The 198136-nt window shown below is 34.2% G+C and carries 182 protein-coding genes, 4 tRNA genes and 2 pseudogenes (1 of these 188 only partly in view); 85 read left to right on the top strand and 103 right to left on the bottom strand.

Annotation, left to right across the window (positions count from 1 at the left end):
- The 9 genes and pseudogenes from NZ698_RS19580 to tssO (NZ698_RS17740) form a co-directional block, all read right to left on the bottom strand.
- Nucleotides 1-95: pseudogene (locus tag NZ698_RS19580) on the bottom strand (type VI secretion system tube protein TssD); the annotation flags it as partial.
- A gap of 160 nt (nucleotides 96-255) precedes the next feature.
- Nucleotides 256-1215: a hypothetical protein gene (locus NZ698_RS17775; protein WP_263004589.1), complete on the bottom strand. Its 960-nt coding sequence runs from the start codon at nucleotides 1213-1215 to the stop codon at nucleotides 256-258.
- An 883-nt stretch (nucleotides 1216-2098) separates the two neighbouring features.
- Entirely contained in the window at nucleotides 2099-2977 is an 879-nt protein-coding gene (locus tag NZ698_RS17770; RefSeq protein ID WP_263004588.1) for a hypothetical protein, read from the bottom strand.
- On the bottom strand, nucleotides 2964-5393 hold the full coding sequence (locus NZ698_RS17765) for a hypothetical protein (protein ID WP_263004587.1): 2430 nt from the start codon (nucleotides 5391-5393) through the stop codon (nucleotides 2964-2966). The genes NZ698_RS17770 and NZ698_RS17765 overlap by 14 nt, the downstream gene beginning before the upstream one ends.
- A gap of 19 nt (nucleotides 5394-5412) precedes the next feature.
- A complete protein-coding gene (locus NZ698_RS17760) occupies nucleotides 5413-5916 on the bottom strand; it encodes a DUF4280 domain-containing protein (RefSeq protein WP_263004586.1) in 504 nt (167 codons plus the stop codon).
- Nucleotides 5917-6010: 94 nt separating this feature from the next.
- Entirely contained in the window at nucleotides 6011-8410 is a 2400-nt protein-coding gene (tssR, locus tag NZ698_RS17755) for a type VI secretion system protein TssR domain-containing protein (RefSeq protein WP_263004585.1), read from the bottom strand.
- Between the two features lie 51 nt (nucleotides 8411-8461).
- On the bottom strand, nucleotides 8462-9367 hold the full coding sequence (locus NZ698_RS17750; RefSeq protein ID WP_263004584.1) for a PKD domain-containing protein: 906 nt from the start codon (nucleotides 9365-9367) through the stop codon (nucleotides 8462-8464).
- A gap of 39 nt (nucleotides 9368-9406) precedes the next feature.
- Entirely contained in the window at nucleotides 9407-9925 is a 519-nt protein-coding gene (gene tssO, locus NZ698_RS17745) for a type VI secretion system TssO (RefSeq protein ID WP_263004583.1), read from the bottom strand.
- A gap of 20 nt (nucleotides 9926-9945) precedes the next feature.
- Nucleotides 9946-10476, bottom strand: coding sequence for a type VI secretion system TssO (gene tssO / locus NZ698_RS17740; protein ID WP_263004582.1), 531 nt, complete (start codon nucleotides 10474-10476; stop codon nucleotides 9946-9948).
- 179 nt (nucleotides 10477-10655) lie between these two features.
- On the opposite strand from tssO (NZ698_RS17740), the gene NZ698_RS17735 reads away from it, so the two are divergent.
- The 4 genes from NZ698_RS17735 to NZ698_RS17720 all read left to right on the top strand — a co-directional run bounded on the left by NZ698_RS17735 (nucleotide 10656) and on the right by NZ698_RS17720 (nucleotide 14681).
- Nucleotides 10656-11327 (top strand): response regulator transcription factor, encoded by a 672-nt coding sequence (locus tag NZ698_RS17735; protein ID WP_263004581.1) that lies wholly within the window; start codon nucleotides 10656-10658, stop codon nucleotides 11325-11327.
- Between the two features lie 138 nt (nucleotides 11328-11465).
- Nucleotides 11466-11756, top strand: coding sequence for an HU family DNA-binding protein (locus tag NZ698_RS17730; RefSeq protein WP_034674127.1), 291 nt, complete (start codon nucleotides 11466-11468; stop codon nucleotides 11754-11756).
- Nucleotides 11757-12107: 351 nt separating this feature from the next.
- Nucleotides 12108-13670: an Rne/Rng family ribonuclease gene (locus NZ698_RS17725; RefSeq protein ID WP_263004580.1), complete on the top strand. Its 1563-nt coding sequence runs from the start codon at nucleotides 12108-12110 to the stop codon at nucleotides 13668-13670.
- A 363-nt stretch (nucleotides 13671-14033) separates the two neighbouring features.
- A complete protein-coding gene (locus tag NZ698_RS17720) occupies nucleotides 14034-14681 on the top strand; it encodes a response regulator transcription factor (RefSeq protein WP_263004579.1) in 648 nt (215 codons plus the stop codon).
- Between the two features lie 79 nt (nucleotides 14682-14760).
- On the opposite strand, the gene NZ698_RS17715 is transcribed toward NZ698_RS17720, so the two are convergent.
- The 6 genes from NZ698_RS17715 to NZ698_RS17690 form a co-directional block, all read right to left on the bottom strand.
- Nucleotides 14761-16266, bottom strand: coding sequence for a carboxypeptidase-like regulatory domain-containing protein (locus tag NZ698_RS17715; RefSeq protein ID WP_263004578.1), 1506 nt, complete (start codon nucleotides 16264-16266; stop codon nucleotides 14761-14763).
- Between the two features lie 5 nt (nucleotides 16267-16271).
- Nucleotides 16272-17639 (bottom strand): CsgG/HfaB family protein, encoded by a 1368-nt coding sequence (locus NZ698_RS17710; protein ID WP_263004577.1) that lies wholly within the window; start codon nucleotides 17637-17639, stop codon nucleotides 16272-16274.
- 25 nt (nucleotides 17640-17664) lie between these two features.
- On the bottom strand, nucleotides 17665-18072 hold the full coding sequence (locus tag NZ698_RS17705; protein WP_263004576.1) for a curli assembly protein CsgF: 408 nt from the start codon (nucleotides 18070-18072) through the stop codon (nucleotides 17665-17667).
- An 11-nt stretch (nucleotides 18073-18083) separates the two neighbouring features.
- On the bottom strand, nucleotides 18084-18809 hold the full coding sequence (locus NZ698_RS17700) for a curli-like amyloid fiber formation chaperone CsgH (protein WP_263004575.1): 726 nt from the start codon (nucleotides 18807-18809) through the stop codon (nucleotides 18084-18086).
- A gap of 10 nt (nucleotides 18810-18819) precedes the next feature.
- Nucleotides 18820-19233, bottom strand: coding sequence for a hypothetical protein (locus NZ698_RS17695; RefSeq protein ID WP_263004574.1), 414 nt, complete (start codon nucleotides 19231-19233; stop codon nucleotides 18820-18822).
- A 315-nt stretch (nucleotides 19234-19548) separates the two neighbouring features.
- Nucleotides 19549-21063 (bottom strand): hypothetical protein, encoded by a 1515-nt coding sequence (locus NZ698_RS17690; protein ID WP_263004573.1) that lies wholly within the window; start codon nucleotides 21061-21063, stop codon nucleotides 19549-19551.
- Between the two features lie 248 nt (nucleotides 21064-21311).
- On the opposite strand from NZ698_RS17690, the gene NZ698_RS17685 reads away from it, so the two are divergent.
- Genes NZ698_RS17685 through NZ698_RS17670 form a run of 4 tightly spaced genes read left to right on the top strand, consistent with a single transcriptional unit; the run spans nucleotide 21312 to nucleotide 24566 of the window.
- Nucleotides 21312-21941, top strand: coding sequence for an NUDIX hydrolase (locus tag NZ698_RS17685; protein WP_263004572.1), 630 nt, complete (start codon nucleotides 21312-21314; stop codon nucleotides 21939-21941).
- A 28-nt stretch (nucleotides 21942-21969) separates the two neighbouring features.
- Nucleotides 21970-22770 carry a lysophospholipid acyltransferase family protein gene (locus tag NZ698_RS17680; RefSeq protein ID WP_263004571.1) on the top strand — a complete coding sequence of 267 codons (801 nt, stop codon included), beginning with the start codon at nucleotides 21970-21972 and terminating at the stop codon, nucleotides 22768-22770.
- A 15-nt stretch (nucleotides 22771-22785) separates the two neighbouring features.
- Nucleotides 22786-23226: a hypothetical protein gene (locus tag NZ698_RS17675; protein WP_263004570.1), complete on the top strand. Its 441-nt coding sequence runs from the start codon at nucleotides 22786-22788 to the stop codon at nucleotides 23224-23226.
- 2 nt (nucleotides 23227-23228) lie between these two features.
- On the top strand, nucleotides 23229-24566 hold the full coding sequence (locus NZ698_RS17670) for a UDP-N-acetylmuramate--L-alanine ligase (protein WP_263004569.1): 1338 nt from the start codon (nucleotides 23229-23231) through the stop codon (nucleotides 24564-24566).
- A gap of 71 nt (nucleotides 24567-24637) precedes the next feature.
- Here NZ698_RS17670 and NZ698_RS17665 read toward each other — a convergent pair whose 3' ends face one another.
- From NZ698_RS17665 to NZ698_RS17650, 4 genes are all read right to left on the bottom strand, one after another.
- Complete coding sequence (locus NZ698_RS17665; protein WP_263004568.1) at nucleotides 24638-25693, bottom strand: NAD(P)H-dependent flavin oxidoreductase; 1056 nt, start codon at nucleotides 25691-25693, stop codon at nucleotides 24638-24640.
- 16 nt (nucleotides 25694-25709) lie between these two features.
- Nucleotides 25710-26126: a hypothetical protein gene (locus NZ698_RS17660; RefSeq protein WP_263004567.1), complete on the bottom strand. Its 417-nt coding sequence runs from the start codon at nucleotides 26124-26126 to the stop codon at nucleotides 25710-25712.
- A gap of 2 nt (nucleotides 26127-26128) precedes the next feature.
- Complete coding sequence (locus NZ698_RS17655) at nucleotides 26129-27004, bottom strand: aldo/keto reductase (protein ID WP_263004566.1); 876 nt, start codon at nucleotides 27002-27004, stop codon at nucleotides 26129-26131.
- A 75-nt stretch (nucleotides 27005-27079) separates the two neighbouring features.
- On the bottom strand, nucleotides 27080-27985 hold the full coding sequence (locus tag NZ698_RS17650) for a LysR family transcriptional regulator (RefSeq protein ID WP_263004565.1): 906 nt from the start codon (nucleotides 27983-27985) through the stop codon (nucleotides 27080-27082).
- 231 nt (nucleotides 27986-28216) lie between these two features.
- Here NZ698_RS17650 and NZ698_RS17645 point away from each other — a divergent pair, with 231 nt between their 5' ends.
- From NZ698_RS17645 to NZ698_RS17635, 3 genes are read left to right on the top strand one after another with little or no spacing between them, the layout of a single operon-like run.
- Nucleotides 28217-28831 (top strand): NAD(P)H-dependent oxidoreductase, encoded by a 615-nt coding sequence (locus NZ698_RS17645; protein WP_263004564.1) that lies wholly within the window; start codon nucleotides 28217-28219, stop codon nucleotides 28829-28831.
- Nucleotides 28831-29118 (top strand): putative quinol monooxygenase, encoded by a 288-nt coding sequence (locus tag NZ698_RS17640; RefSeq protein WP_263004563.1) that lies wholly within the window; start codon nucleotides 28831-28833, stop codon nucleotides 29116-29118. The genes NZ698_RS17645 and NZ698_RS17640 overlap by 1 nt, the downstream gene beginning before the upstream one ends.
- Nucleotides 29119-29177: 59 nt before the next feature.
- A complete protein-coding gene (locus NZ698_RS17635; protein ID WP_263004562.1) occupies nucleotides 29178-29681 on the top strand; it encodes a PPC domain-containing DNA-binding protein in 504 nt (167 codons plus the stop codon).
- A 56-nt stretch (nucleotides 29682-29737) separates the two neighbouring features.
- Here the strand turns inward: NZ698_RS17635 and NZ698_RS17630 are convergent, their stop codons facing one another.
- On the bottom strand, nucleotides 29738-30181 hold the full coding sequence (locus NZ698_RS17630; RefSeq protein ID WP_263004561.1) for a carboxymuconolactone decarboxylase family protein: 444 nt from the start codon (nucleotides 30179-30181) through the stop codon (nucleotides 29738-29740).
- A gap of 66 nt (nucleotides 30182-30247) precedes the next feature.
- A complete protein-coding gene (locus NZ698_RS17625) occupies nucleotides 30248-30820 on the bottom strand; it encodes a Crp/Fnr family transcriptional regulator (RefSeq protein WP_263004560.1) in 573 nt (190 codons plus the stop codon).
- A gap of 65 nt (nucleotides 30821-30885) precedes the next feature.
- Here NZ698_RS17625 and NZ698_RS17620 point away from each other — a divergent pair, with 65 nt between their 5' ends.
- Nucleotides 30886-31251 carry a DUF1304 domain-containing protein gene (locus NZ698_RS17620; protein WP_263004592.1) on the top strand — a complete coding sequence of 122 codons (366 nt, stop codon included), beginning with the start codon at nucleotides 30886-30888 and terminating at the stop codon, nucleotides 31249-31251.
- Nucleotides 31252-31389: 138 nt separating this feature from the next.
- On the opposite strand, the gene NZ698_RS17615 is transcribed toward NZ698_RS17620, so the two are convergent.
- Nucleotides 31390-31797, bottom strand: a complete 408-nt coding sequence (locus tag NZ698_RS17615) for a thioredoxin fold domain-containing protein (protein WP_263004559.1) — start codon at nucleotides 31795-31797, stop codon at nucleotides 31390-31392.
- Nucleotides 31798-32078: 281 nt separating this feature from the next.
- Nucleotides 32079-34151: a TonB-dependent receptor plug domain-containing protein gene (locus tag NZ698_RS17610; RefSeq protein WP_263004558.1), complete on the bottom strand. Its 2073-nt coding sequence runs from the start codon at nucleotides 34149-34151 to the stop codon at nucleotides 32079-32081.
- 123 nt (nucleotides 34152-34274) lie between these two features.
- Between NZ698_RS17610 and NZ698_RS17605 the strand changes: the two genes are divergently transcribed.
- From NZ698_RS17605 to NZ698_RS17570, 8 genes are all read left to right on the top strand, one after another.
- Nucleotides 34275-35462, top strand: coding sequence for a homogentisate 1,2-dioxygenase (locus NZ698_RS17605; protein WP_263004557.1), 1188 nt, complete (start codon nucleotides 34275-34277; stop codon nucleotides 35460-35462).
- A 185-nt stretch (nucleotides 35463-35647) separates the two neighbouring features.
- Nucleotides 35648-36922 (top strand): acetyl-CoA hydrolase/transferase family protein, encoded by a 1275-nt coding sequence (locus NZ698_RS17600; RefSeq protein WP_263004556.1) that lies wholly within the window; start codon nucleotides 35648-35650, stop codon nucleotides 36920-36922.
- Between the two features lie 127 nt (nucleotides 36923-37049).
- On the top strand, nucleotides 37050-37832 hold the full coding sequence (locus NZ698_RS17595; RefSeq protein WP_263004555.1) for a hypothetical protein: 783 nt from the start codon (nucleotides 37050-37052) through the stop codon (nucleotides 37830-37832).
- Nucleotides 37833-38061: 229 nt separating this feature from the next.
- A complete protein-coding gene (gene hppD, locus NZ698_RS17590; protein ID WP_263004554.1) occupies nucleotides 38062-39192 on the top strand; it encodes a 4-hydroxyphenylpyruvate dioxygenase in 1131 nt (376 codons plus the stop codon).
- A 70-nt stretch (nucleotides 39193-39262) separates the two neighbouring features.
- Nucleotides 39263-39727, top strand: a complete 465-nt coding sequence (locus NZ698_RS17585) for a hypothetical protein (RefSeq protein ID WP_263004553.1) — start codon at nucleotides 39263-39265, stop codon at nucleotides 39725-39727.
- A 47-nt stretch (nucleotides 39728-39774) separates the two neighbouring features.
- Nucleotides 39775-41022 (top strand): fumarylacetoacetase, encoded by a 1248-nt coding sequence (gene fahA, locus NZ698_RS17580; protein ID WP_263004552.1) that lies wholly within the window; start codon nucleotides 39775-39777, stop codon nucleotides 41020-41022.
- 111 nt (nucleotides 41023-41133) lie between these two features.
- Entirely contained in the window at nucleotides 41134-41541 is a 408-nt protein-coding gene (locus NZ698_RS17575; protein ID WP_263004551.1) for a GxxExxY protein, read from the top strand.
- A gap of 129 nt (nucleotides 41542-41670) precedes the next feature.
- Nucleotides 41671-42492 carry a flavin reductase family protein gene (locus NZ698_RS17570; protein ID WP_263004550.1) on the top strand — a complete coding sequence of 274 codons (822 nt, stop codon included), beginning with the start codon at nucleotides 41671-41673 and terminating at the stop codon, nucleotides 42490-42492.
- A 60-nt stretch (nucleotides 42493-42552) separates the two neighbouring features.
- Here NZ698_RS17570 and NZ698_RS17565 read toward each other — a convergent pair whose 3' ends face one another.
- Nucleotides 42553-42765 (bottom strand): hypothetical protein, encoded by a 213-nt coding sequence (locus NZ698_RS17565; RefSeq protein WP_263004549.1) that lies wholly within the window; start codon nucleotides 42763-42765, stop codon nucleotides 42553-42555.
- 115 nt (nucleotides 42766-42880) lie between these two features.
- Complete coding sequence (locus NZ698_RS17560; protein ID WP_263004548.1) at nucleotides 42881-43729, bottom strand: alpha/beta hydrolase family protein; 849 nt, start codon at nucleotides 43727-43729, stop codon at nucleotides 42881-42883.
- A 227-nt stretch (nucleotides 43730-43956) separates the two neighbouring features.
- Between NZ698_RS17560 and NZ698_RS17555 the strand changes: the two genes are divergently transcribed.
- The 4 genes from NZ698_RS17555 (at nucleotide 43957) to NZ698_RS17540 (ending at nucleotide 48195) form a co-directional block, all read left to right on the top strand.
- Complete coding sequence (locus NZ698_RS17555; RefSeq protein ID WP_263004547.1) at nucleotides 43957-44730, top strand: HipA family kinase; 774 nt, start codon at nucleotides 43957-43959, stop codon at nucleotides 44728-44730.
- Nucleotides 44717-45100 (top strand): DUF3037 domain-containing protein, encoded by a 384-nt coding sequence (locus tag NZ698_RS17550; RefSeq protein WP_263004546.1) that lies wholly within the window; start codon nucleotides 44717-44719, stop codon nucleotides 45098-45100. The genes NZ698_RS17555 and NZ698_RS17550 overlap by 14 nt, the downstream gene beginning before the upstream one ends.
- A 22-nt stretch (nucleotides 45101-45122) precedes the next feature.
- Nucleotides 45123-46121 carry an alpha/beta hydrolase gene (locus NZ698_RS17545; protein WP_263004545.1) on the top strand — a complete coding sequence of 333 codons (999 nt, stop codon included), beginning with the start codon at nucleotides 45123-45125 and terminating at the stop codon, nucleotides 46119-46121.
- Between the two features lie 232 nt (nucleotides 46122-46353).
- A complete protein-coding gene (locus NZ698_RS17540; protein ID WP_263004544.1) occupies nucleotides 46354-48195 on the top strand; it encodes a carbon starvation CstA family protein in 1842 nt (613 codons plus the stop codon).
- A gap of 79 nt (nucleotides 48196-48274) precedes the next feature.
- On the opposite strand, the gene NZ698_RS17535 is transcribed toward NZ698_RS17540, so the two are convergent.
- The 4 genes from NZ698_RS17535 to NZ698_RS17520 all read right to left on the bottom strand — a co-directional run bounded on the left by NZ698_RS17535 (nucleotide 48275) and on the right by NZ698_RS17520 (nucleotide 53912).
- On the bottom strand, nucleotides 48275-49096 hold the full coding sequence (locus NZ698_RS17535; protein ID WP_263004543.1) for an alpha/beta hydrolase: 822 nt from the start codon (nucleotides 49094-49096) through the stop codon (nucleotides 48275-48277).
- 90 nt (nucleotides 49097-49186) lie between these two features.
- On the bottom strand, nucleotides 49187-51517 hold the full coding sequence (locus NZ698_RS17530; RefSeq protein ID WP_263004542.1) for an ATP-dependent helicase: 2331 nt from the start codon (nucleotides 51515-51517) through the stop codon (nucleotides 49187-49189).
- A 165-nt stretch (nucleotides 51518-51682) separates the two neighbouring features.
- The gene (locus tag NZ698_RS17525; protein ID WP_229983845.1) at nucleotides 51683-52051 is read right to left on the bottom strand and encodes a response regulator transcription factor; all 369 of its coding nucleotides are present in this window, start codon (nucleotides 52049-52051) and stop codon (nucleotides 51683-51685) included.
- On the bottom strand, nucleotides 52044-53912 hold the full coding sequence (locus NZ698_RS17520) for a PAS domain-containing sensor histidine kinase (protein WP_263004541.1): 1869 nt from the start codon (nucleotides 53910-53912) through the stop codon (nucleotides 52044-52046). Before NZ698_RS17520 ends, NZ698_RS17525 begins: the two co-directional genes overlap by 8 nt.
- A gap of 159 nt (nucleotides 53913-54071) precedes the next feature.
- Between NZ698_RS17520 and NZ698_RS17515 the strand changes: the two genes are divergently transcribed.
- The 3 genes from NZ698_RS17515 (at nucleotide 54072) to secG (ending at nucleotide 58011) form a co-directional block, all read left to right on the top strand.
- Complete coding sequence (locus NZ698_RS17515) at nucleotides 54072-55385, top strand: M16 family metallopeptidase (protein ID WP_263004540.1); 1314 nt, start codon at nucleotides 54072-54074, stop codon at nucleotides 55383-55385.
- Nucleotides 55386-55494: 109 nt separating this feature from the next.
- Nucleotides 55495-57540, top strand: a complete 2046-nt coding sequence (locus NZ698_RS17510) for a M16 family metallopeptidase (protein ID WP_263004539.1) — start codon at nucleotides 55495-55497, stop codon at nucleotides 57538-57540.
- Between the two features lie 123 nt (nucleotides 57541-57663).
- A complete protein-coding gene (gene secG, locus NZ698_RS17505; protein WP_263004538.1) occupies nucleotides 57664-58011 on the top strand; it encodes a preprotein translocase subunit SecG in 348 nt (115 codons plus the stop codon).
- 53 nt (nucleotides 58012-58064) lie between these two features.
- On the opposite strand, the gene NZ698_RS17500 is transcribed toward secG, so the two are convergent.
- Together NZ698_RS17500 and recR are read right to left on the bottom strand one after the other, a co-directional pair.
- Complete coding sequence (locus tag NZ698_RS17500) at nucleotides 58065-58904, bottom strand: glycosyltransferase family 2 protein (protein WP_263004537.1); 840 nt, start codon at nucleotides 58902-58904, stop codon at nucleotides 58065-58067.
- A gap of 1 nt (nucleotide 58905) precedes the next feature.
- A complete protein-coding gene (gene recR / locus NZ698_RS17495) occupies nucleotides 58906-59517 on the bottom strand; it encodes a recombination mediator RecR (RefSeq protein ID WP_263004536.1) in 612 nt (203 codons plus the stop codon).
- A 162-nt stretch (nucleotides 59518-59679) separates the two neighbouring features.
- On the opposite strand from recR, the gene NZ698_RS17490 reads away from it, so the two are divergent.
- The 5 genes from NZ698_RS17490 (at nucleotide 59680) to NZ698_RS17470 (ending at nucleotide 63806) form a co-directional block, all read left to right on the top strand.
- Nucleotides 59680-60282: an LURP-one-related family protein gene (locus NZ698_RS17490; protein ID WP_263004535.1), complete on the top strand. Its 603-nt coding sequence runs from the start codon at nucleotides 59680-59682 to the stop codon at nucleotides 60280-60282.
- A gap of 59 nt (nucleotides 60283-60341) precedes the next feature.
- Entirely contained in the window at nucleotides 60342-60833 is a 492-nt protein-coding gene (locus NZ698_RS17485) for a hypothetical protein (protein WP_263004534.1), read from the top strand.
- A 192-nt stretch (nucleotides 60834-61025) separates the two neighbouring features.
- The gene (locus NZ698_RS17480; protein WP_263004533.1) at nucleotides 61026-62471 is read left to right on the top strand and encodes an aminoacyl-histidine dipeptidase; all 1446 of its coding nucleotides are present in this window, start codon (nucleotides 61026-61028) and stop codon (nucleotides 62469-62471) included.
- A gap of 118 nt (nucleotides 62472-62589) precedes the next feature.
- Nucleotides 62590-63171: an LOG family protein gene (locus tag NZ698_RS17475; protein ID WP_263004532.1), complete on the top strand. Its 582-nt coding sequence runs from the start codon at nucleotides 62590-62592 to the stop codon at nucleotides 63169-63171.
- A 29-nt stretch (nucleotides 63172-63200) separates the two neighbouring features.
- Nucleotides 63201-63806, top strand: coding sequence for a hypothetical protein (locus NZ698_RS17470; protein ID WP_263004531.1), 606 nt, complete (start codon nucleotides 63201-63203; stop codon nucleotides 63804-63806).
- A 64-nt stretch (nucleotides 63807-63870) separates the two neighbouring features.
- Here the strand turns inward: NZ698_RS17470 and NZ698_RS17465 are convergent, their stop codons facing one another.
- Both NZ698_RS17465 and NZ698_RS17460 read right to left on the bottom strand, forming a co-directional pair.
- The gene (locus NZ698_RS17465) at nucleotides 63871-64200 is read right to left on the bottom strand and encodes a 2Fe-2S iron-sulfur cluster-binding family protein (protein WP_263004530.1); all 330 of its coding nucleotides are present in this window, start codon (nucleotides 64198-64200) and stop codon (nucleotides 63871-63873) included.
- A gap of 89 nt (nucleotides 64201-64289) precedes the next feature.
- Nucleotides 64290-65345, bottom strand: a complete 1056-nt coding sequence (locus NZ698_RS17460) for an NAD(P)/FAD-dependent oxidoreductase (protein WP_263004529.1) — start codon at nucleotides 65343-65345, stop codon at nucleotides 64290-64292.
- 154 nt (nucleotides 65346-65499) lie between these two features.
- On the opposite strand from NZ698_RS17460, the gene NZ698_RS17455 reads away from it, so the two are divergent.
- Together NZ698_RS17455 and NZ698_RS17450 are read left to right on the top strand one after the other, a co-directional pair.
- The gene (locus NZ698_RS17455; RefSeq protein ID WP_263004528.1) at nucleotides 65500-66270 is read left to right on the top strand and encodes a DUF3108 domain-containing protein; all 771 of its coding nucleotides are present in this window, start codon (nucleotides 65500-65502) and stop codon (nucleotides 66268-66270) included.
- Nucleotides 66271-66470: 200 nt separating this feature from the next.
- A complete protein-coding gene (locus tag NZ698_RS17450; protein WP_263004527.1) occupies nucleotides 66471-68234 on the top strand; it encodes an SdrD B-like domain-containing protein in 1764 nt (587 codons plus the stop codon).
- A 521-nt stretch (nucleotides 68235-68755) separates the two neighbouring features.
- Here NZ698_RS17450 and NZ698_RS17445 read toward each other — a convergent pair.
- From NZ698_RS17445 to NZ698_RS17430, 4 genes are all read right to left on the bottom strand, one after another.
- On the bottom strand, nucleotides 68756-69400 hold the full coding sequence (locus NZ698_RS17445) for a response regulator (protein ID WP_263004526.1): 645 nt from the start codon (nucleotides 69398-69400) through the stop codon (nucleotides 68756-68758).
- Complete coding sequence (locus NZ698_RS17440) at nucleotides 69397-71052, bottom strand: sensor histidine kinase (protein WP_263004525.1); 1656 nt, start codon at nucleotides 71050-71052, stop codon at nucleotides 69397-69399. The genes NZ698_RS17445 and NZ698_RS17440 overlap by 4 nt, the downstream gene beginning before the upstream one ends.
- 158 nt (nucleotides 71053-71210) lie before the next feature.
- Nucleotides 71211-72221, bottom strand: coding sequence for a phenylalanine--tRNA ligase subunit alpha (gene pheS, locus NZ698_RS17435; protein ID WP_263004524.1), 1011 nt, complete (start codon nucleotides 72219-72221; stop codon nucleotides 71211-71213).
- A 244-nt stretch (nucleotides 72222-72465) separates the two neighbouring features.
- Entirely contained in the window at nucleotides 72466-73122 is a 657-nt protein-coding gene (locus tag NZ698_RS17430; RefSeq protein WP_263004523.1) for a YceI family protein, read from the bottom strand.
- Between the two features lie 147 nt (nucleotides 73123-73269).
- Here NZ698_RS17430 and NZ698_RS17425 point away from each other — a divergent pair, with 147 nt between their 5' ends.
- Nucleotides 73270-74208 (top strand): sulfate/molybdate ABC transporter ATP-binding protein, encoded by a 939-nt coding sequence (locus tag NZ698_RS17425; RefSeq protein WP_263004591.1) that lies wholly within the window; start codon nucleotides 73270-73272, stop codon nucleotides 74206-74208.
- Between the two features lie 266 nt (nucleotides 74209-74474).
- On the opposite strand, the gene NZ698_RS17420 is transcribed toward NZ698_RS17425, so the two are convergent.
- Both NZ698_RS17420 and NZ698_RS17415 read right to left on the bottom strand, forming a co-directional pair.
- Nucleotides 74475-74819, bottom strand: coding sequence for a zinc ribbon domain-containing protein YjdM (locus NZ698_RS17420; RefSeq protein ID WP_263004522.1), 345 nt, complete (start codon nucleotides 74817-74819; stop codon nucleotides 74475-74477).
- A gap of 86 nt (nucleotides 74820-74905) precedes the next feature.
- Nucleotides 74906-75769, bottom strand: a complete 864-nt coding sequence (locus tag NZ698_RS17415; RefSeq protein ID WP_263004521.1) for a hypothetical protein — start codon at nucleotides 75767-75769, stop codon at nucleotides 74906-74908.
- 214 nt (nucleotides 75770-75983) lie between these two features.
- Here NZ698_RS17415 and NZ698_RS17410 point away from each other — a divergent pair, with 214 nt between their 5' ends.
- Nucleotides 75984-77189 carry an RsmB/NOP family class I SAM-dependent RNA methyltransferase gene (locus NZ698_RS17410; RefSeq protein ID WP_263004520.1) on the top strand — a complete coding sequence of 402 codons (1206 nt, stop codon included), beginning with the start codon at nucleotides 75984-75986 and terminating at the stop codon, nucleotides 77187-77189.
- A 25-nt stretch (nucleotides 77190-77214) separates the two neighbouring features.
- On the opposite strand, the gene NZ698_RS17405 is transcribed toward NZ698_RS17410, so the two are convergent.
- Nucleotides 77215-78162, bottom strand: a complete 948-nt coding sequence (locus NZ698_RS17405) for a hypothetical protein (RefSeq protein ID WP_263004519.1) — start codon at nucleotides 78160-78162, stop codon at nucleotides 77215-77217.
- 112 nt (nucleotides 78163-78274) lie between these two features.
- On the opposite strand from NZ698_RS17405, the gene NZ698_RS17400 reads away from it, so the two are divergent.
- The 7 genes from NZ698_RS17400 (at nucleotide 78275) to NZ698_RS17370 (ending at nucleotide 86669) form a co-directional block, all read left to right on the top strand.
- The gene (locus NZ698_RS17400; protein WP_263004518.1) at nucleotides 78275-79939 is read left to right on the top strand and encodes a GLPGLI family protein; all 1665 of its coding nucleotides are present in this window, start codon (nucleotides 78275-78277) and stop codon (nucleotides 79937-79939) included.
- A 318-nt stretch (nucleotides 79940-80257) separates the two neighbouring features.
- On the top strand, nucleotides 80258-81925 hold the full coding sequence (asnB, locus tag NZ698_RS17395; protein ID WP_263004517.1) for an asparagine synthase B: 1668 nt from the start codon (nucleotides 80258-80260) through the stop codon (nucleotides 81923-81925).
- 144 nt (nucleotides 81926-82069) lie between these two features.
- Nucleotides 82070-82882, top strand: coding sequence for a hypothetical protein (locus NZ698_RS17390; RefSeq protein ID WP_263004516.1), 813 nt, complete (start codon nucleotides 82070-82072; stop codon nucleotides 82880-82882).
- A 46-nt stretch (nucleotides 82883-82928) separates the two neighbouring features.
- Nucleotides 82929-84332 (top strand): MFS transporter, encoded by a 1404-nt coding sequence (locus tag NZ698_RS17385; RefSeq protein WP_263004515.1) that lies wholly within the window; start codon nucleotides 82929-82931, stop codon nucleotides 84330-84332.
- A gap of 130 nt (nucleotides 84333-84462) precedes the next feature.
- Nucleotides 84463-85338: a pirin family protein gene (locus NZ698_RS17380; protein ID WP_263004514.1), complete on the top strand. Its 876-nt coding sequence runs from the start codon at nucleotides 84463-84465 to the stop codon at nucleotides 85336-85338.
- A gap of 36 nt (nucleotides 85339-85374) precedes the next feature.
- A complete protein-coding gene (locus NZ698_RS17375; protein ID WP_263004513.1) occupies nucleotides 85375-85692 on the top strand; it encodes a GNAT family N-acetyltransferase in 318 nt (105 codons plus the stop codon).
- A 77-nt stretch (nucleotides 85693-85769) separates the two neighbouring features.
- On the top strand, nucleotides 85770-86669 hold the full coding sequence (locus tag NZ698_RS17370; protein ID WP_263004512.1) for a pirin family protein: 900 nt from the start codon (nucleotides 85770-85772) through the stop codon (nucleotides 86667-86669).
- A 59-nt stretch (nucleotides 86670-86728) separates the two neighbouring features.
- Here the strand turns inward: NZ698_RS17370 and NZ698_RS17365 are convergent, their stop codons facing one another.
- Nucleotides 86729-87124, bottom strand: a complete 396-nt coding sequence (locus NZ698_RS17365; RefSeq protein ID WP_263004511.1) for a hypothetical protein — start codon at nucleotides 87122-87124, stop codon at nucleotides 86729-86731.
- 277 nt (nucleotides 87125-87401) lie between these two features.
- Between NZ698_RS17365 and NZ698_RS17360 the strand changes: the two genes are divergently transcribed.
- From NZ698_RS17360 to NZ698_RS17335, 6 genes are all read left to right on the top strand, one after another.
- Nucleotides 87402-87932 (top strand): NADPH-dependent FMN reductase, encoded by a 531-nt coding sequence (locus tag NZ698_RS17360; protein WP_263004510.1) that lies wholly within the window; start codon nucleotides 87402-87404, stop codon nucleotides 87930-87932.
- 92 nt (nucleotides 87933-88024) lie between these two features.
- On the top strand, nucleotides 88025-88423 hold the full coding sequence (locus tag NZ698_RS17355; RefSeq protein ID WP_263004509.1) for an OsmC family protein: 399 nt from the start codon (nucleotides 88025-88027) through the stop codon (nucleotides 88421-88423).
- 1 nt (nucleotide 88424) lies between these two features.
- Nucleotides 88425-88706: a GNAT family N-acetyltransferase gene (locus NZ698_RS17350; protein ID WP_263004508.1), complete on the top strand. Its 282-nt coding sequence runs from the start codon at nucleotides 88425-88427 to the stop codon at nucleotides 88704-88706.
- A gap of 111 nt (nucleotides 88707-88817) precedes the next feature.
- Nucleotides 88818-90392: a sodium:solute symporter gene (locus NZ698_RS17345; protein WP_263004507.1), complete on the top strand. Its 1575-nt coding sequence runs from the start codon at nucleotides 88818-88820 to the stop codon at nucleotides 90390-90392.
- A 507-nt stretch (nucleotides 90393-90899) separates the two neighbouring features.
- On the top strand, nucleotides 90900-91751 hold the full coding sequence (locus NZ698_RS17340; RefSeq protein WP_263004506.1) for a transketolase: 852 nt from the start codon (nucleotides 90900-90902) through the stop codon (nucleotides 91749-91751).
- 235 nt (nucleotides 91752-91986) lie between these two features.
- Nucleotides 91987-92934 carry a transketolase family protein gene (locus tag NZ698_RS17335; RefSeq protein WP_263004505.1) on the top strand — a complete coding sequence of 316 codons (948 nt, stop codon included), beginning with the start codon at nucleotides 91987-91989 and terminating at the stop codon, nucleotides 92932-92934.
- Nucleotides 92935-93027: 93 nt separating this feature from the next.
- On the opposite strand, the gene NZ698_RS17330 is transcribed toward NZ698_RS17335, so the two are convergent.
- From NZ698_RS17330 to NZ698_RS17320, 3 genes are all read right to left on the bottom strand, one after another.
- A complete protein-coding gene (locus tag NZ698_RS17330; RefSeq protein WP_263004504.1) occupies nucleotides 93028-93417 on the bottom strand; it encodes a hypothetical protein in 390 nt (129 codons plus the stop codon).
- A 68-nt stretch (nucleotides 93418-93485) separates the two neighbouring features.
- Nucleotides 93486-93956: an Lrp/AsnC family transcriptional regulator gene (locus NZ698_RS17325; protein WP_047446659.1), complete on the bottom strand. Its 471-nt coding sequence runs from the start codon at nucleotides 93954-93956 to the stop codon at nucleotides 93486-93488.
- 134 nt (nucleotides 93957-94090) lie between these two features.
- Nucleotides 94091-98878 (bottom strand): translocation/assembly module TamB domain-containing protein, encoded by a 4788-nt coding sequence (locus tag NZ698_RS17320; RefSeq protein ID WP_263004503.1) that lies wholly within the window; start codon nucleotides 98876-98878, stop codon nucleotides 94091-94093.
- Between the two features lie 4 nt (nucleotides 98879-98882).
- Here NZ698_RS17320 and tsaD point away from each other — a divergent pair, with 4 nt between their 5' ends.
- The 3 genes from tsaD to NZ698_RS17305 all read left to right on the top strand — a co-directional run bounded on the left by tsaD (nucleotide 98883) and on the right by NZ698_RS17305 (nucleotide 101234).
- Nucleotides 98883-99899 carry a tRNA (adenosine(37)-N6)-threonylcarbamoyltransferase complex transferase subunit TsaD gene (gene tsaD, locus NZ698_RS17315; RefSeq protein WP_263004502.1) on the top strand — a complete coding sequence of 339 codons (1017 nt, stop codon included), beginning with the start codon at nucleotides 98883-98885 and terminating at the stop codon, nucleotides 99897-99899.
- A gap of 189 nt (nucleotides 99900-100088) precedes the next feature.
- Nucleotides 100089-100499 carry a hypothetical protein gene (locus NZ698_RS17310; RefSeq protein ID WP_263004501.1) on the top strand — a complete coding sequence of 137 codons (411 nt, stop codon included), beginning with the start codon at nucleotides 100089-100091 and terminating at the stop codon, nucleotides 100497-100499.
- Nucleotides 100500-100538: 39 nt separating this feature from the next.
- Nucleotides 100539-101234: an RsmE family RNA methyltransferase gene (locus NZ698_RS17305; protein ID WP_263004500.1), complete on the top strand. Its 696-nt coding sequence runs from the start codon at nucleotides 100539-100541 to the stop codon at nucleotides 101232-101234.
- On the opposite strand, the gene NZ698_RS17300 is transcribed toward NZ698_RS17305, so the two are convergent.
- Both NZ698_RS17300 and NZ698_RS17295 read right to left on the bottom strand, forming a co-directional pair.
- Nucleotides 101231-101785 (bottom strand): hypothetical protein, encoded by a 555-nt coding sequence (locus tag NZ698_RS17300; protein ID WP_263004499.1) that lies wholly within the window; start codon nucleotides 101783-101785, stop codon nucleotides 101231-101233. The genes NZ698_RS17305 and NZ698_RS17300 overlap by 4 nt on opposite strands.
- The gene (locus NZ698_RS17295) at nucleotides 101785-102459 is read right to left on the bottom strand and encodes a TrmH family RNA methyltransferase (protein ID WP_263004498.1); all 675 of its coding nucleotides are present in this window, start codon (nucleotides 102457-102459) and stop codon (nucleotides 101785-101787) included. The genes NZ698_RS17300 and NZ698_RS17295 overlap by 1 nt, the downstream gene beginning before the upstream one ends.
- A gap of 84 nt (nucleotides 102460-102543) precedes the next feature.
- Between NZ698_RS17295 and NZ698_RS17290 the strand changes: the two genes are divergently transcribed.
- Together NZ698_RS17290 and NZ698_RS17285 are read left to right on the top strand one after the other, a co-directional pair.
- Entirely contained in the window at nucleotides 102544-103560 is a 1017-nt protein-coding gene (locus NZ698_RS17290; protein ID WP_263004497.1) for an asparaginase, read from the top strand.
- 58 nt (nucleotides 103561-103618) lie between these two features.
- Nucleotides 103619-103705: transfer RNA gene (locus NZ698_RS17285), tRNA-Ser, on the top strand.
- A gap of 274 nt (nucleotides 103706-103979) precedes the next feature.
- On the opposite strand, the gene NZ698_RS17280 is transcribed toward NZ698_RS17285, so the two are convergent.
- From NZ698_RS17280 to NZ698_RS17260, 5 genes are all read right to left on the bottom strand, one after another.
- On the bottom strand, nucleotides 103980-104675 hold the full coding sequence (locus NZ698_RS17280) for a hypothetical protein (RefSeq protein ID WP_263004496.1): 696 nt from the start codon (nucleotides 104673-104675) through the stop codon (nucleotides 103980-103982).
- Nucleotides 104676-104974: 299 nt separating this feature from the next.
- Nucleotides 104975-106417, bottom strand: coding sequence for a TolC family protein (locus NZ698_RS17275; protein ID WP_263004495.1), 1443 nt, complete (start codon nucleotides 106415-106417; stop codon nucleotides 104975-104977).
- The gene (locus tag NZ698_RS17270; protein WP_263004494.1) at nucleotides 106404-109598 is read right to left on the bottom strand and encodes an efflux RND transporter permease subunit; all 3195 of its coding nucleotides are present in this window, start codon (nucleotides 109596-109598) and stop codon (nucleotides 106404-106406) included. The genes NZ698_RS17275 and NZ698_RS17270 overlap by 14 nt, the downstream gene beginning before the upstream one ends.
- Nucleotides 109599-109605: 7 nt before the next feature.
- On the bottom strand, nucleotides 109606-110688 hold the full coding sequence (locus NZ698_RS17265) for an efflux RND transporter periplasmic adaptor subunit (protein WP_263004590.1): 1083 nt from the start codon (nucleotides 110686-110688) through the stop codon (nucleotides 109606-109608).
- A 144-nt stretch (nucleotides 110689-110832) separates the two neighbouring features.
- Nucleotides 110833-111222 (bottom strand): hypothetical protein, encoded by a 390-nt coding sequence (locus NZ698_RS17260; RefSeq protein ID WP_263004493.1) that lies wholly within the window; start codon nucleotides 111220-111222, stop codon nucleotides 110833-110835.
- Between the two features lie 248 nt (nucleotides 111223-111470).
- Here NZ698_RS17260 and NZ698_RS17255 point away from each other — a divergent pair, with 248 nt between their 5' ends.
- The gene (locus NZ698_RS17255; protein ID WP_263004492.1) at nucleotides 111471-111851 is read left to right on the top strand and encodes a hypothetical protein; all 381 of its coding nucleotides are present in this window, start codon (nucleotides 111471-111473) and stop codon (nucleotides 111849-111851) included.
- Nucleotides 111852-111885: 34 nt separating this feature from the next.
- On the opposite strand, the gene NZ698_RS17250 is transcribed toward NZ698_RS17255, so the two are convergent.
- The 8 genes from NZ698_RS17250 to NZ698_RS17215 form a co-directional block, all read right to left on the bottom strand.
- Nucleotides 111886-112917 (bottom strand): NAD(P)/FAD-dependent oxidoreductase, encoded by a 1032-nt coding sequence (locus NZ698_RS17250; RefSeq protein WP_263004490.1) that lies wholly within the window; start codon nucleotides 112915-112917, stop codon nucleotides 111886-111888.
- A 55-nt stretch (nucleotides 112918-112972) separates the two neighbouring features.
- Complete coding sequence (porN, locus tag NZ698_RS17245) at nucleotides 112973-113911, bottom strand: type IX secretion system ring subunit PorN/GldN (protein ID WP_263004488.1); 939 nt, start codon at nucleotides 113909-113911, stop codon at nucleotides 112973-112975.
- 18 nt (nucleotides 113912-113929) lie between these two features.
- Nucleotides 113930-115522: a type IX secretion system motor protein PorM/GldM gene (gene porM / locus NZ698_RS17240; protein ID WP_263004486.1), complete on the bottom strand. Its 1593-nt coding sequence runs from the start codon at nucleotides 115520-115522 to the stop codon at nucleotides 113930-113932.
- A gap of 40 nt (nucleotides 115523-115562) precedes the next feature.
- Nucleotides 115563-116252, bottom strand: a complete 690-nt coding sequence (gene porL / locus NZ698_RS17235; RefSeq protein ID WP_263004484.1) for a type IX secretion system motor protein PorL/GldL — start codon at nucleotides 116250-116252, stop codon at nucleotides 115563-115565.
- Between the two features lie 64 nt (nucleotides 116253-116316).
- Nucleotides 116317-117729, bottom strand: coding sequence for a T9SS ring complex lipoprotein PorK/GldK (gene porK, locus NZ698_RS17230; RefSeq protein ID WP_263004482.1), 1413 nt, complete (start codon nucleotides 117727-117729; stop codon nucleotides 116317-116319).
- A gap of 108 nt (nucleotides 117730-117837) precedes the next feature.
- The gene (glmS, locus tag NZ698_RS17225; RefSeq protein ID WP_263004480.1) at nucleotides 117838-119691 is read right to left on the bottom strand and encodes a glutamine--fructose-6-phosphate transaminase (isomerizing); all 1854 of its coding nucleotides are present in this window, start codon (nucleotides 119689-119691) and stop codon (nucleotides 117838-117840) included.
- A 27-nt stretch (nucleotides 119692-119718) separates the two neighbouring features.
- Complete coding sequence (locus tag NZ698_RS17220; protein WP_263004478.1) at nucleotides 119719-121263, bottom strand: DUF4270 family protein; 1545 nt, start codon at nucleotides 121261-121263, stop codon at nucleotides 119719-119721.
- Between the two features lie 24 nt (nucleotides 121264-121287).
- Nucleotides 121288-122058, bottom strand: coding sequence for a glycogen/starch synthase (locus tag NZ698_RS17215; RefSeq protein ID WP_263004476.1), 771 nt, complete (start codon nucleotides 122056-122058; stop codon nucleotides 121288-121290).
- Nucleotides 122059-122226: 168 nt separating this feature from the next.
- Between NZ698_RS17215 and panC the strand changes: the two genes are divergently transcribed.
- Complete coding sequence (gene panC / locus NZ698_RS17210) at nucleotides 122227-123075, top strand: pantoate--beta-alanine ligase (protein ID WP_263004474.1); 849 nt, start codon at nucleotides 122227-122229, stop codon at nucleotides 123073-123075.
- Between the two features lie 102 nt (nucleotides 123076-123177).
- Here the strand turns inward: panC and NZ698_RS17205 are convergent.
- The 3 genes from NZ698_RS17205 to NZ698_RS17195 all read right to left on the bottom strand — a co-directional run bounded on the left by NZ698_RS17205 (nucleotide 123178) and on the right by NZ698_RS17195 (nucleotide 123504).
- Nucleotides 123178-123250 (bottom strand) — tRNA-Lys (locus NZ698_RS17205).
- Between the two features lie 64 nt (nucleotides 123251-123314).
- Nucleotides 123315-123397, bottom strand: a tRNA-Leu gene (locus tag NZ698_RS17200).
- A gap of 34 nt (nucleotides 123398-123431) precedes the next feature.
- Nucleotides 123432-123504: transfer RNA gene (locus NZ698_RS17195), tRNA-Lys, on the bottom strand.
- A gap of 116 nt (nucleotides 123505-123620) precedes the next feature.
- Here NZ698_RS17195 and NZ698_RS17190 point away from each other — a divergent pair.
- Nucleotides 123621-124136, top strand: coding sequence for a shikimate kinase (locus NZ698_RS17190; RefSeq protein WP_263004472.1), 516 nt, complete (start codon nucleotides 123621-123623; stop codon nucleotides 124134-124136).
- On the opposite strand, the gene NZ698_RS17185 is transcribed toward NZ698_RS17190, so the two are convergent.
- Nucleotides 124131-124574, bottom strand: coding sequence for an RNA-binding S4 domain-containing protein (locus NZ698_RS17185; RefSeq protein WP_263004470.1), 444 nt, complete (start codon nucleotides 124572-124574; stop codon nucleotides 124131-124133). The two genes, NZ698_RS17190 and NZ698_RS17185, sit on opposite strands and share 6 nt — an antisense overlap.
- Before the next feature lie 54 nt (nucleotides 124575-124628).
- Here NZ698_RS17185 and NZ698_RS17180 point away from each other — a divergent pair, with 54 nt between their 5' ends.
- Nucleotides 124629-125360 (top strand): hypothetical protein, encoded by a 732-nt coding sequence (locus NZ698_RS17180; protein WP_263004468.1) that lies wholly within the window; start codon nucleotides 124629-124631, stop codon nucleotides 125358-125360.
- Between the two features lie 63 nt (nucleotides 125361-125423).
- Here the strand turns inward: NZ698_RS17180 and NZ698_RS17175 are convergent.
- The 3 genes and pseudogenes from NZ698_RS17175 to NZ698_RS17165 all read right to left on the bottom strand — a co-directional run bounded on the left by NZ698_RS17175 (nucleotide 125424) and on the right by NZ698_RS17165 (nucleotide 129035).
- A pseudogene (locus NZ698_RS17175) lies at nucleotides 125424-126925 on the bottom strand (FMN-binding glutamate synthase family protein).
- A 57-nt stretch (nucleotides 126926-126982) separates the two neighbouring features.
- Entirely contained in the window at nucleotides 126983-128329 is a 1347-nt protein-coding gene (mtaB, locus tag NZ698_RS17170) for a tRNA (N(6)-L-threonylcarbamoyladenosine(37)-C(2))-methylthiotransferase MtaB (RefSeq protein WP_263004466.1), read from the bottom strand.
- Nucleotides 128330-128471: 142 nt separating this feature from the next.
- A complete protein-coding gene (locus NZ698_RS17165; RefSeq protein ID WP_263004464.1) occupies nucleotides 128472-129035 on the bottom strand; it encodes a hypothetical protein in 564 nt (187 codons plus the stop codon).
- Between the two features lie 111 nt (nucleotides 129036-129146).
- Between NZ698_RS17165 and NZ698_RS17160 the strand changes: the two genes are divergently transcribed.
- On the top strand, nucleotides 129147-129506 hold the full coding sequence (locus NZ698_RS17160) for a nuclear transport factor 2 family protein (RefSeq protein ID WP_263004462.1): 360 nt from the start codon (nucleotides 129147-129149) through the stop codon (nucleotides 129504-129506).
- A 59-nt stretch (nucleotides 129507-129565) separates the two neighbouring features.
- Here NZ698_RS17160 and NZ698_RS17155 read toward each other — a convergent pair whose 3' ends face one another.
- On the bottom strand, nucleotides 129566-131668 hold the full coding sequence (locus tag NZ698_RS17155; protein WP_263004460.1) for an FIDD domain-containing protein: 2103 nt from the start codon (nucleotides 131666-131668) through the stop codon (nucleotides 129566-129568).
- 136 nt (nucleotides 131669-131804) lie between these two features.
- Nucleotides 131805-132602 carry a flagellar biosynthesis repressor FlbT gene (locus tag NZ698_RS17150; RefSeq protein ID WP_263004458.1) on the bottom strand — a complete coding sequence of 266 codons (798 nt, stop codon included), beginning with the start codon at nucleotides 132600-132602 and terminating at the stop codon, nucleotides 131805-131807.
- Between the two features lie 202 nt (nucleotides 132603-132804).
- Between NZ698_RS17150 and glgP the strand changes: the two genes are divergently transcribed.
- The gene (glgP, locus tag NZ698_RS17145; RefSeq protein WP_263004456.1) at nucleotides 132805-134469 is read left to right on the top strand and encodes an alpha-glucan family phosphorylase; all 1665 of its coding nucleotides are present in this window, start codon (nucleotides 132805-132807) and stop codon (nucleotides 134467-134469) included.
- 44 nt (nucleotides 134470-134513) lie between these two features.
- Here glgP and NZ698_RS17140 read toward each other — a convergent pair whose 3' ends face one another.
- Both NZ698_RS17140 and NZ698_RS17135 read right to left on the bottom strand, forming a co-directional pair.
- A complete protein-coding gene (locus NZ698_RS17140) occupies nucleotides 134514-134705 on the bottom strand; it encodes a DUF6496 domain-containing protein (RefSeq protein ID WP_263004455.1) in 192 nt (63 codons plus the stop codon).
- 11 nt (nucleotides 134706-134716) lie between these two features.
- Nucleotides 134717-135190: a hypothetical protein gene (locus NZ698_RS17135; protein ID WP_263004453.1), complete on the bottom strand. Its 474-nt coding sequence runs from the start codon at nucleotides 135188-135190 to the stop codon at nucleotides 134717-134719.
- Between the two features lie 210 nt (nucleotides 135191-135400).
- Here NZ698_RS17135 and NZ698_RS17130 point away from each other — a divergent pair, with 210 nt between their 5' ends.
- From NZ698_RS17130 to NZ698_RS17120, 3 genes are all read left to right on the top strand, one after another.
- Nucleotides 135401-136582: a hypothetical protein gene (locus NZ698_RS17130; RefSeq protein ID WP_263004450.1), complete on the top strand. Its 1182-nt coding sequence runs from the start codon at nucleotides 135401-135403 to the stop codon at nucleotides 136580-136582.
- Nucleotide 136583: 1 nt separating this feature from the next.
- The gene (locus tag NZ698_RS17125; RefSeq protein ID WP_263004448.1) at nucleotides 136584-137969 is read left to right on the top strand and encodes a hypothetical protein; all 1386 of its coding nucleotides are present in this window, start codon (nucleotides 136584-136586) and stop codon (nucleotides 137967-137969) included.
- Between the two features lie 101 nt (nucleotides 137970-138070).
- Nucleotides 138071-140200 (top strand): S9 family peptidase, encoded by a 2130-nt coding sequence (locus NZ698_RS17120; RefSeq protein WP_263004446.1) that lies wholly within the window; start codon nucleotides 138071-138073, stop codon nucleotides 140198-140200.
- A gap of 64 nt (nucleotides 140201-140264) precedes the next feature.
- Here NZ698_RS17120 and NZ698_RS17115 read toward each other — a convergent pair whose 3' ends face one another.
- Entirely contained in the window at nucleotides 140265-140423 is a 159-nt protein-coding gene (locus tag NZ698_RS17115; protein ID WP_263004444.1) for a hypothetical protein, read from the bottom strand.
- 133 nt (nucleotides 140424-140556) lie between these two features.
- Nucleotides 140557-140802: a hypothetical protein gene (locus tag NZ698_RS17110; RefSeq protein ID WP_263004442.1), complete on the bottom strand. Its 246-nt coding sequence runs from the start codon at nucleotides 140800-140802 to the stop codon at nucleotides 140557-140559.
- Between the two features lie 85 nt (nucleotides 140803-140887).
- Here NZ698_RS17110 and NZ698_RS17105 point away from each other — a divergent pair, with 85 nt between their 5' ends.
- The 7 genes from NZ698_RS17105 (at nucleotide 140888) to recG (ending at nucleotide 150050) form a co-directional block, all read left to right on the top strand.
- On the top strand, nucleotides 140888-142540 hold the full coding sequence (locus NZ698_RS17105; protein WP_263004440.1) for a peptide MFS transporter: 1653 nt from the start codon (nucleotides 140888-140890) through the stop codon (nucleotides 142538-142540).
- Between the two features lie 134 nt (nucleotides 142541-142674).
- Nucleotides 142675-144204: a peptide MFS transporter gene (locus NZ698_RS17100; RefSeq protein ID WP_263004438.1), complete on the top strand. Its 1530-nt coding sequence runs from the start codon at nucleotides 142675-142677 to the stop codon at nucleotides 144202-144204.
- A gap of 66 nt (nucleotides 144205-144270) precedes the next feature.
- The gene (locus NZ698_RS17095; RefSeq protein ID WP_263004436.1) at nucleotides 144271-145263 is read left to right on the top strand and encodes a PDDEXK nuclease domain-containing protein; all 993 of its coding nucleotides are present in this window, start codon (nucleotides 144271-144273) and stop codon (nucleotides 145261-145263) included.
- An 18-nt stretch (nucleotides 145264-145281) separates the two neighbouring features.
- Nucleotides 145282-146793: a peptide MFS transporter gene (locus tag NZ698_RS17090; RefSeq protein WP_263004435.1), complete on the top strand. Its 1512-nt coding sequence runs from the start codon at nucleotides 145282-145284 to the stop codon at nucleotides 146791-146793.
- Between the two features lie 29 nt (nucleotides 146794-146822).
- Nucleotides 146823-147356: a thioredoxin family protein gene (locus tag NZ698_RS17085; protein ID WP_263004433.1), complete on the top strand. Its 534-nt coding sequence runs from the start codon at nucleotides 146823-146825 to the stop codon at nucleotides 147354-147356.
- Between the two features lie 67 nt (nucleotides 147357-147423).
- A complete protein-coding gene (locus NZ698_RS17080; protein WP_263004431.1) occupies nucleotides 147424-147969 on the top strand; it encodes a hypothetical protein in 546 nt (181 codons plus the stop codon).
- Nucleotides 147966-150050 carry an ATP-dependent DNA helicase RecG gene (gene recG / locus NZ698_RS17075; protein ID WP_263004429.1) on the top strand — a complete coding sequence of 695 codons (2085 nt, stop codon included), beginning with the start codon at nucleotides 147966-147968 and terminating at the stop codon, nucleotides 150048-150050. Before NZ698_RS17080 ends, recG begins: the two co-directional genes overlap by 4 nt.
- Nucleotides 150051-150173: 123 nt before the next feature.
- Here the strand turns inward: recG and NZ698_RS17070 are convergent, their stop codons facing one another.
- On the bottom strand, nucleotides 150174-150671 hold the full coding sequence (locus tag NZ698_RS17070; protein WP_263004427.1) for a GNAT family N-acetyltransferase: 498 nt from the start codon (nucleotides 150669-150671) through the stop codon (nucleotides 150174-150176).
- A 202-nt stretch (nucleotides 150672-150873) separates the two neighbouring features.
- Nucleotides 150874-151746 (bottom strand): 4-hydroxy-tetrahydrodipicolinate synthase, encoded by an 873-nt coding sequence (gene dapA / locus NZ698_RS17065; RefSeq protein ID WP_263004425.1) that lies wholly within the window; start codon nucleotides 151744-151746, stop codon nucleotides 150874-150876.
- A 171-nt stretch (nucleotides 151747-151917) separates the two neighbouring features.
- Here dapA and NZ698_RS17060 point away from each other — a divergent pair, with 171 nt between their 5' ends.
- Genes NZ698_RS17060 through recO form a run of 4 tightly spaced genes read left to right on the top strand, consistent with a single transcriptional unit; the run spans nucleotide 151918 to nucleotide 156572 of the window.
- Complete coding sequence (locus NZ698_RS17060; protein ID WP_263004423.1) at nucleotides 151918-152673, top strand: 5'-nucleotidase C-terminal domain-containing protein; 756 nt, start codon at nucleotides 151918-151920, stop codon at nucleotides 152671-152673.
- Nucleotides 152673-153623: a bifunctional metallophosphatase/5'-nucleotidase gene (locus NZ698_RS17055; protein ID WP_263004421.1), complete on the top strand. Its 951-nt coding sequence runs from the start codon at nucleotides 152673-152675 to the stop codon at nucleotides 153621-153623. Before NZ698_RS17060 ends, NZ698_RS17055 begins: the two co-directional genes overlap by 1 nt.
- 1 nt (nucleotide 153624) lies before the next feature.
- A complete protein-coding gene (porZ, locus tag NZ698_RS17050) occupies nucleotides 153625-155886 on the top strand; it encodes a type IX secretion system anionic LPS delivery protein PorZ (RefSeq protein WP_263004419.1) in 2262 nt (753 codons plus the stop codon).
- Nucleotides 155886-156572, top strand: coding sequence for a DNA repair protein RecO (gene recO / locus NZ698_RS17045; protein WP_263004417.1), 687 nt, complete (start codon nucleotides 155886-155888; stop codon nucleotides 156570-156572). Before porZ ends, recO begins: the two co-directional genes overlap by 1 nt.
- Before the next feature lie 10 nt (nucleotides 156573-156582).
- On the opposite strand, the gene NZ698_RS17040 is transcribed toward recO, so the two are convergent.
- The 7 genes from NZ698_RS17040 to NZ698_RS17010 all read right to left on the bottom strand — a co-directional run bounded on the left by NZ698_RS17040 (nucleotide 156583) and on the right by NZ698_RS17010 (nucleotide 164786).
- Nucleotides 156583-159234: an MGH1-like glycoside hydrolase domain-containing protein gene (locus NZ698_RS17040; protein WP_263004416.1), complete on the bottom strand. Its 2652-nt coding sequence runs from the start codon at nucleotides 159232-159234 to the stop codon at nucleotides 156583-156585.
- A gap of 160 nt (nucleotides 159235-159394) precedes the next feature.
- Nucleotides 159395-160204: a glucose 1-dehydrogenase gene (locus tag NZ698_RS17035; RefSeq protein ID WP_263004415.1), complete on the bottom strand. Its 810-nt coding sequence runs from the start codon at nucleotides 160202-160204 to the stop codon at nucleotides 159395-159397.
- Between the two features lie 71 nt (nucleotides 160205-160275).
- On the bottom strand, nucleotides 160276-160758 hold the full coding sequence (locus NZ698_RS17030; protein WP_263004414.1) for a GNAT family N-acetyltransferase: 483 nt from the start codon (nucleotides 160756-160758) through the stop codon (nucleotides 160276-160278).
- 2 nt (nucleotides 160759-160760) lie between these two features.
- Complete coding sequence (locus NZ698_RS17025) at nucleotides 160761-161387, bottom strand: DUF1684 domain-containing protein (RefSeq protein ID WP_263004413.1); 627 nt, start codon at nucleotides 161385-161387, stop codon at nucleotides 160761-160763.
- The gene (locus NZ698_RS17020; protein WP_263004412.1) at nucleotides 161387-161785 is read right to left on the bottom strand and encodes a hypothetical protein; all 399 of its coding nucleotides are present in this window, start codon (nucleotides 161783-161785) and stop codon (nucleotides 161387-161389) included. Before NZ698_RS17020 ends, NZ698_RS17025 begins: the two co-directional genes overlap by 1 nt.
- Nucleotides 161786-161869: 84 nt before the next feature.
- Entirely contained in the window at nucleotides 161870-163375 is a 1506-nt protein-coding gene (gene mqo / locus NZ698_RS17015) for a malate dehydrogenase (quinone) (RefSeq protein WP_263004410.1), read from the bottom strand.
- 370 nt (nucleotides 163376-163745) lie between these two features.
- A complete protein-coding gene (locus NZ698_RS17010; protein ID WP_263004409.1) occupies nucleotides 163746-164786 on the bottom strand; it encodes an NAD(P)H-dependent glycerol-3-phosphate dehydrogenase in 1041 nt (346 codons plus the stop codon).
- Nucleotides 164787-165202: 416 nt separating this feature from the next.
- Here NZ698_RS17010 and NZ698_RS17005 point away from each other — a divergent pair, with 416 nt between their 5' ends.
- The 4 genes from NZ698_RS17005 to NZ698_RS16990 all read left to right on the top strand — a co-directional run bounded on the left by NZ698_RS17005 (nucleotide 165203) and on the right by NZ698_RS16990 (nucleotide 167901).
- Complete coding sequence (locus tag NZ698_RS17005) at nucleotides 165203-165427, top strand: hypothetical protein (RefSeq protein ID WP_263004408.1); 225 nt, start codon at nucleotides 165203-165205, stop codon at nucleotides 165425-165427.
- Between the two features lie 60 nt (nucleotides 165428-165487).
- Complete coding sequence (locus NZ698_RS17000; RefSeq protein ID WP_263004407.1) at nucleotides 165488-166165, top strand: hypothetical protein; 678 nt, start codon at nucleotides 165488-165490, stop codon at nucleotides 166163-166165.
- Nucleotides 166158-166577, top strand: coding sequence for a DUF1573 domain-containing protein (locus tag NZ698_RS16995; protein ID WP_263004406.1), 420 nt, complete (start codon nucleotides 166158-166160; stop codon nucleotides 166575-166577). Before NZ698_RS17000 ends, NZ698_RS16995 begins: the two co-directional genes overlap by 8 nt.
- A gap of 298 nt (nucleotides 166578-166875) precedes the next feature.
- A complete protein-coding gene (locus tag NZ698_RS16990) occupies nucleotides 166876-167901 on the top strand; it encodes a M23 family metallopeptidase (protein WP_263004405.1) in 1026 nt (341 codons plus the stop codon).
- A 73-nt stretch (nucleotides 167902-167974) separates the two neighbouring features.
- On the opposite strand, the gene NZ698_RS16985 is transcribed toward NZ698_RS16990, so the two are convergent.
- From NZ698_RS16985 to NZ698_RS16965, 5 genes are all read right to left on the bottom strand, one after another.
- Entirely contained in the window at nucleotides 167975-168625 is a 651-nt protein-coding gene (locus NZ698_RS16985; RefSeq protein ID WP_263004404.1) for an NAD(P)-dependent oxidoreductase, read from the bottom strand.
- 64 nt (nucleotides 168626-168689) lie between these two features.
- Complete coding sequence (locus NZ698_RS16980) at nucleotides 168690-169100, bottom strand: Rrf2 family transcriptional regulator (protein ID WP_263004403.1); 411 nt, start codon at nucleotides 169098-169100, stop codon at nucleotides 168690-168692.
- A gap of 85 nt (nucleotides 169101-169185) precedes the next feature.
- Complete coding sequence (locus NZ698_RS16975; RefSeq protein ID WP_263004402.1) at nucleotides 169186-170652, bottom strand: serine hydrolase domain-containing protein; 1467 nt, start codon at nucleotides 170650-170652, stop codon at nucleotides 169186-169188.
- Between the two features lie 86 nt (nucleotides 170653-170738).
- Nucleotides 170739-171308: a helix-turn-helix domain-containing protein gene (locus NZ698_RS16970; protein WP_263004401.1), complete on the bottom strand. Its 570-nt coding sequence runs from the start codon at nucleotides 171306-171308 to the stop codon at nucleotides 170739-170741.
- A gap of 106 nt (nucleotides 171309-171414) precedes the next feature.
- Nucleotides 171415-171849 carry an FKBP-type peptidyl-prolyl cis-trans isomerase gene (locus NZ698_RS16965; RefSeq protein ID WP_263004400.1) on the bottom strand — a complete coding sequence of 145 codons (435 nt, stop codon included), beginning with the start codon at nucleotides 171847-171849 and terminating at the stop codon, nucleotides 171415-171417.
- Between the two features lie 180 nt (nucleotides 171850-172029).
- Between NZ698_RS16965 and NZ698_RS16960 the strand changes: the two genes are divergently transcribed.
- Nucleotides 172030-173031, top strand: coding sequence for a catalase family protein (locus NZ698_RS16960; RefSeq protein ID WP_263004399.1), 1002 nt, complete (start codon nucleotides 172030-172032; stop codon nucleotides 173029-173031).
- A gap of 109 nt (nucleotides 173032-173140) precedes the next feature.
- Here the strand turns inward: NZ698_RS16960 and NZ698_RS16955 are convergent, their stop codons facing one another.
- From NZ698_RS16955 to NZ698_RS16920, 8 genes are all read right to left on the bottom strand, one after another.
- Entirely contained in the window at nucleotides 173141-174178 is a 1038-nt protein-coding gene (locus tag NZ698_RS16955) for a TerC/Alx family metal homeostasis membrane protein (RefSeq protein ID WP_263004398.1), read from the bottom strand.
- Between the two features lie 111 nt (nucleotides 174179-174289).
- On the bottom strand, nucleotides 174290-174901 hold the full coding sequence (locus tag NZ698_RS16950; protein ID WP_263004397.1) for a TerD family protein: 612 nt from the start codon (nucleotides 174899-174901) through the stop codon (nucleotides 174290-174292).
- Between the two features lie 179 nt (nucleotides 174902-175080).
- Entirely contained in the window at nucleotides 175081-176001 is a 921-nt protein-coding gene (locus NZ698_RS16945; protein WP_263004396.1) for a hypothetical protein, read from the bottom strand.
- Nucleotides 176002-176040: 39 nt separating this feature from the next.
- Nucleotides 176041-177216, bottom strand: a complete 1176-nt coding sequence (locus tag NZ698_RS16940) for a toxic anion resistance protein (RefSeq protein WP_263004395.1) — start codon at nucleotides 177214-177216, stop codon at nucleotides 176041-176043.
- Nucleotides 177217-177222: 6 nt separating this feature from the next.
- Nucleotides 177223-177777 carry a TerD family protein gene (locus tag NZ698_RS16935; RefSeq protein WP_263004394.1) on the bottom strand — a complete coding sequence of 185 codons (555 nt, stop codon included), beginning with the start codon at nucleotides 177775-177777 and terminating at the stop codon, nucleotides 177223-177225.
- Entirely contained in the window at nucleotides 177767-178591 is an 825-nt protein-coding gene (locus NZ698_RS16930) for a phosphoribosyltransferase family protein (RefSeq protein ID WP_263004393.1), read from the bottom strand. Before NZ698_RS16930 ends, NZ698_RS16935 begins: the two co-directional genes overlap by 11 nt.
- Before the next feature lies 1 nt (nucleotide 178592).
- Nucleotides 178593-179267 carry an HAD family hydrolase gene (locus NZ698_RS16925; RefSeq protein ID WP_263004391.1) on the bottom strand — a complete coding sequence of 225 codons (675 nt, stop codon included), beginning with the start codon at nucleotides 179265-179267 and terminating at the stop codon, nucleotides 178593-178595.
- Nucleotides 179268-179678: 411 nt separating this feature from the next.
- A complete protein-coding gene (locus tag NZ698_RS16920) occupies nucleotides 179679-181217 on the bottom strand; it encodes a SulP family inorganic anion transporter (RefSeq protein ID WP_263004390.1) in 1539 nt (512 codons plus the stop codon).
- 743 nt (nucleotides 181218-181960) lie between these two features.
- Here NZ698_RS16920 and NZ698_RS16915 point away from each other — a divergent pair.
- The 4 genes from NZ698_RS16915 to NZ698_RS16900 all read left to right on the top strand — a co-directional run bounded on the left by NZ698_RS16915 (nucleotide 181961) and on the right by NZ698_RS16900 (nucleotide 184416).
- Nucleotides 181961-182380 carry a transposase gene (locus NZ698_RS16915; protein ID WP_263004389.1) on the top strand — a complete coding sequence of 140 codons (420 nt, stop codon included), beginning with the start codon at nucleotides 181961-181963 and terminating at the stop codon, nucleotides 182378-182380.
- A 25-nt stretch (nucleotides 182381-182405) separates the two neighbouring features.
- On the top strand, nucleotides 182406-182732 hold the full coding sequence (locus tag NZ698_RS16910) for a helix-turn-helix domain-containing protein (protein ID WP_263004388.1): 327 nt from the start codon (nucleotides 182406-182408) through the stop codon (nucleotides 182730-182732).
- 586 nt (nucleotides 182733-183318) lie between these two features.
- Complete coding sequence (locus tag NZ698_RS16905; protein ID WP_263004387.1) at nucleotides 183319-183804, top strand: hypothetical protein; 486 nt, start codon at nucleotides 183319-183321, stop codon at nucleotides 183802-183804.
- Between the two features lie 255 nt (nucleotides 183805-184059).
- On the top strand, nucleotides 184060-184416 hold the full coding sequence (locus tag NZ698_RS16900; RefSeq protein ID WP_263004386.1) for a hypothetical protein: 357 nt from the start codon (nucleotides 184060-184062) through the stop codon (nucleotides 184414-184416).
- A 70-nt stretch (nucleotides 184417-184486) separates the two neighbouring features.
- On the opposite strand, the gene NZ698_RS16895 is transcribed toward NZ698_RS16900, so the two are convergent.
- From NZ698_RS16895 to NZ698_RS16865, 7 genes are all read right to left on the bottom strand, one after another.
- Complete coding sequence (locus tag NZ698_RS16895) at nucleotides 184487-187300, bottom strand: beta strand repeat-containing protein (RefSeq protein WP_263004385.1); 2814 nt, start codon at nucleotides 187298-187300, stop codon at nucleotides 184487-184489.
- 127 nt (nucleotides 187301-187427) lie between these two features.
- Nucleotides 187428-188144 (bottom strand): phage tail-like protein, encoded by a 717-nt coding sequence (locus NZ698_RS16890; protein WP_263004384.1) that lies wholly within the window; start codon nucleotides 188142-188144, stop codon nucleotides 187428-187430.
- Nucleotides 188145-188188: 44 nt separating this feature from the next.
- Nucleotides 188189-188977, bottom strand: a complete 789-nt coding sequence (locus NZ698_RS16885; protein ID WP_263004383.1) for a phage tail-like protein — start codon at nucleotides 188975-188977, stop codon at nucleotides 188189-188191.
- Entirely contained in the window at nucleotides 188974-189798 is an 825-nt protein-coding gene (locus NZ698_RS16880) for a phage tail-like protein (RefSeq protein ID WP_263004382.1), read from the bottom strand. The genes NZ698_RS16885 and NZ698_RS16880 overlap by 4 nt, the downstream gene beginning before the upstream one ends.
- A 2-nt stretch (nucleotides 189799-189800) precedes the next feature.
- Nucleotides 189801-190697, bottom strand: a complete 897-nt coding sequence (locus tag NZ698_RS16875) for a phage tail-like protein (RefSeq protein ID WP_263004381.1) — start codon at nucleotides 190695-190697, stop codon at nucleotides 189801-189803.
- Nucleotides 190698-190838: 141 nt separating this feature from the next.
- On the bottom strand, nucleotides 190839-191159 hold the full coding sequence (locus NZ698_RS16870; protein WP_263004380.1) for a helix-turn-helix domain-containing protein: 321 nt from the start codon (nucleotides 191157-191159) through the stop codon (nucleotides 190839-190841).
- Nucleotides 191160-191186: 27 nt separating this feature from the next.
- Nucleotides 191187-191624, bottom strand: coding sequence for a transposase (locus NZ698_RS16865; protein WP_263004379.1), 438 nt, complete (start codon nucleotides 191622-191624; stop codon nucleotides 191187-191189).
- 731 nt (nucleotides 191625-192355) lie between these two features.
- Between NZ698_RS16865 and NZ698_RS16860 the strand changes: the two genes are divergently transcribed.
- Nucleotides 192356-193990: a response regulator transcription factor gene (locus NZ698_RS16860; protein ID WP_263004378.1), complete on the top strand. Its 1635-nt coding sequence runs from the start codon at nucleotides 192356-192358 to the stop codon at nucleotides 193988-193990.
- 16 nt (nucleotides 193991-194006) lie between these two features.
- Complete coding sequence (locus NZ698_RS16855; protein ID WP_263004377.1) at nucleotides 194007-195563, top strand: tetratricopeptide repeat protein; 1557 nt, start codon at nucleotides 194007-194009, stop codon at nucleotides 195561-195563.
- A 1413-nt stretch (nucleotides 195564-196976) separates the two neighbouring features.
- On the opposite strand, the gene NZ698_RS16850 is transcribed toward NZ698_RS16855, so the two are convergent.
- Together NZ698_RS16850 and NZ698_RS16845 are read right to left on the bottom strand one after the other, a co-directional pair.
- Entirely contained in the window at nucleotides 196977-197687 is a 711-nt protein-coding gene (locus NZ698_RS16850; RefSeq protein WP_263004376.1) for a hypothetical protein, read from the bottom strand.
- 169 nt (nucleotides 197688-197856) lie between these two features.
- Nucleotides 197857-198136: the final stretch of a TROVE domain-containing protein gene (locus tag NZ698_RS16845; RefSeq protein WP_263004375.1), read on the bottom strand. Its footprint extends 1238 nt past the window's final position; 280 of the gene's 1518 nt are visible here — the last part of the coding sequence; the start codon falls outside the window, past its right edge — the gene reads right to left on this strand; the stop codon is at nucleotides 197857-197859.

Below are 198136 nucleotides of genomic sequence, written 5' to 3'. Positions count from 1 at the left end.
ACGTCTGTGGATCGCGATACGCTGTAGTTCAGCTTCAGTAATTTTTGTCCTTCGCTGCCGTTGAATTTTAAGATTCCTCTTGAATTTGCTGCCATGACTCGTAAATTTTAATCGTTATATATTGTGTAAGTGTTTTGTATCTCAAAGGTAATTACTCACAAAATTATTTTCAAAAAATTTAAAAGGTTTTTTATTTTTTGTAGTAAAAGTACGATTCTGTGTAGTAGTACTGCGATCAGGAAAGTTTAAAGCAAGTTATGAGATTTGACTAACTTTTAATTCTGTGGTATGCAGAATATTGAATTCAGAATAAGAATTGCGAATGTTCATTGATCTTATAATTCCGGTTTGTGCGGAAAGTGTGTAATCTCCCGTAAACTTTATTTTAACATTATCATTAAGCAAAGCTTGATTAAGGATAACCTCATCGGTTTGGTTGTTTACAAGGCCGTTCTGTTGAATATCGACCAGAGAATTTTCGTTTTCCAGGAATATTTTGAAAGATGATTTTCCGTTTTTGAATTCGTTTCTAATGGGCGCAAAAAAAGTTTTAAGCAACCAATCCTGTTTCATTTTCTTTTGAAACAATTCCTGATTTAGAACCACATATTCAAATTCTTCAATATAAATTTTTGCATATTTATCCGGAAACTGATCCAATAGTTTCTCCTTTATTTTGGGGAAATTTTCTATTGTTTCCTCCAAAAGATTGATGGTCACAATTTCACCTTTCAAGTTAGTTTGGATTTCGATAGGATTCAGCGATTGCATACAACTGCTCGCTAAATCGCCTAACTTTTCTTTTATATTTGAAAAATCAGATTTAGAAATATGAAAAGTGTGATAATTGTATTCACTTTTTATCCATTTTAAAGAAAAATTATAGGAAAATGAGTTTTCAGATTTTTTTCCGTCATCGAAAGAAATTTCTTTAATATTTACTTTATATTGAGAATTTAAATTTTCAGGAGAAAAACTTATTTTCGGATTTTTTTCAGGACTTTTGAACGATGCATCATTTCTGGAATTATAATTATGAATCGTCAGATGATCCGGAAGAAACAATTTTTTCCCGACAACAAGATCTTCAAAAATGTAATCTTCTCTTCCACATTTCTGATTGTGAAATTCTTTGATGTACAAAGGGTTTTCGAGATTGATTTGATCGGCAATGCTTTGCAAAGTATCGCCGTGACGTATGAAATGAAGCATCATAGATTGTATTGTGTTTTTGTTTAATCAATTTATAACTATCATTTTCACCAACAGTTTTATTGATAATATTACTTTTAATAAAATATTTTCTGTTATATTTTGTCAATATGAATGTATAATTTTTATTCTCTTTTTCAGAGAGAATGATCTCATTATTCTTTTCACTTAAGATAATAAGTTCTTCTTTTTTAGTACTCTCAACATAACTGTCAAGCTGAAAATTGGCAGAATTTTTTTAGATCTGAATATAAATCATTCCATTGCCTCGTGGATCTACGGATTCCTCTTTCATTCTTAAAAAACTTCCTGAAAAATTACCTATCCACCAGGAAGTTTATTGCTATGAATCTTAAATTCCCATTTTTTCAGTAATTTCTGATCTGATTTCAATAACAAAACCTTTTTATTTCCTATAGTTTCTATATTTACAGTCACATCGTGTGATTTGAGGTTGAGTGTGTCTGTAATTTTTATATTTTTCAACATCATTGTTCTTTAAAAATTTCTCTAAAGAAAAAATATAGTTTTTACTATACGTTTGTTTATAAATACTGTAACTCAGGCTGTCAATACCTGTCTTCGATGTTTTAAAGACTTCTATATCAGTTAATTCATCACCAGAGAAAAACTCCTTATTAATGTAAATATCTTTCTGTGTTATTGGGTTAGATGATGACTCACCGTTTTTAGGTGTAAAAGTTTTTATATCTAACGAAGATTTACTATCATTACAGCTTCTGAAAATAATAAGAACAAGGAAAATAAATATTAAATTTTTGATTAAGCTAAAAATAAGTATTCAAAAACCCAGAAAATTTTATTAAGTATTTAATATACATCTTCTTTAAATCAGTATATTTAGATACTTCATGAAATTAGACTGTTATTTCCTTATTAATCGAGCATCATCTGAAATTTTGTAAACATCTGACCTAAAAGAATCTTGATATTTTGTACTTACATTAATATTGTAGTCTTTATCTATTGAAAAAGAAGTTACTTCTTTACTATTCTGATCATCAGGTTCGTATGACTCTCCTTCCACATATAAATCACTGACAACCATATCATTTTTTATAGTTAAAAGATAATATCGGTAAGAAAAATCTCCGCAATCCTGCGGTACAAGAATCATTTTAATATCATTTTTTGAAAGTAAAGATATGTAGCGTGGATCTGAAATATCACAAATAAATTTTGAAATTCCTGTTATAGAATTAACATTCAATTTATTATACTTTACTGTCTTAGGATTTATCTTATTATTGTACAAAAAACCATTACTATTTGGAATATTTTTTTGGATTTGATTTTGCACGGGATCGGCTTGTTTACTTACCAATGAATTTGCAAAATCCTTGAATGATTCGACCACATCAGGTATTAAATTTTCTAAGATATTTTCTTTTTCACCTTCGTGTTGTATCTTTTCTATTTTATTAAACTGATCATAAAAAAAAAGATAGGATTCTTGATTGGTTTCCGAAAGAACCTCATCAATATATGTATCAACACCAAAGTCAACTTTTTTTATTTGACCTGTACTTGTAACATTTTTCACATTGTAGGTCATTGCACATCCAGAGCCGCAGCTAACTACAAAAGATTGAGGAACTTCTTTTAGAATTGTATCTTGTTTATTTACATTTTCCTTTAAAGAATCTTTTATACTTATCTTTTCTGAAACATGTGCATTACTTTCTTTACATCCAAATAAAGAAAATATGAAAAAATAGATAAAAATTATTTTATTTGTTTGCATCTTTAGAATTGATTAAAGCGTTTTTTATTTGTTCCGGAGTGATATGAGCGTTATTTAATCCATCTCCTGCATAATATGATTCACCACCTTCGGCATATCTTACTTCTCTTGAAATAACTTTGCCCTTTTTATCTTTTGTTACCTTATCACTGATCCGTTTTCCTTTTTCCACTCCTATACTTGCCCATTCTTGTGCTGAAGAATACATCGCGTCTTCTACCGTTCCTTCCCCTTCCAAATAAGCAATTATTTTGGGTCTTTTCACTTTTATAAGATACTCGTCAAAGATTTTATCCTGCATCTCTTCGTCAAGTTTTTTACTTGTATCTAACGAAATACTTGTTACAGCAGCGTTCAAAGTATTAGGAATCAGCTGGTATCTTCCCACTGCAAAAACATCTCTATCTTCTTGCTTTTTTTGGATTTCTGCTATTGTATGTTCAACCACTTTTACATCATTTACAACTTTCAAACCACCTTTGGTTTTGTTACATTTATTATAGTCATTGGATGACTCCCGCATTGCAATTAAATTTCCAAATTCGCTATGAGACCATTTATATTTATTGTCTTTTTTAGTTGTATCCTTTTCAGTTGATTTTGCAGAACCTCCTCCCATACAACTACATGTATTTGTAAAACCTAGCTCCATAGCAAGTAAAACCATACTTTTCCCATTTAACTTTGAAACGTCTTTAGCAAAAAATTTATCTTCAAGATAAATAGAGTCGAATTCTCTCACATCGTAATGCACCCAAGTTGTAGCTCCTACTCTTGTAGATTCTAAATTAAATATATTTCCTTCCTTCCAATCCCATTTTGCTCCCAAATACTTATTGAAAATATCTTTTCTAATAGTTTCTATATCGGATAATATCCTGGTTCTACCCTTTTTATCATTAAAATGCAGATCTAATGCTTTTCCCATATGATTGGTAGTAGGTTTTTTTAAATATTCAGCATGAAATCTACATCTATAACCGGAACTCACTTTATTAAAACTATACCTTCCATCTTTCGCCAAATAAAATTTAACGCTTCTCATAGAAGAGAGCAAAGACCTGTGAATACCCGGATATTCATATCTATGATGAGCTTCAGCATTTCCTTTCAAATATACCCCTTTGTTACTACCATCTCCAAATCCTGTACATTTTTTGCATTTACACTGTACTTCTGAAAAATCAATGGAAAATTTAGCTTGAAATTCATCTATTGCTCTAAGAACATTTCCACAAACCTTTCCATTTTCAGGAACTTTCATATAGTCTTTTTGGAATTGTTTAATCATTTTCTCAGTTCGCTCTGTAAATTCGTCGGTAGGAACGTTCCCTCCAAATCCTGCTAAACGTATATTAATTTCTCTAATTAATTCACTTTTATCACCTCTTTTTATACAATATTTTTCACCACAATTTTGTACTTTAACTGAACTTCCATTAACCACACTTACAGCTTTTCCGTCAGATGATTGCTGAGTCGGCGGTTGTGTCGGTTTGATTGTTCCCGGTGATTCTGCCCAATCCCAAAGCTCAAGCTTATTCCACCAATCTGTTACTCTGTCTACAATCCCTTTTTCTTCTTTTTGAGATTGAGGTTTATCTGCTGCAGGTGAATTTGCTGCTCTTGGAGGAACGTTTGAAGTTGGTTGTTGATTCGCTTGAGCTGGTTGCGAAGGTGCAGGATTACTTGCAGGTTGTTGTGGTCTTGTCTGCGGTGCAGTTGCCGGAACATGAGAAGGATTGTTGACATTCACATTATCTGTAGCATGTTTTCTATCCTGAAAATATTCTACCGTGACATAAAATTCCAATTGCTTTGGATCTGTCTCTCCCTGCATCGCTTTTTGCAGCAAAGCTCTTGTTAGCATAAATTCTGCCGTTGCCACTCCGGTTCTGTCTACCGTTGCTTCTTTAGTTTCAATTAAAAGATTTTTGGCATTATGACCGTCACCAACAGCGTCATCTTCCCAAAGGGAAAATTTAAGTTTCTGACCCGATAAATTCACGCATTGCGCTCTTGCACGCATTTTTTCCCTATAACTAAAAACTGTTCCGGGAGAATCATCAACATATTGTAATTCAACTTTGTTAATTCTCGGAATTGCTACAGGTTGAGGAGTGATGTCAATTGTTGAACTACCATCTCCTTCCGATTCGTAAAGATAAGCTTCTAAACGATAAGTATTTCTTTGAGCAACCTCTCCAAAAGTAAATGTTCCGGAGCCTGTTTTTTTAATATTTGTAGTAGTAAATCTTCCGTTTGAGCGTTTTTTGAATAATTCCCAGGTTACACCTCCAACATTCCGTTGATTTTGTGGCGTTGCAGGATACCAGTCAGTCACGGTATAAGTTGTCGCCTCTCCAATCTTGGGAGAAGAATTCCCTGATATTTTTGAAACTCCTTTTTTTGACATTGCAGAAATGGTTTAAAGGTTAATATGCATCTAATTCACTTTCAAAAACAGTTTCTTTAAACTCATTCACATCCACCAAAGGATTTATATGTCTCACGATTTTTTCATCAGCATTTTTTACATTCTGCTTACTCATTTCACCACGTTGACCGTGATCTTTAATCGTAATTTTTCCACCGACAGCACACTGAAGCTCAGAAACTTCGGTCACTACTTTTTTGCCCATGACTTTCACTTTATCATAGGTTTTTTGCCATTTTCCTGCAGGAGCATAGGCGCAAGGTAAATATCCGCTTGAAGAAGGTTTTAGTTTGCATCGCCCGAAACTAGGACCTGAAGGTGTGAATTGGAGATCATCTTCGGTTACTGCAAGATAATCTGTGCTTCCTGCTGCATCATTCCAATAATGTTTTTGATGCACAGTCACTTTATGCTGTGGAAACTGGTCTCCCTGATTGCACTCGCATGTTCCTTTCTGCACGACAAAGTGTTTGCCGTCATGAGATGATGATTGCTCTGACATATTTTGTGATGTTTGGTACTCAAAGATAACAAAAAGTAAGCTAAAAATAAAAAAAACGGAAAGTTAATTTCCGTCTTTTTTATAGTTTAAGTAATTAATGTTGAGTATACTCCGGTTCTTCTACCGGTAATGTGGTCGGCATGAAATATTCGTTCAACCAATAAAATTCCTGACCGTTCTGTTTTATTTTGACAGCAGGATTATTCCTGTAAGTAAGCATTCTTTCAGCTAAATCTTTGTAATATTTAAAATAAGTTCTTGCCTGATCGTTGGTCACGATTTTTGATTTTTTCCAGCCTTTTAATTTATATTTAGACATCAATTCAGCTTCGGAATTATCAAAACCTGTACTAATTCCCACTGCATAAGACATTGGCTGCTCGTACAATTCTCCTTTATCTAAAAATTTCAGGGTAGGATTGTATTTTTTTAAAAGCTTAACGTATTCTCTCAAAGCTCTTGTCTGTTTAAAATCAGTTCTTGCCGCTCCTGTTTTTTCGTATACTTCGGAGTAAAAAGATTTAAGCTGATCATATTCCGTTTCAGAAATCAAAATACCTTTTTCCATTCCGGGTTTGAATTCTTTCAGTTCTCTAGGAATATATCCTTTTACCAAAAACGGATTTCCATAATTAATCAACTGTGCTGCGATTCCCGCAGGAACCGGATTTGTCACTCCGGGATACAAATATTTATATTTAAAATCAACTTCAGTTCTTCCGGCTCCTACTGATGTTTGAAATCTCTCATTGAGGGAACTGTCTATCTTAGTATTATCAAAAGTTACCTGAGCAATCAGACTATCTACCGCTTTTTTCAAATATCCAGGAGGGGCAACATCACCTTTTTTAGGAAAAATTACAAATCCAGGAGCCATGCTCTGTTTAGGAAAGTCTAATGAATAAAAGCCCGCATCACTTTCAACCAAACTAAAATTATTTTTAATTAAAACATCACTTTGATCGATGATCTTCTGCTTTTTTAATTCTGCTACGTTTTTAGCAGTATTGGTAACAATATTTTCTGACATCAAAACAAAATCGTTATACGTATCTGAAGAACGTGAGTTTGTCTGAAACATAATCATTTTTGCCTGCGCCTGAGTCAAAGAATTGATAACGCCATACATATTGCTACCGGTATTTGCAGACGTACCGATCGTGATAACGATATTTGTTTCATCAGGAACTTCAGAAAGTAAATTTCCGGCAGCAATTAAACCTTCGTTTAAAGGTTGATTTCCACCTGTACTTTGGCAGTTCATCTCGTTGATTTTATCATCAATAAAGGCTGTAATCTTACTATAATCTTTGCTTAAAGGTGACGGAGCAACATTTTCTCCGCAAGGATTATTTTTGTAAAGCACGACACCATATTTAATTGAATTAAAATAAGATGGCTTCTCAAATCTCAATTGAAGATCTTCTAATAATGATTTTACAATAGGTGTGTAAGGAGCATTACTCGAACTTACATCTAACACAAAAACGATATTAGCTTTTCTGTTCTTCTCAATAATTTCCTTATAACGATCGAAGTAAATTTTATCTCCTAACACATTGGATGCGTAATTTTTGCTGTAATCTAATACGTTGGTAAAATACTTTGTTTTGGTATCTGCCGCAACAGTATCATTAAGTGCTAAATTAACAGGAAAAATGTTTTCGAGTGGTTTTCTTTTGTCAACATCGGTCAGTAAAATGGCAATTCTTTTTTCTGCATCGGTACCTCCGGGCGAACCTTCATGAATACCCAAAGCCGTCTCTTTGATTCCTGTAGGATTTTTCATCTTTACCGCCGAGCGTTCTCCCCAAGCTGAAATCACATCAGAACTCACCCATCCGTAAAGTCCTGTACTTATACTGTCCATATCAATCGAAGGCTTTTTCCCTACTAAAAATCTTTTGTTATTTTCTGCCTGTTTGTAAACGTACACCATTTGTCCGTTCGGAATTTTCACATTCGCCTGTTCGATCAGACTTGGCGAATTAAACACCATGATAGAATCGTTTTTATAATATCTTTCAGCGCTTTTAATGACTTCCGGACTATTAGGAACTACTGCAACACGAACCGGATAACCTGTTTTTTCACTTTTTAAAGAGCTGCTCCAAAGAAGAAGATCAGATTCCGGAATCCAGCCATAGGTTTTTACAGATTTTGACGAGACTTTTTTCATTAAAGCATCAGGAATATATTCTGCTACTTTTACCATTCCGTCCCGATTTTTCAGAACCATTAAAGGCTCTAAAAATTTCACTTCCTTATATGATTTTTCATCACTTTTATCAAGATAAGCCGTGTTTCTTGACCGGTCTGAAATGGCAATCCATGGCACAGATTTTTTAGAAAAACCATTAATAACCGGCGCATTATCAATCTGTCCGTATTGTTCTGGTTCGGGAGTTTTTTTTGATGGTAATTTTACCTGACAGCTCGTAAGCAAGACAGATAAACCTATATAATAAGCTGCTAGAGGAAATTTATTTTTCATCTTAATTTTCTTTAAAATTTGGTGTGACGTCCGAATAAAATTCGGGATAATTTATTTGCTTTGGTTGATGTCTACTTTGGTAACGCAGTTTTGAGCATCGTCATAATTGAGTTTCACCGTCTGAATCACATTATTTTTATCAAACTGTAAACCGGTGCAATAGAGATAAAAGTTATTGATTTTACTATCACTTACCTGAACAATAGAGTTTTCGTTGTTGCACAGGTATTTGTTTAACAAATAATTGTAATGCATATTGAAGCTGTTTCCATTGGCAATTTGCTGAAGATGATATTTAAAATCATTATCCCTTTGCTCGTAAAAATCATCTACGGCAACTTCTTCTTCAACTTCGTTGTATTCGGCAACAATTTTTATCCTGTGTAAAATTGGTTCTTTATCAACATCCGTGTATAAGGTGACAATATAATCGCCCGGTTTTTTGTAAGAATAAGTTGCTAATTTATCTTTGGAATCAATTCCTGTCGTTTCCCCGAACTTCCAGGTGAAAAGTTTACCATCTGATAAAGCTCTGAAATTGACATTTTCAAATTGCATCGCCTGAATCGGAGCATCAATTGTTGTCGTCATTTTCATACTGTCCTGAGCTTCGACACGTCTTGATGACACTACAATCGGATAAGTCTTGGTGTATTTATCGTCAATAATCAGTGTTACGCTATAATAGCCCGGTTTATTGAAAAAATGGTAGCCTTTGTTTTTATCTGAACTGTTGCCATCTGCGAAATTCCACTTTCTCTGTTTTGCGAATGGCGTTTTATCTTCGAAATGGAGCGTATCTCCTACGGTTAATGACAATGGATAAACAGCTCCTACAATGTCATCCGAGGAATGAATGACTTTTTTTTGAAGCCACAGTGCAACGAGGGCAGCAACCAGCAAAGTAGCGACGACACCAATAATGATGTTTTTCCTGTTCTTTTGAAAATAGTTCATATTTAATATTTGTGATGTGTTTTGTGATGTGTGGTTTGGCTATCTGGTTTTGAGAGCGATATCTCTTTCAAAAAGTTTCTGTTCGTTATTTTTATATCCCATTTCACAGTTTTTGACATTTACTTCGAGTCTTTTAACATCGTCTGTCATATTTTTGACCATGTTTTTATCTTCCATATACATCTCGTAGAATTCTGCAATAAGCGGATATCCGTCTATTCTTTCGTCTGGAGTTACAAATCTCTTTTTAGTAGAAGAAATAAAATCGGTGTTTTTTTCAATTTCATGAATGGTCATTGCTTCCGGATTCTCAGCATCCAGATGAGAAATTTTCACAAAAGTGCTGTCTACAACCTTCTGGATATTTTGTTGTTCGATATCGAATTTTGATTTTTGCTCAAGTCTTCTCAATGTTATTACATCTGACGAATCAAAAGGCGATTCAAATCTGTTCAGAAAAATAATTCCCAACAAAAGCATTGCTGCCAAAAGCATCAGAATAAGATATAAAAACTGAAAACGTTTTTCCTTTTTTGATAGTGTAATTTGTCCCTGCATAATTTAAAGTTTAAAATAAATTACCTTCTTCTTCCTGTGAATTTCCTTGTGGGATCTACCAGTAATTCTCTTCTGACCCCCGCATTTTTTCCTTGACATCTCATCAATTGGCTTCTGTAATATTCCTTCTGATTGGCAACGCTGATGATTTTTGTTTTAAGATCAAGCATGGGTCCGATATGTTTCAATAAGACTGCATAATGCCTCAGATTGTCCACACTGTCTTGCCCCATAATGCTTCTTGCATCATAAAGTTCTTCGGTAATTTGTTTGCGGAGCTGGATATCATTTTGCACTTTATTGATATCTAAAAGTGTCATCAGATGATGAATGCTGTCGATTTTTATATTCAAGACATTGCTGCGACCTCGAAGTTCTGAGTATTTATCAGCTTCAGTTTCCATTCCTTTGCGTTGGGTATGGTAACTTTTAAAAAAGAAAAAAACGGCGCAAAAAGAAATTAAGGATAAAACGATGAACGAGAGGATAAATTTCCAGATACCCATCCTGACATCGGATTTGTTCAATTTTTTATCTCTATTTACAGACATACTTGTGATTTGGTTTGGAATGTGAAAATAGAAAAAAAATACTTATGTACAAAATTAAATATCGAGTTTGCAACGTATTTACAATTATTTAATGTTAAGTTTAATTTTGAAATCCGAAAGATTTTCATACTTTAGTGAACCAAATTTTATTTTATCTCTACCAAATCACAAAAAATAAAATGACTAAAGTACTGACCAATACGGTTCGGTTTTCTATAGCAGACAGCGATTTTTATTTTAAAAAAATAATGATAAAGATGCTGTTGGAAAACCCTTTCAATATGCTACTCAATGACTGCAACAATGGTCATGAATTGATCAGCAGGATTTACAGAAAACAGGAAGATGTTTTCATTGTAGAACTTTTCATGCCGGTTTTGAGTGGTTTGGAAGCCATTAAATTTATCCGCAAAAACAATCAGGAAACTCCGATCATCACCTACTCCGGAACTTATCAGGAAGACATGGCTGAAATTTTAGAGAAAATCCCGAATATTTATTATTGTCAAAAAAACAGCAATATTATTAAAGATATTATCAAAGGGCAGATCACTTCCCAGGATTTTGATTATCAAGCGTATTCTGAAAGCTGGAAACAGCAGCCTTTAGCCGTTCAGGAATATATGAACAGGCAAAAACAGAGTCAGGAAGAACTCTCTCCAACCGAAATTCAACTGATGAAATTCTGCTATGAAGGCTTCAGTAACAAAGAGATAGGTGAAAAACTCAATCTCAGTACGAGAACAATTGATACCTACATCAACAGACTTACGGAAAAGCTGGGTTTGAAAACAAAACTGCACCTCATCCGCTTCTGTGTAGAAAACGGATACTATAATTCGAGTATGTAAACACTCTTTTCGTGTCATAATACTAGACTAAATATAAAATTGTCAGTCTCTTAAGCAAAATATTTTCTCTACTAATTTGCTTCTATTCATTTTTTTTAACTAAATTTGCACACCTAAAATTTAAAATTAAAAAAGGAAATGACAAAGGCAGAATTGGTAAACACCATCTCAAATAAATTGGGAACAGAAAAGAATGAAACACAGAAAGTTGTAGAAGCTTTTATGCAGGAGATCAGGACTTCTATGTATAATGGAGACAATGTTTACTTAAGAGGGTTTGGTTCTTTCATCGTTAAAACTAGAGCAGCTAAAACGGGAAGAAACATTTCTAAAAACACTGCAATCGAAATCCCTGCACACAATATTCCAGCTTTCAAACCATCAAAATCTTTTGTGGAGAAAGTAAAAACTAAAGTTGCAGTAAAATAAGAATAACAATTGAATATTAACTAGTTACACAAAAAATTTAACATTATGCCAAGCGGAAAGAAAAGAAAAAGACACAAGGTTGCAACACACAAAAGAAAGAAAAGAAGAAGAGCGAACAGACATAAGAAAAAATAATTTTCCTTCGGGATTTTTCATATAACAATATAGTTGGTGTTTTTAAATTATTTAATAATCACTGACTATATTTTTGTTTGTTACCATATGATTTCAGAGCGTTTTTGAGTTGATCAGATTATTAAAATTTCAATAAATTATCTTTATAATTATTAATTTTAAAATCAAGAAAACTCTTGCATCTTTAAATCAATAAAAAAATTATCTTATAACAAAATGAAGAAAGAACTAATAGTTTCGCATGAAGATGAGCTTACAAAGATTGCTTTGCTGGAGGACGGAAGACTATGTGAACTTCATGAGGAAGAAGACAAAAATGATTTTGTAGTCGGAGATTTGTTCATAGGAAAAGTAAAAAAACTGGCTCCCAATCTGAATGCAGCATTTGTAAACATCGGATACGATAAAGATGCATTTTTGCATTATCAAGATCTTGGGCCACAGTATCTTACTTATAAAAAATTTTTAAAAGACACTGTTTCAAAAAAGCAGAATGCCTCAAGTTTAAAAAGTTTCGAAATACAACCCGAAATTGACAAAAACGGAACGGTTGACAAAATCATCGCAAAGGATGATGTTGTTCTTTTACAAATTACCAAAGAACCGATTTCTACAAAAGGACCGAGAATCTCTACACAGATTTCTCTTACGGGACGTTTTTTGGTTTTAATACCCTTTGATAATAAAGTTTCTATCTCAAAAAAAATCGGAAGTTCCGAGGAAAAAGTGAGATTGAGAACTTTGATCGACAGTATAAAACCTGAAGGTTTTGGTGTCATCATCAGAACAGTCGCCGAAGGGAAAAAGGTAGCTGATCTTCACAATGATATGAATCAACTGATTCAAAAATGGGAAAATACTTTTAAGAATATTCAGAAAAATAAAGTCCCGTCAAAAGTATTGAGTGAAGACGATAAAGCTTCGTCTATTTTAAGAGATAACTTCAATCAGGATTTTGTAAACGTCTTTTGTGACGACGAACAAATGGTTGAAGAAATGAAAAATTATGTGGAAGTTATAGCTCCGGAACGTAAAAATATCGTTCAGTTTTATGACTCTCATATTCCTCTCCTCGAATATTATAACGTTGAAAAGCAGCTTAAACAAAGCTTCGGAAAACACGTAAATATTCCAAGTTCAAAGGGTGCTTACCTTGTGATAGAACACACAGAAGCATTGCACGTAATCGACGTCAACTCCGGAAATAATATTACTGCCGGAAATACTGCCAATAAAGAACATGCGCTGCATGTGAACAAAATGGCGGCAACAGAAATAGCAAGACAGCTTCGTCTCAGAGATATGGGTGGTATCATCGTTGTAGATTTCATCGACATGACCAATCCCGATCACAGAAGAGATTTGTTTGAACATCTGAAAATAGAAATGAGCCGTGATAAAGCGCGTCATAAGATTCTGCCTCCAAGTAAATTTGGACTGATACAGATCACCAGACAAAGAAACCGTCCGGAAAAACAAATCGATACAAAAGAAGAAAACCCCAACAAAGACGGAGAAATCGTAGCACCGATCGTCATTGTTGAAAAAATGGGAGACACCATCAGAACCATTATGCAGAAAGAAAAAGGTAAACTTTATCTGCATGTACATCCTTTCGTAGAAGCTTACCTTACAAAAGGTCTTCTGAAAAGCATCCAGATGAAATGGTTTATAAAATACAAAAAATGGGTCACTATTATCCCAAGGGATTCTTTTAAATATTTAGAATACAAGATCTACAATTCGAAAAAAGAAGAATTAAGCGGATATTCTAATTAAGACAACACATCAAAACCTTCAGATTTTCTGGAGGTTTTTCTTTATTCAAAAACACATTATTAATTTAATTTATTCCTGGAAGAATTATTTATTAAATTTTACTGAATATTCAAAATAATAAATCCCTACCTGAAATATTAATTACTATGAATATCTCCGTGATACCGCACTAATATTAGGTTTAGTATCAAGCAAAATATTATTTAGAATATATAAATCACAAATGCTTGATTTTGATACCGTATAATTACGGAAAAAACAAAATAACTTCGTTTATATTGCATTTTTCGGTAAAAATTTACGTTTTTTCACTGCAAATACCCATATTTTGTTGTATATTTATATACTGAAAACTAGAAACCGATGAAACCAAATTTAGCAATTCTTGATGAGCCGCTTCTGTACACGGAAGGTCTCTCTAAATTACTTATACAAGATAAAATTTTTAGTTCCGTAGACGTTTTTAACACTTGTGAAGATTTATATAATCATGTTAGAGACAATTCCCCACAATTTTTAATGATCAGTTCAAATATTTTATTGCTAAGCGATCTTTATAAATGTTTAGAAACAATTATTTCGCAAGACAGTAAAGTAAGAATCATCGTAATTGGTAATTCTTATGATGTGATTGTGATCCGCAAATTATTTAATAAAGGCATCAAAAGCTATCTTGATAAAAACAGCAACTATGATGAATTTATAAAATCTGTTCACGCACTTTCCCTGAATGAAATCTACATCTGCGAGCATGCAAAAAAAATGATGATCAACTTCATCAGTAGCGAACAGGAAAAACAAAGTCCGAACATCAAAGAGCCACTGACAAGAAGAGAACTGGAAATTCTTCGTCTGATTTGCGACGGTCACAGCAGTAAAGATATTGGAGAAAAACTTTTCATCAGCATCAATACCGTAGAAACGCACAGAAAAAGAATTTTGATGAAACTCAATGTAAAAAACTCAGTGGGTGTAGTAAAATATGCAATGGAAAATAATATCTTCAGCTAAAAACAGATTTCCTAAAAATAAAAAAAATCAAAACCCTGATCGGGTTTTGATTTTTTTTTGCAATATTCATTTTTAAAATTTATTCAAAATCCGGCATTTCTCCGTTGGAAAATAAAATTGCTCTGGTAAAATCTACTCCGGTGTTATTCAGATCGATTGCCATAATATTTTTTTGAGAAACATTATCGTTGCTTGTATTCACCATAATAATCTGTGAATTGTTTGGTGAAAACCTTGGATCGAGATCATTGGTCCCGATTGGCTTGTCACTTTGTAACGAAGCATCGATCATCGTATTATTGACAAGATTATAAATAAATATATGAGAATCTAGCTGTCTGTAGTTGGAATCCTGATAACCCGAAACATCATGTGTATAAAGAAGTTTCTGACCATCGATTGAGAAATTGAGTCCGCCCGTCGCGCCTGTTGATGCTGAAAAAACATTTTGCAGAACATTGCCCAACATATCAATGATGAAGATTTTGGTATTGTAACCGCTAAAGTTATTGGTTTTTACAGCGATTTTAGAATTATCGTAACTCCAGTCTACTTCCGAAATCAGACTTCCGTCCGGAGTTGTATAAATTAATTGCTGACCTGTTCCGTCTTTATTAATTTTATAAAGCTTATCAAAATTTGAATAAAGAAATGCACTTCCTGATGTATTCCATGAGAAATCTAATTCATCCTGGTTAAATCCTGCAACGGGAATCTGAGTTACTTTAAAAATATTGGAACCATCCGGATTTGCTGTGAAAATATGACTTCCACCTGCATCATTTCGCAAAAAAGCAATCAATCCTGCGTTATTATTTTTTCTTGGTCGCCAACTGCTGTTTGAAACATTCGTAAGTTGAAAGCTATTTCCCTGAACGTCGCTTGACATAATTATAAAATTTCCGTTCTGTTTTCTCACATAATGATAACGGTTTGCAGGAGTTGTACTTGTAGTAAATTTAAATACAGGACTCAAAACATCAGAATGAATACCGTCTGAAACAGAAATTTGCCAAAAGTAGCTCACACCAAACTGTAAGTTTGATAACGTATAAGTTTTTACTTTCAAATCATTTACCTGAATAATATTTGTATTGATATTATTTTTTACGGTCAATTTGTAAGTTAGACTGTCGGTTTTATCAGGATCAGTCGCATTCCAACTCAACTGTACACTTAAAGGTTGATTAACTGCATTGTCGATTGGACTCAATAGTGTTGGTGCAGAAGGTGGTGAATTTAAAGAATCGTCATCGTCCATTTCAAAAACAATGGTAACAACCTGATTTTCATTTTGAATATTTACCGCCTGAAAACTCGAAATATAACCCGACAATTCGGCTTTTACAGAATAATTTCCTGCAGGAATATCTTTTATTTCAAACATTCCGTCTTTATCGCTAAAAGTAGTCTGCGTACTTGGTGTAGTGAAAACCTTTGCGTTTACAATCGGTTGATTTGTTCCTTTTTTCACAACTTTTCCACGCAAAACCCCGGTTTGCGCCTGATCTACCAATTCTTCGCTACACGAGGTGAAGGAAAAAAAGGTAATCAAAAGAATCAATATATTAATGTAAGCTTTCATAGTTTTTATTTTTTATTGCCTAAATATAAATTAAGACCCAATCCGAATCTCAAAGCGTGATCAGTTCTTTTTCCGTTAATTAAGAGATCCCAGTCGTCACTGAATCCCAAATCATATTGGGAAGATATTCTTACTCCTAAATTTTTGAATGCCAAATACTCGAAGCCGCCACCAAATTGAGCTTTGTATCTCAGAGGTTCTGTCGAAAACATGGCGCCTACTCCTGCATAAATAAATGGTGAAAATTTGTATTTCGGTAACATAAAGTATTCTAAATTGAGCTCGGGAGAAATGAATGTACGTCTTAAAATATTTTCATTTTCAAATCTGTACGCAGCAGCACTAAGTTCAATGTTGAAATTTTTATCGAAAAAATATTTGATTCCGCCCTTCAATCCAAACTGAGCAACGGGATTTACATAATCATTTCTCACCTGATTGGTTTCTACCTGCCCAAAAATCGAAAATTTTGATCTTTCTGCAGTCGGATAAATATTTCCAATCTGTCTGTCTGAATTTTTTTTGGTTTCTAGATCATAATCATCAACGAGTTTTTGATAATCTGCAAGATCTCCCAAAGATTTCCCCCAGATTTTATCTTTTATACCTTCAATGATCAATGATTTAACAGCTTTTTCTATAGCATCTGTTACCGCAAGCTGAATAGGCTCATTTTGTGTAAAGCCAACCTCAGCTTCCATTAATCTTTCTGTATCAATATATTTAAAGAAACTTCCGTTGATACTTGTAGATAAAATAGTTTTAGAAACATAAACTGTTTTTAAAATTTCACCATTTAAAGTAGAAACTGCACGAAGGTAAATGGTAATTCTGTCTTGTCTGTATTGTGATGAAGCTCCAATTCCGAAATATCTTGCTCCAATTCCGCCGGTCATGACGTTGCTGTCATATGAAATCACTCCACCTTCTAAAAGCATTCCAGCGTATAATAAAGGAGGTAAAGCCTGACTGTTTTTGTCAACATCCTTTAAATATTCTTGTCTTGTAGATCGGATGATCTGTCTCTCGTTGAGAAGATTGGCAATATTTTCTCTTTCGATCGGTGTAAACCATCTGCTGTCTTCCAAGGCTTTAATAAGAATGGTTGTTGTTCCCTGTGGCACTGCGGTACTCCAGTTGGCTCCGTTTTCAGAAGGTTTATATTGCCCGGTCTGATCCCTGAATTTATACACACCAACTACCACTTTTTCTTTAGGTAGAGGTAAATTTCTCAGTTCTGCTGTGTGAGAAGTGATTTCTCCCATCGTTGATACTTCTTTATTCGAAGTAAAACTCATTGCTGTACCACAAGATTGCAGTACATACGCAAAGAGTATCCAGAAAAAAATTCTGATAGTAGTAAAAAATCTCATGTTTAGTTTCTTTTATTAGTTTTTTTTATTTCGGAACTACAATCTCGGATTGCTCTCCTGTATTGGTATCCAAAATACTGATCATCATTCCCTGAGCAGTATTGGTAATCTGAAGATAGAGGGAGCCAAACATATAATTTCCGGCTTGTACACCTCCCGAACCAAACTGATCCTGAAATAATTTCCTCGAAAGCTCACTTAAAACTTGTCGGTTCAGACTGTCTGTGAAATTGCTCAATGAACCGGAATTTCCCGTAAGATTGCTTCCGTCTTTGTTATCAAACTGATTTTGGGCACTTGCAGAACTTAGCAGCCATTGATAATTGAAGGTGTCACCTCCAAAAGCAGGATTGATCGGTTTGTAGACAAGCTGTTGAGATTTAGCCTGAAAAAATCCTAAAAAAAAGAGGGTTGTTATTAAAAGAGTCTTCATGGTAATTAGTTTTAGTAAATGAATTCGTTTTTAATAAGATTCTTTCGGGAGTTGAAATCTTTAATATATCTGAGTGTAAAATCAAGTTGTTCTTTCAAATAATCTTCACTGGGATTGGTCATAAAACTATAGATCACTTTATCATCAATCTGAATATTGATCTGACCGCTCGTTCCTCTCGCAGGAAGTTCTGTAATCGTAATCGCTGAATTGCTTTTGTCCGGAATCTGATTATACTGAATATAAAATAAATCATAAAAATCTTTTCCGACTTTGCTTTTGGTATCGTCAATCGTCAATCCGCTGAGTTCGAAGGCTTCTTCTTTTTCTATGATACTTACTGTTTTCTTAAAAAAATCCTGGTTGATCTCTAGACTGTCTTTGGCGATGAGTTTTTGTGTCTCTTCATCCCGAATGTATAAGAATGCTTTTAAGGCATCACCCTTTTCCAGATTCACACTCATTTCCGACAAAGATTTGCTTTCATTCGGATTTATTGAAAATTTTCCGCTCTGCTTATTATTGGAAAGATTTCCGCCTGCTCCTTTTTTAATAGAAATCAAAAGATAATTCAGTTCCTGATAGGTAGAAGTATTATTATTGACTAATGCTTTAATTTTCAACTGCTTTTCTATGGCTTCTTTCTCAATTTTTGCAACTATTTTTTTGTCTTCCTGTCCGTAAATAAAAACAGATAAGAAAACAAAAAGAAAGTTATAAAGTACGAAATTTTTCATAATTGCCAGTTTAATAATTTCGCATAAAGACCGCCATATTATCGCCTTGTACATTTAGATGCATTTTGTCAGAAATACTGTTGGTGCCTGTAATGTCTACAATATTATTGTCTCCTTGTGTGGTAATTGCAGTTTTGGCTTCTTTTGACGAAAATGCATTATTAAAATAAATACTGTTTTGATCACCAAATTGCTGCACCATAATGTTGGTCTTCGAATTGATCCGCAGATCTGCGTTGTTTAAATCTCCAATTTGTACCACCTGTGAAACTGAAGAAGTCTGTAATGACGGATCTGTATTTTGTGCATTGATTATATTAATTGCTGTTTCACTGTTGATACGATTCCAGTCTACCTGTTGTGACTTCGCCAACATCGTTGAAAGAAGTACAAGGGTAATAAATATTTTTTCAAAGGTTTTCATTTTTATTTTTTTTAAAGGTAATGGAATACCGTGCTATACAAAACACGTTAAACGGTGATGAAATGAAAATCACGGTTTGCCGTTATACACTACCGTGTTTCTACGGAGAATTATTTTAGCCAAAAAAGGAGAAACCGAAGTCTCTCCTAAATGTATAAATATGAAAAATTAATGTTCGTTGTAAATAACGGTTTTATTACTTTGAAAATCTGGCTTCAACAGGTTTTCTATGCTTAGCCGTTAGTTTTTTTTAAAATAATGTATAGGAAATTTACTCTCCTATACACTATGTTTAAAAGAATTGTTTTTTACGAATTATTGATTTACAGTAATTGTGTTTCCGCTTCCCATTTGGGTAGATGTATGAGTATTTCCGCTTGACATTTGGTTTAAAGTAAGAGTATTGCTTGTACCGTTTTGCATTACGAATGCTTCATTATTGTTTGCATCCATAGAAGATGAACCTTGATTAACTGTAGCTGTGTTGCTGTTACCGATTTGCTCACTATCTAGTAAATTCATGTTTCCGTATTGGTTTGAAACTAAACTATTGCTTCTTCCTCCGGATTGTACACCTGTTGAACTGTTGTCGTTACCATCTTGGTACATTTTGATACTGTTGCTGTTGGCTGCGCTGCTAGAAGTTCCACTTTGTGTTCCGCTTGCGTAGTTATCATTTCCGATCTGATCGATTTCGGCCTTATTGTAGTTGTTGTTTTGAACGATGTAGCCTTCGTTATCATTACCGTTAGAATTAGTATCTGCTAAGTTATTATTTCCGGTTTGATCAGTTTCTGCTCTGTTTCTCAAACCTGTTTGGTATTGTCCGGCTCCGTTACTGCTTCCTACCTGATCGATTGATGCATTGTTATTATTACTGCTTTGAATTTGCATTGCTCCGTTGTAGGTTCCTCCAGATTGGTTTACAGAACCAACGTTGCTGTTTCCTGTCTGAGATTGTACCAACCAAGAAGAACCTCCAGATTGTGTGGAAGTTGCACGGTTTAGATTTCCATCCTGAGACTGTGATGAAGAATGGTCATTTCCAGATTGTGTAGAAGTAGCACGGTTTAAGTTTCCATCTTGATTTTGAGATGATGTTTGATGAGTTCCAGTCTGTGTGCTTGAAGCAATATTTACATTTCCATCCTGGTTTTGAGTAGTTTTGTGTCTAGGCCCAGTCTGAGTAGAAGTAGCGCTGTTTGCGGTTCCGTCCTGATCCTGATCCAATTCACTAAGATATCCGACTTGGGTAGCGGTAGCAGTATTTGCATTACCTTCCTGAATTTGGCTGATATCATTTGCTGTGCTAAAAACTCCACTTGGACGAGTATATCCTACCTGGCTTTGAGAAGCTGTAGCAGTATTAAAATTACCATCCTGATTTTGAGAAATATTTGATCTCACGTCTCCTCCACCTTGAGTAGCAGTAGCAGTGTTTAGAACTCCTTCCTGAGTTTGGTTCATTTTAGACCCGTAAGAGAATTGCTGTGTTGCAGTTGCACGGTTTCTAAAACCATCCTGATCCTGAACAACTTCTACTCCACCTGCAGAAAAACCTTGTCCCTGTGATACGCTAGCTACGTTCAATGTTCCGTTCTGAGTAGTTTCTGCTTTGTTACGGGCGCTGTTACTTCTTTGATATACATTCACTGAGTTTGCAGTACCTGTTTGATTAGAAACGTTTTCGTTACCGTAAGACTGAAGTCCGAGTTGGGTGACTGCAGTAGTATTACTGGTTCCCGTCTGATTTACAGTATTGTCACTGTTTTGCGCATAAGCGAAACTTGCTGATAAAACAACAAATGCTCCTGTTACTAATTTTTTCATGGTAAAATTTTTATTGGTTAATGATACAAATGTAGAACTCTCGTTATCCCTAAAAACCATCAAAAAAGGGTAAATTTCAAATATCATCAGATACAGTTCAAATCGTAACTGTTTCTGGTATTGTGGTATCATTAGGATCAGTTACCTAAACAACCAGTATAAATACGGTAAGGAATTTGTCTAAAAATTATACTTAATTAACATCGTCATCTGTTTCTTTTTATAAGATATATTAGTAAATTTGAGATATGGAAAGTTTTGGAAAAGATTTACTACAAAAAATCAAAAAAGCCCAACTCGCGGGTGCCAATGCCCATGGAGTTTTCTCCCCACCATACCGTGCAGTTTTCACGCACGAGCAGATATTGGAAAAAAATCCGAAATTTGCAGCCGTAAATATCGTTTTGTATCTGAGAGACAATGAATGGTTTTTTCCACTCATTCAACGTACAGAAAATGAGCGCGACAGGCACAGTGGACAAATATCTTTACCCGGCGGAAAACGCGAAGAATACGACCGTGATTTTGCAGAAACCGCTGTGCGTGAAACATCAGAAGAGATTGGATTAGAAAAACCTTACGTCAGAATTATTCGTGAGATGTCGCCAATCTACATTCCACCTAGTAATTTTTATGTTTATCCGTATATCTCTTATTCCAGAAGAAATCCTGAATTTATCCTTCAGGAAAGTGAAGCCGTAGAAGTGATTGAATTTCCGATCACATCATTTCTCAATCTTCCTGATTCCCCTGAAATAATGGCATTGCCTGGTGCAGGCGGAAAAGAAGTTCCTGTGATCAATTTCAACGGATATATCATTTGGGGCGCAACGGCAATGATACTCAGCGAATTCAGCCAGTTGATTAAAAAAATGTAACTTTGCAGATATTATGTTTAATTAAAAAATGGCGAAGAAGAACATATTTACCGATTCGTTCGGCACTCCTTATTTTTTAAAAAGGTTTATCATATTTATTCTGGGAATTGTTTCCTACAGAAGATTTAATGGTTTCAACAAATTAAAAATTACCGGAACAGAACATTTGGTCGACCTCCCAGATTCTAATGTACTTTTTGTATCCAATCATCAGACTTATTTTGCCGATGTTGCAGCGATGTATCATGCATTTTGTGCGGTGAATAATGGTTATTTAAATACAATAAAAAATCCGATCTATCTTCTAAACCCAAGAGTTGACTTTTATTACGTTGCAGCCGAAGAAACCATGAATAAAGGTATTCTTCCAAAAATTTTTAAAATTGCTGGAGCTGTAACGGTAAAAAGAACATGGAGAGCAGAAGGCAAAAACGTCAACAGAATGGTTGATTTGGGTGAAATTGATAATATTATGAAAGCCCTCGATAATGGTTGGGTAGCCACTTTTCCTCAAGGAACAACTGCAGCATTTGCTCAGGGAAGAAAAGGAACAGCTAAATTGATTAAAAATCAGCGACCAATTGTTATTCCAATTAAAATAAACGGGTTCAGAAGAGCGTTTGATAAAAAAGGACTTCGTGTAAAAGTTACCGGAGTAAAACCTACCATGGAATTTAAAAAACCTTTAGACATCGATTACGACGCAGAAAACGCACAGCAGATCCTCTTGAAAATCATGACTGCCATTGAGCAGACAGAAGATTTCAACGTTTTGCATACGTATGACGAAGAAATAAAAGCAAAAAAATCTGAACAACCCAATCCTTAAAAATTTAAAGTCATTATGAAAAAATTAATAGCAATATTATTTGCCATTATGATTATTGTTTCTTGCAACAGCCAGAAAGTCTATTCAGATTTTGATATCAGTTATTCAAAAAGTGGAGGCTATGCACCGATCTACGAGAATCTTTTAATCAAAGGTAATGACGTACATTATTCTTTCGAAGGTCAGGAAAAGAAAATAAAAACTAATTTTAAACTTACTGCCGAAGAAATTCAGAATTTAAATCAGATTCTGACCCAGAATAACTTCAGACATATCGCAGAAGATCACAAAAAAGTATACGACCGCGTTGCAGTCTCTATCAACGTAAAAAATGGTGAAAACAGTGCCAACAAAACAGATGCAGGTATGATCATGCCTCAGTATAAGAAAAACTGGGATCAAGTTGTCGATGCTTTTCAGCAAATCATCAGTAAAAACGTAAAAAACTCTCAATAAATTTGAAAACCCATTTCATTGCTATCGGCGGAAGCGCCATGCACAATCTTGCTATTGCGTTAAAAGATAAAGGATATGAAGTTTCAGGCTCAGATGATGCCATTTTTGAACCTTCAAAATCAAGACTTGCCAAAAAAGAAATTCTTCCCGAAGAATTGGGGTGGTTTCCTGAAAAAATAACTTCAGACATTGATGCTATAATTCTCGGAATGCACGCTCATCAGGACAACCCTGAATTGGCAAAAGCAAAAGAATTAGGTTTAAAAATATATTCTTACCCTGAATTTCTCTACGAACAGTCAAAAACTAAAACAAGAGTTGTCATCGCAGGTTCTCACGGAAAAACGACGATCACCTCAATGATTCTTCACGTTCTGAATTTTCATCAGAAAGATGTTGATTATATGGTGGGAGCACAGCTTGCAGGTTTTGACTGTATGGTAAAACTGACCGAAGACAGCGATTTTATGGTGTTGGAAGGTGACGAATACCTTTCCTCTCCTATCGATCTGCGTTCAAAATTTTTATTGTACCAACCGAATATCGCTTTAATGAGCGGAATTGCATGGGATCACATCAATGTTTTTAAAACTTTTGATGATTATATTGAGCAGTTCAGAAAATTTGTTGCCAGTATTACTCCAGGCGGAGTTTTGGTTTATAATGAAGAAGATTCTGAAGTCGTAAAAGTGGTGGAAAATGCTGAAAATTATTTCAGAAAAATCCCATACAAAACTCCTGAATACGAAATCGTAAACGGAAAAGTTCACTTAAAAACCGAAATGGGAGATATTCCGCTTTCTGTTTTTGGAGCGCATAACTTGTTGAATCTTGAAGGAGCAAGACATATCTGTCACACTTTGGGAATCATGGATGAAGATTTTTATGACGCAATCATGAGTTTTAAAGGCGCTTCAAAACGTCTTGAAAAAGTAGAAAGAGAAGATAAAGGAATTCTTTATAAAGATTTCGCGCACGCTCCAAGCAAAGTCAAAGCTGTGGTAAAAGCTTTCTGTGAGCAATTTAAAAATGAAAAAAAATACGGTTTTCTTGAATTACACACTTATTCAAGTTTAAATCCTGTATTTTTGGAACAATACGACCACGCAATGGATGGTTTGGATGAAGCCATTGTTTTCTATTCTGAAGATGCTTTAAAGATTAAAAGAATGGAACCAATTTCACCTGAATTGATCAAAGAAATGTTTAAAAATGAAAATCTAAAAGTTTTCACGAATGCAGAAGAACTTCATGCTTACTGGGATTTACTAGATAAAACTCAGGGAGTTTATATGATGATGAGTTCGGGCAATTTTGGTGGTTTGGATCTGACGAGATAAGTAATTGGCTTAAAAATTTTTTTTAGATTAAGAACAAAAAAATCCTTTCTATTTGAAAGGATTTTTGCTTTTTATTGACAGTCTACAATCAACTTATTCAAAATTTCTTCTGTGGAAAGTTCACTATAATTATGCAGCGATTGTCCAGCCCAAATATTGACAAAATCAGCATTTTCCAGAGCTCTTGCAATCTTTCGCAACTCATTGGTCAGTTTATTCTGATAAGGATAAGGCAAAATATATTCAGAATTGTCAATTGTTTTTATGAATTTATTCTGAACTCCTCTTGCGTAGCGTCCCGAAAAACTTTTGGTTAAAACAATATCTTTTTCATTTGCATTTTTAAGAAATTCTTTTTCAAACGGTCGCAAAGCACTTTCCTGGGATGCCAACAAAATACTTCCTACCTGAAAACCATGTGCTCCCAATTCTTTTGAGGCTTTTAAAGTTTCTGCATTATAAATTCCTCCTGCATAAATCAACGGAACTTGCATAGATTCATAAACCTGTGACAGTAATGACAAACCGCCAATCTGCGGAATATTTTCTGCCTCAAAACTTCCCCGGTGACCTCCAGCTTCAATTCCCTGAACACAAATGATGTCAATTCCTGATTTTTCGAGAACTAAAGCTTCCTCAACTGAAGTGCAAGTTCCGATCATTGTAACTCCGTTTTGTTTTAATTTTTGAATGCTTTTATCATCAAGATTTCCAAACGTAAAACTCAGAATTTTGCAGTTTTCATCAACGATTGCATCGATTTGTTCGTGATAAGAATTTAATTTGATTTCTTCAAGACTCGGAAGACTGACTTCAATATTATTTTCTCTGGCAAGTTGTTCAATAAATTGTTTTGTTTCAATAAATTTCAACTTCAAAGAATCTGTAATTTCCGGAATTTGGTGAACAAATATATTAGCGGCAAAAGGTTTATCTGTCAGTTTTTTTGTCTCTCGAATCAGTTGAATTGACTTTTCCGCTGAAAGATCTGCCAAAGCTAAAGATCCCAAACAATCCGCTTTATTTGCTGATGCTACCATTTCGGGCGTGCTCACTCCAAACATCGGAGCCTGAATGATGGGATATTTTATGTTGAGTTTTTTACTAATGCTATTTAGTGAAAACATTCTAAAAATTTTTTAATTAATTTTCTTCTATAATTTCAGTTTGGGAAACCCAAAAATGCTTAATCTCTAAATTGCGAAGGTATGGAGTCAAATTTCCTATTGATCTTATTATATCATCATCATTTGGATGAGCAATAGCAAACTTAGAATTCGGGTTCAAATGTTTATCGGATAAAATCTTAACAATGGCTTTACCAAAATGCGTTTTTATTTGCCCGCTGTTGAAGTATTCTCTTCTCTTAGTTGGAGAATTATCATCTGCTCTGGCTCCTTTTACCTCAATACAAAATTTTTCGTCATGTTTTATTGCAACAATGTCACATCCTCTCGTTTGACCTAAACAATAACTTTCAATAATCCAACCTTTATGTTTTAAATGTTCAATCAATAACAATATTGTTTCATTTTCAGTAAGTTTTAAAGCTTTTTCCATGTTTAAATATCCGCAACAGAATTCAGCATTTTTTCTTCCCAAGCCGGATCTTTCGGATCAAAAAATAATCTTTTTCCGGTGTCCAGAGAACGAACAACATTCATTTCTTCTTCTGATAATTCAAAATCAAAAACATTGAAATTCTCTTCAATTCTTGATGGTGTCACCGATTTTGGAATCACGCAAAAGCCTTCCTGCAAATGCCATCTCAGAATTACCTGAGCAACAGTTTTGTTATATTTCTCTGCAATATTTTTTAAATCCTGATTGTCTAAAAGTCCTGCATTTCCGTTTCCAAGCGGGCTCCATGGTTGCGTTACAATATTATTTTCTCTGTCATACACCTGAAGTTCTTTTTGCTGGAATAGCGGATGCAATTCAATTTGATTAATCACAGGAAGTACCGTTGAATTTGCTTTTAATTCTTCCAATTTTTCAACTGTAAAATTACAAACACCAATTGCTTTGATTTTCCCTTCGTGATAAAGCTCTTCCAATGCTTTCCAGGCTCCCAGAAAATCTCCAAAAGGCCAATGAATAAGATACATATCTAAATAATCAAGCTGTAATCTGTCAAGAGTTCTCTGGAAAGCACTTTTTGACTCTTCATAACCATGACTCTGAACCCAAAGTTTTGAAGTGATAAACAGATCATCTCTGTTTACGCCACTGTTTTTTATTGCATTTCCAACTGCAGTTTCATTTTGGTAAATCGATGCCGTATCAATCATTCTGTAACCCGTTTCGATTGCTTTGATGACCGCATTTTCACACTCTTTCAAATCTTCCATTTGCCATACTCCGAAACCTAAAGCCGGAATACCAACTCCGTTGTTTAACGTAATTACAGGCTGTCCTGTATATGTTTTTTGCTGCATAATTGCTTGTTTTTAATTTTAAAATATTATTTGAAAATTCCTAATTCCTAATTCCTAATTCCTAATTCCTAATTCCTAATTAATTTTCCCCATGATCTGCCTGAACAAACCTTTGATATGGTCAATTTCCTGTTGGTACATTGTTTTTTTTCTACAACCAAAATACAATGTGTTTTCCAGTTTTTTATCACCTTCCCAGATCATTTTTACCTCCCCACTTTCAATTTCACTTTTACATAAAAAATCAGGAATTACGGCCAATCCGGTTCCTCCTTTCAGACATCGAATAATTGAATTTAAATTCGGAACAATATAGTTCGGACGGAAGTTTGGCTTATGACCGAAATTTAGAATCCAGAACTGAAAAAGGTGTTCCATATCGCCTGTCGTTCCGTACCATTTTTCCTGTTTCAACCATTCTTCAGCGTGTTCAATTCCTTTTGAATCTAAAGTTTCTCTGAAACTTTCTGTATCAACATTTTTTCCGCCCACTAAAATAATCTGTTCAGAAGAAAATGCTTCATGTAAAATATTGGGTGAAGTTCCTTTTTTCGGAGTGATAATTAAATCTAAAATTCCTTTATCCAATTGATCCAGCATTTCCGGATATTCGCCGAAACTGATAATCAGATTAAAAGGCAATGTAGAAACATATTGTTCCAAAGTTGTCTGGAAAGTCTCAAAACACATTCCCACACTGATTGTCGGAGTATGTTTTTCTGTTGACTTCTGAAAGTTTTTTTCCACATCTTCCAATCTTGTCAATGGATCAGAAACTGCATTAAATAAAACCTTCCCTCTTTCAGTTGGAATCATTTTTCTTCCTGTTCTGTCAAACAATTTATAGCCTACATAAGCTTCCAAAGAACTTAGATGCAAACTTACTCCAGGTTGTGAGATGAACAGAGATTCTGCCGCTCCCGTCAATGTTCCTGTCTTATAGATCGCTTTAAAGGTTCGGTACCATTCTAAATTTACCATAATTTGAGTGTGAATTGTGAATTAGCTTTGCACTTAATTGTCAAATTAGATTGATCTGTCTGCCAAGTGAATTTTGTTTGCCAATTTCTTCCGACAAAGTTAGTGGGAAGTTTTTGAAAATTGACATTTTTTATATCATAATTATAATACTAAACTATAATTTATATGATTTTTATTATAGATCAATCACTCATAACTTTGCATCATAAAATTTAAACAATCATTACAACAATGAAAAAAGTATTAATCATTAACGGCGGACAAAACTTCGGACATTCCGGAGGGAAATATAATCAGACGATTGCAGACAACACTTTACAAGTCTTAAATGAATTTGAAAATGTAGAAATAAAAATCTCAAATATCAACGAAGGCTATGATGAAAACGAGGAAGTTCAAAAGTTCGTCTGGGCAGATTTTATCATTTATCACACCCCAATTTGGTGGTTTCAGTTGCCGAACGGTTTCAAAAAATATATTGACGAAGTTTTCACGGCAGGTCACGCAAAAGGAATTTATATGAGCGACGGCAGAACTTCAGACAATCCACAGATCAATTATGGAACTGGCGGAATGCTTGGCGGAAGAAAATATATGGTCACCACAAGCTGGAATGCACCCGAAACCGCTTTCACACTTCCCGGAGAATTTTTCAACGAAACAAGTGTTGATAACGGACCTCTTTTCGGTTTTCATAGAATGAATGCTTTCGTTTCTTTAGAAAAAATGGAGAGTTTTCACTTTCACGATGTGGAAAAAAATGCAAATATTGATCGCGACATGACCATTTACAGAGATCATTTGAAAACAGTTTTCGAAAAAGAATTAAAACCCCAATTAGTCTAATGAAAATTTACTTAACCGCAATTATCAAAGCCAAAGAAGAACACAGAACAGAAGTTTTAGAGGTTCTCCAAAATATGGTTATAAAAACTCAAAAAGAAGAAGCCAACGAATTATACTCGCTTCATCAGGGAATTGAAGATAAAAATCTTTTCACTTTCTACGAAATCTGGAAGAGCGAAGAAGGTTTGGCTGGACACAATCAACAATCTTACATTCAGGATTTCGGAAAGTTAATTGATGAAAAACTGCAGGAAAAACCGCAGATTTACTTAACTGAAATTATTTAAATTTTGGTAAAAAACTCTTTTGGTGCAGATTTTTCATCATTAAAATTAAATTTTTACCAATGAAAAAACTTTCAATTTTATTATTCACATTTTTTATGCTGATCCTATTTCCAGCACAGGAAAAAGAAATTTGCAGATATACCAAAACTCCGACCGGATTTTTGATGGTACTTCGGGAAGGAGATGATGTAGTTTCAAGCATCGAAAATCTTGTAAAGACAGAAAATATTCCTTCAGCAAGTTTCACAGGAATTGGTTTTGCATCAGACGTTACTTTCGGATTTTATGATTTTAATGCAAAAAAATTCAATCCTAAAACTTTTAAAAAAGTCGAAATGGGAAGTCTCACCGGATCAATAGCGTGGAATGAAAAAGGTCCATCAATTCATATACACGGAGTTGCAACAGATGACAAATTCAATGCTTTCGGCGGACATATTTTATCACTTCACGTCGGTACCGGTTCGATGGAAATTTATGTGACTTTAATCGATAAAAAACTGGAACGAAAAATCGAACAGCCTTTAAATGCAAATGTTTTGCAGCTGAATTGCCAACAATAAATATTTAAATAAAAATAGCTTTTCAATATTCGAAAAGCTATTTTTTTAAGAAAATTCTAATTTTTAGGAACTTGCAGATGCGTGCTGATCGCAATTCTGTTCCACATATTAATCGTAATAACGGCCATGATAATACTTCTGATCTGTTCTTCATTAAAATACTGACTCGCTTTTTCGTACGTTTGTTCAGTGAGTCCTTTTTGGCTGATCATTGTAATTTCTTCAGTCATTGCCAAAATTATTTTTTCTTCTTCAGTAAAAAGATCAGTTTCTTTCCATGCATTCAGGAGGAAGAGTCTTTGTGCTGTTTCACCATACTTTAATGCATCTTTTGTATGCATATCGAGACAGAAAGCGCAGCCATTGATTTGTGATGCTCTAGTCTTGATCAGTTCTTTCTGGATATTACTTAATGAAGCTGTTTGTAAAGTCATTTCTAAATTCATCATTGCTTTGTAAGATTCTGAATTGGCGTTTAAAATTTTGATACGTGTACTCATTTTGTCTGCTTTAAAAATTTATAGTACAAATGTCTTCTTTAAAAACCGTGAAAATCTTAAACTGGTTTAAGAACGTAATTTAGATCTGATTTCGCTCAGATATTCCGGCGTGAAACCTAAAAATGAAGCCAATAAATATTGTGGAATTCTCTGAATAAACCAGGGATAAAGCGTACTGAAGTGAATATAATATTCTTCTTTGTTCATCTCATAAAGATAACGGATTCTCTTTTCGGCAGCAGCATAAGCTCTTTGATAGACCATTCTGAAATAACGTTCCATCATCGGATGTTTTTCCAGTAAACGTTCCTGAGACTGAAAATCGATGATTACAATTGTCCCATTTTCAACCGCCTGAATATTAAACTGCGATTTCACCTGCTGCTCAAATGCAAAATTATCAGCCAACCACCAGTTTTCGATGGCAAATTCTGTCGTTTGCTCTACTCCTTTTTCGTTGACGAAAAACTTTCTGAGACAACCTTTCAAAACAAAATATTTGAATTTACAAAGTTCGCCTTCCTGCATCAGATTCTCTTTTTTCTTCACTTCCAGAACCTGAAAGAAAGAAAATATCGAAGTAAATTCTTCCTCGTTGATCTTAATGAATTTATCTAAATGCACTTTGAAAGTTTCCATTTTTGAAATTATGTGATCAAACTTAACTTTATTTTTTTAGTTTTACAATGAGAAAAACATTAATCATGGAAATCGTTTCAAAAATTATCATCGCATTAGTCGCAATAGAACACCTCTACATTCTCTGGATGGAAATGTTTGCGTGGGAAACCAAAGGAAAAGAAGTTTTCAAAAAAGCTTTACCTGCCGAAATGTTTAAACCTACAAAAGGTTTGGCTGCAAATCAGGGATTGTACAATGGTTTTCTTGCAGCCGGATTGATCTGGTCGTTCCTGATTGAAGATCCAAAATGGCAGACGAATGTTGCTTTATTTTTTCTAAGTTGTGTAGCGATTGCGGGAATTTACGGTGGAATTTCAGCGACGAAAAGAATATTTTTTGTTCAGGCTTTGCCAGCGATATTGGGGATTGTGGTGGTTTTGTCGAAGTAAAAATTTCCTCTTTCAAGTCAATAAAGTTTATTATCCAGCAAAAATATTTTAATTAACCGACACACTTTGTCATTCCGTAGGAATCTCAACGTTGCAAAAAGACTTTGCTTAGATTCTTACGGAATGACAAAATTCGTGTTAGAGATTCGTAATTTCATCCAATTTCTCCTTCATTTTTTTAGGTTTAAATTCACCTTCATGATAGTAAACCAAATTCTGATTTTTATCTAAAATAATCCACAACGGATAAACAGGCTGGTTTTTATTCCTCGATAAAGCCAAAGCCAACTCGTGAATTCCCGAATTTCCATTGGGTAAATAATTAAATTCCTTTCCCTGAAAATTGATTTTTTCTTTCGCTTTTTCTGTTTCAAAATTGATCAGATAAAAATTTTCGTTGATCATTTTAATTAAATCTTTGTCTTTTTTCAGTTGAAAAGATTCGATTTTACAAACCGAACACCAATCGGTATACAAATGAATAATAATTGGTTTTTGATTTTGTTTTTCAAAATTTTCAAGCTCGGAAAAAGTGCCTGTTTTCATTTGTGAAAAACAAAATTCCGAAACTAATAGCATTAAAAATATAAAAAATTTCATTGTACAATTTTTATAATCGGATTATAAAACCTAAATGGCTGACAGTAGAGCCTGTTAAACGCAAAGATTTATTTTGAAATTGCAAACTCAAGAGAGCAAAGATGAATCAACAAGTTGATTTGATTAAGCTAGCGCTCCAGCTTCGCGCGGCAAATTTATTTGCCTTTGCATCACTTAAAACTCAGAAATCATTCATTAAGCTTTGCGTCAAAAAAACGCATCAAAAATTACTGTAAATTATATTTCACACCAAAAAAACCTCTGATTCTCTGCATCGGAGCATAACCGTAAGTGGTATCAAAAGTATAATGATTGGGATTATTGATCGGGTCATTCACATTTTTATCAAAAGGATCAAAAGGTCGCATCAAAGGATCATTCGGCGTGAAATTGAATAAATTTTTTATTCCACAATACACTTCAAATCCGGATTTGAAACTTTTTGAAACCTGAATATTCGCCAACGAATAAAACGGAGAATATTCCGGCCGGTAATCATTTGGTAAAACAGGCAATCGCATCGGTCCGTAAAATTGCCCGGTAAAATCAATTGTCAAATTACTTGGAAATTTATACGTCAAACTATAAGTTCCACTCCATTTCGGAGCGTGAAGCTGCTGAACTTTTTCATTTTCACCATCAAATTTCTGATAGACATCAAGATAAGTTACCCCAAAATTGACACTTAAAGGAAAACTGAAGTTATAATCAAGATTTAACGACAAACCTCTTGAAACACCGTAACCCTGCAGATTGTCATAAATGATTTTATCCGGTTCAGAATCAAAATCTCCCACAATTTTATTGCTGAAATAGGTGTAAAAAGCAGAAGCATCGAGATTCATCATTCTTCCACCCACCGGAATTTTCCACATATAATTCAAATTTCCATTGACAGATCTTTCAGGTTTTAAATTTGATTTTATGACCACTTCGCGCGAACCCGTCAAAGCGGCATGATCTTCCGTAAATAAATTCACAACACGGAAACCCGTCCCGAAATTCAACCTTAAAGTATGGTAAGGATTCGGAGAAAACTTCCAAGCAAAACGCGGAGAATGTACAGAATGATGAATCTTATCGTAATCAAATCTATAACCGAGCAACAATGTGTGCTTTTCATTGATTTCCCATTGATCTTGGATAAATGCTCCGAAAATTGGTGATTTCATAGGTTCATTTAACAAACCATCAGAAGACGAAGTTCCTGGAGTGTTGTCATCATAAAATGTTTTTTTGAATGTCGCTCCCAAAATCAAATCGTGATTTCCCAGTTTTTTATCCCAATAGGTTTGTGCAAAAGCTACTTTTTGAGTAGCAGTAAAGGGATTGCTTCCATAAAATGAATTCTGATTATGAAAATTGTAAGAAAACTGTGTAATTACACTTTCTTTCATCGGCCATTGATAAACTCCGAAAGCTTCTACTCTATTGGTGTAAATACTTTCTCCGTAGACTTCATTGCTTCCTCGATAAAATTTATTCCACTGCATTTCACCGCCGAAACGGTCTTCGTACAAATACCTCAACGCAAAACTTGCCAATCGATTTTCTTTTCTCTGAAAATTCCATTTATTGAAAACGGAAATTCTGTTTTGAAGTGCTGCATCCGTGAAATTGTCATTATTCTGATCTATTTTTTCATTAAAATTAAAATAATTAAGACTTAAAATTGAAGCAACATTTTTCCCGAAATTAAATTTTGTGGAAAGATCAAAGTTATTTTCTGCCCAACTTGTAGTCATAAGATCAACGCTTAATTTCGGCGCAGTCAAAGCATTTTTAGTAATAATATTGATTACTCCGCCCATCGCTTCAGAACCGTAAAGAGACGAAGCGGGACCTTTTACTACTTCAATCCTGTCGATCAGACTGTTTGGAATTCCGCTTAAACCATAAACTGTTGAGAGTGAACTTACAATCGGCATTCCGTCTATTAAAATCATGGTATAAGGTCCTTCCAAACCGTTGATGTGAATATCTCCCGTGTTACAAACCGAACAATTCAATTGGGGCTTTACTCCGTTCACCATTGCAATTGCCTCAAAAACATTCGGAGTCGGGTTTTTCTGAAAAAACTTTTGGCTGTAAATCTCAACAGCGACCGGACTTTTCGATTTACTCATTGGCTTTATTGTTCCAGTAATCACCACATCATCAATATCTTTTGTTTTGATTTCTTTTTTATTCTGAATTTTGACAGAATCCATCTTTTTAGATTGATTTAAATCTAAACTGTCCGTTTCCTGAGAGAAACAGTAAGATGATAAAAAGACTACAGAAAATAATATTCGCCTCATGAAATTAAATTGTTAGACAAAACTAACATTTATTTTTAGAACAGCAAAACTTAAATTAAATTTGTTTTTAAATTTCAATTCGTTAAAAAATATTAAATTTGAGATTCCACATATAAAAGTAAAATGAGATATCATCAATCGGGAAATATCCCACCAAAAAGGCATACGATTTTCAAATCTCCGGAAGATAAATTCTACTATGAGCAACTTTTCGGAACGGAAGGTTTTCACGGAATTTCTTCTTTGCTGTACCATATTCATCGCCCGACACAAATCAAATCGATTGGCGAACCTAAAGACGTTTCTCCGAAAATTGCGGTGAGTAAAAATGTGACGCCAAGAATGTTTAAAGGAATGAATGTCACTCCTGAAGATGACTTTATGGATAGCCGAAAGTTTCTGATGGTGAATAATGACCTGAAAATGGGATTGTCGAAACCTAGAAAATCGATGGATTATTTTTACAAAAATGCCGAATGTGACGAGCTTTTATATGTTCACAACGGAAGCGGAATTTTAAAAACTTTTGTAGGTGATCTTGAATTTTCTGTTGGTGATTACATGATTATTCCGAGAGGAACAATTTATCAGGTTGAACTGAATTCCGATGATACTGTTTTCTTTGTAGTGGAAAGTCATTCTCCGATTTATACGCCGAAGCGCTACAGAAACGAATTCGGACAGCTTTTGGAACATTCTCCATTTTGTGAAAGAGACATTATTGCTCCGACTTTTAAAGAACCAAAAGACGAAAAAGGGGAATTTTTGATTAAAGTAAAAAAAGAAAATCAAATTACGGATTTCATCTACGCAACACATCCATTCGATGTTGTAGGTTGGGATGGTTATTTTTATCCTTATAAATTTAATATAAAAAATTTCGAGCCGATTACGGGGAGAATTCACCAGCCGCCACCGGTTCACCAGACTTTTGAGGCGCACAATTTTGTAGTGTGTTCGTTCTGTGCAAGAATGTACGATTATCATCCGATGGCAATTCCTGCACCGTATAATCACTCCAACATCGATTCTGACGAAGTTTTATTTTACACAGAAGGAGATTTTATGAGTCGAAATCATATCGATTTAATGGATTTCACTTTACATCCGGGAGGAATTGTTCACGGACCACATCCCGGAGCGATGGAAAGAAGCATCGGGAAAAAATTTACTGAAGAATATGCGGTAATGGTTGATCCTTTCCGTCCTTTGCAAATTACTGAAGAAGCGATAAAAGTTGAAGATCCATCATATAAAACTTCCTGGCTTGAAGGTGAAGATCATAGTCTGGAAGATCGTTCTCAGGAATAGGTTGATATTTCATTGTTGAACTTTAAATATTTAAAAAAGACTAAATGCATTGTGTTTGGTCTTTTTTCTTTAAAAGATTCTCACAAAACATGACAAATATCTTTACCAAAGAAATTGAATTTAGATTTAATATGAACTATCTTTAGAATATAAAAGTAAATCCAAACTCACCTAAAAATTTCAATATGTACAATTATATTAGTGCAGAAGAAGCTGTATATACCGTTAAAAGTGGAAACCGTGTGTTTTTTCATGGAAGTGCATGTACTCCAAATCATCTAATCGATGAGTTGGCAAGACAATCGCACAGACTGGAAAACGTAGAAATGGTTTCGATAACTCAACAAGGAAATGTAGAAATTGCCAAGCCTGAATACAAAAAGAGTTTTTTCGTCAATTCTTTATTTGTTTCCGGTCCTGTGAGAGATGCTGTAAATTCTGAGGGAGGTGACTATGTGCCTATTTTTTTAAGTGAAATCCCTATTTTGTTCCGTAATAATATTTTGCCACTTGATGTTGCTTTAATCACCGTTTCGCCACCCGACAAACATGGATTTTGCACATTAGGAACTTCGGTTGACGTTGCAAGATCAGCCGTCGATACCGCAAAATTGGTCGTTGCAATCGTCAATCCGTTAATGCCGAGAACGCATGGTGACGGAATGATTCACATCAGTAAAATCAATAAGCTGGTGTGGCATGAAGAAGAACTTCCAACCGTAGATTACGGATCAAAAGTTGGCGACGACGAAATGCTTGTCGGAAAAAATGTAGCCGAGCTGATTGAGGATAAATCTACTTTACAAATGGGAATCGGGACAATTCCTGATGCAGTTTTAAAATGTCTAAGCAATCACAAAGATCTCGGAGTACACACAGAAATGTTGAGCGACGGCGTAATTGATCTTATTCAAAGCGATGTAATTAACAATAAATATAAAGGCTACAACGACAATAAAACCATCACAAGTTTCTGTTTCGGGACAAAAAAATTGTATGATTATGTAGATGACAATACTGTTTTTGCTTTTAAAGACGTGAGTGTTGTGAATTTTCCGATCAATATTATGAGAAACAAAAAGCTTGTTGCGATCAATTCAGCAATAGAAATTGATTTAACAGGACAGGTTTGCGCAGACTCAATAGGAACTCTACAATACAGCGGAATCGGCGGTCAGATGGATTTTATGAGAGGTGCCGCATTGAGCGAAGGCGGAAAACCGATTATTGCGATTACTTCAAGAACGAAACGTGGCGTTTCCAGAATCGTTCCTTTTCTGAAACAGGGAGCCGGAGTTGTTACCACGAGAGGTCATATTCATTGGGTAGTTACAGAATACGGTACTGCATATTTATACGGAAAAAACCTTCGACAGAGAGCTCAGGAATTAATCAGTATTGCACATCCCGATGACAGAGAAATGCTGGAGAGAGCGGCAAATGAAAGATTTAAACTTTAAGAAATTCCTTCTAAAATTCTTTTTAATTTAAAAAAAACTGTATATTTAATAAAATTAGAGAAAACTTAAAAACATCAAAAGTTTATGGCAATATTTTTGCAGAAAATTTTTGTTAAATAACACACACTTGAAGACTATATATAATTCGATAAAAAATGAAGTTGTAAAACATTCCAAAGTAAAAGATTCGGTTTTGGGAAAGGTGCAGGATTGGAAAAGAAGTCATTATATAATTCTTTCGGAAATTATTAAAGATGAACTTGCATCGTCTGAAGAGCTCAAATATGATAAGAGATTTGAACTTGGCAATACGATTTCGCATATTACATTGCAACGTTTTTTTGAAAATGATTATCAGGATAAAACCCACAATGATCTCCGTTTCCTAAAAACTCTTGATAAGATCTGCATTTTTTTAGGCTTCAAAGATCTTAATTCTTACATTCACTTTATCAGAGAAAATGAGATCAATGGAAAAGTAGTCAGCGATGATGTTTTCTCTACAGATATTGTCTATAAATATTGCTCGACTGTTTTTGATCTATATAAAAATTTTCCTGTGCTGAAACTTGAACTGTTTAAAGATTTAGTGTTTGACAATTCACCTTTTCTGGAAAGAGCTTCAGAGTTCAGCAGAGAACTTTGCGAAAGAAAATTCGAATTGGTGACCAAAAACAACCGTTCAAATTTTGAAGTATTTGACATCAATATTGTAACTGATGAGCCGGATAAAAAAATACTTGAAACTCAGGAGTTTTGGAATCTTCTCTTCAAAGTAGGAGAAACGGGTGAAGAACATTTTGTCAATCAGTTGAATACTCAGATTTATTTTATTCGCAAAATTGATAATTCGTGGAAAATTTGGGATAATTACAATCCGGATGCAGGAAGATTAAATATCAAAAAATAAAAGCCGTAATAATTACGGCTTTCTTTGTTTCAACAACTTTCTTTCACCACTTGGGATTTCTTGTACAAATGTAAAAAATCAACCATAAAAACAATAAACTTAAATATACTTAAACGAACTTTAATTTTATTTAAAAATAATGGAATCGTTTGCACAACAATAATGTTTTTAATTATTTACAAGAATTTTGTAATTTGCAACCTATTAAATAAAAGTAAAAATAGAAAATATGTCAACACTTACATTTGCCGAAAAAATTGCTCAGGCTGAGAATTTTTTACCGATCAACGGTACAGATTATATTGAGTTTTATGTAGGAAACGCTAAGCAGGCTGCTCACTATTACAAAACAGCCTTTGGTTTTCAGTCGGTTGCGTATGCAGGTCCGGAAACCGGAGTGAGAGATCGTGCATCTTATGTTCTTCAGCAAGGAAAAATAAGATTAATTCTGACAACAGGTCTTAAATCTGACTCGCCAATCAGCGAACATGTAAAAAAACACGGCGATGGAGTGAAAATTTTGGCACTTTGGGTAGACGACGCATATTCTGCATTTGAAGAAACTACAAAAAGAGGAGGAAAACCTTATTTGGAGCCGGTAACTTTGACAGATGAGTACGGTGAAGTAAAAATGTCCGGAATCTATACTTACGGAGAAACCGTTCATATGTTTATCGAAAGAAAAAACTACACAGGACCTTTCATGCCTGGTTATAAAAAATGGGAAAGCGATTACAAACCCGAAGAAGCTGGATTATTATATGTTGACCATTGCGTAGGAAACGTAGACTGGGACAGAATGATCCCTACTGTTGAATGGTACGAAAAAGTAATGGGATTTGTAAACATTCTATCATTTGATGACAAGCAGATCAACACAGAATATTCTGCACTGATGTCTAAAGTAATGTCAAACGGAAACGGTTTTGCAAAATTCCCGATCAATGAGCCTGCAGAAGGAAAGAAAAAATCTCAGGTCGAAGAATATCTTGATTTCTACGAAGGTGAAGGTGTACAGCATATTGCAGTTGCAACGAAAGACATTATTCATACCGTAACTGAACTAAAAAAACGCGGTGTTGAATTCCTTTCTGCTCCACCAGAAGCTTATTACAACATGGTTCCTGAAAGAGTGGGTCACATCGATGAAGATCTTAAAAAACTTCAGGATTTAGGAATTTTAATCGATCATGATGAGGAAGGTTACTTATTACAAATCTTCACAAAACCTGTTGAAGACCGCCCTACCCTTTTCTTTGAAATCATCGAAAGACACGGTGCTCAAAGTTTCGGAGCAGGTAACTTCAAAGCACTTTTCGAAGCTTTAGAAAGAGAGCAGGAAAAAAGAGGAAATCTTTAATTTTTTAAACCAAATATAGAGTTTTGTCAGGATGCAGATCTTGACAAAACTTTTTTATAAACACAAGCTTATGAGAAAATTATTCATCTTAGCATTATTTTTTGCCGGATTTGCCTTAAAAGCGCAAAACTACGGAACAATCAATGAAATTCTTAATCGTCTTGAGGAGAAACTGGGAGTCAATCAGCATCTTGAAAATGTAAGCGTTGACAATAAAAAATTTGTACTTATCAAAGATTTTGAGGACCATACGGAAAGAAGTTTTATCGTCATCAAGGGAAAAGATGCCACTTATGTAGAAATGTTTGATGACAAAAAGACTGGACAAAGTACATCGAATGTTTTTTCTGGAGATATCATTAGAAAAAACAACATCATTTCTTTGCGAGCAGATAAATTAGAGAATAAAAAAATCCCGATTCCTGTTGCTAAAACACTTCTTTTGACCAGACAAAAAGAAATTTTATATCTCATCGACATCAATTCCAGAGATCGCTGGATTGATGAAGAATCTTACACTAAAAAATCAAAATAATTACTTTTAAAAGGTTTATTTTTAAATCTAAATCAAACTATCACATTATGAAATCATTTGTAGAATATAACTCAAATTCAGACTTTTCAATCCACAACATTCCTTTTGGAGTTGCTGTTTTTAACAAAGAATTTATCGCCTGTTGTACAAGAATCGGCGATCAGGTTGTAGATCTTGCGCTTTTGTACGACTTGTCATATTTTGAAGAAATCGCAGGTTTAGACGACAATGTTTTCGAAGCATATACTTTAAATGAATTCATCGAATTAGGAAAACCTGTTACCAATGCAGTTCGTCTTAGAATTCAGGAATTATTACAGGAAGGTTCTATTTTATGTAAAGATGAAAAAACTATTGAGGATGCGTTTTACGATTTGGATCTGGTTAAAATGATCATGCCCGTTCACATTCCAAATTACACAGATTTTTATAGCAGTATTGAGCATGCAACCAACGTAGGTAAAATGTTCAGAGATCCCGCAAATGCATTATTGCCAAACTGGAAACATTTGCCGGTTGGATATCACGGTAGAGCTTCTTCCATTGTAGTTTCAGGAACAGATATCAATCGTCCGAAAGGTCAAACAAAACCTGCAGATGTGGAAAAACCGATTTTCGGACCTAGCAAACAACTGGATTTTGAATTGGAAATGGCTTTCATTATCAATCAGAATACGGAAATGGGAGAAAGCATATCAACAAAAGATGCTGAAAATGCGATTTTCGGAATGGTGGTTTTCAACGATTGGTCTGCAAGAGATATTCAGTCTTGGGAATATGTTCCGCTTGGACCATTTTTAGCTAAAAATTTCGGTTCGTCAATTTCTCCTTGGGTTGTTACTCTCGAAGCTTTAGAACCTTTTAAAACTACTTCTCCAACGCAAGATCCTGAAGTTTTAGATTACTTAAAATTTGAAGGAGATAAAAATTACGACATCAATCTTCAAGTTTACATACAACCTGAAAACGGTGAAGAAAACTTAATTTCTGAAAGCAACTACAAACATATGTACTGGAATATGACTCAGCAACTAGCTCACCACACAGTAAATGGCTGCAACCTTGAAGTTGGAGACATGTATGCAAGCGGAACCATTTCAGGAAGCGATCCAAAATCTTTTGGTTCTATGCTTGAACTGACATGGAGAGGTCAAAACCCTATTACTTTAAACGACGGACAGGAAAGAAAATTCATTGAAGATAACGATACTGTTACCATGAAAGCCTGGGCTGAAAAAGATGGGATAAGAGTTGGCTTCGGAGAGGTTTCCGGTAAAATTGTTCCTGCTAAGTAAATTTTCAACCACAAAAGTCACAAAAGTTTTTTTTAAATTCTTAAAGTTTAAAGGTTTTAGTAATTAAAGTTCAAAAAAGCGGTATCCAAAATTGTAATAGTAATAAACTAAATGATCACTCAATCCTATTTAACAGATTTGACCTATAAAATAAATGGTGCATGCATTGAAGTCCATAGAATTATGGGTGCTGGTTTGCTGGAAAGTGCTTATCATAAGTGTCTAAAAGAGGAATTCAAACTTAGAAATATTAATTTCAAATCTGAATTACGGGTACCAGTCTTCTACAAAGAAAAAGAAATCAATTGCGACTTCCTTTGTGATTTCCTGATTGAAGACCAAATTGTGCTCGAAATAAAATCTGTCTCTTCATTGAATGAAATCCATAGAGCTCAGGTTTTAAATTATATTAATCTACTACAAAAACCCAAAGGTATCTTAGTCAATTTTAATGTAAAGAATCTATATCATCAAGGCCAGGAAACATTTGTCAACAAATACTATGAAATGCTGTTATGATTTGTGATGTAAAAGAAATCAATTCCAAATTAGCACATCATACAAAAAAGTTTAAACTTTTTTGAGCTTTAAAAATTATCAATTACAACTCTTAAAACTTTTGTGACTTTTGTGGTAAAATTAAAAATTATGAAAACAGTAATTCCATCAGAAATAACTCCCGTTCAACTGCAAACCATCATGCAAACAGCCGTTTCACCACGACCGATTGCATTAGCGTCTACAATTGACAAAGACGGAAAAAGTAATTTATCACCGTTCAGCTTCTTTAATATGTTCAGTACCGTTCCTCCGATTTTGATTTTTTCACCATCGAGAAGAGTTCGCGACAATACAACAAAACACACTTTAGAGAACGTTTTGGAAGTTCCGGAAGTTGCCATTGGAACGGTAAATTTTCCGATTGTACAGCAGATTTCTTTGGCTTCAACTGAATATGGAGATGATGTAAATGAATTTATCAAATCCGGATTGACGATGAAAGATGCTGATATGATTAAGCCTAAATTAATCGAAGAATGTCCCGTTAATTTTGAATGCAAAGTTTTAGAAATAAAATCTTTAGGAGATCAGGGCGGAGCTGGAAATTTAGTGATTTGTGAGATTAAAAAAATTCACATCAGAGAAGAATATCTGAATGAAGAAGGAAATTTAGATCAGGCAAAATTGGATATGGTTGCACGTCTTGGCGGAAACTGGTATTCGAGAAACAACGAGAATAATCTTTTTGAAGTTCCAAAACCTTTGGTTACAAAAGGAATTGGTTTTGATCTTCTTCCTGATGCTATAAAATACAGCAAAGTCTTCACAGGAAATGATTTGGGAATGTTGGCAAATGTGGAAGTTTTACCTTCAGAAAATTGTCATGAGGATGAGAATATTCACCAAAGCGCCCAAAAACTATTGTTGGAAAGTAAGATTGATGAAGCCTGGAAAATTTTAAGTAGATAATTTTAAGATATTAAAAGGAGTGAATATTTTCACTCCTTTTTTACTTTTTAATAAAACATTTTAGTAACAGCACTGCCAACGACCATTAGCATTCTGACTTTCTGTTCCAAAATTAGGTGCAGCGCACGGAGGTACGATACATCTGCCTGATCCATCGCTCAAATAATTACTATAACAGCCACTTGCACATATTAAAACTTTATCTCCACCTGAAATGTTTTTTTGTGCTTCTCTGCTTAATTTTTGAGCATTTTTTAAGTTTAATTTCTTCATAATAAATTTGTTTTGGTATTTGTTTATCGTATTGACTAAATTATTAAAAATAATTGAAACTCAAGTCAGATTACAAATATTTTTCCCGAATGATTGAAAAATAAAATATTTTAATTTATTCATTCACAATTTTATCATTAATAAACTCAATACATTTTTCAACGACTGTATTCAAATCTTCCGGCAAAGTTCCTTCTGTCCATGGTTCTTTTGCACCGAAAACGTGATTTCCGTTTTCGATTAAAAATAACTCTGAATTGGGATGTAAAATATGAAGATGTTCAGCATTTTTCATACTCACACCTTCATCATCTGTTCCATGAATAATCAGAACGTGAGCTTTTGCCATTTCCATGGAACGCTCAACATCAAAACGATGTTCATTATCTTTAAAATCTTGATAAAACTGATAATAATGTGGCATTTGCTGTTTTGTTCTGGCATTTTCAACATAATAAACACCTTTATTTTTCCAATTTTCGAGGCCTTCATCTTTCGGAAATCTTTCTAAAGTATCTACACTTGCTAAAGTAATCAGAGCATTGATTCTTTCATCTTCACAGGTTTTAACGATAGAAATTCCTCCTCCTCTACTATGACCGATCAAAATGATTTTCTGGTCATCAACTTTCGTGTTTTTAGTAAAATGATTTATGACAAAATCAAGATCAGAAAGTTCTTTAGAATAATTATTATTTCCAAAAGCCTCCAAATCATCAAATTCAGTGGGACTTATAATTGTAGTTCCATTATGCGAAAAATTAAACTTAACAAAGAAAAAACCTGCTTCTGCAAATTTTTCTGCCATTAAATTCCATGCGCCCCAATCTTTGTAACCTTTATAGCCGTGAACGAAAATCACTAAAGGTAATTTGCTATCTATTTCAGGATAAAATGCATCGGCAAGAAAATCTTTTGTGTCAGGATTTGAGAGTTGTATGTTGAGGTTTTTTGTGATATCCATATTTTTTATTTTTAGGTTAATTATTAAATTCACAGCATGTTTGTCTTTCCGGAGGAGTCTAAATCATATTTTAAAAAAGCATTGTAGAGATCCCTCCGGAATGGCAAACTTCATAGATAAAGATATTCTAAAAAAGACCTCGTGCTTTATAATTAACCCATTTTGATTTTTCACCTAAAAATATTAAAAATACGGCTAAACACAAAGTAAAATCTTATTTTTGCGTAATGTTGGATTTACGAACAGTCACAGTAATACGCTATATCCTTCCATTACGGGAAGGCGGTTCATTGCCTGCTTTGGCGGAAGCTAATGATGATTTTAAGTATGTTTTGAAATTTCGTGGTGCAGGTCACGGTGTTAAAATGCTGATTTCTGAACTTTTGGGAGGGAAGATCACAGAAGCTTTAGGTTTAAAAATTCCTGAATTGGTTTTTGCCAATCTCGATGTCGATTTTGGAAGAACCGAAGCAGATGAAGAAATTCAGGATCTGCTTAAGTTTTCTGAGGGTTTAAATCTGGGTTTGCATTATTTATCAGAAGCTATCGCATTTGATTCAAGCATAAAAGTAGATCCGCTTTTGGCTTCAAAAATTGTCTGGCTTGATGCTTTTATCACCAATATCGACCGTACTTTTAAAAACACCAATCTTTTGATGTGGCATAAAGAATTGTGGATCATTGACAATGGCGCATCATTTTACTTCCATCATTCGTGGCAGAATTTTGATACTGCAGCAAAAACACCTTTTAAATATGTAAAAGATCACGTTTTACTTCCACAGGCAAAGATGTTGGATGAAGCTGATCAATTTGCTCATGAAGTTTTAAATGAAAATATTTTCAAGGAAATTGTCAATTTGATTCCTGAAGACTGGCTGCATTGGAATGATGCCGATGAAAGTCCTGAAGAAATAAGAGAAGTGTATTTTCAGTTTTTGAAAACACGATTAGAAAATTCCCAAATCTTTGTAAACGAAGCCAAAAATGCAAGAGGATAAAATATACGAATACGCCGTAATACGCTTGGTTCCGAAGGTTGAAAGAGAAGAGTTTTTCAATATCGGATTGGTGATGTTTTCTAAGAAGGAAAAATTCATCAAGGTAGACTATTACCTTTGTCCTGATAAATTCAAGTTCATGCGAAGTAAACTTGATTACGATGACATTATCCAAAATCTGGAAAGTTTTCAAAAAATTGCAACCGGTGCAAAAGATGGCGGACCGATTGCACAATTGGAAATTCCTGACCGTTTTCGTTGGTTGACTGCTGTAAGAAGTGCTGTTGTACAGACTTCAAGACCTCATCCCGGAAAATCTAGAGATCTGGAAAAGACTTTTGGTAAACTTTTTGAGGAGTTAGTAAAATAACACACCTCACTAAATTTACTTTATGAATTTATCATCAACACATACGAATATCTACAGGTTTTTTCTAAACCTGTTTTTTATTTTCTTTTTTACAGCAACTACATTTGCGCAAACTGCTAAAAGCAATCTTCTTCAGGAAAAAACTTCTGTTACAGAAAATATCAAATATAAAAAAGACGGTACAGGTAAAGATCTTCTTTTGGACATTTATAAACCAAAAAATTCTACTGACAAAAAAGTACCGGTTGTCATTTTTTTGCATGGCGGAGCTTGGGCTCTCGGCGATAAAGTAATTGCTCCGGATAACTATATAGAACAGACCATTCTAAAACTTACCGAAAAAAACTTTGCAGTTTTAAGCGTCAATTATCGTTTGGTAAGTGAAGATGTGCATTTTCCCGGGCCGATTGAAGATTCAAAAGATGCAGTAAGATGGGTGAGAAAAAATGCTGAAAAATATGGTTTTGATTCAGAAAATATTGGATTTTGGGGAGTTTCTGCAGGTGCACATCTTTCATTGCTTTCTGCTTATACTCCCGATAATGAATTCGTAGGAGATCAGGAACTTTCGAAATATTCCGGGAAGGTAAATTATGTAGTCGATAATTTCGGTCCGACAGATATTAATAGGCTACTTCATACGAGAGCGCCAAAACCTTTACTGTTTATTGTAGGTTTAATCTCAAAAAAAATTATTGATATCAGAACAAAAATCGCAAAAGGAATGACTGGTTACGATATTAAAACCGACAGAAAGAAAGTTATAGAATTCTGTAAAACAATTTCTCCTTTAAATTATACTCAAGATACCGTTCCTACTTTAATTTTACACGGAAACAAAGATAAAGTTGCACCAATCAGACATTCTAAAAGATTGGTAAAAATACTGGAAAAAGCAAATACTGAAAATTCATTAATCGTTGTGGATAAAGGTGATCACGGTTTTAAAACTACTGAAAAAACGTATCAAAATGAATTAAATGATCAAATGGTGAACTTCATCATTTCACATACTAAATAGATTTTAAAAAACCTTAGAATCAACATTATAGTTTCATAAAGAAGCACAAAAATAAGTATTTAACTTTCAATCCATTAAGTAAAATATAACATTCCAAAACAACAACTTTGCTAAATTGATATACATATTATAAAAGTTTATATCTAAAATAAGTATCTTGGTCAAATCTTAAATTATTATCAAAGAATAACTTTAAAAGATCAATTATTTATTCATATAAAATAAAAATAATATGGAATTTCTAAATGGAATTAACGCATTGACATTAGTATTCACTTCACTACTAATATTTGCAATCGCTTACAGGTTTTACGGAATTTTTCTTGCGAATAAAGTTCTTCGTCTGAACGACAAAAACACAACTCCAGCTTTGGAGTTTGCAGACGGAAAAGATTACGTTCCAACTAATAAAAATGTACTTTTTGGACATCACTTTGCGGCAATTGCTGCAGCAGGACCATTAGTCGGTCCAGTTTTGGCAGCACAATTCGGTTATCTTCCCGGCGCAATCTGGATTTTAATTGGCTGTGTTTTGGGAGGTGGAGTTCATGATATGGTGGTGCTTTTTGCATCAGTAAGACACAAAGGGCAAAGTTTAGCCACAATCGCATCTAAAGAAATCGGAAAAACCACGGGAACAGTTGCGGGTTTTGCTATTTTATTTATTCTGATCTTAACTCTTGCCGGACTTTCACTCGCCTGTATCAATGCAATGCATGAAGCATCTTGGTCTCTGTTTACTGTTGTGATTACAATGCCGATTGCCATTATCATGGGATTGATCATGCGTTACAGAAAAAATTCGGTGACGTTTGCGAGTATTCTCGGAGGTGTTCTTTTGATTGCAGGAATTATCGGCGGACACAACCTTATGCAGAACGAAACGATGAATAATATGTTCTCATGGGATCTTACCACGATTTCAATTGCCATTCCTTTATATGGGTTTTTGGCCTCTGTTCTGCCGGTTTGGCTGCTTTTGGTTCCAAGAGATTATTTGTCAACTTATCTTAAAATAGGAACGATTATCATGTTGGCAATTGGTGTGATATTTATTCACCCGACTGTTCAAATGCCTGCTTTGACGGAGTTTATTAATGGTGGTGGTCCGGTAATTGGCGGTCCTGTTTTACCATTTATCTTTATTGTGATTGCTTGTGGGGCGATTTCTGGTTTTCATGCAGTGATTGCGACTGGAACAACACCAAAAATGCTGAATAAAGAAAGAGAAATTCTTTTCGTAGGATACGGCGCAATGCTTGTTGAAGGTTTTGTTGCTTTGATGGCTTTGATTGCAGCGTGTACATTAATGCCGGGAGATTATTTTGCAATCAACACACCGAAAGATACTTATGATGCGTTTTTAGCCGCTCATCCTTCACTTCACGGAGTTGACATTAATTATTACTCAGAAAAAATAGGAATCGATCTTCACGGAAGAACCGGCGGTGCCGTTTCATTGGCTGTAGGAATGGCTCATATTTTCAACAAAATCCCTTATATGGATCAGTTGACGGCTTATTGGTACAACTTCGCAATTATGTTTGAGGCTGTATTTATTCTGACTGCGATTGATGCAGGAACTAGAGTGGGAAGATTTTTCCTACAGGAAATGCTTGGTTCGGTGATTCCGAAATTCAATGATAAAAACTGGATTCCGGGAATTATTATCAGCAGTTTGCTTTTCACTTTTGCTTGGGGATATTTAGTTTTCACAGGAAATGTGAGCAGCATTTGGCCACTATTTGGAATCAGTAATCAATTACTCGCAGCTTGTGGTTTAATTGTATGTACCACGATGCTCATTCGTCTTAACCGTGGAAAATATGCGCTTTGTTCGGCGATTCCGGGAGTTTTCATGGCGATTATTACTTTTTGGGCAGGTTATATTCAGGTTACAGATATTTATATTCCAAAAGGACAATATTTGCTGGCAAGTTTGGCTGTTGTAGCAATGGTTTTAATGTTGATTGTATTTGTAGGAGCTTTTAGAAAATGGTATCAATTGTTGCAGGTCAAAACTTCACACACCGATTTTTATGGTGAAACGGTAAAAGAATTAGTAGAAAGATAATTTAATTAAAATGATATAGAAACAGACGCAAAAAATTTTGCGTCTGTTTTATTTTTTAGCTTATTTAAATTTTAAAAATTCAATTTTTCTTAAGTTTCTCAACCCTTTTAATCTCATTTAAAAGCAATGGAAAAGCAGGATGCGCCATTCCGCCGTGATCGAAGCCATCGAGTTCGTATAATGTAGTTTCTTTATGACCTTTCAGCTTCATCATTCTCCACATATAAGCATTTTCTTCATATCTTCCGAGCAATTCCTTCTCTCTATCACCCGTAATTAGAAGCAAAGGCGGTGCATCGGCACGAATAAAGTGAAGTGGTGCCATTTCGTCAATTCTTGCATCCAATTCATCAATCCCTTTTTCTTTTCTTGTGGTGAAATGCGAAATCATTTGTCCGCTAAATGGAATTATTCCGGCTAATTTATTGGCGTCAATTTTAAATTTGTTTAAATAAGATTTATCCAAACCAACCATAATTGCAAGATATCCTCCCGCAGAATGTCCGGTAATAAAAATTAACTCTTCACTTCCGCCATATTTTTTGATATTATTAAAAACCCATGCTGTTGCAGCTGCAGCATCTTCAATATATTTCGGAGCTTTTACTTTTGGTGACAATCTATAGTTTACGCCAATCACAGCAACTCCTTTATTTTTTAATTCTTCAGGAATATCTTTTTGTCCACCAGTCAATCCACCACCATGAAACCAAATAACAGTCGGGAAATTCTTTACATTTTTTGGAACATAAATATCCAAAACACATCTTTCATTGATGTAAACATCAGATTGATTGGTTTTTTCGTCGTAGTAATGAATGTTGGAAGTTGTTTGATATTCCTGAGAAAAAAGCAAATTTGAACTTATTGTGATGAAGAGACATATGAGAAGTTTTTTCATTTTAATTTTTTTGGATTTTAAAGATATGAATTTATAAAAAAAACAGACCTTCTAAGAAAGTCTGTTTAATAATTTATAAAAATTTCGTTTTTAAATCTTCGTCAGTTTCGCATACTTCAAAATCAAATTCTTCTCTCCTTCATGCAAGAAAACTACTTTCGCTTTGATATTCTGCGGATCGGTTCCATCTAAGAATTTTACTTCACCAATTCCGAAACGGTCGTGTCTCACTTTATCTCCTACTTCAATATCCTGCGAAGAAGCACCACTTGGATTAATAATTTTCGCAGTACTTACAGGTTTCAGTTTTCTAGGTTCAGCAATAGGTTTATCGCTTTCAGCTTTAGATATTGTTTTCTTTTCGATCTTTTTAAAGCCTTTCAATTCAGACGGATGCTCATCAAAAATATTGGAAGTGATACCCGAATTATTAATAAATCTCTTCTCAATCGCCGGATTTAAAAACTCAATATATTGTTCATCAACTTCACTCAAAAATCTTGATGGTTCTGCATCGGTAATTTTTCCCCATTGAAAACGGGAAACTGCATAAGAGAAAAATGCCTGCTTTTCAGCTCTTGTTAAAGCAACATAGAACAAACGTCTTTCTTCTTCCAAATCTTCTCGGGTTGCCGAACTCATAAAACTAGGAAAAAGGTTTTCCTCCAAACCAACCAAATGAACGACAGGAAACTCCAAACCTTTTGAAAGGTGAATCGTCATTAGAGAAACCATATCTTCATTATCATCCTTTCTCTGAGTATCGGCAGAAAGTGCGATGTTTTCAAGGAAATTCGGCAAACTTGGATCTCCGTCTTCAATTTGCTGCTGTTCTTCGATAAAACCCTGCATTGAGTTCATCAATTCCTGAACGTTTTCTACACGGGAAATTCCTTCAGGAGTCTGATCGTCCTTCAAAAATTTAATTAAACCACTCCGTTTTGCAACTTCCATTGCAACGCTGTAAGCCGTTTCTGTTTTAAGCAAAACCTGAAACGCTTTGATCATTGACCAAAAGTCGCTCAGCTTGGTTAAAACTCCATTGTTGAATTTTAATTGTGGAGCATACATTCCCAAATTGTCTAAAACTTTTGACACCGGAATATTCTGCGAATCCGCAAAAACAATCAATTTATTTTGAGTCGTTTCACCAATTCCCCTTGTCGGATAATTGATAATTCTCATCAAGGCTTCAGAATCATTTTCATTGACCAAAAGACGAAGATATCCGATCAGATCTTTTACTTCTTTTCTTTGGTAGAAAGATAATCCTCCATACACTTTATATGGAATATTTTTTCTTCTCAAAGAGTCTTCAAAAGCTCTCGTCTGAGAATTGGTACGGTATAAAATTGCAAAATCACTGAATTTTTTTTGTTCTCTGTTGCTCAGTTCCCAAATATTTCCGGCTACAAAATTAGCTTCATCGGCATCAGAAAGCGAACGGTACACCTTGATTTTTTCACCTTCTTCGTTTTCACTGAATACATTCTTCTTGAATTGCTGTAAGTTTTTGGAAATCACAACATTCGCTGCATTCACAATGTTTTGCGTAGAACGGTAATTCTGTTCCAGAGAAACCGTGACTGCGTCCGGATAATCTTTTTTGAAATTTAAAATATTATAAATATTTGCACCACGGAATGAGTAAATCGACTGTGCATCGTCTCCTACCACACATATATTTTCAAATTTTGAAGCTAAAGCTTTCACAATCAAATATTGAGAGTGGTTTGTATCTTGGTACTCATCTACCAGAATATATCTGAATCTGTCCTGATATTTTGCTAAAACTTCCGGAAATCTCGTTAATAGTTCGTTCGTTTTCAATAATAAATCATCAAAATCCATCGAGCCGTTCTTATAACAGGCTTCTACATATTTTTCATAAATTTTTCCAATGAATTTCATATTGGCTTTTTCATCAGCTTCTATCAATTCAGGATTGTTGTAATATGCTTTTACAGTAATCAGATTATTTTTATAATTGGAAATTCTTGCCTGAACTTTTTTAGGTTTATATAAATCAGCATCGATATTCATGTCTTTCAACACTTTTCTGATTACATTCAGAGCATCTTGCTGATCATAAATCGTAAAGTTGGAAGGATACCCCAAATAATGCGCTTCACTTCTCAGAATTCTTGCAAAAACAGAGTGAAAAGTTCCCATCCAAAGACTTCTCGCATTGCTTTGTCCCACAACTTTTGCAATACGTTCCTTCATTTCCTTTGCCGCTTTGTTGGTAAACGTCAAAGCCAGAATATTAAACGGATCAACCCCATTGGTAATCAGATGCGCAATACGCATTGTGAGTACACGCGTTTTTCCGGAACCGGCTCCAGCAAGAACCATCAATGGTCCTTGTAAAGTGGTAACGGCTTCATATTGTGATTCGTTGAGTCCTTTCAGATAATCCATACAGCAAAAAAATTTGGGAACACAAAATTAGTGTATTATAAGGAGAATTCAAATTATGAATTGAAATGTTCAGATTTAGAATTTCAGAACAATTTAGTGGAAAATTTAGACAAAAAAAATCAGCAAAAACTTCTGCTGATTGATTGTTTATTTTAAAAATATCTTTTATTTAGCATAAGTTTTCAGTCTGTCTACCATATCACCTAAGTCGAAAGGTTTTGCAATAAAAGCATCTGCTCCCGCATCCAAAGCTGATTGCTCTAAACCTCGGCTTGCAGACATAATCAAAACAGGAATATCTTTTAAATTCTCATCAGCTTTGATTTCTTTACAGATATCTCTTCCATCTTCACCGGAAAGCCACATATCCATTAAAATCACGTTGGGTTTTGAGTCTGCATTCAAAGTCTTCAGCATATCTGAACCTTTATAAAACTTTTCAATCTCAAATCCTTCAAAATCAAGCATCATTTCTATCGAGTCAACGATTGCAGGACTGTCATCTACCACTAAAACTTTTGTCGCGTTAGGCATTTTGTTGTACGTTTTTACTTTTGGGGATTTCGAAGCAAAAATCAGACCCTTTTTCTTCATTTGATGACACATAAATCCGTCCTCCTGTACGTTTGATGATTTCAGAAGATATATAAAGTCCTAAACCAAGTCCCGAAATTGTATGCTCTTTCGAACCGCTTACTCTGTAATATTGCTCAAAAATCTTGTTCTGTTTATCTTTAGGAATACCAATTCCAAAATCCTTGACACAAAATTTAACGTTATTACCTATCAATTGAGTCGAAACGATCACTTCATCTGCATCGGGAGAATATTTTACGGCATTACTTATCAAATTGCTCATCACCTGCGAAATACGGTGTCTGTCTGCAAACACCTTCCCTACTTCTGTGGGACGAAGGATAATTCTATGTCTAGCTGTCATTTGCTGTTCTGCAACAATCTCTTCGGCAAGTTGATCAAAATCAAATTCAGATTCATTAAGCTGAATTTTTCCGTTTTGAATTTTTGTCACATCAAGAAGATCGCTGATCAGATTTGTCAATAAATCTATCTGATCATCCATCTTTCTTGCAACCTTTGCGTTTTTAAGATCACTCTGTCTTACAAGATTTTTCTCTATAAATTGAGTGTAAATTTTTAAACTTGTCAAAGGAGTTTTCAATTCGTGACTTGCAATTCCGAGGAAGTTATCTTTTTGGGTCTGCAGTTGTTTGAAATCATCAATATCAGTAAAAGTTCCAATCCATTGTTTAATGTTTCCGTCTCCATCAAACGTAGGAACAGCTCTTCCTAGAAACCATCTGTAAACATCAGGATTTTTTGGATCTAAAAATTGATATTCCATTTCAAAAGGATTCCCTGTTCTTAAGCTTTCTTCCCAAACAACCAGAACTTTCTCATAAACTTTGGGGTGAATAACTCTTCTGACACCTTCTGAAGGATCTTCTTCCCTGTCAAAACCAGTATATCTGTACCAACTGTCATTCATGTAAGTCAATTTCCCTTTGCGATTACACGTCCAGACAAATTGCGGCATTGAATCAGCCAGATCTCTGAATTTTTCTTCTCTCTGCTGAATTTCTTTTCTTGCTTTGACTAAATCCGTAACATTAACCGCCATGTTATGTATGGCATAAACTTCACCGGACTGATTCTTTAAGGGTTTGTATGAAAAGTTGAAATAATAGGTCTGCAAAATTCCATCCACGATGAGATCTACTTTATCTTCTGTTGCTGTGTAAGTTTTTCCTGTCTTAAATATATCCTTTAAAATTCCGACAAAAGGCTGTCCTTCGAGTTCAGGTAAAGCATCTTCAAGTTTTTTTCCTATTACTGAAGAATCTTTTCCCCAGGTTTTGAGCATCAGATCATTCGCAAGTTCTATATGAAGATCTTCCGAACGATAAATTGCTGTAGAATAATCTGAATTTTTTATTAAATCTTCAAACTTGTACTCGCTCTCAATCAGTTTCCTTTCAGAAATCACCTGATCAGTAACTTCAGTTGCCACAACACTTACACCGATGATTTTACGCTCATCATTATAAACAGGAGAATAAATAAAATCAAAAAAATGCTCTTCTAAATTGCCAAATTTCTCTAAAAAAATGGGAAGCTTATTTCCTTTGAAAATTTCTCCTTTGTAATATACATTATCAAAAATTTCTACGAAACCCTGAGATTTGATTTCGGGAAGAACCTGAAATAAAGGTTTGCCAACCACTGAAGAATCTCGTCCCCACAATTCTAATATCTGAGAGTTGGCACTTTCAATAATGAGATCATCACCAATCAACAAACACATTGCAACCGGAGCCTGGCTAAAGAGTGTAATCAATGATTCCGGCGACACATTCTGTTTTAAAAAACTTTTCATGCGGGAGAGCTTTTATGAGCTTCAAAATTAATTTTTTACTGCTGAAATTTATATGATTGTAGTCAAATCACAATTCAACTTTTAAAACTACAAAATTTTAATAAAAATTTGTAACAATTCATGTATTTTTGGCACTCATTGACAAAACAATTTCTATTTATGAAAAAACGACTTCTTAGTGCTGCGGCAGCTGCTTTTTTTGGAGTAATGCTGAATGCACAACAAATCAAATTCGAAGAGTATGATTTACCAAACGGTTTACACGTAATTCTTCATCAGGATAATTCTGCACCGGTAGTTACAACAGGGGTAATGTATCACGTCGGAGCAAAAGACGAGGTTATTGGAAGAACTGGTTTCGCTCACTTTTTTGAGCACCTTTTATTCGAAGGAACTCCGAATATCAAAAGAGGAGAATGGTTTAAAATCGTTTCTTCAAACGGAGGACAAAACAATGCAAACACTACAAACGACAGAACGTATTATTACGAAACTTTCCCGTCAAACAACGAGCAGTTGGGGCTTTGGATGGAAGCTGAAAGACTACGTCATGCAGAAATCAACCAAATCGGTGTAGATACACAAAGAGAGGTTGTAAAAGAAGAAAAAAGATTGAGAATGGATAACCAACCTTATGGAAATCTTTTCACAACAGTACAGAAAAACCTTTTCACCAATCACCCTTACAACTGGCCTACAATCGGTTCTATGGAAGATCTGAATGGTGCAAAATTAGAAGAGTTTAAAGCTTTTTATAAAAAATATTACGTTCCGAATAACGCAACTTTGGTTGTAGCAGGAGACATCAAACCTGAACAAACCAAAAAATGGATTATGGAATACTACGGTGGAATTCCTAAAGGAACTATTTATCCTAAAAACTTCCCGAAAGACGCTCCTATCACTACTGAAAAAGAAGTAACAGCAACTGATCCGAACATTCAGCTTCCGGCTTATGTTTTCGCTTACAGAACTCCGGCTAACAAAGAAAAAGATGCTTATATTCTTGATATGCTTTCTTCTTACCTAAGCAGCGGAAAATCTTCAGTTTTATACAAAAAACTGGTTGATCAGGAGAAAAAAGCGCTTCAGGTACAAGCTTTCAACCAAGGTCTTGAAGATTACGGTATTTTCGCATTCTTTGCAATTCCGATGGGAGCTACAACGAAGCAGACTTTACAAGCAGATATCGATGCTGAAATCAAAAAACTTCAGACAACATTGATTTCTCAGGAAGATTACCAAAAACTTCAGAATCAGTTTGAGAACCAGTTTGTAAATGCTAACTCAAGCATTCAAGGAATTGCTGCATCGTTGGCAACGAACCACGTATTGATGGGAGATACCAATTTGATCAATAAAGAAATCGACATCTACAGATCGATCACTAAGCAAGATCTGCAGAATGCTGCAAAAAAGTATCTTAATCCTAACCAAAGAGTAATCATTAATTACGTTCCTGAAAAAAAATAATCACTAAATAGATTCAAGATATTAGATAAGAGACTTATTATTCGTCTTCTATCAATTATAATAAAATGATCAATTTAAATAAAGGATTATTCAAATTAAATTTTTACAAATGAAAAAGCAATTAACATATATAGCAGTAGCATTTTTATTCACAGGAATGCTTTCTGCACAAAAAATTGACCTTAATGCAATGCCGAAACCGGGACCAACTCCTGCGATCAACATTGCCCAGCCAAAAACTTTTCAGCTTAAAAACGGTTTAACCGTGATGGTCGTTGAAAACAACAAATTACCAAGAGTAAACATGAGCCTTTCTATGGACAGACAGCCTTATTATGAAGGTGATGTTGTAGGAGTAAGCGAAATCATGGCAGATCAGCTTGGTAACGGAACAACAACTTTAAGCAAAGACGAATTCAACAAAAAGATCGATTTTTTAGGAGCAAACTTAGGTTTTAGTACAGGAGGAGCTTCTTCTAACTCACTTTCAAAATATTTCCCTGAAGTTTTAGGTTTAATGGCAGATGCGATTATCAATCCTAAATTTTCAGCTGACGAAATTCAGAAATCAAAAGACAGAGCTATTGAAGGCATAAAAAGTGAAGAAAAAAACGCTTCATCAATCGCTTCAAGAGTTTCTAATGCTTTAATGTACGGAAAAAACACTTCAAGAGGAGAATTTGAAACGGTAGAATCTGTCAACAAAATTCAGTTAGCTGACGTTCAGAATATTTACAAAAAATACTATGCTCCCGATAATGCTTATTTGGTAATCGTAGGTGATGTGAAATTTGACAAGGTAAAACCTTTGGTTGAAAAAGCTTTCAGCAACTGGAAAAAAGCCAATACAACTTTTGCACCTCTAGAACCAGCTGCTAATGTTGCTAAAACTGAAATCAACGTTGTTGACGTACCTTCTGCAGTACAATCTGTAGTTTCTGTAGGGAACATCAATACTTTAAAAGTAAAAGATCCTAATTATTTCCCGGCTACAATCGCTAACTACATCTTAGGTGGTGGTGGTGAAGCGAGACTTTTCATGAATCTTCGTGAGAAAAACGGATTTACTTATGGTGCTTATTCAAGCATGAACGCAAGCAAATATTCTCCTGACTTTTCAGCAGAAGCAAGCGTAAGAAATGAAGTTACTGATAAAGCGGTAAAAGAATTCATGAACGAAATCAACGGAATCTCTACCGTGAAACCTGACGAATTGGCAAATGCAAAAGCTAAATTGAAAGGTAGCTTCATCATGTCACTGGAGCAGCCTGCAACGATCGCAAGATTCGCGGTTAGCCAGAAAGTGAATGATCTTCCAGCTGACTTTTATACCAATTATTTAAAATCAATCGATAAAGTAACTGCTGCAGATGTTTCAAATGCTGTAAAATCTACTGTTTTACCCAACCAGAGCAGAATTTTCATCGCTGGTAAAGCTTCTGATATTTCTGAAGGTTTAGAAAAATTGGGTTATCCAGTAAAATACTATGATACAAACGCAAATCCGGTTGCAAAACCAACTACTCAGAAAGTTGATGCAAGCGTAACTGTTGCTTCTATTGTAGATAAATATATTACAGCAATCGGTGGAAAAGCAAACTTAGCAAAAGTTTCTTCTTACACAATGACAGCTTCAATGTCTATGCAAGGTCAAACGATTGATTTTAAAACTACGAAAGCTCAAGGTGGAAAAGAACTTCAGGTTGTATCAATGGGAGCAATGACTCTTCAGAAACAAATGTTTGACGGTAAAACAGGATATTCTGAGCAACAAGGACAGAAAGTTCAGATGACTAAAGAAGAAATCGCTGACAACCTGAAAAATACTGAACTTTTCGAAGAATTAGGTTTTGCTAAATCTGCTGATTACAAATTAGCAGGGATTGAGAAAATTGGCGGAGAAGATTCTTATGCAATCAAAACTACCGACAAAACTTATTATTACAGCGTAAAAACAGGTCTTAAAACCGGAGAAACTGAAACTGTAAAAGCTCAAGGTCAGGAAATGACAGTTCCTACCGTATATTCTAATTACAAAGATGTTGCAGGTGTAAAAATGCCTTACACAATCACTGTAAATCAGATGGGTATGGACATGACAATGAATGTAAAATCTTACGAAGTAAATCAGGCAAAAGACACTGATTTCAAATAAGAAAATAACAGATCATAATAAAGCGGTGACAATTGTTGCCGCTTTTTGTTTTTAGTGAAATCTTTATTTTGCGGTTCTGTAAAAAAACATTAAATTTGCCCATTCAAAAAGATATTAGAATTAATGGATACTATATTTACACTATTGATGGTTCTTATTATGATTGCCAGCATTTTATTGGTAATCGTTGTTATGGCTCAAAACCCTAAAGGTGGCGGCCTTTCAAGTACATTCGGAGGTGCATCATCTGCACAGTTTGGAGTACAGAGAACCAACGACTTTATGGAGAAGTCTACATGGACTTTAGGAGCGACAATCATCGTTCTTATCTTAATCAGCGTAGTTGTTACAGGGAAACCTAAACAAGCTGCACCGGGAATTCCACCAATGCCAAAAACTGAAGCTCCTGCTAAGCAAACAGCTCCAGCTTCTAAAACTACAGCTCCGGTAAGTGTTCCGGCTACTAAATAAGAAATTATTTTTTCAAGATAAAACAAAAGCAACTCATTAATTGAGTTGCTTTTTTATTTGAGTTTAATGAGCTCTATTTTGTGTCGTAATTTTAAACCTGCTTTCAAAAATGAATATTGCAAAGGTTTGCTTTCACGATAATATTTATCTATAAAAATCTGCATCGCACCGTAAAACCTTTCAAGATAAACTTCATCTTTTATCGTGCTTTCACCTTTATGATGAAGGATTGACGCTTTTCCATAATAATAATTCTGAAAGCCATTTTTTAATAAAGTATAACACAAATCGATGTCTTCACCATACATGAAATACTTTTCATCAAGTCCGCCTACTTTTTGATACAACTCTTTTCTAACAAGAAAAAATGCTCCTGTAATGACTTCTACTTCTGCAATTTCAAATTCGCCGACATCATTTCGATAATATGATTTTAAATTCTTCTTTTTAAAATTAGTAAAAAGCTTTTCAAAAGAATTGAACATATCCGGAACCGAACGTTTGCTCTCTGGAAGAAAATTTCCTTTTGTATCGTGCATTCTTACGCCAAGACATCCAAAATTATTTTTAGAATCAGCAAAATTTAAAATTTCATTTAAATAAAAACCTTCAAGTTCGGTATCCGGATTTAAAATCAAAAGATATTCTCCTTCTGCAGTCTCGATTGCTTTATTATTGGCGACTGCAAAACCTTTATTTTTTTCGGAAGCTATAAATTTCACGTTTGGGAATTCAGGAATGAGATCGCCCCACGAACTGTCAGTAGATTTATTATCAATGACAATCACTTCATAATCAATTTCTTCAGCATATTTTTGAATAGAAAGAAGACAGTTTCTCAGAAGCTGAGTCACATTATAATTAACGATGATGATTGAAAGTTTTTTAGTCATTTTAATCCTTTTCGTTATAAGGAAGTCGGTTGGTGATCGATCTTCCCAAAGAAATTTCATCAGCATACTCCAATTCATCACCAACGGAAATCCCTCTTGCAATACTTGAAAATTGAATCCCTGAGTTTTTGAATTTTTTGTAAATATAATAAGCCGTTGTATCGCCTTCCATTGTAGCGCTCAAAGCAAAAATAAATTCTTTTGCCAAACCTTGCTGTAATTTCTTTTCAATACTTGGAATATTCAATTGATGAGGTCCTACTCCTTCCATCGGAGAAATTTTTCCTCCCAAAATCAAATATTTTCCTCTGTATTTTCCTGTATTTTCAATAGCGATAACGTCACGCACATCTTCGACGATGCAGATCAATTCGTCACTACGTTTTTCGTTGCTGCAGATTTCGCAAATATCAAAATCGGAAAAGTTGTGACATTCTTTGCAGTATTTTATTTCATTCACCAAATTGATGATAGAAGTTCCCAAACTTGTCGCTCTGGAATTGGGTTGTTTAAGTAAATGAAGCGCTAAACGCAAAGCCGTTTTTCTGCCAATTCCGGGAAGCCCGGAAATTTCCTCAACCGCTTTTGCCAATACTTTACTTGGATAATCCATAGAACAAAAATAAGAATTCTAGTTGAGAATTCTAGGATTGAAATGTGCAGAAACATGACATTCTTATTATAAAAATTCAATTATTAAATGTTTTAATCTTTAAATTATTTAAAACCATTATCTTTGATCATCAAAATATTAAACAGAAAAAAATAAACTAAAATGATTCTTAACAACCTCAATTATCCGCTGGATTTTAAATTCAAAATCACCACTTTGGCAAGCGATTTCAACATTACAGACAGAAACGGAAACTATGTAGCTTATGTACGCCAGAAAATGTTTAAGCTGAAAGAAGACGTTATCGTTTTCAATGACGAGAGCAAAACCAAAGAACTTTTCAGAATTCAGGCAAATCAGTGGATTGATTTTAATGCGTCTTACTCTATCAAAGATGCGATCGGAAAAAATTTCGGGAGATTGGCAAGAAAGGGAATGCGTTCTATCTGGAAATCTACTTACGATATTTTAGACGAAAACGACAAAGCTAAATTTACGCTAAGCGAAGATAACGCATGGGTAAAATTTTTCGACGGAATGGTAGGAGAAATCCCAATTATCGGGATGTTTACCGGATATTTCCTGAACCCGTCTTATACAGTAAAAGGGATTGATGGAAAAGAATATTTTAAGCTAAAAAAGATGCCGTCAATGTTTGGAAGAAGATTTCAGCTAGATAGATTGATTGACATTGATGATGAAGACGAAAGTTTGGTGGTTTTATCATTATTAATGATGGTTCTCCTTGAGAGAGCAAGAGGATAAATAGTTATTAGATTTAGCTTAAAACTAAAAGCATTATAATTTCAAATAAATTTCAACAGATGAAATATCTTATCATTTTCTTTTCAGCATTTTTATTGGTTGCCTGCAAGAAGGAAAAAGAAACCGTTTCAGATTCAAAACCGAAAGATTCTGTAAATATCGTTCAGGATTCTGCGAAAACAGATGCTAAACCTGCCAATATTTTGGTGGATATATTTCCTTTCCCGAAAGAAATCAAAGAATGTTCTTGCTACTTTGCGAAGAACAAAGAAGATTTTGAAAACGAAAAATACATTTACGCCGATGATGCGGGGAAAACTGCTTACATGAAGCTCGACGGAAAAAGAATCGCAATGAATCTTTTATCTTCAAGCGACATGGAAGTTGATGAGGAATTGACTAAAGAAATTGAAAATGAGAACTATAAAATTTCCGTGAGAGGTAAAAAGATAAAAACCGAAGAAGTTTTGCTCTTCGAAGGTACTTTGACCATTACAAAACCAGACGGAAGCATTACAACAATGCCAATTTATGGTGAGTGCGGATGCTAAAGCAATAAGCAATAAGCAATAAGCAATAAGCAATAAGCAATAAGCAAAAATACTGCTCCTGAATTTCAGGAGCATTTTTAATTTCATATGTATTTTTTATTTTTTTATTTGTCATGTGCAATCGCCGAGTTTTAGTTGGTATTTTCGTTTCTAAATCATAGCGATTTCGTAATTTTGATAAAAATAAATTTTATGGAACTATCAAACATAGAACCGCAGATTATTTGGAAGAATTTCTCCAAATTGAATGCTGTTCCGAGACCGTCAAAAAAAGAAGAAAAAGTAATCGCTTTCATCAAAGAATTTGGTGAAAATTTAGGTTTGGAAACCACAGTTGATGAAGTAGGAAATGTAATTATTAAAAAACCTGCCACAGCAGGAATGGAAAACCGTAAATCAATCGTAATGCAGTCGCATCTGGATATGGTTTGCCAAAAGAATAACGATATCAATTTTGATTTTGAAACACAGGGAATTCAAATGGAAGTTGATGGCGATTGGGTAAAAGCAAAAGGCACAACTTTGGGCGCAGACAACGGTTTGGGTGTAGCAACCATCATGTCTATTCTTGAAAGTTCAGATATTCCGCATCCTGATTTGGAAGCTTTATTCACCATCGATGAAGAAACGGGAATGACCGGAGCTTTAGGTTTAAAACCGGGACAACTGACCGGACAAATTCTTCTAAATCTTGACACAGAAGAAGATGACGAAATCGACATCGGTTGTGCAGGTGGAATTGACGTAACAATCAGTCAGACTTATGGTACGGAAGCTCCTACTGGACAAATCGTAAGGGTTGAAGTCAAAGGTTTACAGGGAGGACATTCAGGAATGGATATCCACAAAGGTTTCGGAAATGCCAATATTATCTTGGGAAGACTTCTTTATAAAGGTTTGGAAAAAGAAAACTTACAGTTGATCTCTATTGAAGGGGGAAGTTTGAGAAATGCCATTCCTAGAGAAGCTGTAGCTCTGATTTCTGTAAGAAATGCCGGTGAATTCATTGAAGAATTGTCTAATGGCCTGAAAAAACAAATCTTAGAAGAGTTTGCTTCAATTGAAACAGGTCTTCAGATCAATATTGAAAATTCTACAAGTTCTGACAAAGCGGTTTCTGAAGAAAATTCAAAGAAAATCATTTTGGTTTTAAAATCTCTTCACAACGGCGTTTACAGAATGAGTCCAGATGTAGAAAATCTTGTAGAATCATCAAATAATGTTGCAAGAGTTGAATTAAAAGAAGGCAGCTTGAAAATTTTAAACCTTTCAAGATCATCGGTGGATTCGTCAAAAGATTCTGTTGCTGAACAATTGAAATCTGTATCAGAATTAGCAGGAATGAATGTAGAATTCAGTGGGTCTTATCCTGGCTGGAAACCAAAACCAGATTCTGAAATCGTACAGTTAATGGAAAAAATATACACCGAAAAATTTGCAGAAAAACCTCATGTTGTAGCTTGTCACGCTGGTTTAGAATGTGGAATCATCGGTGCCAATTATCCCGATATGGAAATGGTAAGTTTTGGACCGACTATTCGTGGAGCTCACTCTCCGGATGAAAAGGCAAATATTCCTTCAACGGAGAAATTCTGGAGTTTTACGAAGGATATTTTAGCGAATATTCCTTTGAAATAAAATTTTTTTAAAACTAAAATATACTATTTGTCATTCCGCAGGAATCTCAACTGTATTATACATACGGATTTGATTCTATGGAATGACAAATTTAATTTAATAGATATTTGTAATTAAAATGAAAAGCATCACCGTATTCTGCGGATCGAGTTTCGGTTCGGACAATTTATATAAGGAACAGGCAACTTTGCTCGGAAAAACTTTGGCAAAACAAAATATCAAACTTATTTACGGCGGTGCCAATGTAGGATTGATGGGTGCTGTTGCCGACGGAGTTTTATCTGAAGGCGGAAAAGCGATCGGCGTTCTTCCTCATTTTTTACAGTTAAAAGAAATTGCACACAAAGATCTTACGGAGTTGATTTTGGTAGAAACCATGCACGAAAGAAAAACCAAAATGAACGACCTCTGCGACGGCGTCATTGCACTTCCCGGAGGTTACGGAACTTTGGAAGAGTTTTTCGAAATGATTACTTGGGCACAACTCGGACTTCATAAAAAACCAATTGCCGTTTTGAATATTGACGGATTTTATGATGATTTGATTAAATTGGTTCAGACGATGGTGGATAAAGGATTTTTGAAACAGATCAATCAGGAAATGCTTTTGGTGAGTGATACTATTGATGAGCTTTTAGAAAAAATGAGAAATTATCAGGCTCCGACGATTGGGAAATGGATTTCTAAGGAGGAGGTTTAGTATTATAAAATTTTAAAAATCTTTTAATTATGAAATTTAAATATATTCTATTCTTATATCTTATCATCCCAACTATTATTTTTAGCCAAAAAAATTATAAATATTCTTACAACGAGGGTTATTTATTTTTAAAGAAAGCACAAAAGCAGATCAATAAAAACAGTATAAAAAAAGCGAAAATTTTACTTGACAAGGCAAAAGATACAAATTATGGATTTTGTGGCAATGCTTGGTCAAGTGCAAATTCGGAGATAGCACTCATTGAAGCACAAATCTTAAATATTAATGAAAACTTTGACGAATCTTTAAAAATATTAGAGTTAATAGATGGTTGTAGTTATGGTGGCAACTGCATTAAAAGAGATTCTTTAAAAGTAAAAACGTTAATTCTTAAATTCGGAAAAGACAAAGTCAAAAATGCTTTTAAAAATGTTTGTATGATCTCTAAAATCGAAAATGAAGACGACGATGCAATTTATTCGGCTTTCATTAAAGATCTTAATTATAAATTTAATTTTATAAGATTAGACATTTCAGTTTTAGACAAAAATGGTAAACCGCTTGCTAAAAATAATACAGATAATGAATTTTTAAATATTATTCAAAATCAAATTTTCTATTCTTTATTAGAATAAACAAAACACCCCTGAAATTTGATTTCAAGGGTGTTATATATATATTTAGACAATCAAAATCTGTTTAAGGATAAGGAGCAATCTCCACTTCAAGATCTTCCATTGCATCTGCAATATGAAGCTGACAACCCAATCTGCTGTTTGGCTCTACATGGAAAGCTTCACCAAGCATGGCATCTTCTTCGTCACCCATCGGCTCAAGTCCCGGATCTTTTATGACGTAAACCTGACAAGAAGCACACATTGCCATTCCGCCGCAAACTCCGATAGTTCCCTCTTCCGCCAATTCGTATGAACGGATGATTTCCATCAAATTCATCGACATATCTGTAGGAGCTACGATATCGTGAGTCAATCCTTCTCTGTCTGTGATTCTTATATTTATATCACTCATTTTAATAAATGTTGTAAGTTTATGGTTGATCGTTGTTGGTTTTGAGAAATGTATTAACTAAAAACCATCAAACAAAACCCGAAACCAAATTAATCTATCTTTTTCACAACTGCTTTCTTAGCTTCTTTACGGCTACCGTCAAAACCATCTACTCCACTCACTGTTGTATATTTTAAAACGAATTTTTTACCCGGGTTTAGTCTGTTATAAACACTCTGACACATCAAAGTCGCCTCATGGAAACCACAAAGAATCAACTTCAATTTTCCAGGATACGTGTTGATATCGCCTATTGCGTAGATTCCTTCAATATTGGTTTGGTAATCTAAAGCATTATTCACAACGATTGCATTTTTCTCAATATTCAATCCCCACTGAGCAATCTCTCCCAACTTAGGAGTCAGTCCGAATAATGGAATGAAATAATCGGTTTCGATATCGACAGGTTCTTCTCCGTCTCTGACAACGGTGATTGCTTCTACTTTTCCGTCACCTTTTATTGCAGTAACTTCGGCAGGAGTAATCAGTTTAATTTTACCCTGATTTTTTAAATCCTGAACTTTTTCTACAGAATCCAAGGCTCCACGGAATTCGTTTCTTCTGTGGATCAAAGTCACTTCACTTGCAACATTTGACAAGAAAACACTCCAGTCTAATGCAGAATCTCCACCACCTGCGATCACCACTTTTTTATTTCTGAAATGTTCAGGTTCTTTTACAAAATATTCAAGACCTTTCTCTTCATAATCAGCAACATTGTCCATTGTAGGTTTTCTAGGCTCAAAAGTTCCCAATCCTCCTGCAATTGCGATCGCTTTACATCTGTGAACGGTTCCTTTATTCGTAACAACTTCAAACCATTCTTCATCAACTTTTTTATAAGAAACTGCTGTTTCGCCTAAAGTGAAACCAGGCTGAAACTGCTTGATCTGTTCCATTAAATTATCTACCAATTCCCCTGCGTTTACAGACGGATAACCAGGAATATCAAAAATTGGTTTTTTAGGATACAACTCTGCCAATTGCCCTCCAGGTTGCGGAAGCGCATCGATAATATGGCATTTCATTTTAAGCAAACCTGCTTCAAATACAGCAAAAAGTCCCGTTGGTCCCGCTCCAATAATCAATATGTCTGTCGTTATCATAATATATAGATAATTTAATTGTATGTAGCTGCAAATTTACTAATTTTAATGCGAAGCATATTTAATTGAACTTAAATAAAAAACTGAGATTTATCAAATCTCGTACGTATAAAAGCAGTGTTTTATTTGGCAGTGTTTTTGTAAAATTTAAATTATGAAGAAATTATTTTATATAACGGCAATATTTGTTTTCTTTCTAGGTCATAGCCAGATAACGAATATCAATGATGGAGAATCTTTAACACTGCGAATTCACTACGGATTTCTGACTGCAGGATCAGCCAATCTTACGGCAAAAAAGACAAACTATAAAGGCGTTCCGCATTTGTATGTAAAAGGTACCGGCTCAACAAGCGGAGCTGTAAAGGCTTTTTTTAAAGTAGAAGATTTATATGAAAGCTACATTAATATGCAGACAGAACTTCCAAGTTTTTATGTAAGAAATGTAAAAGAAGGAAGCTATTCACAACATTTGCAAACAGTTTTCAATCACGATAATAATACTTTAGTTTTAACAGATAAAAAAAATCCTGCCAATGGTTCTAAAACTATAAAATCTGCAAAAGGAGTTCAGGATATGCTTTCATGTTTCTATTTTTTAAGAAGTAAAACTCCTGCTGAACTGAAGACCGGAACAGTTTTCAATATGAATGTATGGATTGATGATGAGATGTTTCCGTTTCAATTAAAAGTGGTGGGAACTGAAAATTTAAAGACAAAATTTGGGACAATCAATGCCTTAAAAATAATCCCGTCAGTAAAAAGCGGAAGAGTTTTTAAAGAAAAAGAAGGCGTGACGATGTGGGTTTCGAATGACGCGAATCATATTCCTTTATTACTAAAAGCTGAATTGGCTGTAGGTTCTTTGAAAGCGAGTATTGATGATTTTAAAAACGTAAAATATCCTTTAAAATTTATTAAATAATCATTACCTAAAAAAAATACTAATGTCGATAATTTCATTATCGGCATTTTCTATTGTTAATAATTTTGTTTCCATTCATGAAATATTTTATGCGCTGCATTATATTTTAGCCTATAAAACTATTCCCTACCTATTCAAATTACTATATTTGTTATGTTATTCTTAGCATAAAATATCATAACACTAAAACACAAACTTAGATGGTGATTACAATATATTCGATCAGGAATTGTCTTGCCGGAATTTTAATATTTACTTCAAATTTCATTTTCGGACAGGCAGTTACAAGAATTTATACAGATTTCAACACTTATTGGGATTCTCAGGTAAATAATTCCGTTGCTCCTACTACAAGTCACAATCTTCTGGCGTTCTCGTGGAATGGAAATACATATTCTACAGGTGTAAATGATGCGAGATTGACTACAAATTCTGTTGGTTTTGTACCTCTAATTTTTCAGGCATTTCCTGCATCTTCTTCACCAACACCTAATGGAAATACTTACATTGGTGTTGCAAGCAACTACGGAGGCGGTGACGGAAATATTACTCCGGTTCCTGTAACAAATAATCTTCTGTCATACATAACAGACGGAACTCAGGGTTTAGATATCGGAACGGCAATTTTCAATTTTCCTGCATCAAGCCAAATACAATATCAGATTTCTGACATCAACCCAACTTCTATCGGCGATGGAATTCCTGATATTATTTTCACACAAGTCGGTCAGGTTGGTGATGTAAATGATATTTATAATTTTACAAATGCGTCTAATGTTTTAGTAGGAAATCCTGTCAGTATCAACTTTTCGACATCAATTCCTTCTGTTGCAAATGGCAGATATAAATTCTACAGTCCGGCAAATCCTACACCAACTTACCAATCGGGACTTTATGGATTAAGACCTTTGAGAATGATGGCTTTTGACTGGAGTGATTTTGGAATTACCTCTGCCAATGCTACTTCAGTAAAATATTTTATTCAGAAATTTTCCGGAGTGAGTGATATTGCTTTTACTGCATATAATAAATCATCGATGGGAGTTGTGCAATCTATTTCTGGATCTGTATTTAATGATAATAATGCAGGAACTCCCGATGGAAACGGCTATTCCGGTGCTACTGTACGATTATATAATTCTGCAAACGTTTTAATAAATACTGTTACGACAGGTTCAAATGGAGTTTACATATTCCCAAATGTTTTTCCGGGAAGTTATCAAATAGAGCTCGAAACTCCTTCGGGATTTACCATTGTTGGTGCAACAGACAACAACACGGATAATCTTATTAATGTAACTTTAAATGATGTTGCTATTCAAAATCAGAATTTCGGAATCAATCAACCTCCGACCGCGAATAACGATATTCAAGGTGGCGAAAAAAATACTGCAATTACCATCAATCTCACTACAAATGATGTTGATCCAAACAGCGGATCGGTAGTTCCTTCTTCTATAAATCTTATCCCACCTTCTGGAGCGACATCAATCGTAACAGTTAGTGGAAATGTTAAAGGCTTTACAATTTCAGGAACCGGAACATGGAGTTTGAATTCATCGGGCGTATTAACTTTTACTCCGGTAACCGGTTTTGTGGGTAATATTCCTGTTACAGGTTATACAATTTACGATACAGCAGGATTGATAAGTAATACAGCAAATATTATCTTAACTATTTATAAATACTGTACAAAACCCGGAACCACAGGTATTTCTTCAAATCCAACAAAATTTGGAATTTCAACACATTCTGTAAAATTATCATCATGGCCGGAAAGTATTCCAAACGGATTTATAGCATTGGAATCAAATACAAAAGGATTTGTAATTACTCGCGTTCAAAATTCAACATTAATTACAGATCCGAAAGAAGGAATGATTATTTATGATATTGCAGCAAACTGTGTAAAACTATATGCAAATAGTGTCTGGAAATGCATAGCTAGAGATTGCAATGAATGAAAATAATAAGAGCGATTTCTTTGCAGAGATCGCTCTTAAAATATTAAGGTTAATTATAGTTAAGTTTATTATTTGACAATTATTAACCTTTCAATAAAATTCAGTTTCCTGAATTTTCCTGTATCTGTCACAGAGCATCAAGCTCTGCGACTATACTAAGGATTACAACAATTGTGTTTTTTTAGAATCTTGACGAATTTCATTTCGAGTTTAAGTAAGTTTTACAGAGTCTTATCAACTCTGCAAAAACACTACTTTGGCTTTTTTTCTCATTTGTGTTTCTACCTCCCCAAATCAAATTCTCAATTTCAATGTAATAAATCTTTTTCAAGCATCTCTGTTTTTAAAAGATCATTTGTGACATTTATCTTGAAACAAAAATACCAACATATCACTATATGATTCTTAAAAATCAAATAGATAAATGTCGCATCGTTTGTAGATATTTATCTACAAATTTGACGAGGTGAGAAGTTTAGATTTAAAAATCTTTAGAATTAATTAAAAATGAGAGTGAAATATTATTGATGGTTTTTGACCAATTCAATCAGTTCGACAATATTTTCAACTTTTAATTTTTCGAAAATACGCTTTTTGATCGTGCTTACGGTATTTTGTTTAAGATCGAGAAGGTTCGCAATTTCAAGATTTCCATTTCCTTTTGTATAGAGTTCTGCAATCTGCAATTCTCTTTCTGTAAGACCATACAAAGGATTGATCAGTTTTCTGTCTCTGAAAGAATTCATCAGTAATGCCTGCGTTGCGGAAGAAAGATATTCCCCATCGTTTTTCATTTTGAGAATCGCTCTTTTTATTTCTTCCTCCTCGCTTAGCTTACTTAAAAAACCATTTGCTCCGGCGTTGATAAATTTAAGCGAATGGGTACTTTCATCAATTCCAGTAAAAATCAGAATTTTGGTTTCCGAACGTATTTTTTTTATTTCAGGCAAAACAGTCAGACTGTTTCCGTCGGGAAAATGAGCATCAATGATTGCAATATGAATAGGATTTATTTTTATGACTTCCAGTGTCTGCTGCAGATTGGAAGCATGAAAAACTACGTGCTCCAAAGATAAATCTTCCAACAGAAAAGCGATTCCCTGTCTTATCAGACTGTGATCATCTGCAAGAAGAAAATTTAATGAAGTATTGTCTGGATGATTCATTTATTGATCTTTAAATTTAGAGAAAAAGAAACTGTAGTTCCTTCATTTAACTCGCTGTCAACCGAAATATTACCCGAGTATAATTCAACAAGCTCTTTACATAAGCTCAAACCAAGACCTGCACCCAGATTTTCAACCTCATCAGAAATAATTCCCTGATAATAAGGTTCAAATATTTTTTCTAAATCAGATTTAGAAATTCCTACTCCGGAATCTGTAATCTGGGTAACCAATGCAACTGTATTTTCGTCAATAGGTTCTGCGGAAGTTCTCACTGTAATTTCGCCGTTTTCGGTAAATTTATTGGCATTTCCGAGAATATTCATAAAAAGCTGGTTGATTTTTGTGCAGTCAGAATATACAACAAGATCAGGATTGATAGTTTTATGAATGATAAATTTATTGTTTCTCGTTTGAATATAGGGCTCAATAGAATTTAATATCGAATCAATTTCGTTACTAAGATTAAAAACAGCAGGAATCAATTTATTTTCAACATGCTGATTTTTCGTGTATTCAAGAATCTGATTTGCCTGCATCAGCAAAGTATTATTTGTAAAACTTATTGATTTTAGATATTCTTTGATACTGTCGTCGGTAGTTTTTTTGTTAATTCTGTTAATGAAAATTCCGATGATTTTTAATGGTGATCTCAATTCATGACTCAACATTCCCAAAATTCTGTTTTTGAAGTTAAGATTTTCTTTAATTTGTCTGTTTGCGGCATTCAGTTTTCTTTCATAAATAAATGCTATTCTCGTAAAGTACATGATCAATACAGAAACAATAAACATTAAAATCATTAATCCTAAAATAAGATATTTTCTGATTTTATTACTTTCCGAATTTTGATCTGCGTATTCTTTTTCAAGATCAGATTTAGAATTTTTAACAGCAAATTCATAAACACCCATCAATTCATTACTGTAAACCAAAAGATGATTGAAGGTTGTGTAAAGATTGTTAGATTTGCCTTCATCCTGCTTTCTGATAATATTATATTGTATCTTTTTGACTTCTTTAGAATAATGATTGTTGACCAGATTCATCACACTGTCCAGCTCAGTTTTCATTCTTGTTGCCATCGGTGTTACGCCGTTCTTTACAGTAACAACCACACTATCTTTACGTACATTTTCTTTTCCTGATATTGCATCTCCCAAACGTCCGAATAATCCTTTCTTTTTTACGGTATCGGTGTAAGTTTTTTTCTGTACTTCAAATTTATCTAAGTTAAAGTCATAATCAAACCTTTTAAGCTTAGGCAGTTCATCACGGATTTTAAGATTTGAATTTGTTGATAATTGAGAGGTTGAATCAACAAGAAATTTTAAATTTTTGATTTCTAAAGTATCTTTTTTCAGAGAGGTGAAAATATTTCTCAGTTTCGGACTCTGATATCTGAAATGATTGATGCTGTCTAATTTTTTTGTGAGTCTGTCGACAGAATTAAAGTAAGATTTTAAATGACCATTATCATTCGTAACCACATATTGTTGGAAAAAACCTTGTGCATTTACAAGTTCTTTTCTCGAATCATCTGTTAAATTTTCTAGTTGGCGAACTTCCTTTAGTTGGTTTTCAATGAAAGTTAAGTTTTTCCTGTTGACAAATTCGTTATAGAAAAATGCGGCTATGGTTACTTGTATCAACAGAATACATGAAATAAGAGAATAAAGTACAATTTTTCTCAACTTAAAATTCAACCCCTTTTTAAACATTCTTTGTGTAAATAATTCATATAAAAGTAATAAAAAATTCCTGTAAAAAATCATTTTACAGGAATTCTATTTATTTAATTATAAATTGATTATAATGTCTTAAATTGTTCTAGCGTTCTTTTATCATTTTCAAAGAACATCCTGATATCGCTCATTTGGTAAAGAAGCATCGTAATTCTTTCAATACCCATTCCGAAAGCATAACCTGAATATTTTTCAGAATCGATATTTACATTTTTCAAAACTGCAGGATCTACCATTCCGCAACCCATGATTTCCAACCAACCTGTTCCTTTTGTGATTCTGTAATCTGTTTCTGAGTTTAGTCCCCAATACACATCAATCTCCGCACTTGGCTCTGTAAAAGGAAAATATGAAGGTCTCATTCTGATTTTTGACTTCCCGAAAAGTTCTGTGGTAAAAAACTGAATCGTCTGCTTCAAATCTGCAAAACTCACCTTCTCATCAATATATAAACCTTCAATCTGATGGAAAATACAGTGTGAACGAGAAGAAACCGCTTCGTTTCTGAAAACTCTTCCCGGAGACAAGATTCTTATTGGCGGTTGATTTTCCTCCATATATCGGATCTGTACCGAAGAAGTATGCGTTCTCAAAAGAATATCCGGATTCTGCTCGATGAAAAAAGTATCCTGCATATCTCTCGCCGGATGATATTCCGGTAAATTCAATGCGGTAAAATTATGCCAGTCATCCTCAATCTCCGGTCCGTCTGCAACAGCAAAACCGATTGATTTAAAAATCTCGATAATTCTGTTTTTCACCAGGTTAATCGGATGTCTTGAACCCAGATCCAATGGAAAAGCAGGTCTTGTAAGATCTTCTTTTTCAAGAATAACAGAAGATTCGGAAGCACTTTTCAAGTCTTCCAGTTTGGCCGCAACAGCCTGCTTCAAAGTATTGATTTTTTGTCCGAAATCTTTTTTCTGATCGTTGGGAACTGTTTTTAATGTTTCATAAAAATCATTTAAAACTCCTTTTTTACCATTAAATTTGATTCGGAAATTTTCAATTTCATCTTTGGATGTTGCGTTGAAGCCGTTTACTTCGATCAGTAATTCTTCTATCTTTTCTGTCATTATATTAACCCTTTCAAAAATGTATCTGCAAAAATAAGGTTTTCCAATTAAAAAAGTTTTGAAATTATCATAAAAAAAATCTGCCTTTTCAGACAGATTGTAATATTTTTTTTAAAAAATCACTTTTTTATTTTTCTTATAAAACGAATGAGGAAATAAATTATCAAAACCAATAACCCACAAATCAGAAATGGCGCCAAAGAATATCCAAAATCGTAAGTGCCTTCGTAGGAATTCATTTAAATTATTTCTTTTCTAAAGCTTTTATGTTGATCTGTAGCGTCACCTCATCTTTGATCACCCCGTTTTCTGCAGGACTTTGGAATTTTACCCCAAATTCTTCTCTCATAATATCTTTTGGTTCTGTTGCAATGCTTACCAATCCTTCGTTTACAGATACATTTGCTTTGAATTGAGTTGGTTTTGTAATTCCTTTGATCGTTAAATTTCCATCAAGAATTGTATTATAGTCACCTTCTGCAGATGGAGTTACTTTTGTTATTTCATAAGAAGCCGTCGGGAATTTTTCAGTTTCAAAGAAATCTCCGCTTTTCAAATGTCCGTTTAGTTTTGCTAATTTTTCTGCATCTTCTTTCAAATCTTCTGAAGTGAGAGAAGTCATATCGGCAACAAATTTTCCGCTTTCAAGTTTGCCATCTTTCACAGTCACATCGCCGCTTTCAAAAGTAATCGTTCCAAAATGACTTGTATTCTCAGATTTAAAAACTTTGTAACCTTTCCACTCTACTTTACTGTTTAAAGTATCAAGAACATATTTACTGCCGTCTTTCGTCGTCGTAGTATCATTACTTTCACTGGTTACAGGTTTTTCTTTTTGACACGATATCACTACCGCTGCGAAAAGCACAGGAATAGCAAGGGAAAACAGTTTTCTTTTCATATTGTAAGTATTATTTATTTTAAAACTAAAAAGCGCATCTGCAATTTGCGAATTGCCTTCATGACATTGCGATTTTATAAAATTTTAACACTACGCTAAATTACTAAAAATATGCCAGTCTTATGGAAAAACCACTATTTTTGTATGATGCTATTAGAGATAAACAACTTATATTTTTCGCATAACAAAGACCAGCCTTTGTTTCAAAATTTCAACCTCAAATTGGATGAAGGAAAAATCATTGCTTTAGCCGGAGAAAGCGGTTGCGGAAAATCTACTTTACTGAGCCTTATCTACGGTTTATTGAATTGGGAACAAGGTGAAATTATTTTTGAAGGTCAAAAACTCATGGGACCAAAAGGAAATCTCGTTCCCGGAGAGCCAGAAATGAAATTTGTCGCCCAAAATTTTGACTTAATGCCTTATGCAACAGTTGCTGAAAATGTGGGGAAATTTATTTCAAATATCAATTTAGCAAAGAAAAAAGAAACCGTCAATGAACTTCTGAATGTTGTTGGATTGTCCGAATTCGCCAATGTTCTTCCGAAAAATCTAAGTGGCGGACAACAACAAAGAGTTGCTATTGCTAGAGCACTTTCTGTACTTCCAAAATTACTTTTGCTTGATGAACCTTTCAGTCATCTTGATTTTGCACGAAAAATTGAGTTGCGTGAAAAACTTTTCAGATATGTAAAAGAAAAAAATATTTCTCTGATTATTTCTACTCACGAATTGCAGGACATTATTCCGTGGCTTGACCAAATCGTAATTCTGGAAAACGGAAGATTGATACAAAACGATAATGCCGAAAAAACTTATAAAAATCCTTACAATATATATGTAGCTAAACTTTTCGGAGAAGTCAATATTTTTTCTGAATCTGAAATGAATAATTTTGGAATTTCAAATTTCGCCTACTACCCACATCAGATAAAAATTACAAATACTGGTTTTGATGCAGAAGTTATAGAAAGCAGGTTTGCCGGAAATCATTACTGGAACAAAATCAAATCAAAAAATAAAGAAATCGTTGTTCACACAGAAAAAAAGATGGAAGGAGATATAAAAATTACATTTTCGGAGTAAAGATAAAAATTTCATTCATATGCTCAATGTTAGTATGTGGATAAATTTCAATTAAATATCTTACTGATTATCAATCATTTTTATAACTTTGTTCTAATAAAATATAGGGAAACTTTTGGTCAATTTTCTTCCGCCATTGAGACTGAAATTAGCATTTTCTCCTGCAATGAGGTCTTGGAAGTTTACACTGTCCAATCTTTTCCTTTTTTTATGCTAAAAATGCGTCCAAATTTGAACGCATTATATATTATACAAAGACAATATTCTTAAGCCTTTTTCACAAATTCAGATTTCAATGCCATTGAGCCAAAACCATCAATTTTACAATCGATATTATGGTCGCTTTCTGGTCTTAGTCGAATATTTTTCACCTTAGTTCCTGCTTTCACTGGTTTCGGAGCACCTTTTACCGGCAAATCTTTTACAACTACCACAGAATCTCCGTCTTGCAACTCATTTCCGTTGGCATCAAGAATTTTTCCTGAATTGTCGTTTTCTGCCACGTTTTCTTTAGGATTCCATTCGTAAAAGCACTGAGAACAAACCATCAAATCATCCTGTTGATATGTAAACTCTGAATTACATTTTGGGCAAATTACTACATCACTCATATTTTTAAATTTTTGCAAAGATAGTTTTTAAATGTTGGATGATACATGTTGAAAGTAGGCTGATGGAAGAATTGAAAGCTCATTGATTACAATACCACATGATATTTCTCCAATTTCTGTTCAATGGTATTAAGATGCTTCTTCCAATAATTGTGCTTTTTCAGTTTTTTAACCACCAAATTTTTATAATTTTCATTATTCGATTCTAATAAGTATTCTACAAATCTGTCCAGGTAGATCACTTTATTTGGGCTGTTAAAATCAGCCCTAAGAAAATCATTTTCAAAATAATCTTTAACTTCTGCAGGATATTTATCTGCAATACAATCGAATGCGAAAGAATTATTATGTTTCAAAGCTAATTCTTTTATTCTTGGAAGTAAATACTCATCAATCTCTACATTTTTAAGAATAACATGGTAAAACATGTAGTACAAATCTTTGTCAGAATGCAGAATAATACTGTCTAATTTTTGAAAAGTCCTATCTTTTGCTAAAGCATCGGATATTTTTACATTACGGACATCGTCAATAGTATCTGCTTTAGTAATCGGTTTTAAAGCTACTTTCCACTTATAAGCATTGTAAATAATCCAGGATATTTCATCATACCCACCAAGACAACCATCCTGGGTTTCTACCGTTTCATTTTTGTTAATTTCAAAACAAAACAATTGAATTACTTCTTTGTCATTCTTTACTAACTCTGTGGAAGCATAAGCCCTGATAACTGGTTCTTTATGTCTTGCAAGTTCTGAAAGTTCTTTCTTAGAGATTAAAGATTTCAACTTTTCAAATCGGTTAAATTGCTCACTTGGAGAACAGGCTACTCCCACACAATCTGACTCAAAAACATTATAATCAATTATTTTCTGAATCAATTCTTCCTTAGCTTGTCCTAACACTAAAAAGCTAAATATTAATAATAAAAAACTTAATATATTTTTCATATCGAATAACTTCCAATCAGATACAAATAAAATGAATTTGATTGAAAAAAAACTATTTTAAGAAAATTTCTCGCTCATACTTAGCTGTAGGAAAAAACACTAATTCAGTGACTGCAAAATGGTTTCTTAAATGTAGCAATAATTTCAAATATCAAACTTGAAATCCCAAATTTAAAATTCGTATTTTTGCAAGTTCAAACAGCATACTGTAACAATGGAATTAATACACAGAAACTTGGCCATCGGAATTCACGATGCTTTACAAGAAACTTTTTTTGAGAAAAATAAATATGCCGATAAAGTAATCGAAAGACTTTTAAAGGCTCATAGAAAGTGGGGAAGCCAGGACAGAGCAGTTGTTTCAGAGATTTTCTACAACATTATCCGTTGGAAAAGACGCCTTGAATATTATATGGGTGAAAGTGTAAAACCCGACAATATTTATAAATTAATTGTTGCTTACTGCCTTTATAGTAAAACCAATTACAAAAGATTTGAAGAATTTGAAGGCATCAAAATCGCCGACATCACTACCAAACTAAAAAAAGGAACAGTTCCTACAAAATCTATTGAACATTCAATTCCTGAATGGTTGGCTGAAACTTTGGAAAAAGAACTGGGTCCGATTTGGGAAAAAGAAATGAAGGCTTTGAACGAGCAGGCTCCTACCGTTTTAAGAGCAAATTCATTAAAAACTTCAGCAAAAGAGTTGATTTCATATCTTGCAGTTGAAAATGTTGTTGCTTACACGGTAAAAAATTATCCGGATGCAGTACAGTTGGAAGAAAAGAAAAACGTTTTTCTTACGAGTGCGTTTAAGGACGGTTTGTTTGAAGTACAGGATGCAACATCTCAGAAAATCGCATATTTTCTTGACGTAAAAGAAGGCCAAAGAGTAGTTGACGTTTGCGCAGGAGCAGGTGGAAAGACTCTTCACTTAGCAGCATTGATGGGCAATAAAGGACAAATTATCGCTTTAGATATTTACGAATGGAAATTGGCTGAATTGAAGCGTCGTGCAAAAAGAGCTGGAGCTCACAACATCGAAACGCGTATGATTTCTGACAACAAAGTAATCAAGCGTCTTCACGAAAAAGCTGACAGATTGTTGATTGATGCCCCTTGTTCAGGTTTGGGAGTTCTGAAAAGAAATCCTGACAGCAAATGGAAAATCGATCAGGCTTTCATTGACAGAATCAAAAAAGAACAGCAGCAAATCATTCAGGATTATTCTAAGATCCTTAAAAAAGGCGGAAAAATGGTGTATGCTACATGTTCTATTCTTCCATCAGAAAACAATGAACAGGTTGCAGAATTTTTAAAAAACAATCCTGATTTTAAATTAATCAAAGACGAAAAGATAATGCCAAGTCAAGGTTATGACGGATTTTATATGGCTTTGATTGAGAGATTGGCTTAAAATTATTTTAAATACAATATATGAACTACTCTATTTTTTGGAGTAGTTTTTTTTTGATATCATATATGTAGAAATAATCTCGACTATAGATTACAATTTTATTAATCATTTTTTCTATCGAAATTCTAAAAGGATAAAAAGTGTTTTCTTTTTGAATATGAACATCTAATATTTTATTTTCCTCGTGACCATCAAAAAAACTGAATGACTGGTCGGTTGTAAAAACCAAAAAGAAATTATAAATATCAGATTTGATAAAATATTTGAAATCCTGAATTTTAAATTGATTTTTCAGCAAATCTCTGTAAAAATTATCTGGTTTAAACTTTTCTAAATTCATTTTAAAAACAAACTCATTTTTATTCCAAGATATAATTGTCTCAGTATCTTCTTCAAGAATAACTTCTTGTTTTATAATTTCATCAACCAAATTTGAATTTTGATTTACAATTTTCGAAATAAATTCTTCGGTATTTGCAAAAACTTCTATTTGCTCATCCTCATTGTGGAAATAAGGTCTTAAAACCAATGACTTATTTATTTTCAGTCTATTTTGAATTGTATATTCTACCAACTTCAAAACATCAATCACATCTACCTTATCACTTACGATCCTTATTGCTAAACCTTTTCCGTTTGATTTCAACACAACTCCGTCATCCAAAACAGCTAGTTTATAATTTGAATTATCATTTTCCAACATATAAAAATTGCTTTTATTATAGGACAAAAAAGTTTTTCTTTCTATTATAATAGTATCCTTATAACCAAGTTTTTCAGAAATTTCTTTTGACAATTTTCCTATAATCCGCATTTTCAACTCTTCAGAAGCAATAGTTTTAGCTCCAAAATTGAATTCCGAAATAAAAAACGTTTTAATATTTCCAAAATTTTCTACTTTGACCTTTGGTTTATGTGCGCTAAAATTATTTAAGGAAACTAAAAAAATCAGCAAAAGAAAAAATTTATTCATTTGTATTTCATTAAAAAAGAAGTTGATAATATTTACAAATATAATTTAATAGTCTTCAATCCTAGTAAACAGAATTGATATTAATATCTTTGCAAAAACCCAATATCACATTATGAACAGATCATTCTTTCTTTGTTTTTTTATTTTCTTATCCGTTTTAAATTTTGCACAGACTTATGAAATTCAATATGAAAGTTCTTACAACGGCAAAGTTCAGCCTAACCAAAACCCAGTAATTGTTTGGGTTAATGAAAACGAAAATTATATTCTAAATTTAAAAACTAAGGAACAAAAAAACGATTATCCATTCGAAATAAGTAAAATTGAAAAGCCTTCTAACACAATTATATCTTACGGATTTTTAAAACCCGGGGAAATTATTTCAACTTCTGATGCGGTATCTATTGGAAAACAAAGTTTTGAATTTACAGATAAAACCAAGAAAATTTTAGGATATAACTGTAAAAAAGCAATCACGAAAATCAATTCAAATACTATTGAAATTTGGTACACCAACGATCTGAAACTGAAAGGTGGACCATCAAGTCTCGGACAAAATTTAGGTTTAGTTTTGGAAATAGAACGAAACGGAAACTCAGCGACGACCGCAATTTCTTTAAAGAAAATCAAAAAATCCGGCATCAATAGTATCATTAATAAACCTATTTCAACAACTGATCTTTTGAGCTACAAAGATTTACTCTGGAAAAGCAGATTTACTACTTTAAAAGTTTTTGAAAACGAAATAATCAATTTTTCAGACCAGTCAAAATCTGATGAAAACGTAAAAAGATTTGCTAACGGAACAATTATTTTAAAGAAAGTAAAATTTCCAAAAATTTCTGAAGGTGAAAATATTTTTGTGGAATTAAAGCAGCAATCTAACGGTGATGCATATGATAGAACCGGAACGGTATTTTTTATTCCGGAAAACAAATCGCAATCATTTTTTGACGGCTTGGAAAAAGGTGCAAAAACACTTCCCGCTTATGAAAACGGAAACGGCAAACAATATTTCGGAGTTGTTTCTAGTGAAAATTATCAGCCAACTGTGGAATTGATGAGATTTTTTACAGCTTTTGGGATTAATAAGTTCAATAATTTAGAATTAAAAGATAAAACTTGGCAAACTATAAGTCCGTTTCGCCAAGATATTACCGAACTGAAACCTTCCCTTTCCGAAAAAGAAATCTGGATCGGAACTTTCATCGGAAACTATGACAAAGGTGGTCACAAAGTGAATTTAGACATGACAATTCATAAAAGTGATCAGATTGTCAACAAAAACAATCAGGTAATTCCGCTTTTCAATACTACAAATATCATGGAAATGGCAGGACAGGATTATGCAACAATGTTTGATAATGAAAAAGGTATTTTTGTGGAATTTAATTTAGAAAAAGATCTGAAAAACGCGCAATTGAGATATATCACAACTGGTCATGGTGGTTGGGAAAATGGTGATGAGTTTATTCCTAAAGAGAATTCTATTTATCTGGATGGAAAAATGACCTTCTCTTTCACACCTTGGAGAACCGATTGCGGATCATACAGATTGTATAATCCCGCTTCGGGAAATTTCCCGGACGGACTTTCGTCTTCTGACCTGAGCCGCTCAAATTGGTGTCCCGGAACTATTACTAATCCGAACTACATACAACTGGGAGATTTGAAAGCCGGGAAACATAATATTCAGGTGAAAATCCCTCAGGGAAAACCGGAAGGAACAAGCTTCAGCGCATGGAATATCTCAGGTGTTTTACTTGGTTCTGAATAAAACAAAACCTCCTTGCAATATTATTACAAGGAGGTAAAAACACAAATGATGAAAAAAAATTATTTCGAGCAACAAAGGAATGAAAAATATTTGAATTATTAATTATCATACATCAAGATTTTTAAACTTTTTTTGATTTCTGTGATTTTATGCTGAAAGTCACGCGTGAAAAATATCAATCTCAGATATCATAAAACGAACTCTCGAAATTATATTATTAATATTTTAAACCTAATTAATTAAAAATATTAATTTTAACTAAATTTTTATTTTAAAATTTATTAATATACTTTAATTTCGCTTTCAAATAAAAATAACATGTGTGGAATCGTATGCTTGTTTGACGCCAAACAACAAACCGAAATATTAAGACCTCAAGTCTTGGAAATGTCTAAAAAAATCCGTCATCGTGGTCCGGACTGGAGCGGAGTTTTTCAAAATGAAAAAGTTTTGTTTTCTCACGAAAGACTTGCCATCGTAGATCCTACTTCCGGTAAACAACCCTTATTTTCTAAAGACGGAAAAATTGTTTTGGCAGTAAATGGAGAAATTTACAATCACCGTGAGCTAAAAGAAGAATTCCCGGACTATGAGTTTCAAACTAAATCTGATTGTGAAGTTATCTTAGCTTTGTATCAAAAATATGGAAAAAATTTCATCGAAAAATTAAATGGAATTTTCGCTTTTGCTCTTTATGATATTGAAAACAATATTTATCTGATTGCCCGCGATCACATGGGAATTTGCCCATTGTATCAAGGTTGGGACAAAAACGGAAATTATTATATCGCATCCGAACTGAAGGCTTTGGAAGGAGTCTGTAAAAAAATTGACACTTTTCTGCCGGGACATTATGTGTACAACATTGAAGGAACAGAGCTTCAGCAATGGTATAAAAGAGATTGGGAAAGTTTTGACGCGGTAAAAGATAACGTGACAGAAATTCAGGCAATCAGAAAAGGACTGGAAGAGGCTGTTCACAGACAGTTAATGAGCGATGTGCCTTATGGAGTGTTGCTTTCAGGAGGTTTAGATTCATCGATAATTTCCGCAGTTACTGCAAAATACGCAAGACAAAGAATTGAAAGTGGTGACACTCAGGAAGCTTGGTATCCGAGATTGCACAGTTTTGCAGTTGGCTTAGAAGGTTCTCCCGATTTGGCAGCAGCAAAAAAAGCGGCGGAACATATCGGATCGGTTCACCATGAAGTAAATTTTACCGTTCAGGAAGGTTTAGATGCAATTCGTGATGTCATTTATCATTTAGAAACTTACGATGTAACCACTATCAGAGCTTCCACTCCAATGTATCTTTTAGCTAGAGTCATTAAATCTATGGGAATCAAAATGGTACTTTCCGGCGAAGGTGCAGATGAATTATTTGGTGGATATTTGTATTTCCATAAAGCTCCGAATGCAAAAGAATTTCATGATGAAACCGTAAGAAAACTTGGAAAACTTCACCTTTACGATTGCTTGAGAGCCAACAAAGCTTTGATGAGTTGGGGAATTGAGGGACGAGTTCCGTTTTTGGACAAAGAATTTATGGATATTGCCATGAACGTAAACCCTCAGGATAAAATGATCAGCAAAGAAGAAGGAAAAATCGAAAAATGGGTTCTGAGAAAAGCTTTTGAAGATGTTTTGCCTGAATCGATCGCATGGAGACAAAAAGAACAGTTCTCAGACGGAGTCGGATATTCATGGATTGACACCTTGAAAGATGTTGCAGAAAAATATGTGAATGATGAGATGATGACGAATGCAAAATTCAGATTTACGTTAAATACTCCTCAAAATAAAGAAGAATATCGTTACAGAACTATTTTTGAAGAGCATTTCCCAAGTGAAACTGCGGCTGCAACTGTACCTTCTGTACCTTCAGTAGCCTGTTCTACACCTATCGCTTTGGAATGGGATGAAGCATTTAAGAAAATGAACGATCCAAGCGGAAGAGCAGTAAAAGTGCACGAAACTTCTTATTAAAGTAAATAAATTTATCAATCCTGTATTCGTACAGGATTTTTTCTTGAATAAAATCAAGAATATTTAGATAATTTAACTAAGTATTAAACTTATTATCTAATAAATAATTATATTTGAAAAATTAAAAAAAATCTTTGCTGTAACATGAAAAGAAACATTACTATTTTATTTGCTTTACTATCTGTAAGCTTCGCTTTTGGACAAGGTAAATATGGAAAATATCTTAACTCTAAAAAGCTGGCTCTAACTTATAAAAGTGTAAAACCCGCTGAAAAAGATGATTACTATCAGCAATATTATTGGTTGGTAAAAGCTGAACAGTTGAAAACTTTCCCTCACCTTGCGGATATCAAACCTGTAGTGCTTTACAACTTCGTAAAAAAAGTAAATCCTCAGAACCCGACTAAAAAATTGGATGACAGAGGAAAAGAACTGAGAAAGACAGCAGAGTTATCTTTAGATCAATATTTCAAAAATAAAAACTTCCAGAATAATCAGGTTTTACTGTACAACTTGGAAACATATGTAGATCCTTCTCAAGGTGAATATTTCACTAAAGTAGACGCAGAAAAAATCAAGCAATTGGTACCAAAAGAATTTTTCGGTTTTGCTTCTTTAAACAAAAAGACGATGGAAGAAACCAACTATTATCTTTGGGTTGACAAGAAAAAAGACGAATTCAAAATTGTAGATATCATTCCAAGCGAAAAAGACAAGAAGTTTTACGCTTCTCTGAAACAGTATTTACCAAAATACAAATTCGAGAAAAAATATATGCCGACTGTAAAAAAGGGAACTAAAGCTGATAAAACAGACAAAGATTTCTTCTACATCATGCCATTTGAACGAAACGTAGACAACATCGAATACAAGACGGATGATTTTGAAACATTCACACTAAGCCAGGTAAAAAGAGAAGGTGAAGCGTGGATCGGAGTAGAAAAGCCGAAAAAATAATAAGAAAGTCCTGTGAAATCTCACAGGACTTTCTTATTTTTATACAATGCCCACAAAAATATCCCCAAGACAAACCGTAAAAAAAGTTCTTCCGCTTATTCTTGCTACTGCAATCTTTATGCAGATGCTCGATTCTACCATCTTAAACACTTCGCTACCTTCGATTGCAAGAGATTTAAATGAATCTCCGCTGAATATGCAGAATGCAATTATCAGTTATGTTTTAACTTTAGCTGTTTTCATGCCCGCAAGTGGATTTTTGGCTGATCGCTTCGGAACGAGAAGGGTTTTTATTTTTGCTTTGGTACTTTTCAGTTTAGGCTCTGTTTTTTGTGCACTTTCTCAAAACCTCACCCATTTAGTTATTGCCAGAGTAATTCAGGGAGTTGGAGGAAGCTTGATGACACCTGTCGGAAAATTAGCTCTGATCAAAACATTTGAAAGAAACGAACTTCTGAAAGCGATGAATTTCGCAATCATTCCAGCTTTGATCGGACCGGTTTTAGGTCCGCTTGTTGGAGGTTATATGGTTGATTATCTGTCGTGGCACTGGATTTTCCTGATCAACATTCCGATTGGATTATTAGGAATTGTTTTAGGTTTAAAATATATGCCGAATTATAATTCCCGGGAAACAGATTTTGATCTGAAAGGTTTTATGATTTTTGCGGCTGCCTCTCTCCTACTTTCTGTTTCTCTGGAACTTTTCGGAGATATGCAGAATATCACGCCTGTTTTATTGGTTTTTATATTAGGATTTTTATTTCTGTATTATTATTACCGACACGCTAAAAAAGGAAACAATCCTATTTTTCCATTAAATTTATTTCAGGTAAGAACATTTCGGGTAGGAATTGTGGGAAATCTTGCGACAAGATTAGGAATCAGCTCGGTTCCATTATTGCTTCCATTAATGATTCAGATTGCCTATCATGAATCTGCAGTTGTTTCCGGATGGATTATTGCTCCGATGGCATTGACGGCCATGTTTGGAAAATCTTCGGTCATCAGAATTTTAAATAAATTTGGTTACAGAAGAACATTGATGGTCAATACATTCATCATCGGAATTTTGATTTCCTGTCTTGCCATTCCGGATATTCACACTTCTATTTTTTGGTTTATTCCGATTATTGCCGTGTTAGGATTTTTCAATTCGATACAGTTTACTTCGATGAATACGATTTCCATTGCAGACTTAAGAAACTTTCAAACCAGCAGCGGAAATTCCCTGATTTCAGTCAATCAACAATTAGCCATCGGTTTCGGAATTGCATTTGGATTAATCGTTTTAAAAATTTACGAAAACAGCCCCGAACTTATCTTACACGAAACTCACAACGCATTTCGCTACACATTTTTAACGGTAGGAATTTTAACTATTTTATCAAGCTTAGTTTTCAGAAGACTTCACACCTTCGATGGCAGAAACATGAAATCCGAAGAATAAAAACCTTAAAACCCTCCAACTCTAAAACTCTCCAACCCAAAACACTCCAACCAAACTCACAACTTACCACACATCAATGTTATTCAACGCTCACTGTCCTAAATTTGTTTAAAATTAAAACAAACATATTATGACAACTAAAAAAGTAGAAATCGTAATTCCGCCGAAGCCTGCGCATTTTGTAGGTGATGGTTTTAGGGTGCATAATTTTATTCCGAGTACTCAAAAGCTCGATATGAAAAGAATGGATCCGTTCATTATGCTGGATTATAATTCTAAATTTCATTTCAATCCTTCCGAAACACCAAAAGGAGTCGGAGTTCATCCACACAGAGGTTTTGAAACCGTGACGATTGCCTATCAAGGAAAAGTAGAGCATCACGACAGCGCAGGTGGCGGAGGAATCATTGGCGAAGGCGACGTACAATGGATGACCGCAGCAAGCGGAGTTCTTCACAAAGAATATCACGAGAAAGAATGGTCTAAGCAAGGCGGAATTTTCCAGATGGTGCAGCTTTGGGTCAATCTTCCGGCAAAAGATAAAATGAGCAAACCAAAATATCAGGCGATTTCAAATTCAGAAATGAAAAAAGTAGATTTAGGAGACAACGGTTTGATCGAAATTATTGCAGGAGAATTTGAAGGAAACAAAGGTCCTGCATTTACCTTCAGTCCTGTCAATCTGATGAATGCAAAATTAAAATCAGGAGGAAAAGCAAATTTTAATTTTCCGGCAAAATTTAATACTGCAGCTTTGGTAATAGAAGGAAATATTATTGTAAACGGTGAAGAAAGAGCTCCATTTAATAATTTTGTTTTGTTTAGAAATGAAGGTGAAAGTTTCACCATCGAAGCAACTGAAGACTCTATTATATTAATTCTCAGCGGAGAGCCTATTAACGAACCCATTTTTCCGCACGGACCATTTGTAATGAATTCCAGAGAAGAAATCATGCAGGCTTTTGAAGATTTCAATACCGGGAAATTTGGGTATTTGGAAGATTAATTAAGACATAAACCAAACTTTAAAATATAAAAAATCATGAAACCAGAATTTGAAAACATCCCATTAGTAAAAAACGAAGAAAAAAAGAGATTTGAAATAGAATACAATGGTCATTTTGCATTTATCGACTGCAAAGAAACGAGTCAGCAAATCGCTCTTATTCACACAGAATCCGAACCTGAATTGGCAGGAACAGGCGCTGCTGCAGCCGTAGTCGAAAAGACTTTATTTTACATCGAAGAAAGTGGCAAAAAACTTCTCCCATTCTGTCCGTACGTTTTTGCTTTCATCAGAAAACATCCGGAATGGAAACGTATCGTTGACGAAAGATTTGAAGGCTACGACAAAATTTAAATTTACGTAAACAAGCGTCAGCAAAATAAATATTTGACTAAATTAGCTTAATTCAAAAAACAAAAACCAAATCTAACATGTCAAACATCGGACTTATTCTAGAAGAAAAATCAGCAGATATAGGAAATTTTTTGGTGGGCAGACTTTTGCCTTTCCGTGAAAAGAGAGCGGTCGGACCTTTCGTGTTTATCGATCATATGGGACCTGCCGAATTGAAAGATTATCAGAACTTAGATGTTCCGCCACATCCGCATATCGGACTTTCAACTTTGACTTATTTGCTTGAAGGATCGATTTTCCACAGAGACAGTATTGGAAGTGCTTTAGAAATAAAACCGGGCGCTGTAAATTGGATGACTGCCGGAAAAGGCGTTGTACACTCAGAAAGAACTCCGGAATATTTAAGAGAAACTGATAAAAGGCTTCACGGATTTCAAATCTGGGTAGGACTTCCGAAACATCTGGAGCAAAGCGAACCGACTTTCAGCCACATTGAAGCAGATGAACTTCCTGTTTGGGAAGAAAACGGAGTTCAGTATAAATTAATTGCCGGTGAGGCATTTGGAAAAAAATCTCCGGTTCCGATTCACAGTAAATTATTTTTTATTGAAATCAAAACCAAAACTGCTCAGAAAATCAGCATCGGACAGGATCTTTACGGAGAAGCTGCGATGTATGTACTTGACGGAACGGTGAATATTGAAGATAACAATTACGGTTCAAAACAATTATTGATCGCAAAAAACACCAAACTTTGTGAGTTTGAAATGAGTGAAAATGCAACAGTTTATCTATTCGGAGGCGAACCTTTTGATGAAGAGCGTTTCATTTTCTGGAATTTCGTCAATTCTGATAAAGAACTGATTGATAAGGCGAAAGTAAACTGGAATGACCAGAATCACGAAGCCTTCCCTTTAGTTCCGGGAGATGAAGATGAATTTGTCCCACTTCCGAAAGCAATTTTAAACCGAAAATAAAACAAAAAGTAAAGCCACTTCTTGTACAAGTGGCTTTAGCTTTTTTGAAGAATCAGAGATTAGTCTTCTCTTTCAGCTTCAGAAAGTTTTGTAATAAAATCAGTCCAAAGTTTAGAATCTTCGGGAGTCATTTTAGATGACCATGCGGCATTTTTTGCCGTCCATTCCTGCGATTTTGCAGTGAGTTCCTGGCTTTTTGCTACATCTCCAGCTTTTGAAGCTGCAGACATTTCAGAAACCATATGTGCATATTCAGTTGCAAACTGCTGAACTTCGGGATTACTGAATTTCGGGACTTGTACTCCGTCAACAGTCACTCCTGATCCGATTACTTTTTCTTCTTGTGCAACGGAGCTTTCAGTTTTAGCGCGCTCAATTTTTGAGGCCTCTTCATTTTTGCATGCTGTAACGCAGATCAGCGAAACAGCACCCAACATTAGGATAGTTTTTTTCATAAATATTTGATTTTATCTGAATTACAAATATAAATTAATTTATGAATAACTTAAATAAAAATATATTTAATACAAAATAATTCAATAAAACAATGCATAGCATAAAAATTTAACAATCAATTATCATCATAGTAGCAATTTCTTACAAACTTAAAACAATAATGACTATATGATTAAATTTAACTGAAATAGCAATAATATCCGGAACTTATATATTTAAAGACAGTGTTCTTTTTTCACTTAAATTAATTTTTGATAGTTTTATAAAAAAATAACAATGAAAATATTAGCATTTGCAGGAAGCACGTCTTCCACATCTATCAACAGAGAATTGGTAAAGTTTGTTTTAAAAAGTTTCAAGGAAGATGAAATTAATTTTATTGACCTTAATGATTTTTCAATGCCTGTTTTCTCGGTTGATCTTGAGAAAAAAGGTTTTCCGGACGAAGCTCATAATTTCCTGAAGCAAATTGAAGATTGTGATGCGATTATTTGCTCTCTCGCAGAGCACAACAGATCTTACAGTGCCGCTTTCAAGAATATTTTTGACTGGGCTTCAAGAATCAATGTAAAAGTTTTCCAAAATAAACCTATGTTTTTAATGAGTACTTCTCCCGGCGGTTATGGCGGCGGAAATGTAATGAATACAGCAAAAACATTCTTCCCGCAATTTGCAGCAGATGTAAAAGAAACTTTCTCTTTATCTAAATTTTACGAAAATTTTGATCTTGAAAGCGGAATTATCAATCCGGAAATGCTGAAAGATTTAAATGAAAAAATTGAAAGTTTTAAAAATCAGATGGTTTAAAAACTTAAAGTGTTGTAAAACAATCTAACATCTAACATCTAACATCTAACATCTAACATCTAACATCTAACATCTAACATCTAACAAAAATAATGGCTGTAATCGTAAAAGCAAGTTTAGGCAAAACAAAATACTACACAGAAGTGGTTGCAGGTGATAATAAATTGATCACCGACGAACCTATCGATAAAGGCGGGAAAAACGAGGGTTTTAATCCGTTTGAAATCCTGGCAACTTCTTTGGCAAGCTGTACCGCAGCGACTTTGCGAATGTACATCGAAAGAAAAGAATGGGATGTAGAAAAAATTGATGTAGAAGTAGAACTTGAAAATTTTCCGCTGACAAAATTGGCGGTTTTTACAAGAAATATTAGTTTTGAAGGACATCAATTGACCGAAGATCAACTTAAAAGATTAAAAGCAATTGCAGACGCTTGTCCGATTCACAAAATTCTAATGAACGAAATTCAAATTCAAACCAAAATTTCATAATATGATAGAAGTAAAACAAAACAACGACGAAAAACACGGAAGCTTTGAAGCATCAATTGATGGAAAAAAAGCAGGATTGATGACCTATACTTGGGCAGGTGAAGAAAGATTTATCATCGATCACACCGAGGTTGAAGAAGAATTCAATGGAAAAGGCGTAGGAAAAGAAATGCTGATCAAAGCTGTAGAATTTGCGAGAGAAAATGGTAAGAAAATCATTCCGCTTTGTCCGTTTGCAAAAGCGACTTTTCAGAAAAACGAAGATTTAAGAGACGTACTTTAATCGTTTAGAATAATACTAAAACTTATAACCTTTCAGAAAATTTCTCTGAAAGGTTTTTCTTTTTTAGCAGAAACAAAAAAAACTATATTTGCTAAAATTTAAAATCTTACCATGAATACAGGAACCATCCTTTTGCTGTTTGTATTTGTTTATTTCGTCGGTCTTTTGGTAATCTCTTATTTTACAAGCCGAAATTCTGACAATCAATCATTTTTCATTGGCAACAAAAAAAGTAAATGGTGGCTTGTTGCTTTCGGGATGATCGGAACCAGCTTGAGTGGTGTGACTTTTATTTCCGTTCCCGGAACGGTTGGTAAAATGACCGGAAGCGAATATATTTTTGGAGGTTTTGAATATTACATGATGGTAATCGGGTTTTTCATCGGATATTTTATTGTAGCGGCAGTACTGCTTCCACTTTATTATAAGATGAATCTGACTTCGATTTATACTTATTTAGGAAAAAGATTTAATGTTGAGGCGCACAAAATCGGTTCGGTATTTTTCATTGTTTCAAGAGCGATTGGAGCTACTGCAAGATTGTATCTCGTTGTCAATGTTTTACAGATCTTTTTGTTGGAAGGTTTAGGCGTTCCATTTTGGCTGACTGCGATGGTACTTTTGCTGATGGTGCTTTTATATACTTTTGAAGGCGGTGTAAAAACAATCGTGATTACCGATACTTTGCAGACTTCATTTATGATTATCAGTTTGATTGCCTGTATCATTTATATTTTATCAAATTTAAATCTATCTTTTGGTGAAGCCTACACGATTTTAGAGCAGAAAAACTATACTCATTTCATCAATTTTGATCCCAATTCCAAAACATTTTTCCTTAAAACTATTTTAGGCGGAATCTTCATTACTATCGCAATGACAGGTCTTGATCAGGAAATGATGCAGAAAAATATTTCTGTTGACAACCTGAAAAACTCTAAAAAAAACATGTTGACTTTCGCAGGAACACTACTTTTTGTAAATCTTGCTTTCCTGTTTTTAGGAGGATTGCTTTACCTTTTTGCTTTACAAAATGGTGCAGGTTATTCTGAAATCACCAATATTGTGGATGGAAAAGAAGTCGTTTCAAATGTTTTCGGATTCAAAGATGCGGCAGGAAACGTGAAAAACATCATGGGAGATGATTTGTTCCCGGCTCTATCGCTAAATGGATATTTCCCAATGGCGATTTCTGTAATTTTTATCATCGGTTTGATTTCTGCATTATTCCCTTCTGCGGATGGTGCCTTAACTGCCGTAACAAGTTCGTACTGTGTAGATTTATTAAACTTAAATGAAGACAAAACCAGAACAGAAAAGCAAAAAAAACATCTTCGAATGAAGATCCATTTGACTTTTACGATCGTTTTCTTTATTTTAATCATGGTTTTCAAAGCAATGAATGACAAATCAATTGTTTACCTCATCATGGAAATTGCGGGTTATACTTACGGACCACTTCTAGGACTTTTCGCCTTTGGAATCTTTACTAAATTTCAGATTTCTAAAAAGTATTCAATTCTTGCAGTTACGCTTTTAGCACCTGTTCTTACCTATTTAATCAATTATTCAGTAACAACTTATACTGATTACCGAATTGGTGTGGAATTGATTATTCTAAATGGTTTGTTAACGTTTATTGGATTGTGGATGGTAAAGAATAAGAATTATTTGAAGTTGGTTTAAGTTTTTGATAATTTAAGCTTACATCGCAAATAACCTTGTCATGGGTACACACCAAAATCACCAGCTAAAACTATCTGTTTAAATATTTTTTTCAAAAAATAACAACAAACTTTCGACGGAGAGGTGACGGAGCGACGACGGAGAAACCGCACAGGAAAATATCTTCGTAAATTTTAAAAATCATGCCACTGTTTAATTTTTTTCTGGCCGATTTTAGACTGTTAAACAGCATACAGAGGTGGTAAAGCGATAGTACAGAAAGCATAGAGAAAAAAATCAGGTTAAAATGATAAAATAATTGATCTGGTTATATTTTTATTACAGTTAAATCAGTCATCATAAACTCATTTGATAGTCACCCGTTAAGCGCACAAGAAGTTACCAAGCAGTCTTAAAAAAAATAAAATAAAACAAAATCCGGGTAAACTGCCCGGTTTTTGCATTTCCATAAGCCGACAAAAAATTGTAAATTCGCATATATCAATTCTAATAAATAAATCCTAATATATGAGTAAAAGTATTGAAGAGCTGAAATCTCTTACAACACAAATCAGAAGAGACATCCTGAGAATGGTTCATGATGTAAATTCAGGTCATCCTGGTGGAAGTTTAGGCTGTACAGAGTTTTTCACAGCACTTTACGGAAAAGTTTTAAACTATAAATTGCCATTCACCATGGAAGGCAAAAACGAAGATCACTTCTACCTTTCAAACGGACATATTTCACCCGTTTTCTACTCTACTTTGGCAAGATTCGGCTTTTTTCCCGTACAGGAACTGAAGACTTTCAGAAAACTAGATTCAAGACTACAAGGTCACCCGACAACTCACGAAGGTTTACCTGGAATCAGAGTTGCTTCCGGATCTTTAGGACAAGGACTCTCTGTTGCTCTTGGTGTTGCTCAGGGAAAAAAATTAGACGGTGATGATTCATTGGTTTATACGCTTCATGGTGACGGAGAATTACAGGAAGGTCAGGTTTGGGAAGCTTTTATGTATGCTGCCGGTAAAAAAGTAGATAATATTATCTCAACAATTGATTACAACGGACGTCAGATTGACGGTGATACAGATGATGTAATGACTTTAGGGAATTTACATGCAAAACTGGAAGCTTTCGGGTGGATCGTTTTAGAAGAGAAAAACGGTAACGATCTTGAAACAGTAATTGCCATTCTTGAAAGAGCAAAAACGGAAACTGGGAAAGGAAAACCTGTAGTTATCATTCTTCATACTGAAATGGGATTTGGTGTTGATTACATGATGGGAAGTCACGCTTGGCATGGTAAAGCTCCAAATGACGAGCAATTGGATACGGCTTTCAAACAATTGTACTTAGAAGCTCCAACAGATTATTAATTATAGGTAATGAGTAATTGGAAATAATTAATATTTAAACATTAAGAAATTTTAGTTTTGAAGATTTTTTAAGAATTCGATAAATCTGAATTTAGCATAACGCTTAAAAATATCTTTAGATATTACCTTAATCTTTTTCTTAACAAATTAATTCATCTTAACGGTTTAAAATTAAAATTTATTTGCATATCAATTACCAAACATCATTAATCAATTTATAAACTTAGAAATTCACATGAAATATACATATACAGAAAAAAAAGACACACGTTCAGGATTTGGGGCCGGATTGGCAGAATTGGCTGACAAAAACCCGAATGTTGTAGCACTTTGCGCAGACCTTATCGGTTCTTTGAAAATGGAAAAATTCATCGAAAAAGCTCCGGAAAGATTTTACCAAGTCGGCATCGCAGAAGCAAATATGATGGGATTAGCAGCAGGTTTGAGCATTACAGGAAAAATTCCTTTTACGGGAACTTTTGCTAACTTCTCTACTTCAAGAGTGTATGATCAAATCCGTCAGTCAATTGCTTACTCTAACAAAAACGTAAAAATATGTGCTTCTCACGCAGGTCTTACTTTAGGAGAAGACGGTGCAACACATCAGGTTTTGGAAGACATCGGAATGATGAAAATGCTTCCGGGAATGACGGTAATCAACACTTGTGATTACAACCAGACGAAAGCGGCAACTTTAGCTATTGCTGATTTTGAAGGTCCTGTATATTTAAGATTCGGAAGACCGGTAGTTCCTGTTTTTATTCCTGAAGATATGCCTTTCGAGATTGGAAAAGGGATTCTTCTTCAAGAAGGAACCGATGTAACCATCGTTGCAACAGGTCACTTGGTTTGGGAATCTTTGGTTGCGGCAGAAGAGCTTGAAAAAGAAGGCATTTCTTGTGAGGTGATCAATATCCATACAATCAAGCCACTTGATGAAGAGATCATCTTAAAATCGGTTGAGAAAACAGGAAAAATTGTTTCTGCTGAGGAACATAATTATTTAGGTGGTTTAGGTGAATCAATTGCCGGAATGTTGGCAAGAAAAAGACCTACAAAACAGGAATTTGTAGCGGTAAACGATACTTTCGGAGAATCTGCAACTCCTGCAGAATTAATGAAAAAATATAAAATCGATTCTGCAGCGGTAATTGAAGCTGTAAAGAGAATTTTAGATAAATAGATTTATTTTGAAATAAAGCTTAAAAGCATCCAAACTGGATGCTTTTTTTTATTTAATTAAGCTATTAAAATTGTAAGATCTCAAAATAATATTTTATCTGAAAAATTTCCATTTCGGAATAATCGCCAACATTCCAAATCCTGTAAAAAGGAAAAGATTGGTTACGTCAGAATATAGAAATGTAGAAAGATAATAGTTGTGCATGAAGAAATGTAAAACCAGCATTACAGGAAAAAGAAAGATGCCAATTTTTCTATAAAAATACATCAGCACAATTCCGGCAATCATTAAGATATCGATTGAAAAAATAAAATAAAAATAACCTGAAGGAATATTCAAAGTTTCGTGCTGTAGATATTCATCAAAATCCAGCCCGATTCCCATAAAAGTAAATAGCAGCAAAGCGAGAAGTGCTAAAATAAAACCCCATCCTTTCTTCGGATCTTCATCAAAATAACTATATTCTTTATATTCCTTTTCCATAGTGCAAAAATAAAGAACTTATGAATTACTTCATAAGTTCTTTGGTATTTATATCGTCTAAAATTTGATTAAATCGAGATCGCGTTGATCAATCTGTTTTTATCGCTCAAAAACTCTTCCATAGAGATCATACTTTCAGTTCTCATAACATCCTGAATGTCGTCGATCTGATAAATAATTTTCTTTGCATCTTCAGTATTTTTAGCTTTTACCTTACAGAAAATATTGTATTTTCCTGAGATAACGCTTGCTTCTACTACGTTTGGAATTGTTCCCAATTCTTTCAAAACCTCTTGAGTGCGGTTTGATTTTGTTAAAAGAATTCCGATAAAAGCTGTGAAATGGTAATCTAATTTACCATAATCCAAATTAAGAGATGATCCTAAAATAATACCTGCATCTTCCATTTTCTTCACCCTTACGTGTATTGTACCTGCAGATACATCCATCTGCTTTGCAATTTCTGTAAAAGGCATTCTTGTGTTTTCTACTAAGAAATCAAGAATTTTCTTGTCTATTTCGTCCAGTTGATAGTTCATATTAGTGAAATTATATTTTTCCTAAAAAATCGATAAATTTTTTACAAAATTAAGAAAAATATATTAACTAGGAAAAATATATCAAACATTAACAATAATTAACACGGATGATAAAAATCATTCAAAGATTCAGATTATTTAACCCCTGATTTTACGGAATCTGTTTTTATTTCATTATTAGCAGGTACCGACTTTTTATCTTTTTTCTTCTTTTTGAAGAAAGAATTGAAGCTTTTACTCCATACGATACCTCCTCCATAAGCCTGATTCGCAGATCCGTTCGTACCTACAGTTCCAACTCCCATTCCTATATTGGTAGGTTTTGAATATCCTCTCAATGTCAATGTACCGTCGTTCTTTTTAGAAATATCATATTCTATACTTCCTTCACCTGAGAGATAGTTGGTTTCTGTAGCATCCGTTTTATTTAATGGTATACCAAGACCTGTTTTAACGGTAACTCTTGGCGAAAGATCAAAACTTACACCAGCATTTGCTCTGTCTCCTGTATTTGAATATTGATCACCTCGTACATAATTCAGGTCAATCTGAAATTCATTACTCATGGTATTTAGAACTGATCCTAACTGTTTTAGCAACAAATTATAACCCGAAGATTCAGCAACTCCGGCCGCATCAAAATTTAAACCTCCCGTGTTGGAAACATTAAAGCTGTTTAATAATAGTATGGAACCAAACTGTAAAACATTTTCACCCTCTGTCTGATTGATTCTTGCCGCCAAAGTTTCTTTTACCTGGCTCGAAACATCAAGTGCAGTTACATTTAATGCAACTTTAGGATCATTTAAAGTGTTGGTAATATTTGCCTGCAAAAGTATACTGATTGGCTGCAGTTGCCCCATATTTAGGTATTCTCCAGCATTGGAAACCATTCTTACATAATTGGCCGTGATATCAAGCATCGGCTTCATCGCATCACCATCCCATCGTATGCTGCTGTTTTTCTGAATTTGGAACGTTCTGTTCAAAATAGCTTTAGACACAAAAGTTCCGCTGTCTACCATATAAGCACCATTCATTGCAATACTTCCCTGTCTTCCCATCTGGAATCTCAAGTCGTCTGCAACACCCTTTACTGTAATATTTCCTACGTCATCACCTACCAAAACATTCACCGTGGTTCCCTTATCCACATCAAGACTGAAGTCGATATTCATATTGGCTCCAGATTTTTTCTTGTCTTCTAATGTTACAAGACCGTCTTTTCCTTCTTTCAGGAATCTCAGCATTTTGAATTCTTCAACATTTGATGTAGAACTTGAGTTAAAAGTAAACGTACTTCCGTTCAAAGCTTTCATATTCGGCGTTGATAAATTTAAAGCTGAAACCGGTCCGTCAACGTATAAATCTCCCTGTCCATAAACTCTTCCCCAGAAAAGATCATATTCTTTCTGAGTTGTATTCAGCATTAATAAGTTATCTGCTCTCATTACGAGGTTGACACCCATTGATGATAAAGTTTCAAACTGTATCGCCCCGGAAATTGTACCTTGTGAATTTGATCTTCCGTCGTGTACTCCGATATTATTCATAATCGCCAAGCCTTTAGAAAGCGGAATCACCGTATCATCAAAAGAATAATCTACTCCTGTGAATAGAAGTTTTAAGCCAAATTCTTTCAATCCAATATCTCCACTGTAATCTAAATTTTTCAGCGTTCCGTTGATTTTTAAATCTCCGGTTGCTTTTCCTCTTAAATTTCCAAAAATTGTCTGTACAAATTGTTGCGTAAATGCTAAATCAAATTCACGAAGTTCAGCCGTTAAATCAATAGTCGGAGAAGCTGTATTGTTATTAACAGTTCCAGTTAAATGCAGGTTATTATTTCCGATTACTCCGGCAGAAGTCACTTTCACATCAACGTCATAAACATTTAATGAATATCCATTAACTGCAGATATCGTAAGATCTCCCATGTCATTTCCATTCATCATAATATCGTCAACAGTTAGATCAACAAGAGGTTGCAAAGTGCTTTTATCCATCTTAATTTTTACGCTTCCGTTTGCTAAACCTTTGATATCCATAGGATTTCCTCCGGCTTGCATTTCAAGAAGCTTTTCAATCGCAAAATCCTGAACTTCAGCATCAACATAAAAATCTTTAGCCGATTTGAAGAAGGATTCATTAATTAAAAGTGAACTTTTATCTGAATAAATTCTAAGATTTTTGATCTCAAAATCTTTTGTTTTCTTACGATAGCTTATGTAATGATCTAGCTCAGCACTTGTATCAATTGCCCATTTCACACTATTAAAATTCACCTCAGTCGGCTCAAATCTGAAAATATAATCTCCTTCCGGATTTGTTGACTGATTAAAATTAATTGCATAATTCTTCAGATTATCATCCAATTCATCTTCCGGACTTCCATGTTTGAAGCTTGTGGCAATACGAAGCGTGGTATTGTTCTCATTCTTTCCGGTGAGAAGAATATCCTTCAAAATATTTTTGTTATACTCTATCCTTTTAATTTTTGCATAAAGCTGCTGATCAAGATTTGCCGTGTTGATTCTCACCATCACACTGTCAACCATTGCGCTGTCTCTTGTAACGACCTCTCTCTGATTGATTTTATATTCAGGATTTGCATTGGCCAAAGCCATATCTGCATCGGTGATCTCTTCTTTTTTGGTCATCACATATTTCAGTGATGCAGCATCAAGATTTAAAATTAAATTATTAGAATTTCCGTCATACTCGCCTTCAACGGTTGCGCCTTGAGGAAGTTTTAAATCCGGCATGAAATAACTTACCAAACCTTGTCTGACATCGAGATTCATCGCGAAATTCTGTCCACGATACAATTTTCGTGGTGGCGGACCTACCAAAATTTTCCCTAAACCATTTTCTACCATTCCTGCCAAATCAGCAAGATTATATTTACCTGAGATCTTTCCTTCAACAGCTCCGGGAGCGTTTACATCAATCACTCGATTTCCGCCTTCAATAAATGTTTTCACTTTAGCATTTGGAATCTGATAACGTTGTGTGGCAGTAGCAAAATTAATGTTATTCGCCTCCACGTCAAGATTCAAATCATTCACATTCGTCATCGACATTTTCCCATTTACCTGACCGCTTACGATCTGGTTTCCGGGTTTGTCGGTGAAATAGTTCATATTTAAATAGGTGACATTGGCATCAATGTTTGCCGAAATTCTTTTAGTGCTAAAATCAATTAAACCTTTTACGGTTGCTTTTGCCTGTTCGTCATTTACGGTAATCAAACCATTGTATTTTCTGTGATCAAGCAAACCATCCAGATTCAGATTATTGATTTCTTTGTTCATGATATCAATACTTGAAATCTGAGATCTTGTCCGAATGCGCATCGTATTGACATCAAAACTCTGACCGTCAATATTGAATTTTCCTGAAATCAGACCCACCGTTTTACTTTTTGTAATCACCGAAGTATTTAGATCCCTTACTTCTGCGTAACCTTTATATTTAGGCATTGTAGTGCTGAAATCTGTCAACGAAAAATTGGTAATTTTTGCCTGCCCGATTCCTGTTATCAAATTTCCGGACGAAACATAAACCTGTTTTGGAGTAACCTTTACGTCTCCATTATATTTTAGTTTTCCGAAATCATCAGCAAAGTTTTTCATTTTTTTAGAAATGAAATTCGGCATCATCGCTTTAAGATCTTTGTAGGTAAAGTCTGCAGAAAGATTATTGGTTTCAATTAAAAAATTACCTTTCAGCAGATTGGTAATATTCATTTTCTGAGTGGCAATATTTACCGATGGATTTCTGATCAGGAAATTATCTAACTTAAATTTATTCAGCGGACCGGCCATTTTTCCGCTGATGTTAAAAGGAACATAATTGTCCCAATTGGTCACAAAATAAGAAATATCGTAACCGCTCAATTGGCTTCCAAGCTTGAGATTCATATCCCATTTTACTTTATTGGTAAAATCTGCCCACGAACCTTTATTTAAATTAAATTTAATATCTCCCTGAAGAAGCGAATGATCAGTATTTAAGGTTAAATCTTTCAAAAAAAGAAAATCTTCTGTCATTGAAAAATCTGTCGAAAAAGTATCTACAAAATGTGATTTCCCCCATCTTTTTGTCGTAAATGTAAAATTATTAATGGTTGCAGTAATATTGACTCCATTTACTTTTAATCTTGGAGCAATAAGATTCACATTGGTTGCAGTCAGCCATTTCCCCGGTTCTCCCGGAGAGTTTTGATTGACAATAGAAATTTTAGAATCTAAAATCTCCAATCTTGAATTTAGCTGAAACGGTGGTTTTGTAGGATCTTTTTTCTTTCCGCTGTCAAAAAGTTTCGTAAAACGGATAAAATTTGAAATACTATCACCTTTATAGGTAATCACTTTTATATCAGCATCAATAAGCCGCAAACCGTTAAAACTTAACGAATTGTTTTTACCAACATTCGTTGCCAAAGAAAACCAATCTGAATTAGCTTTAAACTCTCTTGCTTTGATGAAATCTAAATCTTTATAATCCTTAATTCTTAAACCTTTGATGGTCACATCTCCGAAGAAATCAACCTCTACACTTTCGGTTGACATTTTCGCTTTAAAATCTCTGTTGACAATCTGTAAAGCCTGATCTGCAGCCCATCTTTTGGTCACCGGAAGGTTTATGGCAATAAAAACAAATGCTACGATACCAAGAACTGTCCAGAAAAGAATCAGTAAAAGTTTTGCCCACCATGAATAGCTGGTTACGTCTTTTGCGGCCTGCTTACCAAATTCCTGAGCGGTATCAATAGGATGTTTTATGGCATCAGAAGCAAGCTCAGAAGCTTCTTTCACAGTCTCCTGAACATTATCAACCGTCTTTTGTACCTGATCACCTAAGTTTTCAGCTACTGATTTTTTATGCTCATTTTCGTTATTATTCTCTAACTTTGCCATTACTATGAGTGACTCTATAATTTTAGGTATCGAATCGTCTTGTGACGATACTTCAGCAGCCATTATCAAAGGAAATTCTATTCTTTCAAACATTGCCGCAAACCAGGAAATCCATAAAGAATATGGAGGCGTGGTTCCTGAGCTTGCGTCACGAGCTCATCAGCAGAATATTATTCCCGTAGTAGAAAAATCCTTGACCAAAGCAAATATACAACAAAATGCAATCTCTGCCATAGGCTTTACCCGTGGTCCCGGACTTTTAGGATCTCTTCTCGTGGGAACTTCTTTTGCTAAGTCTCTGGCTATGAGTTTAGACGTTCCTTTAATTGAAGTGAATCACCTTCAGGCGCATATTTTGGCGCACTTCATCGACGATGCAAATCCTGTGCCGCCAAAATTCCCTTTTTTGTGTCTTACAGTAAGCGGAGGTCATACCATGATTGTGTTGGTGAAAGATTATTTTGACATGGAAATTATTGGAAAAACCATCGATGATGCAGCAGGTGAAGCATTTGATAAAATCGGAAAAATTTTCGACTTAGATTATCCGGCAGGACCGATTGTCGATAGATTGGCGAAAGAAGGAAATCCTGATGCTTTTAAATTCAATAAACCCAAATTAGAAAATTACGACTACTCTTTCAGCGGAATCAAAACTTCGGTTTTATATTTTATACAGAAAGAAGTGAAAAAAAATCCTGATTTCATTAAAGAAAATATGAATGATCTTTGTGCTTCGGTACAAAAATGCATCATTGAAATTTTGATGAATAAACTCGAGAAAGCTGCGAAAGATTTAAACATAAAAGAAGTTGCCATCGCAGGTGGAGTTTCTGCCAATTCTGCATTAAGACAGGTGATGAAAGACAATCACGAGAAATTAGGTTGGAATATTTACATTCCTAAATTTGAATATACAACCGATAATGCGGCCATGATTGCAATGGTTGCGCAGCTTAAATTTGAGAGAGGTGAATTTACAGATTTAAGAACAACAGCAATATCAAAATACGATTTATAATTTTTTCTACCGCAAAAGAAACAAAAGAAATTACTGAAGATAAAGAATTACAAAGTTGGCAAAATGTAAGACAGTTATTTTTTATTCCATCATTGTTTTGCAAGCTCTTGAAAAGCTAAAATTCATACAAAATCTTTTGTTCCTTTTGCGGTAAAAACATCATACATTACTAAAAAATTACATCCACAGATGAAAGTATTATTAGAAGAAAAAGTACTGGGAACGCAATCTAAAAAGAACTCAAAATATTATTGGGTTTTAGAAACGATTACCGGAAAAAATGAAGTGACAGAAAAATCTGAAGACGAAGATTATATCATGATAAGTTCAGAAATTGGATATGTTCAGAATGTAAAGGAAGAGATCATTGAGAAAATCAACTCAGAGAATGTATTTAGTTTTGCTTACGAACCGAAAGAAGGAGATTATTTATCGATCAAAAATAATTTGAGAAAAAACGAATATTTGAATTTGATTTTTATGAATAAGAAGTGGATTGAAGAAATTTACGCTTGTTCATACAGAGATTGTGAAGGCGATATTTATACGACAATAAAAACCGGAGTTGCGTTTTTAAGTGATAATGAAATTACATTTTAAAATCACTCAATCGTCTAATTTTCTTATTAAAATACAACAATGAAACTTTTTTTTGGAGAAATCGATAACGGAAAAGCAATCATCAACGACGAAGAACAGCAACACATTGTAAAAGTTCTTCGCATGAAAGACGGCGAGGAAATTCATGTAACCGATGGAAAAGGAAATCTTGCTTCCGGAAAATTAATGATTGAAGGTAAAAAAGCAGGAATTGAAGTTGCCGAAATCAAAACTGAAACTCCAGATTTCAGTCCAAAACTTCATATTGCGATTGCTCCTACAAAAAATATTGACCGGATCGAATTTTTCGTAGAGAAAGCTGTGGAAATGGGAATTTCTGAGATTACAATTCTTCAGACCGAAAAAACAGAGCGTAAAAATCTAAATATTGATAAAATCAAAAAACAGGGAATTGCAGCTTCGAAGCAAAGTCTGAGATTCCATTTTCCTGTCATTAATGATTTAATTAAATTACCCGATTTTCTAAAAAATATTGAGGTTGAAAGTATCTTTGTCGCGCACTGCAACGAAAATTTAGAAAGAATAAATCTCAATGAAATTCCAAAATTAGAAAACTACACTTTTCTCATTGGTCCGGAAGGAGATTTTTCTGATAAAGAAATTTTGTTTTTAGCTGAGAAAGGAATTAAAGCAGTTTCGTTGGGAAGTCAAAGATTGAGAACGGAAACTGCGGGAGTTTTTGTTGCTGCGTGGAATTATAACAGAATGATTTAATCTATCCAGTTATATTTAAGTTTGATTTTCTCAAATTTCACTTCTCCTTTATTAATGTAATATTCTAATGAGTCATTAGTTTCAATATTTTCAAAAGAATATCCTTTTCTAATTTCCGAAATAGTGTCTCCTTGGATTTTAAATTCGTAAAATTGATATGATTTTCCAATTCCTCCTTGAATGTAAACCATTCGCCAAAGTTCATTTTTCTTTTCCAATAATCTTAATTGTCTAAAAGGCATATTAGGTTTGACAACTACGTCTGTTATATTGAATTCCTCGTCAGGATTTGCGATATTGATTTCGCCATTTTCTGCCGCTTGAAAAAAATCTTTAATTTGTTGCGGAATTTTATATTTGTCATTAAAAATAATCCATTCTAAATCCTTTGTATCGTCTGGATTGAAAGTTTTAATATCAGAACTGTCGATGTTTACAGCTGTAGAATCAATCGCTATGACTGTTGAATGATTTTTCGAAATAGCCTTCTGGCTTTTCCTTTCGCAAGAAAAAATGAATATCATAACAATCAGCGAAAGTATATTTTTCATCAAATAAAATTCAAGTTATTATCTTTTTGATATTTTTCCAAAATCTGCTTACCACTTTTCACAGAATTTACCGCCCACCGAATCTTCATTTTTAATAATTTTTCTTCACTGAGTTTATAATCAATATCAGATTTCATCAATTTTTGCTTAAGTTCATACATACAAAGCGAGGCCGCAACCGAAACATTAAAACTTCGCGTAAAACCATACATCGGAATCGCCAAGGTTTCATCGGCAAAATCTAAAATTTCCTGTGAAACTCCTTCCATCTCAGTTCCGAAAACAAGAGCTATTGGTTCTGTAATTTCATAATCGGGAAGCATTTTTGCATTATTTTCTAAAGAAACGACAACGATTTTATACCCTTTATCTTTGATTTTTTGGAAAGACTCCATATTTCGGGGAAGTTTTTCTACTTCAACCCAAGTATCTGCACCTTTTGTTACTTTAAGATTCGGTTCGAAATTATTTTCTTCCTGCAAAGCAACCACTTTATGAAAACCGCAAGCTTCTACAGATCTCACAATTGCAGCCGCATTTCTAAACTGATACACATCTTCCAAAACCGGCAGTACAAAATCTGAACTTTCGGGAGCAAAATGTTCGATCTTTCTCAATCTTTCTTCCGTTAAAAACTGTTTTAAATACTCGTAAGTTTTTGCTAAATCTTCCATCTATTTTCAAATCTTTGCAAATTAACGTAATTTTGAAATTCTGAACCTGAAAAAAAACTCAAAATCTTTAATTTAAAGTAAAAAATGAAGCGAAAAGTCCTTCTTATTTATACTGGTGGAACGATCGGTATGGAAAAAGATTACGAAACCGGAAGTCTCCGTGCCTTTGATTTCGGAAATATTTTTGAGAAAATGCCCGAAATGAAACTCATGGAATGTGAAGTTTTCGTACATCCTTTTGCAAAACCTCTCGATTCGTCCGATATGGGACCAGACGAATGGAGAATTATCGCCAATTACATTTTTGATAATTATGAAAAATACGATGGTTTTTTGATTCTTCATGGAACAGACACGATGTCTTATACCGCTTCAGCATTGAGTTTTATGCTAAAAGGTTTAACAAAACCTGTGATTCTTACAGGTTCACAACTTCCAATCGGAGATTTAAGAACTGATGCGAAGGAAAATCTTTTAACAAGTTTATATTACGCAAGTCTTTACGAACAAAATGAAGCCGTGATTCAAGAAGTTGCGATTTATTTTGAATATAAATTATTGAGAGGAAACCGCACTCTGAAATATTCTGCAGAGTATTTTGATGCATATACAAGTCCGAATTACCCTATTCTTGGGCAATCCGGAGTTCATTTGAAAATTGAAAGAGAAAATCTGTTCCGTTCTGATGAAAGAATTGAATTTCATGTGGACGAACATATTTCTGAAGACGTTTTGTTTTGGAGAATTTTTCCGGGAATGAAACTGAATCATTTTAAAGAAATTCCAAAAATGAAAGTTTTGATTTTGCAGGTTTTCGGATCAGGAACGATATTCAGCAGTGAAAAGACTTTGGAAACTTTGCAGCAAATTAGAAATAACGGGACTGAAATTGTGGTGGTAAGTCAGTGTATTTCCGGCGGAATATCATTTGGAAAATATGAGAACAGTAATATTTTCGCAAAAATAGGAGCCATCAGCGGAAAAGATATGACGGCAGAATCTGCAATCACAAAATCGATGCACTTAATTGATAACCCGAACTACAAAGGAAGTTTTGCAGATAATTTCTCAAGAAATATTTGCGGAGAAATCAGTGACTAACGAAAATAAGAATTTGGTAATTCAATAAAATACCCTATTTTTGCAGTCTTCAAAACATAGAGAGGTGTCCGAGTGGTTGAAGGAGCTACCCTGGAAAGGTAGTATACGGGTAACTGTATCGTGGGTTCGAATCCCATCTTCTCTACAAAACAAAAACCAGATCGGTCGATCTGGTTTTTTGCTTGAAATATACTGAATGATATATTCCGACAATATAATAAAGTGAATGAATGTGATGTTTTACATGCTTTAACGAACGGAAATTTTAAGACTGTAAGCTTGTATCCAAAAACCGTTTTCAACTGAAAGACAAATCCCCTAGCCCCGATTGCAGCGGCATCCTTTTTCTGAATGGGCTTTTGAAAAAAAAGCTTTGGCGAAAAAGATACAGCGGAAAGCGGGATCAGGCTCCTGAAAAATCAGTTGCAAATCGTAAGGAAACTTTGCCCTCTCATATGGATCTTCACCATGGCTTCAGATTTCAACTCACTGTACAAGCTTTGGTCAAAAGCTTCAATGGCTTTGAGCTTCTGATCTATAAACTCCGCAATTCTCACTACCGAAAAGTAGAAATTCCTGTATAACGACATATCGACTGTGCTTCCGGAATGCGGCAGATATGCTTTCAGAAAAGGAAGTGTTTTCTGATGCAGGTCATAATTCAGGCAGTATCCGTTTTTTTCTTTCAGGGTGATGATTTCATAATGATTGAGATAATCCAGCACGGTTTCGTTTTCTTTCATGGAACTCCTACGCTGATGAAAGTAGGTATTGATTTTATCCAAAATACACTGTGCATACTCCATCATTGAGATATTTTTTACCTCAGAAACCTGATCGGGTTTCGTTTTGGAATGTTTAAGACTTTGGTCAATGCTAAATGAAATGCCATAATTTTCAAGTGCCGAAAAGAAGCAGTTTTTCACCTGAATAGTCGCATCAGCCTGAAGCTCGTCGCCCGTGAAACTATAGCTCAAATAGGGTTTGTAGAGGGCAGCAAGACTTTTCAGAAAGTCGATCTCATTAGTATTGTTATACTGCTCAAACCAGCGTTCAAGATTGTTGTAATAATTTTTTTCAAATTCTCTGAAACCTAAATAAAACGGTAATTCCATAGCCTTAATATTTTATAATGCAAAGCTATTCCTGTAATGCGACAAAACTTGACGTGTTTTATTTTAGGCTAAAATAATTTTGAAAAACTTCAAAAAGTGACATTCTGACATCTGATTTTGTTACGCTATCGCTCCGTCATGCCTCCGTCGTTTCTCCGTCAAAAAAATAATTTTGCACTTGACTTTCTAAAGTGTTTGCGACAAATTGTCTGAACATACATTGAACCAAAAAAGCCCGGCTCTGAAAACAGAACCGGACTCCACGATTGAAATAATGATATATGAATAAAAAACTAAACCTATTTCCAGCCGCCGCCTAAACTTTTGTAAATGTCGACAACGGTACTTAACTGTTTTTCTTTGGCTTCGATCAACTCCATTTTTGCATCTAAAGCGTCTCTTTGGTTTAAAAGAACTTCCAGATAATCTGCTCTTGAATTCATAAAAAGCTGATTCGCAATATTGATCGATTGATCTAAAGCCTGAGTTTCCTGAGATTTTAACTGATAATACTGATCGATATTTTTCACTTTAGACATTAGATTCGAAATATCCAGATACGCATTCAGAATGGTTTTGTCATATTCGTACAAAGCCTGAATCTGTTTTGCATCTGCTGTCTGAAAGTTGGCTTTGATCGCACTTTTATTGATCAGCGGTCCTGCCAATTCGCCAACTAAACTTGTAGCGATCGACTCGGGTAATTTAACCAGATAAGAAGGTTTAAAAGCTTCCAGACCTAAAGTTGCTGAAATTTCCAGGGAAGGATAAAACTCTTTTCTCGCTGCTTCAACATCTAATTTTGCTGCTTTTAATTCTAATTCTGCCTGTTTTATATCAGGACGATTTGCCAATAACTGAGATGGAATTCCCGTGTAAACCGTTTGCGGAATGATTGACATAAAACTTTCCTTCGTTCTCACAATCGGTTGTGGATAACGGCCACAAAGTGCGTTAATCTGATTTTCTTTTTCAGTAATCTCCTGACGGATCGTATATTCCATAGCTTTTGATTTTGCCAGTTCAGCTTCAAACTTTTTCACAGCCAATTCTGTTGCGGCCGCTGCCTGTTTCTGAATTTTAGCGATTTCTAAAGCTCTCGTCTGCAATTTAATATACTGCTGAATAATATCCAGCTGATTATCCAATGCTAATAATTCGTAATAATTATCGGCCACTTCTTCGATCAGATTAGAAAGAACAAAATTCTTTCCTTCCACCGTTGAAAGATAGTGTGCTACAGCCGCATCCTTCTCGGTTCTGAGTTTTTTCCAGATGTCGATTTCCCAATTGGCCATCAAACCACCTTCAAAGTTCCCAAGTGGATCAGGCATTTCTCTTCCAGGCTCAATTTCAGTTGATGCATCTCCGGCTCCTGTACTTGTGTAGCGACCAACTTTTTCAATTCCGGCTCCTAATCCGGCTCTTACAGTTGGGCTTAATCTTCCTTTTTTGGCAACGATTCCGCTTTTGGCAATCTCTATTTCCTGAAGCGTGATCATTAATTCCTGATTATTTTTCAGAGAAGTTTCAATTAAACTCACCAAATTCGGGTCTGTGAAAAACTGTCTCCACGGTGTAGTTCCGCTGTTGGTATTTGCGTCCTGTTGTTCGCTTTGATTAAAATTTTCAGGAATATTTTCTTTTACTTCGTCCTGAATAACGGTCGCCATTGGAGCCTTACAACTTGCTAAAACAAGTGATAAGGTGATGGCTGCTATATATTTATTATAAATCTTCATGTTTATCATCGTGTTGATAAGGTTCTGTTTGTTCAGTTAAAGGATTTTCTTCTTCATATTTTGCCAGTCGGGATTTGTCGGCAATCGTTCCGAAAATGTAGTATAATCCCGGAATAATTAATAGTCCGAAAACGGTTCCGATAAGCATTCCTCCAGCTGCAGCCGTACCAATCGTTCTGTTTCCTACAGCTCCCGGTCCCGTTGCCATCACCAACGGAATCAATCCCGCTATAAATGCAAATGAAGTCATCAGAATCGGTCTGAAACGAATGGCTGCTCCTTCGATTGCCGCTTGTGCAACAGGAATTCCCTCTTCTGCTTTTTTCTGAACCGCAAATTCAATGATCAATACTGCATTTTTACCTAAAAGTCCGATCAACATGACCATTGCAACCTGTGCGTAGATATTATTTTCTAGTCCTAATAATTTCAGACATAAAAATGCTCCAAAAATACCTGTAGGTAAAGAAAGAATCACCGGTAAAGGGAGAATGAAGCTTTCATACTGCGCCGAAAGAATTAAATAAACAAACCCTAAACAGATCAGGAAGATATAAACAGCTTCGTTCCCACGACCAACTTCATCTTTTGAAATTCCTGCCCAGTCAATACCGAAACCTCTTGGTAATGTTTTATCCGCAACTTCCTGAATAGCTTTAATTGCCTGTCCGGAGCTGTACCCCGGAGCCGGAGTTCCGCTCACTTCGGAAGAATTATACATATTGTGTCTCGTAATTTCAGAAAGACCATACACTTTTTCCAAATGCATAAAATCTGAATACGGAACCATCTGATCTTTATCGTTTTTCACGTATAATTTCAACAAATCACTTGGCAAAGCTCGATATTGTGGACCTGCCTGAACGATTACTTTGTAAGGTCTGTCGAAACGAATGAAACTGGTTTCGTAGTTTGAACCTATTAATGTAGAGAGATTATCCATTGCTTTTTCGATACTGACACCTTTTTGTTCAGCTAAATCGTTATCGATTTTCAACATATACTGAGGGAAACTTGCAGAATAGAAAGTAAACGCAGAACCTAATTCCGGACGTTTTTTCAATTCTTTCACAAAATCTGTACTCACCTGCTCCATTTTTTGATAATCACCACTTCCTGCCTTATCCAAAAGTCTTAATTCAAATCCACCTGCAGCACCATAACCAGGAATTGACGGCGGCTGGAAAAATTCAATGTTTGCTCCCGGAATATTTTTAGCTTTCTCTTCTAGTTTTTCAATGATTTCGGCAGCAGATTCTGAACGGTCTTCCCAACTTTTAAGGTTAATTAAACACGTTCCTGAGTTCGAACCTGTTCCTTCCGTCAGAATTTCGTAACCTGCCAATGAAGAAACAGACTGTACTCCGTCAATATCTTCAGATTCTTTCAATAATTCTTTTGCAATCTGATTCGTTCTCTCTAATGTAGAACCCGGCGGAGTCTGAATAATCGCGTAAATCATCCCCTGATCTTCTCCCGGAATAAATCCTGAAGGCAGTGAGTTGCTTAAAAAGTAGGTACAAGCACAGAAAAGCATTAATAAAGGAAGTGTGATGAACTTTTTAGTAACTGTTTTATTCAGTAAGTTCTCATATTTCCCGGCACCTTTGGTAAATACGTTATTGAATTTATCTAAAAGAATCGTGATCGGACCTTTCTTCTTCGCTTTTCCGTGATTATTTTTTAAAATTAGAGCACATAAAGCCGGAGTCAATGTCAACGCCACAACTCCCGAAAGAATAATTGACGATGCCATTGTAATAGAGAACTGACGATAGAAAACTCCAACAGGACCCGACATAAATGCCACCGGAATAAATACTGCCGCCATTACCAAAGTAATCGCAATAATTGCTCCGCTTATTTCATGCATCGCTTCTTCAGTTGCCTTTAATGCAGAAAGTCCTTTTTCTTCCATCTTGGCGTGAACGGCTTCAATCACAACAATGGCATCATCGACGACGACCCCGATTGCCATTACCAAAGCAAATAGTGAAATCATATTTAAAGTAATTCCAAATGCTGACATCACAGCGAAAGTTCCTACCAATGAAACCGGAACTGCAATCGCCGGAATCAATGTAGAACGCCAATCTCCCAAGAATAAAAACACCACAATTGCCACCAGAATAAAGGCTTCAAATAAAGTATGAACCACCTTTTCAATCGATGCATCCAAGAATCTTGAGACATCATAACTGATATCATAATGCATTCCTTTTGGGAAATTGGTTTTCTCAAGATCAGCCATCAATGTTTTTACATTTTTGATAACGTCACTTGCATTGGATCCGTACGATTGTTTTACCGTAATTGCGGCAGACGGTTTTCCATTTAATGTAGAATAAATATCGTACATCGAAGAACCAAATTCGATATCGGCAACATCTTTTAATCTTACAAATTCACCGGCAGATTTAGCCTTAAGAATAATATTTCCATAATCTTTTTCATTATTAAAACGTCCCGGATATTTTAAGATATATTCAAATGACTGAGAACGTTTACCCGAACTTTCACCTGTTTTTCCCGGTGATGCTTCCAAACTTTGTGCGTTCAGAGATTCCATTACTTCATCTGCTGAAATATTGTAAGCCGTTAAACGATCCGGTTTCAGCCAAATACGCATTGCATATTCTCTTGTTCCTAAGATATCGGCAAAACCTACTCCACTCACCCTTCTCAATTCTGACATCACGTTGATGTCTGCATAGTTGAAAAGGAATTTTTGGTCGGCTTTAGGATCGTCACTGTACAAGTTTATATACATTAACATATTCGGCTCTTCACGGGTAATTTTCACCCCTTCACGAACTACCAAAGGCGGAAGTTTATTGACTACCGAAGAAACACGGTTTTGAACATTAACCGCTGCAACATTCGGGTCAGTTCCCAAATCAAACACAACCTGAATGGATGTTTCACCATCATTTCCGGCGTCGGAAGTCATGTATTTCATTCCGGGAACACCATTTAAGCCTCTTTCTAAAGGAATAACAACAGATTTAATTAACAATTCGTTATTCGCTCCGGGATATGTTGCGGTGATATTTACTTTTGGCGGAGAAATCGCAGGAAACTGAGTGATCGGAAGTTTCATTAAAGATAAAACTCCCATAAAAACAATAATCAGCGAGATTACGATTGACAGAACGGGTCTGCGAATGAATTTCTTAAACATAATTCTTCTATTCTGCTTTTAATTTTAAAGACTGAAGAACTTTCTTCGGATCCTGGAATTTCACTTTTACCTTCTGATCGTCTTTGACTTTCTGAACACCTTCCAACAAGATTTTTTCGTCCGGAGAAACACCTGAAGCAACTACATAAATATCCGGAAGTTCATAAGCGATCTTAATGTTTTTTGATTTAGCCACTCCGTTTTTATCAATTACGAAAACATATTTTTGATCTTGAATTTCGTAAGTTGATTTTTGAGGAATGATCAAAGCATTTTTAAGCGGTAAAGTCATACGAACTTTTCCTGTTTCACCGTTTCTCAAAAGCTTTTCAGGATTTGGAAATTTGGCTCTGAAAGCGATGTTTCCTGTTTCGTTGTCAAACTGACCTTCTATGGTCTGAATTTCACCTTGTTGATTAAACATCTCGCCATTTGCCATCATTAAGCTTACACTTTGGCTTCCGCGATCTGCAATATGGGTTTGATAATTCAGATATTCAGGTTCGGAAACATTGAAATAACTGTAAATATTGGTGTTATCCGAAAGTGTAGTCAAAAGATCACCTTCATCGACCAGACTTCCCAATTTTAATGGAATTCTGTCGATAACTCCGGAAAACGGAGCTTTAATATCTGTAAACGAAAGATGGATTTGTGCTAATTTCATTTCGGCATTCGCCGCATCCAGTTTAGCTTTAGCCATTGATCTTTCATTTTTTGAAACAATATTGTTGCTTGCCAAGGTGCTTGCATTTTTCAATTCAATAGAAGCCTGTTCAACTTCAGCTCTTGCTTTAAGTAATTCTGCCTGATAAATTTGAGGCATTATTCGGAACAAAGTTTGTCCCGCTCTTACATACTGACCTTCGTCTACATAGATTTTTTCAAGGAAACCTTTTTCCTGCGCACGTACTTCAATGTTCTTTACCGACTGGATCTGAGCGACAAAATCTTTGTTAATAATCGTATCCATTTTTACTGGTGACGTCACCGGATACACAGAATCTTCCTGTTTTTCTTCTTTTTTTTCGTTACAGCTAAAAAGTAACAGAATGGCGCTTAGGACAACGCCTGAGACAACTCTTTTCATCATAATCTAGAGTATTATTAAAATCGTTAAAATGTTTAGTTTTTTGAATAAAAATTTGGAAATTCAAGTCGTGAAATAAAAATTTACACAACGTAAAACTTCCTGCCCCGTCTTAGAGCAAAAGAATAATCGAAAAAGGAAATTCTAAATTCTGATCGAACGAATCAGAATGAATGTTTTTACAAAATTGAAATGTTGTAAAAAGCTGGAAATTGAAGGCTTAAACCTTTTTTTGAACAGAAGTCCAAACGAATAGATCAATCCGAAAACACACGCAAACGTCATAACAGTCTGCAAATTATCTGCTAACTGAAAATCATCTTCTGCAACATCAAATGAAAAATTATCAGCACCGTCAGCAGATTGCTGAACAGAAAATTTCTGAGCTGAATGATTTGACTGATTTGTCTTTTCAGGATAATTGTGAGAAATATGACCAGAAAAGTCATTGTACAAAGTTTTGACATTAAGCTTGCTTTCCACTACAAATAGCAGAAAAAGAGTTGTCAAAAAGTATACGATATAGTTTCTCATTACAAGTTGCAAATGTAAGTTGAGATTTCAATACTTAATCCATTGTTAACAAAGTTTAACGCTTCTTTAAAAAATCTAAAAAGTGAATGACAGAAACACAAATTTGTATTTAACATAAAATTTTAACTCAAAACCAATGACAAAAACTTTTAAATTATTAAAAATTAACATATTTTAAAGAAAAATAGTTGTAATTTTGCGCTACCACACCAGTATTATATGAAATCCTTAAAAAACCACAACTACAAATGAAAAAATCAGTTTTCGGATTACTCGTAATCCTCACATTAGCAGCGTGTAAGCACTCTGCCAAAGATCCCGATCTTACAGTAAGTAACACTGAAACTCCTGCTTCAACAGACGATATTGTAAAACAAACTATTTCTGACCGTCATGGTGATGAAATGGAAATTATCATGAATAATACCAAAGATATTGTCACTGTACATCTAAATGGAAAGACTTACGAGCTTAAAAAAAATCATGAAAATGCCGGATTTTCAACAGAAGACAGTAAATATTTGTTTACTGAAACCAAAAACGAAGTTACTTTTCTGCAAAAAGACGTAGATATGGTTTTATTTCATGGCAAAAAAAATCAAGCTGAAACTAAAATGGCTTCACAATAAAACAAAAAAGACACTCATGAAGTGTCTTTTTTGTTTAAAATCTGTCTAAAGAAATTTCGTGAGGCAGATCAATATTATTTTCTATAAAATCATACAAGTTTTTTGAAAAGTAACATCCGTTAAGAATTCCTCTTGCTCCAAGACCATTAAAAACGTAAAGATTTTTATGCTCTGCATGTCTTCCTAATATCGGCCTACGATCTTTTACAGTGGGTCTGAAGCCAAAATGAACTTCTTCTATATCAAAGTCATTCGAATAAAATTCAGATAAGCCAATTCTTAATTGCTCAACTGCAGAATCATCAATATGTGCATGCATTTGCTCTCTGTCATAGGTTCCACCGTAAAAATATAAATCTTCATTTAAAGGAAATAAAAAATGTTTCTTTTTGATGGTAATATTTTGAGGAATCGGTTTGGAAAGCCTTACTCTTATATGATGTCCTTTATTGGGAATCACCTGAATATCTGAAAAATATGGATTGTTTTTAACAGCCATTCCTTCACAAAAAATGACGTTTTTAAATTTGATATCCTGATAAGTGGATTCAGAAATATTTAATTGATGATAATTAAATTTCTCTTTAATGAGCTGGGAATTATTTTCATGAAACTTCATTAGATCACTGAAAAACCCTTGAACGTTTAATCTTGCTGACTGTTTTACAATTCCAGTATTAAAATCATTTTTTACAGCCTCTAAATGCCTAAAATCCTTATTTAAAAAATTGTAAAGCTCTTCGGTTTGCGATTTTTTAAGCCATAATTTCTGTTCATTCTCATCATGGAAAATTCTGTGAATGGAAGCATCAATTAAATAATTCTCTCCGGTGTACTTTTCAATTTCATTAAGAGAAATTTTGAGAAAATCTAATTGTTCCTGAGCCAACCAAAAGGTAGTGAACTTTTTAAGAACGACAGGATTTACAATCCCTGCAGAAATTTGGGATGCACTTTTTTTCCCATCAGAAAAAATAACAAACGACTTTTTATTTTTGGTAAGTTGATGAGCGAAAAACAAAGCTGCATATCCGTCTCCAACAATTATATAATCTACATTTTGCATAATAAAAAAAACCTGAGTAAAAGTACTCAGGTTTTTTATAAATATCAAGTGAAATTTAGTAATTCCACATATCATTCTCCATTTGAAGAATCTGTTCTTTGATTTTATCGCTCTCTTCTAATTGCTCTTCAGCATTTCTAGGGATATAGTCTTTGATAACTCCATCACCTAAACCGTTTGAAGATTTGTAGATCACAGAAGAAAATCTTCTAGCATTGATTATATCATCGAAAGATAAGTCTGCAGATGAGTTCTTTCTGTTGAAAACATAATTGTTTGACAGGATTTCTCTAGCTTTCGGATAGTAAACCCAAAATAGATCAATAAGTTCATCTTTACCCGCAATAGGCTTACCTTCAGCATCATATACACCCTGTACCGCTGGATCTGGACCCATAGCAGCAAGACCTAAAGGTCTGTATTTCATTTGACCATCTCTTTTGTCAATGAACCACATTCCCATAATTTTCAAAACTTTTACTTTTTCAGTTGTTGTTTTGAAGATATCAGTATACTCTTTTTTCTCTTGCTCAGTAAGTTGTCTTCCTGAATTCAAAATATCTATTGCTGCATCATTAATAACAACTTTTTCAAGTCTACTTTTGATTGCATCAGGGGATAATTTTGTTGTAAAATTTTCGTCATCATATACTTCTTCAATTTTACCTTCTAATGCTGCATCTAATAGAATTTGATATAGTGATCTAGTATTTTTTGCAAGTAAACCATCTGGATTATCATAGTAGAAAGGCTGATTAATCTTGTCATTAAGATCAATCACTTCCCATACCATCATACTTTTAAGGATGTCTTTATCATCAACAAATCCATATTCAAGTGGTTTTACTTTATTACTAATAACAGTATCTCCCACTTTTCTCATATTTTCAGCTCTCATTTGTCTGAATTCTTCCGGAGAAGAAGCATTTAGAATAGTTTGGGAAAATGCAAACCCAGAAGCTAAAACTAAAAGACTGCTAATATATTTTTTCATAATAATTGCTATTTAATCTTAAGGTACGTTAATAATAATCGGAGAGATTCTCTTAATCTCCTGTCCTTCCAATCCTTGAGCTGTAGCTTTAATTTCAATAATTGAAACAATGTCTCCAGGTCTAACATTTTTCAACAATCCCGCTGCAGGCTCCAATGAATTACCTTTAACCAACATTGCTGCTCTACCAGGAACTCTAACCATAAACTGAGTTACGTTAAATGATACCGGGAAATCAAAATCTGGAATGGCTGCTTGAACAGTTTGATTAACAATAGAAGTCGCAGGCATTGTAAGAACATTCTGACCTCTCATTTGTCCTTGTGGAGGAGGTACATTTTTAATTCTATATTCAAAAACCTGAGATACACTCTTACCAGTTGCATCGGTTCCAGATAATGTTAATTTAACAGTATTACCAGTTGTTGGCTTTACATTCCATTTTCCTTTACCTGTATTGCCGACAACAGCACCTGGAGCAGAAAGCGATAATTTTGCATTGTCAGCACCAAGAATAGATCCTGATACAGGGTTTTGCAATCCTCTATACATTACATTCATCTTATCAGCAGAAAGTAATAGACCTTGTTCCAATTTTACTTGTTGAGGACCTGCGATGACATTATATGTATGAGTAAAAGGATACTGCGTAGCTTTTCCAGTAGCATCCGTTAACGTAATAGTCCCACCAATTTTCTTCTCACCAATACCTCCGGTATTTAAAGGAAGATATCCCTTACCATTTTCTTGTCTGCTTACTCCGCTAATGCTAATCTTATTACTGTTAGAATAAGTTCCCAACATAATAACTGCTTCAGCTTTTTTACCAGACTGAATGTCTGTAGGTGCAGAAACAATTGCTTCATACTGATTAAACTTAATGCTTGCATCAACTTTTTCCTGAAGCATTAATGCTAATGCATCAGACTGTACGTTTCTTGCATCATTCTGAATAATTTCTAAGTTTGAAATTGCAGCGATAAGCGGCTGATGATAAAATTTATTCTGAAACCAAGTTTTTCCGTTTGGAGATTTTCCTTGTGGATACTCAGCAACAATAGATCTGTTTGCTCTATCAACCAATTTCAATAACTGTGGATTATTTCCAAATGTTGCAACAATATAAGATCTTACTTCATCCATTTTCTTCTTAAGCTCTAAAGCTTTCGGAGAAGGACTATTTTCATCACCTTCCTTGAAGAAATATTCTGTAGTAGCTTCGTTATTATTTAGTGCAGAGAAATTCTCGCTCACATCCATATCTTTACCAGTTTTTGGATCTTTGTCAAAGAATTCTGAATTTTTCTTCAAAATCACTTTAATATCTTCAGCAGAACTAACTAAACCATCAATTTTACCTTTTAATACTTTGTATTGTTCCCAAGGCTGAGCATAAGTATCAGGTACTTGTTGTGCTTTTGCTTCTAAGGTAACTTCAAAGATATCTTGATTTTTATCTTCAGTTAAATGTCTTGTTTCATTTAACGCTCTGGTAGAGTCATAATATGATCTGATGATTTCAACATCAATGTTTAGGGCCATCATTGCGATGAACACCAAATACATTAGGTTGATCATCTTCTGACGTGGAGTCTGTTTTCCTTTTGCCATTCTCTTTTCTTTAGTTTTTTATTAAATTAATGGTTTAGGATTACGACTTCATTGCAGTTAACATACCACCGTAAACTCTGTTTAAGCTGTTTAAGTTTGTAGTTAAACCTTGTAATTCTTGATTAAATTTCTCAGAATGCTCAGCAGATTTTTGCATATCTTCTACATATTTTTTAGCAAAGTCAGATTGTCTCTGACCGCTTTCTAATTGCATTGCATATAGAGCGTTCATACTTTCCATATGTTGAGCTGCTTTATTCAACTGATCATTATATTTGTGAGTAGAAGCAGAAACATCAACGGTTTGGTTGATCTGATCTACAGAGTTTGAAAATTTATCAATTCCTGTTCTCAATCTGTCGAATAACTGTACATCAAGTTTTGCATCCTGAAGCATTTTATCCAATTTAGTAGATAAAGAGTTTTCTAATTCTGCAAACTGAGCGTTTGTATTTTTAGAAATATTTGAATGTAAAGGGTTTGGGTTTGCATGTTTATCTAACAATTCAGGATAAACATTTTCCCAGTGGTAAGACTCCTCAGCTGCTGGAGGGTCAAATGCGAAAATAATAAAGATAATTGCCTCTGTAACAAGTCCTACTGTAAGAGCGATGTTACCGTTGATTGGGCCAAATGAGATGTGAGTAATTTTAAGCCAAGCTCCAAGAATTACAATTGCAGCACCGAATGAATAGAAGAAATTCATCCAAGCATCTTTAGTCTTAAACATATAAGTTAGTTTTTTTTAATGTTAAATAAAATTGTTTCTGAAATAAATAATTGAATAAATTCTCTTATCTGTTAATTCTTTTTGCTTTAACAGCAGCTTCAGGGATATCCTGTACTGTTCTGAATCCGATATAACTTCTTGCAGAGTCTTTCATTTCGAAATCTCTAGCTCCAGTCATCAACATATATCCAACATCTTTCCAAGAACCACCTCTTACAGATCTCTTAGTATCTACATTATCTTTAGTAGAAGGATTTAAAGTAGAAGAGAAATTGTATGATGAATTGTTGTATGCAGATGCTGTCCATTCAGAGACGTTTCCAGCCATATCAAACAATCCGAAACTGTTTTTCTTGAATTTTTTTACAGGAGCCGCATAAGTATAAGTACCTAACTTTTCGTCTTCCATATAATTACCTCTTTTTGGCTTGAAGTTTGCAAGATAACAACCTCTGTCATCCATTAAATAAGGACCTCCCCAAGGATAAGTTGCATTTTGCTTTCCACCTCTTGCAGCATATTCCCATTCCATTTCAGTAGGAAGACGGAATGTCAATGGTCTTTGTTTTCTTCTTTTTAAGCTTTCATTGTAATCAGATTTTAATTTAGATCTGAAATTACAGTACGCTCTAGCCTGATCCCAAGTCACCCCAACAACAGGATAATCTTTGTAAGCTTTGTGCCAGAAATACTGCTCAAACAAAGGCTCGTTATATGTAAAATGGAAATCTTTTACCCAAACTGTAGTATCCGGATAGATTGCAATGCTTTCACTTCTAAGGTAGTTTACACCTCTTTCATTTTCAGCGATAGCAACATCCATATCTCCCCACTTATAGTTATATTTTAATTTACTAACGTCAAGAAGTCTTTCGCTACCAACTCTTGAAGAAGCTGGTAAGTACATAGATTCTAAAACTTCAGCATATTCTACATCAGGATATTTAGAAGTATTCCAATGCAAAGGAATTTTCCAATCTAATTTTTTTGTATCATCAAAACCGTCTCTTCCACCTGCACCTTCAAGATATTCCTGATATGCAGTTAGGTTTTCTTCTTTTTTTGCAAGGTATGCATAATCTCCGATGCCTGTACCTTTACCACCACCTTCACCACCTTCTCCGGCAGCTTCAGCTAACATGGTTCTTGCAATAGAGTCTCTAACGTAATTAATAAACACCCTGTACTCTGCATTTGTAGTTTCTGCCTCATCCATAAAGAAAGATGATACAGTTACAGTTTTCAATGCTGCTTTTTCAGGACTGTCTGTGAAATCCACATCAGCTAAACCTGCAACGAAAGATCCACCAGGAATGGCAACCATACCAAACGGTCTTTCTGCAACAAATGATTTTGTTTTTTCTCTAGGTATCAATTCCCCTTTTGTTCCTGGCTTCCCAACAGAAGAAGATCCACCACCTGAACAAGATACCGATGCTACCGACGCAGACAATAATAAAAGAAATATCCTTTTCATGTTAATTTTTATAATTAAGCCGTAAATATATAATTTTTTTAAGAAACTTTTAAGATTTTTTTTAGAATAACGAAAAAAATCTAAATTTATTTTATTTGCAAGTATTTTTTACTCTACAGTTACAGATTTTGCAAGGTTTCTTGGCTGATCTACATTTGCACCTCTATAAACTGCGATGTAATATGCTAATAACTGTAAAGGAACTGACGCAACAATTGGTGAGAAACATTCTGAAGTTTCAGGGATTTCAATCACGTAATCCGCCATAGCACTTACCTGAGTATCTCCTTTATTAACCACAGCAATAACTTTTCCTTTTCTTGCTTTAATTTCCTGTACGTTGCTTACGATTTTATCGTAATGACCTTTTTTAGGTGCAATGATAACGATCGGCATGTTTTCATCAATTAACGCAATTGGACCATGCTTCATTTCTGCAGCAGGATATCCTTCTGCATGAATATAAGAAATTTCTTTCAATTTTAAAGCGCCTTCTAAAGCTGCAGGATAGTTGTAACCTCTTCCTAAATAAAGGAAATTGGTCGCGTTGATGAAATCTTTAGCAATATTTTGAGTCAATTCATGTGTAGCCTCTAAAACTTCTTCAATTTTCTTAGGAATAGCATTTAATTCTGCAATTAAGCTCATAAATTCAGCATTACCTAGATTACCGTTATGTTTTCCTAATTTTAATGCAAGCAATGAAAGAATAGTTAACTGGGCAGTAAATGCTTTAGTAGAAGCAACGCCAATTTCCGGACCTGCATGTGTGTAGGATCCTGCATCTGTAATTCTAGCAATCGAAGAATCAACCACATTACAAATCCCATAAATAAACGCTCCTTTTTCTTTTGCTAATTTTAAAGCAGCCATCGTATCAGCCGTTTCTCCTGATTGAGAGATAGCAATCACAACGTCTTTATCTGTAATAATTGGGTTTCTGTATCTGAATTCTGAAGCATATTCAACTTCAACAGGAATTCTTGCAAATTCTTCAATTAAATATTCACCAATAAGACCTGCGTGCCATGATGTACCGCAAGCGATAATGGTAATTTTGTTGGCATTTTTGAATTTCTCAAGGTGATCCCAAATTCCTGCCATTTTGATAATTCCTTCTTCGACAAGAAGTCTTCCTCTCATTGTATCTTGAATTGATTTTGGCTGTTCGAAAATTTCTTTAAGCATAAAATGCTCATATCCGCCTTTTTCTATTTGCTCTAAATTCAATTTAAGCTCCTGAATTTCAGGGACGATTTTAGAATTATCATTAATTGTTCTGATATCTACGCCATTTTCTAAAGAAAGAATTGCCATGTGACCTTCTTCCAAATAAATAGCTTCTTTTGTAAATTCTACAAAAGGAGATGCGTCAGAAGCAATAAAGTACTCTTTATCACCAATTCCAATCGCTAAAGGAGAACCTAATCTACCCACAACCAAAACTCCGGGATAATCTTCATGCATTACCGTAATAGCATAAGCTCCATAAACTTCATTTAAAGCATATCTTACTGCTGTAGGAAAATCTGTTTCAGGATTTACATCCATAAAGTATTGAACAAGATTAACCAAAACCTCAGTATCAGTTTCTGATTTAAAAGAGAAGCCTTTTTCCGTAAGCATTATTTTGATGGTATCATAATTTTCAATAATACCATTATGAACAATCGCAATTTTACCGTTATTTGACAAATGAGGGTGAGAGTTTCTGTCACTTGGAACACCATGTGTTGCCCAACGTGTGTGACCCATTCCTACTTTCGCGAATCCTTTTAACTTGCTTGAGATATTTACAAGGTCATCGACTTTACCTTTTGTTTTTTCAACTTCAAACGCATTATCTCCCCCTTCCAAAACAATTCCGGCACTATCATAACCTCTATATTCTAATCTTCTAAGTCCATTAATAACAATATCATAGGCATCCTGAAAACCTGTATAACCAACTATTCCGCACATAACTTAATTGAGTGTTTTTTTATATTTTTATTTTGTACCGTAGGTAACTCTTAGTTTAATTTCATATTTTTTGGAAGGATCAGTAATAGGCATATTAGCATCATAACCTAAAAACACAATTCTGTCTGTAGAAAAAGGTCGAGATGTAAATTGAGGCCCCGCTAATGTTGTTCCTGTAGATGATTGTAAGAAATTACCTACATCTATTTTAAAATATTTTCTTTCATAATTTGCTCCAGCTTCAACAATTTCTTTTAAAGACTGCGTTACTGTAAAATCATAATATGATGGGTTTTTGTCTAAATCGTAAGCTCTTATATAAGCAAAATTTGGAGTAGCAGACAATAGCAAAAGATCGTTAGTAAAAATATTTTTCTCATTTCCTTTTTCATCTTTTACATCTTTATCTCTTTGAATGATTGTTAACAAACTTGGTTTTTTCAACTTGTTATTCCATGAAGGATCCGTATACATTCTGATTTTTGCGCTAATAATTGCCGCTTTCTTTTCATTATATAACTTCTTCAACTTTGTGATTGTTTCCACAGGAAATTTAACACCTATTGAGTTACCTCCCATTCCCTGCGCGAAGAGTTTTTTATCCCCAATAGCAGGATTCTTCACTGCAGCTCCGGCTCTGTCATAAACATAATTCCCGATATGAGCATTTCCGTTACCTACTGAGAAAGCATATTTCTTTTGAGTACTTGTAGTTGCACCAGTATCGATAGATTTATAGTACATAACTAGCTCCACATTTGAAGGTGAAAATTGAACCAAATATCCAGCTGGATCAGTTACCGAAATCTTCAAACCTCTGAAATATCTTATAAAAGTTGCAACATCCTTCAATTCAGGTTGTCCTTTTTTATCAATAATTTTTGTCTTAAAAAAACTTGATAATAGTGGTATTCTAAAACCAACTTCAGAAGTGAATATTGAACTGTTATCTGAATCTTTTGTAATTGCAACAGAACTTACATACCCATCAAAAGTTTTAGAACCCAATAACTGACCCGTTCCGTAAATTTTATTTGAATATGCTATATCGCTATATCCGTTCAAAAATTCTGTAACTTCATTTACATTAAACGTTAAATTGCCACTATTAATTTTTGTTCTTCCGTATTTGGTTGCAGGATATCTGTTAAAAACTTTTTTAGCAGCTACAGAACCATCCGGATAAACATAATTTTCATCAGTCGTCGTCGTTATAGAATCTGATGCATAGGTTGGTTTAATTACCAATACTACAGAATCTACCGTAGCACTTGCACCAAAATCAGGATCGTAAGCGGGAAGTCTTAGCTGTGTATAATAGGCAGCTCTCTGCATTCCAAACTGACTTTCAGAAAAAGCACCTAAAGTAGCTAAACCTAATTTTGAGGCATCACTTCTTATACTGTCATTATTATCAATATTATATGCAGTAACATCATAGGCAATTTCATCTCCTTGTGCTGCTCCGTCTAAAAACAATTGTTCTCCTAAAGAATCCGGATCCGGTTCACAATTGTACACCAACATTCCGCCAAAAATCACCATAGACAATATAGTGAAGGCTCTTTTCATATTATAAATCATCAAAATGTTCTTTTAATATAGTTTATTGATAGAATCTACGTCTAAATATTCTGATTTCGAAGTCGAAGTTTCGTTAAAAGCTTTATCTAAATCACCTTCCAAAAACTCGTCACCTTTTACCACTTCATCCACATACTTCATGCTTTCAATAACAAAACTTTGAAAACTTGGATTATTTAACGCATCTAATCCTGAAATATTATCAAACTGTAATTTTTCTGCAATACTTTTATCCAAAGGAGCATCCTTTTCATTATATAATGAAAGAACGATTTTTGCATCTTTGAAATAGGTATCAGATTCATAGAAGGTTTTTAGATAAACCGGAATAAAGGAAGCCATCCAACCGTTAAGGTGAATAACATCCGGAACCCAGTTTAATTTCTTGATCGTTTCTATAACGCCTCTCGCAAAGAAAATTGCACGCTCGTCATTATCCGGAAAGCCTACACCTTCATCATCAAAATAATATTGTTTTCTTTTGAAATATTCTTCGTTATCTATAAAATAAACCTGAAGTCTTTCTCCCGGAAGAGACGCTACTTTAATAATAAGGGGCTGATCTAAATCATTGATGATGATATTCATCCCAGAAAGGCGGATCACCTCGTGAAGCTGGAATTTTCTCTCACTTATCTGTCCAAATCGTGGCATAAAAACTCTTACATCATTGCCTTCTTGGTGCATTTTAAGTGCCATTTTGTTTACCACTGTTCCTAAGTTTGTATCTTCCTGATAAGGGTACATCTCTGTGGTAATGTACAGTATTTTCTGATTGGGCATATAATTTTTATATAATTTAAATAATGCTATAAGTTGCAAAATTACAAAAAAACATCCAACATCAATGTAATTAACATTTTTTTACGATAAACATAACAATGAAACCTATAAATCTTGAAAATTCATACAAGATAATTTAGTATTTTTGAATTGCTATTAAAATAAATTATGGAAGTTCTAAAAAACAAAAAAACGCTTCAAGACTTTATTGAAAGACAGAGAGAAATGGGGAAAAAAATTGGTTTTGCACCCACCATGGGAGCATTACATAATGGCCATCTTTCCCTTTATGAAGCTGCTCGCAAAGAAAATGACCTCGTCATTTCGTCAATATTTGTAAATCCTACACAGTTTAATAATGCTGACGATTTAAAAAAATATCCGAGAGACACCAATCGAGACATTTTGATGTTAGAAAAATCAGGTTTGGTAGATGCGGTTTATATTCCCGAGGTTGAGGATATTTATCCTGAAAAAGCAGAAAGCCAACATTACGATTTTGATGGTTTGGAAAATGAGATGGAAGGGAAATCACGACCAGGACATTTTGATGGTGTAGGAACTGTGGTTGAAGAACTTTTCAACCAGGTAAAACCGGATAATGCTTATTTTGGCGAAAAAGATTTCCAGCAATTGGCAATCATTAAAAAAATGGTTGATAAAAAACATCTTCCTATTAAAATAAAAGGAGTTGATATTTACAGAGCAGAAAACGGCCTAGCTTTAAGTTCAAGAAATCAGAGACTAACTGAAGACCGAAGAGAAGATTCAAAAATCATTTACGAAACACTGGTCAAAGTAAACGACTGGTTCAAAACAGTTTCAGTTCCTGAAATCACTAACAGAGTAAAAGATATTTTTGACGATCAAAAAGGGATGCAGCTTGAATATTTTTTAATTGCTGAAGAAAACACATTGAAAGAAACCGATTTCTTTTATAAAGATAAATCTTACAGAGCTTTTATTGTAGTGATGGTAGACGGAGTAAGATTAATTGATAATATGCATTTAGATTAAACTTAAAACATGCAACAAAAATCAAAGGCTTCCGGAAGGAAGCCTTTGAACACCAAATCACAAAATATTAATATGAAAAAAATTTACTTTTCAGTAAACTTGTGACCCGGCTGGGATTCGAACCCAGGACCCATACATTAAAAGTGTATTGCTCTACCAGCTGAGCTACCGAGTCGGTCTTTATTTTAATTTGATAAATATAAAATAAATTTCAGACTTACCAAATATTTTTTTTGCAGTGCCTGCGACTGGACTCGAACCAGCACATCCTTAGGAAACCACCCCCTCAAGATGGCGTGTCTACCAATTTCACCACGCAGGCAAAAAAATTATAAAAAATATAACATTTTTGCTAGTGACCCGGCTGGGATTCGAACCCAGGACCCATACATTAAAAGTGTATTGCTCTACCAGCTGAGCTACCGAGTCGGTCACTTTATTATCAAGTTTTCATCGTAAGTAATGTCCCTTGTTTTTAGTGGTGCAAAGATAGGACTTTTTTCATTATCTCAAAACTTTTTCGCAAATTTGTTCAAAATAAATTCATGATAATTTCACTAGTTGGATACATGGGAAGTGGCAAATCTCACATTTCCAAAATTTTAAGCGAAAAAATAAATTTTAAATTAATTGACCTTGATAAAGAAATTTCGAGGAGAAATAAATTGACGATCCCCGAAATCTTCGAAAAAAAGGGAGAAATCTACTTTCGTAAGCTGGAAAGAGAAACTTTGGAGGAAATTTTAGCCACAGAAGAAAACATCGTTTTTAGTCTGGGAGGAGGAACGCCTGTTTATTACAATAATATGGAAATCATCAACCACAATTCGAAAAGTGTATTTCTCAGAACATCTATCAATACTTTAATAGAAAGAATTTCAAAACAAAAAGAGAAAAGACCTTTGATTGCCAATATTTCAGACGAAAACCTTCCTGAGTTTATTGCCAAACATTTATTTGAAAGAAATGAATTCTACAGCAAAGCTCAATTCATCATCAGTACAGATTCTAAAGAACCTGAACAGATCATGAACGAAATTATTGAAAAGCTTTATTTATGAATCTTTTTCTTCTTCCTTTTCTGAATCAGTTTCTCCAAAAAAATCATCCCAATCTGTGAAATCAGAATCTACATCGTTTTCTACATAACCGTCAATTTCTCTTCTGTCTTTTTTGGTCGGTCGACCTTCACCTCTGTCTCGGTAATAACTCTGAGACATTTTTCTTAATTTAAGCAATTCATATTGTTCTTTATCGGTAACATCTTTGATGTGAAGTGACACCAATTTTGCTCCAATTCTGCTTTTAGGGATTTGTATGACTTTAATTTTATAGTCAATCTGATTTTTACGGATCTTAATTACATCTCCTTCTTTTACCTCTTTAGACGACTTTACAACCGACGCTCCTATTGATACTCTGTTCTTTTTGATCTCGTCGGTAGCAATACTTCTGGTCTTGTAAAAACGAATACTCCATAAAAATTTATCTATTCTCATAATTTTTTATACTTTTGCCGTTATATTATTTGTAAAGTAATTAAAGTTTTTGAAATGAAAAAAATATTTTTGTATATCCTTGCTGGATCTTTGTGTTTTTCAGCTTGTAAGAAAGATGATGAAGTGGAAACATTTATTGAGCCGGATAACATTGAAGTGAGAAACACTCTTGATGAGCAGGCTATCCAAAAATTTATGGATAATAACTACTTAGATACACAGGGAAACATTAAAGCATTCAGCAGTACAGATGCCACCGACGACAACTATAAGAAGTTATCTGAATTAAATCCTGTAAAACTTCCTTCAGGAGTTATTTACATCAAAAGAGATGGGGCACAACCAAATCCTGGAGTGACAATGGATACAAACCCGGAATCAAACACTGCAAGTCTTATCAAAACAATGATGAGAGCCACTTATTATCGTGCAACAGATACAGATGGAAATGTAAATCTTACTTCTGCAGGAGCTCTCATCAATACAATTGATGGTGAAGCTTCTCCTACAACTGATCCTAAATTTTACTATGCAAAAAAAAATATTGTTACAACTACATATCCAAGAAGCTATTATGAAATCGAAGGTCTTCAGGAAGGTTTAAAGTATTTCAATGGTTTCCAAAATTTGCCTAATGAAACCTTACCAAATTTACAAGGTGTAATCATCGTCCCTTCAAAAGCTGCTTTTGCCAGAGATGCTAATTTTTACAATCTTCAAAATGCAACGTTTGTCTTCAACTTTCAAATCTATCATACGGAAGTAAGACCTGCAGATCAAAAATAAAAAACGAAAATCCGCTTCATAAAAATTTGAAGCGGATTTTTTTGCTTTATTCTGAGATTTAAATTATCTCACATTTCCCAAAATATCCGGAAAATATTTATCCGAAAGATGCTCGAACTCATCTCCTCTCATAAACATTGATGCATCCACTTCTTCATAAGAACTTCTTCCTGCAGCAGCAATCAATTCATTACAGGTGTGCAATGTGTTTTATGGAAATGATATACTCTTTCAGCCTTATCGGTAACATCAAGCCCCTTAATTAACATCTTATCCTGTGTTGCAACTCCTGTCGGACAATTGTTGTTATTACATCTCAAAGCCTGAATACAGCCTAAAGAAAACATAAATCCTCTTGCATTATTGCACATATCTGCTCCCATTGCAACAGCTCTCAGAATATCTAAGCTCGTCAGAACTTTTCCACTTGCAATGACTCTTAATTTACTTCTAACATTGTAGTTTTTAAGTGTTTTGTTAACGAAAATCAAAGCCGGTTCTAAAGGCATTCCTACTCCGTCAGAAAATTCGGGTGGTGCAGCTCCCGTTCCTCCTTCCGCTCCGTCAACGGTGATAAAATCAGGATAAATTTTCAATACATTCATCTGAACACAAATATCTTCAAACTCTTTTGTATCACCTATACAAAGCTTAAAACCAACAGGTTTTCCGCCGGAAAGTTCTCTCAATTGTTGTACAAATCTTAATAAACCAGTTGCATCAGAAAAAGACGAATGCGACGGTGGAGAAACAATGGTCAAACCAGGTTGTACATGACGTATTTTTGCAATTTCAGGCGTATTTTTCACTCCAGGTAAAACTCCGCCGTGACCTGGTTTTGCGCCTTGAGATAATTTAATTTCAACCATTTTCACATTAGGAAGAGTAGAATATTTTGTGAATAATTCCGGATTAAAGTTACCTTCTTCGTCTCTACATCCAAAATATCCCGTTCCGATTTGCCAACAAAGATCACCGCCTTCCAAATGATGCGGAGATATTCCTCCTTCACCTGTATTATGATAGAAATTTCCTTTTTTTGCGCCTCTGTTTAAAGAAATCTGAGCTCTGTCACTCAAAGCACCGAAACTCATTGCCGAAATATTAAATAAAGATGCATTATAAGGTTGAGAACATTGCTCTCCTCCCACCAAAACTCTCGGAAGTTCTTCTTTCGGTGATTTTGCGTAAATAGAATGCTTAATTCCTTCATATTTCCTATGATTGACTTCTAATTGAGTTCCGAAAGGCACAGTATCGCTTAGGTTTTTTGAACGTCTGTAAACTGCAGAACGTTGATTTCTTGGAAATGGTTTTCCGTCTGTTTCTCTTTCGATAAAATATTGTTGCATTTCGGGAGAAATATCTTCAAAAAAGTATCTGAAATATCCCAAAACAGGAAAGTTCCGGAGAATGGCATGTTTAGTTTGGTAAGTATTATAAACTCCTAAAGCATAAACTGCGGTTAAAAATATTGGAATCCAATAGTGTGCTTTGATGAGTAATGCGACAATCCATGTTGCAATTACCAACACCAATCCCCAAGATAAAAACTTATCTCTCATAAAAATGTAGATTTAAAATCGTTAAAGAATAAATTTAGTAGAAATAAAGCAAAAAGTCTATGCTTTTGCTAAAAAACTTTCATAGGACGACTGCACAGAAACCGTGCCATCCGGAAGAATCTTTCCAAGATTCAGAAATTCAATTTGATTTACAGATGACAGGTCAAAATCTTTCTGCACTCTCACATAATTTTCTGTGAAACCGTACATTTTTCCGTCTTTATTCTCGTGTTCCCAAAGTACGGGAAGTGTTTGCCCGAGCTGAGTCTGGTAAAATGACATCTTTTTCTTTTCTGATAGAATTCTGAGCATTTTGTTGCGTCTTTTTCTTTCAGGAATCGGTACTGCTCCATCCATTTCAGCGGCCTCGGTATTTTCTCTTTCAGAATATGTAAAAACGTGTAAGTAACTAATTGGAAGCTCATTCAGGAAGTTATACGTTTCCATAAATAATTCTTCCGTTTCTCCCGGAAAACCCACGATTACATCAACACCAATCGCTGCATGAGGCATCACTTCGCGGATTTTATTGACTCTTTCACTATACAATTTTGTCAAATAACGACGCTTCATTTTTTTCAATAAATCGTCGCTTCCCGATTGTAATGGAATATGAAAATGCGGAACAAAACTTTTACTTTTTGAAACCAGTTCGATGCTTTTATCTTTCAATAGATTCGGCTCAATCGATGAAATACGGATTCTTTCAATGCCTTTGACCTGATCTAATTCTTTAATTAAATCTAAAAAAGTATGCTCATGTCTCTTGTTTCCAAATTCGCCTTTTCCATAATCGCCAATATTTACTCCTGTAAGAACGATTTCTTTAATGTCTCTCGCCGCAATTTCTTTTGCATTTTTCAAAACGTTATCGATGGTATCTGAACGGGAAATCCCTCTGGCTAAAGGAATTGTGCAATACGTACATTTATAATCACAACCATCCTGAACTTTTAGAAAAGCTCTGGTTCTGTCTCCGATTGAATAACTTCCGATAAAAAAATCGGTTTCTTCAATTTCGCAAGAATGGACAACACCTTCACTTTCAGATTTTTCCAAATCATCAAGATAGCTCAGAATATTGAATTTTTCTTTGGCTCCGAGTACCAAATCCACACCTGTAATTTGAGAAATTTCTTCAGGTTTCAATTGTGCATAACATCCGACAATCACCACCAAACCTTCCGGATTGGCTTTCATTGCACGTTTTACGTGAAGTTTACATTCACGATCCGCGTTTTCAGTTACCGAACAGGTATTGATCACATAAACATCTGCTTTCTCATCAAAACTTACCTTGTCATAACCTGCATCTGTCAACTGACGTGCAATAGTAGATGTTTCTGCAAAATTTAATTTGCAACCAAGGGTATGAAATGCGGCAGTTCTGTGAAAATGAGACATTTATTATTACTGAATTTTGTGGGTGCAAAGATAATAATTTAAAAATGAAAACTAAATTGATTCAGTCTATACTTTGTAATCGTCCCTTAATTCAGGACTCTTCGCAAAGCAAACGGAAGAAGAAATCTGAATTTCGACCTCATCATTTTTGTAAATCTTCAATGCATTGTTCTCTGATTTTCCAGATTTCATCTAAATTATAGGGAATATTTTCTTTCACTATCCATTGCTTTAGAAAGTCTTTGTGAAAAGAAATTTTCTCTTCGCCCATTTGATCGTACTCGATTTCTTTCTCAACTATAATTTTATTTTGAAATTGACTGTATTCTGAATCAGGTTTGGTAAAATCAAAATACTCATTTTCAATTTTGAGATAATTATGGGCTTCCGGAATGTAATTGAGATTAAATCTTTCCAGCGTATTTTTGATTTTACAAGTATAATCAGCATCCATTTTAAAAATTCCGATAATAAGCTTTATTTCGGGGTGATGATTCTCAATCGCCAATTTTCTTAAGACCGCATGTTTCGTACTGCATGTTCCACCGAAATCATCAAATACACATTTGATATTATTTTTGTCTGAATTTCTTTTGTAAGGCAATTTAGAAATATATCTGCAAGCGGAAGAAAAATCAGGAATCTTTAGACTTGTAAATTCATCTGAAATAATTCCTTTATGTTGAATAATTGAAAAGTTTTTCATTCTTTTTATTTAATTGTATTTTAAAACCGATTTTTTACCTTACATTTCCCGAATCAAACTTAAATCCAAGTTAACGAATTCTCCGTATATAAGGATAAAAAGAAGTAATTTATGGTGTGTAAGATCAGTGATTTTATGAAAGATTTAAATTCCCTGAAAATCGATCAGCTGGAGAAGTGGTTTACTGACGAGAGTATAATTTGGATTCCACCTTCAAAAGAAATTTCAGGAAAAAACAGAATTTTAGCTTTGTTCAGAGCTATTTTCAGACGTTATGATAAAATTGAGTGGCGTGTTTCTGAGATTTTTCATTTAGGAAATGAGAAATATTTTTATCAGACCACATCAATTGGAAATATGTCGGGATCCGGAGAATACGAAAATGACATCTGTACGATTGTTCAGTTTTCAGAGCATGGAAAAATTATTTATCTCTCAGATTATTTTAAAGATACTAAAGTTTTTAATTAAAAAATAAAAGACCATCTCTCTCAAGATGGTCTTCATTATTAAATCATTTTATTTAAATTTTATTCTCTGTTTTTCACCAATACCCAACCTGTATATTTGAATAAGGTATTCTTTTGATCATTCTCATTCCATGTTACCGAGTACCAATAATTCCCGGTAGGAACTTTTTTTCCACCTGAAGTTCCGTCCCACTTGTAATGGTTGAATCTGTCTGCCTGGAAAACTTTATTTCCATAACGGTCGAAAATCGTGAATACTAAATTCTGTTTATTAGCCAATGCCGAATAATCAATGACATCATTTATCCCGTCTCCGTTTGGCGTAATTACGTTGATTAAATTTGGTACAACAATATTGACACTAAGCGGTTCACAATCATAGGAATCTTTCACATAAACTATGTGATCTCCTCTTTTTATATTTGTAAATACATTAGAATCCTGCCAGTTTACATTGTCAATAGAATATTTGTAAGGTGCTTTACCCCCATTTGCATTTACAGTAACTGTAGTATTTGAAATATCAATACTCTCCACAACCGGTTGATCAGATGCATACACTTTTACGGTCTGATAAGAAATACATTCGCCAGTTTTCAGTTTTACCCAGTAATTTCCTACGCCAACATTAGAGATTATTTGTGTCGTTGCTCCAGTACTCCATTCATATCCGTCAAATCCTGCACCTGCATCAAGAGTAGTTTTATCTTCAATACAAATGATCTTATCTTTTAAAACAGTAGAATAAACCGGAGGAATCACCTGCAAAGTAATTTTTGCAATTCCAAAACATCCATTTCCATCAATCACTTTTACATAAACCACTCCATTTGGAGAAATATACGCTGTTGCCATTGAAGCGGGTATTTCATTGGTTCCGCTGATTGCATCCTGTAATGATTTATAGTATTTTTTTGTGACTCCGGTTTGTAATGTAACATTTGCAGTGGTAAGATCGAAAGCTGCGGTAACCAGATTTTGCTGTAATGCACAGAACCGTAAAGTAGTATCATTCACCACAACTTCAGGATAAAAACTTAGTGTAATTGCCGCTGTATCAGAACAACCTTCTGCTGTAGTCACAAGTGCATATACTGTACCTTGTGCAGAAACGTACTGAGTCGGGTTAGTTATCTGTCCTGTTCCTGCATTCAGGTTAGCCATTGTAGGATAATATTTTATATTTATATTATTTCCTACGAAAACACCTGCTGTTGTCAAATTGAAGGTTGCCGTACCCGATTTGTTATTGTTACAGGCAAATAGTGTTTTATCAAGCGCTGTAATATTTCCTTGTTTAAATTTAAATGGACTTATTTGTCGGCAAAAATTAAGAGGATTAGTCGGATTCGCAGGATCCTGATAATGGATGCTGTAGTAATAAACTGTTGTTGTATTAACAGTAATTGGAGTTATAATAGGACTTGTTCCTGCCAATGCGTCATTTTGAGTAGTGTGATAAGATATAACGAAATTAGCATTTCCATTCAGAATTCCTGACGTAAGTGTATTGAAATCAAAAATTGCAGGACTTACGCAAATTAATACTTCTCTAGGATCTGCAGGGTTTGCTGCAGGTAATCCCGGCGGAACAAAAGGTTGTGGCTGCAATGCAGGATCTGTAAACGGAGAAGCTAAAGTTGCCGTTCCGCCCCATGTTAATGAAAAAGGCGCAACAGTTGTGCTTCCTGCTCCTACCCAGTTATCAATATATAAGTAGTAAGTCTGACCAGCCAAAACATCCATATACTGACAATAAGGAGTTGTAGAACCTCCCGCAGCATTTGTGATCGTACTTGTCATATTCAATCCCGTAGCCGCACCTACTCCGATAACGGTTGCTGCGTTACATCTGATGGGCGAACCCAAAGATCCACAAGTAACATTCGGACCATAAACTGCCCAATCGTAATCTGCGTTTGGATCATTTGGAACGAGATTGAAAGTAAGCGTTCCACTTGTCGCAATGGTAAGTTTATACCAAATCGAGTTATGCTCTCCCGAGATCAAACAACCTCCTAAAGATTCATTGACATTACCAATTCCCGTGGGATTGTACGTAATATTCGAATTTCCGCAAACCGATAGTGCCGTAGAGCAATCTGCCTGAGCAAAGAAAGCTTGAGAAATCAGGAAAAGAAATAATAGTAAAGTTTTTTTCATATCGAATTGGTTATTAAGGATTAAACTTTACCAAATATAATGAAATTTAATTATAATCACCAAATAATGACAAAATCAAAATAATTAATATTGAAAATGTTATTTTATTAAATATTCGCTGTTAAATATTTAAAAATTATTTAATACTTGTCATATTCCCGCAAAGATTTTCAAGATGGAAAATTTTATGAAACGGACTTTGCACCTCATTCAAATGTTCTTTATCCTGAATAAAAGTATATCGGGAAGCCAGGGAATTCATATCCGAAACAATGACCAGCCAACATTCATCCACAGATCTGTCATAGTAAGGAAATTTCTCATTTTTTTTATCTATGATTTCTAAAATTTTCTCAGAACACAGCTCATCAAAAAGATTCATGTTGTATTCGTGAGTGATAAAAACATTTCTGCGGTGGGAAGATTTCCTGATGCTTTTCACACATCCGAAAGCTTTATTTTTTTTGATACTTTTATAAATATTTTGAATAATTTCCTGTTGCTGTTCCGGGGTTTCAAATTTTAAGTAGGCATGAAACAACAAAAAATAAACACCACGATATTTCGTGGTGTCTTCATGTTCTAACAATATTTCAGCCTGACGGAAAATTTTATTCAAATTGCTCTCAACTTTTTTCATTTCAAGATGATTGATCACTTCAGTCAATTCTATCCCGATTTTTTTGTCGTTGAATTTTGCGATAAAGTCCGGGCTTTCGCAGGTAAGGTTTTCGAAGGTCACTTCAGGAAAATGATGCATAAAAGAGTTCAGCAGCAAAATCTCAGCTTTCTTCTTATATTTTTCCCTGTCATGGAGAGGAGACGCATCAATTGTGCGATGGTATTTCTCCATCGGCTTTTTCTTCAGATGTCGGTTGAGATAGTATAAACTTAGATTTTTGATCAAATCTTCCTCTGAGAATAATTTTTTCATGCACTGACTTTTAATTATTAAAGGACATTCCGAAACCCCCGTTTCAGTCTTGAAGTTTTTGATTATCAAAAATTTACACTTAAAGGTAGTCAAAAAAACTATTCGATAGATTGTTTTAAAAATAATTTATCATATAATTAATGTAAAGTTTATTTTCTTAATTAATACCTTTACTTTTTTAAACACAAAAACTCATCTACATATGGATTTTAAGAATTTTAAAATACCTTACAGCGTTAACGAAAAATACACTAAAAAAGTAGCCTATTTTTCTATGGAATTTGCCATAGAACAGGTTCTCAAAATATATTCTGGTGGTTTGGGGTTTTTGGCGGGGTCGCACATGAGAAGTGCATACAATTTAAAACAGGATTTGGTAGGAATCGGAATTCTCTGGAAATTCGGTTATTACGATCAGGCAAGAAATCACGACCAAACTCTACAGCCGACATGGACGAGAAAAATGTACAGCTTCCTTGAAGATACTGGGATAAAATTTCAGATCGAAATTCACAGTGCTCCGGTTTGGGTAAAAGTATGGTATCTTGATCCTGAAATTTTCCATACAGCACCAATGTTTTTCCTTTCTACAGACGTTCCTGAAAATGATCATATTTCAAAAACGATTTGTCACAAATTATATGACGCCAACGAATCTACAAAACTTGCGCAATATATTTTATTAGGAAAAGGTGGCGCAAAACTTCTGGATGAAATGAATATCGAAAGAGAAGTTTATCATCTCAACGAAGCACACGGACTTCCCGCTGCTTTTCACTTACTGAAAAAATACAATGGTGATCTTCAAAAAGTAAAAGAGAAATTAGTATTCACGACACATACTCCGGAAGAGGCAGGAAATGAAAAACACAACCTGCGACTATGCTACGATATGTCTTATTTTTCAGGATTAAGCATGGAAGAAGCCAAAAAACTGGAAGGTTCTGACGGTGAATTGTTCAATCATTCGCTTTGTGCATTGAAAATGTCAAGAATCGCCAATGGAGTTTCTCAGCTTCACGGCGTAGTTTCGAGAGCAATGTGGAGCAAATATCCCGGAATTTGTGAGATCAAATCAATCACCAATGCTCAGGAATTCAAATATTGGGGTGACAAAGAACTTTATATTGCGAAAGACGAAAACAACGATACAATCTTTGATTACCGTAAAAAACTTTTAAAGAAAAGATTATTCAAAATCGTTGCAGACCAAACCGGAAATTTATTTGATCCGAACGTTTTCACAATCGTTTGGGCAAGAAGATTTGCAGGTTACAAACGTGCAGATCTCCTACTTCACGACAAAGACCGATTTTCTAAATTACTAAACAATTCGAAATATCCTGTACAGATTATTTGGGCCGGAAAACCTTATCCTATGGATTATTCGTCTATTTCGACCTTCAATACTCTTGTCGAGGAAAGTAAAAATTATAAAAACATGGCAGTTCTTACCGGGTATGAATTGTCTTTAAGCAAATCTCTAAAGCAAGGTTCAGATCTTTGGCTAAACAATCCGAGAGTTCCGAGAGAAGCTTCTGGAACTTCCGGAATGTCGGCTGCAATGAACGGATCTGTCAATCTTTCGACAGATGACGGCTGGATTCCGGAGTTCGCAAAACACGGAGAAAATTCTTTTGTCGTTCCAAAATGTGATTACGAAAATATGAGCATTTATGAGCAAGACAATTATGATTTAAATAAGTTATACGAAATTCTTGAAAATGAAATTCTACCACTGTATTATGACCAACCAAAAAAATGGAGAAAAATACAGCAGAATGCCATGAATGATGTGAAAGACCAATTCAACAGCGATAGAATGGCAAATGAATATTATGAAATAATGTATAATCAAAACAGATAAAACAAAAACCGTTCTGGAATTTCCAGAACGGTTTTTTATTAAATTTAATCTTTTTTACTTTTCTTTTCAGGTACTTTTAAACCTTTTTCTTTTGCTTCAGATATTCCTATTGCAACCGCCTGCTTCTTATCTGTAACTTTCTCACCAGAAGATGATTTCAGTTTTCCTTCTTTGAATTCTTTCATCACCTTTCCTACTTTTTCCTGAGCTTTTTCAGAATATTTTGTTTTGCTCATGATTGTATATTTTAAGATTTAGATGTCGAAACTCCTATTTCGTAAACATGGGCATGTTTCAGATATTTTGATCGTTCTCTTGACGTTACAGATTCGAATTGATCATTCTTCAAGACAACAATAGGATCTTCAGCATTTTCAATTTCAAAATTTGCTATATATCTTTCATCTGGCGGAGATTGCTGCTGTTTAGCTTTGATTTTCTGCAACTCATCTGCATACTGCTTAAAACCGGGATCTGATGAATGAATAAATTTATATTCTTCACCGGCATCTACATAATAGTGCAATTTTTTTTCAACTAATCCTGCATCTGTAGTTAATTGGGGATTATCGTTTCCGTCTTTGAAACCTACCTCAACTACAGTACCGCCAACTTTGTTTGCGTATTCTTCCGCATCACTAAAACTCGAAAAACCAGTACAAACTGTTTGATTTTCCATTTCGTATTTGTTGAGTTTCTGATTTTGTGCGTTCGTTCCCATAATTATTTAATTTAGTAATAATACTATATTCAATTTTTCTGCCAAAACGTTTTTAAAATCTTCAATATCTATTAAAAACAACATTTATTTAAGAGAGCATTTTCATCTGTATTTATAATGCTTTATTTATATATATTTAGCAAAGAAAATATTTAATCCATTTAATTATAAAAAAAAATTAAATTTGCCACACTTAAATTTTTAAAACTAATGAAACTAAATTTTATTCTTTCAGTTTTCCTATCTTTCACAGCCACAATAATTCAGGCTCAGAGAATTGATGCAGAAAACATCTCATTTCAAATCCTTAAAGAGCCTGTAAATCCAGTAGAAGCTCAAAACAGAAATTATTCTGTAACCGTAAATTCTCCTTATAATATTACAAAGGAAGATGCCATAAAAGAAGCTAAAGCGAAACACCAGCAACTAGTTGACAACTACGACAAAAGTGTTGAAGATGCAAAACTGCAGCACGCCGAAAAGTTAAAAGATTATGATGCTGATGTAAAAAAACTTAACGAAAAATACAGAACTGAATCTGAGCAGTACAATAAGATGAAAACTGTTGAGAAAATTGCCATGAATGCAATGCCACCGGTTTTGAGACTGCCTTCTCGTCCACAATTGAATATTCCTCAAAAACCTATTTATTCCGAGCCGGATCTAAGAAATGCTTTAATTGTTGATAATAAAGTTCTGGCTTCGCAAATTAATATTGACGGATATTCCAGAGGTGGAAATTACATTGATATTTCCGTAAACATGGAAAGAACAAATTTTCAGGATAATGCAGGAAAATCTTTTGCAAGCCAACCAACAAAATTGGTTGTAAAGCAAGGCGGAGTAGTAAAAATTGACAAAAATCTTTTCTCAGATTTTGAAGAAATCGCTTCAAGTCCTACAAACGAAATCAATTTAAGTGCTCATGAAAAAAACTATCTTCAAAAAGTAATTGCAAGAATTAATGATATTCTAGCTGAAAATTACGGTTTTTCAAAAATCATCTCTACTGTAAAATTAGAATCTGTAAAAAACAAAGGAGAATACGACGATTTGGAAAAAGCAAATATCTATGTGACGACCAATCTGAAAAAAATGCAGGCAAAACCGGATTACGCACCGAACAAAACGGCATTCGAAAATCTGAATAAAGGAGTTGACATCTGGAAAGCTACACTTAAAAAGATCGATTACAACGATAAAAAAGCAATCTTCAACGGGAAAATCGCAACGTATCTCTATTTAAATTTAATCCGTCTGAATCTTGCATTAGGAAACAAAACTGAAGCAGAAAAATATCTGAACGAAATGCAGGAACACCTTGTTGATCTAAAATTATCTTATGATCAAAACTATGAATTGAAAGCTTTAGAACAAAAACTTTATAACTAAAATGAAAAAAACTTTAATATTTTCCCTGTCGATTGTAAGCGCATTGTCATTTGGACAAAAGAAATTCGTTTACGGTGATTCTTTCGAGTATAATTCTAAATACGAAAAAGACGTAAAGCTTGTTTTGGCTGATGATTATAATCAATACGTATTCAGCGACATTAATGAAGATGGTTACAGCAGCTATCCCCACAAGAAGATCATCATCAGAAAACTTGACCAGAACGGAAGTCTGATCGATACTTTCATTAAAGATTACGCCAACAAAACAAACGGTGTTCTTCATAATTATTTAGGTTCTATAGAAATAAGCAAAGATCAGTTTGTGGTTTTCACAGAAGAAATTGAAACGAAGATCAACAGAAAAGAGATTTTCCAGCATGTTTTCAACAGAAAAGACGGAAATTTCACCACAACAAGCGTTGCAAAACTCTTTACAGAAGGCGGAATGAAACAAGGGACAACCTATGTGAGATTTTCTGAAAACGGAAAATATGCGGCGATCATCAACGACAGATCTGTGTCTAAAAAAACGGCAAACACCATTGATAATATTGTTATTGATCTTTCTACCATGACTAAAAAATGGGAAAAAGAGATCACTCTAGACACCGATTACATGGAAGCTGATGTTGCCGTGACCAATTCCGGAAGAATACTGATCCTGAGAAAAGCAACAGGCTGGAAAGAATCTTCAAAACTGGTATATGTTTCGGCTCAAGGTGAACAGGATATTCCTTTAAAAGATAAATTGATTCTGAAAACATTAACTCCGGTTTCTATCAACGATCAGGATTATCTGGCTTCTTTTGGCTATTACACAGGCGTAAGAATCAACCAGAGCAATTTTGGAGATATGGCATTCATCAATCTTCAAAACGGAAACATCACAATGAGTGAAGTTCCTGCTTACAGAAACAACACAACAATGTCTGGGGTAAATATCATACGTACTGAAACTGTAAACGGAAAAACCTTTATGTACGGATTTGATGTCAACAAAACGATGCCACAATCTACACCATCAAACCGTTTTCCTGACCCAATTATCACTTACGGAACTGGTCGCTGGTTTGTAGTGGGATCTGACGGAACTTCAAGTGATTCATCGGCAGAAATCTACGGAAATGCAGGATATTTCACAAAAGGAAACACGACTTATTTCTTCGGTGACGGATTTAATTTAACTCCTTTTAAGTCTGGAAATGTAGGAAAAGGTTCTAACATTAATATTCATAACAATTCTGAAGGAATCGGATCAGCAAGAAGAGCTAATTCTATATTGACTGCGGTAAGATATATTCCGGAATCTGACAGATTGATCTTTTTGAGAAAAATCGACGATAATCATTTTGATACAAAAAGTGTTTACAATTGGAATCAATAACTTTTCATAAAAACATTCAAAAAGCTGACAGATTTTTTTCTGTCAGCTTTTTTTTATAAAATCACTATATTTGAAACCTTACGATATTTCTATTTTTAAAAATGAAAAAACTCTTACTTACACTTACCATCTTTGCTGCATTTCACAACGTTTCGGCACAGGAAATCACTTTAGATAAAATATATTCAGGATATTACCGCGGAAAAGGAATTGCCGGTATCACCTCAATGAAAAACGGTGAAAACTATCTTGTCATTGAGCAGGGCGGAATTGCAAAATATTCTTATAAAACTTCTCACAAAGAAGGAAATTTAGTCGACGGAAATTTCGAAAGCTATGAATTTTCTGATGACGAGTCTAAAATCCTTTTGCTAAAACAAAGCCAACCAATCTACAGACATTCATTTTTGGGTGTTTATGATATTAAAGATTTAAAATCAGGAAAAACTACGAGTCTGAATGATGGAAAACCTGTTCAGGAACCAAGATTTTCTCCCGATGCGACAAAGATTTCTTTCATTGTTGATAATAATTTGTTTTATCAGGATTTAAATTCAGGAAAAACTACACAAATCACACAAAACGGTTTAAAAAATAAAGTACTGAATGGTTTGGCAGATTGGGTTTACGAAGAAGAATTTGGTCACGCACGATTATATGAGTGGACGAAAAATTCAAACGATATTCTATTCGTAGAATTGACTGAAACTGATGTTCCGGAAATCTATATTCCTATTTACGGAAAGTCACTTTATCCAAGCGAAATGCGTTACAAATATCCGAAAGCCGGAGAAAAAAACTCTGTTGCAAGTGCGCATATCTATCATTTATCCGATGGAAAAAAGACGAAGGTTAATCTAGATCAATTTAAAAACTATTACATTCCAAATGTTGTTCAGACAGCAAATGCGGATGAAATTATATTAATTACTTCACAGAGAACGCAGAATGCTTCAGATGTTTTGAAAGTGAATACAAAAACCGGGGAAGCAACAAAACTATTCACGGAAACTGATGATAAGTGGATCGATACAGACAACGTAACTCTTGAATTTTTGGAAGACAACTCTTTTCTTTGGGGATCTGAAAGAGACGGAAACCGTCATTTGTATTGGTATGACAAAGACGGAAAACTGAAAAAACAAGTGACAAAAGGAAATTGGGAAGTGACAGATTATTATGGTTACAACCCAAAATCTAAAGAAATTTTCGTTCAGACCACTGAAAAAGGAAGCATCAACAAAGTCGTTTCTAAAATCAATATTGAAAACGGAAAAGCCCAATTGATTTCTAACGCTGAAGGAAACAACTCGGCAAATTTCAGTAAGAACTATAATTATTTCATTGAAACTTCTTCTACCGTTTCAAAACCATACACTTTTGTTTTAAAAGACGGTTCAGGAAAGACTTTAAAAGAACTTCAGAACAATAATGACCAATTAAAAAAACTTCAGGCTGATAATTTCACTGTAAAAGAATTTATCACGATTCCAAACGGAGCCGGAGATCAGATGAATGCATGGATTATTAAGCCTAAAAACTTTGATCCGAATAAAAAGTACCCATTATTCATGTTCCAATATTCAGGACCGGGATCTCAACAAGTTTCCAATTCTTGGGACAATGGGAACGGAATCTGGTTTGAAATGTTGGCACAAAAAGGTTACATCGTTGCTTGTGTAGACGGTCGCGGAACAGGTTTTAAAGGGGCTAAATTTAAAAAAGTTACCTACAAAAACTTAGGGAAATATGAAATCGAAGATCAAATCACAGCAGCAAAATGGCTAGGAACTCAATCTTATATTGACAAAACGAGAATCGGAATTTTTGGATGGAGTTTCGGAGGTTATATGGCAAGTTTGGCAATGACCAAAGGTGCAGATGTTTTCAAGACGGGAATCGCAGTTGCGCCGGTTACCAACTGGAGGTATTATGATTCTGTATATACCGAAAGATTTTTATTGACACCACAGGAAAATCCGGCTGGTTATGATGATAATTCACCAACTACTTATGCTAATTTGTTAAAAGGTAAATTCTTATTAATCCATGGAACTGCTGATGACAACGTACATTTCCAAAATTCCATGGAGTTTTCTGAAGCTTTGATTCAAAACAAAAAACAGTTTGAATTTATGGCTTATCCGGATAAAAACCACGGAATTTACGGTGGACAGACGAGACCGCAATTATACCAGAAAATGACGGATTTTATTTTGGAGAATCTTTAATGATGCTGGAAGTTGGAAGACGGATGCTGGAAGTAAAAAAATCACTCAGAGTTTGAGTGATTTTTTATTTTCTCTCTTTCGATTGCTCAGGATTTCTGGAAGTATGAAAAACAGAATATATCTCAATTAAATTTTTCTCTTTATTGTAGAAATAGTGAACTCCAAAAGGAAATTTCTTTAGAAAAACGATTCTGTTTTCATCATATTTAAGTTCAAAAGACAAAGGGTTTTACTTTATAAAATTGATTTTTGAACGAAACTCTTTAATAAATTGAGTCCAAAGTTTTTTATCTATCTTATTATACCAATTATTAATTGCTTTCAAATCCCATTTTACAAAGTGACCGTAAATCAATTTAGTCGCCACTCTCTAAATCATTTAAATAATCATCCATTTCAGACTCAGAAACAAAACTTTGAGGGTTATTTCGAGAATAATCCATCCTTCTTTTAGTCTCTTCTTTTTGCCATTCAGGAACTTCATATTGTTTTTCTTTAAGATATTTATATTTCAGAAAATCAATAAAATCATTTACATCATGCAAAAATTCTTTGGGCAAGGTTTCTAAGTTAGTCTCGATGTCTTTTATAGTTGTTTCCATTTTTCATCTTTTATTTCACTCAAAGTTAATAAAATTCAAATATTGTTTTTAAAATTTTATATTTGTGAAAATTGAAATTTGAATTATGAAGACTAAACATCCTAAAGGACTTCCCTATCTATTCTTTACAGAAATGTGGGAACGTTTCGGTTATTATCTTATCCTCGGAATTTTCGTTCTATACATGATAGACAGTGAAAAAGGCGGACTTGCTTTTGATGATAAAAACGCCGATGATATTTTCGGGACCTTTATCGCCTTAACCTATCTGACTCCTTTCCTGGGTGGATTTTTAGCTGACAGAGTTCTAGGATATATCAAAGCTATTTATATCGGAGGTTTTCTGATGGGATTAGGTTATCTCGGAGTTGGTTTTTTCAAAGAACTTCCTCTTTTTTATGCTTCTTTGGCGTTAATTATCATCGGGAACGGATTTTTTAAACCAAGTATTTCTACTCTTTTAGGAAATTTATATAACGAAGAACCATATAAAGCAAATAAAGATGCTGGTTATAATATTTTCTACATGGGAATTAATATCGGCGCATTTGTATGCAATATTATTGCAGCTTTTATGCGTAACAAATACGGATGGGGTCCCGCTTTTATGACCGCCGGAGTTGGGATGTTTGTCGGATTATTGGTTTTCACCATTGGAAGACAGCATATCCTTCAGGCAAATGTTTTGAAACCTGCACAGGAAGGAGATACTAAAATTTCTGATGTTTTGGTGAAAGTATTTTTACCAGCAATTATTTTCGGATTGATTGGTTGGTTTATTCCAAATAATATTTTCGGAAGTGACAGTACAGATGCATTTATTTTTGCTTGCGTTCCGGTGATTTATTTTTATGTAATGCTCTATGTAAAAGCCAATGCCGAAGACAAGAAACCAATCGGTGCTTTGCTTGCTATTTTCGCAGTAAGCTTAATGTTTTGGGCAGTTTTTAAACAAAATGGAACCGCTTTGACACGTTGGGCAAATTATTATACGGACAGAACTGTTCCCGCTCCTTTAGAAAAGCCTTTAGAAGCGATTTTCTTAGTTGATAAAAAGGATTTTCAGGACAAAGAAGTTTCAGTTTATGATGACCAGTACCAGGTAAAAAAAGATAAAGACGGAAAGGCTTTAAAAGAGCAGGGGAAAGATATTTATTTCAGAAACGTTTCTCCCGCTGAACGTGCAAAACTCGAAGCAAATCCAACTCAGAAAGTTAATTTGTACAACACAGAATTATTTCAGTCAATCAATCCAGGTTGGGTAATTGCGCTTACACCGGTTGTTGTAGCATTCTTCATGATGCTTCGCAGAAAAGGAAAAGAACCAAGTACACCGTCAAAAATTGTTTTAGGATTATTTATTTCCGCTCTATCCTGTTTGGTGATGGTAGGAGCAGTTTATGCGGGACAAAATGGATTTATTAAAGTTTCGGCATTATGGCTCGTTGCAGCTTACGGAGTAATCACAGTCGGTGAATTGTGCCTTTCTCCGATGGGATTATCTTTGGTTTCAAAACTTTCTCCCCCAAGATTAACAGCCTTAATGATGGGAGGATTTTTCCTTTCTACATCTATCGGGAACAAACTTTCTGGAGTTTTAGCAAGTTTTTGGTACGATTACGACAATAAAGCGAATTTCTTTATCGTGAATTTTGGATTGCTACTTTTAGCAACGCTTTTAGGCTTATCGATTTTAAAAAGATTAAACAAAATAATGAAAGAAAAAGGAGTTAATTAATTCTTCTATCAATCAATATAATGAAAGCTGTAGATTCTTCTACAGCTTTTTTGTTTAAAATAAAAATTAAAACCTTGTCAAAAACTCAAAAAAAACTATATTTGTTGGTCTTAACAAAAAATTAACAATTAGATATGGATACAATACAAAAGAAAGGTCATCCTAAAGGTCTTTACTTTCTATTTTTCACAGAAATGTGGGAGAGATTCAGTTATTATGGAATGAGAGCAATCTTCATTCTGTTTATGACGAAAATATTATTAATGAAAGATGCAGATGCATCTGAAATATATGGAAGTTATACAGGATTAGTTTATTTGACACCACTTTTGGGAGGGTATCTTTGTGATAAATTTTTAGGAAACCGAAGAAGTATTGTCATTGGTGGCCTTTTAATGGCGATCGGTCAGTTTTTCATGTTTTTCAGTGCTTCCGTCGGTACAAATGGAGGAATTACTTTAATGTGGATTGGTCTTACCTCTATTATTATCGGAAACGGTTTTTTCAAACCAAACATTTCGACAATGGTGGGACAATTATATCCTGCAAATGACAGAAGAATCGACAGTGCCTTTACTATTTTCTATATGGGGATCAACTTGGGAGCTTTCTTCTCACCTCTAGTTTGTGGTTCTATGGATTTCAAGTGGGGATTCTTGACTGCAGGTGTAGGGATGCTTTTAGGATTGGTTGCTTTTGTACTATTCCAAAAGAAATATCTGATCTCTGAAGAAGGAAAAGAAATCGGTTTACCTGTAAAGAAACTTGATGTAAAAAGCATTCTAATGATTTTAGGATCAATAGGAATTATTTTCTTCATGTTAAATTTCAAGCAGATGTTCAAAAGTGATATTGACATTATCAGTTACTTCATTTATGGAGCAATGGTAGTAATGCCACTTATCATTTTAACAGATAAAAGTCTTTCAAAAATTGAAATGCAGAGAATTATTGTAGTTTTCATTTTGGCTTTCTTTGTCATCTTCTTTTGGGGAGCTTTCGAACAAGCAGGAGCTTCATTAACTTTATTTGCTGACAGACAAACTGAAAGATCATTATTTGGTTGGGAAATGCCTGCTTCATACTTTCAATCTGTAAATCCTTTGGCAGTTATTATCTTGGCTCCAATCTTCTCAATTATTTGGGGATTCTTATACATCAGAAAACTTGAACCTTCTTCTCCCAAAAAGATGGCTTTAGGTTTAGCATTGGTTGCTTTAGGATATGTAGTTATCGCAATCGCTGTGAAAGGTTTAGGAATTGAAGACAAAGTATCTATGTGGTGGTTGATTTCATTATACATCATCCATACAATGGGAGAACTTTGTTTATCACCTATCGGATTATCAATGGTTTCAAAATTAGCTCCTCTAAGACTTTCATCTTTAATGATGGGAACCTGGTTTTTGGCGAATGCAGCAGCAAACAAATTTGCAGGTACATTAAGTGCTTTGATTCCGCCAACTGCAGGTGCAGAAGCGACTACGGGTCCTGTTGTCAACCCTTCATTTTTAGGATATCAGATTACTAATCTTTATGAATTTTTCATGGTATTTATCGTAATGACAGGAGCAGCAGCAATTATTTTATTTGTGTTAAGCTCATGGTTGCAGAAAATGATGCACAATGATAAATTGGGCATGGCTGAAGAATTAGCAAAATAATTTTAAAGCAAATTTTAAATTATACAAAACCTCTGATTTTTCAGAGGTTTTTTTTACATTCGTATAATGGAAGTTTCTGAAGATTCTTTATTTCAATCTGTAAAAGAAATTATTGTTAAGTCGCGCGAAAAAGTTTTTCGTATTGCGAACTCTACTCTATTACTGACTTATTGGCAAATAGGAAAATTGATTGTTGAAGACGAACAAAAAGGGAAAGAACGTGCAGAGTACGGGAAATATACGTTAAAAAATCTCTCAAAAAAGTTGACTTTAGAATTTGGAAAAGGTTTTGATGAAAGTAATCTTAGAAATATGCGGTCTTTTTTTCAGGCATTTCCAATTCGTGACGCAGTGCGTCACGAATTGAGCTGGACTCATTATAGATTACTATTCAGACAAGAAAACGAACAAAAAAAGATTTATTATCTAAATGAATCAATTCAGAATAACTGGAGTTCGAGAGATTTAAAAAGACAAATTAATTCTTTAGCTTTCGAAAGAGTTTTAGAACATAAAAAGTCTTCAAGCGAAACAATTCACAATGTTTTAAAAGATCCTTATATTTTTGAATTTTTAGGATTAACACCCGATGAAAAAATTTCAGAAAAAGAAATTGAGACAGCAATTATTGATCATATTCAAAAATTCCTATTAGAATTCGGAAAAGGTTTTGCATTCGTAGCGAGACAACAACATATTTCAACAGACACTTCAGATTTCTACATTGACTTAGTTTTTTACAATTATATTTTAAAATGTTTTGTTATTATTGATTTGAAAACTGGCGAACTTTCACATCAGGACATTGGGCAAATCGATATGTATGTAAGAATGTATGACGATTTAAAACGAAGTGAAGGAGATAATCCAACGATCGGAATTTTATTATGTTCTGAAAAAGACGAAACCATTGTAAAATATTCTGTCCTGAACGATAAAAACAATCTTTTTGCAAGCAAATATTTATTGTATCTTCCGAAAGAAGAAGAACTGAAACAAATAATTGATCAGGATAGAATCCGTTTTGAGATTGATCAGGAAGATGAAAAGTCAAACTAAAATTTATTATAAAAAATCATGAGCCTAACATTAGAAGAAATACAAAATTTTAAAGGAAAATATCCAAAACAAATCTGGTCACTCTTTTTCTCCGAAATGTGGGAACGTTTCTGCTTTTATGGAATGCGCGGAATGCTTGTTTTCTTTATGATTTCACAGCTAAATTTCCATGAAAAAGAAGCCAACCTTCAATACGGAGCAACGCAGGCTTTTGTGTACGCTTTTACATTTGTAGGCGGACTTTTTGCCGACAAAATTTTAGGTTTCAGAAAATCTCTTTTTTGGGGTGGGCTTTTAATGATTGTCGGAAGTTTGATTTTGGCAACAGATCCGCATCAATTTTTCTTTTTGGGAATTGCTTTTACCGTTGTAGGAACTGGTTTTTTTAAACCAAACATTTCTTCAATGGTCGGTCAGCTTTACAAACCAAACGATTCAAGAGCAGATGCAGGATTCTCGCTTTTTTATGCCGGAATTAATCTTGGGGCTCTTTTAGGAGGATATTTGTGTATTGCAATTGGTAAAGGTGAACTTTTTGGAAGTATCATTTCAGAAAGTATGCGATGGAATGTAGCTTTTGGTTTGGCTGCAGTTGTTATGGTCATTAGTTTAATAAATTTTGTTTTTACCCAAAGAAGCTTAGGAACAATCGGTCTTCAACCGGGACATCCATTACAGGAAGTCAAATCTGCTCCGATGGCAAAATGGAAAGAATACGGAGTTTATATCTTGTCTCTTATTTTCATTCCAATCATCATGAAAATGGTTTCAGTTCCGGAATACACTGATTACTTTATGTGGACAGTCGGACCTTTAACTTTGATTTATTTGTTTTATGAAATATCTAAAGTGACTTCTGCTGAACGCAAAAAACTTTGGGCAGCCTTGGTTTTCATCTTGTTTTCAATATTATTTTGGGGAATTTATGAACAAAGTGGCGGATCACTAAGTATTTTCGCAGCTAAAAATTTAAATAAAGATTTACTCGGTTTAGATCCAAATGGTGTTAATAATTCCGGAGGTGCATTTTTCATTATTTTCTTAGCTCCACTGATCGGTTTGTTATGGATCTGGTTGAGCAAAAGAAAAAGTGAGCCCAATACGATTATCAAATTCGGACTTGGATTTATATTTTTAGGATTGGGATATTACGTCCTTTTTGCAACTAGATTCTTTGCAGATTTACAAGGAATTACATCATTAAATTTCTTCACAATAGCATTACTGGTCATTACATTAGGTGAGCTGTGTCTATCACCAATCGGATTGTCTATTATGACTAAACTTTCCACTAAAAATCTTCAGGGAATGATGATGGGAATGTGGTTTCTAGCCTCTGCTTACGGGCAATATGTAGCGGGAATCATTGGCGCAGGCTTAGTATCAGCAAAAGAAGGTGCAACAAATTACGATGCGTTGATAACTTATACAGAAGGCTATAAACAGTTGGCTCTATATGCAGTAATTGCAGGAGTGGTACTGATTTTGATATCTCCATTGGTCAAAAAACTTATGCAGGAAGTAAAATAAGCATCTGTAACCTGTACAAATATTAAATCATGAAAAAGATTTCCACCATACTATTCCTTTACTTTATCAGTTTAAATTTTGCTCAGGTAAAATGGATGACCATAGAAGAAGCATTAAACGCACAAAAAGTGCAGCCAAAAAAAATCCTGATCGATTTCTATGCAGACTGGTGCGGACCGTGCAAAATCATGGATAAATCCACATATGGACATCCCGTGATTTCAGAGTTTTTAAATCAGAATTATTATCCGGTAAAATTCAATGCTGAAGAAAAAAAACAAATCGAAATATTCGGAAGAAAATTTGTAAACGAAAATACCACACATAAAAAAGGAAGAAATTCTCTGCACGAATTTACACAGTTTATGAATGTTGGTGCCGTTCCAAGTACGGTATTTTTAGACGAAAATGGAGCTCCGATTACCATTTTACAGGGTGAATTATCGGCAAAAGAACTCGAACCTTACCTTACTTTGATTTCAAATGATCTGTTTAAAAAAATTAAAACCCGACAGGAATGGGAAGATTTTCAGAAAAAATTTAAATCGAATATAAAAGATTAAACATAAAGCTTTCAAATGTGAAAGCTTTTTTTATTTCTAAATTTTCCCGAAATTCGTAGACTCATCTATGAAAGAACTTATTAAGAAATTTTTCACAGTAATCATAATTTCAATTCTCGCGGCTTTGATAGCGGGAATTTATGGTATTCTACATGATCAGATAACTTACATCATTTCTCCAGAATATTATACAAAATTTAAATTTATCCAGTTTAATATTGATCAGAATCAGCTAAGCACAAGAGTAGCCGTTTCTTTAGTTGGTTCCTTGGCAACGTGGTGGTTTGGTTTGTTTTTAGGTTTTATTTTAGGCATTTTAACTTTAAGGCATAAAGATTGGAAAACGATGCTTAAATTTTCTTTAAAATCCATTTACATAGCCTTATTAACAACATTAATAATCGAAATTCTAGGTTTTTTCTACGGATTTTTTTTGTTATCAGACCGTCCAAAATCTTATTTTAATTCATCTTTTATTCCTGAAAACATCATTGATTTTAAAAATTATATTATAGTTGGATGTATCCATAATTTCGGATATATTGGTGGAATTATTGGACTAATTTTAGGAATAATCTACTCTTATAAAAAAATGGGATTTCCTCAAAAATGACTTTAGAAACTTCCATAGAATTCGTCAAAGGAATCGGTCCTGAAAGAGCCAAACTCATCAAAAATGTGTTGGGTATTTATACTGTGGAAGACCTTCTGCACTTCTACCCGATCCGGTATATTGACAAAAATAAACTGTATAAAATCGGAAATCTTCAGGAAAGTAATATTGAAATTCAGTTAAAAGGCAAAATTTCCAACGTTCAGGAAATTCACAACGGAAAAATAAAAAGACTGACTGCCAAATTCAATGATGATACTGGAAGTATGGATCTGGTTTGGTTTCAGTATTCAAAATGGCTGAAAGAACAACTTCCAGTGAATCGTGAAGTTTTTATTTTCGGTAAAATCAATGCTTTTAATAATCAGTTTTCGATGCCGCATCCGGAAATTGAACTGGATGAAAATAAGGAAAAAGACAATCGATTAAGACCCATTTATCCAAGTTCGGAAAAACTGACCAAAAGAGGTTTGAATCAGAAATTTTTTCAGGTTATTCTGCGAAATATCTGCAAAGAAATTCCAAATCTCATCCAGGAAAATCTTCCGGAATACATGATGAAGTCGATGAAATTTTTATCCAGACAACAGACTTACCTGAATATTCATTTTCCTGAAAACTTAGAATATTTTGAGAAGGCTGATTTCAGATTAAAATTTGAAGAATCTTTCTTTTTCCAACTAGGTTTTGGCTTAAAAAAGGCTCATCACAAAACAAAATCGTATGGAAATCCGTTTCCGATTGTCGGTGACTATTTTACAGATTTTTACGAGAACCATCTTCCATTTGAATTGACTAATGCTCAAAAACGGGTTTTAAAAGAAATTCGTCTTGACATGAAAAAGCCCATTCAAATGAACCGGCTTTTGCAGGGTGATGTGGGTTCAGGAAAAACGATGGTTGCACTTTTGACGATGCTTCTTGCACTAGACAACGGTTTTCAAAGTTGTTTGATGGCTCCGACCGAAATTCTCGCCCAACAACATTACAATGGAATTAAAGATTTACTGAAAGATACCCATATCAAAGTCAATATCCTCACAGGTTCAGTAAAAGCTTCTGCCCGTAAAATCATACATGAAGAACTGGAAAACGGTGAACTTTCAATCTTAGTAGGAACTCATGCTGTTTTGGAAGATAAAGTTAAATTTAAAAACCTCGGATTAGCAATTATCGACGAACAACACCGATTTGGAGTGGCACAAAGAGCAAAACTTTGGGCGAAAAATAGAATTCCACCTCATATTTTGGTGATGACCGCAACGCCAATTCCAAGGACTTTGGCAATGAGTTTTTACTCTGATCTTGATGTTTCTGTAATTGACGAAATGCCAGTTGGTAGAAAACCGATTATCACGGCTCACCGTAGAGAAAAAGACAGAACTTTTGTTTATAATTTCTGTCGTGATGAGATTAGAAAAGGTCGGCAAATTTATTTTGTTTATCCGTTAATTGAAGAATCTGAAACATTAGATTATAAAAATTTGATGGAAGGTTTAGAACACGTCATGCAATCTTTTTCAGATTACAACGTCGCAATGCTTCACGGACGAATGAAACCTGACGAAAAAGACATCGCCATGAATTATTTTGCTTTAGGAAAAGCAGAAATCATGGTGGCAACAACGGTAATTGAAGTTGGTGTAAATGTTCCAAATGCATCGGTAATGGTGATTGAAAGCGCTGAAAGATTTGGTTTATCACAACTCCATCAGTTGCGGGGTCGTGTCGGAAGAGGCGCGGAACAGAGTTATTGCATTTTGATGACTTCTGATAAATTATCGACAGAAAGCCGAACAAGAATTAAAACCATGACAGAAACCAATGATGGCTTTAAAATTTCTGAAGTTGATATGCAGTTGCGTGGTCCCGGTGATATTCTGGGAACTCAGCAAAGTGGCGTTGTCGATTTCAAAAGATTGGATTTGGTGAATGACTCTGCAATCATTAAAAATACCAAAAATATGGTTGAAAAGATTCTTGAAGCCGATCCTTTGCTTTCAAGACCAGATCATCAGATTATTAAAAATTATTATCTGCAGTATTATAAAGGAAAAAATAAGTGGAGTAAGATTTCGTAATTTTTTTATAAAATCAACATCATTTTTATCATTGACTTTGTCGAACCTTAAATTTCTGAAGGAATCTAAATCATTTTGTAGAAATGCTTCCAGCATGACAAACTAACTGTTTACAAAAATATTTTACAATTTTTTCTCCATCAAATAATCATCCATTACAAAACCTTTTCCAATATCGAAAACGCCTTCATCATAAATTTGATAACCTTGAGATTCGTAGAAGTTCTTTGCAGAATTGTATTTGTTAACGTTTAAAATAATTCTGTTATCCCCACATTCTTTCACTTTTACATTTAAAAATTCCAAAGTTTTTTTGCCTAAACCTTTTCCTTTGCTTTCAGGAACCAAATAAATCCGATGAAGTTTTGTTGTGCTTTCTTCATAATGATTTTCGTAGCCTAAAAATCCATCAAATATATCTAAATCTTCATCAAAAACAAGATAATAATGATAATTCGGATTTTTTAAATGTTCTGAAATTTCTGCTTCTGAGTACATCGTATCCAACATATATTTCATCTGTTCCCGGGAAAGAATATCGGCATAAGCGTTTTCCCATGACCTTTTTGCTAAATCTTTTATTAAAGAAATGTGTTTTTCTGTTGCTTTGATTATTTTCATAATACTTGATGCTTAACTTTACTGTAAATTTTAAATAATACTAAAAAAGTGAAAAGCATTGAGCCTTTCACTTTTTTAGTACATTTTTATATTTTAATTAATACAAAGTTTGTCATTCCGTAAGAATCTAAATAAGTTTGTAGAGATGCTTCCAGCATGACAAACTGAAGGTTAATCATTATCCCATTAAAATTATTTTCTTCTAAATTTTCGCCATCTCAGCTTTTATCTTCGCATAAAGTCCTTCTGATGCAGGAACCAATGGAAGTCTCAGATAGTTTTTGATCAATCCTTTTTCAGCCAAGACAACCTTAATTCCGCAAGGATTTCCCTCTGCAAAAATCAATCTTGTGATTTCAACCATTTTGTTGTGAATTTCATATGCTTCATCCACTTTTTTATCAAAAGCCAGCTGAACCATTGTAGAAAATTCTTTCGGATAACCTTGTCCGATAACAGAAATCACTCCTGCTCCACCCGCTAAAGTTACAGGAAGTGTAAATTCATCATCTCCAGAAACCAAATTGAAACCTTCAGGTTTTTTTCTCAAAATATCGAAATATTGTAAAATGTTTGGTGAAGCTTCTTTAATCAAGAATAAATTCGGGAATTCATTTGCCAAACGCAAAGTCGTTTCTGCTTCAACATTCTGTCCTGTTCTTGAAGGAACATTGTAAATAATAATATTTTTTCCGGTAGAAGCTAAAGCCTTATAATGCTGATAAAGCCCTTCCTGATTGGGTTTATTATAATATGGAGATACAGATAAAACTGCTTCAAAATCAGATAAATCAGCTTCTTCGATCTGCTGTTTGACTTCAAGAGTATTGTTTCCGCCAATTCCTAAAACTAATGGAAGACGTTTATTATTAACCTTAATGATGTGCTCAACTACCTGTTTCTTCTCGTCTGAAGAAAGTGTAGCAGCTTCCGCTGTAGTTCCCAATACCACAAAATAATTGGTTCCGTTTTCGATGTTGTACTCAACAAGTTTTGTTAAACTTTCGAAATCTACGGATAAATCTTCATTAAAGGGCGTTACCAAAGCAACACCTACTCCTTTTAAAATGCTCATCTGTTAGAAATATTTTTTCCAAATTTAATAAATTAGACCAAGAATTTATCATAATTAATAATGTTTTATTATACATATAATTATATTTGCATATACTAAAAGAAATTATGAAATCACATCGACTATCAGAAAGTGATTTTATATGACCTTTAAAATAAATGATTACAACATATGAAAAATAGATTCTTATTATTAGGAATTGCTTTGATCTCGCTCACTGCCTGCAAAACGACATCGTTACAGGTTGCCAATGTGCAGACTCAAAAGAATATTTCCATTAATAATGAACTGAAAAATGATGAGGAATTTGTAAAAGTGATCAATCCTTACAAAGAAAAATTGGATAAAGAGATGAATCAGAAAATCTCTCACACCAATGTAGATCTTACCAAACAGGGTGATAACAGCAATTTGGGGAATCTTTTAGCAGATTATACATTTGACGGAGCCAATGAATGGGCGAAAATCAATCTTAAAAAAAATGTAGACGCCGCTTTGATCAACATCGGTGGAATAAGAACGACAATTGGAAAAGGAAACATTCTTCTGAAAAACGTTTTTGAAGTAATGCCTTTCGAAAATGAAGTCATTATTGTAAAAATGAAAGGAGCAGATTTGCAGGGACTTTTTGATTATTACGCAAAAAATCAGGTCAACAATCCTGTTTCTCATTTATATATTGAAACAAATAACGGACAGTTATCCAAAACATTAATCAACGGACAACCGGTAAATCCTTCGCAGGATTATTACATTGCAACTTCCGATTATTTGGCTTTGGGTGGTGATAATATGAAGTTTTTCGCTAAAGGAGAATCTATTTCGACAGGAATTAAATTAAGAGATTTGTTTATTGAATATTTTAAAAACAATCAGGAAATCAATCCTAAAGAAGATGTTCGTTTAAATTTTATCGGGAAAAAGTAATGGATAGAAAAGGCTTTTTAAAAACAATAACAGGAGGAACTTTAGCAATGACTTTAGCTCCAAATCTGATGATGGCGGAAGAATTGAATTTAAATTCAATCAAATCTGCCAGCAAATTGACCATTCTCCATACCAACGATCAGCATAGCAGAATTGAACCTTTTGATGAAAGCTACACCAGAAATCCCAATCAGGGCGGTTTTGCGAGAAGAGCAAGTTTGATCCAGAAAATCAGAAGTGCAGAAAACAATCTTTTGTTGCTCGATTCCGGAGATATTTTTCAGGGAACACCGTATTTCAATTTTTTCGGAGGCGAACTGGAATTTAAACTGATGTCGATGATGAAATACGACGCTTCAACAATGGGAAATCACGATTTCGATAATGGATTAGATGGATTTTTAAAGGTTTTGCCTAATGCGAAATTTCCTTTTATCTGTTCGAATTATGATTTTAAAAATACTGTTTTAGACGGAAAAACTTCGCAGTATAAAATTTTCAATAAAAACGGAATCAAAGTCGGAATTTTCGGTGTCGGGATTCAGCTTGACGGATTGGTTGGAAAAAAACAATATGGAGAAACGATTTGGTCAGACCCGATTGATGTTGCTCAACATTATTCCAATTTTCTGAAAAACGAGCAGAAATGTGATTTGGTCATCTGTCTTTCTCACATTGGCTACGACTATAAAGACGAACCCGAAAAAATAAGCGATAAAATTTTAGCTTCAAAAACAGAAAATATTGACTTAATTTTAGGCGGTCATACCCACACATTTTTACCTGCACCTGAAACGTATAAAAACAGACAAGGAAAAAATGTATTGGTCAATCAAGTTGGTTGGGCAGGTTTGCTTTTAGGCAGAATAGATTTCTTTTTTGATTCTAATAAAAATGTACAAAATATCTCCTGGAATAATCAGGCAATTGACAGCAGTATAATAGCATAATATGAAAAAACTTTTAATTTCTCTTGGTATTTTAGCATCCGTACAATTTGTAAGTGCGCAGAATATTTCTTCTAAAAAATGGGCAGATTTATTTTCATACAACAATGTTCTTGCAGTGAAAGAAGATAACGGAAAAGTCGTAGCCGCTACAGAAAACGGAATTTTTTATTATACTGTTTCAACAGGAGAAATTACAAAACTCTCGAAAGCTAATGGGCTTCATGAGGTAAAAATCGCTGCTTTTGATTACAATCCTCAGACAAAAATTGGCTTAGTTGGTTATCAAAACGGAGCTTTAGATGTGATTACTCCGCAGGGAATTACCTATGTTGTTGATATTCCTATTGCAGTGGGATATAATGGAAGCAAGAAAATCAACCACATTTCGATAAGCGGAGACAAGGCTGTAGTTTCCGTAGGTTATGGAGTTTCTATTTTTGATTTGAAAAAGAAGGAATTTGGTGATTCTGCATTTTTCGTTTCCGGTGGAGTTTATCAGGCGAGTAATGAAGCTACGATAAAAGATAATAAAGTTTTTTCTGTAACCAATACCGGATTAAAAACTCACGCATTAAATACAACCTTTCCCGTATTTTCTACGTGGACTACTGAATTGCCAGGTAATTTTACCCAAATTGATTCTGAAACTGTCGTATCATTTGCTTCACCAACGACAACTTATATTTATAACAATGGAACTTCCACTGCTTTATCACAGGTTTTTGGTAACGTAAATGATGTTGTTGTAAATGCTGATAATATCGTAATAACCGATGCTGCAAGAATCTACAGCTACAATACAAACGGAACTTTTGCAGGTTCTGTAACTGTAGGAGAAGCTTGCAACACGGCAACAAAAGTAGGTTCGAAAATTTATCTCGGAACTATTTTATCAGGTTTAAAAAGTGAAGACAATATTGCTTATAAACCTGATGGACCTTATTTTAATTATGCTTACAAAATGAGGATTTTTAATGAAAATCAGCTTTTAGTTTCTACGGGATCAAGAGTCAATAACTTTAATGAAGGATTTAATAACCCAAAAAATCCAGGCTTTTACTATTTCACAGGAACCGAATGGGTCTACCCTTCTTATTTTGTTGGTAGTTCTACAATATTTAATGTTTTAGATGCCGTCGCAGATCCCAATAATCTTTCTGAAGTTTTTTTCACCAACTATAATACTGCTCCGGGATTTGGTGTTTATAAAATGAAATACAATTCAAGCTCAAAGGATTTTGATTTTGTTAAAAGATATGAATTGGATGCTGCGAATCCTTACATGAACAGACCTGTAGGTTTTGCATATGATGATCAGAACAATCTTTTCGCAAGCTTGGCATTTGCAGGTACCGATTCTGCCACTCCGGGATTTGCTTACTATGATCGCGCTAGTGATAATTTTTTGATGAAATACGCACTCGGAATTATCAGTAATGGTATACAACAACCAATATATCATGATAATAAATTCTGGACTCCACTTCCAAGATCTATAGATTTTTTAGTGTATGATACCAAAAAAACGCAGAGTCTCAGTGACGATACCTTCACTGTACTCTCTGAAAGTAACGGTTTACCAAGCGGAAGCTTGGCGGTTGCTTTTGATAAATCGAATGATGCTTGGATAGGAACGTATGGAGGACTTAGAATTCTACCAAATGCAGCTGCGGAGATTAACAACGATCCTCAGTTAGAACCTATTGTGATTGAACAAGGAAATATACCCGAAGAATTATTCAGAGATTCTCAGGTTTTACAGATAGAAGTTGATGCGGGAGATCAAAAATGGGTGTCTATCGATGGTGGTGGAGTTTATTATCTTTCTGCTACAGGCGAGAGAACGATTCAACATTTTACAAAAGAAAATTCACCACTTCCTACAAATACGGTTACAGATATTAAAGTTGATAAAAAAACAGGAAAAGTATATTTTGTTACTTATGATGGAATTGTCACTTACCAAGGTGATGTTGCAGATGTAACCTCGAATTTCGGAAACGTTTTGGTATATCCCAATCCTGTAGTTTATGCGCAGTTTAAAGGTAAAGTAACCATCAAAGGATTGGCAGAGAAAACCAATATCAGAATTACCGATGTTGCAGGAAACATTGTACATTCTGCCGTTGCCAGAACAGGATATTACGAATGGGATCTTAATAATCAGAAAGGAACAAGAGTGGCATCAGGAATTTATTTTGTACTGATGACCAACGAAGATGCAAGCGATAAAGCAACTGCAAAAATAGCTGTTGTCAATTAATGAATTCCCAAAACGGTTTCTTACTTTCGTTTATAAAATATGGTGAAAATGATGCAATTCTGCATTGTTTTACCGAAGAGGAAGGCTTTCAGACTTATTTTCTAAAAGGTATTTACACCAAAAAGAATAAGAAGAAAGCCTTTCTCCTGCCTTTAAACAAATTAAATTTTTCGGTTCGGATTGGTAAAACAGGTAGTATGCAGACTATTTCGAATCTTGAAATACTGAATCTGCATGATGTTTATACCGATATAAAAGCCAATACTGTTGTATTTTTTATTTCAGATTTTCTTAATCAAATTTTGAAAAATGAAAATAAAAATCCGATCTTTTTTTATGTAATTGATGAGTTTATAGATCAACTCAACGATAAAAATTATCAGTCACACCTTATCTTTTTAATTAAAATTTTAAAAATTCAGGGCGTTGCACCACTTTTAGGCGAAGGAAATTTTCTCGATCCTGAAACCGGAACTTTTGCCCCTTTTTCTACTCATTTGCTTTTTGATGAAGAAATTTCTTTGTTCTGGAAAAAGATCATTTCATCTTCAGATCCATACGAAATAAAAATCCATTCATCCAAAAGGAAAAGTTTTATGGACAGTATTCTGGTGTATTATCATTACCATATTTCAGATTTTAAAACTCCGAATTCTTTAGAAATCATTCAACAGATTTTTGAATAAATCTTAAAAATCAGCAATCTTTCGGCATTTCAGTTTCAGCTTTTGCGATTTCTTTTTTTGTAAATCTTGGCTGAAGAATTTTCGCGATCAAACCAGTCCATCCTGTTTGGTGGGAAGATCCTACTCCACGACCGTTGTCGCCGTGAAAATATTCATAAAACAAAATGTAATCTTTAAAATCAGGATCTGTCTGAAATCTTGGATATTGTCCGTTAAAAGGTCGGTTTCCATTTTCATCTTTCAAAAATAATTGAGACAGTCTTTTACCTAAAGCATCTGCAATTTGATCTAAGTTTGAATAATTTCCGCTTCCTGTAGGATATTCAACCATAAAATCGGGACTGTAATAAAAGAAAAAACGCTGCAGGCTTTCAATAATTAAAAAATTAACAGGAAACCAAACTGGACCTCTCCAATTGCTGTTTCCTCCGAAAAGTGCGCTGTCACTTTCTGCAGGAGTATATTTTACCGAGTAATCGGTTCCGTTTAAATTTAATTCGTAAGGATTATCTTCATATTCTTTTGATAAGGCACGAACACCATAGTCACTCAAAAATTCATCTGGATTAAGCATTCTGCTCAACAATCTTTTTAAACGGTGTCCACGCAGAAGAGAAAGCAAATGTTTTGAATCTTCACCTTTTACTTCCCAATGCGAAACCAAGGCGGCAAGTTCAGGTTTATTTTCTAAAATCCATTTCATTCTGCTTTTAAAATTGGGAAGTTTTTCTATCATTTCATCGTCAATCACCTCAACAGCAAACATCGGAATCAATCCTACGATCGTTCTCAGTTTTAAAAATTTATTTTCACCATCGCCCGAAGAAATTGCATCATAGAAAAACTCATCTTCCTCGTCCCAAAGGCTGAAATGTTCTTCCCCCATATTATCCAAAGCATTAGCAATGTAAAGAAAATGTTCAAAAAATTTAGTGGCCATCTCTTCATAAACTCTGTTATATTGAGCGAGTTCTAAAGCAATCCTCATCATATTAAGCGCAAACATTGCCATCCAGCTCGTTCCGTCTGACTGTTCGAGATGTTCGCCATTCGGAAGTTTGGTATTTCGGTCGAAAACCCCGATGTTGTCAAGTCCCAGAAATCCGCCTTCAAAAATATTGTTTCCGTTATTGTCTTTTTTGTTGACCCACCATGTGAAATTCATCAAAAGCTTTTGAAAAGCACTTTCAAGAAATTCCAGATCAGTTTTACCTTTGAGATATTCATCGATTTTAAATACTCTGAAAACAGCCCATGCATGAACCGGCGGATTCACATCACTTAAGTTCCATTCATACGCCGGAAGCTGTCCGTTGGGATGCATATACCATTCAAAAAGGAAAAGTTTAAGCTGATATTTAGCAAAATCAGGATCGATGAGCGAAAAACTAATCGTATGAAAGGCTAAATCCCACGTTGCATACCAAGGATATTCCCACTTGTCGGGCATAGAAATAATGTGCTCGTTGTTGAGTTGCTTCCAGTCAAAATTTCGGATGTTTTCTCTGGATTTTGGAGGTTTCGGTTGAGCAGGATCTCCTTTTAACCATTTATCGACATTATAATGATAATACATTTTATTCCAAAGCATTCCTGCAAAAGCCTGCCTCTGAACCAATTTTTCATCATCCGTTTCAATTCCGTCCTGAACATCTGCATAAAATTCATCTGCTTCTATTTTTCTTGAATCAAATATTTCATCAAAATTTCCAAATGGATTAATTAAATCTTTGTCAGAAAGCCTGAATTCAAAAGTTTTTATTTCTTTGGCATTAAAATTTTCATCAATTAAAAAAGACGCTTTTGTCCCAATATCTTGAGGATTGACCGATGATGCATTTCCATTGATGATAAAATCGTTAATACCGTCTTTACAGTATTTTGCTTGATTTGGAGATTGATGAAGCCTTTCATTATTGGTTTCATTTTCGCAGAATAAAGCGTTTAAAGAATTTTTCGCATATAGATTTTTAATTTCTACATCTTTATAGCTGACTTTTATATTTGTCGATTCTTCCGAACTCAAATGCGGTTTGTAATTATCATAACCCCAATTCCATGTATTTCTAAACCAGATTGTCGGTAGTATGATCAATGAAGCCTGATTTTCAGATTTGTTGATAATCGTCAATTTTACTAAAATATCATTCTGACTTTCCTTTGCATATTCAATGAAAATATCGAAGTATTCATTCTGATCAAAAATTCCGGTGTCGATCAGCTCATACTCCGGTTCTTCTTTGCTTCTTTCTGAGTTGGTTTTTACTAAATCATCGTATGGAAAAGCATTTTGAGGATATTTGTACAACATCTTCATGTAAGAATGGGTCGGAGTAGAATCGAGGTAATAAAAATATTCTTTAACATCTTCGCCGTGGTTTCCCTGTCCGTTTGACAGACCAAAGAAACGTTCTTTCACCATTTTATCTTTTTTATTCCAAAAACCGACTGAGAAAACCAGTTTCTGTAGATCATCACAAATTCCACATATTGCTTCCTCTCCCCATCTGTACGTTTTTGCTTCAGCCGTATCATGATTGGTGTAGTTCCAGGCATCTCCGTCTGCACTGTAATCTTCACGCACCAATCCCCACTCGCGGTTGCTTACGTAAGGTCCCCATTTTTTCCAGGAAACATCTGAAATCCTTTCCTTTTCCTTCATAATTTATTGATGATTATAGTGAATAGTCAATTTTGCTTTGCAAGTCAACGGTTAATTTTCAAAATTAAATAAATAATAAGATCGATTTTGCTTTGAGATAAATTGCTTTGAATAAAAAATTGACAAACAAAGTAAATTCACTTCTGACAATTGACTTTTCTTATCCTCCCGAAGAGAAACTTTCCAGACTGGTCATTCCGCCGTCAACGAAAATACTCGCTCCGGAAATATAATCCGCAAGATCACTTGCTAAAAAAGCTGCCAAATTTCCGATATCTTTTGGCTGTCCGATTCTGTTATAAGGAATGAGATCGAGCAAAGAGTTTAATGCATCTTTTGTTTCCCAGGCTTCTTTATTGATCGGAGTTTGAATAGCTCCTGGTCCTATAGAATTCACCCGGATTTTATCTGCGCCAAACTCCTGCGCCAAAGTCTGCATCAGCATTTTGATAGCTCCTTTACTTGCTGCATAATTGGCATGACCCGCCCAAGGAATAATTTCGTGAACCGAACTGATATGAATGATTTTCCCGCAAGCGACAGAACGTGAAGTATCGATTCCGCGTCTTAGAAATTCTTTGATGGCTTCTCTTGAGCAGAGAAATTGTCCGGTAAGATTGACTCCCATTACTGTATTCCAGTCATCTAAAGTCATTTCCGTAAACTTTGCATCTTTTTGAATTCCGGCATTGTTGACCAGAATATCGACTGTTCCAAATTTTGCAATGACATCTTGGAACATTTTGACAACCTCATCTTCCTTGGAAACATCACATTGATAAGTGATTCCGCTTCCTCCTGCTTCGGTGATTTCCTTTAAGACTTCCTGTGCGCTTTCGTGAGATTTTTCTGAAGAATGATTGATGATGACTGTTGCTCCAGCTTCGGCAATCGATTTGGCAATTCCTGTTCCAATTCCGCTTGATGCACCGGTGATAATGGCGACCTGATTTTTTAATGATACTTCCATAGTGTATGTTTCAATAGTATTAAAATCAAACTGAAAGTATTAAGCCAAACTGGAAATTTGATTTAATTATTCTAAAGTTTTTTAGACATCAAAAATTGTGATCCGCTTCTGCCTTCTCTCATTTTACCGTCATACACATATCCTGTCGCAATATAAAGCTGGAAAGCAGATATATTCTTTTCGTTTACAGCTAAAACAATTTCGTTACAATCTGAGAAATGCTCTTTTATATAATAATCAACTTCAATCATTGCTGATTTTCCGACACCTTTTCCCTGAAAATTTGGGTTTACTGATAATGAACGAATTAAAACTGAATCCTGATTTTCTGTGAGATCAAATTTATCTTCACCAAAATCTAACACAAAAAATCCGACTATTTTCTCGTCGTGAAAAATCGTAATTGGATAGGCGAAAAAATCTCCACTTAGATTTCTTTCCTCAATTTTCTCTAACGATTGCTTTGCTGTAGCTGTAAACTGTGACTGAATTTCATCTAAAACATAATCAAGTTCTGATAAATTTTCAGGCTGATAAAATTTTAACTCGGTCATATTTAATGATGATAAATATCTTCGTACATTACTCCTGCTCGTATTTCTACAGGCAGTTTGTTTTCTTCAGGAACAATCGGACAATTGTAATCGTAAGCATTGTAGGCGCAGAAAGGTTGATACGATTGGTTAAAATCCAAAACAATGGTGTTTCCTGTTGGAATTTTCAGATCCATATATTTTCCACCGCCGTAAGTTTCTTTTTTGTTGGTTTCATCTCGAAAAGGAAGAAATAGATAGTCTTTATATTCTTCTTTTTTCATTAAATCTAAACTTTGGTAAATCGTTAAAGTATACGGTTTTCCATCTAAAGTAAAAGTTGCTTTCCCAAATTCCTGATGTGATTTTGTTTTTCCTGAAGATGTCGGCAAATCAAAAGGTTGTGGATTTTCAGTTTTAATAAAATTGGCAGTAACTCTGTATTTTAAATCAATAGGAAAGAACGGATGTTGTTTGAATTTGGTAAAATTATCTTCTCTCAAAGGTGTTTCTTTGGGATCTAAATATTCTCTATTTAAATCTGACTGAAACTTTTTGATTTCCTGAATTTCTCTAGACTGTTGTTTATTTTTCTGAGAAAACATGAAAACCGGAAACAGTAATAGTAAAAATAATAGGTGCTTTTTCATTAATCTTCTGAGATTTTAATTCTGTAAATATCTGATCCGTTTCTTTTAATTGATTTCACAAAAAATCCTCCTTCTTCAGGAATGATTTCTTTAAAATCAAAGCTTGTACAATCTTTTGGAAGACCTGAAAAGATTAAAGTAAACCAAAAATCTCTCATAAAAGGAACCGCCGTCCAATTTGGATAAATGGTAATATTTTCCGCATGAATCAATTTACTTTTGTGGCTTGAAGTGTTGTCTAAAAGGTAAGTCGTATTCCAGATTCTGATGAGATTTCCCAAAAACGGCGATGCCGGAAAACAGCAATGCACGATCACCTGTTTCTCTTCTTCAATTTTCGTCTGAAGAGATTCCAGCAATTCTTTTGCGATAATGGGTTTTACGATTACTTCTTCCATGATTGATGGGTAATGAGTAATAGGTAATCGGTAATTTTTCAGCGCTGTCTAATTACTTATTGCCCATTACTCATTACTTATATTTTAATGTTTGAGTTCTAATTTTTCTTTGCTGTATGCTCTTACTTTTTCGGTAAGTTCACGATTGTCAGCTAATTTCTGACCGTAAGATGGAATCATTTCCAATAATTTTTCTCTCCATTCCCCATTTATTTTTTCCGGGAAACATTTTTCAAGAACATTGACCATTGCAAAAACTGCTGTGGAAGCTCCCGGAGAAGCGCCTAACAAAGATGCAATTGTCCCTTGTTTATTAACCACGACTTCTGTTCCGAACTCAAGTTTCCCGCCTTGTTTTCCGTCTCTTTTGATAACCTGAACTCTCTGTCCGGCAACTTTCAATTCCCAATCTTCTTCTTTGGCATCTTTTACAAACTCCCTTAAATGCTGAATTCTCTGAGCTTTCGTCATCGCAACCTGCTGCACCAGATATTTTGTGAGAGGAATATTATGCCACCAAGCTCCAAACAATGATCTTATATTTTTTGTATTGACACTTGCAGGTAAATCAAGATAATTTCCTTCTTTCAAAAATTTAGTTGAAAATCCTGCAAACGGTCCAAACAACAAGGCTTTTTTACCGTCAATAATTCTTAAATCCAAATGTGGAACCGACATTGGCGGCGCATCGACTGTTGCCTGAGTATACACTTTCGCCTGATGTTTTTCTACCAACTCAGGATTGTGTGTCACCAACCATTCTCCCGAAACCGGAAAACCTCCGTAACCTTCACTTTCTTTAATGTCTGAACTTTCCAGTAGCGGCAATGCGTAACCTCCCGCTCCGATAAAAACAAAATCTGCAACAACTTCCTGTTTGTGACTGTGAATTCTGTCTTTCACCTTCATTTCCCACTTTCCGTCGTTTCTCGGATCGATATCTTTCACTTCATGATAAAGAAAAACCTCAACATTTGAATCTTCCAACAAATGTCTTCCCATTTTCCGGGTTAAACTTCCAAAATTGACGTCGGTACCCAAATCCATTTTTGTGGCAGCGAGAACTTCGGCTTCGTTTCTTTTGCTCATTACCAAAGGAATCCATTCTCTCAGTTGGTCATGATCGGTAGAAAACTCCATATCAGAGAATAAAGGAGAATCTTTCATTGCGTCATGACGTTTTTTGAGATATTCAGAGTCTTTTTCACCAAATACCAAACTCATGTGTGCGCAAGAATTAATAAAATCTGAAGGATTCGAAATATATTTTTTATCGATCAGATATGACCAGAATTGTTTTGAAATTTCAAACTGTTCAGCGATTTTTTCTGCTTTCGAAATATCGACGGTTCCGTCTTCGTTTTCGGGAGTATAATTCAGCTCACAAAATGCTGAATGTCCTGTTCCTGCATTATTCCAGGCAGCCGTACTTTCTTTGGCAAACCTTCCGAGTCTTTCGAAGATAGCTATATTTAAATTTGGATCAAATTCGTGAAGCAATGTTGCTAAAGTGGCACTCATAATTCCGCCTCCGATTAAAACAACATCATATTTTGGTTTTGGTGTTCTGCTTAAAATTGTATTCGGCATTCCATTAAATTTACTACGAATTTCGGGAAAAGTTTTTTATTAAATGGGTGTTTAATGATTTTTAACACGGTAAATTTTGTTTTGAATTTTTGAAATTATCTCTCTCGCAGATTGAACGGATTTTGCAGATTTTACATATAAATTGACTTTTAAAAAATAAACGAAATGATATCTGTTTTCTATCGCAAAGGCAAACAAAGCTTTTTTTTAATCGGATTGCGTATATTTTCAAGATACACAAAGCCGCTACGCTTATCAAAGTAAAACGATGAATTAAATTCAAATTTATTGACCATAAAAACATTTAGACATAAAAAAACACCAGCAAATAATTTACTGATGTCTTTCTATATCTTAATTTTCTACAAACTTAATTCAATTTTGCAGTCAGTTTTTTGAACTGTTTCTCTGCGTTTTTACCTTCATATAAAATCGCATAAATCGTGTCAATGATGGGTAATTCAAGATTTTTCTGTTTTGCCGTTTTGTAAATAGAATCAGCTGCGTAATATCCTTCTGCAACCATATTCATCGACTGAATGGCAGATTTTACAGTATACCCTTTTCCGATGAGGTTTCCTAAGTTTCTATTTCTTGAGAATAATGAATATGCAGTAACCAATAAATCTCCCAAATACGCGCTCTCGTTGACATCTCTAGGAGCTTCATAAATCGCTTCAAGAAATGTTTCCATTTCACGAATGGCGTTAGATACAAAAACAGCTGTAAAGTTGTCTCCGTAACCTAAACCACTTGCAATTCCTGCTCCGATGGCGAAAATATTTTTTAGAATTGCACTGTATTCATTCCCCAAAATATCTTTGCTCGAATTTACTTTAATAAAATCTGAGTTGAAAATCTCAACCAATTTATCTGAAGTGTCATCTTCTACAGTCGCAACCGTAAGATAAGAAAGTCTTTCCATTGCAACCTCTTCTGCGTGACAAGGTCCTGCAATCACTGCTTGGTTTCTGAAACCGATTTGAAATTCTTCTTTCAGATAATGTGCCACAACATCATTTACTTTAGGAATAATCCCTTTGATCGCGGAAACAAAAATTTTGTCTTTGTATTCACAAGTCATTTTATCCATTGTATCTGACAAATAAATCGATGGAGTCGCCAAAACCACGACATCACAAGCTGAAACAAGTTCGTTAATATCTGTTGTAAGCTTTAAGTTTTTAAGATTAAAATTAACTGCGGTAAGATAAGTCGGGTTGTGACCGCGAAGTTCAATAGCACCTTTCACGAATTCACTTCTCACGCACCAATGCACGGTTTTACAGTTCTCAACAAGCATTTTCACGATTGCTGTTGCGAAACTTCCGCTTCCTACAACACCTACGCAAGTGTCGTTTTTAGCCTTTTTTGAGTTTGAAGATTCTGAAATTGTTTTCTTTTTCGCCATAATTGAAATGTGAATTGCAAATATATTAAAACAAAGAAATAAGAGACTGTATAAATCTAAGAATCCTTATTTTCTTAAAAATTTAACACTTAAATAAGTTTCATCGCTGAATAGAGATAATTTCACCTAAAAAAAACAAAGAATGTAAAATATTTACAATTTCTCATTGTTTGTTGAAAAATAAACTTTATTTTCGACCTCCTAAAAACACAAATGGCTTCCTTTAATTTATCAGAACTGCCATTTATCAACAATAACATTACAAGACTTATATATTAAGTCTTTATAAAGATATATTGCGCAATATGAAGACAGGAAGAAAACCGGAAACCTGCCTCCGAAAGGAAAGTTTAAAGCTTCTCAGTTGAAGACTTAGATAAAATAAGTAGGTGAAAAAAAATTAAACTATTTTAAAAATGAAAAAGCTAATAATTATGTCAGCTTTTGCACTTATGGCAAGTGCATCTTTTACAAACACTCAAGCTCAAGTAAAACCAGGTAATGGTGCTGGGCAACTTTTCTTGATGAGTGACGGCTGTTACTATGTAGTAAAGCATCACAGTATGTTATGGGGATTAATTGAGTGGGATAGTGAACCAGAGCAAGTTTGGTGCGGTCCAGGATTTGGACTTGGTTGGTAACCACAAAATAAAATTTAAAAAATAATTTAGGCTTTCTTTATAGAAAGCCTTTTTAAAAACATGAGAAATATAATTAAATACTTTTTGCTTTTTTTCACTGTTTTAATCAGTGGGCAGGAATTAAAAAAAGACACCTTAAAATACACAGACATAGAAACTGTTATTATAAATGATAAAGATTATGAGAAAATAGACTATTCTTTTGCATTAAAACAGGAAATTAACTTTAGATTAAAGTCTGTTAACCCATACTCTGGATATGAGATTGGATTAAGATTTAATAACAATTTAAAGCAAAAAGGTAGAATTAGTAATGTAATTCTGTACTTACATAAAACAGAATCTAAAGTTAATCTTACTAATTTAGAAATTAATTTCTATAAGATAAATCCCAAAACAGGTTTGCCTGAAGAAAAATTAAACACACAACAGATAATCTATACACCTAAAAATAAAAGAAGAGGACAAGTAAAAATTAATGTAGAAAATCATCATATCCCTTTCTCTGAGGAAGGTGTCTTGGTTTCAGTAAAGTGGCTGCCTAACGAATTTAAAGATGTAGCGGTCGGTCCGGCTATTAGATTAACAAATTACACGGAAAAATTAACTTATGTAAGCTTTAATAATGATATGACAAAATGGAATAACCGCTTCAATTTTTCTAAGAAACTAGATATTTATACCAATGTAATGTTAGGCTTGGAGGTTTACATTAAAAAGAAGAAAAAGAATGAATAGAAAATATTTATATTTAATTATTGCAGTTTTGGTTATTGTAATTTTATGTTTACTAACTTACAAAACATCTGAAGATGTTAATTTTAAAGAAGATAAAAGCAATCCAACACATGACTTTGGAATTTTAGATAAGAGTAAAAAGTCTCTATACAAATATACTTTTAAATATGTCAATGCTAAGTATGATACTTTGAAAGTATATGGCATGAGAGACGGTTGTGACTGTACTGAAAGCAAAGTAAAAACGGGACTTTATTTCAAAAATGATACTATTTCTATCAATGTAAAATATGACCTCAAGAAATACAACGATAATGGAAATATTGTTAAACAGTTTTTTCTAATCACAAACAAAAGTCTTTCTAAATTTGACACTATACTTCCCTTGACGTTAAAAGGAACTATAAAATAAAACAGGCTTAATTTGAGCCTGTTTTATTTTAAAATCAAAAGCATAATAACAATTTTAAAATGATTATAGAATTTACCTTTCCAGATACTATATTTTTTTGTAATATTTTATTTCAATTTTAGATTCATTTTTCAAGCTTTAGCAATTTTGGATTCAAAACCATTATTCTTGCACAATTAAATGATTAAAATTCCGTTAAATATAAAATATTCCAGATTTTAATTAGAAATAATTCTTAAAATTAATTTTTAACTAAATTTGCACCCTTAAAACGGTTTTTAAATTCTAAGAAAGAAAAATGAAGAAATTTTTAGGAAGCAAAAAGAAAGTAAACGTTCTGATTGGAGGACTTTTGCTGATAGTTTTTGCACAAAGTATTTTTATTGCCAAATTATATTCAGGTAAAGATGATAAAAATTATGAAGTCAATCTGGTAAAAATAAATACAGAAAAAGACAGTGTAGATTATCTGAAAATGAAGACAGACCTTAATTTAGTGGACCAAACTGTTGGACAGCTGAACTCATTTTTAAAATCTAAAGACATTAAGAACGAAAAATTGATGGTTCTTGACAGCGACAGTATTTCAAACTCAATTTATCTTGCCAAACAGTCAAACAGATACAGCCAATATTTGATCGATCTTCAGAAAAAACTGCAGCAGGTTCCTCTGGGAATGCCGACTGAAGGTTACATCTCATCAAATTTCGGAATCAGAAAAAATCCTATCCCGTTCAAAACGGTTTTTGCATCAGTAAAACCAATTGCTGAAACTAAAACATCAACAGTTGCAGCTACAACTCCAAGACCTGAAGTAAAAGCTGAGCCTTACGAGAAAACAATTGAATTAACGGACAGTTACGGAAATAAGCGAGAAGTAAAAGTTATGGTGACGCCAAAAGCAAAAACAGAAGCTGTAGCTTCTGCACCTTCAACTTCTTCTCAACCTGTTGCTGCTGCGTTAGCAAAAACTCCTGTTGAAAAAAACAATCCACCTGCTGAAGCTGACCAAATGCAGTATCACAAAGGTTTGGATATCGCAGTTCCTTTCGGTTCAGATGTTATCGCTACTGCTGCCGGAACTGTAATTTTCTCAGGGCAAAAAGGTGGTTACGGAAACTGTGTCATCGTTTCTCACGGAAATGGTTTAGCAACACTGTACGGACATTTATCTCAATTGGTTGCAAAGACGAATGATAAAGTGAAAGTAGGACAAGTGATTGCAAAATCAGGAAATTCCGGTCGTTCGACAGGTCCACATTTGCATTATGAAGTGCACAAAAACAATACGCCGGTGAATCCGAAGTTGTTTATGAATTTATAAACATTTTAATCAATAAAAAATAGTTTCGGCGGCACCAAAGGTGCCGCCGAAACTTTATAAATCAAGAGAAAAATTAGTAAGCAGCGGTAAAACGCTCACGAATATGGTTGTTCTGTTCCAATTCATCAACCAAAGCAACAGCAACATCTTCTACAGAAAGAACACTTCTTCCGTTCTCATCAAAAACTGGCGATTCCAGAGAAGTTCTATACTTTCCGGTTCTGATTCCTGCTGTTCCGGGATGCATTTCGATTGCGGGGCTGAAAAACGTCCAGTATAAAGTATTATTTTGTTTGATTATGTTTAGATAATCTCTTGCAGCAGTTGCTCCGGGTTTTATATCTGCAGGAAAATCCGGACCGTCTACCAATTGGTTTCCATCGATGAATAAACTTCCTGCTCCACCAACGGTAATAAATCTTTTAACACCAGATTGCTCTACTGCATTTTCAATATTTTTACTTCCATTTAAAAAGTCATCGTAAAGATTTGGGTTTGTCCATCCAGGATTGAAAGTATTGATTACTGCATCATTTCCTTCTAAAACTTTTGCAAATTCATCCACATTATTTACATCTCCATTAATCGCATTTACATTGTCTTTCGCATCAACTTTTGAGCTGTCTCTTGCGATGGCATTCACTTCATACCCTCTGTTTGATAATTCGTTAACGACATGTTTCCCTACGAAACCTGTGGCTCCGATTACTGCTACTTTTTTCATACTATTCTATTTATTATTTAAAATTAATTGTAATAATTTTTGTTACATTTTCAGTCAAAAAATTTTAATCAAACTGATCTGTGAATTCCTGAAGAGATTTGTCTCCCAAAAAATTTTTAACCAAAAGATCCGTCTGCTCAAAAAGCATAGAAAGATGATTATTGATCTCCTTCCCGACCGGACAAGCAGGATTTGGTTTCTGGTTTTTCTTGCCTAAAACTTCATTGTTTTTTACGGCTGCATAGATTTCAGAAATTTTTATTTCATCAGCATTTTTTGCAAGTTTCGTTCCGCCGTCTTTTCCTAATCTGCTTGTAATTAATCCCGCTTCCCGCAATTCGCTTAATTCTTTACGGACAATCACCGGATTTACATTAATGCTTCCTGCAATCCAATCAGAAGTGAGCCACTCCTGTGGAACTTTTGCCAGTAAGGTCATAATATGTACCGCCGTTGCGAATCTTGTATTGCTCATAATGATGACACAAAGGTACACAAATTTTAATTGTAACAAAATTAATTACAATTAAAATTTAACTGTACTAAATTTTATTTAAAAACTATTTTGTTTCAATCTCAATAATTTTTTTTCCAATATCTCCAAAATAACGGTTGATGATTGATTCATAAACCTTGTAACCATCATCAACATTAGTAAAGATTACTAAGCCTTGTTTTGTTTTAGGTAAAATAAAAACAATCGTGTTTACACCTTTATCTGTACCACCGTGAGAAAGTGCAATCTCGTTATTTCCCAAGTCATAAATTTCAAAACCAAGTCCGAAAAATTTATTTTCTTTTGTTTTAATCTGTTTGGTTTTCAAATCTTCAAAAACGGTCTTTGAAAGCAGGTCGTTATTCATTACAGAAATTAAAAATTTACTATAATCTTCAACAGAAGTTATCAAATCGTCTGCTGCGTTTGCTTTTGTATTTTTTACAATATCATATTTTTTTCCGTTTTTATCATAACCGATTACTATTCTATCTGAATCTCTCTTTTCATTCCAAATGTAGCTTGTGTCATCCATTTTCAATGGTTGAAAAATCATCTCTTTAGCTAAATCTTTCAGACTTTTATGAAATTTATTTTCGATCGCTTTTCGCAGATATTCAAATCCTTCACCGGAATATTGATATTTTGTTCCGGGGTCAAATTCAAAACTTAATTTTTTATCCGTTTTCTGCCATCTCCAGTTTGGGAAACCCGTTTGATGACTTAAAATCATTCTTGTCGTTAATTTTTTATGTCGCGGATCTTTTGCAATATCAGGATCAATCCAGTATTTATCGATAGGTTCGTCAAGATTCCATTTTCCTAAACTTACCAAACGCAAAACGGTCATTGCTGTCACGGGTTTAGTTAAAGAAGCAACATTAAAAAGACTGTTGTAAGGAGCTGTAGTTTTTCCATCAAGAGTTCCGTAAACTTTGATTTCTGTTAGTTTTCCAATTTCAATCACACCCAATCCCAAAGTCGGAATATTGTTGTCTTTTAATAATTGTTGAAGATTATCTGTAATTTTTGATTTGTTGGGACCGCCATGATCGTAGCTGAGAACGTCACTCATGATCCAATTTCCATCTTTTTTTGTCCAGACTGAGGTGAATTTTGCACGACCACCCAACGCATCTTCTTTATTCTTTTCGCGAATGTAAAACTGATGTTCTCCAGTCTGGATCGCACCGTACAAATCACCATTATTATACAAAGGGAAAACTTCTAGACTGCTTTCAATAACTTTACGAATTGGTTTTTGATTGGGGTTTGAACAAAGATTTGCTTTTGTTCTCTCTAAAAACAATTTTTTATCCTGAAAACCTCCGTTGTCGTGATAAAATTTAAGATTATTATCAACTGTTTTTTCCAGATATGCAATGTCGCAATTATTGAATCCACGTTCAAAAAAAACGCTGTCCTGTCTTTTTAATTCTAAAAATAATGGTGAATCTTTTGCAACTTGTGCGTGTAGATTTGTGATAAAAAAGAGGAATATAAAAATGCTGATTTTGAGCTTTTTTGTCATTGATTAATTTTTGACAAAGATTCAGAATTAATCAGATTTAATTCAAAAAAACAGCCCGACAAAAACCCGACAATTCAATGTCAGATTTATATAATATTGAAATTCAATTTATAACGAAGAATTTGTTTCTTATCAATTTCGTAAGCGTTTCTCAGAATAATGTAAATATTTGCAAGTGTCAATAAGATCATTGTCATCATTACAGAAAGTGATCCAAGTTTTAAAATTGCGACAATCATGAAAATAACAGGTGAAATAATGGCTAAGAAAATCTGAAGAGAAACAATCTGCTTTACAATTTGAGATTTCTCTTTCGTCAAAAGCATAATCAATAACGGCGGTAAAAAATTGGCGATCGGAAACCAAGCGAAAGGAACGGAAGAAAGATTGATCATTTTGATTAAGGTAGAATTAAAAACCTCTTCTTTTTTTGTCGGTGGCAAAGAATTTTCAACAATAATTTCTTTTGGAATTTCTTGTATCAATAAATCCTTTTCGGAAATTTCAAGAGTAGAAGCCAAGGTTTTCAAAGTATAACCTTTCGGATCTGTTCCTGCTTCAATACGTTGAATAGTTCTCACGGAAATGCCTGATTGTTCCGCCAATTCTTCCTGAGTGAGATTTTTCTGTTCTCTTATTTTTTTTAATTCCGACATTGATAAAAATTTACAGAAACAAATTTAATGATTCAATCTGTTTTAATTTAAATAAAAAAATTACCCGAAAAACAGGTAATTTAATTTTTAAATATATCAGCTAAAGTTATTTGATATCCAACAATTCAACCTGGAAAACAAGCGTGCTGTTGGGTCCGATTTCTTTGCTGATCTGCTGATCTCCATACGCTAAATGTGGCGGTATAATCAATCTCCATTTGCTTCCTACAGGCATCAACTGAAGAGCTTCCGTCCAACCTTTGATTACTTTGTTTAATGGAAACGAAGCCGGAGTTCCTCTTTTTACAGAACTGTCGAAAACCTTTCCTCCGATTGTCGTTCCGTGGTAATGGCATTTTACCATAGATTTCGGACCTGGTTTCGGACCATCACCTTCAACCATGATCTCGTATTGCAAACCGCTTGGCAATTCAACCACGGTTTCTCTTTTACCATATTCAGCCATATATTCCTGACCGTCTTTCAGGTTTTTCTCAGCCTGTTCTTTTTTACGTTTAAATAACAAATCTGCTACTCCCATAATTTTTTTTACAAAGATAAGGTTTTGGAGCGGGAAGAAAGAAGTTGGAAGATGGAAGTTTTTATCAATGAATAATCCTGAATTTAAACATTTCCTTCAAAATCTCAAAATTCAAATAAGTTTAATATTCTCGTAACGTAGAAATAAAAACTTGGCGTTATACTTGAGTTTTGAAAATATATGCCCAATCCTTTAAAATATAATAAGAATTTTGAAAAGCTTACCTACGAAGAAAAACAACTCCTCGAAGAAACAAAGAAAAGTATTGCCGACTTTGTAGAGCAGTCTTCGTCTATCAGCGACGTTAATTATGCTACAAGAAATGCACATGCAAAAACCTATGCAGTTTTGAAAGGGACGTTTATCATCAATCCTGAAATGCGGTCTGATCTTCTCTATCTGTTTGATAAAGAAAAATACGATGTTGTGATAAGACTTTCGAATGCTCATTTGAAAATTAATCGAAATAAAAAAGACATTCCTGCTTACGGATTTTCTATTAAAATAAAAGATGCTGCAGATCGTACCATTGCCAATTATCCTTTGGTGAATTTTCCTTTGTTTCCTATAAATTCCGTTTCTAAATTTTTGAAATTTTTCACTGCGATCAATCGTTTTTTCACTAAAAAATTGGGAAATACCTTTCAATTGATTTCACAGTTGTATCAAGTTTTGCCTAATATTTTCACGACCTCTTTTCTGGAAAAAAGTTGGGAATTATTCATGAAGAGAAATGATTTTTTTCTGTCTTTTGATTATCATTCTGTTGGCGCGTATCGTTTGGGAGATCATATGATTAAGATTAAACTGAGACCTCAAAACATTCAGAAAAATTTTGGAAGAAAACTCAGTACTAAAAAAGGCATTGAAGAATTTTGCCTTTATGAAAATTATCATTCTGATGTGTTGATTCAGTTTTGTTATGATTTAAAAGACCAACCGATCAATATTTTAAATCGTGAATGGAAAAACTCGCCTTACATTAAAATTGGTGAAGTAAAAATCGAGAAAAATTCTTTTCTTACACCTAATAATTGTGATAACGAATTACTTTCTTTCAATCCTTTTGAAAGTGCAGAAATTTTCCAGCCGGTCGGGAAAATCCAGAAACTAAGGGATGAAGCTTACAAAGTTTCTTTGCAGACTAGGAAGAAGATTAATAAGCTTTTGAAATATAAGTAGGGTGAATAGTGAATTTTGCTTCGCAAGTGAATGGTGAATTGTTCAATAACAACTCTAAGATTTGAATATAAAAAAAGGCTTTACAAATTGTAAAGCCTTTTGTAATTTATTACTCTATTGTTTCTTTTTCTTCTTCTTTTTTATCAGGAAAAATAATTGAAAGCAGAACCGAGATGACCAAAACTCCACCTACAATTCCTAACGAAACCGGTGATGAGATATGATACCACGGTGCAATCAACATTTTAACACCGATAAAAGCTAAAATAATTGCCAAACCATAAGGAAGTTTGCTAAACATATGAATGAAATTTGCCAGCAAGAAATACAATGATCTCAATCCTAAAATCGCAAAAATATTCGATGTATAAAGGATAAAAGGGTCATTTGAAATTGCAAAAATCGCCGGAATAGAATCTACTGCAAACAATACATCAGTAAATTCAATAACTGCAACTACAACCAATAGCGGTGTTGCCATTTTGATTCCGTTTTGTACGGTAAAGAACTTGTCCCCAACATAGTTATCGGAAACTTTCCAGAAACTTTTGATCAGTTTTGCTCCTGCTGTATCACCGTAATTTTCGTTATCATCATCGCCGTCGTCGCCCCAAGATTTGATTCCTGCATAGATTAGGAACAATCCAAAAAGCGTCATCACTACGTTGATTCTTACAGGATGACCAAATACGTTCATTTCTGGTAAGTACGTCAAATCAATCAATTCAACTCCTGCAAAAATAAAGATCGCTCTAAAAATCAAAGCTCCGATAATTCCCCAGAACAAAACTTTATGGTGAAGGAATTTAGGAACTTTAAAGAATCCAAAAACCAGGATAAATACAAATAAATTATCCACAGAAAGTGCTTTCTCGATCCAATAAGCTGCTTGATACTGTGTGAATTTCTCAACTGCTAAAGCATGACTTCCGGAACTTCCATCGCTATTGAAAACCCAATATACAACGCCGGAAAAGATCATTGAAAGGGAAATCCAGACAACCGACCAGATCGTTGCTTCTTTAGAAGAAACTTCATGGCTTTTTTTATTGAAAACTCCTAAGTCTAAGAGCAGCATGATAACTACTGTTACCGCAAATCCCCAAACCAAACCAGGGTGTAAATCTAAAATATTATGTTGTTCCACTTTATATTAATATGTGTTATATGATAAAAGCAATAGCTGTAAAGATACAGGTATTGCTTAATTTTTTGAGTCTAAAATTATATAACTTCAGACATTTTTTTTATTTAAATCTTACAAATATTTTTGCTTAACGGTTTCAATCGTCTGCTCCAATTTTCTGTCTGCAGTTGGATCTCCGATCGCATTGAATTTCCATTCGTTGTTTCTCTTGTAAAAAACTCCCATTACCATTGCAACATGACCGTTGAAAGATTTGTCATTGGCAATATCGTATTTAGCAAAAACTTCTCTTACATTGGTTGGAGTTCCTTCATAAATACGAATTGATGCAAAAGGAATCGTTCCGAAATCCTGACCTTTATAACTGTTTAAAACCAAAGCAACATGCTCTACAGCAGGATCTAAATTAGCAAAATCAACGGTGATTACTTCGTTATCCAGACCGTCATCTCCGTCAACGTCCCCTGTCAAATCGTCTCCGCTGTGTTTTACAGAACCGTTTTTAGATTTAAGGTTCCCAAAATAGATTACTTCCGTTGCATTTTTGTGGGCATCATATAAAATACAGCTTCCATCTAAATCTACTGCTTCTTTTGAAACGCCACCGAAGAAACTTTTTTTCTCGATTGCTCCCCAATTGATACCGACACAAGCTTGAGAAAGCGTTGTTCCGTTTTCTTTTGTAAGGTTTATTCTCTGACCTTTTTGTAAGTTAATTGCCATTATTTATTTTTTGTTTTAGTTATTTTTTAATTATTTCTTTAACGCAAAGTCCGCAAAGTTTTTTTTTAAATCCCCTGCATAATTTTCGTTCGCAAAGGCGTTTCACTCAGCAAAGAAAAACAGGTCTTTCACAAGTTTTAGGTAAAATAGATATTAAATTCTTTTTCTTTTTAATTCTCTTAATTATTTAAGTTCAAATTCAGCATCGCACGAAGGATATTTGTTTCTTCGTTGACGTCAAATATTTTGCTCATGATATCTACACTTTCGAGATTTCTGAGATAATCTTTTAAAACAGCATCTACACCATCCGGAAGAATTCTTTTCTTTTCATGAATGGTTTCCTCGAGCTCTTCAATTCTTCTTTTCAACTGATTCATAACAGAAGCCTGATTCGATTCGTTCTCTGAAGTATCTAAATAAGACAATTCGTCATCAATTAAATACAATCTTTTTTCCTCAATATTAAAAATGAAATGCTCATTCGACTGAAAAATCTTGAACAATTCATATTCATCACGCCCAATTCTGTAGCCACAAACGAAATGAACTTTAAAATGCTGAATATTAAGCTTCCCTAATAATTTCCTCTCAATAGAATAATCCTGATATTGATAAGAAGGGACGTTACCTAATTTCAGCTTTGTTTCATCAGCGCCCGATCTGTAGAATTCTACGGCATATTTTTTATGAAAATATAAAACGTTATTCCAATTCAGCGTAAATTTATCTTCGGTGAGATCTTTATACAGTTTTCTTAAATGCTCAGAAAAAACTCCGCTGTAGAATTTTCGGTCTGTTTCGAAGTTATCTATTTTTTTCTCTTCGAAATTGTCAATATACTGATTATTGATGTTGATTTCATTAATCACTGCTAAAAGATCATTTTCCTTTTTCTTTTTGATCTTCGTGAGCAGTTCTATCAGACTGTCAGTATATTGCAAATGAAAAAGCTCTAATTTATTGTAATCTAAAGTCTTGTTTTCTTCGAATAATTTATGAATAATATCCGTTTTGATATAAACCGATATAACTTCAATATTTTCAAAGAAATTAGAGAGAAGTTTAAGCTTTGTTAATCTTCTTCTGCTTTGAGACATTATGATTGCAACCTCATCATTCACGCTTTCAACCTATTTTTACCCTCTGATATTTGCTTTTAATTCTGATTCTAAAGTCTGCAGATCCTGATCCAGTTTTCTTCTGCTTTCTGTACCTTGTTTTTGAATCTGTTTTACTTCATTCAACGTATTGATCAACATTGCAGTCGTCTCTTTTAATGTTTCAGCCGAAACAATCGTCTGCTCGTTGGCTTTCGCTACATTGATTGAATTCTGACCCAATCGTTCTGCATTTTTTCTCAAAATTTCCTCCGTTGTAGAAGATACTTTCTGCTGAACTTCGATATTTTGCTGCTGTCTATGCATCGCAACTGCCAAAGAAAGCTGATTTTTCCAAACAGGTAAAGTTGTAGTCAAAATTGTCTGTGCTTTTTCAGCAATCGAAACGTTATTATTCTGAACCAATCTGATCTGTGGAAGCGACTGCATCATAATTAAACGCACCACTTTTAAATCAGCTAATCTTCTGTCTAATCTGTTGATGAAATCTCTTTTGTCAGCAATCTGATAATCAGCAAAATTCTGAACATTGGTTTCCATGTTGGCCAATTCTACAGCAGCTTTTTCCATTCTCAGATTTCCGGCAATCACCAATTCTTCAATTGCTTTGATAGAATTCACATTGCTGTCGAAAATGGTCTGTAAAACGGCGTTATCTTTTGTAGAAGTAATGATTCCTGCATTTACTTTATGAGAAATCTGGTCGATATTGCTGGTAATTTTATCATATTTCGCAAAAAGATTATCTACCTGAGTCATCATCTTTTTCATGAAAGGAAGTCTGCTCAGAAAACCTTTTACTTTGCTTCCGTTGATTTCGTCAACATCAACATAATTTAATTCAATCAATAAATTATTGATCAACTCTCCAACTTCACCAGAATTTGATCTTCGAACGTTTCCTAAGAAACTGTCACTCTGATTCGCTAAAGTTTTCTGCAAATCTGAACCAAAATTTACGATAGAACCAGGATTTGATTCATCAATTGCATTCGCCAACAATTCAAATTTGTGACGCTCTGCATCCTGAATCTGACTTAAATTCACATTCCCGTCTCTGTCAACTAAAACTGCAGGAGCCGAATTTTGTGTTGGCTGTGCAGGTTGCGTCGGTGGTATTGGCGTCGGTTCAAATGTTTTCAAAGGCTCGATCGACTGAAGCGGATCTATATTTTGATTATCTTGATTGTCCATAATTGATTATTGATACATTGATACAAATTTCTCAAGACCGTCTCTCTGACCAGCACCTACCGCTTCGAATTTCCATTCTCCGTTTCTGTTGTATATTCTTCCGAATTCTACTGCAGTCTCGATAGAGAAATCTTCGTCTAATTCGTATTTTAAAATTTCCTCGTTGGTATCTGTATTAAAAATTCTGATGAAAGAATTTCTAACCTGTCCAAAGTTTTGTCTTCTTGCGTCTGCATCGTGAATGGTTACAACAACTGTAATTTCTTTTACTGCAGCATCAATTTTAGTCAAATCAATTTTGATCTGCTCATCATCACCATCTCCGTCACCTGTTAAATTGTCACCAGAATGAATTACCGCTTTGTCAGGAGATTCAAGGTTGTTATAAAAAATAAAATGATTGTCTGAAACCAGTTTTTTGTTGTCATCCAATAGGAATAAAGAGGCGTCTAAATCAAATGCTCCGCCAGTTGATGTATTGTTGATGTCCCATCCTAAACCGATTGTAAATTTGGGAGCGTTTATATTTTCTCTTTGTCCTTTCTGTAAGTTAATAGCCATAATTAAGTTCTGTTTGTGTTAAAGTGTTTATATTAGTTTCGTATTCTTTGATCAAATGATAATTGTTGCTAATTGCCAACTCGAGAAGATGATCCATCTGCTCTTTTTTTATTTTAGACGTAAGATAATCAAAATTACTTGATTCTAAGCCCAAAATATATTTTACAATCCTTGTATTAAACTGGAAACTCGGCTTCAGCATTACTTCTGTAACGTGTTCTACATTTTTTACAGCGTAGTAATTGAAATAGTTTTCAATCTTAGGATCTAGTTCAAAATTCATTAATTCAGCGTAATACATGAATAGAAAATCTGCCTGTACATCAAATTCATTCAGGATTTTATTCACTGTAAATTCGTGACTTCCCGTGATTTTGATATCGTCTATAAAAATACAAAGTTTTCCTCTAAGAAAATCTTTATCAAGATAATAAGTATCATTGGCAATCAGATTCTTACGATCTTCAAAACTTAGATTTCCATAATCTGTTGTGTAAGTGTGATTTCTATTTATTTTTGATAAAATACTCGACTTTTTTCCTTTTTGGAAAAGATAAAAATCAAGTTGTTTTTTGAAGTAAAAACATAAAAAATTAGAAGCCGTCGGAATTGCCATATACGGACTTGGCAATACGAGAATTTCTTTATCTGTATTTAGAATTTCGCCATGTTGAGCAATAAATCCTTCGAATAATTCTTTGGCAAATTTCTCTGCATACGACTTATCGCCGTACTTGAAATAGCTGTATTCAGCAGGCGAAAATGTAAATTCATCTGCCGAATGAATGTGGTGCAAGCTGTACCTTTTGTTCATATTATGTTGTGTGTTTTAGTAAATGTGCGTTGAATCCAAAATCTTTTGCACCTTTGTAATCAGCAATCGGATTATCACCAATATGCAAAATCTGGTTCATTTTTAAATCCTGATTTTTAATTAAATTTTTAACCTCCTGAAAAACAAGCGGATTCGGTTTAGAAATTTTCAGTTCATCAGAGTAAATATGGAAATCAATATACTGATCTAGATTTTCGTGGATCAGGAATTTTCTCATGGTTGTTCCCTTGATAAACCCTGTGTTGCTAAGAATATTAATGGTCTTTCCCTGATTTTTAATTTCATCAAAAAACTGATGCAAATTTTCGAAAATGACAACAGGTTTATATTCTAAAAATAAATCTTCGCTTTTTTGGTAAAACTCATTTAATTTTTCTTTGTTTAATTGTTTAAAATCTACATCTAAAGAATTTAAAATCAATAAATAAATCTCGAAAGTATCTACATTTCCACCGATTACTTCATTAATGGAATTACAAAGATCATCATAATATTTTACGACTTTCGCAACTTCCTCAATCGGTTTATTGACTTCAAAAAATGAGGAGAACAGCTCAACTCTTTTTGCTTTAAATTCTGGATGAGATTTTATCAGGGTAAGCCACAAATCAAAAGAAAAATGAGCGTGGTTTTGGATATCAATATCTGTTTTCAAAATGGTTTAGTTAAAAATTTTATTTAGCTTTTATTGAAAAAGATTTTTAAATGATTCATATCTTTTTTTTAAATCAATTGTGTTTGAATTTCAATTCTACCCAAAGATAAAATTTTTCTTTTAATCTGTATTTTTTTTAAGATTATTTAAGAGTTTAATAATATCAGAAGTTTGCTTAAATATTTTTAATGATAGGGCTGTAAATTTTATTTTGTCTTGTTTGAGTTTTTAAGATGAATTGTTAATCGTAAATGGTGAATTTTTCTTGAGAATGTTGTGAATTGCTCAGATTTTTTTTAATCATATTTATAATCACATTTATACATTCTTTTCTAAATCGTTCCTTCGGGACTACAAGGTCTCAATCAACTCTAAAACACTCCAACTCTCAAACCCTAAAACCCTCCCAACCTACTTCTCAGGCATCACCTTGTACGTCGGATCATCCTGAATATTGACTTCAATAACTGCTTCGGCGTTTTTCAATAGTTTTATAGAATCTTCACTCAAATGTTTTAAATGAAGTTTTTTATTCAGTTCATTATATTTTTTGGACAATTTATCCAAGGCATCGATAGCACTCATATCGACAATTCGGCTTTCTTTAAAATCTATGACTACTTGTTCGGGATCGTTTTCAGGATCAAATTTTTCTGTAAAAGCTGTGACAGAACCGAAAAATAAAGGTCCGGAAATTTCGTAATGCTTAATTCCGTTTTCGTCAACATGTTTTCTTGCACGGATTCTTTTCGCATTATCCCAGGCAAAAACCAATGCTGAAATGATGACTCCCACCAAAACCGCTAAAGCTAAATTATGTAAAACAATGGTAATTAAAGCCACTATCATTCCGACAAAAATATCAGATTTTGGCATTTTGTTGACAATTCTTATTGAAACCCACTGAAAGGTACTGATCGCCACCATCATCATCACACCAATTAATGCTGCCATCGGAATTCTTTCAATAAAAGGAGCACCCACCAGAATGATTATCAAAATGGTAATTGATGCAATTATTCCTGAAAGTCTGGCTCTCGAACCCGCATTTAAATTTACCAAAGTCTGCGCAACCATCGCACAACCACCCATTCCGCCGAAAAAACCATTTGTCATATTAGCAATTCCCTGTGCTACGGATTCTTTGTTGGTATTTCCTTTTGAGTTTGTGATTTCATCTACCATTGATAAAGTTAAAAGAGATTCAATCAAACCAACTCCTGCCATAATCATCGCATAAGGAAAAATAATCTGTAAAGTTTCCAGAGAAAAAGGAATGTCCGGAATATGAAAATTGGGCAGACTTCCGCTAATGTGAGCGATGTCTGCAACAGTTTTTGTATTAATTCTAAATCCTAAAACAATTCCAAAAACGATTAAGATTGCTACCAAAGAAGCTGGGATCACTTTTGTTATTTTTGGAAAAAAATAAACAATTGCAATAGTTAATGCTGTTAAACCCAACATTATATATAAGGATGTTCCTTGCAACCAGCCGACAACTCCATTTGCATCCATAATTTTAAATTGTTCGACTTGCGCCATAAAAATAATGACTGCCAAACCATTCAGAAAGCCATACATTACAGGTTGAGGAATAAGTCTCACGAATTTTCCGAGCTTAAAAATACCAACTAACAATTGAAAAACACCTGCGAGAACAACGGTTGCAAAAAGATATTCTACACCATGAGTTTTTATTAATGCGATCAAAACTACGATTGTTGCTCCTGCCCCACCGGAAACCATTCCGGGACGCCCGCCCAAAATCGCAGTAACCAATCCCATCATAAAAGCAGCATATAATCCCGTCAATGGTGATAACCCTGCGAGAATTGCAAAAGATAGCGACTCCGGAATCATAGTCATTGCAACCGTAAACCCTGCAAGCAGTTCGTTTTTGTAGTTGATCTTTTTTGAAAAATCAAAAAGTGCGATGGTATTTTTCATCTTTTCTAATAATTACATATTTCATAAAAAAAGCAACATAAAATTGATTAAAACTTAACGCAACTTAATATTATTAGTTTTAATATGTTTCTAATCAGATAATTCACCATTTGACTAGTCTTTTTTTTAGTTGACAAAGGTAGCCAGTACAATTTACTTATACAATCTTTTAAACGGTATCAATTTAGATCATATAATTAAATATATCTTATTGAATACCTTTAAGTAAGAATAAATAAAATATAAATTTTTAACTGTAAATAGTTTTATTACTATTCAATCAACAACATAAATTAATTATTGATAATAATAATTAAATTTAATTTTTGATATTAATTAGCATTTTTTATGTACTTTTGAGGTGTAGAATAGTAGAATTTAAAATTAATCAGCAGAAATAAACAGTTGCTTTTCACTACTGCGTAGCTTAAAATAAGCTTTGACAGTTGAAATTATCAGTACTCCAATGTCTTTCTCACTAATTTAAAAAACTATTTTAGCAAATCAAAGAATCCCCTCGCCTTTGATGAGCAAAAATGACTGATTCACATTTATAAAATATTTAAAAATCAGAACTTATAATACTGATTTTGAACATACTACAATAAAAGAATCTATCATTTTTCTGAAAAATCAGTCCTCTGAATTTTCAATAAGCTTTTGACTAAGCTTAACTTAAATACACAAATGCTTATCAGTTATTGATTTATGAAAAATATTTAAAAATAAAATTTTATTTATAAATGTTATACAAAGTAATACATATAGGCAAAGCGATAAAGGAACTTGTAGATCAGAAAGAGATTGCAATTGAGAGAATCTGTAATTTTCTGAGCAAGGACGAGGATTTTGTAAACAATGTTTATGAAAGCAAATCGATTGATACCGATATTCTTTTAAGATGGTCAAAATTACTGGAGTATGACTTCTTCAGACTATACAGTTCTCACCTGATTTTGTATGCACCGCCTTCTGCAGTGAATAAATCTAAAGAGAAATCAGACAAAGACAAGACACCACAATTCAGAAAAAATATTTACACTCAGGAAATCAAGAATTTTATAATTAAAAAAATTGATTCCGGAGAAATGACGCAGGCAGATGTGATCAAAGAATACTCTATCCCAAAGAGTACGCTTCACAGATGGTTGCAGAAAAAATAAGAATCACCAAAATTATTATATGAAAATGAAACCTAACTACAGTAAAATTTATCACGATCTTCTGCAGGCAGAGCATCCTGAAAAATTGAAAGACGTAAAAGTCAGGGAACTTCTTAAAAACCTCAACACGAGCGATGAAGTAATCAAGTTTAACGAAAAACTTTTCAAACAATCAAAGGAAAGTCAGGAAAATAACCAGAAGTTGAGAACGTACGATAAAGAAACGATGCTGAAGATTCTGATGTATCAGAAACAGCACGGCTTCTCCAGCAATTATATTTCCAAGCAATATAAAATCAGCAGAACGACCATCGCAAAATGGAAAAAAATCTGCGAGGATGATATTCAATAAATAAAAAATACTACGCTTACAGCGTAGTATTTTTTTTGAGATAAGCATTTTTTGTGATAAAGATTGGGCATGTACCAAAGTTTGCAATAATTCTTTTTTAAAATTAACACGTTGAATTTCAAAATTCATTTAAAATTAATCAATCAAACAAGAGTAGGCATTCCCTACTCTTTTTTATTTTTGGCATTGAAAACATATCTAAATGACTGAGGAGCGTTCCTTGTGAAAGTTAATAATCTGAGAATTTGCAAAAATTATTATTCGAAAAAGTCATCAGAAACAGAAATATATAAACTAAAAAGCAGCAGTATATCTCTAAGAAATATAACAAGAGATTTATTGAATTTTAAAGTTACAAAGCTTATAAAAAGAATACCAATCTATAAATAACCCAACTGACAAAAAAAGTTTTAGAAATCAGAAATGGTGGGTTTCAATCGTATATTCTAAACACTCCAGGAATTAAAAATGATTGATATTTTATTTAAATAAACACATTACATTGTTAAAAATAATATAAAATGAAAAATATATAAAAATTAATTTTTATTTTTGATGCCTTAACACATTAAAAAAAATTATTCTTATGGGAAACATTACCGAGAACAAACTCAACACTGTCATTACGACAAGCGATCTTTCAGCAATCAATGATGCTATTTCCTCAATAAGCAGCAAATTGCCTGCAGGAAGCCTGACTGATGATCAGCGTGCAACCCTGAAATCAATCAATGTCAGTAATAAGATTTTTGTAGAAGACGTCATCACCGAAACTACTGTCAATGGCAGTGAAATTATTCCTTCATTTGTTCAGACAGCAAATATACAGACTGACATTACATTGTTTGATCAGTTAGACACTATTGAATCCGGAATCAATACGCTTCTTCAAAAAATATCCGACCTCAAACGAATTGCAGGAGATGAAGCTTACACAGGCGCATTGGTTTGTTATCGTCTTTTTGAAGGAGCCAATACAGCAGGGATCAATTCTGCGAAACAATCCTATGAAAAACTCAGAGCACGCTTCGACGCACAGGGAAATACAGGCAGACCTTTGGATCAGATATAATCATACAGCCGGCAATAGCCGGTTTTTTTTATTATTTAATTTTAAAAATGGACTCAATATCATATTAAATGAAATTTTTACACCATCAAACTAAAGTTATATCATATAAAATTAATTTTCAAACAATAAATGCAATTTAAATTCTATAAGTAATCAATAGAATTACCGATAATATTAATTTTATTAATCAGCAATAGAATTTATACTACTAAATATTGAATTTCCTTATAGAAAAAATGAAAATTTCAACTAACAATGCCCTATAGAATGGAAGATAACAAACAAACCTTACATATCGGACAGGTGCTAAAAGCACACATCGACAGAAATAAAATTTCGAAAAGTGCACTGGCACGGTATATAGGTAAAGATCCGGGAGTCATACTTCATTACCAGAAAAGAGAATCTTTACAATTATCTGTTTTATGGGAACTCAGCCTTGCCGTAAAACATAATTTCTTTTCAGATATTGCTTCAAAACTGCCAACTGAATTTAGCACAGATGTTCCCAAAGACCAGAGTAAGGATATCCGAATCAGTGAACTTGAGCGTGAGATAGAAATTTTAAAGGCAGAAAAAAATATGCTGTTACAGGTCTTGCAAAATAAATAGGATCTGTACTATAAAAAAACAGCCTTCCCCATAATGAGGAAGGCTGTTTCAATTAAATCACTTATTTCATTTATTTTCCTGCTTTCGATCTCAGTGAAGGATTGATCCATGAGCAGTTTTTTAAATTAACCGTCACTGCGAGGCGTGAACTTTCGCAACCTCCCGCTATCGTTTGAGTAGCATAATAAGTTGCACCATTTGTAAGTACTGTAGATGTAGGAAGCACTGTGGTAGTAGTTGCATCTGCATACCACTTGATGTTTGTTCCTGTGATTACAACACTTGCCAAAGTGGTAAAGTTGGTAGCACAAATATTTTGGTTTGCTGCAGCTGTTGGCTGTGCACTGTAGCCATTAACCACAATTTCTTGGGTATGTACCGTTGTGTTTCCAGATCCGTCTGTCGCCGTCCAGGTTCTGGTGATGGTAGACTGTCCTGCTGCCGGTGTATTGACCGCAGTAGTTTCCGTTGGTACTACTGTTGCCGTTCCACAATTGTCTGCAGCCAAAAGCGTAGGTGCAACCGGGATTGCGTTGCAATTCACTGTTGTATTTGCCGGTAAAGTGGCAGCAACCTGAGTATTTGCAATATGCTCAAAACTCATATCTGTGATATCATTATTAGCGGTGTTTGAACTCGAAGTGGTAGGCATAGTATAAACAAGAACTATCGAATCGATTGGTCCCGGAATATCAACATTTACACCTCCTTGTCTTGTACTATCACCAAAACCTCCGCCGACACCAGTAAGTGAAGCATTGGGTGTACCGCTATTTGCAACCGTAACCTTTTGTGACGTTGTAGACAAAGGCGTTAATGTTACATTTTGCAGAACACCGTTGTTATACGCTAGAAAAGCAATCTGTATACCTCCATCCACATCATACATTGCAAATTTCAAATTTTGGATCTTCTGTGGAAAAGTAAGCGTATTGGTTCTGTTTATATCAGTACTAGCTAACAACTTCAAAGCGTTTCCAGTACTATTGTAAGGCACAGGAGTACCAGTAGGAGCAGTAATTCCGATATAATCAATTGTACCAGCAACAGATTGATTTATCGTTACCATTGCAGCGCCTGAACCGAAAGATTGCGGAAAAGTAGCAGGCAAAGTAGCAGTTGTAGGTGCCGTATCAAAATCGATCACATCACTCACTACTTGTGTACCGGTAGATGCTACAAAAACCGGTGCTACTGTATCCTGAACGGTGACAGCAATTGAGTTTGAATTGGCAGAAGTACAGCCATTTTCTGTTTCAACTACATAATACGTTCCTGTGGAGGTTGCTACATATTGTTGGTTTGTAGCTCCGGCAATTATGCCAAAAGCATTGTACCATTGGTATGTTGTTGCAGGAGATGCAGTTAGCACTACACTAGCTCCCGGACAAACAGTTGTAGGGCCTGTAGCCAGAATAACTGCAGTTGGTGTCGGAGCTATAAAGATAAAAAATGTTTGAATTGCAGAAGTATCTACCCCACCGAAGGCGGTTCCTCCATCATCATGAAGTGCAACATTAACGGTAACAACCCCAGTGAAAGTACCTGAAAGTGTATATGTTAAATTTCCGCTAGGATCAATTGCGGGTTGTGCAGAGAAAGCCGAATTACTAGTATTGGTAACAATAAAATTAAGCATCTGACTAGACTCATCAGCAGGACCTTTGCTAATTGAAGTTGCCCAACCGTTAACCGTTTGCGGAGTTGTGACACATTGTGCGATATTCTGATTGGCACCTTTTACAAATGAGGGCACATCATTAACGGGAACCACTTTTATGGTACTCGTAGAAATATTAGATGGTAACAAAGTAACTGCATCAGTAACCTGCACATTGATGATTCGGTCTGGAGATGTAGTAACTATTGGATTATTATCCTGAAATGTAATAGCTTTGATAAAAGATTCATATGCGGCTTTCGTTGCAACACTTGTCATCGCGATTGAAGAACCATTGTTTGTATATGAAATACCCCCAAACGTTCCGTTTCCTGTAAGTCCATTGACCAATAATCGGTCATTAGACTGTGGATTAGTCAATGTCACAGTTCCTGATGCGATATTGGTGCTGTTTGCATCCCAAACGGAAGTTGTAGAACTTGCAATTGTGACACCCACACCATCTTCATAATAAGTATTTGTGTAGTTACCCGCCGTTGCATATTTATTAAGTTTTACATTGTCGAATACAAAATCATCCATAAAATTAGTCACTGGATTAAGATTCGCAGTACGAAAAGTAAATTCTAAATCTCCATTGGCAGGTGTAGTAGTTGGTAAATCGATGATCCAGTTTTGGAAGGGGCTGAACTTAACGACATTATTAGGAGGACCAGTAATGACTGTCCGGTTTCCAGTTGCTCCATTAGAATAAGTGATAGCTGCGTTAGTATTAAATCCTGCACCAGTATTTACTACGGCATATAAAACACCTCCAACGCGAATTTGTATTTCAGCAAAAAATCCACCGGGACTTGCATTCATATTGGCCTGACCCCAGCAAATATCTAAAGATAACTGTGCGCCTCCATTTTTACTTGGGCCGTAGTTTAAACCTGTTAAACCAGTCTGAGTAAGTGTTGCTCCAGAAGTGGTACCATCTCTTTCCCAATAAACCAAATTTTTTCCATCAGGAAAATTAACCGGATCACCACCAAAATAAGGATAATTAGGAACTGCTGTCCATCCTGCAAACATCGTTGCCGAAGAGGGTCCTGTAGCTGGTGATGAGTTTATAAAAGCGCCATTCGTAATTACGTCAGGAGCTGCAGAGTTGATATTAACAACCGGAGGATATGTCTGTCCCTGTAAATGATCACTGTTCGCAAAGAGAACTGTCATCAAAAACAGCAATTTGGCTTTTAAAAATATATTTAATTTCATAATGTTTGTATTTAAGGTTGCTCTTTTCAAGCTCTCAATAAGTAATGTAGTTTTGGGTAACTACAACCTTGTATAGTAAATGTTCTTTCATTATTAAAAAAATGTACTTCAAGGTTTCTTTCTTTTCTTATCTGATCTTAAATACAATATTCATAAAGGTTTTCTCAGTAACCACAGCCGAAGGCAAAATCTGATAGGTTAAAATACCGGTATCACTAAGAGTGATCGTGTTTGGGTCAAATACCGTATTGTCAAAATAGATCACGAAGTATTCTAAAGCAGAAGCTCCAAGTACAGGTAATGTAGTTGAGGTTGCACTTTTAATTGAAGATCTTGTAGCTACTGTACCACTGTCTGTCAATCCATACTCATTGCTGTAAGCAGAATATAGATTGATGGTAAAAGTTCCGCCACTGAAAGATGCGTAAGAAGGCAGGTTTGCATTTACTGTCGGCAAAACCATTGACGGTGCATAGAAGTAATTGATCCCGGTAGTCGCACCGCTGGAAACAGATTGCCAAAGAGTACCGTCAAAATAGTAGTATCCAATTGCCGTAATTTTTACCCTTTGGCTAAGCGCATCTCCACCAGAGATATCTGTAATGTAAACCAAAGCACCTTTTTGATCGGTTCCGTAAAGGGAATTTCCTTTGCTGGTAAGCTCTGCACGGGTAAGGCGAGGTGCCTGTAAACCTGTAATGTCTGAAGGAAGTGAAATTCCTCCGGCATCAGTTTTACCTCTTACATCCATAGAAGATTTTGGTGATTCTGTGTTAACCCCAACTTGAGCCTGAATTGCAGATGTAGCTGCGATAAAAGCAGTAATTAATAATTGTTTTTTCATCTTAATTGCTTTTGTTTTATTTATTTATTTTCTTACATTTTTACTTAGAGAAATTTATAGAAACTTGCAACAATGCCGGCATTACCTACGTTGGTTGCCGAAGAATTTGAAGCTCCATTATTATGTCTTAATCTTAATCTTACTACAGTAGTTGCTGCAAGAGTTAAAACAAAAGAATATCTGTAGCCCTGAATACCTCCGTTTATAGTACCTACTCCACTGACTATGGAGGAAACCTTTTCATCTGTCAAAAGATTAGGGGTTGCCGCATTATCTTCAATAACGGCACTGATCACATAGAGATGATTACCCGAAACAAACGCTGTAGAATTACCTGATGTAGGACAAGCACCGTCAAAGCTAACATCAATTTTATAAGTTCCTGCAGGTAAACTAATGTCTGAGCCTCCACTGAAAGTAACCCCAGAAATCGTATTTATAATTCCAGTTGCATCAAAGGAAATAATGCTACTCGCATTTGCACCAGATGCAATCGCCACGGCACTTCCTTTTTTTTCTACTTTTAAAATCTGATCATACTCAGTATTTACAGACAGTCTTTCCCATTGAACACCTGTCCAATAATAATTTCCTTTCGGAAATGCTCCGCCAGTATTATAGATGATTGATCCTTCTGCCGGAGATGCCACGGGAGAAGACGTGTCTGACAAACTTGCCAGAGAATACTGAGGAATCAAAACACCTCTGTTTGGAGAAGTGATATCTAATGCAGAAGAAGCATCAGGACTTTGAATATTGATACCAACTTGCCCCGTGAACATATTGATACCAAAAAAAACTATGGCTAAAATTAATACTTTTGGACGTATCATAATTTTGAACTTTGAACGTGAATAAATGAATTTAAAACTGTAATTCTACCGTTGTTTGGTGTGTTTCCACCAACTGTATTTGTATAAGTGCCGCCAGAAGCATGAGCCAGATTCAGCACAAAAGAAGTGGTGGTAGTAACTGACACAGTGAATAGAAAACTCACCGAATGTTGTTTTGGAAGCGTGGAAGCACTAGAGTTTGAAGTCTGATTTTCTTTAACTATGTTACCGTAAATTGTTGCTGGTGATGTACTGTCAACTAATTTTGCAACATAGTTATGAAGGTGTGTTCTGGTTGTATTTCCAATTCCGGCACTTGGATTTTCATCAGGTACTTGAATGCTTAAAACTGCCTGTATAGAATAATTACCCGGCGGAACCGTAACGACACCAGTTACAGGGTTATATGAAGCACCTGCAATACTGTTGAATGTTGTACTACCTCCAACTACAGGCTCATAAATATTGTTAGCCAATCCGGCAAGCATAATAGTAGAGCTTGTATTTCTTACAAGTAAATTTGCGACTGAATTTTCTTTGGTTGCCAGCAAGCTCCAGGAGCCATTATTCCAGATATAATAACCTTTCGGAACAACTGTCCCGATATTGTAAACAATCAAACCTTCCACAGGATTTGCAACAGGTGTCGTAATGCTCAATAAACTTGTAATATTTACCCTAGGTGGTAAAAAAGCTTTATTTTTACTGTTAGACAGTTCTAATACTGCGGAATTATCGACAGAAGTAATGTCAATTCCGACCTGAGCGAAAACTATCTGATTAAAAATCATCATTATTGTAGTGACTATTATCTTTTTCATAGTTATTTTAGTTTTATTAATTTAATAATAGTACCACTCGCTAGAACATTCACCAAGTCCAGATGAGATGATCCTGTTTTTCTTCCAAGTTTTAAAGTAAGCGACAAATATTCGGTGTTATTTGCGGACGAAAAAATATGCTGAAAGGTTACTCTGTGCTCTTCAGGACTCAATTTTGACAGTGTGGAACCTTCCGTTCTTTCATAAAAAGAAAAAGCACTGACTGTATTAGCAGCAGGATTGTATGGCTGCACATATAAATCACTGTAATATCCCATGTTCCAATACGTTCCTGAGAGAGCAGTTCCCCTACCAGCGTCTGGAGTCGGAGCGTTCAGCAGGTATGAAATTTCAATTTTATAAACACCAGGTCCTACTATAATGTCCCAATGAGAACCGCTTCCGCTACTGGTATCATAAGGTTGTAAAACGGTTGTACCAAGTCTAAAACTTAGCCCAGGAATATATCCAGATGTAATAATATTATAATTGTTCGCTGCAGGACCGTTCACCAAATAATCATCATGACCAGGATCTCGATTATTCAACTTGGAAACATCATTGATCAAACCAATTGTAGCAACTTTGGGAGTTTCCTTAAAATAAAGTTGCTGGTTCCAGCCGCCTGTTCCTGAGTTTGCAGCAGAATCCCAAGAGTACAGAGATTTGTTCAGTACAGTACCTGAATTGTAAACTAACAATCCATCTTTTGGAACCGCAGTAATGGGTCCTTTTAAAGTTTTATCAGTAATATTTACTCTGGGAAATAAAACTCCTTTACTTGTACTATAAACATCAAGAATCGAAGATGCATCGGGTGTGTCTGTATTAATTCCGACTTGCCCATAAATGACACTGGAAAACAATACAAGAAATGTAATAATTAATAAATTTTTCATCATATCTATTATTTTTAAAAAGTAATTATCAAAGTTTTTTTTAGTAAATTTTCATTTTTACTTTAAAACCCTATCGTTCACATACATAGTTGAGCATAAATTATCTAATGTTTTATGTAAACCTGCACTTATAATTCTGATCTAAATATTGCTGTACTGATAGATCTTTTTCCATTTTGCAATCGTATTTCTGCTGATTTTATAATGATTGCTCAGTTCTATATTAGTAAGGTTATTTTCTTTCTGATGATTCAGAACAATTTTTATGGTTGTTTCATCGTAAGATTTAAGTTTCTGATTGTCAACAAAATTGCTATTACCAAATAATGCTCTCTCAACTTCAAAAATGTCATTGGCCATTTTTATATTTTTTATCTTTTGAAGTAAGGCATCGGAAACCAGATTCTCTTTCTTTCTATATTTTATCAGATCCAAGTATATCTTGGTATAATTCGGCTTCATCTATATACAGTTTTTTTGATTATTGAATTATTCTTTTTCCGTATCCTGCTTTCGCATCCACTTGTAAATTGTCGTCTTTGGTATATTATATTCCTTAATGATATCTGATAAAGTTTTCTGATTGGTATTGACCAATTCTAAAATATATTCTTTAATTTCCTTCGTGTATACATTTTTCCTAAACTGTATGTCCTCACTTTTTTTAAGGTTCTTATTATTTTTGGTCTGACTGATACTTGCAAAAAGCATAAGATGCGTAACATAGGGTCTGAAAAAATCGTATTCAGCAAGCTTGCTCCATTTCAAGATAAGATCAGACTCCAGACTTTTCTGTTCAAACATTCTGAAAACCTCACGCTCGTCAATTTTAAAAAAATTACAAATTCTGGGTATCGTTATTTCTCTCTCCTCTATTACTTCTTTAATAATGTTTCCAATGTGGATGTCTTTAACGTTTATCTTCATTACTATCTTGAACTTGGTGAAAAATATTTTCTTTCAGTTTAAAGGCCTTCTTATTTTTCTCTAAAGAAGGCCGTTAAAAAAAGTATATATAAATTTTGTGTTTTTAATAAAAGCAGGTTCCTCACATTACCAAAACCAATCTGCACATTTAAGGTTCATTACTTTTGCAATAATTTTGATTTGACAAATTAACGGCCTTCTTTTGCTTATTTTACTATACTACACATCCGAAATTCAGAATTTTACATATACATACTATTTTACAAAACCCTAAATATCAAATAATTACGACAAGAAAAGGACAAATTATTAGAAATTTTCTCATGACTATTTTTAATTTAAAAACAGCCCCCCAACAAGCCCTCTATTGTTATCCGTAAGCTCTAAAAACGAAATTTCTCAATTTAATAATCTTTAAAAAGTATCATAATTACGTTGCATATTCTTTAGTAATAACGCATAAACAACTGTTATTTAATTTTTATAAAAACAGGGTAAATTGTTAAAATACGTAGAAGATAATGACAGAAAAAATTAAGATTAAACGAGATTATTTAAACGCAGCATAGAATCAACATTTATTAGAATTTTTTCTATTTAAGTTTATAAAAAATATATATTTGTATAAGAATTTGTTTCTGTTCAAATTAAAAAATCAAACATCAAACACTATACAGTTAAAAAAGTAACTTAAACTTTTTGATTTGATGTTTGGAAAAAATTCTGATAAAATGAGCAGAATAAAATCTACATATTTTTCTCTTTCCGAAACTTTCTCATCTAAAGAAAAGAGGGGTAACTCTCGACATCAATACTATTTAAGTTTTTTACTTTTTTTTGTTCTGATCCTTTTTAATGCTCAGAAAAATACAAAGGATATCGATATTTTATTCACTAAAACGCAGTCATTAGAAATAAGACCTGCCGAAAAAGCAAAAGTAAGCTTTGAACTTCTAAAAAAAGCAACTGAAGCAAATGATGAGGATAAAATAAAATTTGCTCTGTATCATATCAGTTTATCATTTTTCAGATTAGGAAAGTATGCAGAATCTATAAAATATTGTGATAAAGTTCTTGAACGCAAAGGCAGTGACAAATATTTTTCTAAAAACCATGCCGTACGAAGAAAATCACTCTGTTATTACGAGTTAGGTCTGGACGAGAAATCTCTTGCAGAAAACAAGAAAGGTTTCGCAATGGCATCTGAAATGGATAAAAACACCGATGACTACCACATTATAAAAGGATTGCTATGGCGCGATAAGGCTGATCTTACTGATTCTGATGATTCCATATTAGATTATCACAGAAAATATCTTTCAGAATTGCTGAAATTAAAAAAGCCTTATCCCGGAATTGCCAGTATTTCCGGAGCTTATAATAATATTGCTTATGATTATCTGTATGTGAAAAAATATGATTCTGCGCTTTATTATTTAAAAAAAGCAGAATATAATGCCAATATTGATAAAGACAGCACGCATCTTATTTTTGTTTACAGGAATTTTGGAGAATATTATGAAGCAATACATCAACCCAAAGCGGCTATAAATCAATACACTAAAGGTTTTGAAATTGCTAAGAGCTACAAAGATTTTAAAATGGCTTTAGAAATGAGCGATTACATACGTGCTGCATATCTTAAAATTGGTGACAGAGAAAACAGTATTAAATATGATAAGATTTTCTTCCAACTCAAAGACAGTATGGATGTTACAAAGCGTAATGAGCTCAACCAGACGATAAAATTGATGGAAGATGACAGAACAAAAGAACTTGTGAAATCTGATCAAACGAAATACTGGATTATAGGTTGTATATTATTTCTTTTATTGGTTGTATCTTCATTTACACTTTATCAGTTTTATAAAAATAAAAAAGATTACAAAAACTTTACGAAAATCATTGCCGACCTGGAAAATAAATCAATACCTGTAGATCAGCAAATCTTTACGGAAACTGCAGCAGAACAGAATTTGATTACTTCAAACATTTCCGACGAAAAGGAAAACGTACTGCTGTCAAAACTTAAAAGCTTTGAAAGAAAAGAGCAATATTTATCTCCGGAAATCAACCTCGCATCTTTATCTGCCAATTTCAATACGAATGTCAATTATCTGTCAAAAGTAATTAAAAAACATAAGGATAATAACTTCAACGGATATATTAATGAACTAAGAATCAATTACATCAACAATAAACTGAAAGAAAATCCGGAATATCATACTTATAAAATATCATATTTGGCAGAAGAATGCGGATATAATTCTTATAGTTACTTTGTAAATATTTTTAAACAGCAAACCGGATTGACGCCTTCAAAATTTATTGATTATCTAAAGAAAGAACAGTCAAAAAAAAATTAATTTAAAAAATATAAATTTGAATATAAAATTCTACTTCTTAGTGCTTGTAGCATTTTTTTTAAAAACGAATGCACAACTGTACGCTCCCGACACAATTGATAGTCTGATTACTAAGGCTTCTAAATTAACTGATAAAAGTAAATCTATATTTATCATTTCAGAAATTTATAATCAATCTGATAAAATCAATTACGGTAAAGGCAAAATGAGATCTTTGTTTTATCTGATCTCAGATTATAATTATATAGGAAATGAAAAAAAAGCGTTAGAACTTTCTAACAAACTTCTCGAAGTAGCAAAAAAAGAAAAAAACTACTTGTATGAAGTTAGAGCACTGATCAAATTAGCAAATATTTATGCTAACTCCAATTTTTATAACAAAACAGAAGAAACTATTGAGAAGGCATTATCTGCAAGTAAAAATCTTGAGGGTGATGATTATTATACGGCAGTTGCTAATATTTATAGATGTAAATCAATATTTGAAGAGCTCAAAAATAATCTTACAAAGCAATTGATTTATGATAAAATAGCATTACAGTACTGTTTAAAAATTAATAGTGAAAAGGTAAGACAGAATGAGCTTGTTACTCAATATACTAATCTTGCATCTTCTTATTCAGACCTTGAAAAAAGTGATTCCGCAATATACTATTCCAGGCATGCTGTTACTATTTCTAAGAAAATTAACACTCCGGTAACAGAAGCAAATGCCTTATTCGGAATGGCACGAACCTATTATTCAGCCAACAAAAATGATAGCGCCATCTATTATTATAAAAAAGTTTTACCTCTAGTAATCAAACTAAAAAATCCAAATAAATTGTTGATTATTTACGAAAATATGTCGTTTATGTATGAAGAATTGGGTGACACCAAAAATTTTATGATTTACAATACTAAGGCATTAGAACAATTTAATAGCAATCAGGTAAATAAAAAAAAATTAATAGATAGTGTTTCAAACCAAATTTTATTGGATAAACAAAAAGAGCAGGATGCTAAAGTTTACATTATTATTTCAGGTTTTGCAATTCTCATTATCATCATCATATTTTTCAGTGTAAAATTGATGATCCGCTACAAAAAAATAAAAGAGCTCAAAAGAATCACAGAAATCGGATTGATTGAAAAATACGAAAAGCAACTTCAGGAAAAATTAGAAATCAGAAATAGTGAAAAAGAAATAACTACAGTTTCTAATATTTCCGACGAGAAAGAAAACGAACTCCTTAAAAAACTTAATAATTTTGAAAAAAAGGAACAATATCTTTCTCAGGAAATCAGTTTAAGTTCTATCTCCGCAACATTCAATACAAATGTCAATTATCTTTCAAAAATTATTAAAAAACATAAGGATAATAATTTCAATGGTTACATCAACGAATTAAGAATCAACTACATCACGCAAAAACTCAGAACCAATCCTGAATATCTCAATTATAAAATAGCTTATCTTGCCGAAGAGTGCGGTTTCAGTTCGTACAGTTATTTCGTGAATATTTTTAAACAGCAAACCGGATTAACTCCTTCGAAATTTATTGATTATCTTAAGAAAGAAACTATGGTTTAAAAGAAAAATAAGTCCTTAATAGATGGGAACTCATTTTACATCTGTCTGATTTATACTCAAACATTAAATAAAGGTAAAAAACGAGAAAAGAAGCGGGGCACGTTTTGCCGGAGTCGAACCGGATAATCTTGCCGGAATTACCTACTTCATTATTCCTCCCCAAATCTGGTGACGAAGTATCTTTTCTCTACGACACTTTATGTTTTAAAAACAAGGCAACAACCAAAAAGCGCATTGTCGTGCTCTAACCAGCTGAGCTACTTTTCCTTCAATTTTGTGTTTTTCGGAAAAGGCAGGACTTGAACCTGCGACCACGTCGGTGACAGCGAAGTAACGCTATTCTACGGCACTTGTTTATTGTTTTTTAATTAAATAAAGAGCCAAAAGCCAAGAAAACCTATATATAAACCATTTTCAGGTTTATTTTGGAGTTGAACCAAGATCATAAGATTTACCGAAGTAAGTTTTCTCTACGACACTCTTTATTTTATCACGGTAAATTTCATGTAGATATTCTCGGAGTCTTACGCTGTTAGACGACCGTTTTTTGTTACAGACAGGACTCGAACCTGTGTTACCGTTTGGAACGAAGTATTTCTACACTACGACACTTAATATTTTATTTTAAAAAGAGGCAACACATTGAAAGACTTCCCAATCTTTTCCAAGATCGTCCGGACTCGAACCGAAATTATACCAAGAAGTAAGCCTTTTCTACGGCACTCTTTATTTTTTAAATCAAGGTAAAATTGCAGAATCTTTCAGTTCATTTGCTCTACCGACTGAGCTACATTTCGTTTACAACAGAAAGGGCAGGAATCGAACCTGCGACCGAATGATTTAATATCGAAGTATGATTCTAGGACGACACTTGATTTTTATGATTAAATAATTTTAAAATCGAGCAAAAAATTTGAAAGAGACTTTTTTCAATTTGGATTCGAAGGAACTCTTTCTTACGGCATCGATAATTTTTTAAAGTAAGGTAAAAAATCAAACAGAGACTTACTGACAGAGCGCTACCATTTACGCCATCTCGGATTTCCGTGAACAGGACTCGAACCTGTATTGCTGTCCCCAAACGAAGAAATTCTGTTTTACGACACTTACTTTTTTAAGTTTTTATGGTTATTGTTTTTTGTTGAAGCAAAATTATTGTTGTAGTGCGCATTGTTTTTACGCAGTTAAAATTTATTTTTAATTAAAAACCAAGTAACAAATCATAAGAGTTTTGATTGTTTTTCGAATTTTAAGTTTGACGATGGAACTCTTATTTTACGACATTGGTTGTTTAAACCGAGCAATTTGCGAAAAGACTCTATATCAATTGGAAGTCGAAGGATTTCTTTTCTTACGGCATCGTTTTGTTTTTCAGGTCATTGCGAGGAACGAAGTAACAAAGCAATCTCAAAATTATTTTGAATAATCTTTTGCTCCATATTCTCCATCATATATTTTTCCAAAATTGTAAAAATTATTCATAATCATAATTTTAGGTAATTCTCCATGAAATTCATGAATAAATTGCCTTGAAATTGCAGACAAATATTTTTCAATTATTACGATTATGTAAGTATTTATTTTTTCTTGTAAGTTTTCCAAATACTCATCTGTAATTGTCAAATTATAATTAAATTTTTTCTTTATATCATTTTCAAAATCTTTCCAACTTTCTATGACATCTATATCTTTATTAGGATTATCTGTGATGACATCCATACAATGATAACGAGATTTTTCTCCAAATTTTGAAAGAATATTTAATAGTCTCTTCAAATCATCATTATTAGTTAAAAATTCAAAATCTAATAAAAATTGATTTTTGAAATCTTCTTTTTTAAAATAAAGCTCAGTTATATCTTTATGAAGTAATTCTAAATTATGACTATATTTTTTTATCTCTCTGTGATTAGGAAGTTTCTCATTTTTATCAAAATACGATAAACAAATATAAATTTTCAACCATCTTTCTATTCCTTGCGATAATAACTGAAGTGAAAGAAAATAATATTTATTATAAACTCCCATATTTTGTAATTCTTTTAAACCATAAATAATAAGTTTATATGAATTTTCAATTTCGTCTAAAATCGCAAAATGTTTATTGGTTTCAATAGTCTTCATAATTGTAACATTTATAATAGTTTATTTTTCCTAGCCCCGATTGCAACGACATCCTTTTTCTGAAATGGCTTTGAAAAAAAGCGTTGGCGAAAAAGATATAGTGGAAAGCGGGAAATAGCTCCTGAAAAAATTAATGGTTATTAGTATTTATTTTTAAAAGCAGTGCCTTTTACAGCACTACTTTTTTAATCATTTCTACTGCAGATTTTCGGTCTTCCAAAGCATTCAGTACATCGAAAATTTTGTCGGACCAACCTGCGATAAGATATACATCATTTTTTCTGACATCCAGCGGTTGTTTTCCGTAACCTGCCAAATCAAATATATACAATTTCGCATTTGGATTGATACTTTTGTATTGATTCCATGAATTTTCAAAAGAATTTCTACCACCGTTGCTATCCCAAAGCTGAGTATCGGTGAACAACATTACTTTATCCACTTTTTCA

The sequence above is a fragment of the Chryseobacterium edaphi genome, from assembly GCF_025628985.1.
GTDB lineage: Bacteria > Bacteroidota > Bacteroidia > Flavobacteriales > Weeksellaceae > Chryseobacterium > Chryseobacterium edaphi.
The sequence above is the reverse complement of the archived record's forward strand: the minus strand, read 5'-3'. Positions and strand labels throughout refer to the sequence as shown.

Coding starts and splice junctions, on each gene's coding strand:
- NZ698_RS17775 (WP_263004589.1), bottom strand. CDS start 1,215: ATGATGCTTCATTTCATACGTCACGGCGATACTTTGCAAAGCATTGCC.
- NZ698_RS17770 (WP_263004588.1), bottom strand. CDS start 2,977: ATGCAAACAAATAAAATAATTTTTATCTATTTTTTCATATTTTCTTTA.
- NZ698_RS17765 (WP_263004587.1), bottom strand. CDS start 5,393: ATGTCAAAAAAAGGAGTTTCAAAAATATCAGGGAATTCTTCTCCCAAG.
- NZ698_RS17760 (WP_263004586.1), bottom strand. CDS start 5,916: ATGTCAGAGCAATCATCATCTCATGACGGCAAACACTTTGTCGTGCAG.
- tssR (WP_263004585.1), bottom strand. CDS start 8,410: ATGAAAAATAAATTTCCTCTAGCAGCTTATTATATAGGTTTATCTGTC.
- NZ698_RS17750 (WP_263004584.1), bottom strand. CDS start 9,367: ATGAACTATTTTCAAAAGAACAGGAAAAACATCATTATTGGTGTCGTC.
- tssO (WP_263004583.1), bottom strand. CDS start 9,925: ATGCAGGGACAAATTACACTATCAAAAAAGGAAAAACGTTTTCAGTTT.
- tssO (WP_263004582.1), bottom strand. CDS start 10,476: ATGTCTGTAAATAGAGATAAAAAATTGAACAAATCCGATGTCAGGATG.
- NZ698_RS17735 (WP_263004581.1), top strand. CDS start 10,656: ATGACTAAAGTACTGACCAATACGGTTCGGTTTTCTATAGCAGACAGC.
- NZ698_RS17730 (WP_034674127.1), top strand. CDS start 11,466: ATGACAAAGGCAGAATTGGTAAACACCATCTCAAATAAATTGGGAACA.
- NZ698_RS17725 (WP_263004580.1), top strand. CDS start 12,108: ATGAAGAAAGAACTAATAGTTTCGCATGAAGATGAGCTTACAAAGATT.
- NZ698_RS17720 (WP_263004579.1), top strand. CDS start 14,034: ATGAAACCAAATTTAGCAATTCTTGATGAGCCGCTTCTGTACACGGAA.
- NZ698_RS17715 (WP_263004578.1), bottom strand. CDS start 16,266: ATGAAAGCTTACATTAATATATTGATTCTTTTGATTACCTTTTTTTCC.
- NZ698_RS17710 (WP_263004577.1), bottom strand. CDS start 17,639: ATGAGATTTTTTACTACTATCAGAATTTTTTTCTGGATACTCTTTGCG.
- NZ698_RS17705 (WP_263004576.1), bottom strand. CDS start 18,072: ATGAAGACTCTTTTAATAACAACCCTCTTTTTTTTAGGATTTTTTCAG.
- NZ698_RS17700 (WP_263004575.1), bottom strand. CDS start 18,809: ATGAAAAATTTCGTACTTTATAACTTTCTTTTTGTTTTCTTATCTGTT.
- NZ698_RS17695 (WP_263004574.1), bottom strand. CDS start 19,233: ATGAAAACCTTTGAAAAAATATTTATTACCCTTGTACTTCTTTCAACG.
- NZ698_RS17690 (WP_263004573.1), bottom strand. CDS start 21,063: ATGAAAAAATTAGTAACAGGAGCATTTGTTGTTTTATCAGCAAGTTTC.
- NZ698_RS17685 (WP_263004572.1), top strand. CDS start 21,312: ATGGAAAGTTTTGGAAAAGATTTACTACAAAAAATCAAAAAAGCCCAA.
- NZ698_RS17680 (WP_263004571.1), top strand. CDS start 21,970: ATGGCGAAGAAGAACATATTTACCGATTCGTTCGGCACTCCTTATTTT.
- NZ698_RS17675 (WP_263004570.1), top strand. CDS start 22,786: ATGAAAAAATTAATAGCAATATTATTTGCCATTATGATTATTGTTTCT.
- NZ698_RS17665 (WP_263004568.1), bottom strand. CDS start 25,693: ATGTTTTCACTAAATAGCATTAGTAAAAAACTCAACATAAAATATCCC.
- NZ698_RS17660 (WP_263004567.1), bottom strand. CDS start 26,126: ATGGAAAAAGCTTTAAAACTTACTGAAAATGAAACAATATTGTTATTG.
- NZ698_RS17655 (WP_263004566.1), bottom strand. CDS start 27,004: ATGCAGCAAAAAACATATACAGGACAGCCTGTAATTACGTTAAACAAC.
- NZ698_RS17650 (WP_263004565.1), bottom strand. CDS start 27,985: ATGGTAAATTTAGAATGGTACCGAACCTTTAAAGCGATCTATAAGACA.
- NZ698_RS17645 (WP_263004564.1), top strand. CDS start 28,217: ATGAAAAAAGTATTAATCATTAACGGCGGACAAAACTTCGGACATTCC.
- NZ698_RS17640 (WP_263004563.1), top strand. CDS start 28,831: ATGAAAATTTACTTAACCGCAATTATCAAAGCCAAAGAAGAACACAGA.
- NZ698_RS17635 (WP_263004562.1), top strand. CDS start 29,178: ATGAAAAAACTTTCAATTTTATTATTCACATTTTTTATGCTGATCCTA.
- NZ698_RS17630 (WP_263004561.1), bottom strand. CDS start 30,181: ATGAGTACACGTATCAAAATTTTAAACGCCAATTCAGAATCTTACAAA.
- NZ698_RS17625 (WP_263004560.1), bottom strand. CDS start 30,820: ATGGAAACTTTCAAAGTGCATTTAGATAAATTCATTAAGATCAACGAG.
- NZ698_RS17620 (WP_263004592.1), top strand. CDS start 30,886: ATGGAAATCGTTTCAAAAATTATCATCGCATTAGTCGCAATAGAACAC.
- NZ698_RS17615 (WP_263004559.1), bottom strand. CDS start 31,797: ATGAAAACAGGCACTTTTTCCGAGCTTGAAAATTTTGAAAAACAAAAT.
- NZ698_RS17610 (WP_263004558.1), bottom strand. CDS start 34,151: ATGAGGCGAATATTATTTTCTGTAGTCTTTTTATCATCTTACTGTTTC.
- NZ698_RS17605 (WP_263004557.1), top strand. CDS start 34,275: ATGAGATATCATCAATCGGGAAATATCCCACCAAAAAGGCATACGATT.
- NZ698_RS17600 (WP_263004556.1), top strand. CDS start 35,648: ATGTACAATTATATTAGTGCAGAAGAAGCTGTATATACCGTTAAAAGT.
- hppD (WP_263004554.1), top strand. CDS start 38,062: ATGTCAACACTTACATTTGCCGAAAAAATTGCTCAGGCTGAGAATTTT.
- NZ698_RS17585 (WP_263004553.1), top strand. CDS start 39,263: ATGAGAAAATTATTCATCTTAGCATTATTTTTTGCCGGATTTGCCTTA.
- fahA (WP_263004552.1), top strand. CDS start 39,775: ATGAAATCATTTGTAGAATATAACTCAAATTCAGACTTTTCAATCCAC.
- NZ698_RS17575 (WP_263004551.1), top strand. CDS start 41,134: ATGATCACTCAATCCTATTTAACAGATTTGACCTATAAAATAAATGGT.
- NZ698_RS17570 (WP_263004550.1), top strand. CDS start 41,671: ATGAAAACAGTAATTCCATCAGAAATAACTCCCGTTCAACTGCAAACC.
- NZ698_RS17565 (WP_263004549.1), bottom strand. CDS start 42,765: ATGAAGAAATTAAACTTAAAAAATGCTCAAAAATTAAGCAGAGAAGCA.
- NZ698_RS17560 (WP_263004548.1), bottom strand. CDS start 43,729: ATGGATATCACAAAAAACCTCAACATACAACTCTCAAATCCTGACACA.
- NZ698_RS17555 (WP_263004547.1), top strand. CDS start 43,957: ATGTTGGATTTACGAACAGTCACAGTAATACGCTATATCCTTCCATTA.
- NZ698_RS17550 (WP_263004546.1), top strand. CDS start 44,717: ATGCAAGAGGATAAAATATACGAATACGCCGTAATACGCTTGGTTCCG.
- NZ698_RS17545 (WP_263004545.1), top strand. CDS start 45,123: ATGAATTTATCATCAACACATACGAATATCTACAGGTTTTTTCTAAAC.
- NZ698_RS17540 (WP_263004544.1), top strand. CDS start 46,354: ATGGAATTTCTAAATGGAATTAACGCATTGACATTAGTATTCACTTCA.
- NZ698_RS17535 (WP_263004543.1), bottom strand. CDS start 49,096: ATGAAAAAACTTCTCATATGTCTCTTCATCACAATAAGTTCAAATTTG.
- NZ698_RS17530 (WP_263004542.1), bottom strand. CDS start 51,517: ATGGATTATCTGAAAGGACTCAACGAATCACAATATGAAGCCGTTACC.
- NZ698_RS17525 (WP_229983845.1), bottom strand. CDS start 52,051: ATGCCTAACGCGACAAAAGTTTTAGTGGTAGATGACAGTCCTGCAATC.
- NZ698_RS17520 (WP_263004541.1), bottom strand. CDS start 53,912: ATGAAAAGTTTTTTAAAACAGAATGTGTCGCCGGAATCATTGATTACA.
- NZ698_RS17515 (WP_263004540.1), top strand. CDS start 54,072: ATGAAAAAACGACTTCTTAGTGCTGCGGCAGCTGCTTTTTTTGGAGTA.
- NZ698_RS17510 (WP_263004539.1), top strand. CDS start 55,495: ATGAAAAAGCAATTAACATATATAGCAGTAGCATTTTTATTCACAGGA.
- secG (WP_263004538.1), top strand. CDS start 57,664: ATGGATACTATATTTACACTATTGATGGTTCTTATTATGATTGCCAGC.
- NZ698_RS17500 (WP_263004537.1), bottom strand. CDS start 58,904: ATGACTAAAAAACTTTCAATCATCATCGTTAATTATAATGTGACTCAG.
- recR (WP_263004536.1), bottom strand. CDS start 59,517: ATGGATTATCCAAGTAAAGTATTGGCAAAAGCGGTTGAGGAAATTTCC.
- NZ698_RS17490 (WP_263004535.1), top strand. CDS start 59,680: ATGATTCTTAACAACCTCAATTATCCGCTGGATTTTAAATTCAAAATC.
- NZ698_RS17485 (WP_263004534.1), top strand. CDS start 60,342: ATGAAATATCTTATCATTTTCTTTTCAGCATTTTTATTGGTTGCCTGC.
- NZ698_RS17480 (WP_263004533.1), top strand. CDS start 61,026: ATGGAACTATCAAACATAGAACCGCAGATTATTTGGAAGAATTTCTCC.
- NZ698_RS17475 (WP_263004532.1), top strand. CDS start 62,590: ATGAAAAGCATCACCGTATTCTGCGGATCGAGTTTCGGTTCGGACAAT.
- NZ698_RS17470 (WP_263004531.1), top strand. CDS start 63,201: ATGAAATTTAAATATATTCTATTCTTATATCTTATCATCCCAACTATT.
- NZ698_RS17465 (WP_263004530.1), bottom strand. CDS start 64,200: ATGAGTGATATAAATATAAGAATCACAGACAGAGAAGGATTGACTCAC.
- NZ698_RS17460 (WP_263004529.1), bottom strand. CDS start 65,345: ATGATAACGACAGACATATTGATTATTGGAGCGGGACCAACGGGACTT.
- NZ698_RS17455 (WP_263004528.1), top strand. CDS start 65,500: ATGAAGAAATTATTTTATATAACGGCAATATTTGTTTTCTTTCTAGGT.
- NZ698_RS17450 (WP_263004527.1), top strand. CDS start 66,471: ATGGTGATTACAATATATTCGATCAGGAATTGTCTTGCCGGAATTTTA.
- NZ698_RS17445 (WP_263004526.1), bottom strand. CDS start 69,400: ATGAATCATCCAGACAATACTTCATTAAATTTTCTTCTTGCAGATGAT.
- pheS (WP_263004524.1), bottom strand. CDS start 72,221: ATGACAGAAAAGATAGAAGAATTACTGATCGAAGTAAACGGCTTCAAC.
- NZ698_RS17430 (WP_263004523.1), bottom strand. CDS start 73,122: ATGAAAAGAAAACTGTTTTCCCTTGCTATTCCTGTGCTTTTCGCAGCG.
- NZ698_RS17425 (WP_263004591.1), top strand. CDS start 73,270: ATGCTATTAGAGATAAACAACTTATATTTTTCGCATAACAAAGACCAG.
- NZ698_RS17420 (WP_263004522.1), bottom strand. CDS start 74,819: ATGAGTGATGTAGTAATTTGCCCAAAATGTAATTCAGAGTTTACATAT.
- NZ698_RS17415 (WP_263004521.1), bottom strand. CDS start 75,769: ATGAAAAATATATTAAGTTTTTTATTATTAATATTTAGCTTTTTAGTG.
- NZ698_RS17410 (WP_263004520.1), top strand. CDS start 75,984: ATGGAATTAATACACAGAAACTTGGCCATCGGAATTCACGATGCTTTA.
- NZ698_RS17405 (WP_263004519.1), bottom strand. CDS start 78,162: ATGAATAAATTTTTTCTTTTGCTGATTTTTTTAGTTTCCTTAAATAAT.
- NZ698_RS17400 (WP_263004518.1), top strand. CDS start 78,275: ATGAACAGATCATTCTTTCTTTGTTTTTTTATTTTCTTATCCGTTTTA.
- asnB (WP_263004517.1), top strand. CDS start 80,258: ATGTGTGGAATCGTATGCTTGTTTGACGCCAAACAACAAACCGAAATA.
- NZ698_RS17390 (WP_263004516.1), top strand. CDS start 82,070: ATGAAAAGAAACATTACTATTTTATTTGCTTTACTATCTGTAAGCTTC.
- NZ698_RS17385 (WP_263004515.1), top strand. CDS start 82,929: ATGCCCACAAAAATATCCCCAAGACAAACCGTAAAAAAAGTTCTTCCG.
- NZ698_RS17380 (WP_263004514.1), top strand. CDS start 84,463: ATGACAACTAAAAAAGTAGAAATCGTAATTCCGCCGAAGCCTGCGCAT.
- NZ698_RS17375 (WP_263004513.1), top strand. CDS start 85,375: ATGAAACCAGAATTTGAAAACATCCCATTAGTAAAAAACGAAGAAAAA.
- NZ698_RS17370 (WP_263004512.1), top strand. CDS start 85,770: ATGTCAAACATCGGACTTATTCTAGAAGAAAAATCAGCAGATATAGGA.
- NZ698_RS17365 (WP_263004511.1), bottom strand. CDS start 87,124: ATGAAAAAAACTATCCTAATGTTGGGTGCTGTTTCGCTGATCTGCGTT.
- NZ698_RS17360 (WP_263004510.1), top strand. CDS start 87,402: ATGAAAATATTAGCATTTGCAGGAAGCACGTCTTCCACATCTATCAAC.
- NZ698_RS17355 (WP_263004509.1), top strand. CDS start 88,025: ATGGCTGTAATCGTAAAAGCAAGTTTAGGCAAAACAAAATACTACACA.
- NZ698_RS17350 (WP_263004508.1), top strand. CDS start 88,425: ATGATAGAAGTAAAACAAAACAACGACGAAAAACACGGAAGCTTTGAA.
- NZ698_RS17345 (WP_263004507.1), top strand. CDS start 88,818: ATGAATACAGGAACCATCCTTTTGCTGTTTGTATTTGTTTATTTCGTC.
- NZ698_RS17340 (WP_263004506.1), top strand. CDS start 90,900: ATGAGTAAAAGTATTGAAGAGCTGAAATCTCTTACAACACAAATCAGA.
- NZ698_RS17335 (WP_263004505.1), top strand. CDS start 91,987: ATGAAATATACATATACAGAAAAAAAAGACACACGTTCAGGATTTGGG.
- NZ698_RS17330 (WP_263004504.1), bottom strand. CDS start 93,417: ATGGAAAAGGAATATAAAGAATATAGTTATTTTGATGAAGATCCGAAG.
- NZ698_RS17325 (WP_047446659.1), bottom strand. CDS start 93,956: ATGAACTATCAACTGGACGAAATAGACAAGAAAATTCTTGATTTCTTA.
- NZ698_RS17320 (WP_263004503.1), bottom strand. CDS start 98,878: ATGGCAAAGTTAGAGAATAATAACGAAAATGAGCATAAAAAATCAGTA.
- tsaD (WP_263004502.1), top strand. CDS start 98,883: ATGAGTGACTCTATAATTTTAGGTATCGAATCGTCTTGTGACGATACT.
- NZ698_RS17310 (WP_263004501.1), top strand. CDS start 100,089: ATGAAAGTATTATTAGAAGAAAAAGTACTGGGAACGCAATCTAAAAAG.
- NZ698_RS17305 (WP_263004500.1), top strand. CDS start 100,539: ATGAAACTTTTTTTTGGAGAAATCGATAACGGAAAAGCAATCATCAAC.
- NZ698_RS17300 (WP_263004499.1), bottom strand. CDS start 101,785: ATGAAAAATATACTTTCGCTGATTGTTATGATATTCATTTTTTCTTGC.
- NZ698_RS17295 (WP_263004498.1), bottom strand. CDS start 102,459: ATGGAAGATTTAGCAAAAACTTACGAGTATTTAAAACAGTTTTTAACG.
- NZ698_RS17290 (WP_263004497.1), top strand. CDS start 102,544: ATGAAGCGAAAAGTCCTTCTTATTTATACTGGTGGAACGATCGGTATG.
- NZ698_RS17280 (WP_263004496.1), bottom strand. CDS start 104,675: ATGGAATTACCGTTTTATTTAGGTTTCAGAGAATTTGAAAAAAATTAT.
- NZ698_RS17275 (WP_263004495.1), bottom strand. CDS start 106,417: ATGAAGATTTATAATAAATATATAGCAGCCATCACCTTATCACTTGTT.
- NZ698_RS17270 (WP_263004494.1), bottom strand. CDS start 109,598: ATGTTTAAGAAATTCATTCGCAGACCCGTTCTGTCAATCGTAATCTCG.
- NZ698_RS17265 (WP_263004590.1), bottom strand. CDS start 110,688: ATGAAAAGAGTTGTCTCAGGCGTTGTCCTAAGCGCCATTCTGTTACTT.
- NZ698_RS17260 (WP_263004493.1), bottom strand. CDS start 111,222: ATGAGAAACTATATCGTATACTTTTTGACAACTCTTTTTCTGCTATTT.
- NZ698_RS17255 (WP_263004492.1), top strand. CDS start 111,471: ATGAAAAAATCAGTTTTCGGATTACTCGTAATCCTCACATTAGCAGCG.
- NZ698_RS17250 (WP_263004490.1), bottom strand. CDS start 112,917: ATGCAAAATGTAGATTATATAATTGTTGGAGACGGATATGCAGCTTTG.
- porN (WP_263004488.1), bottom strand. CDS start 113,911: ATGAAAAAATATATTAGCAGTCTTTTAGTTTTAGCTTCTGGGTTTGCA.
- porM (WP_263004486.1), bottom strand. CDS start 115,522: ATGGCAAAAGGAAAACAGACTCCACGTCAGAAGATGATCAACCTAATG.
- porL (WP_263004484.1), bottom strand. CDS start 116,252: ATGTTTAAGACTAAAGATGCTTGGATGAATTTCTTCTATTCATTCGGT.
- porK (WP_263004482.1), bottom strand. CDS start 117,729: ATGAAAAGGATATTTCTTTTATTATTGTCTGCGTCGGTAGCATCGGTA.
- glmS (WP_263004480.1), bottom strand. CDS start 119,691: ATGTGCGGAATAGTTGGTTATACAGGTTTTCAGGATGCCTATGATATT.
- NZ698_RS17220 (WP_263004478.1), bottom strand. CDS start 121,263: ATGAAAAGAGCCTTCACTATATTGTCTATGGTGATTTTTGGCGGAATG.
- NZ698_RS17215 (WP_263004476.1), bottom strand. CDS start 122,058: ATGCCCAATCAGAAAATACTGTACATTACCACAGAGATGTACCCTTAT.
- panC (WP_263004474.1), top strand. CDS start 122,227: ATGGAAGTTCTAAAAAACAAAAAAACGCTTCAAGACTTTATTGAAAGA.
- NZ698_RS17190 (WP_263004472.1), top strand. CDS start 123,621: ATGATAATTTCACTAGTTGGATACATGGGAAGTGGCAAATCTCACATT.
- NZ698_RS17185 (WP_263004470.1), bottom strand. CDS start 124,574: ATGAGAATAGATAAATTTTTATGGAGTATTCGTTTTTACAAGACCAGA.
- NZ698_RS17180 (WP_263004468.1), top strand. CDS start 124,629: ATGAAAAAAATATTTTTGTATATCCTTGCTGGATCTTTGTGTTTTTCA.
- mtaB (WP_263004466.1), bottom strand. CDS start 128,329: ATGTCTCATTTTCACAGAACTGCCGCATTTCATACCCTTGGTTGCAAA.
- NZ698_RS17165 (WP_263004464.1), bottom strand. CDS start 129,035: ATGAAAAACTTTTCAATTATTCAACATAAAGGAATTATTTCAGATGAA.
- NZ698_RS17160 (WP_263004462.1), top strand. CDS start 129,147: ATGGTGTGTAAGATCAGTGATTTTATGAAAGATTTAAATTCCCTGAAA.
- NZ698_RS17155 (WP_263004460.1), bottom strand. CDS start 131,668: ATGAAAAAAACTTTACTATTATTTCTTTTCCTGATTTCTCAAGCTTTC.
- NZ698_RS17150 (WP_263004458.1), bottom strand. CDS start 132,602: ATGAAAAAATTATTCTCAGAGGAAGATTTGATCAAAAATCTAAGTTTA.
- glgP (WP_263004456.1), top strand. CDS start 132,805: ATGGATTTTAAGAATTTTAAAATACCTTACAGCGTTAACGAAAAATAC.
- NZ698_RS17140 (WP_263004455.1), bottom strand. CDS start 134,705: ATGAGCAAAACAAAATATTCTGAAAAAGCTCAGGAAAAAGTAGGAAAG.
- NZ698_RS17135 (WP_263004453.1), bottom strand. CDS start 135,190: ATGGGAACGAACGCACAAAATCAGAAACTCAACAAATACGAAATGGAA.
- NZ698_RS17130 (WP_263004450.1), top strand. CDS start 135,401: ATGAAACTAAATTTTATTCTTTCAGTTTTCCTATCTTTCACAGCCACA.
- NZ698_RS17125 (WP_263004448.1), top strand. CDS start 136,584: ATGAAAAAAACTTTAATATTTTCCCTGTCGATTGTAAGCGCATTGTCA.
- NZ698_RS17120 (WP_263004446.1), top strand. CDS start 138,071: ATGAAAAAACTCTTACTTACACTTACCATCTTTGCTGCATTTCACAAC.
- NZ698_RS17110 (WP_263004442.1), bottom strand. CDS start 140,802: ATGGAAACAACTATAAAAGACATCGAGACTAACTTAGAAACCTTGCCC.
- NZ698_RS17105 (WP_263004440.1), top strand. CDS start 140,888: ATGAAGACTAAACATCCTAAAGGACTTCCCTATCTATTCTTTACAGAA.
- NZ698_RS17100 (WP_263004438.1), top strand. CDS start 142,675: ATGGATACAATACAAAAGAAAGGTCATCCTAAAGGTCTTTACTTTCTA.
- NZ698_RS17095 (WP_263004436.1), top strand. CDS start 144,271: ATGGAAGTTTCTGAAGATTCTTTATTTCAATCTGTAAAAGAAATTATT.
- NZ698_RS17090 (WP_263004435.1), top strand. CDS start 145,282: ATGAGCCTAACATTAGAAGAAATACAAAATTTTAAAGGAAAATATCCA.
- NZ698_RS17085 (WP_263004433.1), top strand. CDS start 146,823: ATGAAAAAGATTTCCACCATACTATTCCTTTACTTTATCAGTTTAAAT.
- NZ698_RS17080 (WP_263004431.1), top strand. CDS start 147,424: ATGAAAGAACTTATTAAGAAATTTTTCACAGTAATCATAATTTCAATT.
- recG (WP_263004429.1), top strand. CDS start 147,966: ATGACTTTAGAAACTTCCATAGAATTCGTCAAAGGAATCGGTCCTGAA.
- NZ698_RS17070 (WP_263004427.1), bottom strand. CDS start 150,671: ATGAAAATAATCAAAGCAACAGAAAAACACATTTCTTTAATAAAAGAT.
- dapA (WP_263004425.1), bottom strand. CDS start 151,746: ATGAGCATTTTAAAAGGAGTAGGTGTTGCTTTGGTAACGCCCTTTAAT.
- NZ698_RS17060 (WP_263004423.1), top strand. CDS start 151,918: ATGAAAAATAGATTCTTATTATTAGGAATTGCTTTGATCTCGCTCACT.
- NZ698_RS17055 (WP_263004421.1), top strand. CDS start 152,673: ATGGATAGAAAAGGCTTTTTAAAAACAATAACAGGAGGAACTTTAGCA.
- porZ (WP_263004419.1), top strand. CDS start 153,625: ATGAAAAAACTTTTAATTTCTCTTGGTATTTTAGCATCCGTACAATTT.
- recO (WP_263004417.1), top strand. CDS start 155,886: ATGAATTCCCAAAACGGTTTCTTACTTTCGTTTATAAAATATGGTGAA.
- NZ698_RS17040 (WP_263004416.1), bottom strand. CDS start 159,234: ATGAAGGAAAAGGAAAGGATTTCAGATGTTTCCTGGAAAAAATGGGGA.
- NZ698_RS17035 (WP_263004415.1), bottom strand. CDS start 160,204: ATGGAAGTATCATTAAAAAATCAGGTCGCCATTATCACCGGTGCATCA.
- NZ698_RS17030 (WP_263004414.1), bottom strand. CDS start 160,758: ATGACCGAGTTAAAATTTTATCAGCCTGAAAATTTATCAGAACTTGAT.
- NZ698_RS17025 (WP_263004413.1), bottom strand. CDS start 161,387: ATGAAAAAGCACCTATTATTTTTACTATTACTGTTTCCGGTTTTCATG.
- NZ698_RS17020 (WP_263004412.1), bottom strand. CDS start 161,785: ATGGAAGAAGTAATCGTAAAACCCATTATCGCAAAAGAATTGCTGGAA.
- mqo (WP_263004410.1), bottom strand. CDS start 163,375: ATGCCGAATACAATTTTAAGCAGAACACCAAAACCAAAATATGATGTT.
- NZ698_RS17010 (WP_263004409.1), bottom strand. CDS start 164,786: ATGGCGAAAAAGAAAACAATTTCAGAATCTTCAAACTCAAAAAAGGCT.
- NZ698_RS17005 (WP_263004408.1), top strand. CDS start 165,203: ATGAAAAAGCTAATAATTATGTCAGCTTTTGCACTTATGGCAAGTGCA.
- NZ698_RS17000 (WP_263004407.1), top strand. CDS start 165,488: ATGAGAAATATAATTAAATACTTTTTGCTTTTTTTCACTGTTTTAATC.
- NZ698_RS16995 (WP_263004406.1), top strand. CDS start 166,158: ATGAATAGAAAATATTTATATTTAATTATTGCAGTTTTGGTTATTGTA.
- NZ698_RS16990 (WP_263004405.1), top strand. CDS start 166,876: ATGAAGAAATTTTTAGGAAGCAAAAAGAAAGTAAACGTTCTGATTGGA.
- NZ698_RS16985 (WP_263004404.1), bottom strand. CDS start 168,625: ATGAAAAAAGTAGCAGTAATCGGAGCCACAGGTTTCGTAGGGAAACAT.
- NZ698_RS16980 (WP_263004403.1), bottom strand. CDS start 169,100: ATGAGCAATACAAGATTCGCAACGGCGGTACATATTATGACCTTACTG.
- NZ698_RS16975 (WP_263004402.1), bottom strand. CDS start 170,652: ATGACAAAAAAGCTCAAAATCAGCATTTTTATATTCCTCTTTTTTATC.
- NZ698_RS16970 (WP_263004401.1), bottom strand. CDS start 171,308: ATGTCGGAATTAAAAAAAATAAGAGAACAGAAAAATCTCACTCAGGAA.
- NZ698_RS16965 (WP_263004400.1), bottom strand. CDS start 171,849: ATGGGAGTAGCAGATTTGTTATTTAAACGTAAAAAAGAACAGGCTGAG.
- NZ698_RS16960 (WP_263004399.1), top strand. CDS start 172,030: ATGCCCAATCCTTTAAAATATAATAAGAATTTTGAAAAGCTTACCTAC.
- NZ698_RS16950 (WP_263004397.1), bottom strand. CDS start 174,901: ATGGCAATTAACTTACAAAAAGGTCAGAGAATAAACCTTACAAAAGAA.
- NZ698_RS16945 (WP_263004396.1), bottom strand. CDS start 176,001: ATGTCTCAAAGCAGAAGAAGATTAACAAAGCTTAAACTTCTCTCTAAT.
- NZ698_RS16940 (WP_263004395.1), bottom strand. CDS start 177,216: ATGGACAATCAAGATAATCAAAATATAGATCCGCTTCAGTCGATCGAG.
- NZ698_RS16935 (WP_263004394.1), bottom strand. CDS start 177,777: ATGGCTATTAACTTACAGAAAGGACAAAGAGAAAATATAAACGCTCCC.
- NZ698_RS16930 (WP_263004393.1), bottom strand. CDS start 178,591: ATGAACAAAAGGTACAGCTTGCACCACATTCATTCGGCAGATGAATTT.
- NZ698_RS16920 (WP_263004390.1), bottom strand. CDS start 181,217: ATGAAAAATACCATCGCACTTTTTGATTTTTCAAAAAAGATCAACTAC.
- NZ698_RS16915 (WP_263004389.1), top strand. CDS start 181,961: ATGTTATACAAAGTAATACATATAGGCAAAGCGATAAAGGAACTTGTA.
- NZ698_RS16910 (WP_263004388.1), top strand. CDS start 182,406: ATGAAACCTAACTACAGTAAAATTTATCACGATCTTCTGCAGGCAGAG.
- NZ698_RS16905 (WP_263004387.1), top strand. CDS start 183,319: ATGGGAAACATTACCGAGAACAAACTCAACACTGTCATTACGACAAGC.
- NZ698_RS16900 (WP_263004386.1), top strand. CDS start 184,060: ATGCCCTATAGAATGGAAGATAACAAACAAACCTTACATATCGGACAG.
- NZ698_RS16895 (WP_263004385.1), bottom strand. CDS start 187,300: ATGAAATTAAATATATTTTTAAAAGCCAAATTGCTGTTTTTGATGACA.
- NZ698_RS16890 (WP_263004384.1), bottom strand. CDS start 188,144: ATGAAAAAACAATTATTAATTACTGCTTTTATCGCAGCTACATCTGCA.
- NZ698_RS16885 (WP_263004383.1), bottom strand. CDS start 188,977: ATGATACGTCCAAAAGTATTAATTTTAGCCATAGTTTTTTTTGGTATC.
- NZ698_RS16880 (WP_263004382.1), bottom strand. CDS start 189,798: ATGAAAAAGATAATAGTCACTACAATAATGATGATTTTTAATCAGATA.
- NZ698_RS16875 (WP_263004381.1), bottom strand. CDS start 190,697: ATGAAAAATTTATTAATTATTACATTTCTTGTATTGTTTTCCAGTGTC.
- NZ698_RS16870 (WP_263004380.1), bottom strand. CDS start 191,159: ATGAAGCCGAATTATACCAAGATATACTTGGATCTGATAAAATATAGA.
- NZ698_RS16865 (WP_263004379.1), bottom strand. CDS start 191,624: ATGAAGATAAACGTTAAAGACATCCACATTGGAAACATTATTAAAGAA.
- NZ698_RS16860 (WP_263004378.1), top strand. CDS start 192,356: ATGAGCAGAATAAAATCTACATATTTTTCTCTTTCCGAAACTTTCTCA.
- NZ698_RS16850 (WP_263004376.1), bottom strand. CDS start 197,687: ATGAAGACTATTGAAACCAATAAACATTTTGCGATTTTAGACGAAATT.